The sequence below is a fragment of the Amycolatopsis sp. NPDC049868 genome (assembly GCF_044461365.1).
In the GTDB taxonomy this organism is placed as follows: Bacteria; Actinomycetota; Actinomycetes; order Mycobacteriales; family Pseudonocardiaceae; genus Amycolatopsis.
This window is the reverse complement of record NZ_JBITKV010000007.1, coordinates 112,029-340,810: the sequence shown is the minus strand read 5'-3', so window position 1 is coordinate 340,810 and position 228,782 is coordinate 112,029. Positions and strand designations below refer to the sequence as shown.

Sequence of the window (228,782 nt, the reverse complement as noted above, 5' to 3'; positions counted from 1 at the left end):
TGATGTCACGATACGGCCTGCACAACCGTACGCACGCCGTCGCCTTCGCGCTGCGCACCGGCTCGATCTGAAGAACCGTCCAGAGTGGACGAAGAGACGACCATTTCCCCCGCCCCCTTCAACTTATAGCGGACATGGGGGCTTGCGGCAAGGCCCCGGTCATCCCCCAGAATTGCCCGCCTGAAGCCGGAAGCTGTGGAAACGGGGAGTCGCGAAGTGCGTGTTTTGCTGACGTCGTGGGGGTCACGCGGGGATGTCGAACCCTTGGTGGGGCTCGCGGTCGAATTGCGGGAGCTCGGTGCGGAGGCGCTGGTGTGCGCGCCGCCGGACGAGGAATTCGTGAAATTGCTGGCGCAGGCCGGTGTGCCGTCGGCGCCGCTCGGCCCGACCGTGCACTCGGTGGTCGCCGGACCGAAACCGCCGACGGGGGAAGACGCGCTGAAACTCGCCCCGGCGCTGGTGGCCGCCCGGTTCGAAACGCTTTCCGCCGCGGCGGAAGAGGGGTGCGACGCGATCCTCGCGACCGGCCTGCTGCCCGCCGGCGCGCGGGACGTCGCCGAGAAACTCGGGGTCCCTTACGTGTACGCGTGTTTCCACACCTTCGGGCTGCCGTCGCGGCATTTCGCCCCGGGAGTGCGGCCGGGCACGCCGTCGCCGGAGGGCGAGACCGACAACCGGGTGCTGCGGCGGCAGGACGCCGAACGCGTCAACGCCCTGTACGGCGGGGCGCTCGACAGTCACCGGGCGGCGATCGGGCTGCCGCCGGTGGACAACGTCCGCGATCACGTCTTCACCGGCTCGCCGTGGCTGGCGGCGGACCCGGTTCTGTGCCCGTCGGAGGGGATGACGGATCTCGACCTCGTCCCGACGGGAGCGTGGATCCGGCCCGACGATCGCCCGCTCCCGGCCGAACTGGAGAAGTTCCTCGATTCCGGTGAGCCGCCGGTGTACGTGGGCTTCGGCAGCATGGCCGCGTACGCGCCGAAGGACGTCGCGCGGGTGGCCATCGAGTCCGCCCGCGCGCTGGGACGGCGGATCCTGCTCGCCCGCGGCTGGGCGGGCTTGGCGTCGATCGACGACGCCGACGACTGTTTCGTCGTCGGCGAAGTCAATCAGCAAGCGCTCTTCCGCCGGGTGGCCGTCGTCGTGCACCACGGTGGCGCGGGCACCACGACGACAGCCTCCCGGGCGGGCGCGCCCCAGGTGGTCGTCCCCCGGATCGCGGATCAGCCGTTCTGGGCCGGGCGGGTGGCGGAGCTGGGAATCGGCGTGGCACACCAGGATCCGCTGCCGACCGTCGAATCCCTGACCGCCGCGCTCACGGCGGCCCTCTCCCCCGGAACCGGCGCACGGGCGAAGGCCGTGGCCGGCACGATCCGGACCGACGGAGCGACGGTGGCCGCGAAACTGCTCTTGGACACCGTCAGCGCGCCGAACAGGCCGGCTTGAGCACCTCCTCGCACCACTGACGGAAGCTGGTCGGCGTGGTGGCCTCCGAGGTCCGCGGTTCGGCGTTGTCGATACCCGCCTCCTTCGCGGCCATCATGTCGACCATGCCCTGGGCCATCGCCGCGGACCAGCCGTGTTCGAGCTGCGTGGCGCGGAAGGCGTCCATGGACACCCGCTGATAGCGGACAGGCCACCCGAGGACGTCGGACATGATCTCCGCGAGATCGTTCTGGGACAGGTCTTCCGGGCCCAGCACCGGAACGTCGGCGACCCCGTGCCACGACCGGTCTGCCAGCACCCTCGCCGCGACCGCGGCGATGTCGCGGGTGGCGCAGGTCGGCGCCTTGAGATCGCCTGAAAGCGGGCCGAAGAAGACACCGTCTCCGCCGATCGATCCGGCCTGCCACAGGAGGTTGTCCATGAACGTGGGCATCGTCAGCGCGCGGTAGGCCACGCCCGTGCCCGCGATCAGGTCGTCCATGGCGTGCGAGGCCGACAGGTATCCGGTGTTCTCCGCGACGCCGCGGCCGAGCGCCGAGATGCCGACCACCCGTGACACGCCGTGCTTCTCGATGGCCTCGCAAGCCGGCCGGGTGAAGTCCAGATAGGCGGCTTCGAGGCTTTCGGCGCGGCGATCCGCGGCGACCAGCCAGAAAACGGTGTCGGCGCCGGCGAAGGCTTCGTCGACGACGGCGGCGTCGCTGTGCGAGCCCTTGACGACCTCGACTCGCTCACGGACGTGGTCGGGCAGACGGGCGGGATCGCGGGCGATCACGCGGATCGGTTCGCCACTTTCGAGAAGGGTGGCGAGCACCCGGCTGCCGATCTGTCCGGTCGGCGCGGTGACGACGATCATGAAGACTCCGAGGTGATAGGGGATTTCTACGTCATCCAGTCAAGCCACGGCAGCCCTCGATCTGAAGGACCGGCTCGGTCGCCATTGATACCCTGGGGATATGAGTGACCTGGAGACACGGCAGCTCAAGTACTTCGTCGCGGTCGCGGAGGAGCTGCATTTCGGCCGGGCGGCCGAGCGGCTTTCGATGGCGCAGCCGCCGCTGTCCAGGGCGATCCGGGACCTCGAACGACGGCTGGACGTCCAGCTGCTCGAACGCACCACCCGCCAGGTCACGCTGACGAATGCGGGCGAGATCTTCCTGCGGGACGCGAGGACCGCGCTCGAAGCGGTCACCGCGGCGGAACGGCGGGCACGGCAGGCGGGCCGCCCCGACCCCCGGCTGCGCCTGGCGTTGAAGGCCGATCACGACGCCGGATTGCTGCCGAAGATCATCGAGTCCTACGAGGCCGAAGAAGGCGCCCTGCCGATCGAGTTGGTCCTCGGCGGCCGGGGCGAACAACCGTCGCAACTGCGCGACGGGCGGGCGGATGTGGCGCTCGTGCCGTCCCCTTTCGACGCGCGCCGCCTGGACTTCGAACCGCTGCTGACCGAACCCCGGCTGGTGGCGCTCGCCGCGAACGATCCGCTGGCGGCCAGGTCGCGGCTGACCCTGGCGGATCTCGAAGGCCGCCTCCTCCCCGACGGCGCACCCGCCGGGCAGGGTCCTTCGGCCGGGCCGCCCGCCACCGCGGCACCCCACGGCCCCGTCTCGGACCTGACACAGATCTTCAAACTGGTCGAACTCGGCGCCATCGTCTGCTTTCTGCCGGTCTCGGTGGCGGATCGCTACCGCCGGGCCGGCATCACGTACCTGCCCGTCGACGATCTGGAGCCCACGACCCTCGCCGTGATGTGGCCGCAGGACTCCCGTTCACCGGCCGTCGCCGCCTTCGTCCGCGCGGCCACCACGGTGGTGACGACCGCGTACGCCCTCGGTCACCGCAGCTGAACGCGGCCCAGCAACCGGTCGACGACCTCGGGGAGCGGCTGCTCCTCGGGACCTTCCAGCCACAGCACGTTTCCCGTCCGCAGCGTGGCGAGGAAGGTCGCCGCGGTGAGCCTGGCCAATTCCTGGTCGAGGCCGTGTCCCCTGGCGAGCAGCACCGCGATCAGGTCGCGTTCGAGGGCGAACTGATCGCCCGCCTGCCGCGCGAGCAGCGACGGATGCCGTCGCAGCAGCCGTAGCTGCGCCACCCACTCACGATCGGGGACGGGATGCGCCCGGTACAGCTCCCGGGAGGCCGCGCGCAGCGCCTGCCAGGGCTTCTCACCCGGCGGCCTGCCTTCGACCAGTGACACCAGCAGCCCGGTGCGCTCGCGGTCGGCGTGCAGGATCGCGTCCTCTTTGTTCGCGAAGTAGTTCGAAAACGTCCGCCGGGACACGCCCACCGCGTCGGCGATGTCCTCGACGGTCACGCCGTCGAGACCGTGCTCCATCGCCAGCCGGAGCGCGGCCTCGTGCAGTGATTGCCGCGTCGCCGCTTTCTTGCGGGTGCGGAGCGTGTCGAGGGTGTCCACCAGGACAGCGTAGCGACGGGAATAAAGTTCTCACTGTGCAAGTTTGCACAGTGAGAAAGATCGCCGCTCGAAAGGACGCCATGAAGACCGAGGGAACGACGGCCGGGGCACCGTCAGGGGCGATGGGGCATCGCCAGGTGCTCGAATCGCTGTCCGGTCTGCTGCTCGCGCTGCTCGTGGCGATGATCAGCTCGACGGTCGTGTCGACCGCCCTGCCCTTGATCATCGGCTCGCTGAACGGCACGCAGACGCAGTACACGTGGGTGGTCACCGCCACCCTGCTGGCGGCGACGGCCACCACGCCGATCTGGGGCAAACTCGCCGACCTGTTCAACAAGAAGACGCTGGTGCAGATCGCGATCGTGATCTTCGTGATCGGCTCGACGATCAGCGGGTTCAGCCAGAACACCGGGCAGCTGATCGCCGCCCGCGCGTTCCAGGGCATCGGCGTCGGCGGCCTCCAGGCACTCGTTCAGGTCGTGATCGCGGCGATCATCCCGCCGCGTGAACGCGGCCGCTACAACGGTTACCTCGGCGCGGTCATGGCGGTCGCCACGGTCGGCGGGCCGCTGCTCGGCGGCCTGATCGTGGACGTGCCGTGGCTCGGCTGGCGCTGGTGCTTCTTCGTCGGCGTGCCGATCGCGGTGGCGGCGTTCATCGTGCTGCAGCGGACCCTGAAACTGGAGACCGTGCGGCGGGAGAACGTCCAGGTCGACTACCTCGGCGCCGGGCTCATCGCCGCGGGCGTGAGTGTCCTGCTGATCTGGGTCTCGTTCGTGGGCAACGGCTTCGACTGGCTGTCCTGGCAGACGGCCGTCATGGTGGCGGGCGGTGTCGTGCTCCTCGTCTTCGCCGTGCTGGTGGAACGGAAGGTCCGCGAACCCGTCGTCCCGTTGCACATCATCACCCAGCGCACCCCGGCGCTGGCGATCGTCGCGAGCCTCGCGGTCGGGATGGCGATGTTCGGCGGCGCGGTGTTCCTCGGCCAGTACTTCCAGGTCGGCCGCGGCTACTCCCCCACCGAAGCCGGTCTGCTGACCATTCCGCTGATGGGTGGCGTGCTCGTCTCCTCGACCGTGTCCGGACGCCTGATCAGCCGCACCGGTCGGATGAAGCCGTACATCGTGGCGGGCACGATCACCCTGGTGATCGGCTTCCTCGGGCTGGGCACCGTCGACCACGCCTCACCGCTGTGGCTGGTGGGAATCGCGATGGCGGTCGTCGGCGTGGGTGTCGGCATGACGATGCAGAACCTCGTGCTCGCCGTGCAGAACACCGTGCCGCTGCGGGATCTGGGCGCGGCCAGCGCCTCGGTCACGTTCTTCCGGTCGCTCGGCGGCACCATCGGCGTCTCGGTGCTGGGCGCGGTGCTCGCGAACCGGGTCACCGCCGACCTGTCCACCGCGTTGCACGTACCGGCGGGCCAGGCGTCGACGGGCAGCGTCAGCGCGCTGAACCTCAAGGCACTGCCGCCGGAGGTCCAGACGATCGTGCACACCGTGTACGGCGACGCGACCGCGCATATCTTCCTGATCTCCGCGGCGGTGGGCGTCGTGGGCGTGATCGCGGCACTGCTGCTCAAGCCGCTCACCCTGCGCACCACGCTCGACGTGGAGACGGAGTCGGAAGTCCCGGTCGCGCGATGAACGGGGCCTTCGAGTCCACTGTGGAGCGTTTCGGCCCGCCCCGGCACCACACGGGGCGGGCCATCCTGGCCGGCGTCGACGGCTCCGACACGGCGATGCGGGCGGCCGCCTTCGCCTTCGGCATGGCCCGGCGCGAGGGCGGCAGGCTGATCGTCGCCTTCGTCTGCCGTCCGGCGCTCGGCCCCGCGGTCGCGGCGACGGTGGAACTCGACACGGCGGTGCGGCTCTACGAAGAGATCCGCGAGCAGATCCGCGCGGCGGCCGAAGAGCTGGAAGTGCCAGTCAGTTTCCTGAGGACCTTCGGCGATCCGTACACCGCGCTGCGCGACACCGCTGACCGCTGTCTGGTCGACACCGTCGTGGTCGGCGCCTCACAGCAGGCCGGTCACCGGTTCGCGGGGTCGGTCGCGACCAAGCTCATCAGGACCGGGCACTGGCCGGTGCTGGTCGTCCCCTGACGACCGGCCGCCGAGGAACGACACGGCCCCCACCGCGGCGACGACGAGCGCACAACCCGCCAGCTGCAGCGGTGTCGGCCACTGGCCGAGCAGCGCGGCCCCGAACAGGATCGCGGCGGCGGGTTGCAGCATCAGCACGGCGGACCCGCCGCTCGCGGGCAGGGCGGACAGCGCGCGCCCGATCAGGAGCCAGCCGAGCACCTGCCCGGTCACGGCCAGCGCGACCAGCCACAGCAACGCCGAAACGGGCGGCGTGACGTCGAGGTTCCCGGCGAACAGGCCCGAAAGGCCACCCACACTCGCCGAGGCCGCGGTCGCGGTGGCGAGCATCGTCGTGCGGCCGCCGCCGTCGGTTCCGGAGCGGCGCAACAGGATCAGGTACCCGGCGTAGGCGACACCCGCCAGCACCGCCATGACGGTGCCGTACCAGGGATCGCTGCCCGCGGCACCGCCGTCCGCCAGTCCCCCGGCCAGCGCCGTTCCCGCCAGCATCACCGGGATGGACAGCCAGAACGCCCGTGGCGGCCGTTCGCCGAACCACAGCAGTCCGGCCAGCGGGACGAGGACCACCTGGACGTTCACCAACGCCGTGGCGACCCCCGCGCCGACGGAGAGGATGGCCTCGCTCCAAAGCACCATGTCGATCCCGAGCAGGACACCGGCCAGCACGTGCCGCCGTCGCGCGGCCGGGGCCGAACGCCGTCCTCGTTCACGCGAACGTGCCAGGATCACCAGGATCGGCAACGCGAACAGACAGCGGAAGAACGTCGCCGTCGTCGAGCTGACACCGGACAGCGCGACGAGCGGGGCGGACAGGGCGATCGCGAGGGCTCCGAGCACTCCTTGTGCCCGCGGATCGGTGAGAATTCGGTTGTGCCGCATGCCTTCGATTCGATCGCACGGCGACCGTGAGGACCAGCGAGATCCTCTTACCCCGAGGGTTAAGCTCGGCTAATGAGTGGCGATCTGTCCAATGTGGAACGGCTACGGATGCTGCACGCGGTGTGGCGGCGGGGATCGCTCGCCGCGGCGGCCGAACTGCTGCACGTGACGCCGTCGGCGATCTCCCAGCAGCTGACCAAACTGGAGCGCGAGGCGGGCACCGGGCTCCTCGTCCGGCACGGACGCGGCGTGCGGCTCACCCCGGCGGGACTGCTGCTGGCGCAACGCTCGGACCGGGTGCTCGCCGAACTTCGCGCCGCCCGCGCCGATCTGGACTCCCTGACCGGCGAGACGACCGGGGTCGTCGAGATCGGCGCCATTCCCTCGGGAGTGCACACGTTCATCACGCCCGCCCTCACCGGCCTCGCCGTCCACCACCCCGGTATCGAGGCGCGGCTGCACGAGGTCGAACCCGAAGTGGCCCTTCCCGCGCTGGCCGACGGTGTCTTCGACGTCGTGGTCGTCGAAAGCTGGGAGAACCTGCCGCTCACCCGGCCGCCCGCCACCCGCTGGACCGAACTGCGCGACGACTCGGCGATGATCGTGCTCCCGGCCGGACATCCGCTGGCCGGGGCGGATTCGGTGCGCGCCGAAGATCTCGCGGAGGAGATCTGGGTCGCCTGGGCGCGCCCCACCCTGGCGAACGCCTGGATCCGCCAGACCCTGCGCGAACGCGGGATCGAACCGATCGTGCGGCATACGGTCAGCGGATTCGGCACGCAGTTCGCCGTCGTCGCCGGGCTGGGCGCGGTCACGCTGGTGCCGAGTATGGCCACCACGATCGCGCCGCCGACCGTCGTGTGCGCCCCGCTCGAACCTGCCCTGCACCGGCAGCTCTACGCCGTGCAGCCGCAAGGGGAAACGCGGCCGGCCGTCGCCGAATGCGTCACGGCTCTTGTCGAAGCCGCGAGATCTTGGGGCTCGTGAGTGGATTTCCGGCTGCGGCCTGATCCCGGGCCAGGCCCCAAGTACATGAAGGCCCCCTTGCTTGCGCTAGACGCAAGCAAGGGGGCCTTCATGTACCTCAGCCGCCCAACCCGCCTCGTGAGTGGCGGATCAGCCGCGGCCGCAGAGCGCGTGGTCGATCACCGGCTCGATCGGATGCACCTCCGGCAGCGGGGCACCGGGGTTGTACGGCGTGAGGGTGTTCAGCGAGACCATCACGCTGCGCTTGCCGTCCTCGGTCACTCCGTTGCCCGTCAGGTACCCGGGCAGCGCGCCGCCGTGGCCCCAGTAGTCGCCGCAAGAGCTCGTCGCCTTCCGGAGGCCGAGCCCGTACTCGCCGAGCCCCTCCGCGGGGACGGTCTTCTTCATTTCGGCCAGCTGCGCGGGTGCGAGCACCTTGCCGCCCAGCAGCGCCCGCAGGAACTTGTTGCCGTCCTCGGTGGTGCTGTTGATCGAGCCGTCCGCTCCCCCGCCCATCGACGGATTCATCAGCGTCACGTCCACCCGACGTCCGAGCAGCGGCGGATTCGACCCCTCGACGACGAACCGGTCGTAACCCCGCGCGTGCGGGGCCGGGATGAACGGCGACGTGTGGGGCAGGGTGGTCTCGCGCAGGTCCAGCGGGCGGACGATGCGGTCGATGATCTCCTGCCGCCAGTCCCGGCCGGTCACCTTCTCGGTCACCAGCCCGGCGAGCACGTAGTTGGTGTTGGAGTAACCCCAGCTCGTCCCCGGCGCGAACTCCGGCGGCTTGCCGACCGCCAGTTTCACCGCCTCGGACGCGCTGAGCTCGTCGAACCGGTGACGCAGAAAGCCTTTCTCGGTGAAGAGATCGAGTTCCGCCATGTAGTCGTGCAGACCGCTGGTGTGCTGCAGCAACTGCCGGATGGTGATGGCCTTGCCGTCGTTGCCGTTGCCGCTCACCACCCCGGGCAGCCACCGGTCCACCTTGTCCTCCAAGGAAAGCCGCCCCTCACCGACGAGCTGGAGCATCGTCGCGGACAGGAACGTCTTGCTGAAACTGGCGATCCGGAAGTGGCCGTTCCACGGCATCGGGGTCCTGGTCCGCAGATCGCCGTGGCCGCTGCGCACCTTGAGGCTTCCCTTGTCCGTGCTCACCTCCATGAGCACACCGGGTGAACCGTTCGCCACGAGCGTGTCTGCGTCGCGTTGCAGTGTCCGCTGCAGCGGTGGCGCCGCGGACGCGACGGCCGGGGAAACGAGCGTTGCCGCGCAAAGTACGGCGATGACCACTGAAGTTCGTTTCATACCGGCAAAACTACGAAGCCGCGGCGCACCGGGCATCGGCTTGGAGGACGATGTCGCCTCCCTCCCCGGTACTAACCGGCCACAGGGTCACCTCAGGGTTTCAGGTCCATCCGGAGGAATACGGTGACGCGGAGGAGTTTCGGCGGACGGGTCGCGCCGTCGGGGAATTCGTCCGCCCCGACGAGCCGTGGACCGGTGAGGTCCACTTCCCGCCCGTCGATCCGAAGCCGCGCTTCCCCCGCGGCCATGATGTTGCGCACCCAGTCCGCGTCCGGGCCGTACACCGGGACGAAGAGGTAGCCGCCGTCCACGGGATGCGCGTCGAGCGGCGTGTGGTGGGTCTTTCCCGAGGTGCGGCCGACGTGGATCAGCACCGGGTACTTCCCGCCGGCGATCGCGCGGGGGTTGAAGACCCGCTTGTTGACGTGGCCCCACCATCTCGGCATCGGCATCGCGCGCTCCTTTCGATAGCCTTACGCTCGTAAGGCTGACTTACGCCTGTAAGGTTGTCAACGTGCCGCCTCGCCGATCGCTCACCAGGGAACGAGTATTGAAAGCCGCGATCGAAGTCGCCGATCGCGGCGGCGTGGAGGCGATGACGATGCGCCGCGTCGCGCAGCACCTCGGCGTGGAGGCGATGTCGCTGTACCACCACGTGCCGAACAAGGACGCGATCCTCGACGGCGTGGTCGACACGGTGTTCGCGGCGATCGAGCTGCCCGGCGCCGAAACCGGCGACTGGCGTGAGGCCATCCGTGTACGCGCTTCGTCCGCACGCGCGGTGCTGTCGCGGCACAGCTGGGCACTCGGCCTGATGGACTCCCGCCGGAATCCAGGGCCGGCGACACTGCGCCACCACGACGCCGTCTTGGGTGTGCTCCGGCGGGCGGGATTCACCCTCCCGATGGCAGTGCACGCGATCTCGCTCATTGACAGCTACATCGGCGGCTTCGTACTACAGGAGGCGAATCTCCCGGCGAGCGAAGAAGTCGCGGAGGTGGCCGACGACATCCTGGAGCAGCTGCCGCCGGGCGAATTCCCTTATCTGGCCGAGGTGATCACCGGCCACGCCCGGCAGCCGGGCTACGACCACACGAGCGAATTCGGCTACGGCCTAGACCTCATCCTGGAAGGCCTCGAAGCCCGCCGGAAATGACTCAGCGGGTCATCCCCGGAATCACGAGAGCGAGCCGTGCCACCGGCGGCAGCGGCGACGGCTCCGGGATGGCCCGGAAGGCCTGGATCACGAGCGCGGCGAACCGCCGGGACGCCGCGACCTGCGCGGCCGCCGAAGCGGCCTGGATCCCGTTGTTGGCCATCAGCATGAGGATCAGGTCGTCGAGGACGAAGTCGGAGCGCAGCTTCCCGGCGTCCTTGGCCCGGACGGCCAGCTCGGCGATCGCCTTGAGCGCGTAGTCGCGGTCCGCGGTGAAGTCCACCGCCTTGGGAAAGGCCGAGACGAAGGCGGCCGTGAAACCCCGGTCGCGCGAGTGCAGCTCGCAGATCTTCTCGATCACGGAACAGAAGCCGCGCCACGGATCGGGATCGGCGAGCCCATCGTCGACGACGACGTGGCAGGTGCGCATCTGCTCGGCGAAGGCCTCCGTCGCCAGGATCTCCTTGGTCGGGAAGTGGCGGTACAGCGTGGCCGGACCCACTTCGGCGCGGCGCGCGACTTCCCGCAGAGGCACGTTCAGGCCTTCGGTGGCGAACAGCGCGCGAGCCGCTTCGAGGATGCGTTCACGGTTGTCCAGGGTGTCGGAGCGCGGGATCCGAGGCAAACGATCGGTCACCACTCTCACTTTAGCCAAAACGGACGGGGGCGTCCGTTAACGTCGGAAAATCAGTGATCGACGACCAGGAGACGAAGAAATGCGAGCAGTCGAGATCCGGACGTTCGGCGCCCCTGAGGGCCTTGCCGTGATCGACGTCCCCGTTCCCGTTCCCGCCGAGGGAGAAGTGCTGATCGGCGTGGAAGCGATCGGCGTCGGCGGCGTCGACACCGTGATCCGGAGCGGCGCCCTGGCCGGTTTCGGTTTCGAGGAAGGGCACATCCCCGGCAACGAGGTGGCGGGCACCGTCGCCGCGGTCGGCGGTGGTGTCGATCCGGCCTGGATCGGGCGGCGCGTCTGGGCGTTCACCGGTGAGGGCGGCGGCTACGTCGAACAGGTCGCCATCCCGGCCGAAAAGGTCGTGCCCCTCCCCGAAAACCTGCCCGCCGCCGACGCGGTGGCGCTCGGAACCTCCGGCATGGTGGCCCGGTTCGCGCTCGCCCACGCCCATTTCGCGGCGGGTGAATCGGTGCTGGTGCGCGGGGCGGCGGGCAGCATCGGGATCATGGCCGTACAGCTCGCGGCGAGCGGCGGCGCGAGCGCCGTGGCGGTGACGACGTCCTCGGCCGAACGCGGCGACCGCCTGCGCGAGCTGGGCGCGACCCACGTCCTCGACCGCTCCGGCACGGGGGACGGCCCAGCGGGTTACGACGTCGTCATCGACATCGTGTCCGGTGTGGACATGCCGTCCTTCTTCGAAAGGCTGAACCCGAACGGCCGCATGGTCGTCGTCGGTGTGGTCGCGGGAATGCCGCCGGCGGACTTCGGCGCGAAGCTGATGGCGACGTTCCGGAAGTCCCTGTCGTTCGCCGTCTTCAGCGCGGACTCGATCCCCGAGCCGGATCGGCGGGCGGCGAGTGCGGACCAGTTCGCCGCGGCGGCGCGCGGTGAACTGCGGTCCGTGGTGCACGAGCTGCTGCCCCTGGAGAAAGCCGTTCTGGCGCACCGGAAGATGGACGACGGCGAGGTCTTCGGCAGGATCGTGCTGACCCCGTAGACAGCTCCATTGTGGAGCGCGCCCTGTCACCCGGTCAGTGCAAGTTTCCCCATCGCGTGCGCTCTCGCACTAGGCTGCCCACTCGTGCCCGATCCGATACCCGAGGGACCCGGCTTCACGGCGGTCGACCTACGACCGCTCACCGAGGGCGAGGGCACCGGCGCGTACTGCGTGAACGACGCGGGGACGATCGTGGGCGAGTCGGGTTCGCGGCCGGTTCGGTGGGATGGCGACGGTGCTCCCACGCCTCTGCCGGTCCTCGACGGCTGTTCCGGCGGGCGCGCGGTCAGCGTCAACGCCGCGGGACTCGTCGCGGGCTCGCTCTACGTCGGCGAGCATCTCCGGCCGGTGTGCTGGCGCCCCGACGGCCGGGTGCGTGCGCTCGAACTCCCCGACGGCGTGCTCTCCGGCACCGTCTGCCGGGTGAACGAACGCGGATCGGTGCTGGGCAACGTGATGTGGCCGGGCTACCGCTGGCGGGCGCTGCGCTGGGGACCCGGCGGCGAGGCCGTCGAACTCGACACCCTTTCCGGCGGTGGCGAGACGCAAGGGCATGACCTGAACGGTCTGGACGAGGTCGTCGGATCGGCCAAGAACGGCACGGGCACCCTGACCGCGGTGCGCTGGACGTCCACCGGGAAGATCAGCAAACTGCCTCCGCCCCGCCGAGCGACGGCCTGCGGGATCACCGACTCCGGTGCCATCCTCGGCGACGGGGTGGTGTGGAACCGTGACGGGGGCACGATCCTGCTGACCGGCGAGCCGGAGTTCTCCGCGGGACAGGTCGTCCGGATCACCGCGCGCGGTGTCGCGATCGGCTGGGGTGTGACCGCGGACCGGCGCGGCACCTGCGCGCGCTGGGCTCCCGACGGACGCCCCACCATGCTCCGGCCCTTGCCTTCGCACGACGCCAGCACGTGTTTCGACATCGACGACGCAGGGACGGTCGTCGGCGAATCCGCCGGCCAGGGCACGGTGCGGCCGGTCCGCTGGGACGCGGACGCGACGCCGCTCCCGCTTCCGTCGCCTCGCGGGCTCACGGCGATCGTGGCCCAGCACATCAACGCGAACGGCACCGTCATCATCGGCTACGGCTTCGCCGCGGACAACTCCACTTATCGCGGGATCGCCTGGCACCGCTCGTGAACGCGACGGCTCGTCACGCTGTCGCGAGGTCGATCGCGCGCCGCATGGCCTCATCGAGCGGGGTCCCGAGCCGGAGGGCGGTCAACCCGGCGGCGAAGATCGCGCCGGTGACGGCGCCGACCATCGCCGCGGCGTCGAGCTCGTCGAGCTCGCCCTCGCAGGCTCGGCACAGGGCGGCCGATAGCCGCTGCTGAGCGTCGAACGCCCGCTGCAGCATCGTCGCGCGCAACGACGGCACCGACGTGATCAGCTCCAGGCGGATCCGCTCCGGCTCGCCGGCCGGGTCACGGAGCCCGGCCCCCGCCTCGGCCAGCATCCGGAGCATCGCCCGCCGCAGAAGCCCGGCCGGCGTCTCGTCCGCCTCACGCGCCATGAACACGTCCAGCCCCGCGTCCAGGATGTGCGAGCCGTCTTCGGTGAGGAGCAGGTCCTCCTTTGTGGCGAAATGATTGAAGAACGTCGCGGTGGACACCTCGGCGGCCGCGGCGATCTCGGCCGTGGTCGTCCGGTCGTAGCCCTGCCGTGCGAAGAGCCGGTACGCGGTTTCGATCAACGCCTTCCGAGTGCGTTGTTTCTTCCGCTCGCGCAAGCCCGCCGGTTCGGTCATGAACCCAGCATACTAGATGGGCTCTAAAATTAGAGTTACTCTAGTTTTAGCGTCCACTGGGAGGAGAGGCACATGACCATCGACGCGTTCCTCGACCGGCTGGAGTACCGCGAGCCCGTCCGGCCCGATCTGGCCACCCTGCGGAACCTGCACCGCGCGTGGCGGCTGCGAGTGCCCTACGAAAACCTCGACGTCCAGCTCGGGAGGCCGATCCTGCTCACCCCGGACGCGTTGATCGACAAGTTCGCGCGCCGCGGCCGTGGCGGTCTCTGCTACGAAATGAACGGAGCGCTCGGGCTCTTGCTGAAGGCCGCCGGATTCGCGGTGACGATCGTGGAGGGCGCCATCCTGCGCTCGACCCGCGGCGAAGGCCAATGGGGCAACCACATCGCCCTGCTGGTCGACGTCGACGGCGAATCCTGGCTCGCCGACACCGGCATCGGGGACGCGTTCCTCGAGCCGCTCCCCTTGCGGGAAGGCACGCACCAGCAAGGAGAACTGCCGTTCCGGATGGAACGTCTCGGCAGCGCGACCTGGCGGATGCACCACCATCCCGGCGGCACGATCGACTCCTGCGACTTCCGCACCGCGCCCCGCGAGCTCGCCGAGTTCGCCGAACGGGCCGGGACCAGGTCGCCGGACTCCGTGTTCGCCAAGGTGCTCGTGGCGCAACATCATCGCGACGGCCACGAGCTCGCTCTTCGCGCGCGCACGGTCAGACGCGGCGACGGAGACCGCCGCACCCTGTCCTCCCTGGACGAATTCGCCGCGACACTGCGGGAATTCCGGGTCCCGTTGGAGGACATCGGCGCCGGCGAACTGGCCGCCCTGTGGACCAGGACCGAGGAACAGCACGAGACCTGGCTGGCCTTTCAGGGATTGAACCAGCGCGTCCGGGGTATGCCCTGATCATGGAAGTCGACGCCGTCGTGATCGGGTCGGGGCCGAACGGCCTGGTCGCGGCCAACCTGCTGGCCGACGCGGGCTGGGAGACGCTGGTCATCGAGGCGACGCCGAAGCCCGGCGGTGCGGTCCGGACCGAAGAACTCACCGCGCCGGGTTTCCGGAACGACGTCTACAGTGCCTTCTACCCGCTCGGAGCGGCCTCACCGGTGCTCGCCGGTCTGGGCCTCGAGGAGCACGGCCTGCGGTGGCGGCACGCCCCGGCGGTGCTGGCGCATGTGCTGCCCGACGACCGGTATGTCCTGCAGTCCCGCGACCTCGAACGCACCGCGCGCTCCGTCGCGGAGTTCGACGAACGGGACGCGGACAACCTGCGGGCCGAACACGCGAGCTGGCGGCGTCTGCGCGAGCCACTGCTGGACGCGATCGTGCGTCCCTTTCCGCCGGTTCGGCCGGGAGCGCGGCTGCTCAAGACGCTCGGCACCGCGGAATCGTTCCGGCTGGCGAGGATGCTGACGCTGACCGCTCGCGGCCTCGGCAAGGAGAAATTCGACGGTGCGGGCGCCCGGCTGCTGCTCGCGGGCAACGCGATGCACACCGATCTCGGCCCGGACCAGGCCGGAAGCGGTGTGTTCGGCTGGCTGCTGACCATGCTCGGCCAGGACGTCGGGTTCCCGGTCCCGGAGGGCGGGGCGGGCCGGTTGACCGACGCGCTGGTGAACCGCCTGACCGCCAAGGGAGGCCAGATCGTCTGCGATACACCGGTCACCGAGGTGACGCTCTCGGGCGGCCGGGCGGTGGGTGTCCGTGACGCGGGCGGACGGCCGGTCCGTGCCCGCCGGGCCGTGCTCGCCGACGTCCCCGCTCCGGTGCTGTACCGGGATCTCGTCGGTGCCGAGCATCTGCCCGCGCGGCTGGTTTCCGATCTGGACCGGTTCGTCTGGGACGACGCCACGATCAAGGTGGACTGGGCGTTGTCCTCACCCATCCCTTGGAGCGCCGCCGAAATCGGACAGGCGGGGACCCTCCACATCGGAGCGGATCTCGACGGGCTCGCCGGGATCGCCAACGATCTCGCCTGCGGGCGGGTGCCCCGCGACCCCTTCCTGTTGCTCGGGCAGATGACCACCGCCGACCCGGCCCGCTCCCCCGCCGGAACCGAATCGGCGTGGGCCTACACCCATGTGCCGAGGGGCGAATCCTGGCCGGATTCCCGGTTGCGGCGCCACGCCGACCGGATGGAAGAGGTCGTCGAGAGGCACGCGCCCGGCTTCCGGGACCTGATCGCCGGCCGCGCGATCGCCGGGCCCGCCCAGCTGCGGAAAGGAAACCACAGCCTGGTGGAAGGCTCGATCAACGCCGGGACCGCGGCGATCCAGCAACAGCTCTTCTTCCGGCCCGTCCCCGGTCTCGGCCGGGCCGACACTCCGATCGACCGGCTCTTCCTGGCGTCCGCCTCGGCGCATCCCGGCGGGGCGGTGCACGGCGCGCCCGGGTCGAATGCCGCCAGGGCCGCCCTCGCCAGGGACGGCTGGGCCGGTTCCGTCTACCGGGCGACGGTGCGTGCCGCGCACCGCGCCGTCTACCGATGAGGACGCCGCGGATGAAGATCGTCGTCACCGGCGCGAGCGGGAACGTCGGGACCGCCTTGCTCCGGGCTCTGCGCGGAGAGGGCCACGAGGTGGTCGGGGTGGCACGCCACCGGCCCGATACGAGCGCCGCGCCCTATTCGTCGGCCCGCTGGGTCCAGCAGGACGTCGGCGCGAACGACGCGTGGGAGGCACTGACCGAGGTCTTCGACGGTGCGGAAGCGGTCGTGCATCTCGCCTGGGCGATCCACCCGCGCGCGGACGATCCGGCGATGCGCCGCACCAACGTCGCGGGTAGCGCGAACGTCCTGCGCGCGGCCGCCGACGCCGGCGTGGAGCACATCGTGTGCGCGTCCTCGGTCGCCGCCTACACCCCGGCCGCCCGCCGGCGCGAGGTCGACGAGGACTGGCCCTGCGGCGGGCTCACCGGAAGCGCCTATAGCGAGGGAAAAGCGGCTTTCGAGACACAGCTGGACGAGTTCTGCCGTCATTACCCGGACATCGGCGTGGCACGGATCCGCCCGTGCGGTGTCGTGCAGCCGGACGCGGCGGCCGAGTTCTCCCGATGGCTGCTCAGCCCGCTGGCGCCGCCGTTGCCGCTCGGCTGCGACTGGCTCCCGGTGCCCTTGTGGCCGGGACTGCGGATGCAGATCGTGCACTCCGACGATGTGGCGCAAGCGATCCTGGCGATCCTCGACCGGCGCGCGACCGGGGCGTTCAATCTCGCCGGTGAGCCGGTGCTGAAAAGCCGCGACCTGGCCGGGCTGGCAGGCGGGATCAGGATTCCGGTACCGCTGAAGCTCCTGACCGCGCTGGCCTGGCCGAGCTGGCGGCTGGGTCTGCAACCCCTGCACCCGTCCTGGTTGCACCTGGCCGACAGAGCGTCCCTTGTGGACACTCGACGCGCCCGGGAGGAACTCGGCTGGCGGCCGCGGCACGACTCGGCGGCCACGATCACCGAACTCCTCGCCGCCATCCGTACCGGGCGCCGCGGCGGGAGCCGCCCCCTCGACCCGCCGCGGGACCGGATCCGGTTCGGCAGGCCGAGCCATCAAGACCAGTCCGCCGGCTAAGCCGCCGCGCGCCCCTTTGCGAGGTCCGCGAGACGTCGTAAGGATTCCCGGTTCCGCGGCACCAGGAAGAGCGCCTGCGCCGCCTCCGGCAACACCCGGCCCGGCCCGCGGGTCGCCTGCTCGGACATCAGGATCTCCGTGGTCCCCGGCTCGGTTTCCCGCAGTTCCAACCGGATCCGGGCGGTGCCGAACGGCCAGGCCCGCGCCTCGAGTTCGAGCAGCCGCGGCGGGTCGGCGACGTGCACCTTGGTGACGTCGTCGAGCAGGACGGGCCAGGACCCGACACAGTGCTGGATGCGCGTTCCCCGCGCAGGCCAGCCCTTGTCCACGTCACGGATATGGGAGGCGCCCACCACCCAGGCCGCGTAGGTCCACCCGTCGGCGAGCACCTCGAACACGCGCTCGGGAGAAGTGTCTACCGTCATCTTCACGTCGACCATGAACCATCCCGCCCCGATACCGGTCAGCCCTGCCTCACCCGGAGTGAATACCCTGCGGCGGCAAGGGCAAACCCGTACGCGCTCAGCCCACCCGGTCCAGCACCGCCCGCGTGTACGCGTCGGTGCCGGCCGTACCGCCGAGATCGACGGTGCTGACGCCGTCTGCCAGCGCGCCGAACGCGGCGGCCAACAGTTCCTCACCCGCTTCGGGGTGTCCCAAGTGGTCGAGCATCATGGCCGCGGACCACAAGGCGCCCAACGGATTCGCCTTGCCCTGTCCGGCGATGTCGGGAGCGGAGCCGTGCACCGGCTCGAACATCGACGGGAATTCCCGCTCCGGGTTGAGGTTCGCCGCCGGGGCGACCCCGATACTCCCGGCCACCGCGGCCGCCAGATCGCTCAGGATGTCACCGAAGAGGTTGGAACCGACGATCACGTCGAACCGTTCCGGTGCCAGGACGAGCTTCGCGGCGAGCGCGTCGATGTGCTCCTTTCCGGTGCGCACGTCCGGATGCCGCTCCGCCACCTCCTCCACCAATTCGTCCCAGAACGGCATCGTGTGGACGATCCCGTTGCTCTTCGTCGCCGAAGTCACGTGGTTCCGGCGGGTCTTGGCCAGTTCGTAGGCGTACTCGACGACGCGCGTGACCCCCTTGCGGGTGAACACCGCCTCCTGCACGGCCAGTTCGTCTTCGGTGCCCCGGCCGAGCCGCCCGCCGATCTCGGAGTACTCGCCCTCGACGTTCTCGCGGACCACGACGAGATCGACGTCTCCGGCGCCGCGCAACGGGCTCGGCACCCCGTCGAGCACCTTGACCGGCCGCAGGTTGACGTACTGCCGGAAGCCGCGCCGGATGGGGATCAGCAACCCCCACAACGACACGTGGTCCGGCACCCCCGGCCAGCCGACCGCGCCCAGCAGCACGGCGTCGTGCCGCCGGATCCGGTCGAGCCCGTCGGACGGCATCATCGCGCCCTCGGCGAGGTAGCGCTCGCAGGACCAATCGAAGGAGTCGTAACGGAATTCGATCCCGTGCCGCTTGCCGACGGCGGCGAGCACCGCCTGTGCGGGCGGCAGCACCTCGGCGCCGATGCCGTCGCCGGGGATGAGCGCGATGCGGTAACTGGTCATGGGTCCAGTTGACGTCGGAGCGGGCCCGTGCGTCCAAGACCCAGTTGCTGCCGCGTTGAGAGGCTGCGCCTATCTGCCGGCCACCGCCAGGCCGTGGAAGGCCGCCGCGGCCGGGCTCAGCCGCCCCGGCCTGTGCACCAGCGACACCGCCAGCGAATCGGGGCAGTCGAGTGCCCGCACGGCCGCCCCCGCCGCTTTCGCCAGCGCGCGCCAGGAATCGGTGACCACCGCGATGCCGACTCCGGCGAGGACGAGCGGCAGAACGGTTTCCCGGTGTTCCACTTCGACGGCGAACCGGCTGCCGGGAGCTTCACGAAGCACGGCGTCCGCCACGCGGCGCATCCCCGTGCCCTGCTGGCCGACGATGAGCGCGGCCCCGGCGAGTTCGGCGGGGCGGACCGGGTCCGCGGCGGGCAGTGCCGCCTCGTCGCGGGCCAGCAAGGCGAAGCGCTGGGTCTCCAGGTGCGACGCCTCGAGGCCGGGCAGCGCCGCGGCCGTCGGCGAGGCCGCGATCAGGCCGAGTTCGGCGTCGCCGGTGGTAGCATCTTCCCGACGTCGGCGGGTGTGCTCGCCGCGCGGACGGAGATCCGCACCAGCGGGTTGGCGGCGGCGAAGGCGGCGATCAGGTCGGTGAGCGGGCTGATCGACTGCGACGGCATCGAGGCGATGACCAGCTCCCCGCCGAGGAGACCGTCGACTGCCTCGACCGTCGCCCTGGCGAGCTCCAGCCCGCGCATGACCTCCCGCGCGGGCGCCACGAGCGCGTGCCCTGCCGCCGTCAGCACCAGGCGGCGGCCGGTCCGGTGGAACAGGAGGCTCCCGAGGTCCCGTTCGAGCGTGCGCAAGGCCTGGGAGACCGACGGCTGGGCGACGAAGAGCAGCTCAGCCGCCCGGTGGACGCTTCCGGCGTCGACGACGGCCAGGAAGTACTTCAGCTGACGGGCATCCACTCCGGCCTCCTCGCGGTCGATAGTCGAGGCCTATCAGCTTGCCAGCTACCCGGTCTTGGACCGGCGAGCCACCCGAAGGGCTTACTGGGTCGCTACGAGGGTCGGCACCGGCGCCGTCCCGTCGCGAGTTCCGAGGAGGGCACCGTGTCCGATGCCTGGCTCCTTGCCCACACCGGTATCGCCATCGTGGGCATCGTCGTGATGATCACCTGGCTCAAGACGCCCCCGATCTTCGGCCTGCTGATCGGCGCCACCTATCTGGGGCTCGCCACGGGGCTCGGGGTCCACGGCACGACCGAAGCGCTCGCCGCCGGATTCGGTGACGTGATGGCCGAGATCGGCATGCTCATCACCTTCGGGGTCGTCATCGGTTCGCTGCTCACGGCCACGAACACCCTGCATCGCGTCCTCGAACGGCTCTTGGGCGTCTTCGGGGAGAAGCGGGTGCCGATGGTGTTCGCGGTCTCCCTGTCGACCGTGTTCACGTCGATCTACTCCGACGTGGTCCTGGTGCTCACCGCGCCGCTGGCCCGGCGCCTCGGCGGCAGGCTGGGGCCGAGGGGTGTCGCGCTCATGGGTGGCGCGCTGACCGCGGGGATCGAGGTCGGGCTCGTGTTCGTCGTCCCCGGGGTGGCCGCGCTCGCCGTCGCGGGACTTCTCCGGGTGCCGCTCGGCGAGATGTTCCTGTTCGGGCTGGCCGTCGGTCTCCCGACCGCGGTGCTCACGACGCTCGTCTTCAGCGTGCTGCTACGCCGGGGGCTCCGGTGGAATCCGGCCGTCGACGAGCTCAAGACCGATATCGGCGGAGAAACGGCGGTCACCACCGCCTCCGCCCGGCAGCTGCCGTTGTCGCTGTCCGTCTCCCCGGTGCTGCTGACCCTGTCGTTGATCGCCCTCGGCGCGCTCGCGGACGCCTTCCGCTTCCCGTTGGGACCGGTCTCGCTGCTGAGCGAGCCGGTGATCGCGATGGCGATCGGCGCCGGCCTCGCGCATCTGCTCGCCCGGCGCGTCCTTCCCTCGCACGAAGTCAACGCGGCCGTCGGCAAGGCGCTGGCGATGGCCGGCCCCATTCTCGTGCTGTCCGGGCTCTCCGGATCGGTGGCCGAGGTGATCGGCAAATCGGGGCTGCGCGACGTGCTGGCGAGTTCGTTCGGCACCGGTTTCCTGCCGCCCTTGGTACTCGTCTGGCTGATCGCCGCCGTCCTGCACATCGCGATGGGGTCCATCTCGATCTCCGCGATCACCGCGGCGGGCATCCTCGCGCCGATCGCGGGCTCACTCGGCGTCCCGGTGGTGCTGGTGGCCCTCGCCGCCTGCTCCGGCGCGCTGTTCCTCCCTCACGTGAGCAGCAACTTCTTCTGGATGTTCCAATCCTTGCTCGGGCTGAGCACCCGGGGCACGTTCAAGACCCACACTGTCGCCATGTCACTGGCGTCGGTGATCTCACTCCCGATCGTGCTGGTGCTCGGCCTCGTCGTCTGACGTCGCGAAGTCAGTCGCGCCAACGGTTGTTGAGGAAGGCGTCGTCCTCGTCGTCAGCAGGGGCCGGGCGGGCACGAGGAGCGCGCCGAGGCGTGTCCCGCGCCGGGCGGGCGGCGGGCGGCGGCTCCGAGGTGAACGGAGCCGCCATGTCCACGGGGTCGTCTTCGAACGCCGACGCGTTCCCCGGCTGCGCGTGCGACCGGTCGGTGCTCCAACCGGACTTCGTCTTGCGCTGCCCCAGTTCCCGCCGGTGCTCGACGTACCGCTGGGCGGTCTGGACCTGTTTGGTCATGAACTCCTGCGAGCTGGCCTTGATCTCGTCGGCACGCTGATCCCGCAGTGCCCGGCGCTCCGACTGCTCGCGGACGAGACCGTCCAGAGTCGCCCTCATGGCGGCGGTGTCATCGGCGCTCATCTGTTCTCCCCTGCCCCGGCTCACCGCTTGCGGGTGACCGACTGATCCTCATCGTCCAGCAACGACCCGGTGATCCGGCCGGTGGGTTCGTTGATCTGGTCGAACACCTCGCCCTCGATCCGGTACGCGCGGTTGGTCCGTTCCTGGTCTCCGCCGCCCTGGCCACCCGCTCCGCCGGCACCCATGCCACCCATCGGAGGCATCGCGCCGCCACCGAACGACTGGCTTGCCGTGCCGCTCATCGGAGCGGACGGGGCACCCGCGGCCACATGCTGCGGCTGCTGTGTCCCGCCTCCGGTGTGCACGCCCTCGGTCAGCGGCTGACCGGCCGCGGGACTCGCGGATTCGAAGGGCATCGACGGTGCCGAAGCACCACCGCCACCGAAGCCACCACCGCCACCGCCACCGATGTCACCGCCCCGGATCCCGTCGGGGACGGTCCCGCCGCCGCCTTGATGCGGGGTGAACGCCGGCTTGGAGTCGGGCTGCACCGTCCCGGTGACGGGAGTCGCCGGATGCGATGCCTTGTCCGTGGCGGGTTTGTCCTCGCCGAGGGTGTACGTGGTCGGCTTGCCGGTGCCGTCGTCGACGGTGACGACCGTCGGCCCGGACGGGCCGTCTGGACGTTCGGCGGTGATCTTCACATCGCCGTCCTGGATGTGGATCTTGCCGTCCGGCCCCGGACGGTGGACGCCGTCCTTGTCCGGCTTCCCGTCGTCCGAGCCGGGAGTGGAGCCCAGCTTGGACTCGTCGCCGTCGCCGGTCCAGTCGAGCTTGAAGTCCTTGGCGGGCCCGGAACCGTCCCCGACCTTGATCTCCATCTCGCCGTCTTTGTCCGGCTCGGTCATCTCGAAGGTCTTGTCGCCCTGCTTGACCTTGAGGGTCTCGCGTTCGCCGTCCTCGGCCTTGTCGCCGTCCTCACCGGGTTTGTCACCGGCCAGCTTGTCGCCGCCTTCACCGGGCAACTCGTCGCCGAGCTTGTCCAAGGCTTCCGAAGCCTTCTTCTTCGCCTCGTCCGCGGACTTCTCGGCATCCTTCGAGTCGCCGTCCTTGGAATCGCCGTCGCCCATGCCGCCAGGGGCGTCACCCAGCTTGTTCAGCGCGTCGGAAGCCTGCTTCTTCGCCTCTTCAGTGGCCTTCTCCGCCGCCGCCTTGGCGTCGGCCGCGGCGTCCGTGTTGCCACCGCCACCGGGACCACCGCCGGTGCCTCCGCCGCCCGGACCGGAACCGCCGGAACCCCCGAGGTCGCCACCGGCCGGACCGTCGCCCAGTTTGCCCAGCGCCTCGGAAGCCTGCTTCTTGGCGTTTTCGGCGGCCGCCGCTGCCTGCTTCTTCGCCTCTTCGGCGGCGGCCTTCTGCTCGTCGCCGTTCGACGGCGGCGGGACCGAGCCCGAAGGTGACGTCTGGTCCTTGCTCGGGTCCGGACCGCCGCCGGGGCCACCGCCGGAACCGCCTTCGGGGATGTTCACGTCCGGGACCGGCGGGGGCTTGACCTGCCCTGCCGGACCGGTGCCACCACCCGGACCGGAACCACCCGATCCGGGACCACCACCGGTGCCGCCCTCGGGGCCGCCGCCCGGTCCACCGCCGGTGCCGCCGGTGAAGTCCGGCCCCTTGCCCGAACCACCGGGGCCACCGCCAGGGCCACCACCCGGCCCACCGGTTCCCGAACCGCCGTTGTCACCACCGGAACCACCCTGACCACCGGTGAAGTCCGGGCCCTGGCCACCGGGTCCGCCGCCCGTGCCACCGGGGCCGCCCGCGCCGCCGGCGCCGCCCTTGTCACCCGCGCCTTCGAACTCGTTCTTGACCTTGCCCATCACCTTGTCGAGTTCGTCGTAGGCCTGGTCGACGAATTCCTTGGTGTCCTTGCAGGACTTGGCGAAGCCCTCGTAGATGACGGTCCACATCTCGGGGATGAACTGCCGCTGGATCCACTGCTTGGCGAGGTTCTGGCCAGCCTTCTTGAACTCGTCGTCGTCGCAGCAGCCGTCGTTGTTCAGCTGCTGGACCAGGTTGGAGCCGAAGTTGACGTCCATCCAGCCCGCGATCGCGCCGAGGTCTTCCTTGCCGCTCTTCTCACCGGCGGCGATGGCGATGACCTTCTGCGCCATCGGGAAGTCCGCTTTGCCGACGATCTCCTTGTAGAGATCGATGACCGTGTCGGCCTTGCCCTTGCACAGCTTGAACACCGTCGCGCTGGTGTGCAGCGTCGCTTCGCTCGCGTTGTTCAGGGTCTCGGAGAGTTTCTTGGCCTTAGGGAGGATCTTCTCGTTGTAGTTGTCCGAGGAGGCGTCCGCGGCATCGCCGGTCCACGTCCCGTAGAGGGTGTTCAGCTGGGAACCGGTGTCGTCGATGGTCTTCTGAACGGTCTTCGAACCGGTCTTGAAATGGGCGGCGTCGTCGACGAAGTTCTGGAAGCTGATGCCGCGCTGCTCGTCGAACGGCTTCCTGATGTCCTTTTCGATGTCAAGCGCGCGGGTGGTGCCCCGGCAGTCTTCCGGGAGCTTCGCCAGCAGCGAGCCGAAGGTTTCGAAGACCTTGAGAGCGGGCGCGGCGGCGTCGAAGATCTCGTCCGAAGTCTTGGTCCCGGCGCCGTCGGCGGTGGGTTCCTTGGTGTCGTCGAGCTTCTTGTTCCCTTCGTCGACGGCCTTCTTCTCCTCCTTCCGGTTGAAGCTGGCCTGATCGCCCGCGCCCTTCGCGCTGTCGTAGACCTTGTCGAGGTCGTCGTCGTAGGGCAGGAACGGAAGGGCGTTGTAGGACGCCGCGTACTTCTCGGCTTCCTTGCGCTTCTCCTTGATCTCCTCCGGCTCCTGGTCCGCCGTCCACGGCGGGGGCGCCGGATGCGTCCGCATCCACGAGCCGATGAGCTTGGTCTTCTGCTCGGTGGGAACGGCCGGGTCGTCGAGGACGGCCTTGACGTCGGTCCAGGTGGTTTTGGTGGCCACTAGCGCATCCCCGTCTTGGTGATCTTGTTCTTCTGCTCGTCCTCGTTGGTGCCGTACGCGGTGCCCGCGGTGCCGAGGTTCGTGCCGAACGAGCCGAGCGTGGTGCTGTACCCCTGGACCGACGCCCACAACGCCGCCACGCCGTCGGTGTACTTCTTCGCGTGGTCGCCGTGCGCCTGGCCGAAACCGGCCGCGTTCACCGGAGTGCTCGACAGATCCGGGTTGTCTTCGAGCAACTGCTCTGTCAGCTTTCCGATGTTCTTCGACGCCGATGAAAGCGCATCGGTCGCCGCGGTGAAGCCCCCGCTCATTCTTTTCAGCGCCTTTCGTCGGATGCGTCGGCTTTACCGCCGAGTGCCTCTTCGAGCACTTCGGCCACCGACCCGATGTCGGTGAACCGGTCCAGCTGGTCCAGGTCAATCCTCACGTCGTGGTAGATCTCCAGCGCCGACAGGAGTTTTATCCGTCCCTTGGAGTCGATACCCAGCTCTTCGAGCGGCGCGTCGGACTCGATTTCGGCGGGATCAAGCCGAAAAGTCTCACTGACGACCTTCACGACCTCCGCGCGGTGATCACCCACGGGGCCGACTATAACGCGCCTTCGCCGCGGCCCGCGCGACCTTGCCACTGGAAGTGCGCGGAAGGTCACCGGAGGGAACCAGACGGACAGATCGCAGCGTCAGATCATGTTCCCGTGAAACGGCGCGCAATACCACTCTCGTCACTTCTTTGACATCCGCTTCGGCGTTCTTTGCCCATTCGGCTACCAACATCGCCCCTTCGCCCCTTTCGTCCGAGACACCGAATGCGGCGACGCGGTCGCGGCGGATCGCCGGATGCGCCTCCCCCGCCACCGCTTCGATGTCCTGCGGATGGAAATTACGGCCGTCGATGACGATGAGATCCTTGAGCCTGCCGGTGATGTAGAGGTCGCCGCGGTGGAACACGCCGAGGTCACCGGTGCGCAGCCAACCACCGACGCCGTCGAGTTCGCCCCCGAACGCGGCGGCGTCACCGCGGCCCCAGTACCCCGACGCGACGTTCGGCCCGTGGATCCAGATCTCCCCGACGAGGCCGTCGGGCCGCGCCACGCCGTCGCCGACGATCCGGACCCGCTGGCCGAGCGGGCGCCCGACCGAGACGAGTTCCTGGCCCTCCGCCACCTCGATCGCTTGGCCCTGCGCCAAGGTTTCTCTGTCGAAGACCGCGCTCCGCGGTCCCTCGACGCCCGCGCTCGCGACGTACACAGTGGCCTCGGCCAGTCCATAGGAGGGACGGTGCGCTTCGGCGCGGAACCCCCGCGGGCCGAAGGCCTCTAGGAAACGCGCGACCGTCCGCGGCTGGACCGGCTCGGCGCCGTTGAGCGCGACCCGGACGTCGGAGAGATCGAGGTCGTCCCCAGCTTCTTCGGCGGCTTCGACGGCAAGGTCGAACGCGAAGTTCGGCGCGGCGGTGAACACGGCCGGGTGATCGGCGAGCTGACGCAGCCAGCGCACGGGGCGATGCACGAATTCGGCGGGCGACATGAACACCGATCGCGCTCCCGCGTGGACCGGCAGGCACAACAGCTGGATCAGGCCCATGTCATGGAAGAACGGGATCCATCCGGCACAGGTCGTGCGCTCGTCGACGGCGTAGGCCCGGCTCGCCTGCCAGCAGGCCGCGGCCACCGCCCGGTGCGGGATCACGGCACCGGCGGGCTCCCGGGTCGACCCGGACGTGTACTGCAGATACGCGGGGCTTTCCGGCGCGACGGGAAGCGGATCGATCCCCGGCCCGGAGAGTTCGTCGACCACGATCAGGTGGTCCGGCTCGCCGGCTTCGCGCACCTTCGAGGCGGCGGCCGAAGAGGTCAGCCAAACCCTTGCGCCGCAGTCCGCCAGCACACCGGCGAGCCTGCCGCGCTGGGAAGGGCTGCCCGGCGCCATCAACGGCACGGCCACCAGGCCGGCGGCGAGTGCGCCGAAGAAGGCCAAGGGATAGTTCAGGTCCTGGCCGGTGAGCACGGCGACACGATCACCCGGCCGAGTGACCAGGCGCAGTGCGCCCACGACCACTCGCACCCGGGCGACGAACTCCGTCCAGGTGACCGTGCTGTCCACACCGGCACCGTGGTCCTGGTGCGTGAACAACGGCCGATGGTCGGCCTCACGAGCGAACAGCCGCTCGACGATCGAGGTGCGCAGCACCTGCTCCGGCACATCCTCCGGCGACGCGGTCATGTTCCGCAACGTACTGGAACCGTGGCGGGAGCGCGCGGAGGGCCCATTGGCCGACTGTCCTAAGTAGACAAAAATCGGCGTTCGCTCTTGTGAATTACGGACAGAAGACCGGACATTCCTCGCCCTTTCCCCGGTCACGGCCCCACACTCGGCGGGCAGTGTGTTTCTTTCCCCCGGCCTTGGAGGAGTAACCATGCGTCGAAGAATCGCCCTGGCACTCGGCGGCGCCGCCGTCCTGACCGCGAGTCTCACTTCAGCCGCCCTCGCCCCGGTCGCACAGGCATCCCCCGGATTGCTCGCCGCGATGCAGCGGGACCTGGGGCTCACCGCCGCGCAGGCCTCGACCCGGCTCACCCAGGAAATGACCGCCTCGCGGGTGCTGCCCGCCGCGCAGCGGGCCGCCGGCGCGGCGTTCGGCGGCGCCTGGTTCGATCCGGCGCGCGGTGAACTCGTCGTCGGGGTGACCGACCCCGCGGCGGCGTCCGCCGTCCGGGAGGCCGGTGCCGAACCCACCGCGGTCGCGATCAGCGCGGCCCAGCTCGACGCGGCGAAGGCCGAAATCGACTTGTCGGCCAAGACCCGGCCCGCCCCCGCCGCCGTCAGCGGCTGGCGCGCCGATCCGCGCAGCGGCAGCGTCGTGGTCGCGCTGCGGCCGGGCGCGCATGGTTCCGACGTCGACGACTTCCTGGCCAGGGCAAGGAAATCCGGTCCGGTCACGGTGGTCACCGCGCCCAAGGCCGAACCGTTCGCGGCCGGTACCGTCGGCGGCGACCCGTATTACATCAACGGGAACACCCGCTGCTCGATCGGCTTCAGCGTCCACGGTGGATTCGTCAGCGCCGGCCACTGCGGCGGCATCGGCAGCTCGGTCGTCGGCTGGGACGGCTCGGCGATGGGCAGCTTCGCCGGTTCTTCCTTCCCCGGCAACGATTACGCGTTCATCCGGATCGGCAACGGCTGGTGGACCGCGCCGGTCGTCCTCGGCTGGGGCACCGTGAGCGACGCGCTCGTCCGTGGCTCGTGGGTCGCACCGGTCGGCACCTCTGTGTGCCGATCCGGTTCGACGACGCACTGGCACTGCGGCACCGTGCTGGGGCACAACGAGACGGTCAACTACTCGCAGGGCGCCGTCCACCAGATGACCCGCACCAACGTCTGCGCCGAACCCGGCGACTCCGGCGGCTCCTTCATCACCGGTGACCAGGCGCAAGGCGTCACCTCCGGCGGCTGGGGCAACTGCGGTTCCGGCGGTGAGACCTGGTTCCAGCCGGTGAACGAGATCCTGCAGAACTACGGCCTGTCCCTCGTCACCGCCTGACGAATAGAGATCACGCAGTCCGTGAAGGCCTCCTTCACTACCTTCAGGGTGGCAAGGAGGCCTTCACGGACACGCGATCGAATAGGCGCGGTACGCGCATCGCCTACTGCCGTGGCAGGGCGAACAACCGGTCCAGCGCCAGGCGGCTTTCTTCGGTCATGGCGCGGTAGATCACGAGACGCTGGCCCTGATCCTCAAGAGGGATGAGCACCTCGTAATCCAGTTCGACCACACCGGCCTCGGGATGACGCATCACCTTGCGCCCGCGGCCGTTGACCTTGACGTCGCGTTCTGCCCACAGCCGCGCGAATTCCTCGTCGGCGGTGAATTCGGCGATCAGCTCGGTCAAGCCCTGATCGTCCGGATGCGCGGCCCAAGCGGCGCGCAGATGGGCGATCCCCTCCCGCACGACACGTTCACGATCCGCGTAGAACTCGTGGATCTTGGGATGTTTGAGGCACAACCACATCGAATTCCGCTGTGACGGCGGCAGAGTGCCGAAATCCACCAGCAGTCTCGCCATTTCGTCGTTCCACGCCAGGATGTCGTAGCGGTGGTTCATCAGCATGGCGGGTAGCGGCGACAGATCCGCGACCAGCCGGGCCAGCGCCGGTGCCGCGGTGGTGGCGAGCTTGCCGTCGTCGCGGGGACGCTGCCTGGCCAGATCGAAGAGGTAGGCGCGTTCGTCGGGAGCCAAGCGCAGCGCCCTGGCGAGCGCCTCCACGACGTCCGCCGAGGGCCGCAGCCCACGGGCCTGTTCCAGCCGCACGATGTAGTCGACGCTGACCGCCGCCAGTTCGGCGACCTCTTCGCGGCGCAGTCCCGGGGTCCGCCGGGACCGACGGCGCGACGGCAGGCCGAATTCGTCCGGGTCCAGGCGTTCACGCCGGGTCCGCAGGAACGCGGCCAGCTCCTGTGCCGTGTCCACGGCGGAAGTCGTCATACCGGCTCCAACAGCCAGGGTGGGACCCGTGTTCCCAGGAAGCGCTCTCCCTTATCCCTCGTTCGCGGCGGTCGCAGACTCGGCTTCGACAACGGAACACGAGCACAGGAGGACCCGATGTCGCTCCCCCTCGACACCTACCGGCTGCTGGGCCGGTCCGGGCTGCGGGTTTCCCCGCTGGCCCTGGGCGCGGCGACCTTCGGCACGGACTGGGGCTGGGGCGCCGAGCAGGATGAGGCACGCAAGCTGTTCGACCGCTACGTCGAACGCGGCGGCAACTTCATCGACACCGCCAACACCTACACGAACGGCAGCTCCGAGCGGCTGCTGGGCGAATTCGCCCGCGACCGCCGCGAAAGCCTCGTGCTGGCGACGAAGTACACGGTCTTGCGCCGCCCTGGCGACCCGAATTCCGGGGGCGGCCAGCGCAAGAGCCTGTTCGCGTCGGTGGAAGCCAGCCTGCGGCAACTGGACACGGACTACATCGATCTGCTTTACCTGCACCTGTGGGATTTCACGACCCCGGTCGAGGAGATCCTGCGCGGGATGGACGATCTGGTCCGGCAGGGCAAAGTCCTGTACGTGGGGATCTCCAACACCCCGGCTTGGGAGGTGTCGCGTATGCAGGCGATCGCCGACCTGCGCGGCTGGTCGCCACTGATCGCGCTGCAGATCGAGTACAACCTGATCGAGCGCACCGGGGAACGTGACCTGATCCCCATGGCCCGCGAGATGGGACTGGGCGTGGTCCCCTGGTCGCCGCTGGCCGGCGGGGTGCTCACCGGGAAGTACAGCCGAGGCGACATGTCCGCGACGCCGTCCGAAGACGGCACCCGCAAGAACTTCAACCTCGCCTTGGGCACACTCACCGAGCGCAACCTCGCCATCGTGGACGTCGTGAAGGAGGTCGCCGCGGACCTCGGCCGCACCCCCGCCCAGATCGGGCTGGCCTGGACCTTGCGGAACCCGGGCGTGACGGCACCGATCATCGGCGCCCGCACCACCGAGCAGCTGGAGGACAACCTCGGCGCGCTGGAAGTCGAGCTCACCGCCTCGCAGCTGGCCCGCCTCGACGAGGCCTCCGCGATCGAACTCGGTTTCCCGCACGAGTTACTCGCCAGGGACTCGACTCTCGCGCTGACCCGCGGCGACATGACGATCGAACCACGCCGCTGACCCACCTCCAGGTCGGGCAACGCCTTCAGTTGCGGATGATCCTCCGTTCCGTGGCGACGGCCACCGCACCGGCACGGCTGTCGACGCCGAGTTTGTCGTAGATGTGGACGAGGTGTGTTTTCACCGTGGCTTCGGAGATGAACAGGCGCGCCGCGATCTGCCGGTTGATCAATCCTTCCGCCACCAACTGCACGATCTCGGTCTCACGAGGACTCAACGCGGGTGCCGGTGCCCGCATATGCCCGAAAAGCCGGGCCGCGACCTGCGGCGCCAACGCGGTCTCTCCACGCGCGGCCGCGTGAATGCCCTTGAAGAGATCCTCGGGCGGCCCCGCCTTGAGCAGGTAGCCGGTGGCGCCGGCGGCCACCGCCCTGGTGATGTCCAGCTCGGCGTCGTAGGTGGTGAGCACCAGTACCTTCGGCGGATCCGGCAAGGCGGTCAGGCGTTCGGTGGCGCTCACACCGTCCGGGCCGTCGCCGAGCTGCAGGTCCATCAGCACGACGTCCGGCTTCCGGGCGGTCGCGAACCGCACGGCCTCGTCGGCGCTCGCGCACTCGCCGATCACCTCGAAGCCGGGCTCGCCGGCCAGCAGCGCGGCGATACCCGCCCGCACCACCGGATGGTCGTCGACGATCAGCACCTGGACGGTCATCGAACCTCCCTGGTGGGCACGGCGAAGGCGAGCGCGGTGCCCTCTCCCGGCGCGCTCTCGACGACCATCTCACCACCGAGTTCGGCGACCCGCTCACCGATCATCCGCAACCCGTTCCCCCGCAAGCCGCTCGCGCGGGTCGATTCCGGGGCGAAACCGACGCCGTCGTCTCGAATGTCGAGGACGACCTTGTCGGCCAGATAAGTCAGCGTGACGGCGGCCTTCGTCGCCCTGGCGTGCTCGCTGACGTTCGCCAGCGCACTCTGCGCGACCCGGAGCAGACATGCCTCCACTTCGGGTTCCAGGGGATACGGATCCCCGCTGGTCTCGAAGCGCACCGGATGCGCGGCGGCGAACGTGACCTGCTCGGCGAGCGCGCTCAGGGTCTCGCCGAGGTCGGTGCTCTCCAGCCGCGGCGACCCGAGGCCTTTGACGAACCGGCGCGCTTCGTCGAGGTTGTCCCCCGCCGCGTCGACGGCGCGGGACACGTGGGCTTTGGCCAGTTCCGGATCCGTGTCCCACGACCGCTGCGCCGCCTGCAGCAGCATCCGCAGACTCGAAAGCCCCTGCGCGAGGACGTCATGGATCTCTCGCGCCAGCCGCTCCCGTTCCTCCACCATCCCGGCCACCCGCTGGCTCTGTGCGAGGTCGATCCTGGTGCGCAGGAGCTCCCCTACGGTCTGACCCAGTTCGAGCCGGTCCCGGTCGAGTTGCAGGAACGTCATCGTGGCCATCAGCGCGACCGCGATGGGCGCGAGCACGATGCTCGGATCGAACCCGTCCGCGATCCTCAGCTGGGCGAGGATGGTCGCGACGGTCAGGAGCACGACCACCGCGATCATCATCCGCGGGCGCAGCATCTGCAGGCAGACGAAGAACAACGGCACGGCGCACCAGGCGAAACTCGGCGCGGCCACCACCAGCGCCAGCCAGACCGCGATCACCACCGTCAGCCACGCCGGACGCCACCGGTCGAGCGCCTCCCAGCTCAGCACGCCCGCCACGTAGACCAGCGCGAGCGCGCCGGTGAGCACGAGGATCAGCGGCGTGGCACCGCTCAATCCGTGCCCCGCGACGAACCGGGCCACGGACGCGGCGAGCAGCAGGAAGAACCCTGCGTGCATCGCGGCGTTCAGCCCGGTGGTCTCGCCCAGATGCGGCTTCATTCCGGCCCTCCCTTCCTCGCCGATGATCGTATGTGGGGAGGCGGGGTGCTCCGCATCAATCGTTCGGTTGATGCCCGCACCGACCGCTCGGCGTCCGATCGATGTCCACTCTCCCGATTCGCCACAGCGCGCCGGGCGGGAAAGTCGAGGGAGAACGAAACACCCCTCACCGCAAAGGAAATCCGATGAACGCCAAGCTCCCCCGCACTCGTCTCGTCCTGGGTATGACGGCCGGCCTCGCGACCGTCGCGCTGGCCACCGGCGTGGGCGCGGCGCAGGCACAACAGGACCGCAAGCCGCAGCCGCCCGCCGCCGCGCAGGCCGTGGTGCAGACCAGCGTGCTCGGTGTCGACGCCGCCACCCGGGCCGCGCAGGCAGCGCTGGACGCCGCCGAGAAGGAGGGCCAGCGGGTCACTGTGGCCGTGATCGACCGGTCGGGCGACGTCCGCGTCCTGCTCAAGGGCGATGGCGCCGGGCCGCAGACGGAGGAGTCCGCCAAGCGGAAGGCCTTCACCGCGGTCTCCTTCGGACAGCCGACGTCCGCGCTGGCCAAGAACGCCCAGGGAGACGGCCCGACCATCCGCGACATCCCCGGCACGCTCTTCCTCGGCGGCGGCGTGCCGGTCGCCGCGAACGGCGGCCCGATCGCCGGGATCGGCGTCGGCGGCGCGCCCAGCGGCGACCTCGACGAGAAGTTCGCCGCGGCCGGCCTGCGCGCCATCGGGGAACTTCGCTGATGATCGGTGAGCGGGCGATCGCGGCTCTGCTCGCCGCCCTCGTGCTCGGTGCCTGCTCCCCGCAGGCACCGGGCGCACCACCCGCGACGGCGCCGAGCACCGCCCCGCCACCCACGTCGTCCCAGCCGCCCCGCCAAGGAGTCCCCGTGAACCAACTCTTCGAAGCCGACGCCAACCGAGTCCGGCAGGCCGTCGACGCCGGCGCCGACCTGGAGACCCGTGACGATCGCGGCCGGACCCCGTTGCTCGTCGCCGTCACCGAGGACCGGCTAGAGGTCGCCGAAATCCTCGTCAAGGCGGGCGCCGACCCGAACGCGCTCGACGGGCGGCACGACACACCATGGCTGGTCACCGGGGTCACCGGGAGCGTCCCGATGGCGAAGCTGCTACTCGAAGCCAAGCCGGATCTGACCATCACCAACCGGTACGGCGGCGTCTCGCTGATCCCCGCCTCCGAACGCGGGCACGCCGAGTACGTGCGGCTGGTGGCCGGCAGCGGGATCAACGTCGACCACGTGAACGACCTCGGCTGGACCGCGCTGCTGGAAGCGGTCATCCTCGGCGACGGCGGGCCGCGCCATCAGGAAGTGGTCCGAGCGCTCGTCGCCGCGGGCGCCGATGTGAACCTCGCCGACAAGCAGGGTGTCACTCCCCTCGCCCACGCCAGGACCAAGGGTCAGACAGCCGTCGCCCGGATCCTCGGAGAAGCCGGGGCGCGCTGACCTCCTCAGATGTGAGCGACTACCTCGCGACTATTTTCTGTTATGCCAATTGACACAAGTATTTTGGGCTGGCTACGGTTCAGCCGTGGAGCAGGCACGAGGACGGGGCAGGCCGCGCAAAGACCCTGCGACGCCGGCCCGATGGACGCCTCCCGATGGATGGTCACGGCTGGTCGCCTGGATCTCCCCCGAGGAGAAGAAGGCGCTGAAGCATGTGGCCGTCGAAGCCGACGTTTCCGTGGCGGAGCTGATACGGGCGCTCGCCGGCGGGCTGGCCGTCGGCGCCATCACTCCTGAGGAACTCATCGGGCACGTCGTGAAAGGGAAGACCGTCATGGAGAAGATCCCCACGCTTTTCGAGCGCGACGAGCGTTTTCACGTCGTCGACAGGCCTCGCGCCGAGTGCGCATGGGTGTTCGACGGCGCCGGGGTGGGCACGGAGAAGCTCGACGGCACCAACGTCCGGCTCACCGTGCGCGCGGGGCAGCTGGTCCGGGTCGAGAAGCGCCGCAACCCGAGCAAGGCGCAGAAGCAGCAGGGCATCGTCGACGGCTGGTACGTCGACACCGACGGCGGAACCGCCGACGACAAGTGGATCCTCGCGGCGGCCGGGAACACCGACGTGTCCGGGTGGCCGGACGGGGAGCATCCGAGCGAGGCGCTCGGCCCGCGCATCCAGGGCAATCCCCTCGGGCTGGAAGATCACCGATGCGTCCCGTTCGATCTCCAGGCGCCGACCTTGCCCGAAGTACCGCGCAGCTACCACGAACTCCGGGATTTCCTCGACACGTTGGACAGCCGGTTCTCGCCAGGGCACGTGGCCGAGGGCGTGGTCTTCCACCATCCGGACGGCCGCCGGGCCAAGATCAAGCGCAAGGACTTCCCCCGCGCGGTGACGGCATAGCCCGCCGGCGCCGGAGGTGACCTCACATCCGGCGCCGGTGTCTCGTCGTACCCGGGACACCACACGCGACCAGGGGGGCGAAACCCATGAACGAACCGACGCTCGACCCGGGACTCAAGGCGATCGTGAGCGAGCGGCGCCAGCTGATCGGGCTCGCGTATCGCCTGATCGGTTCCCTTTCCGAGGCCGAGGACGTGGTGCAGGAGACCTACACCCGTTGGTACGCCTTGTCCTCCGCGCAGCGGGAAGCGATCGAGTCTCCCGGAGCCTGGCTGACGACGGTCGCGAGCCGAATCTGCCTGGACCTCCTCGGGTCGGCACGCGCACGACGGGAACGTTACGTCGGCGAGTGGCTTCCCGAACCGCTGCCGGGACACGTCGAACGGACGACCGGGCGGCCGCCCGCCGTCGACCCGGCCGACCGGATCACCCTCGACGAGTCGATCAACATGGCGTTTCTCGTCGTGCTCGAATCACTGACGCCGGCCGAGCGGGTCGCGTTCGTCCTGCACGACGTGTTCCGTTACGCCTTCGCCGAGGTCGCGGAGATCGTCGGCCGCACTCCGGCCGCCTGCCGCCAGCTGGCGTCATCCGCGCGCCGCCGTATCCGCGCGACGCGCGTTTCGCCCGCCCCGATCGCCACGCAGGCCGAGCTCGTCAAAGAGTTCAAGAAGGCCTGGGAAGCCAAAGACATCAACGCGCTCATCGGCATCCTCGATCCGGACGTCAAGGCGGCCAGCGACGGCGGAGGAGTCGTCACGGCCGCGCTGCATCCATTCGAAGGGAGCGAGGAGGTCGCCTCCTATCTCATCACGTTGGCGCGTTTGACGTCCGGTCTCGAACTGGTGGAGCGGGACGTCAACGGCCGGCCCGGCCTCGTACTCCGGCAGGCCGAGCTGACCGTCGCCGTCTTCGCGTTCCACGTCGCCGGAGACCGCATCCAGCACATCTGGGGGATGCGGAATCCGGAGAAGCTCCGTCCCTGGGCCGGAGCCTGACCGCTACGCCGCGAGGGCGCCGAGTTGCCGTAGCTGGGTGAGGACGTCCACGACACCCCAGATCTCGGCGACCCGCCCCCCGGCGAAGCGGAGGATGAAGATCTCGCTGTAGGAAACGGTCTTCCCCGTGGCGGGCAGTCCTCGATACTCGCCCTGGTGGGTGCCGGTGACGGTGTTCCGGCAGACGATCCTGTCCCCGTCGGCGAGCACGTCCTCGGCCGTGACCCGCAGGTCGGGGAACGCACGCAGCAGCACCGTCCACACTTGTTTCAGTGCCTGCGCCCCTGTCGTCTCCATCGGCACCGGCGCGTGGAACACCACGTCCGGCGCGACGACCTCGTCGATCGTCTTCTCGATGACGCCGAAGTCGCCGGTGTTGGTCGCGTCGTGGAAGCGGCTGAACACCGCCCGATTGCGTGCTGTCTCGGTGGTGGTCATGCGAACTGCCCCACCCGGTAGTCGCCGCCGGGGTTCTGGACGATGGCGTTCACCCGGTTGAAGGCGTTGATCAACGAGATCACCGCCACCAGCGCGGCGAGCTGGTCCTCGTCGAAATGCTTGGCGGCGTTCGCCCAAGCCTCATCGGTGACTCCGCCGCCGTCGGCCATCCGGCAGGCCTGCTCGGTCACTTCCAGCGCGGCGCGCTCGGCCTCGGTGAAGACCGTCGCCTCCCGCCATACGGCGACCAGGTTGATCCGCACGTCCGTTTCGCCCGCGGCGGCGGCTTCCTTGGTGTGGATGTCCAGGCAGACCGCGCAGCCGTTGATCTGGCTCGCGCGCATCCGGACCAGTTCCTGGATCGTGAGCGACAGCGGCGAGTCGGCCAGCCCCCTTCCTGCCGAGATGATGGTCCTCATGAACTTTCCGCCGACCGGGTTGCCGAAGTAGTCGAGCCGGGCATTCATCGCGTTCTCCTTGCGGTAGTGGATGCTTCTGCCCTACCGACGACGCGGCCGCGCGAAATGTGAGGCCGGGTCACACCCGCGCGGATCCCGCCGGGGTTCGCTCGGCCACGCGCTCGACCTTGCCGACCAGGAAGACATAGGACAGGATCCCGGCGACCGTGATCACGGTCATATACGCGAAGCCGGGCGCGAAACTGTCGTCGGTGACGATCAGGCCGATGACGATCGGCGTGGCGATCGACGACAGGTTCCCGATGAAGTTGAACATCCCGCCGGTCAGCCCGAGCAGCCGCCGCGGAGCCAGCGCGGAGACCAGCGACCAGGTGATCGACGCGAGCCCGTTGCCGAAGAAGGCGACGGACAGGATCACGATGACCATCGTGGTCGAGTCGGTGAACCCGGCCGTGACCATCACGGTGCTCAGCAGCAGCCCGGCGATGATCGGGCCTTTCCGCGCCACCCCGAGCGAGGCGCCGCGCCGCACCAGGAAGTCCGACAGGACACCGGAGACCAGCACGCCGACCAGTGCCGCGATGAACGGCAGCGAAGCCAGGAAGCCGGACTTGATGTAGTCCATATCCCGGTACTCGACGAGATACGTCGGGAACCAGGTGAGGAAGAACCAGAGCGTCGAGGTCAGGCAGAACTGTCCGAAGTAGATTCCCCACAACTTCCGGCTGCCCAGCACGGTCGCCAGATCCGCACGCGTGATGCGCGCCCGCTCCGGCCGCTCGCGCGGCAGATCCACCAGGCCACCGCCGGAACGGATCAGCTCCACCTCCGCCTCGTTGGCCCGCGAGTCGCGCGGCTCCCGGTACTTCGCGTACCAGAGCACGGCCCAGAGGATGCCGACCAGACCGGTGGCGATGAACACCCAGTGCCACGAAAGCACGGTCTGCAACCAGGACAGCACGGGTGTCAGCAAGGCGAGGCCGATGAACTGGCCCGAGGTGTAGAAGCCGATCGCCGTGGCGCGTTCGCGTTCCGGGAACCAGACGGTCGCGATCTTGCTGTTGATCGGATAGGCGGGAGCCTCGAAGACGCCGACCATCAGCCGCAACGCGATCAGCGCCACGAACCCGCCGATGATCCCCATGAAGAACGTCGCGAGAGACCACAGGATCAGACAGGCCGGATAGAGCAGCCGAGGCGGGATCTTGTCGACGAGCCAGCCGCCGGGCAGTTGCAACGCGGCGTAGGTCCAGCCGAAGGCCGACAGGAGCAGACCTTGTTCCGCTTTGGACAGGTCGAGTTCGCCGGCGATCGCGGGCATCGCGATCGACAGGTTCGAACGGTCGAGATAGTTGATGACGACGGTGATGAACAGCATCACCGCGATGAGCACCCGGAACCGGGTCGGGCGCACGGCACCTTGGACGGCAGTGGTCATCGCGCTCACCATTCCGCGAACGAGCCGTCGGCGTGCCGCCACACCGGATTCCGCCAGCGATGGCCTTCGGCCGCCCGTTCGGCGACGTACTCCTCGTTGATCTCGATACCCAGCCCCGGCCCGCGGGGGATGACGACCTGTCCGTCGTCGTAGGCGAACACCGACGGATCCGCCAGGTAGTCGAGGAGGTCGTTGCTCGTGTTGTAGTGGATGCCGAGGCTCTGTTCCTGGATCGTCGCGTTGTAGCAACCCGCGTCGATCTGCAGGCAGGCCGCCAGCGCGATCGGGCCGAGCGGGCAGTGCAGCGCCAGGCCGACGTCGTAGGCCTCGGCCATGTGCGCGATCTTGCGCGCTTCAGTGATGCCGCCGCAGTGTGACGGGTCCGGTTGAATGATGTCGACGGCGCCCGAGGCCAGCACCGTCTTGAAATCCCACCTGGAGAACAGCCGCTCGCCGAGCGCGATCGGGATCGGCGAGTTACGGAGGACGTCGGCGAATCCGTCGACGTGCTCGGACAACACCGGCTCCTCGACGAACATCAGCCGATACGGCTCCAGTTCGCGTAGCAGCACCTTGGCCATCGGCTTGTGCACGCGGCCGTGGAAGTCCACCCCGATGCCGATATTCGGGCCCACCGCCTGCCGCACCGCGTCCACATTGGCCACACAGCGGTCGACCTTATCCCAGGTGTCCAGATAGGACAGTTCCTCGGTGCCGTTCATCTTCACCGCGCTGAATCCGCGGTCCACCACCTCGCGGGCCGCGCGGGCGGTCTCGGCCGGGCGGTCGCCGCCGATCCACGAGTACACCTTGATCCGGTCGCGTACGCGGCCGCCGAGCAGTTCGTGCACCGGGACTCCGAGCGCCTTTCCCTTGATGTCCCACAGGGCCTGGTCGATCCCGGCCAGCGCGCTCATGTGGAGGCCACCGCCCCGGTAGAACCCGCCGCGATACAGGACGGTCCACAGATCCTCGATCTGCGAGGGGTCTTTGCCGATCAGGTAGTCGGAAAGCTCCTCGACGGTCGCGGCCACCGAAGCGGCCCGGCCCTCCAGGACCGGTTCGCCCCAGCCGGTGACGCCCTCGTCCGTTTCGATCTTCAGGAACGACCAGCGCGGCGGCACCTGATATGTCGTCATTGACACGATCTTCATGGTTCTTTTCCTATTCCTGGTGCCAGATCTCGGAAAGTGCGCGGGCACGGACGCCGACCGCGCCGGCGGTGTCACCCGGCCGGTAGAGGCAGGAACCGAGCCCCGCCCCGGCCGCCCCGGCGGCGGCCCAGGCCGCCAGGTTCGTTTCGTCGACTCCGCCGACCGGCAGCAGTCCGACCTCGCGCGGCAGCACGGCGCGCCACGCCTTCATGCCCCCGATCCCGACCGCGTCGGCGGGGAACAGCTTGAGATACCGGGCGCCCGCGGCCAGTGCGGCGAAGGCCTCGGTGGGCGTGGCGACGCCGGGATACGGCGTCATCCCCTCGGCGACGGCCGCGGAGATCACCGCGGGATCGGTGTTGGGCGCCACGATCAGGCGTGCTCCCGCCTCCCGCGCCCGGCTTACGTCCGCGGTGGTGAGCACGGTGCCCGCGCCGATCTCGCACCGCTCCCCGAACGCGTCGGCGAGCAAACGCACGCTCTCGAACGGTTCCGGCGAGTTCAGCGGCACCTCGATGGCGGGGAATCCCGCGTCGACGAGCGCCCGGCCGACGCCGACGACCTCGGCCGGGGTCACCCCTCGCAGGATCGCGATCAAACCGGTCACGGTTTCAGTGTCCTTTCGAGACGGTCTTCGAGCAGTCCGGCGGCCGTCGCGATACGCCACAGCCCTCGGGCGGTGACCTCTTCGGACAGCACGATGGCCTCCACTCCCCTGTCGGCGAGGGCGGTGGCGTAACGACGGCAGAGTTCACCCGCACCGCACAGCACCACGCGGGTGTCGGCGTCACGCAGCAGATGTGAGACCTCGTCGGCGATCAGGACTCCGGACAGATAGTCGGGCAGCGACTCCGGTTCCAGTACGCCGTCGAGGACGAGCGGGCGGGCGCCGAACGCCTCGGTGGCGATCCCTCGCGAACGCCTTCCCGCGGCGAGACCCCGCGAGAAGGCCACGTCGTCGGCGGCCGGCTCGGCGGCCGTGCGGGCGAGGATGCCGTGCGCGATCAGGATTCCGTACAGTTCGCCGGTCATCGCGGTGGTGAAGCCGGTGACGAGCCCGTCCTCGACGCGGACCCATTTGCTGTGCGTACCGGGTAGCACCACGGTGAGCGGTCCGCCGGGGCCGCCGAGCGCTTCGAGCACACCGACCAGTTGCGTTTCCTCGCCGCGGATCACGTCGCCGGGGTGCTCACCGGACGGGATCCGCAGTCCCGGTACGAGATGGAGCACGCCGTCGCGATGGGACACGGGGACGAGCGAGGGGAAGTCGAGCCCCGCCGGGACGGTGCGGTAGCCGGAATCGGCCCAGCCCTGCGCACTGCCCACCATCCCGGCGGCGAGGGCGGGAAGCCCGGGGAACGCCGTGAGCCAGTCGCCGCAGATCTTCCGGAAGGCGGACTCGTAGGCGGCCGCCCTGGCTCGCGGGTCCCGGAGGTCCACGTCCTCGGTCGTGGTCAGCAGTCCGCGCCCGGCGTTGCGGGCGGCCAGGATTTCGCCGTCCCCGCCGAGCAGCCAGGCACGCTGACCGGAGGTTCCCCAGTCGAGCGCGATCAAGGCGGGTTCGGTGTCGGTCACGAGCGACATCGTGCGGGCGCGTTCCCGATAATGCGATCGCCGTCCCTATATGTAGGATTCCGGCATGTCCGACACGGCACCGCCCGGCACCCAGACCCTCGCCCGCGGCCTCGCGCTGATCCGCGCGGTCGCGAGTGGCGCGACCGACCTCCGCGGCCTGGTCGAGGACACCGGGCTTGGCCGCAGTACCGCGCATCGGCTGGTCCAGCTGCTGGTCAGCGAGGGTTACCTGCGCAGCGGACGGGACGGCTACGCGCTCGGGCCCACCTTGATCGAGCTGGGTTTCCAGGCCCTGCACGGCAGTCCGCTGCCGGTGGTCGCCCGGCCGGTGCTGGAGGAGCTGGCGGAGCAGTTGCGCGACACGGTGCATCTGGCCGTCCGCGACGGGGATTCGGTGCTGTACCTGGACAAGCTGCCGGGCTCACGGGGCGCGGAGATGCGTTCCCGGATCGGGCACCGGATGCCGTTGACCCGCACCGGTGTCGGCATGGCGCTTCTGCTGGACTCCGCGCCGGAATGGCGGGAGCTGTACCTGGCCGAGACGCCGGCGGAACCCGGCAGGGTGCGCCCGGAGGACCTCGACGCGTTCCTGGCGCGCATGCGCGAGTACGCGGAGTCCGGGGTGGCGATGGACCTGGAGGACAACGAACCGGGGATCCGCTGTGTCGCGGCGCCGATCCGGGACGCCACCGGCGCGATCGCCGGGGCCATCAGCGTTTCGGCGACCCGGCCGTACATGCCCGCCGCCCGGATGCGCGGCCTGAACCGCGTCGTCGGCCGCGCTGCCCGGCAGGTCTCCGCCGGCCTCGGCCACCGCGAGGCCTGACGTCAGTCCCGAAGTTCCAGCAAGGGCACGAGGAACCGCCTCGCGACGGTGGCGAGCTGTTCGTCGTCGTCGACGTCGACGACCTGGCTGGGGATCACCAGGAACGAGGTCGAGACCCGCACCATCAGTTCGGCCGCGAGATCGACGTCCAGTTTCCGGGAGACGTTGCCCGCCGCCTGTTCCTGCTTCAGCTGGCCCGCGACGAAGGCGCGGACGGTGGCGAGGGTGCGGCCGCCGTCACCGATCATGGACGCCATGAGGAGGTCCGGCTCGACGTCGAGCAACCCGCCGATCAGCGGATTGCCGCGGATCGCCCGCAGCGAGCTCACGAAGCCCAGCACCACGCGTTCGGCGACGGTGCCCGCCTGCTCGATGTCGGCGAGGAACCGGTCGAAGTACCGCCGGAACTCCCGCCGCACCACCTGCTCGACCAGGACGTCCTTACCGGGGAACCGCCGGTAGACGGTGATCCGGGAAACCCCCGCGCGCCGGGCGACATCCTCCATTGTGGACCGTTGGATACCCGTCTTGGAGAACTGGGTGTACGCCGCGTCGAGGATCCGCGTCCGCGTCTCGTCCGTCTCGTCGACCCGCTCGACGGCGTCCGAGTACGCCAGCTCCAGCAAGGACTCCAACGCCGGTTCCATGGCCACCTCCCGCACCCGATTGTGCCTTGTGCGGTCCCGGTCGTCGTGTTCTCATGGTGATACGCAGGTTCGCAACGTGTTTCATCGTATCAGAGCTCGGCCGACTCGACGCGGAGGAACGGCGACATGGACGAACACGGCAGGCGTGGCGTTTTGAAGGCCGGAGGAGCACTCGGCGTGCTCGGCGCGTTGGGCCTCGCGGCTCCCGCACAGGCGGTGCCATGGACGTGGTCCGCCAGGGGTTCGGTGGCGGGCACCGGAACAGGAGCCGATCCGCGCTGGGTATGGGATCCGGAGGCCGACACGCTGGTCGCCTCGTTGATCGTCCGGGGCGACGTGCCGCGGGTGAACACGCTTTTGCGTACCTGGAAGAAGAACGGCCAGCCGCTCCCGGACGGACTGCCGGCGGAGCTGCGTGACTTCATGGAACGGGCGCGGCGGCTGCCACCCTGGGCCGATCAGCGCAAACTGGCCACCGCGTACGAGTTCAACGAGAAGCGCGGCCTGTATCTCGGCGTTCTCTACGGTTTCGCCAGCGGCATGATGAGCACGGTCATTCCCAAGGAGGCGCGCGCGGTCTATTACTCGAAGGGCGGCGCGGACATGAAGGATCGCATCTCCAAGACCGCCAAACTCGGCTACGACATCGGCACCCGCAACGCCTACGCCCCCGACGGCGAAATGATCGTGACCTGCGTGAAGACCCGGTTGGTGCACGCGGCCGTACGCCATCTCCTGCCCCAGTCGCCACAGTGGGACACCGTCGCCGACGAACAGATCCCGATCAGCCAGGCCGACATGATGGTGACCTGGCACAGTCTTCCGACGACCGTGATGCGGAAACTCACCGCCTGGAAGGTCCCGATCCCGGCGCACGAGTCGGAGGCTTTCCTGCATTCCTGGCAACTCGGCGGGCATATGCTCGGCATCGCGGATGAATACCTTCCTGCGTCGTGGGCCGAGGCGGACGCACAGGCCGCTCAGGTGCTGACCCCGATCCTGGCGGCCACACCGGAAGGCATCGAACTGGCTGACATCCTTCTCGGCCTGGGTTCGGCCGTCGACGCCGGCGTCCTCAGCAAACCCGTCCTCGGCGCGTTCACCCGGTTCCTGCTCGGCGACCGGATCGCGAACTGGCTGAAGATCCCGCGCGAACCGATCTGGGACCCGCTCCTCCGCACGGGGTGGGGACCTTTCGTCGCCGTCCGGGAAGGACTGCTGCCCTTCCCGGCGGCACCGCAGGTCTATTGGCTGTTCGACGAGTTCCTTCGCAAGGCCGCTTTGCTGTACCTGTCCGAACTACGGCCCATCAGCATCGAGATCCCGGACGCCAACCGCCCGTCCTGACCGGACGGCGTTCAGAGGCCGTAGGTCTTGCCGATGATGTCGCGCTGGATCTCGCTGGTTCCACCGTACACAGTGGACACCAGCGTGCTGCGCACGTGCCGCTGCATGTCGAATTCCATCGCGTGGCCGTAGCCGCCCATCATCTGCATACCTTCCAGCGCGACCTTTTTCGCCGTCTCGGTCACCTTGAGCTTCGCCATCGACGCTTCCCTGGGCAGCAGCCGTTCGGGGTCTTCGTCGACGAGCTCCGCGACCCGGTACACCAGCAGGCGGCAGCACTCGATCTCCGTCGCCAGGTCGGCGAGCCGGTGCCGGATGGCCTGGAAGGTCCCGATCGGCTTGCCGAACTGGCGGCGCTCGCGGACGTAGGCGAGCGTGTCGTCGAAGGCGCGTTGCGCGGTTCCCAGCATTCCGGCGGCGAGGATCAGCCGCTCCAGGTTCAGCCCCGCCATCAGCTGCCGCCAGCCCTCCCCCACCTTGCCCACCACGGCGTCCGCGGGCAGCACGCAGTCGGTGAAGTACAGGTCGTTGACGTCGCTCCCGCCCAAGGTCTCGATGCCCTTGATGGTGAGCCCGGCGCTGTCGGCGGGGACGTGGAACATCGTGAGGCCGTCGTGTTTGCCGCCGTCGGCCGACGTCCTGGCCACGAGCAGGATCGTGTTCGCGATATGCGCGTTGGAACACCAGGTCTTCTGACCGTTGATCACCCAGCCGCCGTCACGGCGTTCGGCCCGGCAGGTCAGCGCGCCGACGTCCGATCCCGCTTCGGGTTCGGACATCGCGATCGCCGCGACCTCGCCTTCCGCGATACCACCGATGACGAGCTTCTTCTGCGCCGGCGAGCCGAACCTGCGGTACGCCTCGGCGACGATGATCGACGTGGTGAAACCGCCGATCGGCGCCATCCCGCGCGCGGTCTGTTCCAGGAAGACACAGATGTCGACCATGCCACCGTCGGCCCCGCCGAACTCGGCGGGCAGCCCGGCACCGATCCAGCCCAGCCGGGCCATCTTGCGGTAGAGCACGTCGTCGTGGGCTTCCCGGGCACCACCTTCGCGGCGGCACAGCTCCGCCACGGACGCGGCGAATTCGTTCTGCTCGGAGGTGAGTCGCATTTCTTCTCCCGTCGAACCGCCCTGGATGATACGCGGAATCAAATCGCGTATCACCGTATCAACGGCGTCAAACCCCCAAGGCGCCGACGAGCAAGGCACTGACGGCGTCGCGGTTGGCGGGGACGTCCTCCCAGCGCAACCTCCGTCCCGCTTCGACCACCACCCCGAAACCGGCGTGCACGAGCACCCTCGCCTGACGCTGGTCGAGCTCGGGCCGCGCCGACCGCAAATGCCGTTCCCATACGGCGATGTGTTCGCGCTGCGCGCTGACCAAAGGGCGTTGCAGTGCCGCGGGCAGCCCCGCCAGTTCGGCGTTGGCGACACTGGTGAGCGCGGTGTGCTCGAAGCTGTAGGCCACATAGGTCCGCGCCAGCGCGAGCAGCGCGTCGCCCGGGGCTTCGACGCCGCGAAGGCTCCGCTCCACCGCCTCGGCCAGGATCCCCGCGGCCTGCAGGCAGGCGGCGGCGAGAATGTCGGCCTTGCCGGGGAAATACCGATAGAGCGCGGAAGGCACCAGCCCGACGGCTTCGGCGATCCGGCCGTTCGTGACGTTGGCGAACCCGTCCCGTTCGAACAGCGGGATGGCCGCCGCGATGATCTCCGAGCGCCGGGTGCGCGGCTCCGGACTGGGCGGCAACTCGACGGCGTGCGCGCCCGCGACGCCCGCCGTCGGATCGGTCGCGACCACTCGCAAGGCGGACTCGACCAGTACCTCTTCCACCCGGCGCTGGGCGATCGAGGTGCGGTGCATCGTGATCGACCCGATCACGCCGAGGGCGGCCACGGCCCGCAAACCCTCGTCGGGGAGCGGATACTCCCGCCGCACCGCCTCGGCCACCCGGTCCACGACCTGCCCGAACTTCAGCGCGAGCGAGTGCCGGTCTTCGCGTTCGAGGTACCGGGATTCCCAGCGGTACAGGCCACTCGACGCGCGATGGACGACCGTGCCCTGTGTGACGGCGGCGAGCACGTCCGCCAGCGGCGCGCCGGGCTCCACCTCGTCGAGCGTGGCGACGAGCCGATCGGCCATGACGTTCGCGCACGCGGCGAACAACGCGTACTTGTTCGGGAAGTGCCGGTACAGGGCGGCCGCGGTGATACCCACGTCGGCGGCGATCTCCTCCATCGACGCCGCGTGGTAGCCGTGTTCGCTGAAGATCCGCCCGGCAGCGTCGACGATCTGCTGCTTGCGGTTGCGGGGCCGGGCGGCCGCGCGCGGGAACAGGACCATGCGGGGAAGTCAACCACGAACCGGATCACCGCCAGGGGGAACTGGCGGGCAGGTCGGCGCCGCGATGTGATTTTCGATTAACTTATCGCTTCTCAACCGGCCACTTGGCAGGCATACTGGCGTCGCGACCAGTCCCGTTCCGACACCTGAGGATGGCCATGTCGACCGCTTCGGCTCCCGCCTCGTCCTTCCGGCACCACTGGATGTCGCACGCGGCCACGCACGCGATGATGCGACCGGACAAGCCCGCCCTGCGGTACCTCGGCGAGACGACCACCTGGGCGGAGCTCTCGCGGCGGTCCTTGCGCTTGGCCGCCGGACTCGCCGCGCGAGGTGTCACCGAAGGCGACCGCGTGGCCACGCTGACCCTGAACCACCCGTGGTTCGTGGAGACCGTGTTCGCGGCGAACAGCCTGGGCGCCATGGCCGTTCCGCTCAGTTTCCGGCTCGCGCCGGCGGAACTCGACTACATCCTGGCCGACTGCACACCGGCCGCCGTCGTCGTGGACGCGCGGTTGCTCCCGCTGCTCGAAGCCGCGCCGAACGCCTCGTCGATTCCGGCGGTGATCGTCATCGGCGAGCCGGGCGGCGATGGCCGCGCGGGATACGAGGAATTCCTGACCGCGCACGAGCCGATGGAATTGCCCGACGTCAGCGAGGAATCGACGGCGCTGATCATGTACACCTCCGGCACCACCGGCAGACCGAAAGGGGTGATGCTGTCCCATCGCAACCTGCAGATGCAGGCGATCACCTGTATCCAGGCGATGAAGATCTTCGACGACACCGACGTCGCCTTCCTGACCGCGCCCTTCTTCCATATCGCGGGCCTGGGTTCGATCGTGGCGAACTTCCTGGTCGGCGGGGTGGTCGTGATCCACCCGCTGGGTGCCTTCGATCCGCGCGCGGTGCTCGACGCCTACGAACGCGAGGGCGCCACCGTCGTGTTCAACGTTCCTCAGCAATGGGACCTGATCTGCGCTCAACCGGATATCGCCGAGCGGGATCTGAAGCTGCGGATCATCAGCTGGGGCGCGGCTCCCGCGACGAGGGCGACGCTGCTCGCCATGGCCGAGAAGTTCCCCGGCGCCCTCAACGTGGCCGTGTTCGGCCAGACCGAGACCTCACCGATCACCTGCGTGCTCAGCGGCGAGGACTCGACGCGCAAACTCGGCTCCGTCGGCAAGCCGATCCCGACCCTCCAGTACCGCGTCGTGGACGACGACATGAACGACGTCGCACCGGGCGAAGTGGGTGAGATCGTCTACCGCGGGCCCACGGTGACCAAGGGCTACTGGCGGAAACCACAGGAGACCGCGGAAGCCTTTTCCGGCGGCTGGTTCCATTCCGGCGATCTGGTCTCGCAGGACGAGGACGGTTTCATCTGGGTGGTCGACCGCAAGAAGGACATGATCATCAGCGGCGGCGAGAACATCTACTGCGCCGAACTGGAAAACGCGATCTCCGGGCATCCGTCGGTTCGGGAGGTCGCCGTGATCGGCCGGGCCGACGAGCGCTGGGGCCAGGTGCCGGTCGCGTTCGTCACCGCGGCGCCGGAGGCCGCACCGTCCTTGGCCGAACTGGCCGAATTCCTCGACGGCAGGCTCGCGTCGTTCAAGCTGCCCAAGGATCTCGTCGTGGTCCCCGAACTCCCGCGCAACGCGGGCGGGAAAGTCGTCAAGGGTTCGCTTCGCGACCTGGACGAGAAACGATTCTCTCACGAACCTACCAAGGAAGTTAGGTAAGTAATGAGCGATCTCAGCAGGAGGAATGTTCTGTCCCTCGGCGTCGCGCTGGGCCTGGTCGGCGCGGCGAGCGTCGCCCCCGCCTGGGGCGCGACGCCGGCCGAAGCGGCGGCCGACCCGTGGTGGGTCTGGGACGACGAAATCGACCGCATCATGGCGGGGGTTCTCGAAGCGGGCCAGGTGCCGGCGGTCAACACGGCGATGCGGTCCTGGGTGGACAACAACGACCCGCTCCCCGGCGGACTGCCCGCCGAGCTGGCGGGCTACCTCCAGCGCGTCAACCGGTTGCCGTCCTGGGCCGATCCCGAGAAGCTACGCCGCGCGGCCGATTTCAACCGGCGCAAGGACACCTATCTGTTCATGCTGTACGGGCTCGGCAGCGGCATCATGAGCACGGTCATCCCGCGTGAGGCCAAATCGGTCTACTGGTCCGCGGGCGGGGCCGACATGCAGGACCGCGCGGCCAAGACGTTCACCTTCGGCTACGACCTGAGCGACCTGAACGCCTTCGAGCCCGACGGTCAGTTCGTGGTCACCGCCAACAAGACGCGGCTGGTGCACGCCGCGGTACGGCATCTGCTGCCGCAGTCGGCGTACTGGAAGGCCGTCGCGGACGAGCGGATCCCGATCAGCAACGGCGACATCCTGGTCACCTTCCACAGTCTCGGCACCTACGTGCACCGGAAGCTGCGCGAATGGAAGGTCCCGATGTCGGCCGCCGACGAGGACGCCTTCCTCCACATGTGGCAGGTCGCCATCCACCTGCTCGGCGTGCGGGAGGAGTTCATCCCGAAGACGTGGGCCGCCGCCTACGCGCAGTCGGCGCAGGTGCTCACCCCGATCCTTTCCCCGTCGCACGAAGGGAAAGAGCTCGCGGAAGACCTGCTCGGGCTGACCGCGCAGGTCGATCTGGGCGTCACCCGGGGATTCCTGAACGAATTCGTGCGCTATGTGCTGAGCGACGCGATCGGCGACTGGCTCGGGCTGCGCCGCGATTACGCGTCCGCGGCCCTCATCCGAACCGCGTGGCCCGCCTACATCGCGTTCCGTGAGGGGCTGATCCCCATCATGCCCGCCGGGTTCTACATGTTCGACCAGATGGTGCGCGCGCTGGCGATGCTGTTCCTCAACAAGGGAACTTCACCGACGGCGACCCTCATCACCATCCCCACCGGGAACCGGGCCGGTACCTGACCGCTGTGGCTCATCGTGAGCGGCAAAGTACATGAAGGCCCCCTTCCTGTACCTAGGCGCAAGGAAGGGGGCCTTCATGTACTCGGAAAGATGTGAAGGTCTCAGCCGGTTCTAACCGTCCTCACGTGACAGTTTTTCGTTTCTCAGTAGTTTCCACGACGCGCGCCCGGCAGGGTCCCGGCTATATCTGGGAAACCGTTCCGGCCTCGGAGCGGTTCTTCCGAGAGGACAAGCGCGATGAAGCGTGGATCACGATGGGGCGCCGCGGTTCTCAGTGCGGTGACCGCACTGCTCGTGGCGGCGGTACCGGCGGCCGCCGAGGAGAATCCTTATGCCCGCGGCCCGGCTCCGACGAACGCCGGCATCGAGGCGGAACGGGGAACGTTCCAGATCGCGACTGAGAAAGTGCCCGCCGGACAGGGTTTCGGCGGCGGGACGATCCACTATCCGACCGAGACCGGCCAGGGCACCTTCGGCGCGATCGCGATCGCGCCCGGCTTCTTCGAAACGGAGAGCGCGATCGCCTGGTACGGCCCCCGGCTGGCCTCACAGGGATTCGTGGTCATCACGTTCTCGACCAAGAGTACCTGGGACACCCCGGACCTCCGGTCCGATCAGCTGCTCGCGGCACTGCGTTACGTGACGGACAAGAGCCAGGCCAAGAACCGCGTCGACCCGGGCAGGCTCGCCGTCATGGGGCATTCGATGGGTGGCGGCGGATCCTTGATCGCCGCACAGAAAGCACCGACGCTGAAGGCCGCCATCCCGCTGACGGGCTGGAATCCGAACACGACGTTCTCCGACCTGAAGGTCCCCACGTTCGTCGTCAGTGCCCAGAACGACTTCATCGCCCCGGACGGCTCGCATTCCCTGCCGTTCTACCAAAGCCTTCCCGAGTCGTTGGACAAGGCGTACCTGCTGCTGGCCGGCGCCGGGCACATGGCGCCGACGAAGCCGAACGTGACCATCGCGAAGTACAGCATTTCGTGGCTGAAACGCTTCGTCGACGAAGACACCAGGTACGACCAGTTCCTGTGCCCGCTTCCGGCGAACGATCCGAAGATCGCCGTGTACCGGGGAACCTGCCCGCTCGGCTGACACCGGCGGCACGCGAGCCGCTGTGACCTCCGGGGTCAGAGCGGCTCGCGGCCGGCGTCCCGCTGCCCGACCCAGACGGCCAGCTGGGTCCGGTTGACGAAGTCGAGCTTGTGCGAGATGTGCTGCAGATGCGTCTCCACCGTGCGCCGGGCGATGACCAGTCTCGCCGCGATGTCGCGATTGCTCAGCCCGGCCGCGACGAGCCGCGCGATCTCCGACTCGCGCGGGGTCAGCGGCGGGAGGTCGGCCGGTTCGCCGGCGGAAAGGGCTTCGGGACCGGCCAGGGCGTCATGCGGATTCCGCCGCCGCCCCTCGGCGAAAGCCAGATCGAACCTCTTGTCCCCCAAGGCATTCCGGGTGGCGTCGTGGAACGTCCGGTGGGTGGCGGTGACCGCCACGTCGGGCTCGGCGTTGCAGCGGTCCCAGAGCGTGGCGGCGGTCCCGAACAGTTCCGCCGCCCGGACCCACTCCTCGCGCCGTGCCGCCACCCAGGCGAGACCGTCCAGCCGGTAGGCCGCGGACATCATGTCCGACGTACGGAGGTCGATCTCCAGGGCGGAGCGGACGAACCGCTCACCGTCGTCGAGATCGCCGCCGAAGCAGACCTCGACGACTCCCAGCCCGTACAGCGCCATGGAGCGATACCGGTACTCCCCCGCCTCCTCGCATAGGCGGCGCATCGAGCCCAGCAGCTCCCGCGCGCCCGGCAGATCCCCTCGATAGGCCAGTGCGACCCCCTGGATGAACATCGGATGCATCTGGCGTCGTACGTCGCCTCGCTCACCGAAGAGCCGCACGGCCTCCGCCGCGCGGACCATGGTGTGCGGTTCCGCGGACAGCATCTTCACGAAAGCACGCCCATGAGCGATGTAGGGAGCGGCTTCGTCGTCCTCGATCGCCTCGGCGGCGGCCAACCGCTGCCGCGCGCCCGGCAGATCCGCGTGCAGCGCGGCACAAAGGGCCGCGACCGCCAGGCCACGGGCCCGCCCCCGGCTCTCCGGTGACATCGCTTCGAGCGCGCGATCGATCCAGTCGCGCAGTTCCCAGGCCGCGCCACGGGCGACCCAGTACTCGATCACGCCGATGGCCATCCCCAGCGCCACCGCGCCTTCACCGGGGGTGCGGAGCGACCACGACAGCGCCTCGCGGATGTCGGCGTGCGCCGCCGTCAGGCGCTCGTAAGCCTCGTCCTGCCCCGGCCCGAACCACGTGGCGGCGGCCTGGTCGATCAGCCGGGCGTAGTGGTCACGATGCTTCCTCGCCACGGCGGGCTCGTCACCGGAATCGGCGAGCCGTCGCCCGCCGTATTCGCGGAGCAGCCGGAGCATCCGGTAGTGGACCCTGTCCGTGCCGTCGACGCGGGCCAGCACCGATTTGTCGACCAAACCGTCCACCGCGTCGAGCACGGCCAGGGAATCCGGCCCGCCGTCTCCGGCGCAGACGTCCTCGACGGCGGACAGGTCGAACTGCCCGGCGAACACCGAACAGCGTGCCCAGACGATCTGCTCGGTCTCGGTGCACAGGGAGTGGCTCCACTCGATGGTGGCGCGCAGCGTCCGATGCCGCTCGACCGGTATCCGGAGGCCGGAGGCCAGCACCCCGGAGTTGCTCTCGACCCGGTCCACGATCTGCGACGGCGACAGGGCCCGGATCCTGGCCGCGGCGAGTTCGATCGCCAGCGGCAAGCCGTCGAGCCGTCGGCAGAGGCGGACGACGTCCGCGACGTTGCTCTCGGTGACCTCGAACGCGGGCAGCACATTGGCGGCACGCTCCGCGAACAGCCGCACCGCGCCGAACGTGAGCGCCTCTCGCGGTGTCTCGACCTCTTCGTCGGGCACGGCCAGGGGCGGGATCGCCAGCACGTGCTCACCGGCCAGCCCCAGCGAGCAGCGGCTGGTGGCCAAGACGACGAGGTCCTGGCAGTCACGCAGCAACGCCGTCACCAGGTCCGCGCTGCCGTCGAGGAGATGTTCGCAGTTGTCCAGCAGCAGCAACGACCGCCGCGGCCGCAGATACGCAACGACGGCCTCCAGGTCGGTGCGTCCCGCCGTGTCGTGCAGGCCCAGGCCGTCGGCGACCGTGCGCGCGACGAGACGCTCGTCCCGCAGCTCACCCAGTCCGGCGACCGCCACGCCGCCGGGGAAGGCCCGGGTGAGCGAACTGGCCACCTGGGCGGCCAGCCGTGTCTTGCCCACGCCACCCGCGCCGGTCAAGGTGACCAGACGGCCCACGCCGAGCAGCCGCCGCACCTCGTCCTCGTCGTCCGTACGGCTGACGTAGCTCGTCAGGGGCCGTGACCGGACCTCGCTGTCGTTCGTCATGATTCCCCATCGAAACATGGTCGCCGGACGGAGTGGGCTGTTCACACCACAGCCTTGGCTTCCCCGCATAATGCCCGAATGAGACGACGTGCGCGGGCTGTGGCGGTCACCGTGGTCATGGCGCTGGCCCTGCCCGTCTCGGCGTGCGCGTCCAGCGCGGAGAAATGCGAGGAGGCCTTCGCCGCGGCGGCGACGGCGGTCCCCGGCGTGATCTCGGCGACCTGGGACTGCGACAACGGCTTCGGCGGCGGATGGCAGCGGGGCGACGTGCGGATCGCGGCGGGCAACAAGGGCAAAGCGATCGCGGTGATGACAGCGGTCCTGCGCGCCTTCGCCGCTTCTCCCGATCTCGAAGACGGTTGGTCGACCCCGCAGCAGTACACGAACAACGACGGGACGATCGTCGTCGGGGCGAACGACCTCGGGTTCAACGGCGTGCCGAACGTCGGCGAAGTGCGCGAGCGCTACGGCGTCGGCTGAGCCGCGTCCCATTCGGGCGCGTCGACGAAGTGCACGTCATACCGTTCGTGCAGGCGCGCGACCTCTTCCGGTGCGACGTTTCCGCGCAGGATCTCGGGCAGGACCCGGAAATAGCCGAATCGGTCGACGCCGGGCGCCAGCGTGATGAGGACGTCCGCGGCGACCTCCGGCGGCGCGGCGAACGCGTGCCGGACACCCGGCGGGATCACCACGTAACCACCGCGCTCGACCGTGACCGTTTCGGCGCCCACCAGCATCCGCAGGGCCCCGTCGAGTACGTAGAACGCTTCCGCGGATTTCCGGTGATAGTGCGGTTTCGTGCCGGGTTCCCCTGGCCGTAGCGACAACCGGTTCGCGCCGAGCAGCCCACCCGTGTGCTCGCCGTCGGCCAGCAGCACCAACGCGGGCCGCTCGATGACCTCCGCGTCCTTCTCCTGCAACACCCAAGCTTCGTTCGCCATCGCGTTCCCCCCCATCTAGTTGAAGGCTTCAACCAAAGCTAGCCCGAAGTGGTTGAAGGCGTCAACTGTTACTGTGTGCGCCGTGACCGACTGGCTCGACCCGGAACAGCAGCGCGACTGGCGGGCGTTCATCGAAGGATCCGTGCGTTTCGTGGATCTGCTCGACCGGCGGTTACGCGAGGAGCACGGGCTTTCCCTGGCGGAGTTCGAACTCCTGGTGCGGCTGTCCGAAGCGACCTGCCGGTCGATGCGCATGGCGGACCTCGCGAAATCCGCGTACTACTCGCGCAGCCGCCTTTCGCACCGCATCAACGGGCTGGAGACGCGTGGCCTGGTCCAGCGGGAGTCGACCGCCGACGACGGCCGCGGTGTGCGGGCCCGGCTCACCGATCAGGGGTACGAGACCTTGCGCCGCGCGGCGCCGGACAATCTCCGCACCGTCCGCGATCACTTCGTGGACGTGATCGCGCCGGAAGACCTCCGGGCCGTCGGCCGCGCGATGCGTGCCGTCGCCGGACGACTCGATCAGTGACGCGGCCCACCTGCCCGAACCCCCGGCACCCGGTAATGTCCGGCCCATGAGCGACGCGCCGACCCCTTCCGAGGCCTTCGACCTTCTGCTCGCCGGCAACCGGCGTTTCGTGGCCGGTACCCCGGAACACCCGAACCAGGACGCCGTCCGCCGCACCGAAACCGCCCCCGAACAGAACCCCTTCGCGGTCCTCTTCGGCTGTTCCGACTCGCGGCTGGCCGCCGAGATCATCTTCGACCGCGGGCTCGGCGACCTGTTCGTCGTCCGCACCGCGGGCCATGTCGCCGGTTCGGAAGTGCTGGGCAGTATCGAGTACGCCGTCAGCATTCTCGACTGCCCCTTGGTCGTCGTCCTCGGCCACGACTCCTGCGGCGCCGTCGCCGCGACCCGCGAGGCGCTGACCGACGGGCTCGGCACAAACGGCTTCGTCCGCGACGTCATCGAGCGCGTCACCCCGAGCGTCCTCGCGGCCCGCGCCGCCGGGCTCACCAGCAACGACGACATCATCGACGAGCACATCCGCCACACCGTCGACCTCCTGGTCGACCGCTCCCGGCTGCTCTCCGAGAAGATCGACGCCGGGAAGACCGCCGTGGTCGGGCTGTCCTACCACCTGGCCGACGGCGTCGCGCGGGTCGTCACCACCCGCGGTGTGGAAGTGCGACAGGCCTGAAGCTCAGCTCGGCAGGAACGCTCCGGCGAGCGCGAGCACGGTTCCGGCACCGGCCGCGGCGAGGATCGTGGTCACCACTCCGCGCCGCAGCACGAACAGCAGGACCCCGGCACCGGCGAGCACGGCGTACTGCCAGCCCTGGGTCAGGCTGAGCGCGAGCGGGATCGCCGAGCCGAGGATGGCGCCGACCGCGGCCGGACCGGCGCCGTCGAGGAACGCCCGCACGTTCGGGTTGCCACGCAGCCGGTCGAAATGCTTGGCACCGAACAGGATGAACAGGAACGACGGGGTGAAGGCGACCAGGGAGGCCAGGATTCCGCCGGTGAGCCCGGCCGCGGCGTAGCCGACGACCGCGACGGTCTGCACCACCGGCCCAGGGGTGACCTGGCCGAGCGCGACCGCGTTGAGGAACTCCCCCGCGCTCATCCAGTGGTAGGTGTTCACCGCGTCGTCCTGCATGAGCGGGATGATCACGAAACCGCCACCGTAGGACAGCATCCCGACCTTGAGCGCCACCCACGCGACCGACGCGAACACGCCGGCGCCCGCGGCCGCGGCGGCCCAGGATTGAACGGGAACGGCGAACAACGCGGAACTGGACTCACCGCGGCGCGCGCGGTTGACGGCCAGTTCGACCACGCCGCAGCCCAGCAGGACGAGCACCAGCCACGGACCGAGCACGGCGGCCGACACGACACCCGCCAGCACGTACAGGGCCCAGCGCACGCGGCCCGTGGTGGCCGCGCGCCGCCAGCCCGCCGGGATCAGGCCGACCCCCGCGTGCACCGCGACGGCGGCGACCGCCGCACCCGCGCCCGCACCGGCTCCACGGACCCAGGCAGGCGGGGAACCCGTGAGGAACAGCGCGGCCAGCGCCAGGATCACGATGAGGCCGGGCACGATGAACGCCGCGCCCCCGATCAGCGCCCCCGCGCGGCCGCGTACCCGCCACGCGGTGAAGATCGCGAGCTGCGTCGACGCCGGGCCGGGCAGCAGGTTGCAGGCGGCGATCGCGTCCTCGAACTCCTGATCCGACAGCCACTTCCGGCGCTGCACGCACAACTTGCGGAACAGGGCGATATGGGTGGGCGGCCCGCCGAACCCGATGCAGCCGATCCGGCCCCATTCCCGCAGGACGGTCGCCAGGCTCGGCGCGGCGACAGCGTCCTCTGTGGACTTTCCCGGCATCGAGGGCTCCGGCTCGTGGTGCGGCGTCAACGGACCGCGGGCTGGAACAGTTCGACCGGGTTGCCCGCGGGGTCGTCGAACACGATCTGGCGGCCACCCGGCCCGGTCACGACGTCACTGCGGAACGGGACACCGTCCGCGCGCAGCCTGGCGACTTCGGCGTCGATGTCGTCGACGACGAGATGGATGCGGTTCCAGCCACCGGGTGCCGGTTTCGTGCCGTCCGGCATCGGACGGCCCGCCGAACTCGCCGGCCCGCTGAGAAGCAGCCGGAGATTCCCGCGCACCACGTCGGCGAACGCGGGCAACACGCTCGATCGCACGGCGAAACCCAGGTGCCCGGTATAGAACTCGACGGCGGCCGCGACGTCGTCGACCAGGTAACGCACACTCACCAAGTCCGAAGTCATGTCCTGTTTCACCTCATCGTTGCGGTACTTCACGGTGCGGGCACCCCGAACCGGGCGATCAGGAACCCGATCCGGCGGTCCAGCTCGGCGGCGAGACGACGGAACGCCGGATAGGTCTCGCCCGCCTCGTCGGTTTCCTTGGCCGGGTCCGGCAGGCTCCAATGGACGACGCGCGGATGGCCGGGGAACTCCGGGCAGACCTCGCGGACCCGGTCACAAAGGCTGATCACCCAATGGAATCGCCTGCGCCGGTGATCGTCCACATGGGAGGGTTCGTGGCTCAGGGCGATGCCGCGCTCGGCGAGAACGCGCACGGCATCGGGATGCAACGGTTTCGGATGGCTGCCCGCGCTGGACACCTCGATCCTCGAACCGGCCCGGTGCCGCAGCAGCGCCTCGGCCATCGGCGATCGCCCGCTGTTCCCGGTGCACACGAACAGCACCTTGAGCCGGGGCTCGGCCCGCTTCACGTCCACCCCGATCGGCGCCAAGGCGGGATGCAGCGAACTTCCCGCCTCGGCGAGCGCGTCCGCGCACTGTCCCAGATCGAGGTGATAGTAGGTGTCACGACCGTCGAAACTGCTCCTCCGCGCCGTGACCAGCTCCGCGGCCCGCAGCTTGCGCAGGTGATAGGACACCAGGTTCTGCGGCTGGCCGACCAGGTCGACCAGCTCCCGCACCCGGCGGTCGCCATGCGACAACTCGCGCAGCAATCGCCAGCGCAGCGGATCGCTCGCCAGCCGCACGAACGGCGGCGGATCGGCCGTCTCGAAGGTCGCCACGGCCCGAAGATACATCAATACAGGTTGATATATCTAGACCTCGGTGCCCGGAGACCGTTATCGTCGCGGGGTGCCGTCTCCCGAGAACGTGGAGTTGTCATGACCGCAGACCCGCCGCACCTGCCGCCCAGCGACGAAAACCTCGAGAAACTGGTCGATACGCTGACCGAGCGCTTCCCCGCCGGCCGCGAGGAGGTCGGAGCGATCGTCCACCGGAACTTCACCGAACTCAGCTCCCACGCCCCGGTGGACGCCTACCTGCTCCAACTGACCGAAGGAAAGGCCGCGGACGAACTTCGGCATCGCTACCCGGCGCGATAGGAAGCGCGGCGGGAACGCGAAAGAGCCAGCCCGCCCAGCGCCGCGGCGATCAGCCCGACCACCAAGGCGACGAAGCCACCGACGATTCCGTAGCCCGTGCCGGGACCGCCCTTGGCCGCGGCCACCACGAAAACGCCGCCCGCCATGCCGAGCAGCCCCGCCGTCAGTGCCACGACGGCTCCTCGCCGGGTGTCGCCGGAACGGCTCCGAGCGACGGCCAGTCCTCCGACGACCACCCCGATCACCCCCACCAGCGCGGCGATCAGGGACCAAAGGCGCCCGGGAGTCAGGTAGGCGGCGGCCATCGGCTCAGCCAGCAAGTGGACGGTCATGGGGTGCTCCTTCTCTCGACGACTGATGTCCGCCGATGGTGTCCGTCCGGCCCACCCCACGTCGTCCGGTGAACGCAGGCATTCCGGACTGCCGCGGAGGTCGTGGAAACCCCGGGACTACCGCGTACGTGGTAGTCGACGGATCGTCCGTGCGGAGGAGTCGCACGAGTGGACGGCTGGTTAGGGTGCTCGCATGAACAGGGTCTGGGACTGGGCGATCGCCGTCGGGGTGACGGTGGTCCTCCTGGTCACGGCACTGTCCGATGAGGACACCACGACGAGCCCGTCGGGCTACGTGGCGCTGGTCGCCGGTGGCCTGGCGCTCGTCGCGCACCGCCGGGCGCCTCTCACGGTCCTGGCCGTGACCGCGGTATGCGCGCTGGGCTACCAGGCCGTGGGTTTCACCGTGCCTGCCGTCGCCTATCTGGTCGCGGTGTACGCCGCGGTCCGCGCCGGACACCGGATCGGCGCGGTCGCGGGATCGGTGCTCATGATCGTCGCGCTCCCGCTCGTGCTCCTCGCCTCCGCCAACGCCTCGTCCGTCAGCGAGGTTCTCGCACAGAGCCGCGACGCTCTCCAGCTGGCCTGGCTGATCGCCGCCGGCGCGGCGGGCGAAGCGCTGCGGCAGGCCGAACGGCGGGCCGACGAGGCCGAGCGCACCCGCGAGGAGACCGCGCGGCGCCGGGCCGACGAGGAGCGGCTGCATATCGCGCGGGAACTGCACGATTCGCTCACCCACCAGATCTCCGTCATCAAGGTGCAGGCCGAGGTCGCCGTCCACCTGGCCACCAAACGGGGCGAGGCGGTACCGGAATCGTTGCTGGCGATCCGCGAGGCCGGTCGTGAGGCGACCAGGGAGCTGCGAGCGACCCTGGAAGCCCTGCGCGACGACGAAACGAATCCGCCGCACGGACTCGACCGGATCCCCGACCTGGTGGAACGGGCACAGGCGGCCGGGCTGGACGCGACGCTCACCATCGACGGGCGACGGCACGACCTGCCCGTGGCAGTGGACCGCACCGCGTACCGGATCGTGCAGGAATCCCTGACCAACATCGCCCGGCACGCCGCGGCCACGACCGCGTCGGTGCGGATCGACCACCGTCCCGGTGCCCTGGCGATCCAGGTCGACGACGACGGCAAGGCCACCCCGGGCACCGCCCCGATCCCCGGTGTCGGGCTGCTGGGGATGCGCGAACGGGTCACCGCGCTCGGCGGCCGTCTCGACGCCGGGCCACGCGACGCGGGCGGCTTCTCCGTCCGGGCCGAACTTCCCGTGGAGCGACCATGATTCGCGTCCTGCTGGTCGACGACCAGCCCCTCCTCCGCAGCGGATTCCGCGCGCTGCTCGATGTCGAGGACGACATCGAGGTCGTGGCCGAAGCCGCCGACGGGGGCGAAGGCGTTGCGCTCGCCAGAAAACACCTGCCGGATATCGCGCTCATCGACATCCAGATGCCCGGGGTCGACGGAATCGAGGCGACCCGGCGCATCGCCGCCGACCCGGCGCTGTCCGGCGTGCACGTCGTCATCCTGACCAACTACGGCTTGGACGAGTACGTCTTCAACGCGCTGCGCGCGGGCGCGGCGGGATTCCTGGTCAAGGACATCGAACCCGAGGACTTCCTGCACGCCGTACGCGTCGCCGCGCGCGGCGACGCCCTGCTCGCGCCTTCGATCACCCGCAAGCTGATCGACCGGTACGTCACCGTCCCGCTCGGCGGCGGCAGCGGTACCGGGCTGAAGGAACTGACTAACCGCGAACGCGAAGCCGTGGCCCTGGTCGCGCGGGGCCTGTCCAACGACGAGATCGCCGACCACATGGTGATCAGCCCGCTGACCGCGAAGACCCACATCAACCGCGCCATGACCAAACTCCACGCCCGCGACCGCGCGCAACTCGTCGTACTCGCCTACGAATCCGGTCTGGTCACACCGGGGCACGGGCCGTCAGGGCCAGCGGCCTGAGCCTCCCCGGGCGGCCCTGACCGCTTTTCCGGTGCCACGCGGGAAGCCGTGTTTGCCGAGCCGGACCTCGGCCAGCTCGTCCGCGCTGGTCATCGTGAAGAACAACCCCAGGAACAGGCTCAGCATCAACGCGCCCAGCACCGCCGGCACGGGCAACGGGGTGAGCGTCACCAGGAGCACGAACGCGATCGCGAGCCACGGCAACGCCTCGAAACAGATCCGGCAGGCGAACCGCAGCAGCCACGTGCGCGAAGTCGCGTCGTGCAGAACCCATTCCCGGTATCGCTCCGGCAGCCTGCGTCCGTAGACGTACTGCACCCACCGGATCGGCCCCGGCCTGTCCATGGCGCATCACCTCCCGGGCCGCCACGAAGGCGAAAGGTGCGGTCAGATCGCGAAGCGAAGGACCGCGCCGACGCCCTCTGTCAGCCCCTCACCGCTGACGGGGACGATGTCCGCGCCTTCGGCCAGCACGGCCACCGGAAGCGCCTCGTCCGCGCGACATTCGGTCAGTGTCTCCGCCCCGGAGAGTTCGAGATCCTCCTTCGCGGCCGCGACCTGGGTCGGTTCGCCGGAGACCCAGACCAGGCGATCGGCCAAGGACTCGGCATCGATCAGCAACGTCTCGACAGCACCCGAACGCAGGGCCGCCGTCGTCCGCGCGAGCCCGTCCGCCGCCAGGCCGCCCTCGCGACCCTGTTCGGCGCGGAAGCGGTCGATCACGTCCTGGCGACCGCGTTCGGCGTGCCCGGCCAGCACCCGGCGCACCTCGGCTTCGAGCGCCTGCGGGCCGCTCCCGTCCGCCCGGCCGCCTTCCTCCAGCTCGACGACCTTCTCCTTACCGCGCGGGGCGAGCTCGTCACGCACCTGCGCTCGTGCCTGTACCTCCCCCGCGAGCACCAGTACTTCGGCGCCGACCAGGTCGGCGAGCCTCACCGTCTCCTGCGCGACCTCCGCGGCGTTGCGTTCGGCCACGGCCTCCACCCGATGCTGGATGTTCCAGTAGGCCGAGCCACCGCCGCGCACCTTGTGCACCGGATGGTCCTCGCCATGGACGGTCCGCCGTTCGGCGCCGTCCTGGCCCGCCGCGAACAGATCGGCCCCCGTCCGGTCCGCGACCACGACCACGTGCGGCACAACGGCCGGAGTGAGCCGCAGGAGCGGGAGCAGGTACGGCTGCGGCGCGACGCGGGCGATCTCACGGAGCGGCGGCTCCACGAGTTCTTCGTCGAGTACGACCTCGTTCCCCTCCGCGACCAGGGCTCGGCCCGCCTTGCCCTCCGAAGGCGGGGCGGCGGCCACCGCCGCGTCGAGAGCGGTGAGCGTCCGCTCCTCCGCGCCCTCGTCGGCCAAGCGTTTGCGGAGCGACCGCCAGCGCAGATCCAGCACCGCGGCGGCGTCCTCGGTGTCGTGCGAGTTGTCGAAGTAGACCGACGCGAACGGTCCTTCACGGACGGTGACGTCCCGGAGCGTTGAGCTTTGCACGATGTCTCCTGCCTCGTCGGTTCCGCGTTCGATCTTCGGGTACCCGGGAGAAGGCAGGTGAATCACGCTTTGCCCAGGAAGGCGGCGGCGACTCCACCCGGACGGCCGACGTGCCCGTCAGGAGACCGGTCTGTCCGCCAGCTGTTCGAGCCGGGCCATCTCCACGTCGAGGGCGGTCTGGGCCCGGCCCAGCGCCTCCGAGCTGTACTCGCCGCTCGACCGGGCGTGCTGGAGGCGTTCGGACTGTTCGGTCAGGACCCGCAGGCGCAGCCGCAGATACTGCTCGATCTGTTCCGGAGCCGGGCGGTCGCCCGGCTCTTCGGGCGGGACGCGCACGTCCGAGCGCACCCGGTCCACGACCCGGGCGCCGAAGGGTCCGTTGCCCGGATCCTCCAGGGCGGGATCGTCCAGAAGGGACTTCGCCGCGTCGGCCAGCTCGGTCGCGAGCCGGACGTACTCGCGCCGCGACCGGCCCGGGTCCTCCGACGGCACACGCGCCGCGCGGATGACCGCCGGCAGCGTCATTCCCTGGACCAGCAGCGTCGTGGTCGCCACCACGTAGGCGATCAGGACCAGCAGCCCTCGGTCCGGTGTGTCCTGTGGAAGGGTCTGCGCCGCCGCGAGGGTGATCGCGCCGCGCATCCCCGCCCAGCCGAGCACCACACCACCGCGCCAGCCCAATGTCTCGGTGAGCCGGAACTCGACGTCGGCGGCGGCACGATCGAGCCGTTTCCGGAAATGCGCCACCCGCCTCGGTGACGCTTTGCCCAGCCGTTCGGTGACGACGGGATTCGACTCGTCGCCCCGCAGCACCGCCTGTGTCGTTTCCAACCGGGGTTTGAACCGCGCGGCCTTACGCTGCTCGCGGTACAGGCCGCCGACCAAGGGCCCGACGAAGACGATGCGCGCGACGATGACGAGCGCCGACGCGGCCAGGCCGATGACGAGCGCGCGCCACACACTCGAACCGTCCTTGTGCACCTCGTCGATCAGGGTCTTGACGCTCAGTCCCATGAGCAGGAACATCGCGCTCTCCAGCAGGAAAGCCGCGGTGCGCCAGTTGACCGTCTCGGCGAGACGGTCCGTCGCGCGCAGGTGCCGCGGGGCGAGGTGGCCGGTCACCAGACCGGCGACGACGACCGCGAGCACGCCCGAGGCTCCGGCCTCTTCGGCGGGCAGGAAGGCGATGAACGGGACCACGAAGGAGATCGCGGTGTTGAGCACGGCGTTGCCCAGCAGCGCACGCACCCGGACGTTGACGATCCCGACGAGGAGTCCGATCCCGACCGCCACGACGACCGCGTAGACGAACTCCCCCACGATGCCCCAGACGCTCACCGACCCCGCGACCGCGGCGACGGCCGACCGCAGCAGCACGAGCGCGGAGGCGTCGTTGACGAGCCCTTCGCCTTCGAGCACGGTCAGCAGCCGGGGCGGCAGGCCGAGCCGCCGTCCGACGGACGTCGCGGCGACGGCGTCGGTGGGGCTGATGACCGCGCCGAGCGCGAACGCGGCGGGCCAGCCGATATCCGGCACCAGCCAATGGAACAGCCAGCCCGCGCCCAGGGTCGTCCCCACCACGAGCAGGACCGCGAGACCGGTGATCGGCCGGATGTTCCGCCGGAAGTCGACCACCGGCATGTTCACCGCCGCCGAGTACAGCAGCGGCGGGAGCACCCCGGCGAGGATCAGCTCGGGTTCGATCTCCGGATGCGGGACGCCCGGCAGGAAACTCAGGCCGATACCGGCCAGCACGAGGCTCAGCGGAGCGGCCACGTTGAGCCGCTCGGAGAACGCGGCCACCACGACGATGCTGACGACACCGAGTACGACGACGAGAGTCAGGTTCACTGGATTTCGTGTCCTCTCGCCGGTCAGGTGGCCTGCCGTGTCCATTGGTGACACGACGGCACCGGACCCGCAAGTCGGAGCCGGTCGGCGCAGCTCCGCCAGGACGCGGTCCAGGGTCCGTGAAGGCCTCCTTGACGGACTCTGGGTCCCTCAAGGAGGCCTTCACACCTTCCCCAGTACATGAAGGCCCCCATCCTTGCGCCTAAGTACAGGAAGGGGGCCTTCATGTACCTCAGCGACGAGGAACGAGCCTTCGATCACGGACGGGCGGGAAGGATGTGGCGTCCTTCGCGGTCCGTGCTCAGGCACAACGAGCAGATCGTCCCGCCGGTCGCGGACGCGGCCACGTCGGGGCGCTCGTAGGCCTCTCCGCAGACCTCGCAGTCGTAGTGCGTGCCGCTCGGATTGCCGTCTTCGTCCAGTATCGGCTCGGCGAGGCCGTCATCGGTGCGGCGCAGGTAGAAGCGCCCCCGGGTGAGCACCGCCATCAGCGGGGTCAGCACGACCGCGACCACCACCGCGACCAGCGGGGAATACGGCCGGGGGCCGGCCCCGAAGAGTCCGAAGTAGACGGAGATGGAGAGGAGCGAGGAACCCAGGAACGCGACGACACCGACCGGGTTGACCGCGAACAGCATGCCGCGCCGGAACTCCGGCTGTTTCGGCGAGAGTCCGAGCACGAACTTGTTGATCGCGATGTCGGTGGCGACGGTGACCACCCACGCCATCGCGCAGTTCGAGTAGAAGCTCAAGATGCCGTTGAGGAAGCTGAACATGTCCGCTTCCATCAGGATCAGCGCGATGGCCAGGTTCACCAGCACGAACACGAGCCTGCCCGGATAGCGTTTCGTGATCCGGGTGAAGGAGTTCGTCCACGCCAGCGACCCGGAATAGGCGTTGGTGACGTTGATCTTGACCTGGCTGAGCACCACCAGGACCAGCGCCAGCGGTACCACCAGCCACGGCGGCATGACTTCGGTGAACACCCCGGTGAACTGCTCGATCGGCTCGACGGCCGCCGCTTTGCCCACCGCGTCGAGGATGTAGACCGCTATGAACACGCCGAGCGCCTGCTTGATCGCGCCGAAGAACACCCATCCCGGCCCGGCCAGCACCATCGAGGTCCACCAGGCGCGCCGGTTCTCCGCCGTGCGCGGCGGCATGAAACGCAGGTAGTCGACCTGCTCACCGATCTGCCCCATGAGCGAAAGACACACTCCGGCACCGAGCATGATCGCGGCCGTGCTCAGCCCGGTACCGCCCTCGCCTTCGTAGGACAGCCACCGCTGGACCGAACCGGGATCCTTCACGACGAGGAACACCAGCGGGGCCACCATCAGCAGCAGCCACAGCGGATTGGTCCAGCTCTGCAGTTTCGCCAGTACCTTCATGCCGTAGACGACCAGCGGGATGATGACCAAGGTGGACACCAGATAGCCGAGCCACAACGGCAGCGATATCGCGTACTTCAGGCCCTGCGCCATGATCGAGCCTTCGAGCGCGAAGAAGATGAAGGTGAAACTGGCGAAGATGACGCTGGTGAGCACCGAACCGTAGTAGCCGAAACCGGAACCGCGGGTGATCAGGTCGAGGTCGATGTTGTACCGGGCGGCGTAGTAGGCCAGCGGGAACCCGGTCACGAAGATGATCACCGCCGCCAGTGCGATCGCCAGCAGCGCGTTGCCCGTGCCGTGGGTCAGGCCGATACCGGCGCCGATCGAGAAGTCCGCCATGTAGGCGATCCCGCCCAACGCGGAAGCGCCGACCACCGCCGGTGTCCAGCGACGGTAGGTCCTCGGCGCGAATCGGAGGGTGTAGTCCTCGAGTGTTTCCTTCGTCGCGCCGAGGCCGGCGGGCGCGGCACGGGTCTCCGATTCTTCGATGGTCATGACCGAGGTCTCCTCCAGAGCGCCGGGGACGGAAGCCAGAAGCTACGAACGCCTCGTTTCCGCCCGCCCGCCCGGTCGTGACGGCCGGGTTTCCGTGTGTTGCCGAATTTCGGCGCGGCCGTTAACAGAGCCCGGCTTCGGTGGGCCAGAATCGACGGCGTGCAGTTCGCCATCCTCGGGCCGGTCGAGGCCAGCCGTCCCGACGGGACACCCGTCGCGCTCGGCGGGCCGCAGCTGAGGGGCCTGCTCGCGCTCCTCGCGCTCGACGCCGGGCGGATCGTCAGCGCCGACCGGCTGATCGACGGCCTGCACGGCGACCACCCGCCCGAGGGCGCCGCCGAAGCCCTGCAGTCCCAGGTCTCCCGGCTCCGGCGGCGGTTGAAGGACGGCGGCGCGCCCGACGGGCTCGTCGAATTCACCCCCGCCGGATACCGGCTGGCCGTCGACCCGCAGGACGTCGACCTCCACCGTTTCGAACGTCTCACCGCCCAGGCACGGGAGACCGCCGAACCGGGCACGAAACTCGCGCTCTTCACCGAAGCGCTGGCGCTGTGGCGGGGGCCCGCCCTCGACGGGCTCGCCGACCCGCCGCGCGCGGCCCGGCTCGCCGAACTGCGGCTGGCCGCGATCGAGGACCGCGTCGAGGCCGGGCTCGCCTTGGCACATCACGAAAAGCTCGTCGCCGAACTCCGTGAGCTCGCACGGGAACACCCGCTGCGGGAACGGCTCACCGCCCAGCTCGTACGCGCCCTGCACGGCAGCGGCCGGTCCGCCGAGGCGCTCGCCGTGTTCGCCGAGGCCCGCGACCGCCTCGCCGACGAACTGGGCGCCGACCCGTCGGCGGAACTCTCCGACGCGCACACCGCCGTCTTGCGAGGGTCGCCTGCCCGCCGGGTTCCCGTACCGCTCACGGGTTTCGTCGGCCGCGACGAACTCGACCGGCTCGTCGCCGCGCTCGGGAAGACGCGGCTCGTCACGCTCACGGGGCCAGGCGGAGCGGGCAAGACGCGGCTCGCCGTCGAAGTGACGGCCCGAGAGAGCAGCGAAGTCTGCTTCGTCGAACTCGCCACGGTGACCGAGGTCGCGCCCACCGTCCTCGCCGCGCTGGGCCTGCGCGAACAAGGTGTCCTGACGCCGGGAGCGGTTTCGGATCCCGCCGACCGCCTGGTCGCCGGGCTCGCCGACCGGTCGCCCCTGCTCGTCCTCGACAACTGTGAACACGTCGTCGCCGAAGCCGCGCGACTGGTGCGGCGGCTGCTGTCGGAGTGCCCGGGTCTGCGGATGCTCGTCACCAGCCGCGAAGCGCTGGGCCTGACCGGTGAAACGTTGGTGCCGGTCGGTCCCCTGCCCGCGGACGCCGCCGCCCGGTTGTTCACCGAACGGGCAGCGGCGGTCGCTCCCGATCAAGCGCCGGACCCGGCCGCCGTGGCCCGTATCTGCGCCGGGCTCGACGGTCTGCCGTTGGCGATCGAGCTCGCCGCGGCGCGGTTGCGGACCTTGTCCGCCGCCGATGTGGCCGCCCGGCTCGGCGACCGGTTCGGGCTGCTGTCCCGCGGCGAACGGACCGCCGAACCGCGGCACCGGACCCTGCGCGGCGTCGTCGAGTGGAGCTGGGCTCTCCTCGACCCGCGAGAACAGCGGCTGGCCGGCCGGTTCGCGGTGTTCGCCGGTGGCGCGAGGCTCGGCGCCGTCGAACGCGTCTGCGCCGTGCCCGACGCGGAAGGCGTGCTGGCCGGGCTGGTCGAGAAGTCCTTCGTCGAGTTCGACGGCGGCCGGTACCGGATGCTGGAGACCATTCGCGCGTTCTGCGCCGAGCATGGCGAAGACCGGCGCGCCGAGCACGCCGAGTACTTCCTCAGTCTCGCACTCGCGTCCGAACCGAAGCTGCGCGGCGCGGACCAGCTCGTGGCGCTGGAAGAACTGAGTGCCGAGCACGCCGAGCTGCACGCCGCCCTGCGCTGGAGCGTGACCGCCGCCCCTGACCTCGCCCTGCGGCTCATCGCGGCCCTGACCTGGTACTGGTGGCTGCGTGGCCTGCGCGGTGAGGCGACGCCGTTCGCGGACGCCGCGCTCGCCGCCATCGGCCCCGAACCGCCGCCGGGGCTGGCCGAGGAATACGCCCTCGGTCTCGTCCACGCGTCGGCCACCGACGTCGGGATCGAACCGATCCTGCGACGGCTCGACGGTCCGCTGCGGTACCCGTACCTGTTCCTGCTGTGGGCGTTTTCCCCGCACCCCAAGGTGAAGGAGGGTGAACGGCTCGCCGCGCTCATCGGCGGGGACCGCTGGTCGCGGGCGTTCGCGCGGACCAGTGACGGCCTCGGCGCGCAGTACGACGGCCGGATCGCCGAGGCCGAGACGCACTTCGCCGCGGCACTGGCCGGGTTCCGCGAACTGGGTGACCGCTGGGGCACGGCGAGCACGCTGGAAAAGCTCGCCGAGTTCGCGGACTGGCGCGGCGACCACCTCCGGTTCCGCGAGCTGATGGACGAATCCGTGCGGCTGGCCGCGGAACTCGGTTCCTTCGAAGACGCCGCCGATCTGCTCTGCCGCCGCGCGGACGGCGTCCTGCGCGCGGGTGACACCGAGGCCGCGAAAGCCGACTACGAAGCCGCCGCCGACCAGGCGCGTGGCAACCCGCTGACGCTCGCCCGGGCCAGGGGCGGCCTGGGCGAGATCGCGCGCCGCGAGGGCGACCTGGCCACGGCCCGGCACTGGTACTCCGCCGCGATCGGCCTGGCCACCGGCCCGGTGACCGGCGGCGAGACACGGATCCGGCTGCACACCGGCTTCGGCTGGACGATGGCCGCCGTCGGCGACCTCGACGCGGCGACCGAGCTGCACCAGGAGGCGCTCGCCACCGCGCTGGAATACGCGAACCTGCCCGGCGCGGCACACGCGATCGAGGGGCTGGCCGGGATTCTCGCCGCACGTGACGAAGACGAGCGGGCGGCGTTCCTGCTCGGCGTGGCGGTCGGGCTGCGCGGCGCACCCGTCGCCGGGGACGCCGATGTCGACGGAGTGGTGGACCGCGTCCGGGCCCGCATCGGCGCGGATGCCTACTCCGGCGCCTTCGCCCGCGGCCGGGAAATGCCTCCTGACCAGGCGATCCACGAACTCGGTCAGCGGCGGTTCGCGCTCGGTTCGTGACCGGTCAGCGGGCACGCCCACGCTGCCGGACATGACGAAGAACATCCTGATCTCCGGCGCCGGCGTCGCCGGGCCCGCCCTCGCCTGGTGGCTGCACCGCCACGGCTTCAGCGCCACCGTCGTCGAACGGGCCCCGAGCCCGCGCGAAGGCGGCTACAAGGTCGACATCCGTGGCGTCGCCGTCGACGTCGTCCGCCGGATGGGCCTGCTCGACCAGGTGCACGCGACGAGCACCGACATGCAAGGCGCCGCCTTCGTGAACAAACGAGGCAAGCGGCTCGCCACGCTCGACGCCGACACTTTCGGCTTCCGCCACGGCGACGACACCGAAATCCTCCGCGGCGACCTGGCGAAGATCCTGTACGAGGCCACCCGGGAGAGCACCGAGTACGTCTTCGGCGACTGGATCACCGGGCTGGCACAGCGTTCCGACGGCGTCGACGTGACGTTCGCCCACGGCGCCCCGCGCCGGTTCGACCTCGTCGTCGGCGCCGACGGGCTGCACTCCGGCGTCCGCGCGCTCGCCTTCGGGCCGGAGGAGGACTTCCTGCACCGGTTCGACGCCTACGTCTCGATCTCCACCGTTCCCAACACCTTCGAGCTCGACCGCTGGGAACTGCTGCATTCGGCGGCGCCCGGCAAGATGGTCAACGTCTACAGCACCGCGCGCGCCGACGACGCCAAGGCCGCGTTCTGGTTCAGCGCCCCGCCGCTGCCTTACGACCGGCGGGACGTCGAAGGCCAGAAGAACCTCGTCGCCCGCCAGTTCGCCGAGCTGGGCTGGGAGATCCCGGCGTTGCTCGATGCCATGCGCGAGGCGGGCGACTTCTACTTCGACCCGGTGTGCCAGATCCGCATGGACCGCTTTTCGGCCGGACGCGTCACCCTCCTCGGTGACGCGGGTTATTGCCCGTCGCCCGCCTCGGGACAGGGCACGAGTCTGGCCCTTGTCGGCGCGTATGTCCTGGCGGGCGAGCTGGCGGCGTCGGGCGACTTCACGATGGCGTTGTCCCGCTACGAAGCGGAAATGCGCCCGTACGTCGAGAAGAACCAGGCTCTGGCGAAGACCGCGCTACGCGGGATCCTCCCGCGGTCGCGGGCGTTCGCGTGGTTCAACACCCGGATGATCAAACTGATGCCCTACCTCCCCGGCCGCAACCGCGTCCTGGAGCAGATGGCCCGCCCGATCCGGGAAGCGGCGAACGCCTTGGTGCTGAAGGATTACGCCGAGTGTCGCGATCTCCGGCACACCGCTTCCCCGCTTACCTCGGAGGTAATCGACAGCGGTCCCCCGTCTCGATGATCCTTCGGCCATGAAGGTTTCACGGCTCTTGCCCGCCCTCGCGGCGGCCGTTCTGTCCTGCGTCGTTCTCGCGACTCCTGCGAACGCCGAATCCCTTGACAGGCCCGCGAACGTGGAGCGGTTCATGGAGGCCTACCGCGCCTGGGGAAGAAACGCCCAGGATGTCGACGCGTACCTGAACCTGTTCGTCCAAGACGGGACGGCGCGCTTGTGGGACAGCGGGTTCGAAACGCCGCGGGACTGGGCGGGCATCAGGAGCCAGATCGAGGGCGTGCTGAGGTTGGTCCCGGACTATGTCTTCGTCCCGGAGACCGTCACCTCCGGCCCCGACGGCAGGGTCGTCTTCGTCGAGGCGCTCAACACCGGCACTGTCAAGGGGAAACCGGTCTCCTTCAAGACAATGCACCGGCTCGTCCTCGGCGATCCCGCCGCGGGCAAGGATCCTGCCCGGGTACAGGACGGCAGGCGGTTCTGGGATCAGGTCGACATATTCCGCCCGGTGGAAGATCCGGCGAACCCGCTGCGGAACCTCTTCGAGGGGATCACCGCGTCGGCGACCGATCCGGCCCCGGCGATCCCCTTGCCACCGCGGGTCCGGCAACTGGCGTGGAACCGGGAAACAGCGGGGATCCTGGTCGCCGGGGTGGACGGTACGGCGACCCTGCGGGGTCCCGGCCTGGCCGAGCCGATCTTCGGCCGCCGGGCCATGACCGAATACCTGGACCGGTTGTTCGGCGCGGTCCGTGACGTCGCGCTGGAGCCGCGGGCCACCGTTTCCGCGGACGGCACCGAGTACCGGGAGTGGGTCGGCACCGCCGTGGCGCTGGGCGGCGCCGACCCACGCACGATCTCCTTCAGCCTGGTCGAGCGGACGGTGAAGACCGCGACCGGCACGGCCTGGTCGCTGCATTTCGACACCTTGGACCTGATCGCTTCGGCCCAGACGGTGAAGGAACTGCGCGCCCGGATCTTCGGCTAGCTGTCAGAGGTGGTCGACGTACCAGGCGGTGCAGCCCCGGTATCCCCCTGGCGTTTCGACACAGCTGCGCACCGCGTAGCTGTAGATCGTTTCCCAGATCTGCAGTGCCACGGCGGGCGATTTGATCCAGTCCCGCACGTTGGCGTCGTACCAGGTCGCCTTCGGACTGCGGCAGGATCCGTAGTTGTCGCCGATCAGGCTGTCGTCCGGGTACCAGGGCTTGTCGCGCATCTCGAACTTCTGGTGGCTGCGCTGGACGACGACCCGGTCGCCCGTCGAGATGTCCTCGGCGTAGCCGGCGGCCTGCACGTCCGCGATGCTCTCGGTTTGGACGATGGTGTAGCGCCCCTTGACGGTCTTGCCCTTGCCGCTGTCCCGGAAGTACCCGGCGCGGTCCATGCAGAAGGACTTCTCCGCGTCGGCTCGGCCGGCCGGTTGTTCCGCTGCCTGGGCCGAGCCGCCGAGGACGGTGGTGATGGCGACGGCGGCGCAGGTGGCACCGATGAAGCGAATGGCTCGCATGCGATTTCCTTTCGAAGTGGTGACAATTCGGCAGGGACTCCGCGGCGAGAGCGAAAAGTGAGATTTCCGGAATTCGTTCGGACTTTCCCGTGCCCCCGATCTGCCACGGGATCCCCCCTCGTAGCCGTACAAGTCCAAAGTCTTGCCGGACCGTTCGGCCGTGCACAAGGGGGCCCGTCGACGTGAGACACAAAAGAGGGCGCGAGCAGCAGTTTCTCGTCGTCCCTGGGACGGCGAACGCGCGCTGATGGCGTCCTGGTCGGACAGCACCCGACCGTAACTGCTTACAGCGGCTCGGCCAGCAACACGACTCGGTCGTGTGCCGGATCGAACCCGAGGACCGGATGGTCCTGGCTTCCGCCCTCCGGCGTCATGAGAACCGGCTTTCCCAGCTCCCGCCCGATGTCGGTGAGGAACCCGCACAAGATGTCGACTCCGGTCTGCCCCGGTAGCTCCCGCAAGTCGATGTCGAAGTCGATCTCCTCGGCCACCCTGATACGGAAGATCGCGAGCACCCCTGGAACCGGCCAGATCTTCAGCTCCACCAGTTCGGCATCGGACGGGCGAGCAAGCACCTCGGCCGCTGAAGGCAAGGGCAGCGTCATGTCGCCCTGCCGGAATTCCCGCTGCCAACCGCGCGCCTGGGCCAGGTCGAACACCCTCTGCCAGTCCTCCGCGGAGGTACCCGGGACGAACACGTCGGGAAGCGCACCCATCAGATCAGGGTCGAAGAAGTTCTTGACCTCGTCCCACTGAAGATCCGCCATGCGGCCATTGTGCCCGAGTCGCGGACTCGGCCCATGTTGTCCCGGCCGGATATTCCGGTGCACCGCCTGGAAGCCGACCGTAGGATTCGCGTGGTGACGGAACTACCGCACGAGATCGTCCAGCATTACCGATCGACCGATGAGGGAGCACGACTCACCGAGGCGTCCGGCCGTCTCGAGTTCGTACGGACCCAGGAGATCGTACGACGGCATCTGCCGGCCAGCGCCCTGCGCGTACTAGATATCGGCGGAGCCACCGGAACACACGCCGCCTGGCTCACCGCGGACGGCCATCAGGTGACGTTGTTCGACATCGTCCCGGAGCATGTCGCCGCTGCTCGGCAACTTGCCGCCAAGACACCTGGGATGACAGCGGCTTTGGCTGACGCCCGGAGGTTGCCGGTGCCGGACGGAAGCTTCGACGCCGCGCTCCTGCTCGGCCCCCTCTACCACCTCACCGACCGCGATGACCGTCTTGCGGCCTTGCGTGAGGCCGGTCGCGCGGTCCGCCCAGGCGGATGGGTATTCGTCGCGGCGATCTCACGCTTCGCATCGCTATTCGACGGCCTGGCGCGCGGCTTCCTCTTCGACCCGGAATTCCAGCGGATAGTGAGCACCGACTTGGCATCCGGTCAGCACCGCAACGACGGCGGCCATCCCCATTGGTTCACCACCGGCTACTTCCACCACCCCGATGAATTGCGTCAAGAATGCCTCGATACAGGACTCAACTTGCTTGACGTGGTGGGTGTCGAAGGACTCGCGGGCTGGCTGCCACAGCTCGCCGACCGGTGGGACCGCCCGGCGAACCGCGACGTTGTCCTCCACTTCACCAGAGCCGTCGAAAGCGAACCCGCACTGCTCGGGCTTAGCAGCCATTTGATCGCGATCAACCGAACGCCGATCTGAGGGGACATCGTGGACCGGTGAGTTGCTTCGAAGCCAGCACACGAGTCGTCGACTACGCTGCGACGGCTCGCCCGCGACACAGAGACGTGGAGGACGAGCGTCAGCTCAAGACCTGGCGCGATCGGTCTTGCCGGAATTCGACGACGTCCTCAAAGCTGTCGGCCCGGTGACCCGCCGCTGGTCAGTTCGGCGAGCTCGGCCATCTCCCTCGGCGGGTCGACCACCGGCTGGACGACGATCTCGTCGATACCGGCTTCGGCCAGTGCGGCGATGCGTGAGCGAAGATCGTCCGGGGTACCGACCAGGGTCAAGGCGTCCATCAGCGACGGTGTGATCAGGTCCCGGTCCGTCGTCGCGATGCGTTCCAGGTAGCCCTGATAGAGCTTGGTGTACCGGTCCGGCGCGGTGGCCGTGGTGCCACGCCGGTCGAGCAGGCGGCGCACGGCGTCGCGTTCCTCCGCACCGAGGCCACTGGCGGCCGACGGGGTATCGGCGGCGAAGGCCAGCAACGACAACACGACGTGACCCACCGCGTCCCGGGCCGGGTCACCGTAGGGGTCGGCGCCGTCGTCGAGGATGTGCAGCGCGGTCATCAGGTACGAATCGCGGGCGTGGGGCGTGTCTCCGCGAGCCGCGTGCAACGCCTGCCAGGCCGCGGGATCGAGAAGACCGAATGAGACGAGACCGGCATCGCGCCGGCCGGCGACCGCGGCGGCTTTCGGTCCCAGCGCGGCCACCACGAACTCGATCGGGTCGGCGGTGTTCACCGCCTGCCCGGCATGCAGGAACCGGACGTCGCGCACCCTGTCACCTTCGCGGTACTCGACCGGATACCCGGCGCACAGCCCTTGGAGTGCGACGGTGAACGCCTCCAGTTCGGCCGTCGTGGCCGGCGGCATGCCCAGGGTGCGCCGGGCGGTGTTCCCCGTGCCGACACCGCAGACGATCCGGCCCGGTGCCAGCGCGTTGAGGCTGGCGAACCCGCTCGCGGCGGCCGGAGCCGACCGCAACGCCGGTGACGTCACCCCGATCCCGAGTTTGATGCGGCTGGTCACCCGCGCACACGAACTCAGCGCCACGAACGGATCACCGTGGACCATCGGCGTGTCGTACACCCAGAAGCTGCTGAACCCGAGTTCTTCGGCCCGCACGGCCAGCTCCGCCACCTCACGATCGGCCGCGACCACGATCCCGATACGCACAGGACTTCCCCTTCCCCTTGCGCCAGTGGGTCCGAGCTTGCCAGAGATCGCCACCGAATCGGCTACCGTGGCCCCATGCCATCGCCTGATCGTCTGGCCGCATTCGCGCTCGCGTCGTTCGTCCTGATCCTCATCCCGGGCCCCGCCGTGCTGTTCGCGATCAGCCGCGCCCTGGCCTACGGCAGGCGGACCGCGCTGATGACCGTGATCGGCGGGGCGATCGGCAGCTTCGTCGCCGCGACGGCCGTCGCCATCGGGGTAGGCGTCATCATCCAGACCTCCGCCGTGATCTACACCGTGATCAAGTTCGCCGGCGCCGCGTACCTGATCTACCTCGGTATCCAGGCGATCCGGCACCGCCGGGCACTGCGGGAGGCCTTCGAGGCGCAGGCGGCGCCGATCAGCGGCGGGCGCACACTGCTGCAGGGGTTCATCGTCGGCGTCACCAACCCCAAGAGCGTGGTGTTCTTCGCGGCGATCCTGCCCCAGTTCGTCGACCCCTCCGCCGGGCGGGCCGGCCTCCAGATGGTGATCCTCGGTGCGGTGTTCTCCGTGATCGCCCTGGCGATGGATTCCGTCTGGGGTGTGGCGGCGGGAGCCGTCCGGTCCTGGTTCGCCCGCTCGGCGCGGCGCTTGGACCTGGTCGGCGGAGCGGCCGGGCTCACGATGGTCGGGCTCGGTGTCGGCCTGGCGGTCAGCGGCCGCAAGGAGTAGACCGAAGGCCTTGACCTCCAGCGAACTGGAGATTCCATCCTGGCCGCATGACGATCTGGATCTGTGGGACCTGCGGCGTCGAGCACCCCGACACCCGCACACCTCCGGCCGGGATCTGCCGGATCTGCGCGGACGAACGCCAATACGTCCGCGCGTCCGGCCAGTCCTGGACCACCGCGGAAGAGCTCGCCGCGGATCCGCACAAACTGGTCCACGAGCAGCCGGAGCCGGGTATTCACCGCCTGCACCGCGAGCCGGAGTTCGCGATCGGCCAATGGACCTATCTCGTCCGGACCGGCCAGGGCAACCTGCTGTGGGACCCGCCGAACGCACTCGATGAGCCCCTGCTCGACAAGATCGCCGAACTCGGCGGGGCGGCCGCGATCGTGGCGAGCCACCCGCATATGTACGGCTCGCAGGTGAGCCTGAGCCACCACCTCGGGAACGTCCCGGTCCTCGTGCATTCCGCCGACCGGCGATGGGTGCGGCGGGAAGATCCGGTGATCCGCGAATGGCGCGGCTCCGAAGAGATCCTGCCCGGCGTCACACTCGTCGAAGCGGGCGGTCATTTCCCCGGTGCCGCGGTCGCCCATGTCGCCGCGAACGGCGGCTCGCTGCTGGTGGGCGACACCATCGTCCCGGTGGCCGCGGCGGGCTGGGTGACCTTCATGCGCAGCTATCCCAACCAGATCCCGCTCTCGGCCGGCCTGGTCGAGCGGCTCCTGAACCGGCTGGAGCCCTACGAGTTCGACCGGCTCTACGCTCTGACAGGCGCCACTCTGCAGGCTGACGCGAAGGCCGCTGTGCGGCGCTCGGCCGAGCGCTACGTCGAGTGGGTCAGCGGAGCGAACGACCACCTCGGCTGAACCGATTCGAACCGGTCACCTGTTCGGTCGCGAGAAATCCAGTTCATAGCTGGTCGCGCGGCCGCTTCCGGAGGCGATGAGGAGTTCGTAGCGCCGGTCGGGTTCCGACAGCCGCCGAACCGTGACGGTCACCCCTTCGGCCCGGATCACGGCCTTGTCCTGATGCGCTCGCACATGAGTCGCTCCGGAAGACACCGGAACCGGTCCGTTCACCGCGTCGAAGCCCACCTCGTACGCGGTGGTCACGCCGTCTCCGACCGAGATCGTCAGGCCCACGCGGCCGCGATGGTCCGGCCGTTGCATGCTGAGGTGGACGGCGCCGTCCTCGATACTGACCTTGTCCGCCTCGGCGGCTTCGGCGGCCGCCCTCTCCAGCGCGCCCAGCACTTCGCGTGGCGTGCTCAGGAGGCCGGAATTCCGTTCCAGGAAAGCCATTTCGCGCTGTGAAACGGTACGGGAGACGATGGTCCCGTCGACTTTGAGCAGGAACACCGAGCCGATCTGAACGCAGGCGTTCTGCTCCTTGCCGAGAGCGGTGACGAGTTTCGCCACGCCGTCCAGCTCCGCGGCGTTGATCTCGGCCTGCGGCTTGTGCAGCACCTGCAGTTCGATCGCCCGTTCCACCCTGGCCATGAGGTCCGCCATCTGCTCGGACGTCAAGGTCTTCTTGGTGCGTCCCAGCATCAACCGAAACCAGGACCCGATGATCGGTTCTCCGGGTTCGACGACGTCGATCCCATGGGTGTTCAGGATGGCCCGTACCGCTGCTTGGACCTCGACCGCATTCGCGCCTGATTCCAGGTAGATGGACACGGGAACCGGCTGGGCGACTCGCGGGTCCGCTGCCGGTACCCGCTGGACCAGGTGGCGACGTCCGGCCCTCGCGTTCGCTTCCCCGTCGTCCAGTTCCGCGAGCGCGCCGTCGTCCAGGTCTCCCAGCATCCTGCGAACGCAACTCCAGATGATGTCGGTCAGTATCCTTTCGGCGGACGAACGCTGGACGTTCAGATGATTTTCCGACCAAAGTCGCACTGTCTCCTTGAGCGCACCGACAAGCACCGCATTGAGGACGTCGACCTCCTCACGTTCGATCACAGCGCCCCGGATCGCCACTTCCAGAATGGTCCCCGCGATCGACCTCCATATCCCGTCGAGCCTCGCCTGAGTCTCAGGGTCGCGGTCTGCGCTGGACATCACCAGCAGCGAGGCAGGACCACCTTCGCTGAAGCCTTCGAAGCCGGCATGCACCGCCGCGGCGATCTTCGATTCGCGTCCGCCGCCGACGGTGATCGCGTTCGCGATACTACTGAGCAATTCGTCGCCGGCGATACCGAGGACTTCTCGATGGACTTCCGGCTTTCCAGGGAAAAACCGATACACGGTGCCCAAGCTGACGTCCGCGGCTTGGGCTATACCCCGCATCGACGTCTCAGGATAGCCGATCTCGGTGAACGCTTGCCGCGCCGCGGCGAGTATCCGTTGTCGTTGGCCGATCTGCCGAATCCGCGCTTCCCCGGTCCGGTTTTCCGTGTCGGCCTGGTCGCGTGATGTCATACCGTAAGTCTGCCGCAAGATCCGATTCAGGCGAACACGGTGACGAGGACCGGTTCCGGTCCGGTTCGCGCGCCGCCTCCCGCGGTGGCGTGGCTCTGGGTCGTCGTGCGTGTTCCCGGCGCGTCTCCGCCCAGATGGAAATCCATCGTCGCGTACAACGTATAGGCCAGTCCCAGCGGGTTTCGCCTGCGCAACAGGTCGCGTCTGATCAGTTGCAGGGACTGGCCGGCGCTTTTGCCGTCGAGGAAGTCGCGGACGAACCGGGTGCCGATCTCGGATGCCAGTTCCTCGAAGACCGCGATCTCGGTGGCGAGGATACCGCCCGCTCCCCTGGCGTAGACGAATTCGGCGATGAACTTCGACAACGCGTTGGGCCGGAACGCGGCCGTGCGGCAACCGTTCAGCACGATCAGCGGGTTGTGCGGCCACAAGTCGCCCGCGACGTGTTCCACCCAGATCGGGTCCTCCTCCGGCGGGTCCCCCAAATCCCCGGGTGTCGTCTTCCGCCGCACGCGGAACGCGGGTTCATCGATATTCGTGCCGTATCCGCCCTCGGCGTGACAATAGAGGTAGATGACGTCCTGATCCGTGCGCTTGAGGTCGTGGATCACCTGGTTGCGGCGGAAGCGCGGTTCCTCCATTTTCGCCGGCCTGCTGGATTCGCCGACGGCGTACTCGAGTTCGGCGAAATGCCGGTCGACGAATCTCAGCCCGCCGTGCATACCGATCGTCATCAAGGGCAACTGCCCCGCCCGCACCTGCGCGGGCGCGCTCGCGGGCGCCGCGCCGTCGTTCGACTGTTGCGCGGGCAGTTCGATCTGATGGCGGAATCCCCAGAAATGACGCGGGCACGCGACAGTGTGCTCGGCGTAGGCCCGATCGTGCAGCAGGCACGACGGGTGCACGCCGCATCCTTGGGCGGGAAAGGTTCCGTCAGCCTGAGGCATACCCGCCAGGCACGTCCCGACTTCGAGTTTGTCGCCTGACGCGTCTTCATCGAGTTCCGGCGTGAACTCGCGGTCGTAGGCCACTGCCCACGGGATCACGTGATCGAGGAGCACGTGCGCCACGCTGATCCGTCCGTCGTTGTCCTTCAACAGGTTCCGCAGTTTCGCGCGGTCCCGCTTGAACACTTCGACGTAGAGTTTCCAGCCGATCTTCGCGAGGTCCTGAGTGCTCTTGGCGAACCATTGATGGCTGCCGGCATTGGCGTCGGTCCCGTCCCCGAACGCGTACAGCGGCTGCTCGCCGTCGGCGTCGCGTGGTCCGGAAATGTCTTCGAGCACCACGCGTACCTTTTCGACGACATCTTCCAGCCCCTCGGCCAGGTAAACGCCGAAGACATCCTCGCCCTTCACCGTCGTGACCGCGACACCCCGGTTGTCGTTCACCACGAGACTCAGCGTGCGTGACGGTGTTCCGGTCTCCAACGCATGCAGGACGTACTCGACATGGGCCGCCACCACGACGTCCCCGATCGCGTCATCGGGCAGGCCGAGCGACCGCGCCAGTTCCGTGACCGGCGGCGGTGCCTCGCCGGTCGCCCGCACACACCGGGCGGCGATCTTCACGGACTGCACGACATTCTGGTTGACGTAGAGACACAACCTCGCCGCACAGACCCCGGCGACCGTGGGGGTGACGGTGAAGAGCACCCGCTGACTCGGCCCGGCCCGCGGAATCCACACCTGCTGTACCGGATCGCCGATCACCTCCAGCCCCAGCGAGGTCAAGGCGGCCTCCGCCCAGGCCCCGCTGGCGCCCGGTTCCCAGGCGAAAACCTCCTCCAGCAAGGCCAATGCCCCGATCGGCGTGGAAAGCGGGTCCTTCGGGCCGATGTCCACCGACAACAGGTACTCGCGCCCGACGAGCAACGGCTCCCCGTCGTCGTTCAGCGCGACATTGAGGTAGCGCCGGCCGGGCGCCGACTCCGGCGTCCGCCACAATCTGAGCTCGGCGGGGGCGCCGAGGTCGCCGAGCCCGGTGAGCCTGCGGAAATCGTCGAGCTTGCGCGCCATCGGGACCAGGCCACCGGCCTCGTGGTCGAACCGGAGATCGTTCTCCGCGAACCAGCCGATGCCATGCTCGGTGTCGAGCACCGCATCGACCGGTGGGGCGATCGGCTCGTCCTCGAGGAAATCGACGATCTCCCGCCGTCCGCCGCGTAACTCGGTCACCAAGTTCCGCAAGCCCGTCTCGATGGACGAGGGACGCAACAGGTCCGACGCGCCTCGCCCGAGGGTGAGCGAGATCCCGGCGTCGGGCGGTGCCGACCCGAGTGCCAGTTCGAGCGGCATGTCGCGCAGCATCCTGATGTAGAAACCCCGGATCCCGGTTCTGTCACCGCCGGCCCCCACGGTGCCGTCGATCAGCGTGGCGGGCCCGCCTCGGTCGACGAGTGCCCCGCTGAGCCTGCGCAACCACGGCAGCTGCTTCTCGCCGTATCCCTCCAAGGTGAGCAGCCGAACCCGTGCCTCGGCACACAACCGTTCGAGCCAGCCGAGAGAGCCCGCGGGCGCGGAGAGCCGGGTGGACAGTGGGTCCCCGCCGTTCTCCGCGATCGCGATCATCGCGTCACCCGCACCCGTCACGTGCAGCACGTCGACCCCCGGCCAGCCGCTGACCATGCGAAACCGCTCCAGCCCGGACGTCGACGCCCGCTCGAACCGCACCGCTTCACCGAAGTTACGGAGGCCGAAGACACCGTCCGTCTCCGTACGCCGGGTCATGTCCAGCTGAAGCATCCGGATCGGCAAGGTGAGCGGCTGGCCCAGCACTCGCGGCTGGACGGCACTGGCACGCACGACGAAGTGACCCGGAAGTGCCGCCTCCCAAGGCAACCCGCGCAGGCCGTCGTCGCTCGTGATCAGCTCGACCACTGGCAAAGCGCCGGACCCCAGGGACAGGTTCAGCTCTCGGAAGGCTTCCGGAACGCCACCAGCGGTCATTCCCGACAGCTGCGCATCGGTGATGAACCACTGAAGGTCCCCGAAAAGCACCTGGGCCCCACCGCCGACGTGGTCGATCCGCACCTGGCGCCTGCTGATCAGATAGTCGATCCCGGGCATGTCTCACTCCTTCGCCGAGCCACCACTGATGCGGGCGCCCAGCGATTCGATGCCGCCGAACACCGTCCCGCCCACCGGATGCAGACCGAGTCCCCACAGGAACGCGGCGATCTTGTCGAGCGACGATCCCCAGGCGAGCTGGTTCTCGTACAGAAGCTGCTGGCCGAGAAGCACCGCGACGAGGGCCACCGCGATCGTGACGACCAGCTCCGCGCGGCGCGACTTCTTTCCTATGTCCCGCAGTGGGTTGGAGGCGTCCGCGGTCACCGGCTCGCGTACGGTCGCGTCCTCAACCGTCCGCGCCGACCCCATCTTCACGCCATAGGTGCCTCGGACGGCGCTTGCCTGGTCGTACAGCCGCTTCGCCTCGGCGAGGTTCGCGGCCAGGGCCGCTCGCGCGTCCAGCAGGTTCCGTTTCGCGGGCTCGAGCGCGTCGATGGCGTCGGACCGATCGGCCTTCCGGGCCGCGGCGAGGGCTTGGTCGATATCCGTCTGCAGCGCGGCGATCTGCCTGCCCAACGGGCTCGCCGCGGCGTTGATCGCCTGGCTCAGGTCGGTCAGCGCCTTCTCCGCCGCCTCTCGACGGGGCACGATGGTGTCGGCATCGACCGGTGTTTCGAGCCACAGTTTGACAACGTCGAGCAGATTCCGCGCGCTCTGATCGTCCACATCGGACATACGGCGGGCACAGGCCACAAAGGACCGCACGCCGGGTACTTTGCGTGCGCACTCGTCGAACTGAGCGGGTGCCGGACGATCCTGCGCCTCCAGCCGGACCGCGAGTTCATCGATCTGGTCCGCGACGGACCGCAGCACACGCCTTTCGTCCTCGTCGAGCTCGCCGAGCGTGTCACGGGTCTGCCGCAGCCGGAGGTTCAGCAGGCCGATCCTCGCGCGTGCCCGCAGCCCGTCCTGATAGGTCACGATCAGATAGCGCAGCAGAGCGGACAACGCGACGCCCGCCAGGATCAGGAGCCACGCGACGGCCACCTTGCTCCGCACTTTGACGGTCACCGGTGTCGTCACCTCGCCCCCCGTGGCGGCGGCACCGACGGCGATCTGCGCGGTGTACGTGCCCGCTTCGGCGAGTCCGCGGACCCGGACGACCAGGTCGTCACGCGCCCACGCGGCCAGCGGGATACCCGCCACCGGTTTCCCGTCGTGGAGCACCTCGACCGACGACGGGGTGACGGTGATCTGCCCGGCTCCCGAATCCCGTTTCAACGACACGAGCTTCGGCGCCACCATGTCGACGGCCTTTTCCGACGTTTCGCGGATCTTCACCGGCAGATCGACCTCAGCCGGCCCGAACAACGGCAGGCTCACGGCGACCGTGCCGGCCTCTTCGACACCGAACGTCGGATCCACCCGCGTGAACGCGGTCCCGCACAGGATCGCGAGTACCACGACCACGTAGATCGACGATGACCTCATACCGTCTGAGTCGCCGCGGGCAGCCGAAGTGAAACAAGAGACCGGAAGAATCGCGAGCGTTGTAACGGCGATGGCCGCTCTGGCGACCAGAGGACACCATAGAGATTCCACGGTCGATGATCTTTTCGGAGAACAGCTTGACGAACAGGTCGAACGCCCCGAACGGCAAGGCGCGATGGCATTCGAAGTCATGGTGGACGGCCGCCGGCGTGATCATCGCGCTCTTGGGTCTCACCATCGCGTACGCCGCGTGGCAGTATCCGAACGCTCCCGAGGAAACGAAAGGCGGTGCGACTTCCTCGGCACCGCGGGCCGCCTCGGCCACTCCGAACGAGCCGGCGCCGGACACATCGGCGACCGGCACGATTCCTCCCGCTGATCAGACCGGAGTTCGAGGAGCGGGCAACTCGGGCCAGGTCTTTCTCAGCGACCTCCCCGAGAGCAGCTTCATCCGCCAGCCCGCCTCGCCGAAGCGAGGGCCTGCGAAGATCGACAATCACGAGTACCCATCGAGCTACTCGTATCGCTTCACGAATTGCGGCAATTGCACCTATAACGTCGAGCTGAACCTTCCAGGTGCATACAAGCGACTCACCGGTGTCTTCGGACTGACGGACGAGACCCGGCACGACAACGTGATCGACGGAATCACCTACTTCTCCATATATTCCTCCACCGGAGATCCGCTCCTCCCGCCACGGAAGGTCGAATACCCGGCGCGAGTTCCCTTTGACGTCGACGTGACGGGGGTCAGCCGCGTTCGGCTCACCGTGAGCGGCGGGACCAACGCCGAATACCCGTGTTGGTGCGACGCGAGACTCACCAGGTGAACGGCCGGGCTCGCGATGCCGTCGCGCGTCGGCGATGCTGTAGGCGTGGAGTACGTGTCCAGAGTGCCGCGGCCGCCGCTGGACGGGCTGATCGACGACCTCTACCACCTGGAGGGGGCGCCGCCGTATGCCCGGCTGACCCTGCCGCCGTCGCCGTCGGCGTTGCTCATCGTCAACCTCGGGGCGCCGTTCCGCATCCGCGCCGGCACCGAGATCGAGACGGCCGAGTACGCCGACGGCTGCGTGGTCACCATGCCCACCCGCGCGTTCGAGTTCGGCTACCCGCTCCCGACCCGGTCCGTCGGCGTGCACTTCAAGCCGTGGGGGCCGGCGTCGTTCCTGCCGATGCCCGCAGCCGAGCTGTGTGACCGGCCGGTGACGCTGGAGCAGGTTTGGGGACGGCCCGCAGTCGCCGAGCTGCGAGACCGGCTGGCCACGGCGCCCGGACCGCACGAGATGCTGACGCTCCTCGAGGACGAGCTGATGCGACGGCTGTGCGAGACCTCCGGCCTGGGGCTGGTCCGCCATACGAGCGGCGTCATCGCGGCGACCGGCGGGGCGGTGCCGATCGGCGACCTGAGTGCGGCGGCCGGTGTCAGCAGCACCCATCTGGCACAGCGGTTCAAGGAACTCGTCGGCGTCACGCCGAAGCGGCTGGCCCGCACCTACCGTTTCACCGCCACCGTGTTCGGGATCGACCCCGCCGAACCGATCGACTGGGGTGAACTCGCCAGTGACGCCGGCTATTTCGACCAGGCCCACTTCGGCCACGAGTTCCGGGCGTTCACCGGGCTCACCCCGACGCGGTACCTCGAAGTCCGGCGGCGGTTCCTGCGTGAACATCCCGGCCACGTGCTGGACAGCTGGCCACTGCCCGCCGATTGATTTCTTACAAGCGCGACAGCTCACGGCACGCTAATTTCGGGAGCCCCGAAGCAGAGGAGAGCCCGTGGGCAAGGTGGTCATGTACGGCTCGGTGTCGGTGGACGGTTTCGTCGCGGACGAGAACGACCAGCCCGGGCCGCTGTTCGACTGGTTGACCGGTGGTGACGTCCCGTTGGACGAGAGCGGCGCGCTCAAGGTGTCGCGGACGTCCTACGACTACACCCGGCCGTACTGGGACCGGGTCGGGGTGACGATCGCCGGCCGCCGCGTCTTCGACCTGACGGACGGCTGGGACGGGAAGCCTCCGGGCGGGATCGACCACGTGGTCGTCGTGACGCACCGGCCGGCGCCCGAGGGCTGGGATCCCGGCGCGCCGTTCCACTTCGTCGACGGCGTCGAGGCAGCCGTCGCCAAGGCGCGTGAGCTCGCGGGTGACCGCATCGTGGAGGTCGCGGCCGGCGATGTCGGCGGCCAGGCGCTCGCCGCGGGCCTGGTCGACGAGGTACGGATGGACGTCGTACCCGTCGTGTTCGGGTCCGGCAGGCGCTTCTTCGGGTCCGTCCACGCGCAGCACCTGCTGGAGGATCCTGACGTGGTGATTCAGGGCGACCGGGTGCTGCACCTGCGCTATCGGGTGCGCCGCCGCCAGGAGGCGCGATAGGCCGGGAATTCCACCCGGACGTCAACCCGTGGTTGGTCGCCGCGGCGGGTACCGGCTCCTACCCTCGTGATCGATACCGAAACAGGTCGACCACAGCCGAGGAGAGTCCGCAGTGGACACCAGCACGCTGATCAACATCGCGGTCGCCGCCGCGGTCGTCGTCTACGTGATCCATCAGCGTATGAGCTGGAAGCCGCTGGAGAACGTGGAAATCTGGGGCGGGCCGCTCACCCTGGTCGCCATCGGGGTCATCCAGATGCGGCACCTGGACGCCACCATCAGCGTGACCGACATCGTCTTCCTCGGCGTAGGCCTGCTGGTCTCGCTCCTTGGCGGCGCCGCGATGGGCGCGATGACGCAGTTGCAGCGGCGCGGCGACAAGGTCTACCAGCGGATCGGCGCGCTCGGGCTCGCCGTCTGGGTGGGCCTGCTGCTCGTCCGCGGCGTGCTCGGGGTGATCGGGCATTTCGCCGGCGCGACGCTGACCTCCGGCGGCGGCACCATCCTGCTCTCGCTGGGCGCGAACCTGATGGCGATGACGCTCGTACTGTCCGCCCGCCTCGGCGGCGCCAAGGCGCTTTCGGGCGGTCATCGCGGAATTCCTCCATCTTCGGAATGATCACCCGCGAGCCGAAAATGGTCGTGGCCCTACGATCGTCAGATGACCGGCGCAGTGTCCGACGAAGAACGTCGCTGGCGATGGGCCGCGCCCGCCGCCGGAACTGCGCTGCTGGCCGTCGCGCAAATGACCGCGACCGTCCCGGCCGGCGCCGCCTGGCTGTGGGTGCTCTACGCGGTGTCGTCGGCGAGCTGGCTGCTGTGGATCGGGATCAGCGAGCGCTTCCCCCGCGCGGCCCTGCTCCCCCTCGCCGTGGCGAGCGCGGTCCCCGCCTTCGGCACCGGCGCCGCCACCGACGGCACCGCCGTGATCATGACCTGTATCACCCTCGCCGCGTTCGCTTCACGGCTGGAACCGGGCACCGTGGCGATCATCGCGCTGATGGTCTTCGACGCCGTCGTCATCGTGGCCTCCAGCCTGCTCGGCCACCGCTCTTCGGAGGCTTGGCTGGGCGCGCTCGGCGCGGTCGCCATCGTGGTCCTCGTCGGGTTCACCCGCCGCGGTCATCTGACCAGGGTCGCGCAGGCGGAACGGTTGCTGTACCAGGAACGGCTGGCGCACACCCGGGGCGTGCGCGCGGCCACGCTCGACGAGCGCACGCGCATCGCCCGCGAAATCCACGACGTCGTCGCCCATTCCCTCGGCGCGCTGCGGGTCCAGCTCGAGGTGATGCACACCCTGCTGGTGGAGGAGAACGACACCGAAGGCGCGCTGCGTTCGCTCGCGCTGTCGCGAAGTCTCGCCGACCAAGGGCTCAGCGACGTCCGGGACGCCGTGGCGGCACTGCGCGAGGACGTCCGCGCCCTGCCGGACGCGCTGAACGAACTGGCGCGGACCTTCGGCCGGGAACACGACACCCCGGCGGATTTCACCATGCTGGGCGAGCACCGCGATCTCCCGTCGGCACAGACGATCGCACTGCTGCGGATCTGCCGGGAAGCGCTGACGAACGCGGCCAAGCACGCCGCGGGCGAGGCGGTGAGCGTCGAACTGGAGTACTCGCCGGACGAGGTCCGGCTGCACGTCCGCAATCCCCTCGCCGTCGCACCGGACCCCGCTCACTCGCCGGGCTACGGCCTGACCGGGATGCGTGAACGGATCGAACTCGTCGACGGCACCCTGGTCACCGGCCCGGACGGCCTGTTCTGGGACGTCACCGCGCGCGTCCCTGGCTGAGGCGAATGTGCCGCCAGGCGGATCTCGCGTGCTTGAAGGCGTAACTCGCGTGATCAGACACGGAACTCGCGTGCTTGGACGGCGAAACCCGAGTTCCGCTTTCAATCACGTGAGTTCCGCCTTCAATCACGTGAGTTACGTGCGTCAGTCCCGCACGTAACCCGTTTGGTAGGCATAGCGGACGGCCTGCGCGCGATCCCGGCTCCCCGTCTTGGCGAAGATCCGGTTGATATGACTCTTGACCGTCGTCTCGCTGACGAACAGTTCCGCGGCGATCTCCTTGTTGCTGCGCCCCGTCGCGATCAGCGTCAGCACATGGGCTTCCCGCTTGGTGAGCTTTGCGTCGTCGTCCGGCGGCGGCGCCGGAGCGGGTGCCAAGGCGGCGCCGAGCACCCGCCGCTGCACCCGCGGGTCGAGCAGGGCCTGTCCCGCCGCGGCCGCGTGCACCGCGCGCCCGATTTCGTGCTTGTTCGCCGATTTCGTCAGATATCCCAGCGCTCCGGCCGCCAAGGCACGCAGCACCCAGTCGTCGTCGGCGTAGGTGGTGAGCACGACGACCTCGATCTCCGGATGCCGTTCCTTGATCCGCCTGGTCGCCTCGACGCCGTCGCACCGCGGCATGGAGAGGTCCATCAGGACGACGTCCGGGCGCAGTTCCCCGGCCAGCCGCACGGCGACCTCGCCGTCGGGCGCCTGGCCGACCACGGTGATCCCCGCGACCGTCCCCACCAGCAGGGCCAGCCCTTCGCGCACCGCCGCCTGGTCTTCGGCGATCACGATCCGTACCGGGGGCACTTCTTCGACCATGCCTGCATCATGGCCTGCCCTCACTTGTCCGCGCCACACGGCACTCCACCTCGAGGTGGACGCCGATCTCCAACCGGATCCCCACCCGCGCGCCGATGATCGGCCGGGCCGTTCGCCCTAGCTTTCGGGACAACCGGCAGCGAACTGCCGGATGGGGAGTCTTTCGAAGGAGTTCGATGAGTGAGGCCATGCGAAACGCGCTTATCCTGAGCGGCGTACTGCTGGCACTGGTGCTGTTCACGCACATCGGTCGCCACAAGGCCCACCTGGTCATCCTGATCCTGCCTTTCTTCACATGCGCGCTGGTGGGCTGGGCGGTCCTCTACGACCTCAAGCCGACCACGCCGAACTCACTGGCCGGACTGGTCGGCATCGCGGCGGGAGCCCTGATCGGATGGGGATTGTTGAAGGGTACGAAGGTCGAGTGGGATCAGGAGAAGTCCGCCGTCTACACCAGGGCGGGCCGGGTCTACTTGGGACTGTGGTTGTTCGTCCTCGTAGGACGGCTCGTCTTCGTCTACACGCTGGAGCACAGCCACTCGTTCGCGGCGGACTTCGGCAAGTTCCTGATGGACACCGGGATCGACGCCGGCGGAGTCTCCGCCTTCTTCGTCACCATGGCGCTGACGATGGTCGTCTTCCGCACCGCCGGAGTCTGGGTGTACCGGGCCAAGGTACTCAGGCAGGCTCAGTGAACCCCCGGTTACGCGAGCTGTCGACTTCGCATTCCATATGATCGGGACACGGCTCACTGTGGAACCCCGGACAAGGAAAGCGGGCGCGATGAAGGAACCGTTGTACCGTCGCGTGAACACCCGGGCCAGGCTCGTCCACCACGACCACGGCGGGGACTACCGGCATCAGCGCAACACGAAAAGAGAGCTCGCCTCCGATCTGACCCGCGGGTCGATGGGACGGCGGGCACGCCGAGGCCTGGACTACACGCCGTTGTTCCGGTTCCTGCTCGGCAAGATCGGCGAGGACTGGGACGGGGTGCGCGACGAAGCCGCCGCCCGGCTCGATTCCACCGACCCGATCTACTGGCTGGTCGCACGGCAGCCGCACGAACGACGCGACTACGTGCGGCTCGGCGAGGCCAGTTACTACAGCGGCCTCTACGTGGACGACGAAAACCGGTTGCAGCTCGTCGACCCCGAACTGGGTTCCGACGATCTGGAGCCGGCGTGCCCGTGCTGCACACACACCTTCAACGGCGTCCGGTTCACCTGACACGCCCGGCTCGTTCCGACCGGCGGACGAGCGGCAGTTTTCCCGTTACGACTTCCCCTGGCGTCCATCCCGTCCGTACCGTCGCGCACTGGCTGATTCGCCGCATTCAAGGAGAAAGGGAACGTCGTTGAGAAGAGTGATGGTCGCACTGTTCGGCGTGGCACTGGCATTGAGCGGCACTCTACTGGTCACCCCGTCCGCGCAAGCCGCGACGGCACGGAACGGCGTCTGCGAAGACGGTGAGTTCTGCTTGTACTACAACAGTAATCAGCAGGGATCGGTCAGCGATTTCGACGGATCGGTCGGCAACTACGGCGACGGCGCCGACTGCTATCACTTCCTCGGTACGGGTGCGGGGAAGGGCCTGTGCGTGAACAACCGCGCGGCCTCGGTGTGGAACCGGCGGGACGCGGTGGTCACCGTGTTCTCCAAGGGCGGCTGGACGGGCCAGATCGATTCGTTCACACACGGCGTCAAAGGCAATTTGAGCTCGGCGTACAACAACAACGTCGGGCACCTGCTCGGGCTGGTGGGAAACGAGTGGCTGGAAACCGGGCTTTACCACAGTGATTCCGGCCGCATCAGCTCCTATTTCGACGGTTACGTGAATACGTCGGGCAGGCACGAGGGGATCGACTTCGCCCGCGGCTTCGGCTCTTCCGTGTACTCGATGACCCAGGGCTATGTCATCAGGAAGACCGAAGGCAGCAACGGCAGCGTCGGCCTGTCCACGTTGGCGATCTACAACCGGGATCAGGACTTCACGATCATCTACCTGCACCTCAACCCGTCGAACGGGCTCGCGGTCGGTGATTTCGTCAGCCGTGGCCGGCAGATCGGCACCGAGGAGTATCGCGGCGCCACCGCCGCGCACACGCATGTCGAGTACCGGCCGGGCAGGCACGAGAGCGCGTCGGACAGCACCGGCGATCCGGTTCTCGACAACCCGAGCCCGTCGATGTTCTGGCGGAACCACGGCTACAACATCTGCTGCGGATAACGCCGTCAGGCCCGCTCTGCTCCCCTGGGCCGAGCGGGCTTCCCGGGCCGCACGATGAACCGGCACTTCTTCGGTGAAGTTTCCGGTTGCCCCTCCTCCGCCGCCTGCCGACCATGATGCGGCATCGGTGACGTGAGTCGCTGAGCGAAGCGGAGGACGCCAGTGACTCAAGGTGTTCACACGGGACCGATCCTGCCTGGCAGACAGGCGATCGTGCTGTACGTGTTGCTGCGTAACGCGAACCGGGTGGTCGGCATCGACCGGTTGATCGACGCCGTCTGGGACACCGAGCCGCCCGCCACCGCGCACACCCAGGTTCGGATCTGTGTATCCGCCCTGCGGGCGAATCTCGGCAGGATCGGGCTGCCGTCGTCCATCGTCACCGAGCCGCCCGGATACCTCATGCGGGTGACCGAGGCCGCCCCCACGCTGGAGGCGATGATCCCGGCGGGCGAGAGCCCGGCCCACTTCGGCAGGTTGCTGCGCAGCCACCGGCAGAGCCTCGGCACGACCCAGCGGCTTCTCGCCGCGCGCTCCACCGTCAGCATCCGAGCGATCAGGGACCTCGAGCACGGCCGGGTCGGCAAGCCCCGCCGTGACACGGTCCGGCTCATCGCGGCCGGGCTCGGCCTGTCCGGCCAGGCTCTCGCCGACTTCGAACGAGCAGCGGCAGGCGAGCCCTCCGCCACGGCCTCGTATCGACCGACCACCGGCACGTCAGCGCCGGGAACACACCGCAAGAGGAGACCCGTATGAAGCATCCGTTGAGAGCGGCGCTGGCCGCCACACTCGCCGCTCTCGCCGCCTTCGCCATCGGCGGCGCGCCCGCCGGTGCCGACGCGACCCCGCAGGCCGCCGATCTGCCACCGCTCGCGATCGAGGACTTCAACTACCCGCAGGCCGCGCAAATCCAGGCGGAGCGCGGATTTCTGCTCAAACGCGGCGACGGCCACATCGTGCTGCTCGCCACCTGCCCGACCGGCACGGATCCGGACCTGCTGCGGATCGCCGAACGAGGCCAGCCCGGCTCCGGCTACGTGTGCTTCCGCGTCTACGGGAAGACCGGCCACCTGACCGTCGAGATGCCGTCCGTTTACGGCGTGAACACCGGGAACTTCACCACCGACGTCGTGCTGACCCCCGACGACGGGACGACGACGAAGACGTACAAGGTGCCGCCGAACAGCTTCGCCGGCGTCGGTGAGAGCGACCCCACCGGCACCGGCGGCGAGTACACGCTGCTGGAAATCAAGGTTTCCCGTTGACCGGCCACCCCTTCCCGCACCGTGTGAGGAACTCAGTCATGACAAGACCCACCCGGACTCGCTCGACCAGACTGGCCTTGGTGTCCGGCCTGGTCCTGGCCGCCGCCGCGGTGACGACCGCACCCGCGGCGGCCGTCGTCGGAGGCGACTCCGAGCACGCCTTCGTCGTTCGGCTGGACATCGGCGGCGGTGCCCGCGCCTGCACGGGCGCGCTGGTCGCGCCTGGCTGGGTGCTCACCGCCGCGAGCTGCTTCGCGGCCACCCCCGGCACCGGCCTCCCGCCGTCGGGCACCCCTCCTCAGCCTGTCACCGCGACGATCGGCCGCCCCGATCTCACGACCACCGCCGGTGTGGTGCGGACCGTGCTCCGGCTCGTACCGCACGAGTCGCGGGACCTGATGATGGCCCAGCTCAACCTGTCCGTCCCGGGTGTCACCCCGGTCGCGGTCAGCTCGACCGCGCCGTCGGCGGGCGAGCAACTTCAACTCCCCGCCTACGGCCGCACCACCACCGAATGGGCGCCGCTGCACCAGCACGCGGGCACCTTCACGGTCGACGCGGTCACCGGCGGAGACGTCGCGCTCACCGGGCAGAACGGCGCCGCCGTCTGCGCCGGTGACACCGGCGGTCCCGCGCTCCGCACCACCGCCTCCGGCGTCGAGGTGGCCGCGGTGAACAGCCGCTCCTGGCAAGGCGGCTGCTTCGGCACGCCGCCGACCGAGACCCGGACCGGCGCGGTCGACACCCGCGTCGACGACGTGCGGCCGTGGATCGCGGGCGTCGCGCAGAGCGTCCACTGGACCGACGCGACCGCGGTCGCCGGCGACAACCAGACCGACTCGGCGATCGCGACCTCGCCCAACGGCGCGCTGACCGCGGTGGTGTGGGAGGACGACCGGCTGGGCACCAATCCCGCCGACACCGTCGGCACCAACGTCTACCTGCGGCTCTACCAGAACGGGCAGCCCAAGTTCACCCGCGCGGTCACCGGGACCGGAACGGCGAACTGGAAACACATCCAGCCGGACGTCGCGGTCCGCGACGACGGCACGACCATCGTCACCTACGCCGACGACCATGACGGCAACGGGTATTACGACGTCAGGGTGAAGACGTTCAACTCCGCCGCGACCGAGACCGGCTCGACCGTGGTCAACGCGAACGCGGCCGGACAGCAGCAGAATCCGCGGATCGCCGCGGACCCGGACGGCACGGGCTTCGCCATCGCCTTCGAAACCTGGGACGGCGCCCCGAAACAGGTGAACCTGGCGTTCTATTCCGCCATCACCCTGAAGAAGTGGGAAAAGATCATCAGCCCCGGCGCCGGTCCCAGCCAGAACCCCGACGTGGCGATGGGTTCGAACGGAAACGCGGTCGTGGTCTGGGAAATGGACACCGGCAGCGGTTCGTTCGCCATCCGTATCCGCGGGTTCGCCCCGGACGGCACGGAGTCGCTCGGCTACCGCGCCCCCGGCGGCACCGGGGATCAGCGGGAGGCGAGCATCGCCGCCGATTTCGCGGGCAACTTCGTCGTCGGCTGGCAAAACGACAACGCGGGCACCAGGCAGGTCGCGGTCCGGTCGTACACCGCGGCGGGTACCGGGGGCGCCATCAACTACGGCCCGAACGGGGCGGAACCGAGGGTCGGCATCGACGGTCAGCGACGCGCCGTCGTCGCCTGGCGGTACGGCGGTGACGTGTACGTGCGAGGCGTCAACGCGGACGGCACCACCACCGGCAGGCTGCCTGCGCTGCGGACCACCCCCGTGGCCAACTCCAGCGCCGACGTCGAGCCCGCGGTGGCCGTCGATCCGGTCGGCGCGATCACGCTGACCCACACCAAGACGGTCAACACGGCCGGGTTCAACCAGATCCAGTACGGCACCGGCCTGAGCAATTTCGGCTGGTAAGGACCGCCTTCACCCTGAAGCAAGCTCAGTTCTGGAAAGGAATCCGTGATGTCCTCGAACGAATGGTCCAGACGCCAAGCGCTCCGCGTGTTCGGCGGCGCCGCCGCGCTGACCGCACTGCCCGCCGGGTTCGTACTCGCCGGCGCCGGCCCGGCACTCGCCGAAACCGACCCCGCCGGGACCGGACTGCCGGACACCGCCAGGGGGCGGGCGCTGTGGCAGTACAAGATCGGCGGCAAGGCGGTCCGCCGTGAGGGCAAGACCGCGCTGCTCGGTTCGGACGCGGACATCACGGATTTCCTGAACAACCGGCTCCAGCCCGCCATCGACGAGGACAACCGGTTCGCCCTCTTCGCCGCGCTTCCCTTCGCGGGCCGCGCGGCCACCTCCGGGATCGGCACCGCCCTGTCCGGCGGCGGCGCCGCGATGTCGACCTTCCTGCGGGACGGCTACACCGCCGCGGTCACCGAGGACAAACGGGTCGAGGTGCTGACCATCAAGAGCACGGGTGGGACCGCGGTGCAGCGGGCGGCGACCAACGCCCTGAACACCAACACCTTGGACGCGTTCACCACGTTCATCGAGGCCGGCCAGTTCCCGGCCCACGACGAGGACGCCAGGCTCCTCGTCTTCACCATGCTCAACACCGGGTCACCGCAGGTGAAGCTCTACGCCCAGCGGGCGCTCGACTCCGGTACCCCCGAAGCGATCGACTGGTTCCTGCGCACCGGCCAGTACATCGCCCGCGCCCGCGACGAAGAGTCCGCCACCATCCAGCAGCTGGTCGGGATCGTCGAACGGGAAGGCCGTATCGCGCAGCGGTGCACCGATCAGGCCGTTGCCCTGTCCAACGCCGCGAAGGAGGCCGCGGCCAAGGCGAAACAAGCCGCGCTCGCCGCACTGGAAGAGGCCCGCGCCGCGCAGAACGACGTACGCCGCTCGGCCAAGGCGGCCAACGCGGCCGCCCGCGCGGCCAAGAACGCGGCTTCCTGCGCGGCCACCGCGATCAGCGCCTCCCGTGCCGCCCAGCAAGCCGCGCGCCGCGCGGCGTACGCCTCCCAGGCCGCCGCGCACGCCACCGCCGCGGCGGGCCAGGCGGCCGCTCGCGCCTACAACGCCGCCATTTCCGCGTCCAACAACGCGAGCGCGGCGGCCGCGGCCCGGCAGGCCGCCGCCACCGCCCGCAACGCGGCCGGGCAGGCACGGAATGCCGCGGCGGCCGCCGAGCAGGCACGGATAGCCAGCTGGAGCGCGGTCTCGGCGGGGACCTCGGCCGCGGCCGCCGCGACTGACGCGGCAGCGGCCGCGAAGGCGTCGTCCGACGCCGCGTCGGCCGCCGGGGTGGCGCAGGCCGAGGCCCAGGAAGCCCGTCAGGCCGCGGCCGAGGCCACGGCCGCGGCGGAGCGCGCCAGACGTGCGTCGGAGGCCGCGCGAGGGTTCGCCAACCAGGCCTCCGTGGCGGCCGCCGCCGCACGCGATGCCGCGAACAGCGCGGCCGCCCACGCGGACGCCGCGGCGGCCGCCGCGGAGGAGGCGGCCGACCACGCCGGTCAGGCGATCGACTACGCCAACCGGTCCACGGCGGCCGCCGCGCGCGCCGTCGACGCGGCCGAGCTGGCCATGAACACCGTCAACCAAGCACGGGCCGTCGAGCAGGCGGCCAGGGACGCGGAGACCGCCTCGCTGGCCGAGGAGACCGAACTCGGCGTCGAACTCGCCCAGCGGGAGGCGCGGGAGGAGGCGGAGGAACGGGCCAGGATCGCCCGGCAGCAAACGCAGAACGCCTTGACCGACGAGGCGACCCGCACCTTGATCGCCGACGCCGAAACCGCGATGCGCGCCGGCGACACCGGCCGCGCGGCCGCGCTGGGACGGCAAGCCGCGCTCCAGCTGATCACGAACGGGCTCACCAGAAGCTGGACCAAGTCGGCGGCGGAGTTCGCCGTCGCGGGCGGTGACGAGGACGTACTGGCCTGGCTGGGCACCGACCGGCTGCTGTCACAGCGACAGGACGACGCCGAAACCGTCGCCGCCGTGGCCGGTGTGTCGACGATGACGGTGGCCACCGCCGCCGCCCAGGCGCTGGAGACCGGCAATCCCGCGTCGGTCACCGAATTCCTCACGACCGGCGCGATCAACGCCGCGGCGGAGGACAACAGGCGGACGATCTACGCCATTCTCGCCGACAATCCCGGGGCCGCGGTGCGTACCGCCGCGGAAGCGGCGCTGAACGACGGATCGGCCGCCGCGTTGCACCGGTTCCTCAAGGTGTCCATCGTCGACGCGGCCGCCGAGGACGACCAGGTCGAGGCGTACCGGCTGCTCAACGAGGGCGGCCCGTACACGAAGGCGGCGGCGAAGATCGCCCTCGCGGGCACCACGAACATGCGCCGCGGTTTCGTCGCCGGTACCCAGTTCGACACCACTCAACTCGACCACGACTGGGCCACGCACGTCGCCGCGATCCGGGCGGCCATCGCCCACGCGGCCAGGATCGCGTCGGACGCGCTGGCGAACGCGGCCCTTGCGTCCAAAGCCGCCGCGGAGGCCAGGAAAGCCGCCGCCGAAGCGGTCACCTGGGCCAACCGGGCGGCCGGGTACGCGGCGGACGCCCAGCGCTCCGCCACCGAAGCCGCGAACAACGCCGCCGAAGCCGAGCAGTCCGCCGTGGACGCCCGGCGCTCCGCCGACCAGGCGGCGGCCGCGGCCGCCGTCGCGAACAAGGCACGGCGCTCGGCGAACTCCTCGATGCTGCGCGCGTTCGACTGTGCCGGCCGGGCGGTCAGCTTCGCTTACAAGGCCCAGGCCTCCGCGAACAGCGCCCGCGCGTCCGCCATCCAGGCCGGCCGAGACGCTGCTGCGGCGGCGGAGGAGGCGAGCCACGCTCGGCTCATCGTCGTCCAGGCCGCGGAAGCCGAGGCCGCGCTGGCGGCGCAGAGAGCGGCGAGGGACGACAGCCTCGATCCCAACGCGCAGGGCGACTCGTCGATCATCGGTATGTGGCAGAACAACCCCGATCGGCTCCTCGAGGAATCGGCGAAGTTCTTCGACCGCCTCGCGGACTGGGCGGGCCTGCTCGACGGCGTCTGCGGTGTCGGCGCGTTGCTCCTCGCGGGAGCGCCGCCGGTCGCCGCCGTGCTCGCCGCCGTCGGCACCGCCGCCAAGATCGTGTCCATCGCCTCCGGATTCCTCGCGGCAGGGGCGTCCGGCATGCGTTATGGCTGGGAAAGCAGCGAGTTCCACACAGCCCTCGGGAAGGCGATGGTGAACACGTTCATCACCGGAGTCGGAGCGATCAAGATCGCCGAAAGGGCCCTGCCGTCGGGTTGGTCGGCTGTCCCGCAGATAACGCTCGAGCGCCATTACGAGTTCATCGGTTCGAAGACGTGGGACGCGTTCGAAGGCACCTTCGGCTGGCTGCACCGTCTCTTCAACCCCTGATCTCCGGTGACCGAACGGGCCGGGTCCCTCGCTCGCCGAGGACCCGGCCCGCCCAGCGTTTTCGACCAATTTCGATCAAACTCTTGGACGAAACACCGTTTTCCGGCGTCGCACCCGCTCTAACATCCGCGAAATGGACCGTGGGCCGAGTTCGCTACTGGGTGAGGCACGGCGGGAAGCCGGGCTCACCCAGGAAGAGTTGGCAGAACGCACCGGGCTGACGGTGCGGAGCATCAGCAACATCGAGCGTGGCCGGGTCGCCCGGCCACGGCGCCATTCGGTGGAGGCGCTGGCGCTGGGGCTGGGTCTCCAGGGCGAGCAGGCGAACCGGTTCCTGCGGCACTACTGCCCGGACGCGGTGACGCCGACGAGAACGCCGGTCGTTTCGGTGCCCGCGCAACTGCCTTCGGGCATCACTTCGTTCGTCGGGCGGCAGCGGGAGATCGACGCGCTCGACGCGCTCCGCGGCGAGGCGGCCGGCGGGGGTGTCGTCTTGGCCGTGCTGGAGGGTATGGCCGGGGTCGGCAAGACCTCGTTGGCCGTGCAGTGGGCGCAGCGGGTCAAACAGGACTTCCCCGACGGGCAGTTGTTCGCGAACCTGCGCGGGTACGGGCCGGGGGCGCCCGCCGACCCGGGCGAGGTGCTGCGGTCGTTCCTGCGGGCGCTCGGCGTGCCCGTGGCCGACGTGCCCGCCGACCTCGACGACCGGGCCGCGTCGCTGCGCAGTGTGCTGGCCGGCCGTTCGGTGCTCATCGTGCTGGACAACGCCCGCTCGGCGGACCAGGTCCGGCCGCTGCTGCCCGGCCACGCGGGCTGCGCGGTGGTGGTGACGAGCCGCGTGGCACTGCACGGGCTGACGATCAGCGCCGACGCGCACCGGGTGCCGGTGCCGCTGCTGACCGAGCGGGAGTCGTTCTCCTTGCTCGACCGGTTGGCGGGCAACGGACGAAGATTCGCCGACCGCACCGCGCTCGCCGACATGGTGTCGGGATGCGGCGGTCTGCCACTCGCCCTGCGCATCGTCGGTGAACGGCTCGCGCACAACCGGAACCTGGCGAACGTGGCGTCCACGATGCGTTCGGCCGGGGGCCGGCTCACCGCACTGACCACCGAAGAAAAGGCCACCTCCCTGCCCTCCGTGCTGTCCTGGTCCTACGACGCGTTGCCCGGCGACGTGGCCTCGGGCCTGCGGCTGCTCGGGCTCCATCCCGGCCCGCACTGGGACAGCACGGCCGCGGCGGCGCTGCTGGGCACGGATCCGGCCGAGACCCACCGGCTCCTCGACGCCCTCGCCGACAGCCACTTGCTGCTCGCGCACCGTGCGGACGGCCGCTTCGAATTCCACGACCTCGTCCGCGAATACGCGCGCGGCCGCGCCGACGAGGAACCGGCGCAGCGGCGATCGGCGGCCCTGCGCCGCCTCGCCGAGCACTGTGTGGCCGGGGCGGCCGACGCGGCCGGGTCGATGGGGGCGGGCGACCCCAACCGAAGACCCCTGCTCACCCCGGTCGCCGAGCACGTCAGGTTCACCGGCGCCGAAGACGCGGCGACCTGGCTGGCGGCGGAGATGCCCACCTTGATCGCCATCGCGGAACAGTCGTCGGCCGACGGCGGCACCTACGCCCGCGACCTCTCGACCGTGCTGTGGCAGGTGTTGCGGGTGCACGGTCACTACGACGCGCTGCGCACACTGCACCGTCTCGCGCTCACCGAGGCGCAGCGGGCGGGCGACGCCATCGGCATTCAGCAGGCGCTCGTCGACCTGGCCGCGATCTGCGCCAGGCTCGGCCATTTCGACGAGGCGGTGACACATCTGACCCGCTGCCTCGACGTCGACGGGAGCCCGGTCGTCACCGGCCGCGCGCTGAACATCCTCGGCACCGTGTACGGGCAACTGGGCCGCTACGCCAACGCGGCGGACCACTTGAGCAGGGCGGTCACGGTTTCCCGGGAGACCGGCGACCGCCTCAACGAGGGGCGCGCGCTGTCCAACCTCGGCTTCGTCCACGAACGCCGCGGTGACCTCGACGCCGCTCTCGACTGCTACCGGCAGTGCCTGACCAACGCCCAACGCATCGGTGACCGGCTGAGCGAGGCGATCTCGCTGCACAACCTCGGGGACGTGTACCGCGCGCTGGGCCGGTGGCCGGAAGCCCACGACCACCTCGACCGGTCTCTGAGGGTCAGCAGGGCCGAGGGCCACCGGGAGGCCGAAGGGTACGCACTGGCCTACCTCGGACTCGTGCACCTCCGGCAGGGCGACGCGGCGGCGGCCCGCCCGTATCAGGAGGCGGCGCTCGAAATCGCGGTGGCGACCGGTATCCGTCCGCTGGAGACCCTCGTGCACAACGGGCTCGCGGACAGCGCGCTGGCATGCGGTGACCGGACGGCCGCGATGGCGCACTACACGCGGGCCGCCGAACTCGCGCGGCTCACCCGTGAACCGCACGAGGAGGCCCGCGCGCTGACCGGTATCGCCGCGACCCACGACGACGTCGGTGCTCCGGACAAGGCCAGGCCGTACCGCGAACGCGCGCAGTCGCTGTACCACGCGATGGGCATCGCGATGGTGCCTTCCTGACCGGAACTTGCCGTCGGCGCAGTTTCCGGTCGGGTTTCCTGGACCGCGCGCCGTCCCGGAAGTTCAATCTGCCGAGGTCGGCGAACCCCGGCCGGGCATGAGGGGATTCAGCGGTTGCGGGTAGATCTGGGCGTGTTCGACCGGGTACACGAGGCGTTCGAGGAGCAGGCGAGAAGGACACCTCATCGCTGTGCCCTCGTCGCGGGCGACGAGCGGCTGAGCTACGCCCGGCTGGACGAGGTCGCGAACACGGTCGCGCACACGCTGCTCCGTCGCGGGGTGGCACCCGGTGACCTCGTCGGCGTTTGCCTGCGCCGCGGCCGGTGGCTGGTACCCACGTTGCTGGGGGTGCTGAAGGCTGGGTGCGCGTACGTCCCGCTGGACCCGTCCGCTCCCCCGGCGCACGGCGCGTCGGTCGTCGCGGACTCCGGGCTGTCGCTGGTGGTGGCGGACGAACCGGATCCGGCCGCGCTCGCGGGCACCGGCGTGCCGGTGCTGGCCGTCGGGGACGTCGCCTCCGCGCCCACGACCGCCCCCGGTGTCCCGGGTTCCGGCACGGACCTCGCGTACGTGATCTACACGTCCGGCTCCACCGGACGGCCGAAAGGTGTCCAGGTCGAGCATCGCAACGTGCTCGCGTTGCTGGCGTGGGCGGCCGCGACCTACGGCGACGACGAACTGCGTGGCGTGCTCGGCGCCGCGTCGGTCTGCTTCGACGCGTCCGTCGCCGAAGTCTTCCCTCCCCTGGTGACCGGCGGGAGCCTGGTGCTCGCGGAGAATCTCCTCGCGCTGCCCGGGCTGGCCGCGCGGGACGAGGTGACGTTCGTGCAGGGCGTGCCGTCCGTACTGGCGGTGCTGGCGCGTACCCCGCTGCCGCGTTCGGTGCGGACCGTCGCGATCGCGGGCGAGGCTCTGCACCGGTCGCTCGTCGACCGCCTCTACGCCAACGAGGGCGTGCGCCGGATCGTGAACTGCTACGGCCCGACCGAGGCGACGGTGAACTGCTCGTGCCACGAGGTCGGCCGGGACGGACTGGACGACCCGCCGATCGGCACACCGCTGCCCGGCGCCGCGTTCTCCGTGCGAGACACCGACGGTCGCGTGCTCGGCGACGACGAGGTCGGTGAGCTGTGGGTCAGCGGGGCGCTCGTGACCCGCGGGTACCTGGGGCAGCCGGAGCTGACCGCCGAGAAGTTCGTGGTCGACTCCCGCGGCGTCCGGCACTATCGCACCGGTGACCTGGTCCGGTGCCGCGACGGCGTGCACCACTTCGTCGGCCGAGCCGACGACCAGGTGAAGGTGCGGGGCTTCCGGATCGAACCGGGACAGGTCCAGGCGGCGCTCCTCACCCACCCGGCCGTCGGCAACGCGGTGGTGCTCGCGCCCGTCGACGAGCACGGCGAGCGCAGGCTCGTCGGGTTCGCCGAACCGGCCGGTGACGGCGTGTCCGAGCCGGAACTGCTGCGGTGGCTGCGATCGCGGCTGCCCGCGCACCTGGTGCCGTCACGGATCGCCGTACTCGACGCGATCCCGCTCGGCACGACCGGGAAGGCGGACCGGACCGCGCTGGCGGCGTGGGTGTTCGATCGTGAGGACACCGAGTACGTCGCCCCGCGTACCGAGGCCGAGCGGCTGGTCGCCGAGGCGGTCGCGGCCGCGTTCGGGCTGCCGGGGATCGGGGTGCACGACCGCTTCTCCGAGTCGGGCGGGCATTCCCTGGCCGCGGCGCGTGCGGTCGCGCGACTGCGGGAGGGCTCCGGCCGCGTGGTGACGCTGGCGGAGTTCCTCTCCGACGGCACGGTGGCGGCGGTCGCGCGGCGGCTCGCGGACGCCCCGGCCGCCGCGCCTTCCTTGGTACTGGAGGAAAACCCGGGGACCTTTCCCTTGACCGGCACGCAGCGGGATCTGTGGACGCTCGCCCAGCTCGGTTCGACCGGCACCGCGACGACCGTCGCCTGGCGGCTGCGGCTGCGCGGCCGGGTGTCGGTGCCCGAGCTGCGGGCCGCCGCGGACGGGATCGTGGCCCGGCACGAGGTGCTGCGCGGCACGATCGACGACCACGGGGGCGAACCGGTCATGACGGTGGGTCCGCCGGTGCGGGTGCCGGTGGACGTGCACGACCTGCGCGGGCTCGCGGACGCGTACCACCGGGCCGGAGAACTCGCCGGGGCCGCCGCGCGGCACGCGTTCGACCTCACCGCGGACACGCCACTCCTGCGCATCACGTTGCTCCGCCTCGCCGACGAGGTGGCCGACCTGATCGTCGTGTCCGACCACATCGCCACCGACGGCGCGTCCATCGGCGTGCTCATGGCAGAGCTCGCGGGCGCACCCGCGGCTTCCTTCGCGCAGGTGGGTGCGGTGGCGTCGCGGGAACGCGCGCTCGCGGAGGTGCCCGGTGCACGAGACCGGCCGGCGGCGTACTGGTCGGAAGAGCTGGCGGGAGCGACCCCGCCGGACGCCCTGTTCGACCGCGCCACGCACGGTCGGCGGCGCTTCGGAGGAGAACGGATCAGCACGCCGTTACCGGAGTCGCTGGGGTCGGCGGTCCGCGCGCTGGCCGAATCGACCGGGGTGACGCCGTTCGCGGTGTACCTCTCGGCGTTGGGGCTGCTGGTCGGCGAACTGGTGCGGAGCCAGGACGTGTTGCTGGGAATGGCGGCCGCGCACCGGGACCGGCCCGAGCTCGAACACACCGTCGGGCCGCTGGTCGACGTCCTGCCGGTCCGGTTGCGGCTCGACGCGGACACGTCGTTCCGCGATCTGCTGCGCGCGGCCATGACCAAGGCGGCGCACGCCATCGACCATCGGGGCCTGCCCAGCGGTGAACTCGCCGGGCTGTGGGGCGGCGAACGGCCGGCCGGCGTACCGCTCACACCCGTGTCGATCGCGGTGCAGCCCGATGGTCTCCCGCTGACGGCGTATGGGCCGGACACGCGGCTGGACCTGCTCGGCGAACTGCCGACCGGCGGCAGCCACAACCCGCTGACGGTGTTCGTGAACACCCACGTCGGCGGCGCCGAGCTGATCGTCGAGCACGACCCGTCCTGGCTCGCTCCCGCCCGCGCCCGCTGGTTCGCCCGTTCCCTGCTGCACCTCCTGCGCACCGCTGTGTCCACACCGGACACACCGCTGTCCACACTGGATCTGACGGCGGATGGGGAAGTCGCCGAGCTGACGAGGTGGGGCACCGGCCCCGCGCTGCCCGCCGACGACGCGGCCGGCGTGCCGGACGCGGTATGGCGCACCGCGTCGCGGACACCGGACGCGGTCGCGGTGTCGTCGGAGGGCGGGCGGCTGACGTACGCGGAACTGGTGGGCCACGCCGACCGGATCGCGCGCGTGCTCGCCGCGTCCGGGGTGGCGGCCGGGGACACGGTCGGGGTGTGCCTGCCGCGCGACGAGTTCCTGCCCGCCGCGCTGCTCGCCGTGTGGCGGGCGGGCGCGGGGTATCTGCCGCTCGACACCGGGCAACCCGTCGCCAGACTGGCCCAGCTCGCGGACGAGGCGGGCCTGCGGTTCGTGCTCACGCGTGGCGGTGCCCGGCCGGTGACGTCGGAGATCGCCGACGCCGTACCGGGTTTGCGCGTGGTCAGCGCCGACGGGACCGGCGAGGTGCCCTTCGAGCCGATGTTGCCGGACGGCGACGCCCTCGCGTACGTGCTGTACACATCGGGGTCGACCGGGCGGCCCAAGGGTGTCGAGATCAGCCACGCGAACCTGCACGCGTTCGTCCGTTCCCGGGGGCTCAGCCCCGGTATGATGCGGGACGACGCGATGCTCGCGGTCGCGCCGCTCGCCTTCGACGTGTCCGCCGAGGAACTGTGGTGGCCGCTCGCCACCGGCGCGCGCTGCGTCGTCGCCGACCGCGACACCGCCGTCGACGGCCACGAACTCGCGCGGAAGATCACCGAGAGCGGTGTCACGGTCGTCGACCTGACCCCCACGAGCCTGCGGATGCTGCTCGCCGCGGGCTGGGCGGGCGACCCCGCGCTGCGGCTGCTGCTCGGCGGCGAGGTACTCGACCCGGACCTCGCCGAGCGAGCCAGGCCGCTGGTCGGCGGGCTGTGGAACGGCTACGGCCCGACGGAGACCACGGTCGCGGCGACCGCGCACCGGGTCACCGATCAGGATCGGGACCGGGTCCCGATCGGTTCGCCGACACCGGGCGCCCGGCTGTACGTGATGGACGAGGCGGGCAGGCTCGCACCGCCCGGCGCGATCGGTGAGCTGTGGATCGGTGGCACCGGTGTGGCGACCGGCTACCGGGCGCGGCCCGAGCTGACCGGGTCCGCGTTCGTCGCCGATCCGGTGCGGCCGGGCGAGCGCTGCTACCGCACCGGCGACCTGGTCCGGTGGCGTCCCGACGCGGCACTGGAATTCCTCGGCCGCGCCGACGACCAGGTGAAGGTGCGCGGCAACCGGTTCGAGCCGGGCGAGATCGAGTCCGTCCTGCGTGGACTGTCCGATGTGGACGACGCGGCGGTGGCGGTGGCCGCGGACGGCGTGGACGCGCACGTGATCGGCTACCTCACCCCCGCGAGCGTCGACGCGGCGGCCGTCGAGCGACGGCTTCGGCGGCTGTTGCCCGCCTACATGGTGCCGAGTTCGTGGTGCACCTTGGACGCACTCCCCTTGCTGCCCAACGGAAAGCTCGACCGGCGCGCGCTCCCGCCGTCGCCCGTCGCCCGTCCGGCCGCGGCCGCGCCACTGTCGGAGGCCGAGGCGGTGGTCGCGCGGGCGTGGCGGGAATGCCTCGAACTCGACGTGGAAATCGGCCCGGACAGCGATTTCTTCGCGCTCGGCGGCCGGTCGCTGGCGGCGACCCGCGTGGTCGGCCTCCTGCACGCCCGGCTGAGACGCCGGATCACCGTCCGCACACTGTTCGACCACCCGGTGCTCGCCGACTTCACAGCTCGGATAAATGGCGAGACCGAATGTGCCGACCGCCCACTCGTCGCCCGCGCGGACCCGGCCGCGCCCGCGCCGCTATCACCGGCGCAGCGCATGCTGTGGTTCGCGGCTAAGCTCGACCCGGGCAGCGCCGCCTACAACTCCCCCACCGTGCTGCGGATCCTGGGCACACTGGACGAGCCGCGGCTGTACCGCGCGGTCCGCGCGCTCACGGCGCGCCACCACGTGCTGCGCAGCCGGTTCACCGAGATCGACGGGGAGCCGGTCGCGCTCCTCGGGCCGGTCGACGCCGTTCCGATGTCCACAGTGGACGTCCGCGAACCCGACCTGGCCGCGGCGGTGGCGGCGGAGATCCGGCGGCCGTTCGCACTGGACGCCACGCCACCTCTGCGCATGGTCCTGTTCCGGCTCGCACCGGACCACCACGTGCTGACCCTCACCTGTCACCACATCGCCACCGACGCGACGTCCCAACGGCTCCTGCTGTCCGAAATAGACACCTGGTACCGCACGGATCCCGGCGACCTGCCGCCGCCACCGCCGGTCCAGTACGCCGACCACGCCGCACGGGAAGGCGAACAGGACCACGCCGCGGGGCTCGACTGGTGGGAAGCGCGGCTCGCGGACCTGCCCGCGTTGCGGTTGCCCGCCGACCGGCCCCGCCCCGCCATCGCGGACTGGACGGCGGACGAGGTCCCGCTCCGGCTGCCCTCGGCCGTCGCCGGCCGGGTCCGGACACTGGCGAGCACGGCCGGGACCACCCCGTTCACTGTCCTGCTCGCGGCCTGGCAACTGTTGCTCGCCCGGCTGGCCGGGGTACGGGACCTCGCAGTCGCCGTGCCGCACAGTGGCCGCCGCACCGCCGAACTGGCCGAAATGGTCGGATTCTTCGTCGGCACCGTGGCCGTCCGCGCCGACCTGGGGCCCGGCGTCCGGTCGGGCCGCGACCTCGTAACCAGGACACGCGACGCGGTGCTCGACGCGTTCGCACACGGCGACGTGCCGTTCGACGAGGTCGTGCGGCGGCTCGCGCCGGAGCGGGACCCGGCGAGCACCCCGGTGTGCCAGGTGATGATGAACGTCCTCGACGAGCAGGCGACCGCGACGCTCGGCGACCTGGCCGTGACGATGCCGCCGCAACCGGTCGCCACCGCGCTGTACGACCTGAACCTGGACCTCGCCGAAACCGGTGACGGCTACACGGGCAGGCTCGTGTTCCGCGCCGACCTGTTCGACCGCGCCACGATCGAACGGTGGGCCCGCTGGTACGGCACCCTCCTGGACCGGCTCACCGCCGACCCGGATGCCGAACTGTCCACACTGGACATACTGGACGGCGCGGAACATGCCGCGCTGCTTTCCTGGGGCGCCGGAAAACCTTTGCCTGCCACCCGAACCGTGGTCTCCGGCGTGCTCGCGCGACAGTCCGGCGCGGTGGCGACGTCCTCGCCCGACGGCCGGCTGTCCTATGCGGATCTCGCCACCTGGTCGGCACAGGGCGCCCGCGGGCTGCTCGCCGCGGGTGTCGCCACCGGTGACGTGGTCGGCGTATGTCTGCCCCGCGACGAATACCTGCCCGCCGGGCTGCTCTCGGTGTGGCGGGCGGGTGGCGCGTACCTGCCGCTGGACCCCGCCCATCCCGCGGACCGGATCGCGGCGCTCGCCGCCGACGCCGGCATCCGGGTCGTCGCCGCCCGCGGCCACGCGCTGGACGTGGCCCGCGCCGCGCTGCCGCGGCTGACCGTCGTGGACCTCGACGCCCCCGTCACGGACACCACCCGCGCGCTGCGGGAGCCGGACCAGGACGACCTCGCCTACGTCCTCTACACCTCCGGTTCGACCGGCAGTCCGAAGGGCGTCGCGGTCACACACCGGAACCTCGCCGCGCTGGTCCACGCCTTCCGCGAAGTCACCGGCATCCGGCCGTCCGACACCTGGCTCGCGATCGCACCGCTCGTGTTCGACACGGCCACCGGCGAGATCTGGACGACGCTGACCGCGGGCGCGCACTGCGCGATCGCCGACCGGGACTGTGCCGTCGACGGGCACGCGCTGGTCCAGCGGCTCGTCTCGACCGGCGCGACCCGGTTCAACCCGACACCGACCACCTTGCGGATGCTCGTCGCCGCCGGACTTCCCGATCTGCCGGGGCTGCACGTGTTCTCCGGCGGCGAGGCCCTCGACGTCGCGCTGGCGCGGCAGGTCACCGCCCGGGTCGAGAGCCTGCGCAACTGCTACGGACCCACGGAGACCACCATCACCGCGACCACACACCTGGTGACCACCACCGACCTGGCGGCCGACCGGCCGGTACCGATCGGCGGACCGCTCGGCGGCACCCTGCTCACGGTGGTCGACCCGTTCGGCCAGGCCGCGCTTCCCGGCGCGGTCGGCGAGTTGTCCATCGGCGGCGCGGGCGTGACACCGGGCTACCGGGACCGCCCGGACCTGACCGCGGCCGCGTTCGCCACCGACCCGTTGTACGGGGGACGTTCCTACCGCACCGGCGATCTGGTCCGCTGGCGCGCCGACGGCGTGCTGGAGTTCCACGGCCGCACCGACCACCAGGTGAAGATCCGCGGCAACCGGGTGGAACTCGGCGAGGTGGAGCACGTGCTGCGCACGGTCGCCGGAGTGACCGACGCGGTGGTCGTGGTGCGCGGAGGGGACGGCGAACCGCATCTCGTCGGCTACCTCACCCCGTCCACTGTGGACACCGATGCGGTGGCAGCCGTACTGCGCGGCCGGTTACCCGACTACGCGGTGCCTCACCGCTGGGTACTGCTCGACGCGTTCCCCGCCACCGCGACCGGCAAGGTGGACCGCGCCGCGCTGCCCGCCCCCTCGGCAGCGGCGCGGCCGGACAGCCCGCCGGCATCGGCGCTCGAAGAATTCGTAGCGGTGACCTGGGCCGAGGCGCTCGGTCGCGAACGGGTCGGCGCGCTGGACGACTTCTTCGGCCTCGGCGGACATTCGCTCGCCGCGACCAAGGTCGTCGGCCGCCTCGGCGAGGCGCTCGGTTTCCCCGTCCCGGTGCGGTGCCTGTTCGACCGGCCGGTACTGCGGGAGTTCGCGACGGAACTGGAACGGATCGCGATGACCGCGCTGGCGGACGACGACACCATCGGTGTCCCGGCGGGGAGCACCGCATGACCGACTCGCTCATCACCCCGGCACAGCGACGGATGCGCGAGCTGCTCGCCGGTCGCGCATCCGCCGCCCTGCGTGGCGACGGCCCCGTCGCGAGGGAGCCCGCCATCCCCCGGCTCCCTCGCGACGGGTCGCCGGTGCCGCTGTCGTCCGCGCAGGCCAGGCTGTGGTTCCTGGCCCGCTTCGAACCCGGCGGCCACGCCTACAATCTGCCGCTCGTGCTCGAACTGACCGGACCGGCCGACGAGACCGCGCTCCTCGCCGCGGTCCGTGACGTCGCCGACCGCCACGACGTGCTCCGCGGCGTGTACCGGGAGGTCGGAGGGGAGCCGATGCGGTGCGCGGGACCCGGCGTCCCGGTGTCCACTGTGGACGTGACGGCGGAGGAGCTGGACGCCGCCGTGGCAGCCGAGGCCATCCGTCCGTTCGCGCTCGGTGACCTGCCGCCGATGCGGGCGGTGCTGTTCCGGGTCGCCGCCGACCGGCGTGTGCTGGCGTTGACGTTCCATCACATCGCGATGGACGCCCCGTCGGCCGCGGTCGTGCTCGATGACCTCGCCGCCTGCTACGCGGCCCGCCTCGGCGTCCGCGACGTACCGCCGCCACCGGCGCTCCAGTACGCGGATCTGGTGGCGTGGAACGGTTCCCGACCGGACACCGCCGAGGCCGACCTGGACTGGTGGCACGAGCGGCTCGCCGGGCTACCCCCGGTGCTGGAACTGCCGACCGACCGGCCCCGGCCGGCCGTGGCCGGGGACGAAGGCGCCGAGGTCGGCGTCGAGGTGCCCGCCGCGCTGACCGCGCGGCTGCGGGAGATCGGCCGCACCACCAGCGCCACCCCGTTCATGGTGTTCCTGGCGTGCTGGCAGACCCTGCTCGCCAGGCTGGCCGGGACGACCGACGTGCCGGTGGGGGTACCCGAGTCCGGACGGCGCCACCCGGACGCCGAACGGGTCGTCGGTTGCTTCGTCGACACGCTGGTACTGCGTACCGACCTGGCCGGGGCGATCACCGGCCGCGACCTCCTTACCGCCGCCCGGGACACCGTGCTCGACGCGTTCGCGCACACGGGCGTGGCGTTCGAGCGGATCGTGGAGCGGGTCGCGCCACGACGAGGGCTCGACGCGTCGCCGGTCTTCCAGGTGATGCTCAACGTGCTCGACGAACCGTCGCGGGCACCCGAGCTGCCCGGCCTGACCACCCGGGTCACCGAACCGCCGGTGCGCAGCGTCAAATTCGACCTGAACCTCGCGCTGTCCCGGTCCGGCGACGGCTATTCGGGCGGGCTGTCGTACCGCACCGACCTGTTCGACCGGGGCACCGCGGAACGGATCGCCCGCTGGTTCGTCACGCTCGTCGACGGGATCACCGCGGACCTCGACCGGCCGGTGGCCGAGGTACCCGTCGAGGTCGTCACCTCCCCGGCACTGGCGGGGCCCGCCCCGGAGCGGACCGGACTCCGCCCGGTGCACACCCTGATCGAGGACACCGCCGACCACTACCCGGACCGGGTGGCCGTGGTCGGCGCGACCGGCGCGCTCACCTACCGGCAGCTCGACGAACGTGCCAACCGGATCGCGCACCGGCTGCGCGCGCTCGGCGTGCGCGCCGACGAGCCGGTCGGGCTGCTGCTCGAACAGGGCACCGACGTGGCGTGCGCGGTGCTGGGCATCATGAAGTCCGGCGGCGCGTACCTGCCGATGGACACCACCTATCCGCACGCGCGGGTGGCCACCATCCTCGCCACCGCGGGCGCGCGGATCCTGCTCGCCGAACCCGGCCTCGACGTCACCGTTCCCGGAATCACCGTCATGACCGTCGACGACGCGGTCGCGGGCCGGCCCGGCACCCGGCCGGACGTCCCGGTCGCGGGGCACGACCTGATCCACGTGATCTTCACGTCCGGTTCTACCGGTGCACCGAAGGGGGTCGCGGTCGAGCACCGCAACGTCGCGCACTATCTGTCGGGCATGCTGCCCCGGCTCGGCGAGGTGGCGGGCGCGTCGTTCGCGGTGGTCTCCACCCCGGCGGCCGACTTCGGCCTCACCTGTGTGTACGGCGCGCTGACCACCGGCGGCACCGTCCATCTGGTCGAGCGGGACACCGCGATGGATCCGGAGTCCTTCGCCGGATACCTGGCCGAGCATCCGGTCGACGTACTCAAGTGCGTGCCCAGCCACCTGGAACTCCTTGCCCGCCACGGGGATCTCGCCGCCGTGCTGCCGAGCCGGCTGCTGATCCTCGCCGGTGAGGCGTGCCCGTGGTCGCTCGTCGAACGCGTCGAGACGGCCCGTCCCGGGCTGCGGGTGCAGAGCCACTACGGGCACACCGAGAGCACGATGATCTCGATGACCTGCGACGTGACGACCGTCCCGCCGCACGAGCGCACCGGATACGTGCCGCTCGGCACGCCGCTGCCCGGGGTCGTCGGCCATCTCGTCGACGCCCGCGGCGCGGTCGTACCCGACGGCATGACCGGCGAACTGGTGATCGGCGGACCGCAGATCACCCGTGGCTATCTGGGCGACGACACGCAGACCGCGGCCCGGTTCGGGCCCGACCCGCTGGGCGCCGGCGTGCGGTGCTTCCGCAGTGGCGACCTGCTGCGGGTGCGGGCCGACGGCACCGTGCAGTTCCTCGGCCGCGCCGACGACCAGGTGAAGGTGCGCGGCCATCGGGTGGAACTGGGCGAGGTCACCGCCGCTCTCCGCGACGTCGACGGGGTGGCCGAGGCCGTGGTGCTGCCGGTCGGCACCGGCTTGGACCGGCGCCTGGCCGCTTGGCTGGTCGGACCGGGGCTCGATGTCGCGGCAGTGCGCCGGACGCTGCGGGAGCGTCTGCCGGACTATCTGGTGCCCGCTTCGCTGACCGTGCTGGATCGCTTGCCGCTCAACGCGAACGGCAAGATCGACCGGGCGGCGCTGCCCGACGCGGCCGAGCGGGGGCCCGCCGCGCGGCGGCCGGTGGCGACCCCGGCCGAACGGCTCGTGGCGCGGGTCTGGGGCGACGTGCTCGGGATCGCCGGCCTCTCCGCCGACGACGACTTCTTCGCCGCGGGCGGGCATTCCTTCGCCGCGGTGCGCGTGGCGGGGCGGCTGGGTGAGGCGCTGCGCCGCGACGTCGCCGTGCGCACGGTGTTCGAGTACCCGGTGCTGGCCGACCTCGCCGCCGCGCTGGCCGCCGACCCGGGCGGCGTGTTCGGTGGCGCGCCCATCCCCGTGCGGCCGGACCCCGAAGCGCCCGCACCGCTGTCGTCCGCGCAGGCGCGGCTGTGGTTTCTGGAACTACTCGGCCCGGGCTCGGCCTATCACGCCGATCTGGTGCTGCGGCTGCGTGGACCGCTGGACGCGGCGGCGATGGCGCTCGCGGTGCGGGACGTCGCCGCACGGCACACCGTCCTGCGCACCGTCATCGAGGAGCGGGACGGCATCCCGGTGGCCGTGCCGGTGCCCGCCGACCGCGTTCCGGTGTCCATTGTGGACATCGCGGCCGACCGGGTGGACGCGGCGTGCCGGGCGGAACTGGCCCGGCCGTTCGCGCTCGACCGGGAGCCGCCGCTGCGGGCCTCGCTGTTCCGGATCGCCGCCGGTGAGCACGTCCTCGCGCTCACCGTGCACCACATCGCGACCGACAACTGGTCGCGCGGCGTCATCGGGACGGACCTCGCCGACGCGTACGCCGCCCGGCTCGCGGGATCGGCACCGGACGCGGCCCTGCCCGTCCAGTACGCGGACTACGCCGCCTGGCTGGCCGCCCGCGCACGCGACGAAGACCTTGACTGGTGGTGCGACCGCCTGTCCGGGCTGCCGCCGCTGCTCACGCTGCCGACCGACCGACCCCGCCCGGCGGTGGCCGGATGGTCCGGCGGGCATGTCCGGTTCGCCCTCCCCGCCGAGCTCACCGCACGCGTGCGGCAGGTCGCGACCGAGACGGGCGTGACGCCGTTCATGGTGCTGCTGGCCTGCTGGCAGGAACTGCTCGGCCGCCGCGCCGGGACCGGCGACGTCGCGGTCGGCGTACCGGAGTCCGGACGGCATCACCCCGACGTCGAGTCGACGGTGGGCTGTTTCGTGAACACGCTCGTGTTGCGCACGGACCTCGGCGGCGACCCGACCGTGCGGGAATTGCTCGGCCGGTCCCGCGAGACCGTGCTCGGCGCGTTCGCGCACGCCGAGACGCCGCTCGAACGGATCATCGAGCGGCTGCGGCCGGAACGATCCGTGGCCGCGACGCCGATCTTCCAGGTATTGCTGAACGTGCTCGACCAGCCGGCGACACCGCCCGCCATTCCCGGTGTCGAGGTGACGGCCGTCCGCGACGCGGGCGAGCAGGTGAAGTTCGACCTCAGCATGGTGCTGGTCAACGACGGCGACACCTATCTCGGCGGCCTCGCCTACCGCGCCGACCTGTTCGACGCCGGTACCGCCGAAGAGATCGTCGCCGACTTCCAGGCACTCCTGACCGGATTACTGTCCAATGTGGACCAGCCGGTCGCCGCGGTCGGTCCGGCCCGCGCCGGGTCTCGCCCGGTCACCGCGCCCACTCCCGTGCCCGTGACGGGTTCGCGTGCGCCGGAAACGCCGGCAGAGCAACGCGTCGCACAGGTATGGGCCCAGGTGCTCGACGTGCCCGAAGTCCGCGCCGACGACGACTTCTTCGCCCTCGGCGGCCATTCGTTCACCGCGGTCCGCGCGGTCCGGCTGATCGACGAACGGCTTCGGGTCATCGACCTGTTCCTGCACCCGACCGTCCGCGAACTGGCCGCCCATCTCGACGCCGGGCGGGAGAGCGACGACGGGCGCCTGCTGCACCGCCTCTCCCCCGCCCGCACGGGCATACCGGACGTGACGCTCGTCTGCGTGCCCTACGGCGGGGGCTCGGCCGCGGTGTTCCAGCCACTGGCCACCGAACTCGCCGCCGCCGCACCGGATATCGACCTGCTCGCCGTCGAGCTGCCCGGCCACGACGTGGCGCGGCCCGACGAGGCGTTCCGCACCGTCGACGAGGTCGTGGACCTGCTGGCCGAGGAGATCGGCCGCACCGTCACCGGTCCGGTCGCGGTGTACGGGCATTGTGTCGGCTCCGCGGTGGCCACCGCGCTCGCCGCCAGGCTGGAGGCCGACGGCCGCTCCGTCGCCGGAGTGGTCGTGGCGGGCAGCTTCCCCGCCGCGCGCCTGCCGGGGAAGCTGTCGGCCTGGCTGCAACGCAGGTTCCCTCGCGAACGCTGGGTGGCGGACCGGCTCTACCGGGACACCCTGCGGGCCACCGGCGGGCTGCTGGACGACATGGACGAAGCCGCGAGCGCGGCGATGCTGCACGCGCTGCGGCACGACGCCGGGCAGGCGCAGGCATGGTTCGGCCGCGCGCTCGACCCGGACGCCGGGCAAGCACCCCGGCTCGCGGCGCCGATCCTGTGCGTGGCCGGGTCGAGCGACCCGGCGACCGAGCTGTACCAGGAGCGGTACCGGGAGTGGGGCGTGTTCGCCGATCGCGTCGAACTGGCCGTGCTGCCCAAGGCCGGGCACTACTTCCTGCGCCACCAGGCCGCCGAGGTCGCCGCGCTGCTACGGGACCGGCTGTCCCGCTGGGCCGCCGGTGACCTGCCGCCGGAAATCGACGACGTCCCCGTCACTACCCGGCGAGGGCTACGCGCGTTCTACACCGTGGCGGGTGGCCAAGCCGTGTCGATGATCGGCAACGAACTGAGCGCGTTCGCGCTCGGCGTGTGGGCGTACCAGCTCAGCGGGCGCGTCATCGACCTCGCGCTGGTCGTATTGCTCGCCCGCGTGCCGAGCATGCTGCTGACACCGGTCGGCGGCGCGCTCGCCGACCGGGTGGACCGCAGGCGGATCATGCTGTGCTGCGACCTGACGAGCGGCGCGGCGATGGCCGTGCTCGCCGTGCTGGCCGCCTTGGGACGGCTCGATCTCCCGGCGGTGTGCGCGATCGTCGGGGTCATGTCGGTGGCGTCGGCGTTCCACCGGCCCGCCTACCTGGCGGCGATCGCCCAGCTGGTGCCGAAGCCGTACCTGCCGCAGGCCAACGCGCTCGCCGACATGGGCGCCGGGCTCGGCACCGTACTCGGGCCCGTCCTCGGCGGTGTCCTCATGGGACTGTCCGGGCTGACCGGGGTCGTCGTGGCCGACGTCGCCACGTTCGCGATCGGGGTGACCACCCTGGTACTGGTGCGGTTCCCGGACCGGATGTTCTTCACCAGGGCCGAGCCGTTCACGCGGGCGGTCACCGGCGGGTGGAAGTTCGTGCTGCGCCGCCGACCGCTGCTGGTGATGATCGGCTACTTCGCGGTGGTCAACTACTTCACCGCCGTGATGTGGGTGGGGCTCACCCCGCTGGTCCTGTCGATCGGCTCGACCGCCGAACTGGGTGTGGTCAGTGCCGTCGGCGGGATCGGCGCGGCGGTCGGCGCGCTCGTCGTGATCACCTGGGGCGGTACCGAACGCCGCGCCACCGGCATGATCGCGTTCGTCGTCGGCTCCGGGCTCGGGGTGGCTCTGATGGGGGCGTGGCCTTCGGTGCTCGTGGTCGCGATCGGCCTGTTCGTGCGGCTGGCGTGCATGAGCATCGGCAACGCGCATTGGCTGTCGATCATCCAGACGAAGGTCGGCCAGCATCTGCAGGGCCGGGTGCTCGCGATCAACGTCATGCTGGCGACCGCCATGCAACCGCTCGGATTCCTGACCGCGGGGCCGCTCGCCGACCTGCTCGGTGGTTTCGCCGCGCTGATGGTGGTCTCCGGTGCCGTACTGGTGGTGTGGGGTGTGCTCGGCCTGCGGTACCGGCCACTGCACGACATCGAGGAACTGCTGCCGGATGCGGCGCCACCGGCAGAGATCGACGCCGACCTCGACCGCGTGCAGGCGCTCGCCGACCGGGACCTGGTGCGGTGACCCGGTTTTCGAACAACCTCGATCAAAGTCGTCGCACAAGATCATTGTCCGGTTCCCGCACCGCCGTTAACGTCTGACGTAGCCGAATCACCGGCTGATGGAAAATATCCGATCGCGCGCGAAATCGAGAAAGAGACGCATTTTGAAGAAATGGACGACACGGGTCACGACCGGCCTCGTGGTCGCGGGAATGGCGCTCGCCATGCAGAGCGCGCCGGCCATGGCCGAGGAGGCCGATGACAGTGGGGTCGGGGTCGAGGTCGAACTGACCGAAGAGGTCCCGGCGGGCGACGTCACCGCCGCCTGCGGCGGGTGGCGTGGCGATTTCGCCGGCTACGGCAAGTGGCGCGTGTCCAAATCGGACTGTGCTTGGATCTCCTTGGATTCGAAGAAGAATCCGCAGCACCGCCGCTACAAGTGGCAGATCCCGCCGGGCAGCAACACCCGGGTCTGTGTCCACGCGCAGGGCCACTACTACAGCACTTCCAAGAAGAAGATGGTCACGAAGTGGACCACGGCGGGATGCGGCACGAGCGGCACCGTTGTCGTGCGCTGGTCGGGTATCCCGAAGAAGAGTGGTGGCTACTACGGCCACGCCGGCTACCCCAAGGTGCGGGCGAAGGTCCAGCCGGGCTTCGGCGGCGCCGCGTACAGCTGGAAGTAAATCAGCTCGCGCCGGTCTGACCGGCGACGACCGCGGATCCGGCAAAGCGGCGCCCACTGACGTCGCGAAAGCCACTTTCGCGACATCTGATGTCGCGAAAGTGGCTTTCGCGACCCGCCACCTTACCCGTGTGGCCGCACCTGCTCAGTGTCCCTTGTGGACGGACATCAGCGCAGGCCGATCTCGGTGAGCAAGGCCTGCGCCTTCCGCCCGTGATCATCCGCCGTTCCGGTGTCGCCGGTGACGGCCGCGCCGCGTTCGATCCCCTTGTGCGCCTGTGCTTGTTCATAGCGATCGCCCAGTTTCTCGGCGACCGCGAGCGCTTCGCGGTGCTTGGCGATCGAGCCCGAGGCATCACCCAGGCCGTCGAGTGCGATACCCATACCGTTGAGCGCCTTGACTTCGAACTCGCCCAAGCTGTTCCGGCGCGCGAGGTCCAGTGCCTCGCTCAGGTGTGCCAGGGCGTCGTCGTGCTCGCCCAGCCGCGCGAGCAGGGTGCCGATGTGGAGCAACGCCTCGGTCTCCGGGAACCGGTAGCCGAACCCACGTGCGGTGACGAGCGCCCGCCGGTAGTGGTCGAGCGCCTCGGCGGAGTGACCCTGCTGCTCGCGCACCGTACCGAGGTTGCCGTAGGTCAGGCATTCCCCGATCCGGTCCCCGACCTCCAGCATGATCGCCAGTGCCTCGTCCAGGTACGTCGCGGCCTTGTCCCAGTCACCGACGCGCATCGCGCTGTTCCCGAGGTTGCCCAGCGCGCGGCTCTCGCTGGTGCGGTTGCCGGTCTCCCGGTGCACGAGCAACGCCTGCCGGTAGCAGTCCTCGGCCGCCGCGAAGTCACTGAGCCGGTCGAACGCGTTGCCGAGATTGTTCAGCGCCCGCGCCCAGCTGGCCCGGTCACCACCCGCGTCGTACCGCGTGAGCGCCTGCTTGAGCTGGTCGATGCTCTCCTGGTAGCGATTGGAACGCAGGTAGACCGCACCGAGGCTCATATGCGCGCTCGCCTGGACCAGCGGGTCGGCGGCGCGGACCGCGATGCCGTGCACGATCTCCGCGTCGGCGAAGTGCAGCGCGTTGTACAGGTACCGGTTCAGGATCGGCGACATCGTGGCCGCGTCCTCGCGCCTGCCCTGTTCCTCGGCCAGCACGGTGATGCCCACCAGGTTGTGCCGCTCGGCGTCCAGCCACGCCGTCGCCGCCGCGAGATCGGCGATGTCCGGCGCCGGGACGTCCGAAGTGGACACCGCGGGCCTGCGGTCGCGTTCGTGCGGGGCGTAGTGATCCATGGCTTGGCAGGCGGTGTGCCGGTAATAGTCGAACAACCGGCCGAGCGCGGCCCTGCGTGCGGAAGCGGCGTCCACGTCCCGCGCCAGCCCCGCCGCGTAGAGGCGGACCACGTCGTGCAGGCCGAACCGATCCTGGTCGCGCCGCTGCACCAGGCTGCTGGCGACCAGTTCACCCAGAAGTACCTCCGCCTTGCGCGGATCCACCCCGGCGAGCGCGGCGGCCGCGCGCGTGTCGACGTCACGGCCGGGATGGATCGCGAGAAGTCGCAGCAGCAGCGCGGCCTCTGCGGGCAGATCGGCATAGGACAGGCCGATGGCGTTTTCCAGCTCGTCCTCGATCCGCAGGCTGTCCCGGCGTTCCGCGAGCCGGGCGGCGTGGTCGCGCAACGTCCAATCGCGCCGGTTCCGGATCCGGCCCGCCACCACCGTCAGCGCCAGCGGCAGATGTCCGACCAGCTCGGCGATCCACGCGGCGGCCTCGGTGTCCTCGGCGATCTCGGCGGCGCCGACCAGCCTGCGCAACATGTCGAGCGACTCGGCCCCCGGAAACGCCTCCAAGTGCACGCGCCGCGCACCGGCCAAGCCGGTCAGGCGCCGTCTGCTGGTGATCAGCACGATGCCACCCGGCCGGTCCGGCAGCAGCGGACGCACTTGGTCGGCGTCCGCCGCGTTGTCCAGCACCACGACCGGGTGCCGGTCCGCGAGCAGCCGCCGGTAGGTCTCCCGCCTACCCGCGGGGCCGAGGCTGTGGACCTCCTTGCCCGGTACCCCGAGCCGGCGGAGGAATTCGTCCAGCACCGCGAGCGGGTCGGCAGGCGCCCGGTCCGCGTCGTAGCCACGCAGGTCCGCCCACAACCGGACCGCGACGCCGTCCCGGTGCGCCAGCCGGTGCGCGGCACGGACGGCGAGACTGGTCTTGCCGACACCGGCCATGCCGTCGATCACCACCACCGGTGACCGCCGTTCGTCGCCCCCGGGACCGGTGATCGCGGCCAGTTCGGTGTGCCTGCCGACGAATTCCGTGTTGTCGCCGGGCAGTTCCCCCGCCACGGTCACCCACGACGAGTCGGCGGTGAGCCCCGCGATCACCTGACACACCTGTCGCCACCGGGACACCACCGCCTCGTCCGCGGTGAGCGCACGCACGATGTCCGCGACGAGGTCCGCGTCGACCCGGCGCCTCCCCGGCCGCAGGCAGCGGTAGACCGTGTTGAACACCGGCAGCTCCGGGTTCCCCGCCGCCCGCCGCCCCCGCACGACCCGCCGGTGCAGCTCCCGGTAGGACACGCCGTGCCGGCCGCGCAGGGCGTTCAGCCGGGCCGCCAGCTCGTCGAACGAACCGGCGCCCGACGGCTCCGGCGGCACTCCGCCCTCGTCCGGCGTTCGATCGGGATTCACGATCGGAAAGGGTAGTCCGTGTGCCTGATCGGCACTGTCCAAATAGGAGAAGTCGCCGGTCACCGAGACGACGGCGGCCGGCCCGGGGGCGCCGGGAACCGACCGAGTATTCCGATCAACTTCGATCAACACCGCCGATAAGACAACTATGCGGTGCCATGGTTTGCGAATACTCTCGGCCGTGGCCGCGAAATTGTTCGACGGCAAATCAACAGCACATGGAGGTTTCCAGTGCGCATTTCTCCACCAAAGCGGGCAATAACGTCCGCCATTCTCGTTTTGGGCGCCACACTGTCGATCACGGCTTCGGCAGGCGTCGCGAATGCGAGCGTTACCGCGTTTCCATCGGGGTGCACTTACAAACAATGGGCCAACCAGGCCGAGGCATACTGCTCGAAGGCGAACGGGGGGTCCTGGCGCGCCGTCGCGGTGTGCCGTGATGACGAACTCAACCGCACGGTCTACCAGTACGGCCCGTGGCGCTACTACTCAGGACAACGGTCGACCGCGTATTGCCAAGGCGCGGAACGCATTCTCTACCCGGGGATCACCACCCGGGCCTGACAGCATCCGACTCGTGAGACTGAGCCAAGGAGCCATTTCACCATGAGAAAACTCTTCACCATGGTCGCCGGAACGCTGGCGGCCAGTGCCATGACCCTCGTGGCCCTGCCGGGCACCGCGAGCGCCGCGAGCTGGCCATCCGGCTGCCGCTACAACGTCGAGTACGGAATGGCCCACGCCTACTGCAGCGGCGGTGGCGGGTACTACCGCGCCGTCGCGGCCTGCTACAACCCCGGCCAGGGAACGTGGGTCTTCGTCGAGCCCACGACGTGGGTCAGGCCCGGACATCACTCCTACAAGGCTTGCGCCGCTGCTGGGGAGCTTCGCTACGCGGGAATCAACCAGAAGGCCGGCTGACCCACCCTGAGCGAAAAGAGTCCCGGCGGAGTGGTGAATTCGCCACTCCGCCGGGCAAGGAGCCGAGGCCCGGCCGGTCAGCCCCTGAATACGCTCATACGGCCCCGCTCCTCGTGGATCTCGACTAGACTCGATCGGCATCTGGTCAGCGAGTCACCAGATGGACAGGATCCGGTCCTGGTGAGTTCGCGTGTCCAGGGGGTTCCCGTGACGGAGGAACAGCCGCCGAGTCCGGTCGGAGCCCGGTCGTACGACGAGCTCTCGCAGCGGCTGAGGCAGGCGTTGGCGTGGGCGGGGTTGTCCCACCGGGAACTGCACCGGCGGGTGCGGCGCTTGCGTACCGCCAGGGGGACGGCCGACCTGCCCGTCTACAACACCGTGTACCGGTGCCTGCTGCCAGGGCGAAAGCGGCTGGACGTCGAACTGGTCGTCGACATCGCGGCCGTGCTGCTCGGTATGGACGTCGCGGCGGAATGGCGGCAGGCGCACCGCGTGATCACCGGAGACGCCACCGAGGCGGCCGTGATCAGCGTGGCCGATCACCTGCCCTCCGGGGTCGGCAGGTTCGTCGGCAGGCAGACGCAACTGCGCCGCGTGCTGCAAGCCGAGCCGGACGACGCCGGTGTGTGGGCGATCTCCGGTATGGCCGGGATCGGCAAGACCCGGTTCGCCAGCGAGGTCGCGCGGCTGCTGGCCGAGCGGGACCGGTTCGCCGACGTGCGGCTGGTGGTGAATCTGCGCGGTTTCGACGCGGATCTCCCCGCCGCCGACCCGGCCGCGGTGCTCGAAGGCTTTCTGCGCCGGCTCGGGGCGTCCGGTAGCGAGATCGGCTGCCTCACCCTCGCCGACCGCAGCGCGCTGTTCCGGCGGCTGCTGGACGGACGGCGCGCGCTGATCCTGCTGGACAACGCGGCGTCGGTCGACCAGGTGCTGCCGTTGCTGCCCGCCCTTCCGACCTGCCTGGTGCTGGTCACCAGCAGGCGCCGCCTTGTCGAGTTGACCGATGCCCGGCACGTGGCGCTCGACGTGTTCACGCCGGAAGAGTCGGTCGAGCTGCTCCGCGACGGGATCGGCGATGAACGCGTCGACGCCGAGCGGGGCGAAGCGGCCGACATCATCGAACTGGTCGGCCGGTTGCCGCTGGCCCTCGCACTGGTGACCCGGAGGCTGGCCGCCTCGGACGAGTGGACGATGGCCGACCACCGGGACCGCCTCGCCGACCTGCGGACCATGCTGCGGCTGGACGACGGGGTCGAAGTCGCGTTGCGCACGTCGTACGACGAGCTGGCCGAACCGGACCGGGTCCTGCTCGGCTTGCTCGCCATGTATCCAGGACGCGATTTCGACGACCACGCGGCGGCGGCGCTGGCCGGCGTCGAGGTCGGCGTCGTCCGCCGTCAACTCGGCGACCTGGTGGCGGCCAACATGGTCACCGCGCGCGCGTCCCGGTTCGAACTGCACGACCTGGTCCGGGTATTCGCCGAGAAACGCGTCCGGGAGAGCGTCCAAGCCAGGGTGCGCCGGGCCGCGGTGGGCAGGCTGCTCGACTTCCAGCTGGCCACCACCCGCACCGCGCTCGTCACCTGTTATCCGCATGAGGCGGAGCGGTGGGAGGACCTGCCCACACCCGCCGCGCGGGCTCTCGTGTTCGACGGGGCGGACGAGGCGATGGCGTGGCTGGACGCCGAGCGGGTCAACCTCGTCGTCGCGTCCGGCTGGGCGCTGGGCGAGGGGCGCAACGAGCACGTGACGCGGCTCGCGTGCGTGATGACGAGCTATTTCGAGGCCCGCGTGCACGTGAGTGACGCACTCGCCCTGTTCGGCAACGCCGTCCGGGTCGCGTCCGGTGTCACCCGAGGGCACGTGCTGAACGGGCTGGCCATGACCCATTGGCAACGGGGGAACGCGGCCGACTCACTCGCCGTCCTGCAGGACGCGATCAAGGAGTTCGACGCCGCCGGTGAATCCGATTATGTCCTCAACCTGTCGGGGAACGTAGGCCTGTTGCTGGCCGGTCTCGGTGATTATCGCGCCGCGTTGCCCTGTTTCCGGCGGGCTCTGGAATTCGCCGTCGCGAGGAACAACGAGTCGTTCCGGGCACGGCAGTTGTGCAATATCGGCGTCGCCGAGATGCGACTGGGAAATCATTCCGCCGCGGTCGATCATCTGTCCCAGGCCCTTGACGCGACCAGGGCGAGCGGTGATCACCTCTGTGAATGCCGGACGCTCGACGGTCTCGGCACCACGTTCTGGCGAATGGGAAACGACACCGACGCCTGGGCCTGCTACGAACAGGCGCTCGACGTGGCGAGGCAGACGCACAACCGCGCCGACGAGGGCAAGGTGCTCAACCATCTCGGTGTCCTGCTCGTCGCCGCGGGGCGGCTCGACGAGGCGTTGGCGCATCACCGGCAGGCCATCGATCTGGCCAAAGAGATCGGCAGCCGGGAAGGAGCGCTGGCCGCGAGCAGCGACCTGGCGGCCACCCTGCTCGCCGCCGGACGGGCGGCCGAAGCCGTGCGCTGCCTGCGGCAGGCGATCGACTCGGCGAACGCGGCGGACAGCCGCTACGAACTGGCCAGAGCCCAAAGCGGACTCGCCGACGCACTGTTCGCCGCCGGTGATCCGGTCGCCGCGCGGAAACACTGGCAGACCGCGTACGCCGCGTACACCGAGATGGGAGTGCCGGAGGCCGACGAGGTCCGTGAGCGGGTCGCGAGCCCGGCCGTCCTTTAACGGCAGGCCAAGTACATGAAGGCCCCCATCCTTGCGCCTATGTACAGGAAGGGGGCCTTCATGTACCTCAGCGCGACCGGACCGATCAGTTTTCCGCGCCGCACCCGTCTGTATGGGTGAGATCGACTCACCGGAGGCTGACGTGCGGAAACTGACCTTTGCCATGAACGTGACCCTGGACGGCTACATCGCCGCGCCCGGCGACGACCTCGGCTGGAGTGCGGGTGACGGACCGGACTCGTCACCGGGCGACGAGCTGTTCCAGTGGTGGTCGGACCGGGTGGCCGCGACGGGCCTGGCGCTGTACGGGCGCAAGCTGTGGGAGACGATGAGTTCCCACTGGCCGACCGCCGACCGGCAGCCCGGCGCCACCCCGGCGGCGATCGAGTACGCCCGCCGCTGGCGGGACATGCCGAAGGTGGTGTTCTCCTCGGCGACCGGCACGGTCGACTGGAACACCCGCCTGGTCACCGGCGACGCGGTCACCGAGATCACCCGGCTCAAGGCCGGGGACACCGGCCCGATGGACATCGGCGGCGCGACACTCGCCGGGGCGGCCATGCGGGCCGGGCTGATCGACGAGTACGTGCTGGTCACCATGCCGGTCTTGGTGGGCGGCGGCACGCCGTTCTTCACCACGCTGGGCAACTGGGTGAACCTGACCCTGGCGGAGACCCGGACGTTTCCCGGCGGCGTGGTGCTGACCCGGTACGAGACGAGGCGGTGAGGGAACCTTCCCCCGGTGCTCAAAGTGCCGGGGGAAGATCCAGCCATGGCTTGCCGGTGGCGTCGAATCCGGTGAGTTCGGCGATCTTCCCGTCGACGACGTGCAGGACCGCGATGGCGAACAGCCGGTACTCCGGGTCTTCGGGAGTGCGCAGGTACAGCACGGCGGCGGGCATGCGGTTGACCGTCGTGGCGATACCGCGCCAGTCGTCGTGGCCTCGCTGGAAGAGCCCACCGGAGACCCAGCCGTCCACCGCGTCCTTGGCCGTCGTGGTCATGGTGCCCGCCTCGGGCAGCATCACGAAGCGCAGATCGTCGCGCAGCAGGGACGTCAGCCCGTCGAGGTCGTTGCGCTCATGGGCCTCGATATACGACTTCACCACGCCGCGCTCGTCCTTCGACAGCTCCGCGCTCCGCCAGTCGAGACGGCGGCCGGGCAGCCGTCCGCGCATCGTCACCCGCGCCCGCTGCAGCGCGCTCGTCACCGACGCGACGGTCAGCTCAAGGGCGTCGGCCGCCTTCGACGCCGGCCAGCCGAGGACGTCGCGCAGGATGAACACCGCCCGCTGCCGGGGCGGCAGGTGCTGGACCGCGACGATGAACGCCAGCTCGATCGTCTCCCGCGCCACCACCGATTCCTGCGGGTCCTCGGGGAGCATCCGGTCGGGGTACGGCTGCAGGTACAGCACCTCGGAGCCGTCGTCCGGCAGCCCGGACGGTACGGGAGTGCGGTCCTTGCGTTTCTCCAGGAAGTCGAGGCAGGCGTTCGTCGCGATCCGGTACAGCCAGGTCCGCAGCGCGGCGTGGCCCTTGAACGACTCCCGCTTGTGCCACGCCCGCAGGAACGTCTCCTGCGTCATGTCCTGGGCGTCCTCGTAGTTCGCGAGCATCCGGTAGCAGTGCACCTGCAGCTCACGCCGGTGGCGCTCCGTGATGAGCGCGAACCGCGCCGGATCGCCTGAACGAACCACCGCGATGAACGCCGCCTCGTCCGCGCCCTGCGGTCCAGCTTCGGTCATGGTCGTCAATCCTTCCACCGGTGCGAGTGAGCCACCGGAATCGACGACGTGGCGGAGGATTTCTGATCGGTGAAGCTCCGAGGTCACTCCTGGCCGTCGCCCATGGCGGCCGGGTCGTAGGCCAGCAGCTCCCAGCTGTGGCCGTCCGGGTCGTCGATGGCCCGGTTGTACAGCCAGCCCATGTCCTGGGCCGCGCGTGGCTCGGTGGCACCCGCGGCCAGCGCCGCGTCGACCAGCCGGTCCACCTCTTCACGCGACCCGGCGGCCAGCGCGTTGATCACCTCGATCGGACCGTCCGTCATGGACCGCTTGGTGAACGACGCGAACGTTTCGCGCGTCATCAGCTGCACCAGGATCGTGTCGGCGAGCACCACCTGGACGGAGGTGTCACCGCTGAAATCCGGATTCACCGTTCCGCCCATCGCCGTGTACATCTTCGTGCTCGCCTCCAGGTCGGTGACCGGCAGGTTGACGTAGATCTGTGCGATTGCCATGACAGGTCCTCCAGTGTTCGGTGTGCCGGGTGTTCCCGGCGTCACCATGAACCTAGGGGCGCACCGCGACCTCGGTCTTGTACAGAAGCGACAACACCTCGTCGTCGCCGGTCCGCCTGAGCTGGGTGGCCGTGCGTCCGGTGAACCGCGTCAGCGAGCGGGCCAGATGCGGCTGGTCGTGATACCCGGCCCGCTGCGCGACCTCGATCGCCGCCATCCCCTGCCCCAGCAGCATCACGGCCTGCCTGGCCCGCTCGATCTGCCGGATCGCGCCCTGGGTCAGCCCGGTCGCCGCGGCCACCCGCCGCTGCACCGACCGCGGTGTGACCAAAGTGGGCACTTCGCCGCGGAGCACATCGGTGACCAGCGGATCGCGGATCAGCAATCCGGCGCGAACCAGGCGGTCCACGAAGACGTCGGCGTTGTCGTAGGCCGGTGTTTCCCACTCCTCACCCTGCAGGACGAACGAACGAGCCGTGGTGTGCGGGCTCGACACCGCGGTGTCGACCAGTTCCGGCACCGGCATCGGCGCCAGGAACGCACCGTGCCGGAAGATGATCCCGATCGTTTCGCCCTCACCCGGGCCCAGGTCCAGCACCGTGGGACCCGTTTCAGGGCCGCGCACCGCCACCTGCGTCTCGCCCCGGTCGCGCCACACCACGAGCTCCCAGTTGGAGTTCGCGATGGACCGCATCCGCGCCGGCCCCACGGCAGTCGGACCGGCACGGTAAATCCGCTCCACGTACGGAGAATCGGACGGACGCTGCTCGACGCCATCAAGGCTCACAGCCAAGAAGCTAGCACCGGCTCCGGTCCGCAGGTGGTGCGAGCGCCACCGCGGTTCGGGGGGCTTACCCGATGGTCATGGGCACGGTGGACGACAAGGCTGGACTTGATCGATCCGAAGTCCTCGAACAAAGGAAAAGCATGTCGAAGGTGGCGACCCTACGCCGCAACCTGGTCCGTGCCGCCGCGGTCACGCTGGCGGGAGTGTGCTGCGCGATCGCGGTGCCCGGCAGTGCCGGCGCCGTGGTGAACGGCAAGAACTCCACCGAGCGCTACGAATTCATGGCCTCGATCCCGGAGGTCGTGCCCGAGCTGAACAACGCCAAGGGCGTCTGCGGGGCCGTGCTGGTGCATCCACAGTGGGTGGTGACCGCGGCACACTGCGTCGACCCGGAAAACAACCCGGCCAGGCCGGAGGGAACCGTGCGCGTCGGCAGCGAACGGCGGACGTCCGGCGGCACCGTCCGCACGATCGACCGCTGGGTCCGCCACCCGGGTTACCAGCCGGGCGCGCCGAACAAGAACGACATCGCGCTGGTACGCCTGAACCGCCCGGTCAACGAAGAGCCGATCCGGATCGCCGACCGTCCCGGCCGCCCCGGCACGCCGACCCGCTTGCTGGGCTTCGGGACCACTGTCGACACCGCCGACATCGCCAAAGCGGTGTTCCCCGAACGGCTCCAGCAACTCGACACCCGTCTCGGTGCCGAGTCCGAATGCTCGCCTGGTTACGCGGATTCGACCCGGCTGTGCACGGTGAGCCGCAAGCGCGGCGCGATGGCGTGCATGGGCGACTCCGGTGGACCGCAGGTCAAGCGCGGTTGGGGCGGCCGATGGGAACTGATCGGCGTCACCTCCGGCCCCGGCGACGACGACGTGCCCTGCGCCAACGGCCCCGGTCTCTACACCAGCGTGCCCGCCTACGCCGACTGGATCCACCGCACCATTGTTTCGGTGCCGGTGGCGGGCTGAAGGGCGCGCACCTGCACGGTCGAGTGGGGAGGATTGGGGACGTTCAACGTCCCGAATCCTCCCCACTCACCGATACCGGCTCCGCCGATCGCCTCGCCGCGATCTCGGTCAGCGTGCGATGGCAGACCTTCCCGGTACGCCCCAGCGGAAGTTCGGGAAGCGCGATCAGGAATTCCGGCATCTTGGCGACGGCGAGGCCCTTCGCGGCAAGGAACGCCTTGAGCTCGGGCAAACTCACTGAGTGTCCATTCCGGACGGACACGCAGGCGCAGAGCCGTTCGCCCAGAACGATGTCCGGTACCGGGACGCAGGCGACCTCGCTGATCGCGGGATGGTCAGCCAGCGCGAGCTCCACCTCGGCCGGGCTGATGGTGTACCCGCCGCGGATCACGACCCGTTTACGCCTGCCGGTGACGTGGAGCCTGCCCTGGTCGTCGAACCGGCCGTCGTCCCCCGTCCGCACCCAGCCCCCGTCGAGCCGATACGCCGCGTCCAGCTCGGGCGCGCCCACGTAGCACAACGGTGTCATGGGGCCTCGCGCGCAGATCTCGCCGTCGACGATACGTACTTCGCAGACCGCGGGATCCGGGACGCCGACACCGTTTTCCGGCATCGTCGTATGGCAGTTGACCCCGTCCGAGGAGCCGTAGATGTCGATCATCTCCACGCCGAACCGCCGTCGGCAGGCGGCACGCGTCGAAGGGGGCAAAGTGTCGCCGCTCGACACGATGGCCACGAGCCCGGCGGTGTCCGCGGCCGCGGGGTGCTCGACCATGCGCCGCCACATCGCGGGCACACCGAACACGTGGGTCGGGCGGTGCTCGGCGATCAGCCGGAGGGCCGCGCCCGCGTCGAACCGGCGGGTCAAGACCAGCGTGCCGCCGAGACGGCAGAGTGTCACCGCGACACCGAACGAGCCGAACCCCGAGTTCAGTGAGACGAGGACCAGGTCCCGCGGTACCGCGGTCCCGCCGTGGACGGCACGGAGGTAGTTGGCCCGGCCACCGGCGAAGGCGTTGTGCGAGTAGGCGACCATTTTCGGTTCCGATTCCGAACCGGACGACACCAGGATCCGGGCCGGAGCGTCCGGGTGGGGACGGACGTGAGCGACGCGTCCCTGCTTCGACGAACCCGACACTGTTCCGTTCTCGATGACGAACCGGACGCCGGCGCGTTCGACGAGGCCGTCCGCCCCGCGTGGCAGGGGCAAGACCACGGCACCGAGCGCGAGGATCGCCAGTTCGGCGACCACCGCGTCCCGCCCGTCGGGTTCCCGCACTCCGACGATATCCGCCGAACCGCATCCGGCCGCCGCCAGCCGGACGGCCATCCCCCGCACCGCGACGTCCAGCATCGTGTAGTCGAGCGCGCCCTCTTCGTCGATCACGGCCGCGCGAAGCGGATGCCCGCGCACCCGGTCACGGAACAGCGAATACAGATCGCGGTCCGGGCAGTGTCCACGCCGGACCCATTCGCGGCGTACCCCGGCCGGCACGAGGTCGCGCAGGACCACCCCGGTCTCCGACACCCAGATCATGACGTGAATTCCCACGGCGACGCGACAAGCGCGCAGTCGGCCCGGACGAGTGCGCGGGAAAACCGCGGATCCGCGGCGAGTGCCGCGAGGTCGTCGCACACCGGTACCGACAAGGGGCGGTCGCATCGGTGGCGGGCACCCGCGTTGAGCTGGTACGCGGCGGACAGGAGTGACGAGGCGGCCCGCGTGGCGCCCTGCGCCAGGCCCGTCACGATCCCGTGCGCGCAGACGACTCCGCCGAACACGTCGACGATCGTCATCAGCGACGGCGGGACCCCCGCGTAGGCCTGTACGACGAAATCCGTGCCCACCGGTGGTTCCGGCCCCAGTTCCGTGCCCCACCCCGACGCGTGCGCGTACAGGATCCCCGGCCGGGCGCGCGCGAGATCGAGTGCGCTCAACGACCACTGCTCGGCCTTTCCCGGCGCCCAGTTGTGCAGGAACACGTCGGCCCCGGCGGCGAGTTCGAGCAGATGCCGTCTGCCGTCCGGTGTGCCCAGGTCGATTTCGACGACCTCCTTGCCGTCATTGAGCGCGCGGAACCTGGCCGAGGTGTGGCCGGCGATCGGCGGAACCCACCGCAGCGGATCACCGCCCGGCGGCTCGATCCTCAGCACCGTGGCGCCGAGAAGGCGTAACAGGTGACCCGCGAGCGGGCCCTGGACCCGGCGGCAGGATTCGAGTACGACCAAGCCGGACAACGGAAGCGGCTCCACCGCCCGGACCGGACGGTACCCGCGGCCCTCCCCGCTCACGACGAACGCGGGAGCCCGGTCGCCGGGCCGCCCGGCCGTCCGCACCAGCGTCATGCCCGTCAGGAGGGCGACCTGCTCCAGCTCTCCGATCGGTCGCGCGGCCAGAGCCGCCGTCAGCTGCGGCGGCAGTGGGCAGGTCGCGGTCGCGAACCGGTGCATGAACGGATGCCAGCCACTCGAAATCACTCGCGGACCGACTCCGAGCGTCGTCCAGAACCGTTGCCAGACCGCCGGTTCGAGTGTCTCGATCTCGAACGGGACACCGTCGGCCGCGCGGAAGGGCGGCCCGCCGGGGACGAACGGCTCCTGATGCTCGTCTTCGGTCGTCGCCGCCGCGAGATACTGGGAGATCGCCAGCAATGCCGCCTGCGCCATCGAAGTGGACACACCGCGCAGCGGGATGCCCCGGCCACGCGCGAGCTTCAGCGAGACGGCGCCCAGCGCGGAGAGCTCGGCCGCGAGGATGGACGCGTAGTCGAGACCGAGCCGGGTCGGCTCGCCGAAGCGCCGGCCGTGTACATGCATGATCCCGCAGGCGGCCTGGACGTCGAGCTCGCCGCCCAGCGGCAGGTCGACCGGCCCGGCCACCGTCACGGTGTCCAGCGCGGTGATCATCCGGGACGCCTGCCCCGCACGGAGTACACGACACACGACGACGCCCGGAACCCCGGATCCCTCATGACCGTACGTACTTCGGCGAGTTCGCCGTCGGTCATCCCCGCGGCGATCAACCGGTCCCGCAGGTGATACGTGTGGTGGATCAGCAACTCCAGACCGGGCGAACCGGCCCGCCACGGGAAGACCGCAGGCACCGGATCGACGTCGACCAGACCCGCGGCGACCATGGACGCGGCGGCGCGGCGGCCCCATGTGCCGTCCCCGCCCACCATGGAGAACGCCTTTTCCTTGGCCGCAAGGAAAGCCTCGTAAAGACTCGCGGCCCTCACGTCGGGTGCGAGTAGGACCGGGCCGTAGGAGATGTCGAACTCGTCGATCTGCATCCACCCGCCTGGCTTCAGCGCGCGAACCAGCTTACGGAGTACGGCCTCCCGCTCCGGCAGATGCTGCAACACCAACCGGGTGTGGACGAGGTCGAACCCGGCCTGAGGCAAGGGATCGTGGACGACGTCGTGCCGAAGGACGGTCAACCCGGGGGCGGGTGCGATATGGCCGGGTTTGATGTCGGTCGCCAGCACCGTGCCGGTCGGCGCCACCCTGGCGGCGAGCCACTGTGCCACACCGCTGCCACCCGCACCGACCTCCAGACAGGACCAGCCCGCCCCGACGCCGGTCCCCGCCAGCCGCGCGAAGGTGACCGGGTCGTACGCCGCGGAGAGGCAACGATGCTGCTCGACGGCGTGCCCGCTGTCGTTGTCGAACGCGTAGGCCGTGCTCACGTCCACCTTCCCGAACCGTTCGTTTCGGCCGTGCCGGTCAGCCGCGCCAGCAGTTCCATCCGCCGCACCTTCCCCGTCCCGGTTCTCGGGACTTCGTCCCACGAGAGCACCACGGGCTCCCCGAGCGGTGGCAGATCGAGCACCGCCTTCCGCCACTTCGCCGCGTCCAGCCCGGTATCGGTCACGACGACCGGGATCGGCGCGCGCCCGGCCGCGGACAGCACCACGCATTCGGCGATGGACGGGAGGCGGTCTTCGATCGCGTCCTCCACCGCGAGGCAGCTCATCCCGGGCACGGTGTCGACCTCACGATCGAGCAGCGTCACCGCGCCACCGCGATCCACCACGCCGAGATCACCGGTGTTCCACCACCGCCCGTACACCTTGGCCTCCCATCGGTCCTGTTCACCCACGTACGCCACGCATCGCGCGCGCGTGCGGGCCAGCAACAATCCGGCGGTGCCGCGCGGCACCGGTTCCGCCGTCTCCGGGTCGACGGCTCGCAGCCGGGCGAGCCCCGGCAACGGCCTGCCGAGATCGCGGGTGGTGTGCGCGGTCCGTCTCGTGAAGAACCGGAACGAGAGCGGCCCCGTCTCCGATTGGCCCCAGCCCTGCATCCACAGTGGACACTTCCGGCCGCTGGCGTGGAGCATCGTCCTGATCACCGGTGGGTGCACGGCGTCGTAGGTGCTGACGAACCTCCGTACCCGGAGGAACGGGTTCTCCGGCGAGTTCGCGAGTGGCCGCCAGCGCACGAACGCCGAAGGGAGGGCTTCGATGACGGTCGGCCGGTGACGCCCGAACATCGACGGGGCCGAGGAGGAATCGCTCAGTATCACGATCTCCCGCGGCGCGAGGCACAACGCCGACGCCGTCCAGCAGAAGGTCCGGCCGTGCGCGTACGCGCTGGCGTTGGCCAGCACGTCGTCGCGCCGGATACCGAGGACGGGCCAGCGGACCGCTTCCGGGCGCGCCAGCCGGTCGATGATCGTCCGTGTCGTGTGGACGACCAGCTTCGGTGTCCCGGTCGTCCCCGAGGTGTGGCAGATGACCAGCGGTTCGTCGGCGTGCCTCCGGTGCACCGCGGGCGGCGGCGCGGCGGCGAAGTCCTCGACGCGCAGGATCCGCTCCGCTCGCAGGGAAGGCCGGTCGGTGACCAGTACCGCCGGGCCGAGCCGGTCGAGCAGGAGATTCACGGTGTCGTCCGGCAGCAGACCGGACAGCTTCGCCGGAACGGCCCCGATCCGTACCGCGGCGCAGGCGAGCAGGTCGTAGTCCCAGTGACCGCGTTTGACGATGGCCACCCGGTCCCCCGGCCCCACCCCGGATTCGGACAACCACCCCGCGGCGTCCCGCACCAGCCTGGCGAGCTCGGCGACCGGGTAAGCCGTCCCGCGCTCCGGAGCGATGTCGAACGGCCGGTCGAGGTACACCCACGTCCGGGCGCCCGCGCACTCGTCGAACAACGTGCCCATGTCGTGCGGCCTCATCGAGCACCGCCCTCGCCCACCGGCTGCACGGCGCGGCCGGCCAGCCGTCGCGCCGCCCGCAGACCGGAGCGGACGGCCGCCTCGCTGCACGGGCTCAGGAACACCCAATCACCCGCGTAGTCGACGACGCCACGACCGAGGCCCGCCTCGAACCCGGCGCGCAAGGCCAGGGCCCGAGGTGTCGCCTCGGGCGACGCGTGGCGTACCCGCCGGACGATCGCACGGCGGGTCGCCGACCGCAGGCCGGGAACGAGCGGTTCGGCGGCGCCGGTCAACCGGCTCGCCACGTCCTCGTCGGCGGCGTCCAGCAGCTCCGGCACCACGTCCGGATGGGCCATGAGCGTCACCAGGCCGCGGCCCTCCGGCGCGCGGCCGGGATGTTTCAAATGGTCGAAGATGACCGTGGACACCGTGCCGTTCTCGGCGGTCGGCACCACCAGGGCGTAGTCGGGTCCACCGAGCGGGCGATCGAGAAGCAGATGCGCCTTGACCACCGGCGTGAACGAACACTCGCGGAGAAAGGCCGAACCGTGCCGAGGGTGGAGCCGGGCCGCCATCGGAGCGGGGACGGCCAGCACGACCGCTCGGGCGCTGATCTCCCGCGTGCCCCCGAGAACGCGCGCCGAGGAACCGTCGTCGACGACCTGATCGACGGAGAACCCCGTGCTGACCTCCGTTTTCGCGGCGAGGGCGCGGGCGAAGGTGTCCATCCCGTCGCGATACGCCCGCCACGTCGGCGGTGGACCCACCGCCGTGAGCAGCGCCAGCAGGGGCGCCGCGGCGGAACGAGCCGGATCCCAGCCGAAGAAGCCGGAGACGACCGGCTGCAACAGATAGTCCATCAGATCCGGGTGATGCGGTGCGGCGAACTCCGCGACGGTGGCCCCGCCCAGCCTCGAATCCTCCGGTCGTTCGGTGTCGAACGTGCCCCTGATCAGCCGTGCCGCGTCCAGCCGCGCCCGGAGGGACAATCCGGCTCCGGTGACCAACCCGCGCGTCTGCGCGACACCTGGCCTGGCCCTGCCGCGCCACATCGCGATGCCACGTCCGATCGGGGGCGCCGCGGCGGGACCGACGCCCAGTTCCGCCAGCAGCCGCCAGGTCTCCTCGTAGCCCCGCCCGGCCATCTGCTCGGCGCAGGTGTCGATCAGGTAGCCGTCCTCGCGCAGGGTCGTCATCCGGCCGCCGACCACGTCGGCCGCTTCGAAAACCCGCGCTTCACGCCCCGCCTTGCCCAGCTCGTACGCCGTGGTGAGCCCGGCGACGCCCGCGCCCACCACCGCCACGTCGACATCGGTCACGTGATCACCACCAGGTTCACCAGGACGAGCGTCAGCACGGTGAGCCGGTGGATCCTGATGCCGAGCATTCGCGCCCGCAGGATGTCCCCCACCGCGAAACCGAGCCACACCTGCCATCCGCGCGACACGATCGTGGGTGACAGCGCGAGGGGGAACCACCACGGGCCACCGAGTGCGGGTACGGCGAGGATCAGCGCGAGTTCGGCCGCCGACACGCCGATCACGAAGAACATGTTGCCCCGCGGCGAAGTCAAGGCGGCCACCGTCGGCCTGCCGACCCGGCGATCACCGTCGACGTCGTTGGTGTTGGAGTAGACGCCGAACAGCAGCGGCCCCAGGCCGAAGAGCAGTGCCTGTGCGAGCGCGAACCCGGTGAACTCGCCGGTCGCGAGGCCGTACGGCGCGAGGACCAGCGCCCAGCCGAGCGCCGCGATGAAGAACTCCTGGAAACCATGATAGCTGAGCTTCACTCCCCAGGAGTACTGCAACGAGAAGAAATACGTGACGACGATCAGCACGACAGTCCATAAAGGACTGTGCGGCGCGATCGCGATGGCCGTGAGCCACAGTGCCGCACCGACGACACCGGTCACCCAGGCGAACCGCAGCACCTGGTCCTCGTTCAGCGTTCCCGCCACCAGCGGCTTCCGGTATCGCTTGCGCCGCGCGTCGTCCGGCGAGTAGTTCGTGATGTCACTGCCGTCCCGGTAACCCGTGAGATCGTCCAGCGCGACCATCGCCGCGATCACGAACACCTCGCCGAGCAGGAAGACCCCGACGGTCGCCAAGACCCCCGGATCGAACCTCGACACCGGCGCCAGCAACGTCCACACCACGACCACGCCGAGGTAGTAGTCGACGATGTCGAGCTTCGCGAGCCTGAAGTACGCCTTGCCACGAGTGACGGCGAGGGTGGTCATCGCAGATCGTCCAAGGCGATCAACGCGGCGAACGACCGGTCGCCGCCATAATCCAGCTCACGTCGTTCGAGCAGTCGAGCGCCGGGCAGCAGGGCCAGGTACTCCTCCACGGTCCGCAATCTCGAGAACCGGCCGACCGGGATTTCCGCTTCCTCGTACTCGACCAGGACGAGATGCCGTGCCGCCGCGGCGATCGCCCCGCACGCGTCGGCGATCTCGTCGTCGTCCAGGACGTGCATCAGCACCCACACGCAGACGGCGACGTCGAATCGCTTGTCCTTCCAGGGAAGCCGTTGGACGGTCGTGCGCACGAAGTCCACTGTGGACAGATGCGCGCAGTTCTCCCTGGCCAGCGCGAGCATCCGCGGGGTCATGTCGATCGCCGTCAGCGCACGTGCGTGCGCCGCGATCGACGGAGTGAGCCTGCCCATCCCGCACCCGATCTCCAGCGCGGATCCCACCTCGCCGAGCGATTCCAGGTATGTCGTGACGAGCCGGATCGTGCGGGCGGTCGTCGCGGCCGCGAGTTCGGCGGGCTGGGAGGCGCGCATGACCCGGGTCAGCCCGGCCCGCTCCGCGCGTTTGCGCCACTCGTCGGCGACCTCGCTCGGCGCGGGGGTGTGGGTAACCTGCTGCATCACGGCTCCTTCGCGAATCGGCACACCGCGTCCGCGATGCGTTCCACCTGCCCGTCGGTCAACTGCGGGTAGATCGGGATGGCCAGCGTCCGCCGCGCGGCCAGCTCCGCCGCGGGCCACGTATCGTCCGGCCGGGTGTAAGGAGCGAACGCGGGTTGCCTCGGCAACGGCGCCGGGTAGTAGACGTGCGAGCCGATACCTCGCGCCGCGAGATGATCACGGAGTTCGTCCCTGCGCTCGCAGAGGAGTGAATAGACGTAGTAGCACCGCCCATCACCTGCCGGAGGCGGCGCGAGCACACCGCAGCCCGCCAGTTCGGCGAACCGTCCGGTGTAGTACTCGCCGATCCGTGCCCGGCGTTCGAGCCGTCGAGGCAACGTCGGGAGCCGGTACAGCTGGAACTCCGCCATGATCTCGTCGAACCGGCTGTTGTAACCGATGCGGTGATAGACGAACCTGGACTTGCCGTCCTGGCCGTGGTTGCGCAGCATCCGCACCGCCGAGCCGAGTCCGGCGTCACGGGTGACGACCATTCCTCCCTCACCCGGCATCCCGAACGTCTTGACCTGCACGAACGAGTAGACACCGGCGTCGCCCCACATCCCGGCGGGCGTGCCCGCGAGCATCCCGCCCTGGGCGACCGCGGAATCCTCCAGCAACCGCACACCCGCACCGGTGGCGATCCGGCGCAACTCCGGCATGTCCGCCATGACCGAGAACATGTGCGCCGGCATGATCACCTTGGTGCGCGGGGTGACCAGCCGGGCGACCGCGGCGGGATCGGCGACCATGGTCCACGGGTCGATGTCGGCGAACACCGGCGTCGCGCCGAGCAGGGCGGGCGCGGCCGCGAGCGGAGCGCATCCGAAGGCGGGCACGATCACCTCGTCCCCGGCACCGACGTCCATCGCGCGCAGTACCAGCGTCAGTGCCGAGGTTCCGCTGCCGCAAGCGACCGCGTCCGCGGCGCCGACCGAGTCACGGATGGCCGTTTCGAAGCGGGCCGTGCGCTCGCCGAGGATGAATTTCTGTTCCGGCGCGAGGCCGACCCGCTCGACGATGTCCAGCAGTTCGGCACGGTCGTCGTCGAAGAGATCCGTCGGGAAGAACGGCAGGGTCATCCTCGCCGCCCGTGGTAGAACGCGCGGATCGCGTCGCAGACCCGGTCGCAGTCCCCGGCGGGCATGTCCGGATACAGCGGCAGCGCGAGAGTGTGACGGCAGGCGCTCTCGGCGTTCGGGAAATCACCCTTCCGATAGCCGAGGCCGTCGAAGCAGGGCTGCAGGTGAAGCGGTGCCGGATAGTAGATCTCGGTCTCCACACCCATCGCCGACAGATGGGCCGCCAGGTCGTCCCTCGCGTCGACCTCGACCACGTAGACGTAGAACACGCTGTCCGGCCTGATCACCGGCAGTTCGCGCACGCCGTCCACTCCCGCGAGCCCTTCGCCGTACCGGGACGCCAGTTCCGCGCGCCGGGCGATGTCGCTGTCGAGCCTGGTGAGCTTCGAGAGGAGGACGGCGGCCTGGATGTCGTCCATCTTGCTGTTCACGCCGGGCAGGCCGGTCGCCGTCGAGATCGCGGGGAAGTTCGCGATCGTGGCGCCGAAGCGGCCGTGGTGACGGAGCGCGTCGGCGGTCGCGGCGATCCGGGCGTCGTCGGTGAGCACGGCGCCGGCGTCACCGAGCGCGCCCAGTGTCTTCGTCGGGAAGAACGACAGCACACCGCCCGCGCCGAACAGGCCGGCGTGCGTGCCGCGGTGACGCATGCCGATGGCCTCCGCGCTGTCCTCGACCACCGTGAGGCCGAGGCGCCGCGCGACGCGGAGAACACCGTCGATGTCCGCGAGCCGGGAGAACAGATGCGTCGGCATGACGAACCGGGTGCGCTCCCCGGCGGCGTCCGCCACCGCGGCGGGGTCGATGCCGTACCCGTCCGGCTCGATGTCGGCGAAGACCGGCGTGCCGCCCGCGAGCACGACCGAGGTCGCCGTCGCCCCGAACGAGAAGGCGGGGACGATCACCTCCCCGCCGGATTCCAGCCCCGCCGCCCTCAGCAGCAGGACGAGCGCGTCCGTTCCGCTGTTCACCCCGACGACGAATCTCGCGCCGGTGTACGAGGCCAGCTCGGACTCGAGTTCGGCCACCTTGGCACCATGCGAATACTTGCCATTTTCGATCACGTCGAGAATATGTCGCCTGGTGCCGGTCCACGTTCGCTCGAATGTGGCCGTTTGATTGAAGAAAGACACCGACAGTGTACCCACCTCCGGTGGTGTAGGAAGCATTTCCGAGCGTAGGACAGGCAATCCGCTCGCCCGGCAGGTTCGCACTTCCTGGTCAACCCGGGGCCGAACTGTTGACAGTCGATCTTGGCGATGTCAGTTTCGAATTGGATTTCTTCATTGCGAAACTCGAGGAGCGGGCTCACCAGTGCGTTCATTCGTCGTGGGACTCGGCCGGGCCGGCGCGGGTCTGCATCTCCCCGTCTTGGCCAAACTCCGTGAACGGAACCCGCGGCTCTTCGACGACCATCCCGTGGTGGCTTGCGAACCGAGGGAGACCGTCACGTCCCGGCCAGGTCTCGTGGTCGAGCCGACCCTCCACGCCGCGGCCGACGGTCTCCGTCCCGCCGACACGATCGTGCACGTCTGCACGCCACCAACCCAGCGTCTGGCGGTGCTCTCCGATCTCGCCGCCCTCGGCTTCCGCAAAATGATCGTGGAGAAGCCCCTCACGACCGACATCGACGACCTCGCCCGGATCGTCCGCCTGCGCCGCAAGCACAAACTGCATATCGAGGTCGTCGAACCCTGGCTCGCCAGCAGCCTCACGGCGCGGCTGGTCGAACTCATCCGCGGTGGCCGGTTCGGCGCCGCCAAGTCGATCGACATCGTGCAGAACAAGCCGAGATTCCGCCGGTCGCTCGTCCGGCCCGGCCACCCGACCGCCTTCGACGTCGAACTGCCGCACGGGGTCGCGCTCGCGCTGCGGCTCGCGGGCGCCGCACGGGTCACCCACGCGTCCGGAACCGATCTCGAGGTCGAGGGCAACATCGGCCCGCGGATGGGCGGGGCCGTCGTCGGCCTCCGGCACAACTCGGGTGTCCACACGGAGATCCGCTCGGACCTCACCTCCCCGGTACGCGAGCGGCGGGTCACCGTCGAGTTCGAGCAGGGCAGCGCGGTCGGGCACTTCGCGGTGAGCGGCGACGACCATCACTCGCAGTTGACGCTGCGTTCGAACGGCCGGTCCGAGCATGTCGTGCTGCGGGACGACGCCATGACGGAATGGATGTTCGAGGCCTACCGGAAGCTCCAGCTGGACGGGGAACAGACCCAGGGGTTCACCTTCGCCACCGAGGTGGTGCGGCTGCTGTCGGTGGCCAAGAACATCTGCGCGGAACCGGTCACCAGCCCGGAGCCGGACGCGGTGGCGACCCATGCCGGATGACCCGGTGCTCGCCGGCATCACGGACGAGGCGGCGTACGACATCGGTGGCCAGCTCTCGGTGCTCGACGCACTGGGCTGGAAGGCGATCGAACTGCGCACGGTCGACAGGGAAGCCGTCGCCGACCTCACCGACGAACGGTTCGACGCCGTCGCGACCGCCTTGGCGGACAGCGGTGTGCGCGTGGTCTGCCTGGCGTCCCGGATCGGCAGCTGGGCTCGCCCGGCAGGCACCGATTTCCGGCTCGATCTCAGCGAGCTCGACGTGCTCGCCCGACGGGCTCGGGCGATCGGCACCGGCTACCTGAGAATCATGTCCTATCCCCATGACGGGCTGAGTGATCCCTCCTGGCGCGCGCTGGCCATCGAGAGGATCACCGTTCTCGCCGAACGGGCCGCGCGCCAGGGGGTGACGCTGCTTCACGAGAACTGCTCGGGCTGGGCGGGCACGAAGGCCGAGCGCATGCTCGACCTGCTGGACGAGGTCGCGAGCCCGGCGCTGAAGCTGTTGTTCGACACCGGCAACGGGGTCGCCCACGGCTACGACGGGTTCGATCTGCTCGCCGACATCGTCGGCCACGTCGAACACGTACACGTCAAGGACGCCGACGAACGTGGATTCACGCTTCCCGGCCAAGGCGCCGCGCGGGTCGCCGACTGCGTGAAACTCTTGCGAGCCAACGGATACCAGGGAGCCTGGTCGCTGGAACCGCATCTCGCGATCGCACCGCACGAACAAGGGGTACTGGCGGACGGCGCGGCGGCCGCGTTCGTCGCCGCGGGCAGGGCGATGGCCGGACTGCTCCGGTGATCCCCGGGGATCGGAGCCTGCTGATGAAGCTGCTCGACCTCCCGACGGCCGGGCCGCTCGAGACGGCGGGCGAAGTCCGCCTGTGGGACGCGATGCGCACCTACGCCGACGCCGCCACCGACATCGGTTTCGACGTCCTGCGGTTCGCCGCCCCGGACCCGTCGGTGCTGGACCGTCCGGGTGTTCCCCACCTGCTCCGCGAGGCCGGGCCCGGATTCCTCACCTGCCAGCCGAGCCTCGTGCTGCGGATCGGCCCCGCCGCTCCCGCCGTCATGTTCAACGTGCACCTCGACACGGTCGCCCCGTTCGAACCGGCCGGTTTCGACGGGACCAGGTTCGTCGGCCGCGGCGCGATCGACGCCAAGGGGCCCGCCGTGGCCCTGCTGGCCGGTGTCCGGGCCGCACTGGCGGCGGAGCCGTCGGTCGGCCGGAACGTCGGTGTCCTCATCCAGGCAGTCTCCGGCGAAGAGGGCGGGGCGATGGGCACCTTCGGGACACGGCCGCTCGTCGAAGCGGGATTCCACGGCGAGCTCAACATCTTCTGTGAGCCGACCGGACTGCGGTACCTCCCCCGGTGCTCGGCGTCGATGACCGCGTGCGTGCGAGTGGACGGCGACGACGCCATCGACGACGAACCGCACCGTGGGCACAACGCGACGGTCCTGCTCGGTTTCCTCGCCCAGCACCTGGCGGACGACCTGCCGGAGCACGGTCGGGTCTGCGTGGCGGGCCTGTACACGGGGCGAATGCACAACAGGGTCTACGGCCGCGGCGAACTTCTGCTCAACATTTCCTACGACTCGCCGGAAGCGGCGGCGAAGATGGCCTCGGCACTGGAGGACGGACTGAGGACCGGCATCACCGCGTTCGAGGCCCGGTTCCGGCGGTCCCCGGCTTTCGCCCGCACCGCGACGGACGCGGCGAGGATCACCGGCCTGCGCTGGCTGAAACGCGACCTGCCGGCGCTACCGGCGCAGGACATCCCGCTGCTGGACGCGGTCGTTCCCCGCTGGCCGGACGACGAGCCGGGGTTCACGTGCGACGCCCTGTGGCTCGCCGGCGTTCCCGGCACCAAGACGGCCGTTCTCGGACCCGGTTCGCTGGGAGCGAACAACGCGCACTCGCGCGGGGAATACGCCGATGTCGAAGAACTCGACCGGTTCAGCGATCTCGTCCGCGAGATCGTCGTGCGATTCGGCCGCGACGGAGGAGCATGACCGTGCTGGTGCCCTATCCCGTTCTTCTTTCCCTGGTCGTCGGGATCTTCGTGGACCGAGGGGTTCCCGAAGACCGGGCGGCGATCGCCGCGACCGCGTTGTGCCACGGTGACCTGACCGGGGTGACCTCGCACGGCCTCGTGAACCTGACCAGGCTGTACCTGCCTCTGCTCGATCAAGGACGCGCCGAGCCGAAGGCGGACATGGCCGTCGAGACCGACCTCGGCGCGTGCGTCCTCGCCGACGCCCGTCGCACACTCGGGTTGTGGTCGGCGTCGCAGGCGATGGAACTGGCGTGTGCCAGGGCTTCACGACACGGCATCGGCATGGTCTCGCTGCGCGGGGCGACCCATATCGGCTGCGCCGGCCACCACGCCGCGCGTGCCGTCACGCACGGCATGATCGGCCTCGTCGCTTCGAACTGCGGCGGACAGCGCATCGCCCCGCCGCCCGGCGGCACGGCCGCGATGCTCGGCACGAACCCGCTCGCGCTGGCCTGCCCCGCCGGCGGCGCGCATCCGTTCGTCCTCGACATGAGCACCACCGTCGTGCCGACCGGCCGGATCCGTGCCGCGGCACGGGAAGGCAGGGAGATCCCGCCGGGCTGGCTCGCCGCCGACGACGGTTCACCGGTGACCGATCCCGCCGCGTTCGACCGGGGCGAAGCGCATCTGCAATGGCTGGGTGGCGGTCCCGAAACCGGCGCCTACAAGGGATTCGGGCTCGGCCTGCTCGTCGAGGTACTCGGTGCCCTGGTGCCCGGCGCCATGCTCGGCGCGACCTCCGCCGACGGGAACCGCGACGACGACATCGGGGTGCTGGCGCTCGCGATCGCTCCGGACGTCCTGCGCAGCGGATTCGCTGTCGACGCGTCCGCGCTCTTCACCGCGGTGCGGGGCTGGCCCGCCCGCGATCCCGCGGTCCCGGTCGTCTATCCCGGCTGGTACGAGGGTGAGCGCGCGACCCACCGCCGCGCGCACGGCGTGCCCGTGGCCGACGCGGTCTACCGGGAACTCCGCACCGCGGCGGAGAGGACGGCGAGGTGATCCGGGTCGGTGTCGTGGGGCTCGGCGTCATCTCGCGGTTCTACCTCTCCGCGGTCGACCGGTCGCCGGCCTTCGACCTCGCGGCGGTCTGCGATCTCGATCCGGCGGAGCTTGCGAAAAGCACTGTGCCCGGCTACCGCGACCATCGGGAGATGCTCGCCGCCGGAGGGCTCGACGCGGTGATCGTCACGGCACCGAACGACGTGCACGCCCCCGTGTGCCGGGACGTGCTGGACGCGGGCCTGCCCGTGTGCGTGGAGAAGCCGATCGCCACGAGCCTCCTCGACGGCGAAGACCTCGTGGAGCGGGCGGAGCGCCGGGACGTCGCTCTGTTCACGGCTTTCCACCGGAGGTACAACAGCAATGTGCGCGCGTTGCGCGAGCGGATCGCGGGCGGGCCACCGATCGATTCCCTGACGGTGCGCTACCTGGAGCGGATCGAAGAGCACGTCGGCGGTGATCGCTGGTACCTCGACGCGGCCCGATGCGGCGGCGGGTGCGTGGCGGACAACGGACCGAACGCCCTCGACCTCGTCCAGTTGTTCCTCGGCACGCTGACCCTGCGGGACGCCCGGATCAGCCGTGACGCGGACGGCATCGACCAGCAGGCGACGCTGGTGCTCGAAGGCGCGGTCGTCGAACTCGACTGGTCGTTTCCCGGGGAGGTCAAGGACGTCGAGGTCCGGCTGGCGGACGGCACGATCCTGTACGCCGACCTGCTCGGCGGCTACCCGGGGTTCAAGGAATCGCTGTGGCACGAGTACGACGGGTTGCTGCACGAGTTCGAGGACGCCGTGCGCAAGGGCGGGGCCTGGCATGACAACGGCCTGACCGCGCTGTCCATAGTGGACGATTGTTACCGGAGGGAGAACGATGCGGGAAGACGGGCCGAAGCGGGAGATCATCGGCACGGTGGTGAAGGTGCTGGTACATGAGCGTGACGACCGGGGCATGAGTCTCGAACCGTTCGCCAGCCGGTGCGTTCGCGCCGGCGAGGTACACGAACTCGTGACGACCAGCCACGACGACACGGAGCCGGGCGCACGCATCGACCACGTCGGCTTCCTCGGATTCGCCGAGATCGCCCGGGCCGGCGTGATCGACAGAGGCGACGAAGTGTGGATCGGCGGCGAACTCGTCGGCACCGTCCTCGGCTTCGACGGCTGCCATTTCCCCAACCACTACAACATTCTCATCCACACCGCGCTGCCGGTCACCGGTGAAGGGATCGGCTTGAAGCCGGAGCGGGAGGTCTGCTTCCGGGGCCGGTGGTGAGTGGCTCCCCGGCGCGGGCGAGCCACTCACCACCGCGCGGTCACTTACCCAGCAGTGGCACGTCGCTCTTGCCGAGGTGGTAATCGCGCACCGCGTGCACGAGTTCGTCGACGGTCAGCTTTCCGTTGCCGTTCACATCGATGGCCCGGAACGCCGGGGCCACGGCCGAGGCTTCGACCCCGATGGCTTGCAGCCACTTGGCGAACTCCGACTGGTCGACCTCGCCATCGCCGTCGGTGTCGCACAGGCCGACGATCGCCGAAATGGTCGGGCGGACCACCCGGGAGAATCCCGCGTCGCCTTCCTGGAAGATCTGCGCTTCGATCACCTCGGTGAACTGCCGCTCGTTCAACGAGCCGTTCGGGCCGACGCCCGCCTGGTCGGCCAGAAACTCGAACATCGTCACGAACGAGTCCTTCACCGCTCGCGCCTGTGGTGACGTCGGAGTCTCGCCGAACGCAGCGATGATCCTCGTGGCCTCGGCCTCGAAGTCGGACTTCTCGATCCTGCCGTTGCCGTTGACGTCCCACTTCTCGAAACGCTTCTTGAGCCTGTCGTTCTTGATCGCCGTGGTCATTCGTGCACTCTCCTTTTCGCGGAAGCTCGGAAGAATTGCGGTACGCGCCTGCCCTGCTCTCGACCAGGCAGAACGTTCAGAGCCGGACGACCTCCTTTCCGGGAACCTGTCCCGTCACGTCGAACAGCAACCTGGCCGTCGAGGCCAGGAGTCCGTGGTCGTAGGCGCGATGCGCCACCAGCAGTACGGCGACATCCGCGGTGCGGAGCGTCGCGCCGAGATCGGCCACCGGCGGCCCCAGTTCGGGCACGGCCTCCGCCACCGGATCGTGGTAGGACAGGTCCGCTCCGAGCGCTCGCAGCCGAAGGGCGATCCGGATGGCGGCGGACTCGCGGGTGTCCGGCACGTCCGCCTTGTACGAGACACCGAGCAGCAGCACTTTCGCGCCTCGCAACGGCTTTCCGTGTTCGGCGAGCAGCCGGGTCACGCGTTCGACCACGTGCTCCGGCATCCGGTCGTCCACGAGCCGGGCGGCGTGCACCACGCCGAGCAGGGCTCCTTCCCGCTCGGCCTTGTCCAGCAGGTATTTGGGATCGACCGGGATGCAATGCCCGCCGACTCCCGGCCCCGGCACGAACGGCGTGAAGCCGAACGGTTTGGTCGCCGCGCAGTGCATCACGTCCCACACGTCGACGCCGATCCGGTCGCAGAAGATCGCGATCTCGTTGACCAGCGCGATGTTCACGTAGCGGTAGGTGTTCTCCAGCAGCTTGGCCATCTCCGCTTCCCTGGTGCCACGCGCGATCACCACGGTGTCGACGAAGCGCTCGTAGAACTCCGCACAACGTTTCGCGCAGGACGGGGTGTGCCCGCTGATCACCTTCGGCGTGTTCCTGATGCCGAACCGTCTGTTCCCGGGGTCGACCCGCTCAGGCGAATAAGCGAGCGAGAAGTCGGTTCCCGCTGTCAGACCACGCTTTTCGAGGATCGGCCGGACGATCTCATCGGTGGTGCCCGGAAAACTCGTCGACTCGATGATCACCATCATGCCCGGCGACAAACGCTCGGCGACCGTCTCCACCGCGCGGCGCACGGCGGTCAGATCCGGCCCGCCCGCCGTGGTCAGCCCGGTCGGCACGCACAGCACGATCGTCTCCGCGCCACCGAGGACATCGGGGTCGGTCGTCACCGTGAAACCGTTCTCCCGCATGGCCCGTAACCGGCTCGCGGACACGTCGGGCACATGTGGCCTGCCCGCGGCGACCTCGGCCGCCACCCGGGGCGAAGTGTCGTATCCGATCACCGACAACCCCGCCCCGCCAACGGCTTCCGCCAACGGCAGCCCGACGTAGCCGACTCCCACTACGACAACGTCGATAGACACGTGAGCCTTCTCAGTCTCTTCGCCGCACGAAACGGTCAACGGGTGACCGAGAAGGAGCCGCTGCCCGCTGCGACATGGGAGCCGAACCCTTGCCCGACCACAAGGCCCGGTGTCACGCAGAACGGATCCGCGTGAACGACCACTTCCGAAGAGCTCTGGTTGACCAGAACGTGTGCGGCGATGGGAAGTTTGTTACAGCCTTCGGGGTTTCTGTAGGTGTCCACGCGCTGGAATTCGGTCGAGAAGACGACCACATTGCCCGCTGCCGCCAGTGCGGGCGGACTCGGCACGATCAGTAGTGCTCCCACGGATGCCGCGCTCAACACCGCGGCGACAAGTCGATTCATCGTATGCCTCCACATCCAAGATCACGACTTCTCTCCGCACGCTAACAGTCACTCCGTGTCAAACTTTCCCAGCGGCGGATCTTCACGCGCGCAGGTTGCGGCCGCCCGGACGGGGTCATCCGGATGGCGGCGTCAAGCGCTCCCTGTGTGACGGTGGAGAACAGGCCGTTCACATGAAGGAGTGGCGTGTGTGGTCGTCCGGACGAACCGGAACTACTCCGCCTCGCGATCCACCGGGCGGCGCCACGGGGCACGGGAAAAGTTGGTCAACACCAACACGGTTATGCGTCGGCCACCTCGGCCGAGGTCGGCAGGGAGGGATGCGCTCCGTGCCGTGTCACGACGACGGCGGCCACTTTCGCTGCGAAACCGCAGGCAGCCACTACAGCCGCGGTCGTCGGCTCACCGGGGATTTCCGCGAGCCGGACGGCAAGCGCTCCGACGAACGAATCCCCCGCGGCGGTGGTGTCCACCGCCCGTACCGCGACGGCCGGGACGTGCGCGGACGACGACGGGTCGAGAACGGCACATCCCGCGGCCCCCAGGGTCACGATCACCCACCGGCATCCCGTGGCGAACAGTTCGGCACCGCCGCGCCGCAAACCGTTGCCGTCGAACGGATCCTGACCGGTGAGTTGCCGGAATTCGATTTCGTTCGACACGACCACATCGCTGAACGGCAGCAGCTTCCTTGCCACGTCACCGGCGGGCGCGGTGTTGAGCACGGTCAGCACGCCACGCAAGCGAGCAGCCGCGAAAGCGCGTTCCGTCGCTTCGGCCGCCGCCTCCAACTGGCCCGCGACGACCCGGAGCCCCGGCAGTTCGCTGATCGCCGCTTCGGCCGCCGCCGCCGGGATGTCGGCGTTCGCCCCGGACACGACGACGATCGAGTTGACGCCCTCGGCGTCGACGGTGATCGCCGCCCGGCCGGTGGGCAGCGCGGACCTGCGCACGTGGGTGACGTCGGCGCCCTCGGCGAGCAGGGCTTCCAGGTACTCGTCGCCGTCCTCGTCCTCGCCGACGCAGCCGATCACGGCCACTTCCGCGCCGAGCCGGGCGGCGGCGACCGCTTGGTTGCCGCCTTTCCCGCCCAGCTCCCGGCTCGCCGAAAACCCCATCAGGGTCTCGCCCGGCTCCGGAATGCGCGGCGCCTGGACGATGTGATCGACGTTGAGCGACGCGACCACCGCTATCGCGCGGCTCATGCGGTCAGCCACCGGGCCGGGACGTCTCGCATCAGCCGGGCCACGGCTTCGGCCGCGACGCCTTCGGCTTCGAGCAGATCAGCGAAGATCGTCGGCACGAAGACGAGCCCGTTCCCGCCGTTGTGCGTCCACATCTGCTTCAGGAACAGGTCGTGCGACAACATGATCTGGTCGCCGAAGCCCTCGTGCACCCACCTCGCCACGGCGCGAGCGGTCCGGGAAACCGTCGGGGCGACGCCTTCGCCGGGGAACGAGATGTCGAGGCCGATCATGTCGAACTCCAGCAGCACGCCGCGGTCGAGAAGCTCGCGTTGATATCCCGGGTCGTCACCGGAGGGATCGCTGTGCGCCAGCGCCACTTTGGCCGGAAGCGCACCGCATTCCTCCAGCACGAGGTCGAGCACTTCGTGCCCGCGGCGCTGCCAGCCCGGCATGTGGATGTTCAGCCCCACGGACGGCCGCTCCGCCTGCGCGAGCGCCGCGGCCCGCAAAGAGGCCCGCTCCCCGGCGGTGAAGAGCGGCGAAACACCGACCTCGCCGATGACACCGGCCCGGATCCCCGTCTCGCCGACGCCCTCGTCCAGTTCGGCGAGGATGCGCTCGGTCTGCGCATCGACGGTGACCGCGGTGATGCGCTCCCCCTCGAACTTCTCCAGATACGCACCGGTGCCCATGACGATGGTGACCCCGGTGGCCGCTGCGACCGCCGCCAAGGCGAGCGGATCCCGGCCGATCGCCGCGCTGCCGGTCGCGTCGACCACCGTGCCGCCGCCCGCCGCGGCGAACGCGGTCACCTCGCGCACGACGCTCGCCCGGTCCTTGGCCGCCACGTTGTCGGCGCAGCAGTACGGATCCTGACGAAGCAGGAACTGCAGGCCCGGCCCCACTTCCGCCCCGGCGAGCCGCCGCGTGGAGGCATAGGAGGGTTCGGCGACCGCGGACGACAGATCGTTGAAGAGGTGCTCGTGCGGCAGGACCAACCCGAGATCCGCCGCGTCGACCGCACCGAGAACGCCGCGCACCTCAGCCACGACGCACCTCGGCCGGCTGGGCGAGGACCGCCGGTTCGGCCGTGTGCCGCGACGGGATCATCGCGATCGCCGCGGCCGCCAGTGCCACGACCGCGCCGATGACGGTGACCAGGTGCAGGCTGGAACCCGCCGCGGGAGCGACGACTTCGAGCAGCAGCGACCCGATGAGCTGTCCGGCCGTGGAGGCCAGCCCCAGCAGCAGGAGCCCCAGACCACGCACCAGCAAGGCCATCAACGCGATCGACAGGAGGCCGAGCGGCCCGCCGAAGTACATCCACCAGGTGCCCGGCAACGCGAAGTGGGCGCCCGAGACCGCCATCCGCACCACGTACACGAGGCCGAGCGCCACGAAGCCGATGAGGAAGTTCCAGGTGATGGATACGAACATCGAGCCGGACAGCAGGCCTACCTCGGAATTGCCGGCGGGCTGCCAGCCGGCGAGCAGGCCACCGACGAACGGCATGATCGCCAGCGCGATCATGTGCGGGGCCGACCAGTTCGGGGACACCACCAGCACCGTGGCGCAGATGGCGAGGATCGCCCCGGCCACGCGCGGCGCGCTCATCGCCTGCTTGAACGGGACGCCGATGCCGAGGCGGTCGCACACCACACCGGAGATGACCATGCCGGAGATCAGCGAGGTCTGGAAGATCGCCACCCCGAGGAAACCCACCGTGACACCTTCGGAGAGCACGATCACCGCACCGCACAGACCGGCGAAGAAGTTCCACCGCGGGATCTCGCCGCGCACCAGCTGACCGGGCAGCCGGAAGAACGCGTCGCGCGTCCGGGTCCGGGCCAGCACGATGATCAGCATCAGCACCAGGCCGGTGCCGAAGGACACCAGCGCGGCGGCGTGCCCGTCGGCGAGCGCGGTACCGAGATGTCCGTTGACGAGTGACTGCAACGGGCCGAGCATTCCGGCGAAGACGGTCGCGATCGTCAGGACGACGACCGAGGCGGCGCGGCCGGTGGATGACGTACTCATCGAATCCTCCTTGATCCAGAGTGCGCGCGGCTCAGATTTCGCGGCCGGCGAGCCACGTCATCGCCTGTGCGAAGAGCTTGCGGTAGCCGTCCCAGTCCATGAACTCCTCCGGAGCCCAGTGCGGGGAGATGTCCGACGTGAACGCGAGAGTGCGGCCGCGGCCGACCTGGCGCGCGGCCAGCATGACGTCGCCCTCGACGGTGGCGAGCAGCTCCGCGTCCGGTTTCAGCGTGGTGTGCTGGTAACCCAGCAGGATCGGCCACTCCTGGTCGAGGCCGGCGACCACCGGGTGGCCGGATCGCACGACGTGGGCACGGACGCCCTCCGGCGTCTCGACGCGGTCGTCGTACGGGTCGATGTCGACCGGGAGGATCTCCTCGATCGGCGTCCGGTGGTAGTTGGCCTTGCCCTCGAAGCCCTGGAAGCTCAGATAGCCGCCGGCCATCATCAGACCGCCGCCGTTCGTGACCCACTCGCGCAGCAGCTTGAGCCGGTTGGGCGTCGGACGGCCGCGAGTGAAGGTGTCCGGGTGCAGCAGCAGGGTGTTGGAGCCGATGTCGGAGAGCAGGACGACGTCGTAGGCGCCGAGTTCCTCCAGCGTCTGCGGGAACTTCTCGGCCACGTCGTGCGAACGCAGGTGAGTCACCTCGACCCCTTCCGCGGCCAGCGCCGCCAGCAGGCGCTCGCACCCGATCTCCACCTGCGTATGCGCGAACGGGTCGTATCCCTTGTGGTCGATCGTCGCACTGACCCACGACTCCCCGGCTAGCAGGACCTTGACCATCGACGACTCCTTCGAGCGAAAAGCGCTTAGCGTTTGTTGCGCAACGTAGCGCAACGTCGTCAATATAAGATGCTGTCGCAGTCGCCGTCAACGCTCAACGGGGAGGAGCCGGATGTCGCTGGCGAAGGTGGCCCGAGAGGCCGGAGTGGCCGTGTCGACGGTGTCGAGGTACGTCAAGGGGGAGCTCAACGTCGCCTCCGAGACGGCCCGGCGCATCGACGCCGCGCTGTCGGCCGAAGGGCATCCGCCCGTGCGGAAACAGGTGACCGGCCTCAGCCTCGGCCTGGTGGTCCCGTCGCTGGACAACCCGTACTTCTCCACGCTGGCGGACGCGGTGGTCGACGCCGCCGCGACGGACGGCGTCGACGTGCTCACCACGCTCACCGGGTCGTCGCCGTCACGGGAACGCGCCGCCGTCGAGCGCCTGAGGCGGGTGCCGGATGTGGGCGGGCTGATCTACCTGGGGATGAACACCACCAACGAAGCCTTCACGGGCCGCCTGGCAGGCGATTTCCCGGTGGTCTTCCTCGACGAGTACGTCGAAGCCGCCGGACCGCGGATCGCGCATGTCACCGCGAACGGTTTCGGCGGCGCCTACCAGGCGACCACCCATCTGATCTCCCAGGGCCACCGGCGGATCGCCCATGTCGGTGGACCGGCCGGGCTGCGAACGGCCGACCAGCGCGAGGCCGGCTACCGGGCCGCCCTGAAGTCGCACGAGGTCGAGGTGGACGAATCGATGATCGTGCGCGGCGCCTTCAGCTCGGAGTTCGGCATGAACTTCTTCGCGCATATGGCGCGGACCGGCGCGGCGCCGACGGCCGTGTTCACCGCCAGCGACATCGCGGCGGTCGGCCTGCTCGAAGCGGCCCGCCGCGCCGGGGTCTCGGTGCCGGGAGACCTTTCGGTGATCGGCTGCGACGGAATCACCCTCGGCGAATGGACGTCGCCGCGGCTGACCACCGTCGCGCAGCCGACGGAACAGATGGCCCGCAAGGCGGTCGACGAGATCACCCGTCTCGCGGCCGGCCGCGACCCCTCCGACCACGTGCTCTCCATGCGGCTCGTCGTCCGCGAATCGACCCAGGAGTACCCCGCATGACTGACGAAGCCCTCGCGTTGCTCCGCGATCTGGTGCGCCACGACACCACTTCCGGCGACAGCGCCGCGCAGTCCGCCGCGCAGGAGCTGGCCGTCTCCTACGCCACCGCGACTCCGGGCGTACGCGTGCTGCGACGTTCCACCGCCGGGCGACCGTGGGTGCTGCTCGGCACCGATTCCGGCGACGGGGCGCTGTTCGTGTGTCATATCGACACCGTCCCCGTCGGCTCCGCCGCGCTGTGGGAACGCGCCCCGTTCTCCGCGGACATCGACGAAGAGTTCCTGCACGGCCGCGGCAGCGTCGACATGAAGGGCGGGCTGGTCGCCGCGCTGGCGGCGTTGCGCAACGCCGCGGAAACCGGTGCCTGCGCGCGGATCCTCATCACCAGCGACGAAGAGATCGGCTGCCGGGGCGCGGCCGAGGCCTCGGCCGCGCTGGATTTGACGCCGCGGATCGTCGTGGTGCCGGAGGCGACCCGGAACCGCGTCTCACTCGGACACCGCGGAGCCACCTGGCTGCGGCTCACCGCGGCGGGGAAGGCGGCCCACGGCTCCACACCCCGGCTCGGCCGCAACGCGATCCGGTTACTCGCCGACCGGGTCCTCGGCGCACTCGATTCCCTCCCCTTGGCCGCCGACGACTATCTGGGCAAGGAGACCGTCAACGTCGGCACCTTCGAGGGCGGGACCGCGACGAACATCGTGCCCGCGTCGGCTGTTCTGACGCTGGATGTGCGCACTGTGGACGGTGGAGCGCCGGCGATCGCCTGGGCTTCCTCGCTCGATCCGGCCATCAGCGCGGAGGTGGATCTCGATCTGCCCGCCGTCCGGACCGCGCGCCTGCCCGCGCTGCTCTCCGGCCAGGCGACCGCACCCGCCGCCACCTATTTCACCGACGCCTCGGCTTTGGCCGGGTCGGTGGCCGGAGCGCCGATCGTGATCTGGGGCCCGGGAGATCCCCGGGAGATGCACGCGGCGAACGAAAAGCTGGAACTGGAATCCTGGCGGCAGGCTTCGCGCGACTACCTTGAGCTGATCTTGTCCGCCGCGCGCTGAGCGGTTCCGCATCCGCGGATCTTCGCCGTCAACCCAGCTTGAGCCACCCCAGCGCCAGCGCGACGACGAACCCGCTCGCCAAGACGACGAGAACGCCGATGAGGACCAGCCAGGCGACGGGCATCGCCTTGGAGGGCATCGGTTGCCGGTGCGAGAGCCCGGACGTCTGAGCCGAGTCGGGCGGCGTGTCGCCCGGCTGGACACCACCTCCTGGCTCGCGGCGGGTTTTCTCGGGTTCCGGGTCGGGCGGCTGGGCTGTCATCGCCGGTACTCCTTCGGTCGGTCTCCCCGGTCGGATACCCGAACGACGGGGACGAAACCCTGCGGCCGGGCCGGGAAAACCTGTTTGTCCCCGGCCTCGACGGGTACGCGCGGGTATAAGACGACGAAGGAGGCATCGTGCGACGCCGAGACCGCCGCATCCTGCGGAAGATCGACGAAGAACTGACCACGAACGATCCCGATCTCGCGGCGGCCTTCGGCCGGGTGAAGCTTTCCGCGAACGTCCAGGCCTGGTGGGCCGTGCTCGTCGTCGCCGAGATCACCGCGATCCTCATGATCACGGTGGGACTCTTCAGCAACAGGGGCCTCGTGTTCCTGGCCGGAGTCGCCGCCGCGAGCGCGCTCGTATGGACGCACAACACCTACCGGACGAAGCCGGCCGGGCTCCTCGAACCGAAGCGGTTCCGAGCTCTGACAACGGTCTCAGCGGCTATGGCGCTCCTTGTGGTGACGGACCACGGCGACCGGGCAGGGCGCGTGGTGGACCATGGCGCGGCTGACCGAGCCCAGAAGAGCACGGCGCAGCGGCCCGCGTCCGTGACTGCCGACGACGAGCAGCGCGGCCCCTTCGGCTTGCTCCGCCAGCGCGTGAGCGGGCCGGTCGACCGCGATCACGCGGTGGACGGGGACGTCCGGATACCGTTCCCGATATCCGGCCAGTGATTCGTCGAGCAGGGGCTTTCCCCGTTCCTCGATGATCTCCCGGTCGCGCTCGGTGGGAGTCACCGCCATCGCTTCGAGCGGAAGATCGGACCAGACGTGCAAGGCCACCAGCGCGCAATCGTGCCGGTCGGCGAAGTCGTAGGCGAATCCGATGGCTTCCTTGCTGGTCTCGGATCCGTCGACGCCGACCACGACCTTTCGGTCGCCGTCCGCCGGCGGTTCATCGCCTGCGCGCACGACCACCATGGGCCGGTGGTAGTCGTGCAGGAGTTCGTTGGCCGTCGAGCCGACCAGGAGCCTGGGCAGCGCGGTGAGCCCCGACGACCCGATCACCAGCAGATCCGCGTTCTCCGCGGCGTCGGCCAGTGCCTCGGGTGCGCGGCCGGACAACAGCCTCGTCGACACGGCCAGCTCCGGCCATGCCCGACGGCATTCCTGCGCGATGTCGCCGAGCATGGCCTCGGCGTGCCGCTGCGCTGTTTCCTGACCTGCTTCGAGGAACCCCGGACGCGGCCAAGCCCCGCCGCCTGGGAGGGCTTCGGGTACGGGCGGGAACCCGACGACATGGGCGACGACCAATCCGCGGCCGCGGGCGGCGGCTTCGCCCGCAGCCCAGCGCACGGCCTTCCCCGCTTCTTCGGAGCCGTCATAGCCTGCGACGACGGCGCCTTTGTCCATTGTGGATTCCGTTGACGACATCACGCTCACGTCACTCCCAAACTACGGGGCCCTGACAACGCCAGGACTACCACGTCCGGCGGTCGTCGAAACCTCGAACCGCCGCGTCGAGCAGCGAGACGACTTCCTCGTCGCTGGTCTGTGAGAAGTCCTCATACCAGTGGCCGACAGCTCTGAACTGCTCCGGTTCGATCAGACAGCGGACGTCGTCCGCTTCGTCGCGCAGCAGCTCGGGTGCCCGCACGGCGCACACCGGAGTGGCGAACATCAACCGGCGCGGCTCCGTCCGGCGCAGGGCCCGCAGCGCGGCTGTCGCCGTGACACCGGTGGCCAGTCCGTCGTCCACCAGCAGTACGTCCCGGCCGCGCGTCGCGACCGGCGCGCGATCGCCGTGATAGCGACGGAGCCGGCGGCGCGCCTCCGCTCGCTCGGCTTCGCACGTTCGCGCCAGGTCGGCCGGGCTCAGCCCGAGCTTGCGCATCGTGTACGTGTCGTAATAGGGCGGCCCGTCCGCCGTCACCGCGCCCACCCCGAACTCCGGGTGCCAGGGCGCGCCGATCTTGCGGGACACGGCGACATCCAGCGGCGCACCGAATTCACAGGCGACTTCCGCGGCGACCGGCACACCGCCCCTGGCCAGACCGAGCACCACCGGATCGGGCCAGTCCGGCCGCCCGATCCGGTGGGCCAACCGCCGTCCGGCCATCCGCCGGTCGGCGAACGCGCGATACGTAGCCGGCATGACTTCGACCTCCTCCACCAAGGCGTACCCACGAGCGGAACGGGCAAACCCGGGGCTCCGGCCGTCAGGCGAGTGCCGCGATCAGCCCGATCGCCAGCGCCGTCCGTTCCGGGATGTGCTTCACGAGGATGTGTTCGTCGCGTGCGTGGGCACCACCTCCGACGGCACCGAGGCCGTCGAGCACCGGGCGGCCCAGCGCGGACACGAAGTTGCCGTCGCTCGCCCCGCCCACCGCGGTCTCCTCCAGCTCCCAGCCCGCTTCGGCGGCCACCTTCCGCGCGGTCGCGAACAGTGCCCGCGACGGCTCGTTCGGGGTCATCGGCGGTCGATTCCACTCCCCCTCGACCGAAACGGTCACGCGGGGATCGGCGGCTTCCAGACCGGCGAACACCTTGTCGATCCGGTCCATTTCGGACGGTTCGGCGACACGGACGTCGACACCGCAGCCGGCGCCGCCCGCGGTGACGTTACGACCGGTACCGCCGGAAATGGTGCCGACGTTGACCGTGGTCCCGAGCTCGCGCGAGCCCGCGGACGCCAGCTGTCCGACGATCTCGGCGAGGGCATGGATCGCGCTCGCTCCCGCGTACGGGTCCAGGCCCGCGTGCGCCTCGACACCGATGGCGGTCACGTCGAACAGGCCGACCCCCTTGCGCGCGGTCTTCAGCTTGCCGTCCAGCGATGCCTCGAAGACGAGGGTAGCCAGCGCGCCTTCGCTGGCCGCTTCGATGTGCGGCCGTGAGTGGGGGCTGCCGATCTCCTCGTCGCCGTTGAAGAGGAACTTGACCGACGGATGCGGAAGGCCGAGTTCGCGGAGGCCTCGCAGGGCCCAGACCGATTGCACCAGGCCGAGTTTCATGTCGAACGCGCCCGGACCGGTGACACGGCCGTCCTCGTCGGTGTACGGCCATCCGGCAAGCGTGCCCGTCGGCCAGACGGTGTCGTAGTGACTCAGCAGCAGAACCGTTCCCGGCGCCGTCCCCGCGTAGCCCAGTTCGAGTACGTCGCCTCGGACGGTGTCGGTGTGGCGGGTCTCGGCATCGGGCGCGCCGAGACGGTCGAAGACCCAGGCCCGGATGGTGTCGAGGCCTTTGTCCAGCATCGGCTTGTCGTAGCTGTGCGTCTCCAGCGCGACGATGCTCCGGAGATCGTCGAGCATGGCGGGCAGTGCCTGCCGGGACCAATCCGTGTGTGACAAGAGAATCCCTTCCTAGCGAACGGGGGCACCGGGGCCGAGCGGGATGCCGAACACCCAGAACACGAAGAACAGCAACGTCCACACCACCAGCAGGGCGAACGAGAGCGGGACCGTCATCGAGAACAGCGTGCCGATCCCCGCGGAACGCCGGTAACGCTGCAGGAAACCCAGTGCCATCACGAAATACGGGCTCATCGGGGTGATCGCGTTCGTGCACGAGTCCGCGATGCGGTACAGCGCCTGCGTGGTCTCCGGCGGGATGTCCAGCAACATCAGCATCGGCACGAACACCGGGCCGATCAGCGCCCATTGGGCGGAGCCGCTGGTGACGATCAGGTTCACCAGGGTCACCACCACGAGGATGCCCAGCATGACGACCGGCCCGGAGACGCCGGCGGATTTGAGCAGCCCGGCGCCGTTGATCGCGGTGATCTCACCGATTCCGGTCCATTTGAAGTAGCCCAGGAACTGGGAGATGGCGAAGAACAGCACCAGGATCGGCGCCATCTCGCGGAAGCCGTGGGCCATGAACCCCGGGATGTCACGGCTGCTGGTGACCGTCCCGGCGACCTTGCCGTAGGCCCAGCCCGCGGCCAGGAAGCCGAGCGCGAGGAAGATCGAGATGGAGGTCAGCAACGGTGACTCGATGATGCTTCCGCCCTTGCCGCGTAAGGGCGACGACGCGGGCAGCACCGCCAGCACCAGTGCGACCACGAAGACGGCCAGCGCGATGAGCGCGGCCAGCAGGCCCCGTCGTTCCTGGCGGCTGAGCTGGAGCGAGCCGAGATCGTCCTCCTCCGCGTCGTCGTCGACAGGCATCGCCTCGGCGCGCCGCGCGAGGACCTTCTCGGTCACGAGCGTGATCACGGCGGCCAGCACGACCGACGACGCGAGCGAGAAGAAGTAATTGGCCAGTGGGGTGACCGAATAGGCCGGATCGATCGTTTGCGCCGCCGCCGTGGTCAGCCCGGACAGGATGGCGTCGGTCGGCGTGATCAGCGGGCTCGCGTCGTATCCGGCGGAGATGGACACGAACGCGACCACGATGCCCAGGATCGGGCTCCGCCCCACCGCACGGAAAGCCAAGGCCCCCAACGGGATCAGCACCACGTAGGCCGCGTCGGACGCGACGTGGGACACCATTCCGGTGAACGCCAGCGCGAAGGTCACCCACCGCGGCGAAACCTTCGAAACACCGGACCGGAGCACGGCCGCGAGCAGACCGGACCGCTCGGCGACCGCCACGCCGAGCATCACCACGAGGATCGTGCCCAGCGGCGGGAACGACGTGTAGCTCTTGACCGCGTCGGTCACCATCATCCGCACGCCGTCGGCGGACAACAGGTTCTTCGCCTCGACCGTCTTGCCCGTGGCCGGGTTCACCGCCGACACCCCGGCCGCGCTGAGCCCCCAGCTGGCCAGTGCCAGCACTCCGCTCAGGAGGACGAACAGCCAGAACGGATGAGGCAGCTTGTTGCCGAGCCGCTCGACGCCGTCGAGCGCGCGCAGCAGGAGGTTCATCGGACGTGAGGCCGTTCTGGCCTGGCTGGAACTCACCGGCGCGGCTCCTTCCTGATCGGAGGCCCATTACAAACTCAAGCGACCGAATAGTGCAACCTTGAAATGAATCCTGCACGAATCAGTCAGGTAGTATCCTCTGATGACTGATACATTCACTCGATGCTGACCGAACCCGACCTCGACCTGATCGCGGCGCTCCAGATCGCCCCGCGCGCCTCGGTCGCCACGCTCGCCGAGGCGCTCGACGTTTCCGCCAGCACGGTGGGACGGCGGCTGGTCCGGCTCGAGGAACAGCGGATCCTCCGGGTGATCGGCCAGGTCGAGTGGACGGCGAGGGCTCGCGGGAACCCGCGGCACGTCTGGGTCACGACCGAACCGGGCGCGTCCGGTTCGGCGGCGAAGGCGCTCGCACGGTTTCCCGAGGTCCAGCTCGCGGCGGAGACGGCGGGCCGGTCGGACGTCTACCTGGCCGTGCACGTGCCGGACCGAGCCGGGGCGCGCGACCTGCTCGCCGAGCGCATCCCCGGCGTGCCGGGGGTGGCGGGAACCCATTCGGAGCTGGTGCTGCGGGCACTGACCAGAGCCGACTCCTGGCGTCTACACCGGCTGAGCGAAGACCAGCAGAAGATCCTGTCCCGCGAACAGGTGGTCCCGACCGCGCCTGACGGATTCACCGCCGACGAGGTCGGCCCGGACGAGCGGCGGCTCATCCGGCTCCTGTCCGGGAACGGGCGGATCACCGCGGCCGAAGCGGGCCGGAGCCTCGACCTCAGCCAGTCCACCGCCTACCGGCTGATCCAGTCGACGTTGCGGCGCGGCATCGTCCGGCCGCGCGTCGAGGTGGAACCCGCGCAGCTCGGCTACGAACTGGAGGCGGTCATCGCGCTGACCATCACCCCGGGCGCCATCCAGGCCGTGGCCGAAGAACTGGCGCGGCATCCGTCGGCGCGGTACGTGTCGATCGTCGCCGGCACCGCTTCGGTCATCCACCAGGGCGTGTTCCGGAACGAGGACGAGATGGCCGACTTCCTCACCAGGGACCTCGCCCCCTTACCCGGGATCACCGCATCGCAGGTCTCCGTGGTGCTGCGCATGCTGCGCCGATACTGGCTGTACCGGGAGGACGGCAGATTCGCCCCGGACCACACCTGAGGCCGGTGCTGTCCCGGGCGAAGATCGTGCGGGCGATCACTGGCAGAGCGCTTCAACCGACCGCCAAGTGAAGACGAAGGCATCCGCACTGACAGTCCTGTTTGGACAAAGGCGGCGTTCTCGGCTACGGACCGTACGCACGAAGGTGTCGACGGCCGACTCGGCTATACCGTCGAGTTCGTCCTTCGGGAGGGCGCGAGCGGGATTCCAGCGCGCCGATGCCGAACCGGCCGACAGCCAGCAGAGCGTGAGTACCGGAACGCGCGGCCGAGGCCAGGACCAGCGGGTCGTCTGCCTCGTCGGCCGCCTGCATGGCGCGCTCTGCCGCGATCCACGCGAGGTCGGCTTCACCGATCTTGCTCAGCGTCGTCGCGGCCAGATGGTGAACGCGGGCCGACACCGCAGCGCAGGCCCGCCGGTAGGCGGCATCATCGGCCGAAGCGGACTCCCATGCCCTGGCTGGTCTCGATCAGGCCCGACAGCGCGGCGACGACACGGCCGAGGTCGCCCTTCTGGTAGCTGGACCAGGCACCTTCGACCAGCTGAGCGGACCGGGGCCGGGTCGATGTACTCAGGCGACATGGCGGACGAGAACAGGGTGCGTGAGAGGCGTCGCGGGGCCATGAGCGCGTCTCGGATGGCCGGGACGTCGTCGTTCTTGTCCTCGTCCTCCGTGAGCACGGGGTCGCCGAGGAGGTCTCCCAGCGTCACCCGCAGGCCCCGCGCGACGCCTGCCAGCACATCCAGACGGCGGATCTCGCGTTCACCGCGCTCGATCTTGCTCAACCAGTCCTCAGTACGGCCCACCAAGTCCGCGAGAACCGCCTGCGACAGACCACGCCGCCGCCGGTAGAAGGCAATACGCTCCCCGATGCTGAGCTGATCACCCGCACCACGCATACCTTCAGGCTAACAGCTGGCGGACACGTAAGTGATCATCCACATCCGGCGACCATCCTGTTGGCACACCTCGACGCAGCAGCTCATTTACGATATAGAACGCACAGTATCGTCGTACTTACTCTGAAGATGATCGTCTTTTACCTTGCCATTCATTGACTGACGAATAAACACGCCCAGGTCTTTGTCGTTCAAAAGCATTACTAGGCCAGATTTTTCGCCATGGATGCGCTTGACGTGAGAGAGGTAATGGTTCTTAACCTCGCCGCGGAATATTATAAACACAAGCCTCCCCGACGCGCCGCTCATATAGTAGTAAGCCTGATGAAAGTCCGACGCGCCCAGATCCTCGTAATTCTTGCACTCAAATATTACTTGAGTTGCATCATAGCGCTGTCGCATAATCGACCAGAATCCCGAATGTGCCCGATTTGACGCGATCCAGTCGCGCCGCATTGTGCCATCGACATCGCGAACTTGATCTTGAACATTATGTAATGGGCGGTGCAGGCATAGGCGAATAATGTTGCCAACCAAGTTCTCGAACCCGCTAGCCGACTCTCGTCCAGTTGGCAATGTCTTTAAGTCGTCTTGCAGTTCCGCAAGACGTTCCCTGTACGCATCCAGGGTAAGGGCGTCTGGGAGATCTAGGATCAACCCTTGTCGTCTATTTAGGTCCACCAATGACGAAACAAGAGCGTCCTGCATGTCCAGTGCCTCACGATAAGTCGGATGCACAAGAATATCAGTCTTGTCGGAGACGGGAGGAGGAGTCGTATCCTTTGGTCCTGCGGAGCGATAGATCACACCGCGACTTCCGCTGCCGCGTCGATCGTGAAGTCCGACAAATCCAATGTCGTAGAGGAGTCTGACAAGTAGCTCTGGCGAGTTATAGTTAAAGAACCAACTCTTGCAATTCGAGGTTATCTCGGAGTCTTCTGATAGCTTGTGTAGGAAGTCCTCAAAGCCGCCAAGGCTAAACTTGAAACCTAGCCCATAGAAGCTGCTCAGCACGAGACCTATCTGCGTGTAGTTTTCCTGGTACTCGTCCGAGAGATCCTTTAGTCGACTGTCGGAGAAGCGCCTGCGAGCACTTTCAAGGTCCTCCAGCATTACTCTGCTGTGCCCATTTGCCTGTGCTGTATCCAATGCTAGAGTGCAGTAGGTAAGCACATCTCGCGGCTTGCCTTGGCAAAATCCAAATACTATCTCGTGTGCCTTCTCGCCATCTTCAAAGAAGGCATTCCAGGTCTTGCCGCCCAGTTCAAGTTTGGTTGTCAGTGGCGCATTAACCCGACGTTCGACCATCTCGCGAAGCTGTCGTTCGGTCCAATCCAGGCCCACGACGCCCGTTTCAAGGCGCGAGAACTCGCTGTCAACTATTCGAACGCGCTCAAACATGTTCTCGCGCAGGAACATGAGCACCCGCACGCCAGGGACCTGGCTGTTAATTTCCAGGGCGGCATGCATCATTGCCGTCAGGTAGTGAACCGCTTGCTGTGATCCGTCCCAGTAGTCATCGATGGCATCAATAAGTATTGTCCAGGGCTGCTGTTCATTCAGTACGCCAGTAAGTTCGCGTGCGATATTCTTTGCAACCTTGACCTCGGTGAGCCAAGTGGCGTCGTCCTGAACCCTGAGTGGGCGAGTTAAGTTGGCGATGAATTTTACAGTGCGAACATCGAAATCGTCATCGGAATAGTCGTTATTCTCACGTGCGAGAACTGGAGAAACGCCGTTTAGGTCACAGGAGCTGGAGCGCATCCAGGCAAAGAGTGCTTCGTCTTGGAGGCTACGCCTAAAAGCTGCTAGCAGGCTTCTGAACGGCTTTTGGTTCATGTCTGAGAACAGGTCGACCTCTAGGGTTGAACTGCTTGGCGAGAACAGTTCGGGGCGAATCGATATTACTTGCGTTTGGGCCTCCTCTAGATATCGAACGATAGTAGTTTTTCCGGTGCCGCGTCGGCCCACGAAGAAGCAGTGTGGGTTCTCGACATCGAGAGCGGCATTCAACGCTGGAGTTCTCACGAAGACGTCGCGCTTTCGCAGTGTCTTGTCATACTCCGCAAAAGCTTGGCCTAGGTGAATCTTTTCCAGTGCGCGTCGCGGCAAGGACTCAGGAGAAGTAGGGCCGTTTTCAGGGAGGCCTTGCACTTTACGGCTTGAGCGTTTCGCCACTTTCGAACCCACCGACTTTCTGACTGGCTGAATGCTGCCGAACTTGGCTCTATGGGATCAAGGGCGCGCCGCCGCCGGGCGGCGCGCAGGGCGCGTTGGTAGCTCCTCGCCTGGGCGTCCGTGCCGGTTCCCGACACGGCGGGCTGCCGCTCCGCTCCGCCCACCGGCCGGGCGACGCGGCCGCCAGCAAGTCACCTTGCGCAGCGCCACCCAACGGCAGCGCACATCTCCCCATGGCCAACGTCGGCCCTCCTCAACGAGCGTCGTGACATACCGGTCGTCGATGTATCGCCACCTGTTACGCCCAGTCGTCGATCCCCTCCATCCCGACGCCTGATCGTGACAACGGCCGGTGGCATCGGGTCAAGGCTGGAAAGCGTGCCTTGACCCGATGCCACCGGCCGCGTGCTGGCTTCGTATCGGAATGGGGGGGGGGAGGCGTGGGACAGGATTTCGCCAGGCCGTCTACAAGCCGTCAGACGTCGAGTAGGACCAAGATCCACCGAGAACTGTCGAGAGACGTTTAAGCAGCTCAGAGGCCGTTTCAAGCATTGTCGCCAGGACGGCCGAAATCAGCCGAGAGATCACCGCCGCCTACGAAGGCAGGCTCGCCAGGTATCCCGAGTGGGACCGGCTGATGGCGGCGATCCCCGAAGTCCGGTTCGGCTGAGTTCCAGTACTCCCCCTTGCCGAGGACCGCACGGAAGCGACTCCCCCGGTCAAGAGGGAGCAAACGCGTGACACCACGATGAAACCGCGGTGAAACCGGCTGCTCGCACTCTCCTCTCATCCGTGGCCGCCAGCGCCACGAAGAAGCGAGGAGGGACATGACCAGCACACGAGCACGATCGGCGATCACGGTGGCCGGGTTGCGCAAGTCGTTCGGCGGCAACGTGGTGCTCGACGGCATCGACCTGGAGGTCGCCGAAGGCACGACGTTCTCGCTGCTCGGCCCCAACGGGGCTGGCAAGACCACCGCGGTACAGATCCTGTCCACCCTGATCGGCCCGGACGGCGGTCAAGCGTGGATCGCCGGGCACGACCTCGCGAAGGAACCGGAGGCGGTCCGCCGCGCGATCGGGGTCACCGGCCAGTTCTCCGCCGTGGACGACCTGCTCACCGGCGAGGAGAACCTCGTCCTCATGGCCGACCTGAACCACCTCGGCCGCGCCGAGGGCCGACGGCGAGTCGCCGAGTTGCTCGACCGGTTCGAGCTCACGGAGGCCGCCGGGAAGCCGGCCTCGACCTACTCCGGTGGCATGCGGCGCCGCCTGGACCTGGCGATGACGCTGGTCGGCGGCCCGCGGATCATCTTCCTCGACGAGCCGACCACCGGTCTGGACCCGCGAAGCCGCCACACGATGTGGCAGATCGTCCGCGAACTGGTGGCCGAGGGCGTCACGATCTTCCTGACCACGCAGTACCTGGAAGAGGCCGACGAACTGGCGGACCGGATCGCCGTCCTCGACCACGGCAAGCTCGTCGCGTCCGGCACCCCGGAAGAGCTCAAGCGCGGTATCCCCGGCGGCCACGTGCGGCTTCGCTTCAGCGACGCGGCCCGTCTCGACGCGGCGTCCCGCGCTCTCGGTGGGGCGACCCGTGACGACGACGCGCTCACCCTGCAGGTTCCCGGCGACGGCGGCGTCCCGGCCTTGCGGGCACTCCTGGACCGGCTGGAGCACGCCTCGATCGAAGTCGACGAATTGTCCGTGCACACCCCGGACCTCGACGACGTGTTCTTCGCTCTCACCGGGCACCCGACCACCACGATGGAGAAGACCCGATGAACGACGCGGTGACCATGGTGCGGCGCAACACCAAGCACACCTTGCGCAATCCCAGCACGATGATCATGACGATCGCGCTTCCGGTGATCCTGCTGCTGTTGTTCGTCGGCGTGTTCGGCGGCGCGCTGAGCGCCGGCCTCGGCCCGGCCGGGCAGAGCGGCGACTACATCGACTACTTGGTGGCCGGGATCCTCCTGATGACCGTGGGCTACGGCTCCACCACCACGGCCATGGCCGTCAACCGGGACATGACCGCGGGCATCATCAACCGCTTCCGCACGATGGGGATTTCCCGTACGGCGGTGCTGACCGGTCACGTCGTCGGCTCGTCCGTGCGCACGCTGATCAGCGCGGCTCTGGTCGTCGGTGTCGCCCTGTTGCTCGGCTTCCGGCCCACCGGTGATCCCGTCCGCTGGCTGGCCGTCCTCGGACTGCTCACGCTGCTCGTGCTCGCGCTCACCTGGCTGGCGGTCGCGGTCGGCCTGCTCGCCAAGACCGCGGAAGGCACCGGCCCCTTCGTATTCATCGTCCAATTGCTGCCGTTCCTCAGCAGCGCGTTCGTCTCACCGGAGACGATGTCCGCGCCGGTGCGCTGGTTCGCGACACACGAGCCGTTCACACCGATCATCGACGCGTTGCGCGGATTGCTGCTGGACACGCCGATCAAGGACGGCGGCCTGCTCGCGGTCGCCTGGTGTGCCGGCCTCGGGCTGGCGGGCTACCTGTGGTCCCGGATGTTGTTCAAACGGGATCCGAGCCGGTGAGCTGACTCCTCATCCGGAGTGCCGCCAAGGCCGCGGACCTCAGCCCCTGGGAGTCGAGGCCGGCGTACAACGACACCGCGTCGTCGTACGCCGGCCGATCGGCCCGCACGGCGATGTCCCGGATCCGCTCCGAAGACATCGCCGGCTGAAACGCACGCAGCAACCCGAAACGCTCGACGAGAGCGATCAGCCGGACACCACGGACCGTGGCACCGCGGTCGAGGTCCGCCACGGCCAGTGCCAGCAGGAGCGAACCACAGATCGGGAATTCCGGCACCGGCGCCGAAGTGACCATTGTGGACAGCATGCCCGGCACCGCGTCGACGATGTCCCCCACCGAATCGAGACACCCGTGGCGGGCATGGGTCACCACGGCGACCGCTTCGACTTCGAAAGGCCAGAGCCCGGACAGATCCCCTCCCCCGCTCATCGTGTGATCGGCTGCTTGCCGCCACAGACGCAGTCCTGCCTCGACATCCCCACGGCCGAGGAGGATCTCGGCACGCGCACAGATCTCGAATATCACCGGAACGCTCTCGTTTCCGTCGCTCCGCACCGCGTCCAGCCCGCGCTCGGCCTCGTCGAAGGCACCGCGCTGCAGATTCGCCAGTACCAGCGCCCACCGCCCTCGCGAGGCGGTCGACCACCCGAGCTGCTCCGTGATCGACAGCGCGGCTTCCAGGTGCCAGAACGCCGCGTCACCGGGATCCACCTGCAGGCACAGCTCGCCGACGCGGCCATGAGCCACCGCCGTGAGCAAGGGCGTTCGACCGCCTTCGGCGGCTTCGAGCATCCGCCTCGCCGAGCGCAATGCGCCCTCCAGGTCGTTCGTGCTCTCGGACAGATAGCTGAGCACGTAGCAGGCGACGGCGGCGGACAGCGGCTCCTCGCTGGAGGACATCGCGTTCAGCGTGGGGAGATCAGGTGCGATCAGCGCGAGGTGAGCGGCCCGGATCAAGGTGTCCGGCGGGCCGGACGGCAGTCGGCGCAGGACGACGAGCGCGCGAATCGGGCTGACCTCCGGCATGACGAACCCGACCATCGCGCCCAGCACGGCGACCGTCCTGACGGTTTCGAGGAGATCGACCGGCGGCCGGGTATGCGACAACACCCAGGCGATGTCCTTCGCCAGCATGGCCAAGCGGCTGAAGTTCGACTCGGTGACCCACAAACTTCCCAGTAGCGCGGCGATCACCGCGACGGACGCGCCGTCCTCCCGGTCGAGCCCGTACCGGAGCGCCTGGAGGAGGTTGTCCTGCTCCGTCCGGATCTCCTCCACGGCCGCGAAATCCGAGACGAGATCGTCTTGAAGCCATCGCGCTCCGAAAGCGGCGGCCCAGCCGAGGAAACGGTCGACGACCTCTTCGGTCTCGCCGGTCTCTTCCCGCCGCGTGGAGCAGTACTCGCGCACGGTCTCCAGCATCACGAAACGCGCGACCGGCCCGCTTTCGACCACTTTCAGCAGCGACTGATCGACCAGCCGCTCCAAGACACCGTCGTCACCGAGCAGCTGACGAGCCGCGTCCGAGGTGAATCCTCCGGGGAAGATCGAGAGTGCGCGCAGCGCCGCCTGCCCCTCATGTTCGAGAAGATGCCAACTCCACTCGATGACGGCGTGGAGTGTGCGGTGCCGCCGCGGCGCGTCCCGCGCGCCACCCCGCAGCAAGGTGAACCGGTCGTCCAGCCGCGCGGCGATCTCGGCGACCGACATCACCCGTACGCGGGCCGCCGCCAGCTCCGCCGCCAGTGGCAGCCCGTCCAGGCGCCTGCAAAGGTCCCGTACCACCGTCGGAGGCAGATCGACGGCGAGACGAGCCGCTCGTGCCCGGCGGCCGAAGAGCTCGACCATCGTCGGGAGATCGAGCTCGGGCAGCGGGTACACCGCTTCCGACGAGAGGCCGAGCGGAGCGCGGCTGGTGGTGAGCACCCGCAGGTCCTTGCTCAAGGCCACCAGGGCCCGGACCAGTTCGGCGACTCCACTCACCACGTGTTCGCAGTTGTCCAGCACCAGCAGGACGGAGGCCGGACCGAGAGCTTCGACGATCCCGGCGACGCCGCCGTTTCGTCCGGCGGCCCGCCCGGACGGACCGAACCCCCCTTCTCGCATACCGAGGGCGGACGCGACCTCGCCGACCACGTCGTCGGCCCCGGTGACGCCGGCAAGCCCGACGAAATGCACCACGCGCTGCTCCGCCTCGCGAGCGACCGCGTGCGCGAGCCTCGTTTTGCCCAAGCCCCCGGCGCCGACGATCGACGTCACCCGTGACGAGCGCACCAGATCCGCCACCGCGGTGATGTCCTTGTCGCGACCGAGCAAGGGGTTGGGCTCCTGCCGTACTCCCTGCCGGATCACCGGGGCCTCGCTCAGCAACAGTTCGCGATGCACGTCCTGCACCGCGACGCCAGGGTCGCTTCCCAGCTCCTCACGTAGTTCACGCCGATAGGTGTCGTACCTGCTCAACGCCGTCGCCGGCCCCACCGTGACCGCCTCGCAGCGGAGCAATTCAGCCAGGACCTCCTCGTCCCGGGGGCGCTCCGACATCAACCGGCGAAGCGGCTCGACCGCTTCCGAGCGCCGCCCCAACCGGGACAGCGTCAGTGCGCGCGTGCGCTTCAGCGACCGATACGCGGGCACTCGTTCCGCGCGCAACGTGGCAAGCGGGTCACCGGGCGCCTCACACCAGCTTTCGGCACCCTCGCACAACGCGAGTCCCGCCTCCGAGTGCCGAAGCGCCGCAGCGTGATCACCGGCGCGAGCGCATCGTTCGCCGGCCGACGCGTTGAGCAGCACGGCGGACGCATCGACCTGATCCTCGTTCAGCGAGAGCCGATACCCGGCGGGCGTGCTGAGAATGACGTCGGCGCCGAGCCTGGCGCGGGTACGGGACACCAGGACCTGCAGTGCTTTGGCTGGATGCTCGGGACGTTCCTCCGGCCAGAGCCCGTCCACCAGCCGAGCCGCGCTACAGCCCACGTGCGGATCCGCCGCGAGGAGCGCGACGAGACCGCGCATCCCGGAGCCGGTGATCTCCAGGCCCCGGTAGGAAACCCGCGACAGCAGCGACAGCTCGATGGTCACTTTGGTCAGAGTAGCCCCGGTATGTCCCTGGCACCCGGCGTTCAGGCCGTGTCAGGGCGGTGTCAGCACCGTGTCAGCACGCTCGGCGATCGTGATCCCCGCAAGTCTTCATCAGGAGGGGGCACGACATGGTGGACGGAACATCCGAGCAGGGCAACGCGGCCGAAGAAGGCCATGACGGCAGGGGCGTCGAACACGGCTGGGGCAAGGTCGCCGACGTCTTCCGCAAGAACTTCAAGGAAAACCCCGGCGAAGTCGGCGCGGCGTGCAGCGTCTACATCGGCGGCCGCCAGGTCGTCAATCTGTGGGACGGTCTCGCCGATCGCGAAGCGAACCGGCCGTGGCACAAGAACACCATCGTCCAGGTCGCGTCCACCACGAAGGGCGCCACCGCGATCTGCGCCCACCTGCTGGCGCAACGTGGTGAACTGGACCTGGACGCACCGGTCGCCCGATACTGGCCGGAATTCGGCAACGCGGGCAAGGAAGACATCACGGTGCGCTGGCTGCTGTCACACCAGGCGGGCCTCCCGATCGTCGACGGACCGCTGACCTTCGAGCAGGCATGTTCCTGGCACCCGGTCATCCGCGCCCTCGAGGCACAGCGACCGCTGTGGAAACCGGGAACCGAGCACGTCTACCACAGCGTCACCTATGGCTTCCTGGTCGGGGAAGTCGTTCGCCGGATCACCGGCAAATCACTCGGGACCTTCTTCGCCGACGAGGTCGCCCGGCCGCTCGGACTCAGCGCCTGGATCGGACTACCCGAGAAACACGAGAGCCGGGTGAGCAAACTCCACTACGCCGCCCCGTTCACCTTGGAAGAACTGATCGACGGCATGATCAAGCTGACCGGGCTGGACGCGGACACCGTCACCAGATGGGTCAAAGCCCTCTGGGAGCCCGGTTCCGTGCAAGCCCGCGCGGGCGAACTGGGCGGCGCCCTCGACCCCACGACCGACTACTTCACCTCCCGCGCCTGGCGCGCCGCGGAGTTCCCGGCCGCGAACATGCTCGCCGACGCGCGCTCCATCGCCCGGATGTACGCCGCCACGGTGAGCACCGTCGACGGAGTCCGCCTGCTGAACCGGGCGACGGTCGAGAAGATGACCGCCGTCCAGACCGACCGGACACCGATGCACGGACTGCCCCCGGGACTGAACATCCCGGCCGACCGCTCCTTCTACATGTCCCTCGGATTCCACCGCGCCTGCGCGCCGATGCCGATGACCGGACCGGGCTCGTTCGGCCACCCGGGCTCCGGCGGATCGATCGGCTTCGCGGACCCGGACGCCGAAGTCGGCTTCGGCTACGTCACCAATCTCTGGAACTTCCGGCCCGACGACCCCAGGGCGGCGAACCTGACCAAAGCCGTCCGCGCCTGCCTCGGCTGACGAACGTGTCGCTCATGCCTTCGTGGTGAGACCGGTCGCGACGAGATCGATGAGCAGATCGAGGATCTTGGGATGGCCGGCGGGGTCGCCGAGGCGGTCGGCGAACATCGGTACCAGCAGCACAACTTGCAGGACACCGACGATGACCCCGGGGTCGACGTCGAGAAGGTCGCCTTCTCGCTGTTTCTCGGCGACGAATTCAGCGAGTGCGGTGGCCGGGTCGTCGTCGACGCCGGCCACCCGCTCTTGGTCGGCTTTGCGCGCGACCATGCGCATCTCGTCGGGGGCGCCGTCGTCGCGGTCGCCGTGTTCGCGGTGGCCTATCTGTTCATCGCCACCGAGAAGGTCCCCAAGATGGCCGTCGCCCTCGCCGGCGCGGGCATCGTGCTCGCCACCGGCGTCGTCGGCTCCGAAGACGCGTTCTACTCCCACGACACCGGCGTGGACTGGGACGTCGTCTTCCTACTCCTCGGCATGATGATCATCGTCGGAGTCCTGCGGAAGACCGGCGTCTTCGAATTCACCGCGATCTGGGCCACCAAACGCGCCAAGGGCTCACCGCTGCGGATCATGATCCTGCTGGTCCTCATCACCGCGGTCGCGTCGGCGTTCCTGGACAACGTCACCACGGTACTGCTCATGGCACCGGTGACCCTGCTGGTCTGCGACCGCCTCGACATCAACCCCGTGCCCTTTCTCATCGCCGAGGTCATGGCCTCGAACATCGGCGGCGCCGCCACCCTGATCGGCGACCCGCCCAACATCATCATCGGCAGCCGCGCCGGCCTGACGTTCAACGACTTCCTCGTCAACATGGCCCCGATCGTGGCGATCGAAATCGCCGTCTTCTGCCTTGTCCTGCCTAGGCTGTTCCGCGGTTCCTTCACCGTCGACCCGGACCGCGTCGCCGACGTGATGGCCCTCAACGAGCGCGAAGCCATCCACGACAAACGGCTTCTCATCAAATGCGGCGTCGTGCTCCTAGGCGTTTTCGCCGCCTTCATCGGACACTCGTTCCTCCACATCGAACCCTCCGTCGTCGCCCTGCTCGGCGCCGGAGCACTCGTGCTGCTGTCCCAAGCCAAACCGAAGGACTACCTCGCCAGCGTCGAATGGGAGACGCTGCTGTTCTTCGCCGGCCTGTTCATCATGATCGGCGCCCTGGTCAAAACCGGCGTCATCGGCGACCTCGCGAAACTCGCCGCCGACGCCACCGGAGGCAACGCCCTCCTCGCCGTCATGCTCATCCTCGGCGTGTCAGCACTCCTGTCCGGCGTCGTCGACAACATCCCTTACGTAGCCACCATGAGCCCGCTCGTCCTCGGCCTCACCAACGACATCGCCGACCCCACCCACTCCGAAGCCCTCTGGTGGTCCCTCGCCCTCGGAGCCGACTTCGGCGGCAACGCCACCGCCATCGGCGCCAGCGCCAACGTCGTCGTCCTCGGCATCGCCGCACGCGCCGGAAGCCCCATCTCCTTCTGGGAATTCACCAAGAAGGGCGTCCTCGTCACCCTGATCACCGTCCTCGTCGCCGCGCCCTACCTCTGGCTCCGCTACTTCGTCTTCGCATAGGGCCGGTCCGAAACCGAAGAGGTCGGCGAACACGCGTTCAAATCCACTGTCAGATAAGCGAGATCCTGTTCGACGTGGTCGACGTGTGCACCGGCGCGGCGCATACAGCGGCCGCTCTTCCGTGACGTCGCCACCGCGACCACCTCACCCGCCTGGGATTCGGCGAGGAACGTTCGAGTCGCTTTGTGTCCGAGCAAGCGCGCGACGGCCGGTGGCGGGGCGGATCTCCACACCGGGACCATCCTCCGGCACTTCCGGGCCGGACGTCTCGGCCACCCCGTCGACGAGGCGGCGTTGGAGGTCGAGAACGGCTTTGGCCCTCGCGAACTCCACCGGCGTGAACGGCAACAGGGGACGCGTGATCACCACTTGCCCACCTTCAGGAGCGACCAGGCGCATCGGCCGCCCGTCACCGGCTTTCGACTCTCGAGGCCTTTTGGCCGGCTGCCAGGAGATGTCGCAATCCCCCAGCACGGCCCGGAGCAGCTTCGCCGAGTCGGCCCGCGGAGAGGCCGACTGGGCCGCGATCGTCAGTACTCGCGTGGGCAAGTCGACGAACTCGTGCACGTCCGCCGGTACGACCCGCACGTCCCGGCCGCCGCCCAGCTCGGTCACCGCCGCGATGTCCGCCGCGGTCACCCCTTCCGGAGCGCGCAGGAGGAACTCGTCGACCACGCCCTCCGGCACGGCCAGCACCTGCATGGACACGATGTCGTACCGGTGCGCCGCCAACGCCGCGGTCACCCCCGCCAAACTCCCGGGCACGTCACGTACGGTGGCGCGGATCCGCCACGCCAGACCCGGTCGCGGGGCGTGCTCGCCCCCAGCGTCCCGGGCCGATTCCCGTCGCGGGCGGTGCAACCACCATCGCCGCCCGGCGGCGGTCGCGATCAGAAGCAGGCCCAGCCCGAACAGCACGGCAGGCCCGACGCGGTTGAGCGACATCGTGCTGACGAACAGATGGGCGACACCTGCGGCGATGAACAAGGCCGCGAGCTCCATCAGCTCCCGGCCCATCGAAGTCTTCGATCCCGTGGCGGTCTCCGACCGCACCTTCGATCTGCTCATACCGACAAGCTTCCGCTGTCTCCTTTACCGTTGACTTCTTCCACTGTCACGATTCAGTTAACGCGCAGACCGGTCGACGACCGCCTTTGCTCCGGAGAGCACGCCGAGAGCGCTACTCTTCCGGATCCACGCCGACGGCGAGTTTGAGGATTCTTTCGCGTTCGACGTAGTAGTCGTCGGCGCTCAAAGTGCCCGAAGCCAACGCTGTGTCCAGCCTCCCCAGCTGCACCTGCCAGCTTTCTCCTTCTGGCTGCCGGACGTGAGCGACGGAATCCGGCTGCTTGGTCGCGGGCTTGTCGATGAACGGCAGCGGCCGTACCGACCTCACCCAGCCCGGGTTCGCCGCGACGACGTCGGTCGCCGGGCTGCGCAGGAGGAAATGCTCGGTGAACCCGGGCCGGTCGAGCAGATTCCGCACCCGGGTGCGGAGGTCCGGCCTGGAGGAGCAGACGGCCGAGACGTCTATCAGATCGACCAGGGCCTCGAAATCAGGAAGCGGGGAGATCTGCGCGAAGTCGAAACCTCGCTCCGCGAGCCGAAGCCAGGCTTCGATAAGAGCTATCGGAGCGACCAGCATGTCTTCGTGCTCGTGCCAGATTCTCCCGACGATCGACAGGTACTCCCGGTCGTAGTCGCCGCCTCTGGCAATGCGGTCGTAGACGATCGTGCGGAACTCCGGCTCGGCACTCACCCTGGTGCCGAGCAAGGCCGCGAAGGTGTCCGGTCCGGCTGTTCGATCGAGCACGAGCCGTTCGATGACCAGGGAAGGTGAGAAGTCCGCCCAGGCGACGTAGGTGCGGTCGAGGACCGCCCGGTTGGGGTGCGCCGCCGCCAAGGCGGCCAGTCCGCGGATTCGGTCCACCTGCCAGTTCTGGTGGATGAAAGGTTCCAAGGCGTACCGGTACGGCCAAAGTTCCGGGTCTCCGGTGAAGTGCGCACTCAGTTCCGGTACCTGAAGCGAAAGTGCCTCGGGCGTGGCGGGAGGCGCGACCGGGCTGATCGATGGCGCCCTCCCCACGGTGATGGCGGCCTTGCCGTCAGGGCCGGGCAAAAGATGGAACAGAGTGACCAGATCCCGCCATTCGCCGGCGGAGAACTGCGACTTCCAGAAACCGGCGAATTTGTGCCAGGGGTGCGCACCGACCGAGCCCGTGTCCAGCGGACCCGGGCTCACCAGGACCGCGGCGAGGATGATCAGGTTCACGTTGTACGCGGCGTAGCGCCGGGGCGTGGGGTGACGCACCGGCTCGTATCCGGAGTATTTCTGCTGCTGGGGCTCGAAGGAGTGGGCGATGAGCTCCTTGAGCATCGCGAACAGCGGGCCGTTGTCGGCCGCTGATCCGGTCAGCTCGACCAGGAAGTTCACCACTGCCCACCGGGACGACAACGGGGCGAACGAGAGAATGGTGTACAACTCGCTGTCGTCGGTCAGCGAGGTGGTCAATCTGGATCTGCGCTGCTGGGAGACCTGGAACAGCTCGTCGAGGGTGTGCCAGACGAACCGGGCGACCAGGAATTCGCCGAAGGTGGCATGCAGGAATTCGTAGGTTCGCAGGGTTTCCGAGTCCCTGTTCGCTTCGGCGCGTTGCATGAAGAAAAAGCGGCCGAGGGCCGAATGGCCGGCACTCAGAGGTGTCTGGGTACCGTGGCGGCGGTTGCGCTCGTCCACCTTGAGCAGACCGGCGAAGTCCTCGTTGAGGTCTGGCTCCGCGATCCATTGCGCGCCCCGGTTGAACATGCCGAGCGCTACGACGGCAAGTCTTTCCAATTCCAGGTCCACCTCACGTTCGAGGTGTTCCGGGCTGCGATCGATGTTGTCCTTGGCCAGCTCACGCCTGCAGAAGCGCCGGAGAAGGCGCTCGTACAACTGGGATGTGTTGAGCGTGCCGCTCTCCTGCTGAAGTGCGTTCCCGATGGCGTCGTAGAGCGCCAGCATCAGCAAGAGCAGCGGTTGCTCGGCTATTTCCTGGAAGGCGAGGACCACCGGAGGGAGAAGTGGCCGAAGGCGCGCCTTCTTGAAATAGGGTGCGTTGATCTCGTTCCAGGTCTGGAGCCACTGTCCGACCTGGTCGGGGGTGAATGGGGTCAGCCTCAGGATATCGGTGCCGACCGGAATCTGAACGCCGCTGCACACGCTGATACGACTCGTCACGACGACGGCCACCGGCGCGCCGAGATCGAGTCGTTCACGTTGGAAGCGCGCGACCTTGTCGAGATACCGGCTCTGCGAGACCCCGGTGGCCTGCAACAGTTCGTCGAATCCGTCGAGCAGGACGATCGGCAGGCTGGTCCCGGCGGTTCGCGAGAACTCCGCCCAGGACACCTTCTCGTGCAGTGCCTCACGCAGGCCGAATTCGATTTGGTCGAGCAAATCGCCCTCGGTCGGAGCGTTCCTCAGTTCGACTCGCAGCGTCAAGAAGTCCGATGGCGACAACCTGGCCGCGAGAATACTGGTGAGCATGGATTTGCCCGAACCCGGATCACCGAGGACGAGCAAAGGCAGGCTGACCGCCTTCGGTGAGGTGAAGTAGCCGACGAGGTAGCGGTAGAGGTCGTTCCGCACCGGCAGGGAGTTCCACCAGGCCAGTTCGGCGGGACGGTTGTCCTTCCGCATCGAGGTGACTTGGAATTGCGGATCCACGTAGGCGTCACGGATCAGCGGGATGCGGAGGTCGCCGAAGTCGTCGTCCCCTTCGATGATCGGCCGGTCCAGCGCGGCCCGATAGCCCTTGGCCAGTTCCGCCCGTCGCTGATCCGGGGTACCCCCGACGAGGAGTTGCCGCATCGCGTCCTCGACCCGGTCCAGCGCTCGCCCCGCGCTTCGCGCCTCGGCGAACTGGATCCAGAATCCGATCTCCGGGTAGTCGGACACGACCCGGCCGACGAGCCCGTGGTAACGACGAATCGCCTCGGTGGCGATCTCCCGGACCATCAACTCCATGCGTGTTTGCCGGGTTTCGTTCAGCTCATCCCATATCGCGTGGGCGCGCACGAGTTCCAGCAGAGCCGCGGCCGAGTCGACGTACTGCCGGAACAGAGCTTCGCGGGTGGCCTCATAAGGACGGTCGGGGGTGGGCATCGGCCAGACCCCGTCGAACAGGTGTGACAGCCCGACCAGTTGAAGTTGTTCCTTTTTGGTCACGCCCAGCTGTTTGGTGGAAACCGGCAGACCGAGTTCGTCGACGGCTTCGAAGAAAGCCAGGACCACGATTACGGAGTGAGCCGCGCTCACCCTTTCAGTGCGGGCGTACCGGCTCAGGCCACGTTGTTTCTCGGCGAGTTTGCCCAGCACTTCATGACTGATCTTGATGAAGTCGACCTTGGCGTCGAACCAGCTGAGCAGTTCCGTCGCGCCGAACGCGACACTGCCGAGGAGAGCGCCGCCGACCAGTCGATCCAACGCCGCCACCGCGGCGTTTTCCTTGGGGCCGAGCAGTTTGACCGCATCGGCGTAGCTGTAGCGCCTGCTCACCGCCTGCCTCGCTCCGGTGCCGATTCTCCCCATTCAGGGTCCCCGCAAGCGCCTTTCATCCGGTGAAGGATAACACTGCGCACTTCGAGCACCTTTCGCTTGTGCGCGCAGGGCTGTTCATCAGGATCGAGGCAGTTCAGCGGCCCTTCGGTTACCACTGGTTCCAGTGCAGGACCTGGTCGCGACCGATGCGTTTGGCGGGACGGAAGTCGGTGCCGATGGTGAAGGCGAGCGGGATGAGTGCGGCGAGCATGATCTCGTCGCGGGGGACGCCGAGCACCGCGGCCAGCTCGTGTTCCAGCGGGGCTTGTGCGGTGGTCCAAACGGTGCCGAGGCCGCGCTCGCGGGCGGCGAGCATGAAGCTCCACACCGCGGGCAGGATGGAGCCCCAGGTCCCGGCCTGCTCGGTCACGGTCGCGCGATCGGTGCGGCCCTCGACGGCGGGGATGACGATGGCGGGCACCTGGTGGATGTGGTCGTGGAGGTACTGGAATCCGTCGGCGATCCGCGGCCAGGAACCGTGAGCGTTCATACGCCGCAGGTCGCGTGCGGTCAGCGGCGTGCCCTGGGCGACGTGGACGGCTCTGCGGTAGACGTCGGCCACGGCCGCGCGCTGGGTCATGTCGGTGACGACGAGGAAGTGCCAGCGTTGGCGGTTGCGGCCGGTGGGCGCTTGGGTGGCGATGTCGACGCATTCCTCGATGAGGCGGCGTGGCACGGGCCTGGTCAGGTCGAGCCGTTTGCGCACCGCGCGAGTCGTGGACAGGACTTCGTCGGCGGACAGGTTCAGCGACATCGGAGGTTTCCTTTTCGGGTCAGGGACCGGGTGACGGCGGACGGCCGGGTCGATCTCCGCCACCGGCTCACTCCATCTGCTCACAAATCATCTTCGGCAAGATGGTTTGCGACCATACGGTCGAGATTGATCTGTTGTCAAACGATCAGCGCGCAGACGATAGTGATAACCTGCGGGTATGCCGACCAGAACAGGTGCACGCACGCGGACGACGTACTTCCCGCGGCTAGCGGCGGAGCGCCCGGACATCGCTCTGTGCCGCGCTTCGACGGCGGTCGCCCGTGCCGCGGAGGCAGCGGCCGAGCAGCAAGGTCTCGGCGTGGGACATCACCTGGTCCTGAAGATGCTCGCGGCCGTCGGCCCGCGATCACAGCAGGTGCTCAGCGAGGAGCTGCGGATCGACCGCAGCGTCATGGTCGGTATCGCCGACGAACTGGAGAAAGCAGGCCACGTCCGCCGCGAACGCGACCCCGAGGACCGGCGTGCCTACGCGGTCACCATCACCGCGGCAGGTCGGCGAGCGCTCGCCAAGGCGGAGAAGACGATCCCCGAGTTCCTCGACCGCACCTTCGCCGCGCTCACCCCCGCCGAACGTGATCAGCTCACCGCGCTGCTGGGCAAGCTCCTGTCCGCCAACTGAACCACCCCAGCGGCCCAGCTCAATCGTCAAGCCGGCGGAGCAGGCCGGCGCGGTGGGCGACGGCGGCGGCTTCCGTGCGGCGGCCGGCACCGAGTTTGGCCAGGATCCGGGAGACGTGTACGCCCGCTGTGCTGGCGGAGATGAACAGTGACGCGGCGATCTGGCTGTTGGTCAGCCCATCGGCCAGCAGACGCAGCACGTCCAGTTCCCGGGCGGTCAGGCCGAACGGATCCGCCGGCGGTGGTGTGGGCGGGGGTTCGGGCGAGGCGAGATCGACGCGGCCTCGGGCCGCGAGCAGGTCGATCTCGCGACGGAGATGCCCGGCGCCGAGGTCGTCGGCGAGGGACGCGGCTTCCCGCAGCGGGTCCTGCGCGGCGGCGCGGTCGCCCGCCGACAGCGCCGACTCGGCCAAGCCGAACAGCGCCTGGGCGAGTTCGTAGGGCTGGGACCGGCCACGCCAAGCCGCCACCGCCTCGGCCCACAACCGCGAATCGTTCTGCGCGATCTCGGCGTGGAACGCGGCCAGGTGCGCCGACGGCACCGGGCGGTCGGCGGTCACCCGCATCGCCAAGTCCCGGAGCTGTTCGGTGCGCCGCTCGACCGGTTCGCGCCGCCGCTGGTCGCGGCCTGCCGCGTCGAGCAGAGCCCGCCGTACCCGGGTGCCCGCGCGCAGGAGCGTCCACGGGTCGCCGAGAGGGCCGAGCAGACCCGGGTCGTCCAGGGCGTCGGCCAGGAGCCGGTCAGCCGCTTCGAGGTCACGCCGGGCGACCGCGAGCCGGCACCGGAACGCGGCGGCGAACACCGGTGTCCCCCGCCCGGCCGGATCGGCGGGCGAACCGGCCGCGACCTCCGCCGCGTCCGGGTCGCCCTGGGCCAACAGCACCTCGCCCAACAGGGTGGTCAGCACCGCGGTCGTCATGGCAGGCGGTTCGTCGGCCAACGCGTCTTCGACGACCTCTCGTGCCTGCGCCCACCGGCCGAGCAGCCAGAGCGCCTGGGCCAGGACGCCCGAGAGGTCGGCGCCTCGCGACCGGGCCTGTCCCACCCGATGGGCCGTCGCCCGGCCCTTCGCCGCGACGACGGCTGCTGAGCCGTAGTCGCCGGCGCCCATGAGCAGGTACGCCTGGCCGAGCAGGGCGGTGAGCGCGTTGTAATGGTCGGAGGTGACCTCCGCGATCGTGGCGGCTTCCCGGAACAGCGCGAGCGCTCGATCCTCGTCACCCGTCACCGCCGCGACCCTGGCGGACGCGATCAGCGCGGTGGCCTGGACGACGGGCAGCCCGTGAGCGCGGCCGATGTCCAGTGCCTCCCCCGCGTAACGCCCGCCCTGGCCGGGGTCACGCAGTCCCACGGTGACCGCGAGCATGGCCAGCGTCTGGCCGCGCAGCTCGGGCGGCGCGTCGGCGGGCATGGCGGCCAGGGCGGCGCGGAGGTCGGCGTCACCGTCGCGGCCGGCGCGGCGGTTGAGCAGACCGCGGGTGGCCAGTACGCGGGCGGTCTGCTGCGGGTCGGGCGCGGGGTCGGCTTCGTCCAACGCCCGGCTCGCCAGCGTGAGGCCCCGCTCGAAGTCCCCGGTGTTGAACGCACGCCCTCGCGGCGTGGTCCAGCACGACGGCCAGGGGCACACCCAGACGGGCGGCGGGCTCGGGAACCGTGTCCCAGCGGTCGAGAACCCGGTCGAGCAGCCGGAGCTGCTGTTCGTAGGCGTAGGCGCGGCCCGCGTCGGCCGCCGCCCGCCAGGACGCTTCCAGGGTCCGCGCGTGGTCGCCCGCGGCGTTCCAGTGCGCGGCCAGCTCGACGGCGCCCCGCCCCTCGGGTACCAGCGCCGGATTGTCGTGGATCGCTTGGGCGCAGCGGACGTGCAGCCTGCGCCGCTCGCCGGGCAGCAGGTCGTCGTACACGACGTCACGGAGCAACGCGTGGTGGAAAGCGTACCCGTCCTCGCGCACGACCAGCAGCCGCTGGTCGACGAGCGCGCGCAGCGCCGGTTCCAGCTCCTCGTCCGGCAGCTGGCAGGCCAGCGCGAGCAGTTCGTGCCCGACCTCGTGACCCACGACCGCCGCCGCGCGCAGCACCGACCGCCCGGTCTCGGGCAGCCGCGCGGTCGCCGCGGCGAGCAGGTCCCGCAGCGAGGACGGGGTGACGTTCGCCGGTTCGGCGGCCAGCGCCTCCACGAACAGCGGGTTGCCGTCGCTGCGTTCGTGTACGCGTGCCACCAGCGCGCGGTCAGGCTCGTGACCGAGCAGTCCGGCCAACTGCGTGCCGACCTGTGCCCGGTCCAGCGGGCCCAGCTCGAACTGCAGGCCCCGGGGCCTGCGGGCGATGTCGAGCACCAGCGGACGCAGGGGGTGCGCTCCGCCGACCTCGCCCGACCGGTAGGTGCCCACCAGCAGCAGTCCCGGCTGTTCGAGGTTGCGCACCAGGTAGGCGAGCAGGTCTCGGCTGCCGGAATCGGCCCAGTGCAGGTCTTCGAGCACGACCACCAGCGCGTGCCGTGCCGCGGCGCCTTCCAGCAGCGTCAGCACCTCGTCGAACAGCCTCGACCGGCCCTGCGCCGGGTCCTGGTCGGCCGGAGGCTCGCCCAGTTCGGGCAACCAGCGCGCCAGGCTCAGCCCGCCGGCGGGCAGCAGGTCCCGGATCGAGTCGCCGCCGAGTTCGCGGCGCAGCCGTCGCACCACCGCCGTGAACGGCGCGAACGGGAGGCTGTCCGCACCGAGTTCGAGGCACTCGCCGCGCACCGTCCGGGCGACGGTACCGAGCCGGTCGGTGAACTCGGCGACCAGCCGGGACTTCCCGATGCCCGCCTCACCCGCCACGATCGCGACGGCCGCCCCCTCCGCGACGGCAACCTCGTAGACCTCGCCCAACGCGGCCAGTTCGGCGTCGCGTCCGACGAGGACCGGCCCGCCCCCATGCACGTTCACCGGCGCCATGATGCCACCACCCGCGGTGGCCTAAAGAGGTGGCGGCGGGCGCGTAAAGAGTCCGGCCGGCCGATGAGGACAGTTCTCCTGATGTGGCCGAGGGGGTGCTTGAACGAGATTTGTCGGCATGGGAACCAAGGGATTGAGCCTCGTCCTCGCAGCCGCCGGCGTCGCCGGGGCCCTCATCGCACCATCCGCCGCCGCGGCCCCCGCCGACCGGTGGACCGGCACCTGGACCACCTCGATGCAGCGCCCCATGGGCGCGACCTGGCAGGGCGCGAACTGGTCGCTCGACGGGTTCGCCGGCGAGTCGGTCCGCCAGGTCGTACGGATCAGCCGGGGTGGCACGCAGCTGCGCATCCGGTTGTCCAACCGCTACGGAACGTCGCCGCTGCGCCTGGCGGGCGCCACCGTCGCCAGGGCGGGCGACGGCGCGTCGATCCAGCCGAGCACAGTCCGTCCGCTGCGGTTCGACCGCTCGCAGTCCACAGTGGTCCCGGTCGGCTCGGAGGCGGTCAGCGACGCGACGCTGCTGCCCACGTCCGCGCTGGACCGGTTGACGGTCACGCTGTACTTCGCCGCGCCCACCGGACCGGCGACCTTCCACGAGGCGGCGACCGCGACGACGTACCGCACGAAGGGCGACCACCGGTTCGACGCCACCGGAAGGGCGTACACCGCCGAGAGCCACTCCTGGTACTACCTGTCCGGTGTGGACATCGCAGGCGGCCCGGCCCGGTCCGCGGTCGTCACGTTCGGCGACTCGATCACCGACGGCGTCAGCGCCACCAAGAACGCCGACAACCGCTATCCCGACCAGTTGGCCGAACGGCTGGTCGCGTCCCGTGCGCCGCTGGCGGTGCTCAACGCGGGCATCGCGGGCAACCGGGTGCTCGATGATTCCGACTGCTGCGGTGACAGCGCGCTGTCGCGGTTCCGCCGCGACGTCCTCGACCAGCCGGGCGTGCGCAGCGTCGTCGTCACCCAGGCGCTCAACGACATCGGCTTCGACCCGGAGGTCACCAGCGCCGAGCTGATCCAGGCGCACCGGAAGCTGATCCGGGCCGCCCGCGACCGCGGCGTCAGGATCATCGGCGGCACCGTCACCCCGATGAAGGGCTCGATGCTGGACAGCCCGCGCGGCGAACAGATCCGCGGCGAGGTCAACCACTGGATCCGCACGGGCGGCGAGTACGACGCGGTGGTGGACTTCGCCGCCGTCCTGGCCGACCCCGCCGACCCGGCCGCGCTGCGCGCCGAGTTCGACGCCGGCGACCGGCTGCACCCCAACGACGCCGGCTTGCAGGCGATGGCCGACGCCATCGACCTCTCCAACCTCTGACCCGAATTCCGCCGGGGACGCGACCCGCCCACGGGTCGCGTCCCCGCCCCCCCCACCGATCCCGTTCACTCATAAGGAGAACCCTCATGATCCTCGTCACCGCAGCCACCGCCCCCGTCGGCCGTGAGATCGTCGGCCAGCTCACCGCCGCCGGCCACCCGGTACGCGCACTGACCCGCGACCCGGAGAACACCGGCCTCCCGGCCACCACCGACGTCGTCGCCGGCGACCTGGCCGATCCCGAGTCCCTGGCGATCGCGATGCGCGGCGTGTCAACGGTGTTCCTGCTGGCCGTCGTACCCGGTTTCGCACCGGCGTTCCTGGCCGCCGCGAAGGAAGCAGGCGTGCGGCGCGTCGTCTTCCAGTCCTCGGGCTCGGTGGACGACACCGCGGCCGAGCAGCCCCACCCCGTCGCCGCCTTCCATCACGACATCGAGCAGCAGCTCCGCGACTCCGGTCTGGAGTGGACGATGCTGCGCCTGGAACTGTCCGCCGCCAACCCCATCCAGTGGGCGTTCGACGTGCCGGGGCAGGTACGGGCGGGCGACGTCGTCCGAGGCCCGTACGCCCAGGCCGCCGGCGCACCGATCCACCCCGCCGACTTCGCGGCCATCGCCGTAGCGGCCCTCACCGACAACGCCCACGCCGGCCGGACCTACCCGGTCACCGGCCCGCAATCCCTGACCCACGCGGAGCAGATCGCGCTCCTGGCCGAAGCGCTCGACCGGCCGCTCCGGTACGAGGAACTGACCGTGGAGCAAGCCCGAACGGCCATGGGCCCGCACGCGCCCGCCGACGTCCTGCTCGACGACTGGGCCCGTCACCTCGACCGCCCGGCGCCGATCACCGACACCATCGAAAGGATCACCGGACGGCCGGGCCGCACCTATGCCCAGTGGGCCACGGACTACCGCGGCGACTTCCTCGGACCAGTGTCCTGAGTCGTCAGTTCGTGTCTTGTCGTGGTCGCCCGTGTCGCGAAAGCCACTTTCGCGACGCCTGATGTCCCGAAAGTGGCTTTCGCGACACGCTCGACAGGCGGGAAGCCCGCGAACCCGCCCCCAGGGCGTGTCCTCGGGATCCGCGGGAACTCGGCTGAGCCGTGCAGCGGGTGACGGTGCCGCCCGCTGCACGGCACCGCCACCCATGTCCCCGCGTCCTCAGACGGCCGACGGGATGTTCTTTCCCCCCTTCCCGGTCGGCTTCTTCGGAGCGGGTGTCTTGTTGACGCCGCGCTGGACGTCGGCGCGGTCGATCTGTTCCTGTTTGCGGACAGCCTGTTCGCGCGAGGTGGGCACGCGGGTCTTCTTGGTCTTCTTGGTTTCCGGGACTTTGTTCACCCCGCGCTGGATATCGGCGCGATCGATCTGCTCCTGCTTGCGGATGGCGTCCTTGCGCGAGTAGACCGGCTTCCTGATCGGGCCGCCGCGCGCGTTGTCCGCGCGATCGATCTGCTCTTGTTTGCGGATCGCCGATTCCCTCGGGGTGAGCGGTTTCTTGACAGGGCCGCCACGCGCCGTGTCCTCACGGTCGATCCGTTCCTGCTTGGCGATGGCACGTTCACGAGGAGTCGGCACCTTCACCGGGAACGCCCTGCCGATATGCTCCTCCCACTCGGTCCGGATCGGGTTGACCGCCTTGACGTAGTTGCCTTTGCCGTCCGGCACGATCTGCGGCCGGTAGGTGTTGCGCAAGGCCTCAAGGAACGTCTTGCGCTTGTGCGGATCGGGCAGGACATGCCGCAGGATCGAGTCCTTGATCCACTGCCGGTCCTTCTCCGTCGGCGCGTCCTGCAGGGCCTGGGCGAACCCGTAAGCCGTCGGCAGGTAGGGATTGTCGTGGACCTCCTTGTAGGAGTACGGCGGCGCGACTCCCTGGAGCGGCCCCAGTCCCGCCCTCAGCTGACCCGCTCCCCGGAACGCCTTCTCCAGGGCGTGGTTCGTCGGCGGCACGCGAACCGTGGTCGGCTGCTTGGCCACGGTCTTCGGAGTGACCGGAGTCCGGGTCGTCTTCTTGGCCTCTGTCGTCGACGGGTTCTTCGGCGGCTGCTTGGGATCCTTCCGTTTGGCCGGGGTACCGCCCTCGTCTCCGGTGTCGCCCTTGCCGTCGCGGTCCTCGATCGCCGTCTTGAGGTCCTTGCGGGCCTGTTCGAGGCGAGTCTTGATCTTCTCCTTCGTCTCCTTGCTCGCTTTACCGTTGACGTGCTGCTGGAGTCCCCAGATCGCCCGCTCGAGGTTCCTGATGTAGGCGTCTCGGTTGAACGGCTTGGCGTGGTGCTCGGCGCTCTTCAGGAGCTTGTTCAGGTCCTTGCGGCTCTTCGTCGCCTTCTCCAGCTTCGCGCTGGCCTTGTCCCGGTCCTCCTTGGTCTTCGCGTCGCGCGCCTGCTGCCTCAGTCCCGCGATCTGATCGTCCACTTTGGACATCCGGTCCTGCAGGCCCTTGACCGTCTGCTTGGACCGGCGGTGGATCTCGAAGGCATCGGAAATCAAGCCCTGGACGTCGCTCCAGGAGATGCTCACGCTGCCGCCGCCGACCTTGGTGATGACCCGGTTGGCCAGCACCTGCTGGTACAGCTTCTGCTTGTACTTCGGGTCCGCCGGGTCCAGCGGAGCGCCGAGGTCGAGCATCTTGGCCAGGATCTTGGCCTTCAGCTTCTCCTTGGCACTCTTGGGACGGTCCTCGCCGTCGTCACCGGAGTCGGCGGTTCCCGTGGGCGGGGTGAAGGCGGCCTGCTGCACACCCGGCTGTGCCACGGAGTCGATGGTGTTCGACAGCCCGGACGCCAGCACGGCGGCGGTCAGCAAACCCGTGACGGCGAGCGTGCCCGTTCCGATGACTCGTTGGGGTTTGATCAGCGGGTTCATCGGGCCACGCTCTCCGCCTCGACGAGGGTGGCGACCTCTCGTGGCTCCTTATCGGTATGCGCTTCGGCGGTGACGGTGTCCTCCACGAGGCGTCCCTTCTTCAGTTCGGCGCTGTCGGAAACGCTCGCCTCGATGAGCCGCTTCCGGGGCTTCTCCGCCTTCGCCTCGGCGGTGACGGTGTCCTCGACAAGACGGCCCTTCTTCTCTTCCGCATGGGCGGAAACGGAACCCTTGACCGGTTTCTTCTCCTTCTTCGGCTTGGCCGGCTCCGGTTCCGTCTCCACGACGATGGCGTCGCCCGCGCTCACTTCGGTGACCGAAGGACCGGCGATCTCGGGCTCAGTGGCACGGGCTCCCGCGGCGGTCTCGATCCGTGAGGCGACGGGCGCGGCGTCCACGAGTGACGTCCCCGGAGTCGGCTCCTGGTCCATCCGCAGCGCGGCCGGAGCCGGGTCGCTGTCCGCGTCCACGGCGTCCGGGACCGTGTCGACGGCGGCCCGTAACGCGACTGGCGCGGCGTTCGCGACGGCGCCGAGGTCGAGCGGTTCCGCCGAAACCGCCACCGGCAAAGGCGGAACCGGCAGGGCAAGAGGCTCCGGGATGAACTCGATCGGCCAGGGGCTCGACCCGCCGCGGGTCGAGACAGGCGCGACCGGCACCGGCGTGACACGTGCCGGAGCGGGAGCCGGAACGGGGACGTCGGCCGGAGCCGGTTGCGGCGAGCCGGGCGGCGGGACCGGTTCGACACCCGCGTCTTCGGCGGGTCGGTAGCCCTCTTCGGCGAGGTACTCGGCGACGAGGTTCTTGAGCGCTTCGGGAAGTTCGCCGGAGGCGAGCTGGGTCGTCGGCGGTGGCGGCTGCTCGTCGCCGCCGGTGATCAGGGCTGCGGCGATCGCGCCCATGGTGACCCCGCCGGCGAACCCCGCCCAGGCCAGCGGTCCCGGGTTGCGCCGGCGTCGGCGCACGGGGCGGAATTGTCGTCGTGGCATCGGCATCGTCCTTCCTCGTGATTGTGCGGACGCTGCCGAATGAAGCCGTCTGTCCCCAGCTCGGACAAGGTTTCCGGACGCTTCCGGACGGTCCCGGACACCCCTAGAATCGGCGGCCTGCTCACTGGGGAGGTGCCGTACATGGCCGAAGACTGGCCGGACCCGCGCGAAGCCGTCGATGCCGCGCAGTTCGTCGCGGCGATGCGCACTCTGCGTGCTCGTACCGATTCGAGCTACCGGGTGATCGAACGCCGCGCCGCGAAGGCGGGCACGTCACTGCCGAGTTCGACGATCAGCGGGGCGCTGGCACGGGACACCCTGCCGAGGGCCGATCTGCTGGCGGCGTTCGTCCGGGCCTGCGGCGGTGACGACGCCACGGTCGAACGCTGGCTGGCCGCACGTGCCGACTTGGCTGCGACGGAGCAGACACCGATCACCGACGAGACGCCGACGCCCGTCGAAGACACGCCGGCGCAAGCCCGCCGCAGGGGCCGGTTGCTGTGGCCCGCGATCGCCGTGGCCGCCGTCGTGGTGTTGATCGCGGGCGGGTTGATCATGTTCAACCCGTTCTCGGAGGATCGGGCGGCGCCGAACCCGCCGTCGTCAGCGTCTTCGCCTTCGGCTGTGGCGCCCACTGTTCCCGGCGCCGCGAACGCGAGTGCCGCCGGGCCGCCGACGGGACGGGCGCGGGTGCGGGTCGCGCACACCGGGCTTTGTGTCGGTGAGGGGCCGGAGAAGTTCGTGCAGGAGGAGCGGATCGTGCTCGGCCAGCAGGACTGCGCGAAGGCGTCGCCGCCGATCACGGTCGAAGCGGTCGATGGCGGCTACCGCCTTCTGTTGCACCACCCCGAACACGGCGAGGGTTGCGTGACCGTCGACTACGGCGGCACGACCACCGGGGTTCTGCTGGCCGGCGACAACTGCGAGCCGGGACGTCCCGATCAGCGGTTCGTCTTCGAGCCGGTGACCGCGCCCGCGAAGGGCTATCTGCTGAAGTCCGCCGGCGGCACGAAATGGTGCGTCGGTGTCTACAAGGCGAGCACCGAGGTCGGGGTCCAGCTCATCCAGGACCCGTGTGACGGCGGATCGAACCAGGTGTTCATGGTCGATTCACTGGTCTAGCGCAGTAGCCGGCGCCGGCTTCGCCCACGACGCCAACAGGGCCAGACCGTCCGCGGTCGCCGTGCCGGCGGGCGCGGTGTAGACGGTGAGGAGCAGGCCGGGTTCGGCAGGCAGCTCCATCGACTCGACGTCCAGGTCGAGCCGGCCCACTACCGGATGGTGAAAACGCTTGCGTCCGGACCGGTGCAGCCGAACGTCCTGAGATGCCCACCGCTGCCGGAACAGTTCACTGTTCGTCGCCAACTCACCGACCAAGGCGATCAGCTCGTCGTCGTGCGGATCGCGGCCGGCTTCCATGCGTAGCTTCGCGGCCACGTCACGGGCGATTCGGTCATAGTCGGCAAAGAAAGTTCTTGCCGCTTCGGGAAACAGATACACGAAGCGCGCGGTGTTCGCCGGCCGTCGCGTGTCGGCCAGCACCGGTGAATACAGCGCGCGGGCAAGGTGATTCACGGCCAGGACGTCATAACGACCGTTGCAAATCCACGCCGGCGCGTCGGTGATGGCGTCGAGCACCTGCTGAAGCGCGGGACGCACCGTCACGGCGGGTCGACGGCGACGTCGGCCACTGGGCGCCCTGGACTGCCGCGCGAGGTGGAATAGGTGCTCACGCTCGGCCTCGTCGAGCTGCAAGGCGGCGACCAACGCGTCGAGTACCCCGTCGGAGGCGCCGGCGAGGCTGCCGCGCTCCATACGCACGTAGTAATCGACCGATACCCCTGCCAGCAGAGCCACCTCTTCGCGACGCAGACCTTTGACCCGGCGGTTGCCGCCATAGGCGGACAGCCCGGCCCGCTCGGGCGTGATCCGCGCACGACGCGAGCTCAGGAATTCCTTGATTTCAGTGCGCAGATCGATCATGGCCACCCCTTCACCGTAGGCCCTGTCCGCAGGCGAAGGGAGGTTCTGCCAGTACCCCGAAGCCTAGGTACCTGATGCGGTCGTGGCGATGCCGCCGTCGACCGGGATGATGGTGCCCGTGAGGTAAGAGCCGGCCCGGCCGGCGAGGAACACCGCGATACCCGCCATGTCATCGTCGCGGCCGAGCCGGCGCAGTGGGGCCTTCGCCGCGATCTTGTCACCGACGGCCTCGAGAGTGGACGCCATCATCCGCGACGGGAACGGTCCTGGGGCTACCGCGTTCACCGTGACGTGCTGTCCGCCCAGTTCCCTGGCCAGCACCCTGGTCAGTTGATGGAGTGCCGCCTTGCTGCCGGCGTAGGAGTAGTTGGGCGACTCGGCGACGTGGATGGCCGCGATACTGCCGATGTTGATGATCCGCGCGGGATCATCGGCGGCGCCCGCCTTGCGAAGTGCGGGGAGCAGTGCCTGCACCAGCCAGAACGGCGACTTGAGGTTGAGGTCGAGCACTTCGTCCCATGCCTCGTCCGGGAACGTCTCCAGCGGTTCGCGCCACATCGCTCCCGCGTTGTTGACGAGGATGTCCAGCCGTCCCGAGTCGGCCGTGACAAGATCAGCGAGGCGCTGACATTCGTCGTGCCTGGACAGGTCGGCGGGGAACGCTTGAACGTCGCCGAATTCGGACAGCAGATGCTGTGCCTCCGCGCACGTATCCGCCTTGCGTGAGCTGACAACGACGCGAGCGCCCGCCTGCAGAAGGCCACGCGCGATCATCATCCCGATTCCACTGGTACCGCCGGTGACCAGGGCGTACTTCCCACTCAGATCGAAGAGTTCCGCATGAGTGGTGAATCGGTTGTCCGTCATGGATCTCCGTACTTTCTGTCGTGGAAGAACGCGCCGCTGAATCAGGTTGGCAAGCGTCCGGAAGATCTGGGAGACCCTGGTGATACAGGTACTGCGAGGGCCACCGTCCCGCGCTGCAGGGGAACATTTGTCCAAGACCGAAGGTCGGCGGCCCAGGCATCGTCCCGGGTATGAGTGAGTACGACGTCAAGCAGTCGCATGGGATGTACGTGGTCCATGAGGGCCCGCGGCAGGCGCCACCGCTGTTGCTCGTCCACGGCTCGGGAGCTTCGGGCGCCTGCTGGGGCCCGATGATCCCGACGCTCGCCGCGCACCATCACGTCATTCGGGTCGACCTTCCGGGCTGCGGCCAGTCTCCGCCCGCGGCGTCGTACGACGTGCCCGCGCAGGCGGATCGCTTGGCGGCGGTACTCGATGACCTCGGCCTCGGGCAGGTCGCCGCGGCCGGGCATTCCAGTGGCGGCTACGTCGTCACGGCGCTTGCCGAACAGCGCCCCGACCTGGTGGGTTCGCTCGCGCTGATCAGCACCGGCCCGAGTCCCGGTGCGCTGCTTCGGCAGCCGGTCATCCTTCGGGTCCTGCTGGCCCCGCCGCTCGGCCCGCTGCTCTGGGCAAGGCGTTCGAACACGATGATCCGCGGCGGGATCAGGGCGACAGCCGCTCGCCCGGTGGACATTCCGGACGACTTGATCGCCGACCTACGGGGCATCACATACCGCACGATGAGAGCAGTGCTGAGCCGAAACACCGCGTACCTCGCCGAACGAAGCATGCCCGAGCGTCTCACCGCCCTCGACACCCCGACGCTGGTGATCTTCGGCGCCGCCGACCCCCGCTGGGATCCGGCGTCGGCGCACCAGTACGACGCGGTGCCGACCGCGCGGGTCGAGCTGCTGCCCGGCGTCGGGCACCTACCCGTACTCGAAGCACCGGAGGAGACCAGCAAGCTGCTGCTGGACTTCGCGGCCAAGGTCCGCCTTCACGACATCTCGTGATCTCAGAAGCCTAATCTGGTCGCATGCCGTCAACCGGGGTACCACTCGACTGGGCGGGGGTGGACATCGCCGTTCCGCACCGGTCGGCTCGGCTGCCGGGGATCAGCATGGCCGGGTTCCGGCAACGCATCCCCGGTGCCGCCGACATCGCCATGGTCGCGCACCCAGCCGTCAGCCTGCTCGTCGACCTGTCCGAGGGAACAGGCCTCGTCTACGACACCCATGGCCGGCGCGAGCGCGGCACTGTCGTGATCGGGCTCTTCCCCGGCGAGCTTCGGGCCGGTGGCGCGGGCCCGGCGATCGAGTGTCTCCAGATCCGGCTGTCGCCGCCGGTGGCGGCCAAGGTGCTCGGCGCGTCGACCGAGTTCAGCGGGACGGTGGTATCGCTGGAGGATGTCTGGGGCCGCGACGCCGGGCGCGTCGAGGACAGGTTGCGCGCCGCCGCGACGTGGGACGAGCGGTTCACGATCGCGATGAAAATCCTCAGCCGACGGCTGGACTCCCACCGACCGGTCGATCCGGAGGTCGCCCACATCTGGCGGCGGATGCGCGCCAGCCGAGGGCGGATACGGGTCGAGGGCCTGGCCGACGAGGTCGGCTGGAGCCGCAAGCGCCTCTGGTCCCGCTTCGGGTCCCAGCTCGGCACCACACCCAAACGCGCCGCCCGGCTGGTGCGCTTCGACCACGCCGCCCACCTGCTCGCGGCCGGGCACGCCCCCGCCGGCGTTGCCGCCGACAGCGGCTACGTCGACCAGTCCCACCTCCACCGCGAGGTCAAGGCGATCACCGGAGCCCCGCCCGCCGCCGTGGCCGCCGCACCGTGGCTCGCGATCGACGACATCGCGTGGCCGGCTCCGCGAGCATAGGGAAGACCTGCGCCTCGACGGCGCTTTTGCCGGCGGCCCCTCAAACTCAGTTGCCGCAGTCGACTGCGACGAAAGCCCCGGCCTCGTCCGGACCTTCGTTGGCATAGACCACGCGCCAGCCTTCGCCTTCGGGATAGCTGTCGGTAATCCGCATCAGACTCGAGCCGGTTACCTGGTTCGCTCCGCCGCTGACCACCCAAGTGCCGGTGGGACAGTATGCGGCCCCCGAGGCGATCTGGCCGGGAGCGACCGAGACGCGGCCGCTCGACGCGCGTGCCTGGTTGCGCATCCCTGTGCCGCAGACGGCCTGCCCGTTCACAGTTCGCGCGATACCGTCCAGATTGGCCACTCCGAACCACCACCGGATGTCGCCGACGAAGCCGAGCGATTGGCTGGTGAAGACCTTTGCACGTTCGATGTCCGATGATCCGCCACCGCCGTAGAGGCCCAGCCCCGGCGGGCACTTCGGCTGAGGGAGCACGTCGCGGCCGGGGTCGACACCCCGCTTGTCGGTGATGTGGAGATAGTTGCCCAAGTCGCTGTAGCAGACCGTCCACACCTTGAAAGTGCTGGTCGTGCCGGTGAGGTTGGCGACGTTGACCTTCCAGCCGGCGCCGCCATCGAGCGCGAAGGTGCCGCGCAGAGTGACGACGTTGGCGGAGGTGTTCGACTCACCGCCGCCGGTGGCTCGCATGCCCGCGGGGCAGAATACCCACGTCTCATGCCAGGTGTTGGGCTCGATGGTGATCGGCCCGTAGTAGTAGGTGCCCTTGCGGAATTGTGCCTGAACCGCCGACCTCGGCGCGATTTCCTTGGTACTGAAGGTTTCTTGACCAGGCCGCAGCTGCCGGGTGCCACCTTCACCTGCGACGGGAGCCGACGACGGCTGTGGCGCGGCGTCGGCCGTTGCGGCGAGCGGCACACAGAACGCGGCCGCCAGCGCCAGTGGGACGAGCAGACGAGTGATCATCACCCAAGCGTCGGTGTTCCTCCTGCGAAAGCCGAGGCCCTTCCGAGCGCGCCAAGAGGCAGACATCCCGTCCTGGCCGGGCGCCCGATCCGTCGAAGCCGTCGGCGAATTCCCCTACGGCCACCACCACGGAGCGGACGCACTCGGCGATCAGAACATCGTCTCCCCCGACATGACTGCCCTGAGTTCTTCGGACCTGTTGTCGAATCCGGCGCCGCGCGATCGACGTACGGGTGAGAGCGGCGGACAGTCGACGGACCGAACGTGTCCGGTGGCCCGCACGCCACACCGACTGGCCAGAGGAAGGGTATTCAGGATGCGTAGGACACCACTGCGGCTGTACATGTCCATGTCGGTCGACGGGTACATCACCGGACCGGACGACCGGCCGGGTCAGGAACTCGGCCGCGGCGGAGGGCGGCTGTTCAATTGGCTCGACGACCGGATGTCCGAGGGAGTCAACGGGCAGGTGTACGCCGAGGCCGGTTCGACCGGCGCCGTGATATCCGGACGCCGCACGTTCGAGCTGGCCGGCCGTTGGAACGGCGACCACCACGACGGCGTGCCGATCCACGTGCTCACCCACACCATCGACCCGGCCGACGAGCCACCGGGCAGCGCGAAGTTCTACACCGACGTCAACGCGTGTGCCGACGAGGCCCGGGAAGCGGCGGGAGATCGAGCCGTGCTGGTCCACGGTGCGGGTGCGGCACGGGCTCTGCTGGCAGCAGGCCAGCTCGACGAACTCGAACTGCACCTCGTCCCCGTGCTGCTCGGCGACGGACGGCGGTTGTTCGAGCCGACCGGACTCGGCCACATCGAACTGGAGCCCGTCCGGCGGCTCGAAGGCCGCGACGTCACACACCTGCGATACCGCATAGTCCACCCATAAGCGGCCCCCACGGAATCAAATGCGGCGGACGGCACGGGGACGTGCCGTCCGCCTTCTTCGCGCGTGCATCTTGCCCGGGCGCTCGGGGGCATACCACCGAATGGCCCGCAAGACTCGGACCTAAGCCCCATGGCACCGCCGTATCGAACGTAGATCCTTCATCTGGGACTACGAACGAAAGATCGGAAAGACCGATGGCACAACAGGAACAACCGGGAGAGCCCGACCGAGCCGCGCTCCCGGCGAGCGGCAAGGAGTTCTCGAACCGGTTCGGCTTGCCGACCGCGACGGCGTTGGTGGTCGGTTCGATCATCGGAACGGGCGTGTTCGCCCTGCCGTCGTCTCTGGCACCATACGGCCTGTCGAGTCTCCTGGCCTTCGCCTTGGTCACGATCGGCGCCTTGGCTCTGGGGCTGGTGTTCGGTTGGCTCAACAAACGTGTGCCGGGCTCGGGCGGGCCGTATTTGTACGCACGGGACGCCTTCGGCGATTTCGGCGGGTTCGTCACCGCCTGGGCCTATTGGCTGACTGCCTGGGTGGGCAACGCCGGCATCGTGGTCGCCTGGGTCGGCTACGTGGAAGTGTTCGTCAACACCGAGCACAACCCGTGGTGGTCGATCGCCATAGCGTTGGTCGGCCTGTGGCTGCCCGCCGCCATCAACATCTCCGGAGTCCGGAACCTCGCGTGGTTCCAGATCGTCACCACGATCCTCAAATTCGTGCCACTGGTGTTCATGGCGACCATCGGGCTGTTCTTCATCAAGGCCGACAACCTCGGTTCGTTCAATCCCAGCGGACTGTCGTGGGTGGGCGCCGTCTCCGCGGCGGCCGCGATCGCCCTGTTCAGCTACCTCGGGCTGGAGACCGCCTCCGTGGCCGCCGGACGCGTCCGCGACCCGCGGCGCAACGTGTCCCGGGCGACCGTACTCGGCACCCTCGTCTGCGCCGTCGTCTACGTCCTGGGGACCGTCACGGTTCTCGGCACGGTCGGACAGCAGGCGCTGATCGACTCCACCTCACCGTTCTCCGATTCGGCCACCGCCATCTTCGGGGCGAGCTGGGCCGGGCAGGCCATGGCCGTGGTGGCGATCGTCTCCGGGCTCGGCTGCCTGAACGGCTGGACGTTGGTCTGCGCCGAAATGCCGATGGCCGCCGCCCGTGACCGGCTGTTCCCGACGCAGTTCGCCAAGCTGAGCAAGAAGGAGATCCCCGTCTTCGGCATCGTGGCCGCCACCGTACTGGCGTCGGTGCTCACCGCGATCGGCTACTGGAACTTCCAGTCCGTGTTCACCAATGTGGTACTGCTGGCCGTCTTCACCGCGGTGATCCCTTACCTGCACTCCGCCGCCGCACATCTCTACTGGCTCATCGTCCGGGGCCGCGCGCTGAACTTGCCGCATCTGATCCGCGATCTGGTCGTGACCGCCTTCGCACTGCTCTTCAGCTTCTGGGCACTGGCAGGCAGCGGTTACCAGGCGGTGTACTACGGCGTGTTCGCCTTCTTCCTCGGCATTCCCGTCTACGTCTGGATGAAATCCCAGCGCAAGGAGTACGGCACGAGCGCCGAGCCGTCGTCCGGAACACAGGAGCAGTCATGACGTTCGCCGTTCATTCGGAGGTCGGCCAGTTGCGGCAGGCCATCGTGCACCGTCCCGGCCTTGAGCTCACCCGGCTGACCCCACGCAACATCGGCGAGCTGCTGTTCGACGACATCCTCTGGGCAAAGCAGGCGAAACAGGAACACGACGCGTTCGCCGAAGCCCTGCGGGACAAAGGCGTCCGCGTGCACTACTACGGTCAGCTGCTGGCGGAAACGCTCGCGCTGCCCGAGGGCCGGGCCTTCGTGCTGGATCGGGTGTGCACGCCCGAAATCCTCGGCCCTGCGCTGGCCACGCCGCTGCGCTCCCTGTTCGACGACCTGGACGGGGAAAACCTGGCCGAGTACCTGGTGGGCGGAGTCCTCAAAGCCGACCTACGGCCGCTGCGAGCGCAGAGTCTCCGATGGGACACCCTCGCCGCCGACGACTTCGTCCTCCCGCCATTGCCCAATCATCTGTTCCAGCGTGACGATTCCTGCTGGGTGTACGGCGGTGTCTCGATCAACCCGATGGCGAAACCCGCCCGGCAACGCGAATCCCTGCACACCCGGGCCATCTACCGGTACCACCCGATGTTCGCCGGGGCCGGTTTCCACACCTACTACGGTGACGACGACGTCAGTCACCAGCCCGCCACGATCGAAGGCGGCGACGTGCACGTCCTCGGCGGGGGCGCCGTCCTCATCGGAATGGGCGAGCGCACCCCCCCCATGGCCGTGGAAATCCTTGCCAAGGCGTTGTTCTCGACCGGACAGGCACACACCGTCGTCGCCGTGGATCTCCCGCACTCGCACGCCACGATGCATCTGGACACGGTGATGAGCATGGTCGACCGTGCCACCTTCGTGGTCTACCCCTACTTCGACCGCGGCGCCCGCAGCTGGACCATCACCGCGGGCGAAGCGCCCTCCGCTTTGAGCGTGAACGCCAACGACGACCTCTGGCGCACCCTCGCCGAAGTCCTGAAAGTCCCCGAAGTCACCCTGCTCAGCACCGACGAGGACATCCGGGCCGCCGAACGGGAGCAATGGGACGACGGTACGAACTACCTCGCCGTCGCACCGGGGGTCGTCCTCGGCTACGAACGCAACGTCGCCACCAACACCATGCTGCGCAAGCACGGCATCGAAGTCGTCACCATCGCCGGAAGCGAACTGGGACGGGGCCGTGGCGGCCCGCGCTGCATGACCTGCCCGATCGACCGCGACCCGAGCTGAACGGATCCCCGATGGCCTTCAACCTGCGCAACCGCAGCTACCTCACCGAACTCGACTTCACCAGGGAAGAACTCGTCTTCCTGCTCGACCTCGCCGCCCAGCTCAAGTCCGCGGCCTACGCGGGAATCGCGCAGAACCGGCTGGTGGGCAAGCATTTGGCGCTCATCTTCGAGAAGGCCTCCACCCGGACCCGATGCGCGTTCGAGGTCGCCGCCGCCGAGGAAGGAGCGACCACGACCTACCTCGGCCCCCAGGACGCCCACTTGGGACACAAGGAATCCGCCCGCGACACCGCTCGCGTACTCGGCCGCATGTACGACGGGATCGAATACCGCGGCCACGATCAGGCCACCGTCGAAGAACTGGCCCGGCACTCCGGCGTGCCTGTCTACAATGGACTCACCGCGGCGAGTCATCCGACGCAGTCACTGTGCGACGTGTTCACCATGCGCGAGCACAGCACGAAACCATTGTCTGAGATCGCTTTCTGCTACCTCGGCGACACTCGCAACAACGTCGCCCGATCCCTGCTCGCGATGGGCGCCAAACTCGGCATGGACGTCCGGCTGGCCGGACCGCACGCGCTCTGGCCCGATGAGGAGCACCAGGCGGCCTGCTGCCGGGAAGGTGCGATCAGTGGCGCCAGGATCACCGTCACCGACGACGTCGACGAGGCCGTGGCGGGCGCGGACTTCGTCTACACCGATGTCTGGGTGTCCATGGGCGAACCCGCCGGCACCTGGCACGAGCGGGTCGAGCTGCTGGCGCCGTATCAGGTCACGGCGAAGACGCTCAGCGCCACCGGCAACCCCGGCGTCCGGTTCCTGCACTGCCTGCCCGCGCTGCACGACCGCGAGACCGAGGTCGGGGCCGAAGCGTTCAAGGAGTTCGGATTGGACGGTGTCGAGGTCACCGACGAAGTCTTCGAATCCCCGGCATCGCTGGTGTTCGAACAGGCGGAGAACCGGATGCACACCATCAAGGCGATCCTGGTCGCCACACTGGGGAGCTGATCATGCGGATTCTTGTGGCACTGGGCGGCAATGCCCTGCTGCGCCGCGGTGAACGGCCGGACGCCGACCTCCAGCAGGTCAACGTGCTCGCCGCCGCCGAAGCCCTCGCGGAGCTCGCCACCGAGCACGAAGTCGTGCTCACCCACGGCAACGGCCCCCAGGTCGGCATGCTGGCCCTGGAAAGCGCGGCGGACCCCGTCCTGACGCGGCCGTACCCACTCGACGTCCTCGGCGCGCAGACCCAGGGCATGATCGGCTACCTGCTCGGCCAGGCGCTGCGGAACGTCGTACCCGGTAAGCAGGTCGCCACGCTGATGACGCAGACACTCGTCTCCGTCGCCGATCCCGCGTTCGGCGATCCCACCAAGTTCGTCGGCCCGGTCTACACCGAGGAGCAATCCGCCACGCTGGCCGCCGAACGTGCCTGGACCGTCCGCCGGGACGGCTCGTCCTGGCGCCGGGTCGTCCCTTCGCCAAGACCGGAGCGCGTGGTGGAGACCCCGGTGATCCGCGCGCTCGTCGAGGCCGGGACGATCGTGGTCTGTGCCGGAGGGGGCGGTGTTCCCGTGGTACGGGACGAACACACGGGGCGGTTGCGGGGTGTCGAAGCCGTCGTCGACAAGGACCAGACCGCCGCCCTGCTCGCCGAAGCCCTGGACGCCGACGCGCTGCTGCTGCTCACCGACGTGCCCGCGGTCATCGACGGCTACGGCACCCCGCACGCCACTCCGATCCACCACACCACACCGGCCCGGCTGCGGTCCCGCGATTTCCCGGCCGGTTCGATGGGCCCGAAGGTCGACGCCGCCTGCCGCTTCGTCGAACTCACCGGCAACACCGCCGCCATCGGCGCCCTCGACTCACCCGTCGCGATGCTGCGAGGCACCGAAGGTACCGTCATCACACCCGGTGGCAAGGTGTGAACGGTGGGCGGTGGTGGTCACCGGCGTACGCAGACGTCGACCGGTCACCTTCTCCGCCTGGATCCGGATGAAATGCTCGCGGCGGCCGTCGACCCAAGGCTCCAGCCATGTTCCGGACACGTCCACGAGTTCGGTGACGTCCGTGATCAGGTTCGCGTGGCCGACGACGGTCACACTCCATCCGGTCCGCAGATCGGGCTCGAGTTCGTCGGCTTGGAAGGCCACCACGGTGTTGCCGGTCGCGGCGGCCAGTTTCGCCCCGCCGGCGACCCGAATCACGACGTGGTCCCCCTTCAAGCGGAAGTTGACCGGCTGCACCGCCGGCAAGCAGTCTTCGACGAAGACCAGCCGCCCCACCCGCACTGTCCGCAGGAGGCCAAGGCACTGCTCGCGGTCCAAGACCTCCGGCTGTTGTCGATCCGCCACGATGACTCCCTGAAGACGATGACGAACAAGCACTTTCGAGCATGACCGCCGGTTCGCGCCGCCGGTCAGGGCCGGAGGTCCCGGTCAACGAGGCCCATCGGCGCGTGGCGGGAAAGGGCCGTGCTGGTAGTCGCAGCTTCCAGGCCAACGGATACCGGGCGTCGACGGGTTGAACCGAGACCGTACCGGGTACCTCACGATCATGTGGATGGCACTGCTGACCCCGCTGCTGGTCATGGCGTTCGTCTTGACCATGGAGCGCGTCGAAGCGACCGTCCCGAACCAGGCCGCGTGCCCGAGGGACCAGCCCGGCAGCCCCGGTCACCTCGCTACAACGCAACACCCCGGAACCCGGTGCCGAGCAGTTCGTCGATCGAGCGCCGCGGGGAATGCGGCACGTCGCCGGAGGGAAAGCCGAATCGCATGAGTGCCTGGAGGAAACCGGAAAGCTCCAAGTCATCGGACAGGCCGGCACGCACCTCCGGCAGATGCAGTGGCTGTGTCAGGACCGACCCGACGAGTCCCTGATGGACCGCGTCGAGCCAGGTCAGCTGCAACGCCCGCCCGGCCCGGAGATGATCGTGCCGGGTATCTCCGTCGGTGACGAACGCCAGCAATGTCTCCTCGGCCAGCCTGCGCTTGAGAACCTCACGATCGGGCAGAGCCGTCGACTCGCGCACCAGCCCCGCCCACGGCAGCGAGCCTGCCGAACGCACGCTCGCGGCCAGGCCGACGCCGTTGCGCTGGCCCTCGTCCCGGGCCGTCCACAAGGCCAGCTCCCGCTGATAACCCTGGTCATGCTGATGGGCCTCGGCGGCGAACTCGAGCAGATCGGCCACCCTGGTGAGCTCGATCTCGTCGAGGACCGGCCTGGCCTGGACACTTTCGACCGCCGCACTGTCCCGGAGGTCCACGATCTGATGCCTGCTCAGCGAGCGTCCCGAAAAACGACGGCGATGGCTGTGCCGCCGCTTGATCGCGGAGTAGCGGTTCACCTCCGCGACCGAGGGGTGCAGCGGCCCGTCCGGTTCGACGGCGGCCACCACTTCGGGCCGGTCCGGATCGGGGAACTCCGCGGTGTACGTCCGGTGGCCGAGCACCCGGATGGCGAGTTCCAGATTGGCCAGTGCGGCACCACACGACATGAGGCGATCGCGGCCGTGCGGGTCGTGCTCGGGAAGCTCCAGCTCCCGGCGCTCGACGAGGACGAGCAGGCCTTCCTCGAAGTTCAGCCGCCACGGCTGGATGTTGTGCACCGACGGCGCGCGCAGCACCGCCCCCGCCAGCACCTCGAGTTCCGCGGGCGACCAGCGCTCCGTCGGCCTTCGTCCGGCCATTTCAGTCCTCTCATACCCCTTCACGTACCTCCACGATGTGCCGCCGCGGCGGACCGGCAGCAGATTCGGAGGACTCGGATCACCAGGACCAAGTACCCGCGACGGTGTGACGGCCGCGCCGGGCGGGTTATCACGCAGCGAGAGGAAACAGCATGACGACCAAGGTGTTTCCGGTCGATGACCACGAGATCGTCCGTCGAGGACTCGCCGACCTCCTCGGCAACGAACCGGACATCACGGTGGCCGGTGAAGCGGCCTCGGTTTCCGAAGCCCTCGCTCGAATTCCGAAGAGCGACGCGAACATCGCGGTGCTGGACGTCCGGCTCCCCGACGGCAACGGCATCGAACTGTGCCGGGAGCTACTGTCCACCCAGCAGAATCTGCGCTGCCTGATGCTCACGTCCTACGCCGACGACGAAGCGCTGTTCACCGCGATCATGGCCGGAGCATCCGGCTTCGTCCTCACACAGGCATCCGCCGCGAACGCGACCGCGCCGACCCCACCACCGACCTCTCCGACCAGGAACGCACGGTCTTCGAACTGATCGGCGAAGGCCTGACCAACCGCGAGATCGGCAAACGCATGTTCCTCGCCGAAAAAACCGTGAAGAACCACGTCTCCCGCATCCTCGCCAAACTCGGCCTCCACGCTGACCTTGATCCGGTCGGGCGCCGGAATGCCGGACCGCGTTGCTCAGCGATTCCCGTAACTCCGGCCCGACCAGCGTGTCGACCGCTCCGGTGATCCGCATAGCCGGATTCCGCCGGACCTTCCCAGGTCCCCGCGCTCGGTCTCAATCGGTGCTTCCCTTGGCTCCACGTCCGGAGGCGAGCACGAACGTCACGGCCACCGCGAGGCCCGCTGTCGGGGCCAACGCGAGGCTCGCTGCCAGCCGGGTCGCCAAGTCGCCGGGGGCCATACTCAGCAGTGCCGGGCCGGCGAGGGCGACCACGGCCCACGCGACGAGGACCTGTCCCGTCTTCCCGCTCGCGACCAGGATGGCAGCGACCAGCATCGTCGCCCCGAGCAGGACACCCGACCACCCGAGGCTGGCCATCATCCAGCCGGTCACCTGGTATTTGTCCTGGTACAGCAGGTGAAACAGCCAGGGGCCGAGAAAGAACGCGCCGATGCCCGCCAGTACCGCGACCAGTGTCGTGACGAGGCAGCCGAGGACCAGGAGCCGCCGGATCCTCCGGGTACCGGCATCGCCGGCCAGCACGCGCACGAAACCGGGGACGGCCAGGCTCTGCACGGGGGCGAGTAAGAGCAACAGTGGTGACCTCACGAGTGTGACGGCGAGGAACACTCCGGCGAGAGCGGTGCTGTCTTCTGCCGAAACCACCCACTTCACGACCGCCGGGAACCCCGTGATGACGCTGGCGGTCAGGGCGGCGGCGACCATCAGCGCGGACATCCGCCGTACCACGGGTCCCCATGGCTCCGCTGTCACTCGGGTGTCGACCAGCCTCGGGACCCGGCGGCCGAACGGAACCCATGCCAGAAAGCCCGCAGTCACCGCCACCGCGAGCGGGACGAGCCTGGCCGCCCCCAGCCAGGCGAAGCCCAAGAACAAGGCGAGCCTGATCGCGGACTCCGACAGAACCAGGCAAGAGTAGGGGCGAAACTCGTTCCTGCCCGCGAAGATCCCTCTTGCCGCGTACAAGGCCGGCAACGTGACGATACCGGCGGCCGCCAGCACGCCCAGGCCGTAGTGGTCGCCGAACAGCCGGTGGTTCACAGCAGGGACCAGCAGGGAGATGCCGACCAGGAGCGCGGTCGACGCCACCACGGCGAACACGCGGACCGCGGCTCCGCCGAGCGGGGTACCTGACGTCGAGGCGAGCGCGGCCTGCCGGGACAGCTCCTGCTCGATCGGGGAAAGAGCGCTGGCAACCCCCATCAGCACACCCCAGAATCCCAGGAAGGTCACACTTTCGGCAGGTGTCAGGACCTTCCCGCTGAGGGTGATCAACGCATAACCGATCCCCGCGGACACGAACACCGAACTTCCCACGGTGCCCAAGGTTCCGGCAAGCCTGGTGAACGTCGAACTCGACCGCAATTCCCGCTCCTTCTACCTGAATTCAATTTCAGCGTCACCGACGTAACAACACTGCCGCCTCGGTCCACTCACAAGATACCGCAAGCGTTGGACGACAAAGAAATCCCGGATAAATACGTTTCTCCTCAGGACAAAGCAACAAAACCTGTAACGATTCGAGGGGGCCTGTATTCATGAAGTCCAAATTCGCACTCGCGACGCTGACCGCGGGAATCGCGGCGACCGGCGCTCTGCTGGCGCAACCCGCCGAAGCGGCACCAATGGCCGCGCAGCAGTGCGGCCTTTACACCAACTGGGCCGGCGGGTACTACTACCATAACTGCGGCGGCACCGGACTGATCCGAGTCGACCACCAGCCCTACGGCAGTCAGGCGTTCTCCGAGACCCAGTGCCTGCGCCCGGGCCAGGAGATCTACCTCGGCTGGGCCGGGGCGCAGAAAGTCACCGTCACACAGCTTCAGGGCCCATGTCGTCCGTGACCTGAAACGCGAGAATCGGCGACGGACTTTTCGAAGTCCTCTCCGAGGAGGCAGTTCACCGGTAGGCCTCGGCAGACACGCACGGTCCGGGTGGGATCAAGCTCCGCATATCCATCCCACCCGGACCGCCTGGGGCCACGAGGCCGCTCTCATAGGCCAGGGTGACAACACCGGCGCGGCTGGAGATTCCCAATTTCGCCATCGCGCGGTTCAGATGGGTCTTCACCGTGGACTCACCAATGAACAGTCTACTCGCGATTCGGGCGTTACTCATGCCTGTGGCGACCGCCCGCAGTACCTCGGTTTCCCGAGAGGTCAGCACCGCGAGGAAGCGGGGAAGCTGCTCACGATACGGGGGAATGCCCGCGTAGGCTTCGATCAGCCTCCGCAGGACAGGCAGGGTGACAACGGGCTCACGATTCGCCACCGAACGAACCGCCGCGGCGATTTCGTCGGCAGCGGCGTGTTTGTCCAATGCTCCCCGCGCTCCAGCTCTCAGACCGATCAAGGTGACTTCCAAGTCGCCGGATTCGGTCAGCAACAGCACCTCCGGAGCCTCGTCGCCGTGTCCATCCACCAGCCTCTCGACGATCTCACCGTCACCCACCATGCTGCCGTCCAACAACACGACGCGGGGAGCGAGGTCGCGAATCCCCGAGGGCGACCCCGTACGCGAAACCGGGGCTGTCACCGCGGTCAGTTCGGAACGCTCTTCGATGACCACCTTGAGCCCGGCGCTGAATACCTCGTCACATCCGATCACCACCACACCGCCACCCATCTCATCGGTACCGGCCATCGGCACGGGCGCCGTCACGCTCGCGGACATGGAAACCTCTTTCACGCAAGACCTCGTTGAATCTGCTTTCCATAAAGCTCGATTCATGAATCACCAAAGAATGGAACGATGCTTCCTCACGCGGGAGTCACGCGGGCCCGCAAGCGGCAGGCATGGACACTGCTGACGATCAAAGCGCCGAGGAACCTCTCCACAGACGTCCTCCCTTCTGCGTGACCAGGCGCCGGCCTGGCGTGCTCTCAACGATTCCGGGCGATCAGCCCGCACAAGCCGGAGAACCGACTCACGGTCGATGCAATCGGTGATGGTGGTCCTGCGAGTGCGGGGTGCCACCCCGAGAATCGGCACCCCGCACCCGCGTCCTCGCTACGCGATCCGTCCCCCTCGAGCGGGTCGTGCAGCGAGGACAGGCCACCGGAATCCCGGAGCCGATAGCGAGTATCGGCTCCGTTTCCCCGGTGCCGCCAGTGAGTTAGCTCCTCGGGCCGGGTGAAAAAGTCACGGGTGCCGTGCCGCGGACAGCAAACGACCGACTGGTCGCGCCGTTGGCTTTCGCCGGTGGCCGTGTCGCAGGTCTCCACACGGAAGCCTTCCTCATGATCAACCCAACACGCCACTCAAACCTCCCGTCCGATCGGTCGTACTCTTGGGTAGGATGGGCGTATGCAAACGACTGAAGGTCGGGTCGATCAGCGCCGTGCACGTGGTGCGCGGACTCGCGCGACCGTGCTCGACACCGCCGTCCAGCTCACTTCCGTCGAGGGTTTGAATGGACTGTCGCTCGGCAGGCTGGCCAACGAGCTAGGGGTCAGCAAATCGGGACTGTTCACGCACTGGCCGTCGAAAGAACATCTACAGCTGGCCGTCGTGGACCGGGCCAAGGACATCTGGCTCGACCGCGTGGTGCGGCCGGCGCTACGCGCCCCACGTGGTACGCGCCGACTGTGGGCGCTACACGAGGCACGGCTCGCCTATCTGACCGAAGAGGTCGATTCCGGGGGCTGTTTTTTCGCCGCCATCCAGCAAGAGTTCGGCGCACAGCCAGGAGCGGTGCGCGACCGCCTGATCGAGCTTGCCACCGCATGGGGACGCTTCCTGTACACATTGACGACGGACGCGGTTACACGCGGCGAGCTGCGCAGGGACACCGACCCCGAGCTGCTCGCCTACGAGATCGAGGCGCTCGGCGCCGCCTCCGCAGCCCAGTCCCGACTGCTCGAGCCGGACGCCACCTTCGCCCGCGCCCGGATGGCGGTGCTCCGACGACTACGCGAGCTCAGTGTCGACCCCGCGCTCCTTCCACTCCGCTGACCGGAGCTGTCCCGTGAAACAGATCACGAATTAAGTCCGACCGTTCGGTCGGACTGTTAAGGTTGGCCGCACTACCTGCCAAGTCGAGGAGCCAGTGATGCCTATCGTCGATCCAGGCCACGAGGCCGACAGCAGCACTGGCCGATGATCGACCGGAAGCTGCTCGAGCGGCCGACCTTGCTCGTCGCCGCTGTCGCGGCAGGGGTGCCCCTGAGCCTGCTGGCGCTGCGTTCCGGGGTCCTGGCAGCCTTTCCCGAGCTCAACGGCAAGCTGGCAGCGGCTCCGGGCATCCTGCCACTACTGGTCCTCCCGGTGGCATTACAGATCTGGGCGGCGGTAAGACGCCTCCACCAAGGCATGCCGCACTGGCGGTGGACTGTTCCCGTCCTGACACTGCAATTTCTGCTGACCGTGCCGATGACGATCATCATCGGCCGCGACGGCACCTTGACGTTGATCTTCGCGTGCACGGTTCTGGTGACGCTGCCCAGGCCGTGGTCATTCCTGGGCTTCGGCTCCATCGTGACAATCGATCTGATCTCCCAGTGGGCCGGAGTCGTACCCGCGCCGGCGATCGGCGCGTTGGTGCTGCACAAGGCTCTCGCCGGACTACTGGGATACACCGTTTTGCGTATGGCCGAGACGACGACCGAGCTGCGGCGGACACAGGCTCAGCTCGCCGCCCTGGCGGTGGCCCAGGAACGTTCGCGGGTTTCGCGCGACCTGCACGACACCCTCGGCCAAGAACTCACCGCGATCGGGTTACGCGTGGAACTCGCCGCCCGCGTCGCCGGCTCTGACCAAGCCCGCGCGCTCGGCGAACTTCGTGGAGTACAGCAGCTGACCGAGCGCGCGGCTCGCAACGTCCGCAAGGTCGCCAGGGGCGAACTGCGACCGGTCTTCGCCGATGAACTCGCGACCGGGACCGCGCTGCTGGAAGCAGGGGGCGTCGCGTGCCGCGTCGCCATCGACGCCGAGCCGGACAACCGCATCGGCCAGGTCGTAGGCTGGGCGCTTCGCGAGGGCGTCACCAATGTGCTCAACCACAGCGCCGCGCGACAATGCTGGCTCAGCACGGAAATACACGACGACCGGTTCCGGCTGACCGTGGAGAACAACGGCGCCTGCGAACGACCGGGGCCCGCCGGGACCGGCCTGGCCGGCATCACCCAGCGAGTCGCCGACCTCGGCGGGCGAGTGAACTTTGGACACGACGCGGCGAAAAACTTCCGTCTCGTCGTCGAGATACCGATCGAGGACGATGATGATCAGGCTTGTGGTGGTCGAGGACATGCAGGTACTACGCGAAGCACTCGTCGGCCTGCTGTCACTTGAAGACGATCTTGACGTCGTCGGCGAAACCGATCGCGGCGATCATGCGCTCGACCTGATCACCGCGGTGACGCCCGATCTCGTGATACTTGACCTGGACCTGCCGGGCATCGACGGCCTTTCCGTCGCACGCGCCATCAAGGACGGCGGACTGACCTGCAAAGTGCTGATACTCAGCGCACACGATCAACCGGGCGCCGTACGCGAGGCACTGGATATGGGCGTGCTCGGCTTCCTGCCGAAGGGAGTCTCCGTCGACACCTTGATCGACGCCATTCACCACGTTCACAACGGCACACTCGCGATCTCACCCGAGCTGCTCCGGTCCGCGATCCATGGCATCTCGAACCCACTGACCCAACGCGAACGAACCCTGCTGCGCATCATGGCCACCGGAGACACGGCAAAAGACGCCGCCCGACGCCTCCACCTGGCGGAAGGCACTGTCCGCAATCACGTCACCCGGATACTCCAAAAGCTCAATGCCCGCAACAAACTCGAAGCCGTTCGTATAGCGAACGACTCCGGCTGGCTATTGGAGCCATTCCCGGCCGCTCGGTAATAGTCACTCACCCGGAGATCGGCCATACCGTCTTCGCTGCCGACCGATGTTTCGTCAACACCGGGCCCTTCGAAGTCAATTGGTGTGTGTAGCAATATTCGACTTGCGGACGGGCTTCCTCGCGGTGACCAGTCGCGTGGTGACCCACGGGCCGCTCCACCAGCCTCGCCGGCCCTGCCTGCGCAAGGAAACGTCCTGCATGGACAGGTCCGACAACGTTTTCGCGTATTCACGAGCGACCCGCAGATCCGCGAACGCGAGCCTGCCGCCGGGTTTGAGGACTCGAACCGCTTCCCGCACAGCCGCTTCCCTGCCCCCGGGGTCCTTGATGTTGTGAATGGCGAGACTGCTGACGACCACATCGAAGGATTCGTCAGCGAAGGGTAATTCCGTCATGTCACCGGTGCGGAGTTCGACCCGATCCGCGACACCTTCGGCTTCCGCGTTCTTCAGGGTGACCTCGGTGCTGTTGCCGGATTGGTCCACGCTTCGCCACAGGTCGATGCCCACGGCGCGACCGTGCTCGCCGAGCCGCTCGGCCGCCATCAACAGGACCGCGCCCCGGCCGCAGCCGAGGTCGAGAACCCGCGAGTCCGCGGCGAGGTCGAGCCGATCGATCACGTCGGCCCAGATCCGGAACTTGCCGCGGAAGGTGGTGTGGAGATAGATACCCGCGCACAGCAACATCAGGACGCCGACAGTCAAGGGCGCGATCGAGGTGACGAACCCGTCCGTGAGTGCGTTCGCGATACCGAGACCGCAGGCCAGCGACCCGCCCAGCACGTATCCGATCGGCACATAAGGCGCATCGATTCCATATTTCCCGTTACGCATGGGATTCCCTGGTGGACACCGCATCACTCCTGTTTCCGGTCTAATCCGTCCGAATTTCCGGGCAAGTGCCCAGCATAAACTCCCCGACCGGTATTTCGTCGGGGAAACTCAAGGACAACGCTCGCCGGACCAGCGCGTTGTCGCCGAAACCGAGCGCGCACGCGGCCAACCCCGTCGCGGCCGCCAAGAGATACAGGTTCTGGTAGACGACTCCGGCGTTACGCGGCGTCAGCGAATAGCCGAGCCCTTGATATTTTCCCGCCGGCTCGTTCGTTTTCGACGTCAGCACGACGAGGACGTCCGGGCGATGTGGTGTTCCCGCCACGCCTTTCGCGGCCGCGAGCAACACCGCTGGATCGAATCGATCCTCTTTCGGTGCGAGAGGGTGCTCTGCCCGGAGGTGGCGGTACACCCCGGGCGGCGTTGCTCGATCGCTTCGGTCAAGGTCGCGTCGGCGGACCGGTGACGAAGAGCAGAACCAACCCCGAACGAACGTTCTTCACTCGCCCGCCCACCACCCTTTCGCCCGATCTAAAATCAGGAGGCCTCAGTCCGCTCGTTGCTATTCAGTGCCACTTATGCTCAGCTCGCAGCCGATTCGGCGCCAGTACAGGACCTCACCACTTCGAATGTGACTTTTTCACTGCCGAACACAGGACTCCCCCGAAAAGCTCGCCCTGGCAACCGACCCCACCAAGCCCGTCGGCGTGCGGTGGCCACCTCTGATACCGTGATCGGCGTTTCGGCGCTATTGATCAATAGATCCGGTTCTCGGCCAGCGCGCCTTTGCGGTCCCGCTCGACTGTCCGCAGAACGCCGAAAGTCCCGAGAACAACGACTCCCTGGTGCAGAACTACTGCTCAGCATTTCTTGCGAGCCCATGCGAGTGAATCAATCAGCCAGTCAGACCTGACGCAGTGGAGTCGTGCGCTCTGCCGACGACCAAGAAGTCGGTTAGTTCAATCCCATGGCGTGCCGCAAGCAGGAAGGTTCCACCGCGCGCGTCCGGTTCCCAACCGAGAGCCAGCGCGTGTTCGATGAGTCGTCGAATGTCGACCACGCTCGGGTACGATCCATCCGCATCGGCAGGCTCCCATCCCACGCCTGCGCTTTGGGAAATCAGGTCTGTCTCCAGCGCTCGGCTGTTCTTACCGGCACCCCATACCCGTACATTGATACATCGATGGCGAACTCCCTCGTCGTCTGAGATCGCGCCGATCCGCGCACGCCAGGTGAAGGCCCGTCCCCCGACGTGAAGTTTCCGTAGCCTATTTCTCATTCTCTCGAACCTACGGGAGCGCGCACGATCGCGCTCCTTCTTTTTCGCAGGTCACGCTGACACGACCCTATATTGGCACTGCCGATTACCGCGAAAGAACACGAGACAGAGAACACAACGCCATCCGCACGACCAGTTCGGCATCATTGCATCTTCGATGCGAACAACAACAACAACCCCGGCTCGATATAGCCGTACGCCGGCCGGGTCGCCTTCCTCGGCCGACCGCCACCACCAGCACCTTGGCCTGGTCTCACTCGTTCCACGTCCGGATCTCGGCTTCGCGTGCAGGAGACAGACCAGGCGTCCGCCCGATGGCACGTCGGTGGTGTTCGCCCTGAGTGAGCGTGTACGGACCGACTGCCCGATCGACCCGTTCAACTCAACGGTTTCCGCATGGCGAGAACGGGCGGGCAAGCGACCGGGGCCGGCAGCGATGCTGCGGCATGGCCCTGACGGCCACCGACGTGACGCCCTCCCACGAACTCCAGCGCGAAGCCGCGCCTGAGCTTGTGGGGATGTTGTCTGTGCCCCCGGACAGGCTCCTCCGGGATGCACATCGATCGCCCGGAAGCCACTGGTCGTGCTGCTGTGCCGACACGATCGCCTCCACCTTCTGGACGGGACCTCGTCACGGTCGTCGGCGTCGCTGTGGACAAACTGATCCGGACCCAGTCGGCGTGCTCCGACACTAGGTCGACGTCGTGGTTCTGCCGCAGGCAGGTACCCGTCGGTGGTGCGCCGGCGCAGGGCTGTGCCACCCTCGGAGTGGGAGCCGATCATGCCTAAGGGCAGGGTGGCGTGTACTCGACTATCGGGACGTATGTGCTCCAGTTCTGACTGTTCAAGGCGCCGGCGCTGTTCGCGCAGATGGTCCGGATCGCGGCCTCGACCTTCAGGTTCCAGACAGTGGCGACCCCGTTGTCGGTGGTGGCGGCCAGGGTGTGACCGTCCGGGCTGAACGCCAACACAGAGACGGGTCCGGTGGCGACGGTCAGCGGTTCACCGATCTCGGTCGGGTGGTCGGGGTCGACGACGTTCCACAACGCGATGGTGCCCACGCTCGTGTGGCCTGCGGCGGCCAGGGTTTTGCCGTCAGGGCTGAACGCGATCGACCAGAGGCTGCTGCCGGGCATCACCAGGGGCCGGCCTCTCGGGGTGAGGTGATTGAGGTCGGTGCTGTCCCAGAGGGTGATGGTGCCATTGCTGTTCCCGGTGGCCAGGGTGTGTCCGTCCGGGCTGAAGGCCACCCAGGTATGGGTTCCGGCTGGTTGAGGTAGCGGTTGACCGATGCGAACCGACGGTGCGAAAGCCGTCGTGCTCCACAGACCGACCTCGTGGGTGCTGCTGTCGCCGCCGGTGGCCAGCGTGCGACCATCAGGGCTGAACGCGATCGACACGATGGATCTCGTGTGATCCGTACGGATCTCGCCTTTGGTGGTGGGGTGCGCGGGGTCGCCGACGTCCCAGAGGGCGATACCGGAGGACTTCTCGTAGTCGTCTCCGGCCGCGGCCAGGGTATGGCCGTCGGGGCTGAACGCGAGGGAGAAGATCAGCCCGCCGGCTCCGGTGAGTGGCTCTCCGAGGCGAACGGGATGGTCAGGGTCGGCCACGTTCCACAAAGTCACCGTGCCGACGCTGTCACCGGCGGCCAAGGTACGACCGTCAGGACTGAACGCCACTGCATTGACCGCCTGGGAACTCACAGCCAGGGGCGCACCTCTGGGGGCCGGATGGCTGGGATCGGTCGTATTCCACAAACTGACGGTGCCGTTCTGGTTCCCGGCGGCCAGGGTGCGGCCATCCGGGCGGAACGCGACCGAAGCGAGGTTGCCACCCCCGCCGATCAGCTGCGTCGGCGGCAGGTTCCACAGATCCACGTTGCCGTCGGCATTCCCCGCCGCGAGAGTGCGGCTGTCAGGGCTGAACGCGACCGCCATGACCGGTAGAGCAGGACCCGCCAGCGGTTTGCCCAACGGTGCCACACGCTCCGGAGCGGTGACATTCCACAAGTGGACGGTGTGATCGGCGCTGCCCGCGGCCAGCATGTGACCGTCGGGACTGAACGCGACCGACATCACCGCTTGGGCGGGCCCGGTCAGCGGCTTGCCCAACGGGACTGGATGTTCCAGGTCAGTGAGGCTCCACAGGCGCACGGTGTTGTCTGCAACCCCGGCCGCGAGTGTGCGACCGTCGGGACTGAACGCGACCGAATTGACTCCGCTACCGACGTTCAGCAGCTCGCCTCGGGGCTTCGGGTGACTCGGGTCGATGGTGTTCCACAGCCCGATGGTGTCGGTGCCGGTGCCCGCCGTGGCACCACACGCGGCCGCGAGTGTGCGACCGTCCGGGCTGAACGCCAAGGAACGGAGATACATACAGGTCGTGAACACCTCTCCTTCCGAGGTGACGTCACTCGGGCGGGCGACATTCCACAGGCTCACGATTCCAGCGGCCCGTCCGGCGGCCAGAGTGCGGCCGTCCGGGCTGAATGCCAGCGAATTGAAGGAGCTCATGAAGTCGAAGGGACTCACGCCAACGCTCGCCGGCCGGCCCAGCAGGACCGGATGGCTGGGGCTGGTCAGGTTCCACAAATCGACGAAGCCGCCGGAGCCGGAGTTACCGACGTGGTTGGAATGGCCACCGACAGCCAGGGTACGGCCGTCCGGGCTGAACTTGACCGCCAGGACGGAGTCGACGGAAGCGTCTTCGGGAAGGGGCCCGCCCAATGTGACCGGGTGGCTGGGGTCAGAGACGTCCCAGAGCTGGACGATGTTTTTGTTGACGTAGCCGACGGCCAGCGTGTGCCCGTCCGGGCTGTAGGCCACGGTGTAGGCGGAGCCCTCGGAACCAGGCAACCGGATACCCATCGGCGTGTTCTCAGCGGTGATCAACCGGGATGTCGCCTGCGGGGTCGGGTTCATGCGGTAGGCGACCAGGGCGAGTTGCGCGGACAGCGCGGACTCGGTGGGCGCCAGCTGCAAAGACTTCGAGGTGACGGCGGCATTGACAGCTTCGTCGCGAGCCTGGATCGCGTTGGCGTTCTGCACGAACGCGACCACGGCGGCGACAGAGGCGACCACAGCGAGCACGCTGATCGCCGCGACGGCTGACCTCCGGAGCCGCTGCCCGCGACGCTGATGGCGCTGGGCGGTGGCCAGAAACTCGCGGGCCTCGGCGCTGAGGTCCTGCGTGTGCTTTTCGGCCCAGGTCTGAGCGAGCTCCAGGCGGTTGCCGCGATACAACGCGCCTGGCTCCCGCCCGGCGTCATCCCAGGCAGCGGCGGCCTCTTCGAGGTCCTGCCGGACCAGGTTGCCGTCCCGGTCCCGCTCGATCCACTCCCGCAGGCGCGGCCAGGCTTGGATCAACACCTCATGCGTGATCGCCACAGCGTCCTGATCGCGAGTCAGGAGCCTGCCGCGGGTGAAGTTGTCCAGGACGGCCTCGGTCGCCTCCGGATCCGGTGCGTGCCTGAGCAGATCGTCGTATCTGGCCCGACGACGGGTGTCGTCCGCGTCGCGTCCCACGGTGACCAGTCGCAGGAACACCCACCGTGCGATGTCGCGACTCGTCGGCGGAAGCGCGTCGAACAGCCGGTCCGCCGTATTGGCGAGAGCACGCTGGATCCCGCCGGTGACCCGATATCCGTCCACGGTCAGCCGGTGGCCGCTGCGTTGCTGCCAGGTTGCCCGTAGCGCGTGTGCCAGCAGTGGCAACCGACCGGCGGCGCCCGCGCCTGCCAGGCCTCCGACCGCTCCGAGGTCGGTCAGCAACACTTCGACCAAGCCGTCTTCGACCTCGAGCTTCACGTCCGCGGCGGGAAGGCGGATCGCCTCCTTGAGTTCGCTCTCGGTCATCGGGCCCAGCACCACCGGTCCGGCCTGCAGCGCCGCCCGAAGCTGTGGATAAGGCGTGCAGGCGGCGTAGAAGTCCGCACGCACGCTCAGCACCACCGCGGTATCGCCCGCGGGCTTGGCCAGGTGGTCCAATACCTCGACGAACCACTCGCGCTCGGCCTCATCGGCGCACGCCGTGAAGACCTCCTCGAACTGGTCCACCACCACGATCAGACCAGTCTCGGGACGCTCCCCGGCCTTCGACGCGGCGTCGGAACCGGTCATCCTGCGCAAATCCAGCGAACACCGCGCTGGATCGGACCGCCAGGTCTCGGCCTGGCGGCGGGCATCGTCGGCATCAGCTCCGGCGGCGACGGCCAGCGCCAGGGCGGGGGACGCCGTCGGGGTGAGCAGCAACCGTGGCCACTCGCTCGATCCCTTCACCGGCAACCGGCCTCCACGCAGCGCCGGGAGCACGCCGGCCGCGAGGAGCGAGGATTTCCCCGCCCCGGACGGACCGATCAGCATCAGCGGACCGCCCTCGTGTATCCGGGCGTCCATCCGCTCCAAGACGGTGTGGATCATCTGGTCCCGGCCGTAGAACCAGTCCTGTTGTTCCTCGCCGAACGACATCAACCCTGGATACGGACACAGCATCGCGCGAGCTTCCGGACCAGGCCAGGTGCGGCGCGGCCCGTCGGGCTTGTTGATGATGGTCAAATCCCGGCCCGCCAGGTTGGCGTCTCCCCCGCCCGTGACGGACGCCTCCAGCTTGATCGACTGCCGGAACGGGTGTCCGCTGGATCGAGTGCGGTCGTCCGGCTCGGTCACTCGGCCCCGCCCTTGGCGATCGTCATGTCCCTGCCCGCCATATAGGCGTCGCCGCCGCCGGAGACTCTCGCCTTCAGCGTCACCGAGGCTGCGGTCTGCTGCCCCGCTGATCCCGCATCACGTGACCTCTCGAACAACAGCGTACGAATCTCGTCGGCAGCCTCCGGTCGCTCCGCGATCAGCCTGGCGAGACGTGCCCGCCACTCGGCGACCAGCAGGCCCTGGAGTTCCATGCTGTCACCGGCCTTTGTGGCCCGCACCAGATCGGCGCGAGCCTCGGTCAGTTCGGCTTCGACGGGCTCACGATGCGAATGCCGCCACAAGGACAGGACCGAGGCCTTGATCGCGGCCCAGCCGTCCGTGGCCAACAGATCGATCAAATGCTCGGCGGCGGCCGATGCCAGTTCCCCAGCCATATCCGAAATATCCACACTTTCCTCCCCGTCGCCGTCCTATTTTCCGTGGGCGGAGATCGCGGTCAAGGTCAGATTCGAGGCGATGAACACGTGGTCACCACCCACGGTCCACTTGAACCCGAGATCGGGCTGCCCTGGGTCGTTGTACTTCCACCGGGCCTTGCCTGTGGCCGCGTCGATGGCCCAAAGGGTCTTGGCCGTGTCGGTGACGAACACGGTGTCGGCCGAGCACTGCGCGCTCTTGCCGGTGGTTCTGAGTGAGGCGTTGAACATGTTGGACCCGCCGATGCGGCTGGCTCCGGTGAGCTTCGCTACCCACTTGAGAGCCCCGTCGGCGGAACCGAGGGCAACGAGGTCGCTGCCCACCGGCACGTAGATCGTCGTGCCGTCCAAGCTCGCGGTCAGGCTGCCGATCCGGACCTGGTCACCGCTATTCGCCTCGAACGGCTGATGCCACTTCTCCACACCGGTCGCCGCGTCGACGGCGAAGAGTGTGTCGCCGGAATTACCGGCGAAAAAGAAGAGCCCAGCGGCGTAGCACGTCAACGGCCAGCCGGTACTGAAGTAATACGCGGCTTTCGGAATGGCTGTCTTCCAGCCACGGGCCCCCTGCTTGCCGGCGTCGATCATCTGGACCTGGCCCGCCTGGCCTCTCGGGACGCTCGACGCCGCGAGCAGGTGCGAGCCCGAGGGCGGCACCAGCACATTGTTGATATCCGTACCTTCGACCCGCCACAGTCCCTTGCCGGTCGCGCCGTCGAACGCCCGGATGTAACCGGTCGTCTCTTCCGAGGTCGAGGACGCCCGGGATTGCACCTGCCCACACACGTACACGGTGTTGCCATTGGCCGCGACATATCTCGCGCGGTAGGTCGAGGCACTGCCGGCATCGGCCATGGCCATCGACGTCGCCCACTTCGCGTCCCCAGTGGTCCCGTCGACCGCGGCCACCGTGTGGCGCCCACCCGGCAGGTCGCAGAGATAGTAGAAGACCCCACCCGCGTACGTTGTCGGGGACCAATCGTTCGACCCGTACATGCTGGTGGAGTTCAGCGCGCGCAGCGCGGGCTTCCCCGTCGAGGCGTCCACGAAGGCCGTGGTCTTGTCCGTGACGATCATGACCACCTTGTCGGAGGCCTCAAGATACCTCGGGGCGCTGCCCCCGGCGGTCGTCCATGCCTTGGTCGCATCCGGTGCGTCCAGGATGATCGGAATCGGTTCGCCTGTCGACGACGTCGCCGGTGAAGGCGTCCGCGCCGAGGGGCCGGCGGGCGTCGGTGACCGGTCCTCGGAGGAGAACGCCACGGTTGCGGCGGCCGCGCCACCGATCAGGAGCGCGCCTCCAGTCAGACCAAGGATCATATGTCGACGGCTGATCTTGCCGCCGACCGTTCTCGACTGCGTTGCCGCGGCGAGTGCCTCGATGTCGGCAGCCAGCTCCGCCGGCAGCCAGTTTCCTGAAGGGAGCGGCAGATCCTGGCGGTCGAGATAGTCAACGACCTGCTCGGCGGTGGGCCGTCTCGAGGGATCCGGGTCCATACAGCCGCCGATCACCTCGCGCAGCGACGTCGGCAGCGCGCTGGTGACCGTGTCCAGCTCGGCGACCCGGACACGCTCAAGCTCACTTCCCGAGGCCGCGAACAGCACCGTTGCGCCCAGATCGAACATGTCGTCCATCGGTGACCCGGCGTCGACAGTGCCGAATGCGGAAATACAAGGTCCGTTTACCGTCAGCAGCACCGAGTCCGGCCCTACATCGGAGTGGATCAATCCATCCGCATGAATTCGGATCATCGCCTGGGCGAGCCCTGCGACGACCTTCCGCAGGGCCGGTTCCGCCAGCCGGCCGTATCGGTTCACCGCCCGCCGAAGCGGCAATCCCCGGACGAACGCGGTCGCCGACCAAGGGGGCTGCGCGTCCGGGTCAGCATCCACCATCGGCACGATGAAGTCCCCGGATACCGCCCGGGCCGCCTCGACACCGGCCCGGAACCGCTCCCGGAACTCCGGAGCCTCGGCCACTTCAGGCTTGACCACGGTGACCAGTACGACACGCCCGCCAACCGAGCGCCCCACGAAGATCTCTCCCGCACCGGCCGTGCCCCATTTTCCGATCAGTGAATACGGCCCAGCCTGCTGAAGATCGCCCGCTTTGAGATCGTCCACCGTCCCCACCCCTAAGCCAGCCTGATCGTCTGATCGCGCGCCGCCTGGTACGCACTGCCACCACCGGACACATGCGCTGTCATGGTCACCGCCGATTCGGCGGCGGCTGCCGTGCCGACTGCCGACCCACACCCGATATCAGGCAGCAGAGTCCCGACGGCAGTACACAGTCGGTCAAGCTCCTCCGCGAGGTGAGTCTCCGGAACACGGAGAAACTGCAGCCGCCCGAGCTCTGCGATCTCAAGTGGCAACGCCGATGCCTCGGGCAGCATCGTCCCGTCACCCAGGAGGACAGGGACGACGCGGTTTCCCGCCTTGAGAGCAGTCGCGATCTCCACGCGGACCCAATCATGGGTCCGGTCGAGGAGCCGCGCGCCGTCGTCGCCACAGGCGTCGAGCCATGACGTGCCGATGAGCACGAGCATCAGCTCGCACTCGGCGGCCTGGCGCCGCAGGATCTCGGCGAAATCGGCACCCGCCGGGATCGACTCGCCCGACTTGAAGAACTCGCCCTCCCCGAACCTGTCGGCCAAGGCTTGATAGACGCGGTCTCTCATCCAGCGCGAGTCCGCTTTGCGGAAGTTGAGGAACACACGGGGCATAATCGCCCCACCCCCTTTAGGCCACCCACCCTGACAAAGGTTTTCGGAGATACCGTATCGGCCGAACGCAGGGTTGGACCTCTATCCGGCTATTCAACCTGATCCGAATAGCGATCGGGCGTCCTTCAGCGTTTTGTTTCCACCCGCGCCACCGCCTACCCTGGCTGGCATGGGCGACTTCGGCGTCGAGCTGGCAAGGCTTCGAGCACGGCGGGGGTGGACCGTACGTGAGCTCGCTCGGCGCGCGAATGTTTCCGAGGGTCAGATCTGTAATCTGGAGAGCGGGCGCCGTAACCCGACGTCCGCAGCAGCCGCGGCATGCGACGCGGCGCTCGGCGCCGCTGGCACACTGATCGGACTCGTCGAAACCGCTCGTCGCAGCGCACCGTCCGACAGCCCCGTCGAGCTCGACCCGCTCATCGCCGGATACCAGCGGATCCTGGAGGAGCTGAAGGACATCGGCAGGTCCGCCGGTCCTCGATTCGTGGACACCTCGCTGCGGTCCATCGCGCGAATCCTGACCGAGACCACCGCTCGGGCCGATGCTGACGGGCGCGATGAAATCTGGCTGCTGGCATCGAGATTCGCCGAATACACGGGGTGGATGAAGCAGGAGGCAGGGGACTCCGCCGGGGCGTTGCACTGGACCGAACTCGCGGTTCGCTGGGGCGCGAATGGCGGAGACGAGACGATGGCCGCTTACGCTCTCGTCCGCAAAGCGTTCATTGCCGAGCACCGCGGCGATGCTGCCACCGCGATCAGGCTGGCCTGCCAGGCATCAGGCCATCACGCCTCCACGCCACTGATACGCGCCCACGCAGCGCGGCGCGAAGCCCAGTACCACGCGTTCATCGGCGACTACGGGGCCTGTCAAGAAGCCTTGGAGCGCTCGCGAGACCACGCCCAGCAGGACAACAAGCACGAGGCCCGCTGGGGCCCACGCATCGAGAACGGAAACCCACGCCTCATCGAAGCGTCATGCATGATCAGCCTCCGGCGTTTCGAACACGCCGCCGACCTCTTCGCCATCGAACTCGAGCGCCACCCCACGTACCCACACAACAGCAACTCCCGCACCCGCTTCACGGTCCGGCAGGCCACTGCCATGGCCGGCATCAATCACCTCGATCAGGCGTGCCATGTCATCGAGGAACTCCTGCCCACGATCCGAAGACTGGACTCCGCCACCATCCGGGCAGACCTGGGCCGCTTCGTGGGCCAGGCGCGGACTAAAAAGATCACACCTGGCCAGCAGAACCTCGTCGAAACCGCGGCAGCCGTCGTGCACGAACAGCGTCCGGCTCGGACGTCAGTATGAGCACCTGCCCGACTCGATCCACGTCCATCGGCGATACCGCTTCTCAGCAAAGCTGCGCAGGTGGGAACGAACGTGCATCCGAGACGGGGTGACACTTTCAGGATGCACATCGATCGATAATTCGTAACGATCTCGATTCCCCGAAAGGCCGCACATCACCCACGGACCCACCTCAACAGCGACCACCGAGGTGGGCCGTGGGGGTCCGGTAGGTCTCGGGTCCGGCTACCGCGGCGATCGACGCCAGGACAGCGATTCCGACGCAAATCCAGACCGAAGGGAGCCAGGTGCTCGCTCCCGTGCTGATCGCTTGCGCGAGGGCCGGGGCGAAGCCGGACGCCAGCAGTCCGAGCATCAGCCCCACCGCCATTCCGGTGTAGCGGACCTGGGCCGGGAACTGTTCCGGATAGTAGGCGGCGCCCACACCGACCGGCATGATGTAGAAGACGCTGATCCCGACGACTCCGGCGACGAACACGAGCGTGATGTTCCCGGCGTCGATCGCGCTGAACAACACGAACAAGGACACGCTGGAACCAAGCGCGCCGAGCACGAACACCGGCTTCCGCCCGATCCGGTCCGACAGCCACCCCGCCAGCGGGGCCACCACCACCGCACCGAGGTTTCCCAGCGACACCACGGCCAGCATCACCGGCTTGGGCACGTCCGCCGCGCCAGTCGCGTAGGTCAGCGCGAAGACGTTGAAGATCGTTCCGACGACGTTGATCCCGCTGCACACCGCCACCCGCAGGGTAGTCACCCAGTGCTCGCGCAGGAGGGTCATGATGGGCAAGGGGGCGCGCTCGTCACGCTGCCGCATCCCGGTGAACACCTCCGGTTCCTCGAGCTTGCGCCGGAGCAGATACGCGATGAGCGTCAACGGCCCGCTGAGCAGGAACGGCAGCCTCCAGCCCCAAGACAGCAACTGTTCCTGGGGTAAGGCCGCGACCGGCACGAACACGAGGCTGCCCAGCGCCATCCCCAGTTGCATCCCGCTCATGGAGAAACCGGCGTAGAACGCGCGCTTGCCGTCCGGCGCGTGTTCCACGGTCAGTGAACTCGATCCCGGTGACTCCCCGCCCGCCGACAACCCCTGCACCAGCCGGAGCACGACCAGCAGGATCGGCGCCGCGACACCGATCGTCGCGTACGACGGCAGCAATCCGATCGCGAAGGTGGCGACGCCCATCAACCCGATCGTGAGGACCAGCGCCGTCCGTCGCCCCAGCTTGTCGCCGACGTGTCCCCACAGCACGGCGCCGAAGGGCCGCGCGATGTAGGCGACGCCGAACGTGCCGATCGACAGCAGCGTGCCCGCTCCGCCACTGGCCGGGAAGAAGACCTTGGTGAAGACCAGCGCGGCGGCCGAGCCGTAGATCAGGAAGTCGTAGTACTCCAACGCGCTGCCGAAGAACCCGGAAACCGCGGCGCGGCGCGCGTTCCTGGCTCTCTCCACCGCGGTCGTGCCGGAAACGATCGTGGACATTCGTGGCTCCTACGGGGATCAGAGGGTGATGGGATCGAGGCGGATGGTGCGGGGACCATCCGTCGAGTCGAAGGTGACCGCGTACAACCCGTCCGGGCCACCGTTGTAGGTGATCTCGACGCCCAGGTCCGCCGGCTCGGCGACCTCGCCGAGCCAGGACCGGAGGTCCGCCTCGGTACCTCCGATCTCGATCGAGACGACGCCGGTGCCCCGCACGTCGCCGGTGCCGGGCTGGCACGGGAGCAGGCTGGAGTGCTCCGTCAGGTCCGGGACGTAGTAGATGTTGGGTTTGCCGAGCCGCCACGAGTTCCGGAAGTCCGGTGCGTGCACCGACGGTGCGGTGCCCTGCGCCGCGACCATCCGGACCTTGCCGCCGTCGATGTCCTCCGTCGGCGCGATCCCGTGGTGCCGGGCGAAGGCGGCGATCTCGTCGAGGTCGTCGCTGCGCAGGCATAGCCCGGCGAAGCAGTCCCCGTTCGCGGTCTGGCGTTCCAGCTCCAGCGCCATCGGGGAACGCCTGGTGATCATCCGGTGTTCGACGATGCTCTCGACCTCGATGTAGACGTAACCGCCGAGGGAAAGCACCTTTTGGCCGAGTCCCAGTCCGGGAAAGTAGCCGCCGTCGGCGCTACCGAGTCCGGTGGCCCGGCTGAGGTCGGCGGTCGTCCGGTAGAGGTTGTCCGACCAGACGGCGATGTGATCCAGGCTGATCACGGCGTGCTCCTGTCATTTCGTCAAGTCCACTGTGGATGGTGCGGGCACGGCCCGGCTGTACTGCCAGGGATAGCTCTCCGTCAGCCGCCGCGGCGCCAGCCGCGCCATCGCCCGCAACGGCCACGACGGGTCGCGCAGCGCTTCGCGGGCGAGCAGCACGACGTCGGCGTCACCATCGCCGACGATCGCTTCGGCCTGTTCCGGATCGGTGATCAGCCCGACCGCGGACACCGCTACGCCGGGTACGGCGGCGCGGACGCGGCGCGCGAACGGCACCTGGTAGCCGGGACCCACCGGGATCCGCTGATCGGGATCGAGGCCGCCGGTGGTGACGTCGAGCAGGTCCGCTCCGCGTCCGGCCAGCCGTACCGCGAGCTCGATCGATTCCTCCGGGGTCCAGCCGCCGTCCACCCAGTCGGTGCCCGGGATCCGCACCAGCAGCGGCCGGTCGTCCGGCCAGGCCGCACGGACGGCGTCGACCACCCGCACCAGCAGGCGGATCCGGTTCTCGAACGGGCCGCCGTAGGTGTCGGTGCGGTGGTTGGCCCGCGGGGAAAGGAATTGGTGCAGGAGGTAGCCGTGTCCGGCGTGGATCTCGACGACGTCGAATCCGGCCTCCACCGCGCGTTCGGTAGCACTGGCGAAGTCGGCGACTATCCGGTCCAGCTCGGTGGTTGACGCCGCGACCGGTGTGGCGAACCCGCGGTACGCCGTGGCGGATGGGGCGAGCGCGGGCCAGCCGCCCTGCTCGGGCGGCAGCGATCCTCGTCCGTGGCCGGGCACCATGGTCGAGGCCTTGCGCCCGGCGTGCCCGAGCTGGACTCCGATCGCGGTGCCGTGGGCGTGTGCGAAATCGGTGATCCGTCGCCAGCCGTCGACCTGCTCCGCCGACCACAGTCCGACGTCCGCCGCGCTGATCCGTCCCTGCGGGGACACCGCTGTCGATTCGGTCAGCACCAGTCCGAACCCGCCGGTGATCCGGGCGCCGAGGTGTACCAGGTGCCAGTCGGTGGGGACGCCGTCGGCACCGGCACTGTACTGGCACATCGGCGACAACCAGGCGCGGTTCGGCAGCTCGAGCCCGCGCAGCCGCAGCGGTTCGAACAGCGCGCTCACGACTGCGATCCGAGGAAGGCGCGGGCGTTCGCGCCCAAGGTCGCGGTGTCCAAGCCGCCGCTGGTGGCGAAGCCGACCGGGTCACGCTGGGCCATGTCGAACGGATAGTCGCTGCCGCAGACGATCGCGTCCTTCCCGGCGTGCTCGGTGAGCAGCCCGAGCAGCCCCGGATCGTGTGTGACGGTGTCGAACCACAGGTCGCGTACCGCCTCGCCGGGTGGCCTGGCGGAGTCGCGGCGGACGTCTGGCCGGGTGCGCCAGCCGTGGTCCCAGCGACCGATCAGTCCCGGTGTGCAGCCGCCGCCATGGACGAAGCAGATCCTCAGTCCCGGCAAGGCGTCGAGTACCCCACCGAGGAGCAGCGAAGCCACCGCGGTCGCCGTTTCCACCGGGTTTCCGATCAGGTTGGCCAGGTAGTGGCCGCTCCACTCGGGCCGTGGCAACTGCATCGGGTGCACCAGCACGGAAAGCCCGAGCCGGGCGCACTCGCCGAGCACGTGCCGCAGAACCCCGCCGTCCAGTGACTCACCGCCGAGCAGCGGCGGGATCGCGACTCCGGCGATCCCGGGGATCGACACCAGTCGCTCCAGCCTCGTGGTGGCCGACGCGGCATCGTCCAAGGGAACCAGCCCTAGCCCGAGCAACGCGCCGGCGGAGTCGGCGACGACCGCCCCGAGTGCGTCGTTGAAAGCATCGACGTACTCCGGGGCGGGACCCGCCACCGGAAAGGCGAATGGTGGCGCGGAAAGCACTCGGACCGCGATCCCGGCTTCGGCCATGTCGGCCCGGATCGCCGGGACGTCGCTCATCGCCCGGGTGGCGATCGACAGGGGCACCTCACCCAGATGCAGCTGCCCGTCACGGTCTCGCAGCGGCCCGTACGGCGCGCCCGGCGGCAGCCCGAAAAGCTCCTCGGGCAGCCAGTGGGCGTGCACGTCGACCGGTCCCGCGGCGTTCATCGCCGGTCCAGCGGGAGCGGCGTGTTGGCGCTGTCGAGGTGCTCGACGGTGGTGAAGACCAGCTCTGTGTCGCCGATGTTCTCGATGTCGTGCAACAGATACTGCCCTTTCGTGAAGGTGAAGTGCCGGGTCTCGCCTGCTTCGTAGGAGACTTCGCGGGTGGTGCCGTCGCTGGTGTGCTGGCGGCTGCGCCCGGCGTTGACGGCGGTCCAGAAGTAGTCCAGGACGTGCCGGTGGGCGTGCCATCGTTCGCCCGGTGAGAGCCGGATCTCCCAGACCCGGACGCGGTCGTTCGCGCTGAGCAGCCGCGAACCGACCTCTCCGTCGTGTGCGTGGGCTTCGAATTCGGCGCGCAACCCGGGGCTCCAGCCCTCGAAGTCGGTGCCGACCAGATCGCCGGCCAGCGGCAGGTCGGACAGGAATCCGGTGTCGGTCATCTCAGGGTTTCCCTTCGGGTCGGTGTGCTCAGCGGACGGGGCCGTAAAGCCCGAAGCGCAGCTCCGGGTCGCCGGGCGTCCAGGTGTTGTGGAACTGCGAGCGCTCCCCCATTTCCTTCACCCGCGCCAAGAGACGGGCGCCGAGTTCGAGTTGCCCGGGCTCCCATTTCCGCAGCGCGGCGGGAATGTCGCCGTCGGCCGCGGTCAGCGCGTCCGCCAGTGCCCAGGCGTCGGCGGCGGCTTTGGCGGTGCCGGCGGCGGCATGGGGGCGGGCGGCGGAGGCGGCGTCGCCGAGCAGGGCGATCCGGCCGTCGGCCATTTTCGCCGACCGGACGTCGGAGACCACCTGGACGTAGGGCTGCTCGGTGGCGGTGACGACCTCGGCCGCCGCCGGGGCGAGCAGTTCCGCGGCGGTCGCGCGCATCTCGTCGACGTACCGGTCCTGGACCTGGCCCGGATGCAGCGAAACGGCGCCGGTGAAGCCGCGTTTGTCGATCAGCATCTCGGCCAGCTCGGCGCCGGCGGGAACGTTGCGGTACCAGACGTAGTTCACCAGCCGGTCCTTCGGGCCGGTGCCGGTCTCACCGGGGATCGGGTACAGCGTGATGTGCGAATGCGGGACGACGCTGTAGGAGATCGCGTTCCCCAGCACTGCCCTGGTCCCGCCGGGCAGCAGGTGCTCGGGCACAGTGCCGCGCCAGCCGACGTAGCCGGAGTACTCCAGCTCGGCGTCCTGGTCGAGCGCCCGCCTGCCGATCGAAGTGATCCCGTCGGCGAACACCACCAGTTCGGCCTGCGCCTGTTTGCCGCTGACGAAGCGGACGGTCGCGTGGTCGGCTTCCTGGGAAACACCGCAGGCGAACTCGCCGAGGTGGTAGTGCTCGGTGCCGAAGTCGGCGAGCAGCGCGCGGTAGAAGGTGCCCCAGGAGGTATAGGTCCATCGGCGCCGTTCGCGGTGCAGGATCTCGTTGTCCGGCCCCAGATACTGGACGTATTCGGTGGCGGTGGACAACGCCTCGGGGTGTTGCTCGCTGCGCTCGGCGAACCAGCGGACGGTGTCGGGCTGCAGGACGATGCCGCCGCCGCGGCCGTCGAGCGGGGTCGGGGTGCGCTCGTAGACGTCGACCGCGAAACCGAGGTCTCGCAACAACAACGCGGTGGTGAGCCCGCCGATCGAGCCACCGATCACGGCGGCGCGGGCGTGGGTGTACTGGGGCATCAGAGATTCTCCTCGGAACGGGCCGCGGTCCCCGGGGCGGGAACCGGGACGGGGTCCGGATCGGACGGAAGGGGCAGGCCGCGCGTCTCGGGTGCGAAGAGCAGGCCGATGGCGCCGAGCAGGCCGATCGCGACGACGCAGCTGGTCGCCAGGCCGAGATCGCCGCCGAACCACGAAACGGCGATCACTCCGGCGACCAGCGGGCCTGCCGCGGTGAGATAGCGGCCGATTCCGTTGTACAGCGCCATTCCGGTGGCCCGGACCGACGGGGGGAACAGCTCCGGCCCGTAGACCAGGATCCCGGAAAGCGCGCCGTAGAGGCCGAATCCGGCGATCGGGATGATCACCAGGAAGGCTCCCCAGCCGGGCCGGAACGGGAAGAGGAACGCCACGCTCACCGCGGAGATCGCGAAACTGGTGAGGAACGCTCGGCGACGGCCGATCGCGTCGGCGAGGAAGCCCCAGGTGGCGTAACCTGCGACACCTCCGGCGTTGAACAGCATGGAGGCGAGCGCGACACGGGAGTTCGCCACGTCCGGGCCCAGCTGCGCGGCCGCGGTGGCCTGCCGGATCACTTGCGGATACCAGGACGAGACACTCCAGAACGAGACCAGTGAGCCGGTTGCCAAAGCGGTGCCGATCAGCGTGGGCCGCAGCAACGGCGGGGTGAGCAACCTGGCCAGTACGAATCGATCCTGTTCGGTGCGACGGCCACTGACCCGGCGGGCGCGGCGGGCGGCGATCGTGCCGCGGATCTCGGGCGGCTCCGGTACGTGCCGCCGGAGGAAGTACACGAGCAGCGCCGGGAGGACGGCGATGCCCATCATCAGCCGCCAGCCGTAGGCGCCGAGAATGGCATAGGACAGTGCGGCGAGGAAGAACCCGAGTGCGTAGCCGGACATCATCACGCCGCAGGCGCGAGCCCGGTAGCGGTTACGCCACACCTCGGCGACGAGGGCGGCGCCGACCGGCGCCTCGACTCCGGAACCCAGACCGGCGATGAAACGCAGCACACCCAGCTGCCACCAGGTGTCCGCGAACGCCGCCAACGCGGTGAACACCGCGTAGGTCACGATGCCCGCGGACAACACCCGGACGCGGCCGAAGTAGTCGGCCAGGATTCCGAACAGGATTCCGCCGGTGCCCCAGCCGAACAGGAAGAGCGCGACGGTCAGGCCGCCGTAGAGGCCGATGGAGCCGGAATCCGGCAGGATTCCGCTGTGCGGCAGCAATTCGGTCATCGCCGGGCCGAGGATCAGCGCGTACAGGCTGCCCGCGAACCCGTCCAGCGCCCAGCCCAGCGTGGTGCCTGCCAGGACGAGCCATTGAGTGCGGGTGATCTCGGTACGCCAGTTCCCCGGCGCGGGGGTGGGGGGATTCGACATGAACGGCTCCTTTGCCGGAGGTCGAACGTGCTCGGGAGGGTCAGTTGAGGCGGCCGGGGGTGTCGGAGCCGTACCAGTCGACGTCGTCGTCCGCTGTGCGCACGACGACGGTCTTGAGCCAGGTGAAGTCGTCGAAGGACTCGATGCCGGCGTCGCGGCCGGTCCCGGATTCCTTGATGCCGCCCCAGGGCAGCGACGGTTCGAGCCGGTGGTGGTCGTTCACCCAGACCATTCCCGCCTGGATCCGATCGGCCACGCGGTGCCCGCGGGCGAGGTCACGGGTCCAGACCCCAGCGCCGAGGCCGAACCGGTTGTCGTTGGCCTTGGCGATCGCGTCGGCTTCGTCGTCGAAAGGGACGACGACGGCGACCGGGCCGAAGATCTCTTCACGCGCCACCCGCATGTCCATCGTGGCGTCCGCGAGCACGGTGGGGCGGACGAAGAATCCGCGATCGAGCGGGGCGGGCAGCTCCGGGACGCCGCCGCCCGCCACGACCCGTACTCCTTCGGCGCGGCCTGCCTCGATCAGAGCGAGCACCTTGTCGCGTTGCGCCGCACTGACCAGCGGGCCGATCTGGGTGGCCGGATCCGACGGGTCGCCGATCCGGATCGCCTCGGCCCGGCGGCCGAGCGCGGCGACGAAACGGTCGTAGTTCGCGCGGTGCACCAGGAACCGCGACCCGGCCACACAGGACTGCCCCGCCGCGACGAACGCGGCGAACGCGGCGCCTTCGGCGGCGACGGAAGGGTCGATGTCGTCGAAGACGACGATCGGGGTCTTGCCACCCAGTTCGGCGGTCACCCGGGCGAACCGATGCGCGGTCGCGACGGCCGCCGCCCGCCCGGCCTCGGTACCGCCGGTCAACGTGATCTTGGCGATGTCCGGATGACCGGTGAGCCGCTCACCGACCTCGCGGCCACCGGTCACCACGTTCACCACACCGTCGGGGATCCCTGCCTTCGTGAGCAGTTCAGCGAAGGCCAGAGTGGACAGTGGGGTGGTCTCGGACGGCTTCACCACCACGGTGTTTCCGGTGGCCAGTGCCGCGGACAGGCTGCGGGCCAGGATGAGCAACGGGTGATTGAACGGGGTGATGATGCCGCAGACACCGAGCGGGGACCGCCGCTGGTAGGTCAGGTACGGGCCATCGGAGGGCAGCACCGCGTCCCGCTGCGCGGCGAGCAGTCCCGCGTTGTAGCGGAACCACTCCGGCACCCGGGACAGCTGGGCGCGGGTCTCGGTGACCGGACGGCCGTTGTTGCGGGTCTCGAGCCGGTAGAGGTCGTCCGCGGCCTCCTCGATGACGTCCGCTGCGCGCAGCAGCAACCTCCCCCGCGCGGTGCGGGTCAGCGCGGGCCATGCGCCGTCGAGGAACGCAGCGCGGGCCCTGGCGACGGCCGCGTCGACTTCGGCGAGCGAGCTGTCGGCGACGGCGCGGATGACGGCACCGGTGGCGGGGTCGATCACCGGGCGGCCGTCACCGGCGGCCTCGGGCGAGTGGGTAGGGGACGTGGCGGTCGTCGTCGACATTCCGGCCCTTCCTGAACTGATCCGGCGGCAGAGTGCTCCCGAGTCTGATCCACGCCGACACCCGAAACCATGTCGTGGAATACACAAATCGACAGATGATGTGTCTCGTGAAACACTCTGCGCTCGTGGACGACGAACCTGAGCTGCGCGCCTGGCTGAGCGCGATCGGCACGTTGACGTCGGCGGTGAACTCCGGCCGCGGGCTGCGCGAGGTGCTCGACCTCGTCGCGTCGACCGCCCGGGAACTACTCGGTCTGGACTTCTGCGGCGTCCTGGTACCCGACGCGGAAGAACGCAACCTCGTGATCGCCGGCTGGGACGGCCTCTCCGCCACCTACGTGGTCAGGGTGAATTCCGATCACCCAGTCCCGCTGGAAGCCGACGCGAGCAGTGGCGCGCCGTCCAGCCGCGCCTACCGTTCCGGCCGCCCGGCCGCCGTCAGCGACATCTCCCGCGAGCCCGGATTCATCTGGGGCGGCGTCGCGCACGACCAGGACTACCGGTCGATGCTGTCGGTCCCGCTCGTCACGGCGTCCGGCGTGATCGGCACCCTGAACAGCTACCGCTCGGCGGTGCACGAGTTCGACGCCGAGGAGACCGGTCGCCTGCAACTGCTCGCCGAGCACGCCGCGATCGCGATCACCTCGGCCCGGCTCGTGGCGGACCTGCGCGAGCAGCACGAGCTGGTGACGCGTTCGGAGCGGATCCACGAACGATTGCTCCGGGTGTCGGTTCGCTCCGGCGGGATGGCGGGGATCGCCGCCGCCCTGCACGACCTGCTCGACACCGCGGTGGTGCTGCAGGACGCACGGGGCGAGGTCCTCGCCTCGGCCGGACCCGCGACCGAACCGCCTGCCGGTGGCTGGCGACCAGCCGAACCACCACCGGGCACGGACCTGGTCCGAGAGGAGGACGGCCATGTCGTCGCCGACGTCGTCCTCTCCGGCGAGGTCCCCGCCCGGGTCTGGCTGCCCGGCCACGCCGGACTTCTATCCACTTTGGACAGAAGGGCGCTCGAACACGCGTCGGTGGTGCTGTCGCTGGAATTGCTGCGCCGCCGTACCGCGCTCGAGGTCGAGCAGAACCTGCGTGGCGAGTTGCTGGCCGAGTTGCTCGGCGGCGCAGATCCGCGAGCGGACGCGCTGCGGCACCGGGCCCGGTTGCTCGGCCACGACCTGGCGTGCCCGCACTACGCGCTGGTCGGCGAGATCAGCACCAGCGGTCAGAGCGCCCACGCCCGCCGACGCGCGACCGAAGAGGCGAACCGGCTCGCGTCCACCGTCAGCCCGCGGCCTCTGGTGGCACAGCACCGGGACGCCGTCGTCGCGCTCTGGCCGGTGTCGGCGACCGGATATTCCACCGGTCCGCACATCGCCGAAGCGTTGCGTAAAGCCCTGTCCGCGGCCGTCGGAGTCACCGCGGTGACGGTCGCGGTGTCCGAGCCCACCGAGCACGAGTTCGCCGAGGCATACCGGATCGCCCGAGGTGCGCTCGCCGTTGCCCGGCGGGACGAGCGCACCGACGGCATCGTCACTCTCGAGGGGCTCGGCGTCGCCGGTCTCTTGCTTCAGCTCGACGATCCGGCACCGCTGTGGGATTACACGAACCGGGTCCTCGGCCCGCTCATCCGGCACGACGAGGTCCACGGCACCGCGCTGGTGCGAACCCTCCGCACGCATGTGGCCCACCGGCTGGACCGCCAGGCCACCGCCCAGGCACTTGTGCTGCACCCCAACACGATCAGCCAGCGGCTACGCCGGATCGAGACGCTGACAGGGCTGGATCTGCGCGACCCAGCCACCGCGTTGGAAGCCCGTTCCGCCTTGACGGTGCTGGACGTCGCACACGGGTTGTCCCGAGACGACATGTCATGAAGGCTTTGCACTCGAAGCCCAAGACTGGCGAATCCTTCAGTGGCGGACACGCCCAAAAGACACACCCACACCTCACGAACCTACTGTCAGCACTCACAAACTTCACAGGAGGCGCATCTGCGACGGGCTCTACCGCGCACTCCGCGCGCACTTGCCACCTCCGCCGCGCCCGCAGCGCCGCCCGCGCCCAGAGCCAACCATGGAAAGCTTGATCCGAGCTGACGAACAGGAGACACGATGCAAGAACCGAGAAGCGCGGGCGCGATGGGTGCAGAATTCCCTTACACCCTCCAAACAATGTGCTACATCGAGGTCGCAACCGACGGCAGCGTCCGCTGGGGCACGGACACCGGTGCTTACAGCCGCGCCCTTGCCGGCGAGTCTCGTCTATTCGCCGCCTGGCCAGGCCAATGGTCAACCCACCTCTTCGCCATCGACGACCTTGATCAATACGCCCGCGCCTTCGGGATCATCCACGACGAAGCACGAACCGGCCTAGCCGACCACCAACATCAAGCCAGCTGGACCATCCACCCCACCGAAGACAAACCGAACGGCACCTACATCACCATCAACGTCCGGCTCGCCTGCGGATGCGAAATCCACGACTTGAAGACGTTCGCATCGCAGATGCGACAACAGAAAGGCTGGGACATCGCGACTACCGGAGGCTGGGGCGGAAGCAGCGGAACACACTACATGAGAGCGCGACGGAAGAGCCTCACCTAACGGCTCCCCCTTGCCGCAACTGCGAACCTCAGCGCACGAACACAGTCAACCTGGGATCAGCAAGAAGCCCTGCGCGGCAACACATCCAGCCCAGGATGAAAAAGGCTCAGTGCCGCGCGTCGGTTCGCTCCATGGGAGGTTGTGCGACGGTTGACTACCTGAGCCACACCACCAAGAGTCCGCTCACGACGAGCAGGGTCCACACGAGCACGCTCAGCGAAACCGACGGCAGTGTCCGCACCGCAGAGCGGTCGTCGGGCTCGGGCAGTAGCGGTGTGCCGAGTGGGATGTTGCGGTGCCAGAACTGGTTCAACCGCGGCCAATGTTCGTCGCCGTTCACGCCGAGGCGGGTGAGCAGTTCCTGGCGGTAGAAGTCGAACGCGACGCGCACCTGGTCGCCGTAGAGACGGGCTGGTGCCAGCGCCCCGCGGTAGGTGGCCCAGGCGAGCACTGCCGCGCTCCAGTAGCAGGTCAGGCGTGGCCAGGTCAGGACCGCGTCGGCGCCGTAGCGGTCATACGGGTGGCTCTCGGCGGAACGCAGGATATTGCCCAGCCGGGTCGGCAGAACGTCCGCCGGGTCGGCTGGATAGTCCGCCGCGGCGCGTTCGCACCCGAGCCGCCGGGCGCGCCTGCGACCGCGCCGCCCCTGAGACGATGGCGGCGATCAGCACGGCGACGACGACGGCGCCGGTGCCTGCCAACACCTTGATCGTGCCGTCGAGCGTGTTCCACGCGCGCAACGCCGTGGCCGGATCGGTGAGTGTGCTCGCGACGACCGTCCCGAGCAGGCCGAGGGTGAACAGGGTCGGTAGCAGCGCGTTGAGCAGGAAGCGCCGGTCGAGCAGACCGGTGGTCTCCCGCATGACATCGGTGAGCACGGGTCACCCGCCCAGTTCGAGGTCGTGCGGCGCGCGCTCGGGGTTGGCGCACCGCGGCGGCCTGCGCGCGTTCCAGTGCTCGAGCGTGTTGCGGTAGCCGCAGTACGCGCAAGCGACGTGGGCGGCGGCGAGCCGCACCCGGCCTGGCAGCGCTCCGTCGGACGATGCGCCGGCCGGGCCCATCTCGTCGCCAGACAAGGGATGTATGCCGGACGCGAGGTAGTCCGACAGTCGCGCCACCGGAAGCACCCCACCGGAGTGCCGCCCCGTGTCAGCACCAGAAGGGTGATTCCGAGCAGGAGCAAGGTGATCACGGAAGAGTCGGCGAGTTCCGCGAAGGTCTGGTCCGCGTGGACCTCGACCGCGGGCAGCGGGGCTGATCCGTCCTGGTGGTGCTGCGGCCATTCCTCAAATGGGTCGTCCCCGCGTAGGCGGGGCTGATCCTTCGCCGGCCTTCGCGCCGTCCACCATCGCATTGTCGTCTCCGAGCTGGCGGGGCTGACCTTCTCCGCAGCTTCGAGCAGCTACGTGGCCCTCTGCCGGGCTGGGAGATCACGGTTGCAGAGGTTATGGCCTGCGCGATTCAGCCATGTTCTCTTACGGCCATTGGAGCATGCCCTCGCCGTTGACCGTGGGGTGCTTTTCGCCGTAGGGAAGTTCGGCTTGACGGGCGCAGGCGTCCAGTCGTTCAGCGATCTCGGCGAGCATCTCGGTCACGCTTCCCCAGTGCGTCGCGCTGAAACCGTCACCAGGCGCCATCGTCATGACCATGCCGTGGTCGGTCCCGAAGCGTAGGTCCACGCACAATGAGGTGCCAGTGATATCACGGCAGATCGGCACAAGCGCGGTGCAGAACGGGCCTCCGTCATCGCCCGCGTGGTTCTGGTGTACGTGGCCTGGGCCGCAGCATGTCGGGTCTGTGGCGGTGGACTCCGACACCTGCCGGTATTCCTCGTGAACTCGTCGTACCGCGAGGGGGACGAAAGCGGGCGGCACCAAGTCCCCGGCTCGTTGGTCGTAGCGATCGACGATGCCGTCCATGAGCGTCCACCAGCCGACGAGGTCATCGGGGAGCGCGAGTCCGATGAGGCGCTGAAGCTCTCGGATATCGTCGGTGGGGCCGGGAGGCCGGATCTCGCGGGCGGTGGCCGGGGCGTGTTCCCGCAGCACGTTCATGATCTGCTGCCACAGCTGGTTCACCGGTGCGGTCACGAATACCCACCTTCTCGTCGTTACGTCCGGGGCTCGGCGCAGGTGAGGTGCGCCCGGTATGCCGGGCACACCTCACCTGGTCATGAATCCAGCGTGCCCGATTCTAGGGCGTGATCGGAACCCAGAAGCGTTCCTGGTCGTTCGGGTCCAAGACCTTGTTCCACTGCGGAATCAGGCGGTCCACGTCGAGGATCCGGTGGGTTTGGTTGAAGGAGCGCAAGCGGTTGCCGGCTTCCGCCACGACAGTCGGCCCACAACCCTGCCCACAGCACGATTTCCGACCAAAACCCAGCCACAGCAGCGATCCCGAACTCACAGAAACCATGCAATATCGAGGTCAGCGGCCCGTCCACGACCAGTGTCTGTGCACATTGGACCGCACCGGCCGTCCGCGCAGCAGCGTGGGCGATGTCAACTGCTACGCGAACCTGTCCTACAAGAACGTCCTCATCGACTGTGGCCGCGCGGGATCACGGTGTCGTCGGTTCGGGTAGCACGGCGGTCATCGCGCCGTCCACAGTGACGATCTCACCGGAAACGAACCTGGCCTGATCGCCGAGGAGAAAGGCGATCACGCTCGCGACGTCGTCCGGCCCGGCGAGCTCGCCGGTCGGCTGTAGCCCGGTCAACGCTTCGCGGGTGGCCGTGTCCTGCCAGCGATGCGCGTTACGCGGCACCATGACGAATCCCGGCCGGACGGTGTTGCACCGCAACCCACGCGGTCCGAGTTCCACGGCGGCCGCGCGGCCGAGCGCCTCCAACGCGGCCTTGGCCATCGCGTACGGGGCCTGCCCGCCCCAGGCCAGGCCCGCGTGGATCGAACTGACCAGCACAGCGGCGCACGGCCTTCCCCCGGCGCGGGCGACCAGCTGCTGCAACGGCTCCAACGCGGACACCGCGGCGATGTCCAGCACCCTGCGCAGCGCGTCCGTCGTCTGTTCGGCGAAGGGGGCGCGATGCTCACTCAGCAGGCAATGCACCAGTCCGGTCACGCCGCCGAGGGTGTCGAACGCGGCGCCGATCACGGCCGGGTCGGTCGCGTCGCCACGGATCCATGGCACGCCGGCGTGTTCCGGTGGCGGGGGCGCGATGTCCACCACCGCCACCGGTCGTCCCTCCATCCGAAGCGCGCGTACCACGGCCGAACCGATGCCGCCCGCGCCGCCGAGTACCACCACACCACTCATGACCACTCCCCACTGGTGAAGAAGGCACGCACGACGAGTCCCGCCGCCGCGACGACCAACGGATTGCCCCGTGCCAGTGGCCGGACCAGCGCCCTCGGCGGAGCCGTCTCGACTCGATCGCGCACCGCGTCGAGCCATCGTTCCGACGGCGCGCCGCTGCCGCCGAGGACGATCAGGTCCGGCCGCATCAGGTCGTACACCGTGTCGGCCACCAGAGCCACCTGGGCGCTGCGCGCCTCGAGAAGCCCGGCCGCGGCCGGATCCGTGTCGGCCAGGCGGATCAGCTCCGTCAGCGAGGTCGCCGCGACCCCGGCGGACCGGGCGGCGGCGAGCAACGCCACGTCCGTCCCGCACTCGCCGAAGCGCCGGTGACCGCCACCGGCGAGCTCGGGTACGAGGAGGCGGCCGAAGCCGCCCTGAACGATGCCGTTCGAGCACGTACCCACCGGCCGGCTGAGGAACCCCGTCTCCGTGACGTTGCCGATGAACAGGTACGACACGTCGTACCGGCCGAGCCCCGCGCCGAAGGTGAGTTCGGCACCCAGCAGGGCGGCCACGTTGCCGTCCACCACGACGTCGAGCCCGGTCCGCTCACGCAACACGCCGTCGACCCGGACGTCGGCCCAGCCCAGCACGTCGTTGCGCACGACGCGGCCGGTCGCCCGGTCCACTTCACCGCCGGCGGTGACCCCGATGCCCAGCACCGGTCCCGGCGCGGCGTCCGCCATCCCGGCCGCCAGTTCCGCGGCGTGCCGCAGGGTGGCGGCGCTGTCCGCCGGATCGCGGTTCTCGGCGTACGTCTTGATGCAGTGACCGGACAGGTCGATCAGTCCGAGCGTGGTCCTCTCGAGGCCGAGGTGCACACCGACCGCGTACCGGCTGGACGAGTCGAGTTCCACCGGCACCCGGGGCCTGCCGACCCGGGCGCCGGTGGACCGCTCGGCGAGTTCGCGGACGACACCGGCGGACAGCAAAGGCTCGACGATCCGGCTGACGCTGCCATGGTTGAGGGACAGTTCCTTCGCGATGTCGCCACGCGCCAGCGGACCGCTCCGGACGAGCAACTGGAGCACGGCGGCCGTGTTGGCCTGCCGGGCCTGACGCGGCCGGCTTCCGGTGTGACCTGGGTGGTTCCTCTTCATTCCGGCTTCCCGGACTCGACACCGTTGGTTTCCTCGAGCTCGACACCGGTGGTGGCCAGCCACGGCGACAGCAGCACGATCACCGCGCTCACCAGGAACGCGCAGGCGTACCACGCGACGACCGCGATGCCGTGCTTCTGCGCCAGCATGGGTGCCAGGAACACGTTGAGCGCGATCGCGAGCCGGGTCACGCACTGCGCGATACCGGATCCCAGGCCCCGCAACGAGGTGGGGAACGCCTCGGTGCTCCACACCCAGGACAACACGCCCGGGCCGAACCAGGTCAGCATGGCGTACAAGACCCAGAAGGCCACCAGGCCGACACCGGCGCGCTCGCCGGTGAACGCTATTCCGAGCCCTGCGGCGAACACCCCGAGGCACGTCCACACGCCCAGCCAGCGCCGGTTGACCCGGTCGATGATCGCGGCGCCTGCCACCACGGCGATCAGCCCCACGACGAAACCCAGCAGGGAAAAGTACAGGGTGTTGGAGACCCCGATGCCGGTGCTGCTGATGATCAACGGTCCGGCGACCGTCGCCACCGCGCCTCCGAAGGCCTGGATGGCGAAGAAAGCCGTGACCGTCGCCAGCCGCCGCCACGCACCACCGGACACCAGCATCCGGTAGCTCCGCTGCTCTGAGACGTCGCGCTTCGGCGGTTCCAACCCGAGCGCGTCGTAGATCCGCTGCGCCTCCTCCACCCGGCCGCGCGCGCTCAGCCAACGAGGCGACTCCGGCAGGAACTGCCTCGCCACCAGGACCGCGGCCGCGGGCAGCGCGGCCAGTCCGAACAGCCACCGCCAAGTCTCGTCGCCGAACAACGGCTGGAGGGCGAGCGCGAGCAACACCGACGTGACGGCGCCACCCAGCCACATCATGTTCGGCAAGCTGCCCGCGATCCGGCCTCGGCGGGATTTGGGCGCGATCTCGGTGAGGAAAGCGTGGGAGGTCGGGATGTCCATCCCTACCGCGACACCGAGCACGAACCTGGCCGCGACCAGTTGCCACACGTCCTGGACGAACGCCGCGGCAAGGGAGGCCACCACGAGGACCACCAGGTTGATCATGAAGATCACCCGGCGGCCGAACCGGTCGGACAGATCACCGAAGACCACCAGGCCGAGCGCCGTGCCCACGAACGCCGCCGCGGTCACGAGGCCGATCTGGGACGCGGTGAGGTGGAACGACGGCTTGAGGAACAGGACGGCGGCGCCGATGACGAGCAGGTCGTAGCCATCGATGAACTCGCCGAACGCGACAAGCCTGCCGGTCCAGTTCCGCACGAACCGCGCCCGCCTCGGCGACATCGTCGACTGGCTCGCCATTCCCGACACCATCAGGATTCCTCCCCGCCCGCTTTTTGTGCGACGAACACCAAATTAGGAGCGGGTCCGCCTCCTCTGCCCGTATCCGGCGGCTTCGGGGACGATCGGCCTGCCGAGTCAGGCCGATCGGGCAAGCGCCCTGCCGATCAGCCGTTCCCGGGTCCGCCCGGACCGGACGACCTCGGCGACGGTGAGAGCCATCACCAAACCCGCGTCGCGGACGAACCGGTCGATCGTCACTCCGGCCCGTGTTCAGCGGCGATCCTGAGGAATCTGGCGATCGACGGCGACCGGCTCCCCGAGCGCCAGAGTCCGATACGGCGTCACATCACCGACCGGCCGGTAGACGACGTCCGGGCGGACGTTCACGGCGGCCATTTATCACCAGTCGATCTCGCTGAGTAGCGGCCGTGAATTCCTCGGTCAAACTGGCAAGTCAACCGCCAGACCTATTTACCCCGTGCACGTGGTCACGAAAACCCAGCACGACGGCGACGAAGCCGATCGCCGAACCAGATTCCGCTAGCCGCCCGTCTGTCCGTTAACGGCGCCTCGTCATCTCCGTCCGAATAAGGGCGACAAGAGCGTAAGCTCCGACAGCAAGCATGATGACACCGGCTGCCCGAGTGACGATTTCGATCCAGTGATGTTGAGCGTTACCTGGAATAACAACAGTCAGGACGGCGCCCAGCGGCACGAACGTGGCCACGTTGGTAACACGCCGCTTTCGAACCGCTGCACGTCGGCCTTCTTGAGAGACGTATTCGTTCGCGTCCGGATTGTATTTTGGTTCTGTCACAACGTGATCCTCAGGATTCAGCGATCGTTGGTTCGTCGGTTTGGGCCTCAACCAGCTGACTGTACGTACCGCCAAGGGTCAGCAGCTGGGTGTGGTTGCCTCGTTCGACGATCTGGCCATCATGCATTACGACGATCTGGTCGGCGCGGCGAACAGTACTCAGGCGGTGGGCGATGACGATCCGGGTACAATCCAGCTCGGCAAGATTGCGGTGGACCTGCGCTTCGGTGTACGCGTCGAGGTGGCTGGTTGCTTCGTCGAGCAGTAGCACTTTGGGGCGCGCCAAAAGAGCCCTCGCGAGCGCGATTCGCTGCTTCTGCCCGCCGGACAATCCCAACCCACCCTCGGAAAGGCGCGTTTCATATCCCATGGG

Annotated in this window: 197 protein-coding genes and 4 pseudogenes (2 of these 201 cut by a window edge); 89 read left to right on the top strand and 112 right to left on the bottom strand. The window is 69.1% G+C overall.

Features of this window, described 5'->3' with window-relative positions; all coding sequences use genetic code 11:
- Both ACIBTM_RS28600 and ACIBTM_RS28595 read left to right on the top strand, forming a co-directional pair.
- A protein-coding gene (locus ACIBTM_RS28600) for a LuxR C-terminal-related transcriptional regulator (protein ID WP_395880238.1) crosses the window boundary here: on the top strand, positions 1 to 71 show its final stretch. It extends 595 nt beyond the left edge of the window; the window shows 71 of its 666 coding nt (coding positions 596-666); the start codon falls outside the window, past its left edge; it ends in the stop codon at positions 69 to 71.
- Between the two features lie 145 nt (positions 72 to 216).
- A complete protein-coding gene (locus ACIBTM_RS28595; RefSeq protein ID WP_395880237.1) occupies positions 217 to 1,449 on the top strand; it encodes a glycosyltransferase in 1,233 nt (410 codons plus the stop codon).
- On the opposite strand, the gene ACIBTM_RS28590 is transcribed toward ACIBTM_RS28595, so the two are convergent.
- On the bottom strand, positions 1,424 to 2,305 hold the full coding sequence (locus tag ACIBTM_RS28590; protein ID WP_395880236.1) for an NAD(P)H-binding protein: 882 nt from the start codon (positions 2,303 to 2,305) through the stop codon (positions 1,424 to 1,426). The two genes, ACIBTM_RS28595 and ACIBTM_RS28590, sit on opposite strands and share 26 nt — an antisense overlap.
- Before the next feature lie 100 nt (positions 2,306 to 2,405).
- On the opposite strand from ACIBTM_RS28590, the gene ACIBTM_RS28585 reads away from it, so the two are divergent.
- Positions 2,406 to 3,296: a LysR family transcriptional regulator gene (locus ACIBTM_RS28585; protein ID WP_395880235.1), complete on the top strand. Its 891-nt coding sequence runs from the start codon at positions 2,406 to 2,408 to the stop codon at positions 3,294 to 3,296.
- Here the strand turns inward: ACIBTM_RS28585 and ACIBTM_RS28580 are convergent.
- The gene (locus tag ACIBTM_RS28580; protein ID WP_395880234.1) at positions 3,284 to 3,865 is read right to left on the bottom strand and encodes a TetR/AcrR family transcriptional regulator; all 582 of its coding nucleotides are present in this window, start codon (positions 3,863 to 3,865) and stop codon (positions 3,284 to 3,286) included. The two genes, ACIBTM_RS28585 and ACIBTM_RS28580, sit on opposite strands and share 13 nt — an antisense overlap.
- A gap of 80 nt (positions 3,866 to 3,945) precedes the next feature.
- Here ACIBTM_RS28580 and ACIBTM_RS28575 point away from each other — a divergent pair, with 80 nt between their 5' ends.
- Both ACIBTM_RS28575 and ACIBTM_RS28570 read left to right on the top strand, forming a co-directional pair.
- Positions 3,946 to 5,511, top strand: a complete 1,566-nt coding sequence (locus ACIBTM_RS28575; RefSeq protein WP_395880233.1) for an MDR family MFS transporter — start codon at positions 3,946 to 3,948, stop codon at positions 5,509 to 5,511.
- Entirely contained in the window at positions 5,508 to 5,969 is a 462-nt protein-coding gene (locus ACIBTM_RS28570) for a universal stress protein (RefSeq protein WP_395880232.1), read from the top strand. Before ACIBTM_RS28575 ends, ACIBTM_RS28570 begins: the two co-directional genes overlap by 4 nt.
- Here ACIBTM_RS28570 and ACIBTM_RS28565 read toward each other — a convergent pair.
- Positions 5,883 to 6,851 (bottom strand): DMT family transporter, encoded by a 969-nt coding sequence (locus ACIBTM_RS28565; protein ID WP_395880231.1) that lies wholly within the window; start codon positions 6,849 to 6,851, stop codon positions 5,883 to 5,885. The genes ACIBTM_RS28570 and ACIBTM_RS28565 overlap by 87 nt on opposite strands.
- Positions 6,852 to 6,923: 72 nt before the next feature.
- Here ACIBTM_RS28565 and ACIBTM_RS28560 point away from each other — a divergent pair, with 72 nt between their 5' ends.
- Positions 6,924 to 7,838, top strand: a complete 915-nt coding sequence (locus ACIBTM_RS28560) for a LysR family transcriptional regulator (RefSeq protein WP_395880230.1) — start codon at positions 6,924 to 6,926, stop codon at positions 7,836 to 7,838.
- A gap of 129 nt (positions 7,839 to 7,967) precedes the next feature.
- Here the strand turns inward: ACIBTM_RS28560 and ACIBTM_RS28555 are convergent, their stop codons facing one another.
- Positions 7,968 to 9,125: a serine hydrolase domain-containing protein gene (locus ACIBTM_RS28555; RefSeq protein WP_395880229.1), complete on the bottom strand. Its 1,158-nt coding sequence runs from the start codon at positions 9,123 to 9,125 to the stop codon at positions 7,968 to 7,970.
- A 92-nt stretch (positions 9,126 to 9,217) separates the two neighbouring features.
- Complete coding sequence (locus ACIBTM_RS28550; protein WP_395880228.1) at positions 9,218 to 9,577, bottom strand: nitroreductase/quinone reductase family protein; 360 nt, start codon at positions 9,575 to 9,577, stop codon at positions 9,218 to 9,220.
- Positions 9,578 to 9,675: 98 nt separating this feature from the next.
- Between ACIBTM_RS28550 and ACIBTM_RS28545 the strand changes: the two genes are divergently transcribed.
- On the top strand, positions 9,676 to 10,281 hold the full coding sequence (locus ACIBTM_RS28545; RefSeq protein ID WP_395880227.1) for a TetR/AcrR family transcriptional regulator: 606 nt from the start codon (positions 9,676 to 9,678) through the stop codon (positions 10,279 to 10,281).
- A gap of 1 nt (position 10,282) precedes the next feature.
- Here the strand turns inward: ACIBTM_RS28545 and ACIBTM_RS28540 are convergent, their stop codons facing one another.
- Positions 10,283 to 10,918, bottom strand: coding sequence for a TetR/AcrR family transcriptional regulator (locus ACIBTM_RS28540; RefSeq protein ID WP_395880226.1), 636 nt, complete (start codon positions 10,916 to 10,918; stop codon positions 10,283 to 10,285).
- A 79-nt stretch (positions 10,919 to 10,997) separates the two neighbouring features.
- Here ACIBTM_RS28540 and ACIBTM_RS28535 point away from each other — a divergent pair, with 79 nt between their 5' ends.
- Positions 10,998 to 11,954, top strand: a complete 957-nt coding sequence (locus ACIBTM_RS28535) for a zinc-binding dehydrogenase (RefSeq protein ID WP_395880225.1) — start codon at positions 10,998 to 11,000, stop codon at positions 11,952 to 11,954.
- Positions 11,955 to 12,038: 84 nt separating this feature from the next.
- Positions 12,039 to 13,100 (top strand): hypothetical protein, encoded by a 1,062-nt coding sequence (locus ACIBTM_RS28530; protein WP_395880224.1) that lies wholly within the window; start codon positions 12,039 to 12,041, stop codon positions 13,098 to 13,100.
- A 13-nt stretch (positions 13,101 to 13,113) separates the two neighbouring features.
- Here the strand turns inward: ACIBTM_RS28530 and ACIBTM_RS28525 are convergent, their stop codons facing one another.
- The gene (locus ACIBTM_RS28525; RefSeq protein ID WP_395880223.1) at positions 13,114 to 13,707 is read right to left on the bottom strand and encodes a TetR/AcrR family transcriptional regulator; all 594 of its coding nucleotides are present in this window, start codon (positions 13,705 to 13,707) and stop codon (positions 13,114 to 13,116) included.
- A 72-nt stretch (positions 13,708 to 13,779) separates the two neighbouring features.
- Between ACIBTM_RS28525 and ACIBTM_RS28520 the strand changes: the two genes are divergently transcribed.
- Genes ACIBTM_RS28520 through ACIBTM_RS28510 form a run of 3 tightly spaced genes read left to right on the top strand, consistent with a single transcriptional unit; the run spans position 13,780 to position 17,272 of the window.
- On the top strand, positions 13,780 to 14,616 hold the full coding sequence (locus tag ACIBTM_RS28520; protein WP_395880222.1) for an arylamine N-acetyltransferase: 837 nt from the start codon (positions 13,780 to 13,782) through the stop codon (positions 14,614 to 14,616).
- A 2-nt stretch (positions 14,617 to 14,618) separates the two neighbouring features.
- A complete protein-coding gene (locus ACIBTM_RS28515; RefSeq protein ID WP_395880221.1) occupies positions 14,619 to 16,202 on the top strand; it encodes a phytoene desaturase family protein in 1,584 nt (527 codons plus the stop codon).
- Between the two features lie 11 nt (positions 16,203 to 16,213).
- Entirely contained in the window at positions 16,214 to 17,272 is a 1,059-nt protein-coding gene (locus ACIBTM_RS28510; protein WP_395880220.1) for an NAD-dependent epimerase/dehydratase family protein, read from the top strand.
- Here ACIBTM_RS28510 and ACIBTM_RS28505 read toward each other — a convergent pair.
- The 4 genes and pseudogenes from ACIBTM_RS28505 to ACIBTM_RS28490 all read right to left on the bottom strand — a co-directional run bounded on the left by ACIBTM_RS28505 (position 17,269) and on the right by ACIBTM_RS28490 (position 19,794).
- Complete coding sequence (locus ACIBTM_RS28505) at positions 17,269 to 17,712, bottom strand: SRPBCC family protein (protein ID WP_395880219.1); 444 nt, start codon at positions 17,710 to 17,712, stop codon at positions 17,269 to 17,271. The genes ACIBTM_RS28510 and ACIBTM_RS28505 overlap by 4 nt on opposite strands.
- 82 nt (positions 17,713 to 17,794) lie before the next feature.
- Positions 17,795 to 18,844 (bottom strand): tartrate dehydrogenase, encoded by a 1,050-nt coding sequence (locus ACIBTM_RS28500; protein WP_395880218.1) that lies wholly within the window; start codon positions 18,842 to 18,844, stop codon positions 17,795 to 17,797.
- A gap of 69 nt (positions 18,845 to 18,913) precedes the next feature.
- Positions 18,914 to 19,402, bottom strand: a pseudogene (locus ACIBTM_RS28495) (LysR substrate-binding domain-containing protein); the annotation flags it as partial.
- Positions 19,357 to 19,794 carry a LysR family transcriptional regulator gene (locus ACIBTM_RS28490; protein WP_395880217.1) on the bottom strand — a complete coding sequence of 146 codons (438 nt, stop codon included), beginning with the start codon at positions 19,792 to 19,794 and terminating at the stop codon, positions 19,357 to 19,359. The pseudogene ACIBTM_RS28495 and the gene ACIBTM_RS28490, both read right to left, overlap by 46 nt.
- A 144-nt stretch (positions 19,795 to 19,938) precedes the next feature.
- On the opposite strand from ACIBTM_RS28490, the gene ACIBTM_RS28485 reads away from it, so the two are divergent.
- Positions 19,939 to 21,276, top strand: a complete 1,338-nt coding sequence (locus tag ACIBTM_RS28485) for a GntP family permease (RefSeq protein WP_395880216.1) — start codon at positions 19,939 to 19,941, stop codon at positions 21,274 to 21,276.
- A 10-nt stretch (positions 21,277 to 21,286) separates the two neighbouring features.
- Here the strand turns inward: ACIBTM_RS28485 and ACIBTM_RS28480 are convergent, their stop codons facing one another.
- The 5 genes from ACIBTM_RS28480 to ACIBTM_RS28460 are packed head-to-tail and all read right to left on the bottom strand — an operon-like array spanning position 21,287 to position 26,861.
- Entirely contained in the window at positions 21,287 to 21,691 is a 405-nt protein-coding gene (locus ACIBTM_RS28480; protein WP_395880215.1) for a hypothetical protein, read from the bottom strand.
- A gap of 20 nt (positions 21,692 to 21,711) precedes the next feature.
- Positions 21,712 to 24,639, bottom strand: a complete 2,928-nt coding sequence (locus ACIBTM_RS28475; protein ID WP_395880214.1) for a WXG100 family type VII secretion target — start codon at positions 24,637 to 24,639, stop codon at positions 21,712 to 21,714.
- Entirely contained in the window at positions 24,639 to 24,950 is a 312-nt protein-coding gene (locus ACIBTM_RS28470; protein WP_016333370.1) for a hypothetical protein, read from the bottom strand. Before ACIBTM_RS28470 ends, ACIBTM_RS28475 begins: the two co-directional genes overlap by 1 nt.
- 5 nt (positions 24,951 to 24,955) lie before the next feature.
- On the bottom strand, positions 24,956 to 25,219 hold the full coding sequence (locus ACIBTM_RS28465) for an acyl carrier protein (protein ID WP_395880213.1): 264 nt from the start codon (positions 25,217 to 25,219) through the stop codon (positions 24,956 to 24,958).
- Positions 25,212 to 26,861, bottom strand: a complete 1,650-nt coding sequence (locus ACIBTM_RS28460) for a fatty acyl-AMP ligase (RefSeq protein ID WP_395880212.1) — start codon at positions 26,859 to 26,861, stop codon at positions 25,212 to 25,214. Before ACIBTM_RS28460 ends, ACIBTM_RS28465 begins: the two co-directional genes overlap by 8 nt.
- Before the next feature lie 193 nt (positions 26,862 to 27,054).
- Between ACIBTM_RS28460 and ACIBTM_RS28455 the strand changes: the two genes are divergently transcribed.
- Positions 27,055 to 28,179, top strand: coding sequence for a S1 family peptidase (locus ACIBTM_RS28455; RefSeq protein ID WP_395880211.1), 1,125 nt, complete (start codon positions 27,055 to 27,057; stop codon positions 28,177 to 28,179).
- Between the two features lie 103 nt (positions 28,180 to 28,282).
- Here ACIBTM_RS28455 and ACIBTM_RS28450 read toward each other — a convergent pair whose 3' ends face one another.
- Positions 28,283 to 29,122: a helix-turn-helix transcriptional regulator gene (locus tag ACIBTM_RS28450; protein WP_395880210.1), complete on the bottom strand. Its 840-nt coding sequence runs from the start codon at positions 29,120 to 29,122 to the stop codon at positions 28,283 to 28,285.
- 117 nt (positions 29,123 to 29,239) lie between these two features.
- Here ACIBTM_RS28450 and ACIBTM_RS28445 point away from each other — a divergent pair, with 117 nt between their 5' ends.
- Positions 29,240 to 30,298, top strand: coding sequence for an aldo/keto reductase (locus ACIBTM_RS28445; protein WP_395880209.1), 1,059 nt, complete (start codon positions 29,240 to 29,242; stop codon positions 30,296 to 30,298).
- A gap of 25 nt (positions 30,299 to 30,323) precedes the next feature.
- Here the strand turns inward: ACIBTM_RS28445 and ACIBTM_RS28440 are convergent, their stop codons facing one another.
- Together ACIBTM_RS28440 and ACIBTM_RS28435 are read right to left on the bottom strand one after the other, a co-directional pair.
- Complete coding sequence (locus tag ACIBTM_RS28440) at positions 30,324 to 30,950, bottom strand: response regulator (protein ID WP_395880208.1); 627 nt, start codon at positions 30,948 to 30,950, stop codon at positions 30,324 to 30,326.
- Positions 30,947 to 32,116 carry a sensor histidine kinase gene (locus tag ACIBTM_RS28435; RefSeq protein WP_395880207.1) on the bottom strand — a complete coding sequence of 390 codons (1,170 nt, stop codon included), beginning with the start codon at positions 32,114 to 32,116 and terminating at the stop codon, positions 30,947 to 30,949. Before ACIBTM_RS28435 ends, ACIBTM_RS28440 begins: the two co-directional genes overlap by 4 nt.
- Positions 32,117 to 32,301: 185 nt before the next feature.
- Here ACIBTM_RS28435 and ACIBTM_RS28430 point away from each other — a divergent pair, with 185 nt between their 5' ends.
- The 4 genes from ACIBTM_RS28430 (at position 32,302) to sigJ (ending at position 35,477) form a co-directional block, all read left to right on the top strand.
- Positions 32,302 to 32,853 (top strand): heme-binding protein, encoded by a 552-nt coding sequence (locus tag ACIBTM_RS28430; protein ID WP_037345206.1) that lies wholly within the window; start codon positions 32,302 to 32,304, stop codon positions 32,851 to 32,853.
- Positions 32,853 to 33,575, top strand: a complete 723-nt coding sequence (locus ACIBTM_RS28425) for an ankyrin repeat domain-containing protein (protein ID WP_395880206.1) — start codon at positions 32,853 to 32,855, stop codon at positions 33,573 to 33,575. Before ACIBTM_RS28430 ends, ACIBTM_RS28425 begins: the two co-directional genes overlap by 1 nt.
- 85 nt (positions 33,576 to 33,660) lie before the next feature.
- Entirely contained in the window at positions 33,661 to 34,479 is an 819-nt protein-coding gene (locus ACIBTM_RS28420; protein ID WP_395880205.1) for a hypothetical protein, read from the top strand.
- 86 nt (positions 34,480 to 34,565) lie between these two features.
- Entirely contained in the window at positions 34,566 to 35,477 is a 912-nt protein-coding gene (gene sigJ, locus ACIBTM_RS28415; protein ID WP_395880204.1) for an RNA polymerase sigma factor SigJ, read from the top strand.
- A gap of 3 nt (positions 35,478 to 35,480) precedes the next feature.
- Here the strand turns inward: sigJ and ACIBTM_RS28410 are convergent, their stop codons facing one another.
- From ACIBTM_RS28410 to ACIBTM_RS28385, 6 genes are all read right to left on the bottom strand, one after another.
- Complete coding sequence (locus ACIBTM_RS28410; protein WP_395880203.1) at positions 35,481 to 35,915, bottom strand: ester cyclase; 435 nt, start codon at positions 35,913 to 35,915, stop codon at positions 35,481 to 35,483.
- Entirely contained in the window at positions 35,912 to 36,382 is a 471-nt protein-coding gene (locus ACIBTM_RS28405) for a carboxymuconolactone decarboxylase family protein (RefSeq protein WP_395880202.1), read from the bottom strand. The genes ACIBTM_RS28410 and ACIBTM_RS28405 overlap by 4 nt, the downstream gene beginning before the upstream one ends.
- A gap of 70 nt (positions 36,383 to 36,452) precedes the next feature.
- Entirely contained in the window at positions 36,453 to 37,772 is a 1,320-nt protein-coding gene (locus ACIBTM_RS28400; protein WP_395880201.1) for an MFS transporter, read from the bottom strand.
- 5 nt (positions 37,773 to 37,777) lie between these two features.
- Positions 37,778 to 38,926 (bottom strand): galactonate dehydratase, encoded by a 1,149-nt coding sequence (gene dgoD / locus ACIBTM_RS28395; RefSeq protein WP_395880200.1) that lies wholly within the window; start codon positions 38,924 to 38,926, stop codon positions 37,778 to 37,780.
- Between the two features lie 10 nt (positions 38,927 to 38,936).
- On the bottom strand, positions 38,937 to 39,533 hold the full coding sequence (locus ACIBTM_RS28390; RefSeq protein ID WP_395880199.1) for a 2-dehydro-3-deoxy-6-phosphogalactonate aldolase: 597 nt from the start codon (positions 39,531 to 39,533) through the stop codon (positions 38,937 to 38,939).
- Positions 39,530 to 40,510, bottom strand: coding sequence for a 2-dehydro-3-deoxygalactonokinase (locus ACIBTM_RS28385; protein ID WP_395880198.1), 981 nt, complete (start codon positions 40,508 to 40,510; stop codon positions 39,530 to 39,532). Before ACIBTM_RS28385 ends, ACIBTM_RS28390 begins: the two co-directional genes overlap by 4 nt.
- Positions 40,511 to 40,565: 55 nt before the next feature.
- Here ACIBTM_RS28385 and ACIBTM_RS28380 point away from each other — a divergent pair, with 55 nt between their 5' ends.
- Complete coding sequence (locus tag ACIBTM_RS28380; protein WP_395880197.1) at positions 40,566 to 41,327, top strand: IclR family transcriptional regulator; 762 nt, start codon at positions 40,566 to 40,568, stop codon at positions 41,325 to 41,327.
- Between the two features lie 2 nt (positions 41,328 to 41,329).
- Here the strand turns inward: ACIBTM_RS28380 and ACIBTM_RS28375 are convergent, their stop codons facing one another.
- Positions 41,330 to 41,974 carry a TetR/AcrR family transcriptional regulator gene (locus ACIBTM_RS28375; protein ID WP_395880196.1) on the bottom strand — a complete coding sequence of 215 codons (645 nt, stop codon included), beginning with the start codon at positions 41,972 to 41,974 and terminating at the stop codon, positions 41,330 to 41,332.
- Positions 41,975 to 42,100: 126 nt separating this feature from the next.
- Here ACIBTM_RS28375 and ACIBTM_RS28370 point away from each other — a divergent pair, with 126 nt between their 5' ends.
- A complete protein-coding gene (locus ACIBTM_RS28370) occupies positions 42,101 to 43,321 on the top strand; it encodes an oxygenase MpaB family protein (protein ID WP_395880195.1) in 1,221 nt (406 codons plus the stop codon).
- 11 nt (positions 43,322 to 43,332) lie between these two features.
- On the opposite strand, the gene ACIBTM_RS28365 is transcribed toward ACIBTM_RS28370, so the two are convergent.
- Entirely contained in the window at positions 43,333 to 44,436 is a 1,104-nt protein-coding gene (locus tag ACIBTM_RS28365; RefSeq protein WP_395880194.1) for an acyl-CoA dehydrogenase family protein, read from the bottom strand.
- Positions 44,437 to 44,503: 67 nt separating this feature from the next.
- Positions 44,504 to 45,667 (bottom strand): TetR/AcrR family transcriptional regulator, encoded by a 1,164-nt coding sequence (locus tag ACIBTM_RS28360; protein ID WP_395880193.1) that lies wholly within the window; start codon positions 45,665 to 45,667, stop codon positions 44,504 to 44,506.
- Between the two features lie 158 nt (positions 45,668 to 45,825).
- On the opposite strand from ACIBTM_RS28360, the gene ACIBTM_RS28355 reads away from it, so the two are divergent.
- The 3 genes from ACIBTM_RS28355 (at position 45,826) to ACIBTM_RS28345 (ending at position 49,704) form a co-directional block, all read left to right on the top strand.
- On the top strand, positions 45,826 to 47,412 hold the full coding sequence (locus ACIBTM_RS28355; protein WP_395880192.1) for a long-chain-fatty-acid--CoA ligase: 1,587 nt from the start codon (positions 45,826 to 45,828) through the stop codon (positions 47,410 to 47,412).
- Positions 47,413 to 47,415: 3 nt separating this feature from the next.
- Entirely contained in the window at positions 47,416 to 48,606 is a 1,191-nt protein-coding gene (locus ACIBTM_RS28350; protein ID WP_395880191.1) for an oxygenase MpaB family protein, read from the top strand.
- A 237-nt stretch (positions 48,607 to 48,843) separates the two neighbouring features.
- Positions 48,844 to 49,704 (top strand): dienelactone hydrolase family protein, encoded by an 861-nt coding sequence (locus ACIBTM_RS28345; RefSeq protein ID WP_395880190.1) that lies wholly within the window; start codon positions 48,844 to 48,846, stop codon positions 49,702 to 49,704.
- Positions 49,705 to 49,739: 35 nt separating this feature from the next.
- On the opposite strand, the gene ACIBTM_RS28340 is transcribed toward ACIBTM_RS28345, so the two are convergent.
- On the bottom strand, positions 49,740 to 52,025 hold the full coding sequence (locus ACIBTM_RS28340) for an ATP-binding protein (protein ID WP_395880189.1): 2,286 nt from the start codon (positions 52,023 to 52,025) through the stop codon (positions 49,740 to 49,742).
- Between the two features lie 78 nt (positions 52,026 to 52,103).
- Here ACIBTM_RS28340 and ACIBTM_RS28335 point away from each other — a divergent pair, with 78 nt between their 5' ends.
- Positions 52,104 to 52,505, top strand: coding sequence for a hypothetical protein (locus tag ACIBTM_RS28335; RefSeq protein ID WP_395880188.1), 402 nt, complete (start codon positions 52,104 to 52,106; stop codon positions 52,503 to 52,505).
- Here the strand turns inward: ACIBTM_RS28335 and ACIBTM_RS28330 are convergent.
- Positions 52,490 to 52,966 (bottom strand): cupin domain-containing protein, encoded by a 477-nt coding sequence (locus tag ACIBTM_RS28330; protein ID WP_395880187.1) that lies wholly within the window; start codon positions 52,964 to 52,966, stop codon positions 52,490 to 52,492. The genes ACIBTM_RS28335 and ACIBTM_RS28330 overlap by 16 nt on opposite strands.
- Before the next feature lie 82 nt (positions 52,967 to 53,048).
- Between ACIBTM_RS28330 and ACIBTM_RS28325 the strand changes: the two genes are divergently transcribed.
- Positions 53,049 to 53,498: a MarR family winged helix-turn-helix transcriptional regulator gene (locus tag ACIBTM_RS28325; protein ID WP_395880186.1), complete on the top strand. Its 450-nt coding sequence runs from the start codon at positions 53,049 to 53,051 to the stop codon at positions 53,496 to 53,498.
- A 46-nt stretch (positions 53,499 to 53,544) separates the two neighbouring features.
- Complete coding sequence (locus tag ACIBTM_RS28320; RefSeq protein ID WP_395880185.1) at positions 53,545 to 54,171, top strand: carbonic anhydrase; 627 nt, start codon at positions 53,545 to 53,547, stop codon at positions 54,169 to 54,171.
- Between the two features lie 3 nt (positions 54,172 to 54,174).
- Here the strand turns inward: ACIBTM_RS28320 and chrA are convergent, their stop codons facing one another.
- The 3 genes from chrA to ACIBTM_RS28305 are packed head-to-tail and all read right to left on the bottom strand — an operon-like array spanning position 54,175 to position 56,551.
- Positions 54,175 to 55,359, bottom strand: a complete 1,185-nt coding sequence (gene chrA / locus ACIBTM_RS28315) for a chromate efflux transporter (protein WP_395880184.1) — start codon at positions 55,357 to 55,359, stop codon at positions 54,175 to 54,177.
- 26 nt (positions 55,360 to 55,385) lie between these two features.
- Positions 55,386 to 55,769: a VOC family protein gene (locus ACIBTM_RS28310; RefSeq protein ID WP_395880183.1), complete on the bottom strand. Its 384-nt coding sequence runs from the start codon at positions 55,767 to 55,769 to the stop codon at positions 55,386 to 55,388.
- 29 nt (positions 55,770 to 55,798) lie between these two features.
- The gene (locus tag ACIBTM_RS28305; RefSeq protein WP_395880182.1) at positions 55,799 to 56,551 is read right to left on the bottom strand and encodes an ArsR family transcriptional regulator; all 753 of its coding nucleotides are present in this window, start codon (positions 56,549 to 56,551) and stop codon (positions 55,799 to 55,801) included.
- A 99-nt stretch (positions 56,552 to 56,650) separates the two neighbouring features.
- On the opposite strand from ACIBTM_RS28305, the gene ACIBTM_RS28300 reads away from it, so the two are divergent.
- Positions 56,651 to 56,872, top strand: a complete 222-nt coding sequence (locus ACIBTM_RS28300; RefSeq protein ID WP_395880181.1) for a three-helix bundle dimerization domain-containing protein — start codon at positions 56,651 to 56,653, stop codon at positions 56,870 to 56,872.
- Here ACIBTM_RS28300 and ACIBTM_RS28295 read toward each other — a convergent pair.
- The gene (locus ACIBTM_RS28295) at positions 56,857 to 57,204 is read right to left on the bottom strand and encodes a DUF6223 family protein (protein WP_395880180.1); all 348 of its coding nucleotides are present in this window, start codon (positions 57,202 to 57,204) and stop codon (positions 56,857 to 56,859) included. The two genes, ACIBTM_RS28300 and ACIBTM_RS28295, sit on opposite strands and share 16 nt — an antisense overlap.
- A 193-nt stretch (positions 57,205 to 57,397) precedes the next feature.
- On the opposite strand from ACIBTM_RS28295, the gene ACIBTM_RS28290 reads away from it, so the two are divergent.
- Both ACIBTM_RS28290 and ACIBTM_RS28285 read left to right on the top strand, forming a co-directional pair.
- Entirely contained in the window at positions 57,398 to 58,495 is a 1,098-nt protein-coding gene (locus ACIBTM_RS28290) for a sensor histidine kinase (protein WP_395880179.1), read from the top strand.
- Positions 58,492 to 59,172 (top strand): response regulator, encoded by a 681-nt coding sequence (locus tag ACIBTM_RS28285; RefSeq protein ID WP_395880178.1) that lies wholly within the window; start codon positions 58,492 to 58,494, stop codon positions 59,170 to 59,172. The genes ACIBTM_RS28290 and ACIBTM_RS28285 overlap by 4 nt, the downstream gene beginning before the upstream one ends.
- Here the strand turns inward: ACIBTM_RS28285 and ACIBTM_RS28280 are convergent.
- The 4 genes from ACIBTM_RS28280 to ACIBTM_RS28265 all read right to left on the bottom strand — a co-directional run bounded on the left by ACIBTM_RS28280 (position 59,155) and on the right by ACIBTM_RS28265 (position 64,397).
- Positions 59,155 to 59,517 (bottom strand): DUF5313 family protein, encoded by a 363-nt coding sequence (locus tag ACIBTM_RS28280; protein WP_395880177.1) that lies wholly within the window; start codon positions 59,515 to 59,517, stop codon positions 59,155 to 59,157. The genes ACIBTM_RS28285 and ACIBTM_RS28280 overlap by 18 nt on opposite strands.
- Before the next feature lie 42 nt (positions 59,518 to 59,559).
- Entirely contained in the window at positions 59,560 to 60,657 is a 1,098-nt protein-coding gene (locus ACIBTM_RS28275) for a hypothetical protein (protein ID WP_395880176.1), read from the bottom strand.
- A gap of 117 nt (positions 60,658 to 60,774) precedes the next feature.
- A complete protein-coding gene (locus ACIBTM_RS28270) occupies positions 60,775 to 62,508 on the bottom strand; it encodes a cation:proton antiporter (protein WP_395880175.1) in 1,734 nt (577 codons plus the stop codon).
- A gap of 257 nt (positions 62,509 to 62,765) precedes the next feature.
- Positions 62,766 to 64,397 (bottom strand): purine-cytosine permease family protein, encoded by a 1,632-nt coding sequence (locus ACIBTM_RS28265; RefSeq protein WP_395880174.1) that lies wholly within the window; start codon positions 64,395 to 64,397, stop codon positions 62,766 to 62,768.
- Positions 64,398 to 64,556: 159 nt separating this feature from the next.
- Here ACIBTM_RS28265 and ACIBTM_RS28260 point away from each other — a divergent pair, with 159 nt between their 5' ends.
- Genes ACIBTM_RS28260 through ACIBTM_RS28250 form a run of 3 tightly spaced genes read left to right on the top strand, consistent with a single transcriptional unit; the run spans position 64,557 to position 69,829 of the window.
- Positions 64,557 to 67,547 carry a BTAD domain-containing putative transcriptional regulator gene (locus ACIBTM_RS28260; RefSeq protein ID WP_395880173.1) on the top strand — a complete coding sequence of 997 codons (2,991 nt, stop codon included), beginning with the start codon at positions 64,557 to 64,559 and terminating at the stop codon, positions 67,545 to 67,547.
- A 31-nt stretch (positions 67,548 to 67,578) separates the two neighbouring features.
- Entirely contained in the window at positions 67,579 to 68,850 is a 1,272-nt protein-coding gene (locus tag ACIBTM_RS28255; RefSeq protein ID WP_395880172.1) for an FAD-dependent monooxygenase, read from the top strand.
- Between the two features lie 10 nt (positions 68,851 to 68,860).
- Entirely contained in the window at positions 68,861 to 69,829 is a 969-nt protein-coding gene (locus ACIBTM_RS28250; protein ID WP_395880171.1) for a nuclear transport factor 2 family protein, read from the top strand.
- Between the two features lie 3 nt (positions 69,830 to 69,832).
- Here ACIBTM_RS28250 and ACIBTM_RS28245 read toward each other — a convergent pair whose 3' ends face one another.
- Positions 69,833 to 70,351, bottom strand: coding sequence for a hypothetical protein (locus tag ACIBTM_RS28245; protein WP_395880170.1), 519 nt, complete (start codon positions 70,349 to 70,351; stop codon positions 69,833 to 69,835).
- A gap of 284 nt (positions 70,352 to 70,635) precedes the next feature.
- Positions 70,636 to 71,118 carry a hypothetical protein gene (locus ACIBTM_RS28240; protein WP_395880169.1) on the bottom strand — a complete coding sequence of 161 codons (483 nt, stop codon included), beginning with the start codon at positions 71,116 to 71,118 and terminating at the stop codon, positions 70,636 to 70,638.
- Positions 71,119 to 71,211: 93 nt separating this feature from the next.
- Here ACIBTM_RS28240 and ACIBTM_RS28235 point away from each other — a divergent pair, with 93 nt between their 5' ends.
- Positions 71,212 to 72,027 (top strand): class I SAM-dependent methyltransferase, encoded by an 816-nt coding sequence (locus ACIBTM_RS28235; RefSeq protein ID WP_395880168.1) that lies wholly within the window; start codon positions 71,212 to 71,214, stop codon positions 72,025 to 72,027.
- Positions 72,028 to 72,176: 149 nt separating this feature from the next.
- Here the strand turns inward: ACIBTM_RS28235 and ACIBTM_RS28230 are convergent, their stop codons facing one another.
- Positions 72,177 to 73,229 (bottom strand): LLM class flavin-dependent oxidoreductase, encoded by a 1,053-nt coding sequence (locus tag ACIBTM_RS28230; protein WP_395880167.1) that lies wholly within the window; start codon positions 73,227 to 73,229, stop codon positions 72,177 to 72,179.
- A 75-nt stretch (positions 73,230 to 73,304) separates the two neighbouring features.
- On the opposite strand from ACIBTM_RS28230, the gene ACIBTM_RS28225 reads away from it, so the two are divergent.
- Positions 73,305 to 73,943, top strand: coding sequence for a LysE family translocator (locus ACIBTM_RS28225; protein ID WP_395880166.1), 639 nt, complete (start codon positions 73,305 to 73,307; stop codon positions 73,941 to 73,943).
- A 47-nt stretch (positions 73,944 to 73,990) separates the two neighbouring features.
- Complete coding sequence (locus tag ACIBTM_RS28220; RefSeq protein ID WP_395880165.1) at positions 73,991 to 74,809, top strand: hydrolase; 819 nt, start codon at positions 73,991 to 73,993, stop codon at positions 74,807 to 74,809.
- Positions 74,810 to 74,824: 15 nt separating this feature from the next.
- On the opposite strand, the gene ACIBTM_RS28215 is transcribed toward ACIBTM_RS28220, so the two are convergent.
- From ACIBTM_RS28215 to ACIBTM_RS28205, 3 genes are all read right to left on the bottom strand, one after another.
- On the bottom strand, positions 74,825 to 75,751 hold the full coding sequence (locus tag ACIBTM_RS28215) for a hypothetical protein (RefSeq protein ID WP_395880333.1): 927 nt from the start codon (positions 75,749 to 75,751) through the stop codon (positions 74,825 to 74,827).
- 638 nt (positions 75,752 to 76,389) lie between these two features.
- Entirely contained in the window at positions 76,390 to 79,431 is a 3,042-nt protein-coding gene (locus ACIBTM_RS28210; RefSeq protein WP_395880164.1) for a hypothetical protein, read from the bottom strand.
- Positions 79,432 to 79,434: 3 nt separating this feature from the next.
- The gene (locus ACIBTM_RS28205; protein WP_395880163.1) at positions 79,435 to 80,865 is read right to left on the bottom strand and encodes a hypothetical protein; all 1,431 of its coding nucleotides are present in this window, start codon (positions 80,863 to 80,865) and stop codon (positions 79,435 to 79,437) included.
- 116 nt (positions 80,866 to 80,981) lie between these two features.
- Here ACIBTM_RS28205 and ACIBTM_RS28200 point away from each other — a divergent pair, with 116 nt between their 5' ends.
- The 5 genes from ACIBTM_RS28200 (at position 80,982) to ACIBTM_RS28180 (ending at position 85,036) form a co-directional block, all read left to right on the top strand.
- The gene (locus ACIBTM_RS28200; RefSeq protein WP_395880162.1) at positions 80,982 to 81,695 is read left to right on the top strand and encodes an NPCBM/NEW2 domain-containing protein; all 714 of its coding nucleotides are present in this window, start codon (positions 80,982 to 80,984) and stop codon (positions 81,693 to 81,695) included.
- A gap of 63 nt (positions 81,696 to 81,758) precedes the next feature.
- Complete coding sequence (locus ACIBTM_RS28195; protein ID WP_395880329.1) at positions 81,759 to 82,580, top strand: AraC family transcriptional regulator; 822 nt, start codon at positions 81,759 to 81,761, stop codon at positions 82,578 to 82,580.
- Between the two features lie 64 nt (positions 82,581 to 82,644).
- Positions 82,645 to 83,241 carry a dihydrofolate reductase family protein gene (locus tag ACIBTM_RS28190; protein WP_395880161.1) on the top strand — a complete coding sequence of 199 codons (597 nt, stop codon included), beginning with the start codon at positions 82,645 to 82,647 and terminating at the stop codon, positions 83,239 to 83,241.
- 112 nt (positions 83,242 to 83,353) lie between these two features.
- Positions 83,354 to 83,860 (top strand): hypothetical protein, encoded by a 507-nt coding sequence (locus tag ACIBTM_RS28185; protein ID WP_395880160.1) that lies wholly within the window; start codon positions 83,354 to 83,356, stop codon positions 83,858 to 83,860.
- Between the two features lie 42 nt (positions 83,861 to 83,902).
- Positions 83,903 to 85,036 carry a sensor histidine kinase gene (locus ACIBTM_RS28180; RefSeq protein WP_395880159.1) on the top strand — a complete coding sequence of 378 codons (1,134 nt, stop codon included), beginning with the start codon at positions 83,903 to 83,905 and terminating at the stop codon, positions 85,034 to 85,036.
- A gap of 144 nt (positions 85,037 to 85,180) precedes the next feature.
- Here ACIBTM_RS28180 and ACIBTM_RS28175 read toward each other — a convergent pair whose 3' ends face one another.
- Positions 85,181 to 85,843: a response regulator gene (locus ACIBTM_RS28175; RefSeq protein ID WP_395880158.1), complete on the bottom strand. Its 663-nt coding sequence runs from the start codon at positions 85,841 to 85,843 to the stop codon at positions 85,181 to 85,183.
- 188 nt (positions 85,844 to 86,031) lie between these two features.
- On the opposite strand from ACIBTM_RS28175, the gene ACIBTM_RS28170 reads away from it, so the two are divergent.
- The 11 genes from ACIBTM_RS28170 to ACIBTM_RS28120 all read left to right on the top strand — a co-directional run bounded on the left by ACIBTM_RS28170 (position 86,032) and on the right by ACIBTM_RS28120 (position 112,906).
- Positions 86,032 to 86,538: a DUF1453 domain-containing protein gene (locus ACIBTM_RS28170; protein ID WP_395880157.1), complete on the top strand. Its 507-nt coding sequence runs from the start codon at positions 86,032 to 86,034 to the stop codon at positions 86,536 to 86,538.
- A gap of 88 nt (positions 86,539 to 86,626) precedes the next feature.
- Entirely contained in the window at positions 86,627 to 87,073 is a 447-nt protein-coding gene (locus ACIBTM_RS28165) for a hypothetical protein (protein WP_395880156.1), read from the top strand.
- 136 nt (positions 87,074 to 87,209) lie between these two features.
- Entirely contained in the window at positions 87,210 to 88,073 is an 864-nt protein-coding gene (locus ACIBTM_RS28160; RefSeq protein ID WP_395880328.1) for a peptidase inhibitor family I36 protein, read from the top strand.
- A gap of 162 nt (positions 88,074 to 88,235) precedes the next feature.
- Positions 88,236 to 88,829: a helix-turn-helix domain-containing protein gene (locus tag ACIBTM_RS28155; RefSeq protein WP_395880155.1), complete on the top strand. Its 594-nt coding sequence runs from the start codon at positions 88,236 to 88,238 to the stop codon at positions 88,827 to 88,829.
- Positions 88,826 to 89,338: a hypothetical protein gene (locus ACIBTM_RS28150; protein ID WP_395880154.1), complete on the top strand. Its 513-nt coding sequence runs from the start codon at positions 88,826 to 88,828 to the stop codon at positions 89,336 to 89,338. Before ACIBTM_RS28155 ends, ACIBTM_RS28150 begins: the two co-directional genes overlap by 4 nt.
- Positions 89,339 to 89,376: 38 nt before the next feature.
- A complete protein-coding gene (locus ACIBTM_RS28145; RefSeq protein WP_395880153.1) occupies positions 89,377 to 91,248 on the top strand; it encodes a trypsin-like serine protease in 1,872 nt (623 codons plus the stop codon).
- 48 nt (positions 91,249 to 91,296) lie between these two features.
- A complete protein-coding gene (locus ACIBTM_RS28140; protein ID WP_395880152.1) occupies positions 91,297 to 94,689 on the top strand; it encodes an ALF repeat-containing protein in 3,393 nt (1,130 codons plus the stop codon).
- 133 nt (positions 94,690 to 94,822) lie between these two features.
- The gene (locus ACIBTM_RS28135; RefSeq protein WP_395880151.1) at positions 94,823 to 97,270 is read left to right on the top strand and encodes an ATP-binding protein; all 2,448 of its coding nucleotides are present in this window, start codon (positions 94,823 to 94,825) and stop codon (positions 97,268 to 97,270) included.
- A gap of 114 nt (positions 97,271 to 97,384) precedes the next feature.
- Positions 97,385 to 105,337, top strand: a complete 7,953-nt coding sequence (locus ACIBTM_RS28130; protein ID WP_395880150.1) for an amino acid adenylation domain-containing protein — start codon at positions 97,385 to 97,387, stop codon at positions 105,335 to 105,337.
- Positions 105,334 to 112,242 (top strand): amino acid adenylation domain-containing protein, encoded by a 6,909-nt coding sequence (locus tag ACIBTM_RS28125; protein WP_395880149.1) that lies wholly within the window; start codon positions 105,334 to 105,336, stop codon positions 112,240 to 112,242. The genes ACIBTM_RS28130 and ACIBTM_RS28125 overlap by 4 nt, the downstream gene beginning before the upstream one ends.
- 142 nt (positions 112,243 to 112,384) lie before the next feature.
- A complete protein-coding gene (locus ACIBTM_RS28120; RefSeq protein ID WP_395880148.1) occupies positions 112,385 to 112,906 on the top strand; it encodes a hypothetical protein in 522 nt (173 codons plus the stop codon).
- 167 nt (positions 112,907 to 113,073) lie between these two features.
- On the opposite strand, the gene ACIBTM_RS28115 is transcribed toward ACIBTM_RS28120, so the two are convergent.
- Entirely contained in the window at positions 113,074 to 115,587 is a 2,514-nt protein-coding gene (locus ACIBTM_RS28115) for a tetratricopeptide repeat protein (RefSeq protein ID WP_395880147.1), read from the bottom strand.
- 606 nt (positions 115,588 to 116,193) lie between these two features.
- Between ACIBTM_RS28115 and ACIBTM_RS28110 the strand changes: the two genes are divergently transcribed.
- The 3 genes from ACIBTM_RS28110 (at position 116,194) to ACIBTM_RS28100 (ending at position 119,971) form a co-directional block, all read left to right on the top strand.
- Positions 116,194 to 116,508, top strand: coding sequence for a hypothetical protein (locus tag ACIBTM_RS28110; RefSeq protein WP_395880146.1), 315 nt, complete (start codon positions 116,194 to 116,196; stop codon positions 116,506 to 116,508).
- Positions 116,509 to 116,715: 207 nt separating this feature from the next.
- Positions 116,716 to 119,244: a tetratricopeptide repeat protein gene (locus ACIBTM_RS28105; RefSeq protein WP_395880145.1), complete on the top strand. Its 2,529-nt coding sequence runs from the start codon at positions 116,716 to 116,718 to the stop codon at positions 119,242 to 119,244.
- Positions 119,245 to 119,386: 142 nt separating this feature from the next.
- Entirely contained in the window at positions 119,387 to 119,971 is a 585-nt protein-coding gene (locus tag ACIBTM_RS28100; RefSeq protein WP_395880144.1) for a dihydrofolate reductase family protein, read from the top strand.
- Positions 119,972 to 119,990: 19 nt separating this feature from the next.
- On the opposite strand, the gene ACIBTM_RS28095 is transcribed toward ACIBTM_RS28100, so the two are convergent.
- The 3 genes from ACIBTM_RS28095 to ACIBTM_RS28085 form a co-directional block, all read right to left on the bottom strand.
- Positions 119,991 to 120,989 (bottom strand): RNA polymerase subunit sigma-70, encoded by a 999-nt coding sequence (locus ACIBTM_RS28095; RefSeq protein ID WP_395880143.1) that lies wholly within the window; start codon positions 120,987 to 120,989, stop codon positions 119,991 to 119,993.
- 83 nt (positions 120,990 to 121,072) lie between these two features.
- Positions 121,073 to 121,483, bottom strand: a complete 411-nt coding sequence (locus ACIBTM_RS28090) for a VOC family protein (RefSeq protein ID WP_395880142.1) — start codon at positions 121,481 to 121,483, stop codon at positions 121,073 to 121,075.
- Between the two features lie 52 nt (positions 121,484 to 121,535).
- Positions 121,536 to 122,177 (bottom strand): helix-turn-helix domain-containing protein, encoded by a 642-nt coding sequence (locus tag ACIBTM_RS28085; protein WP_395880141.1) that lies wholly within the window; start codon positions 122,175 to 122,177, stop codon positions 121,536 to 121,538.
- Positions 122,178 to 122,410: 233 nt separating this feature from the next.
- Here ACIBTM_RS28085 and ACIBTM_RS28080 point away from each other — a divergent pair, with 233 nt between their 5' ends.
- Entirely contained in the window at positions 122,411 to 123,241 is an 831-nt protein-coding gene (locus tag ACIBTM_RS28080) for a S1 family peptidase (RefSeq protein WP_395880140.1), read from the top strand.
- A gap of 43 nt (positions 123,242 to 123,284) precedes the next feature.
- On the opposite strand, the gene ACIBTM_RS28075 is transcribed toward ACIBTM_RS28080, so the two are convergent.
- From ACIBTM_RS28075 to ACIBTM_RS28035, 9 genes are read right to left on the bottom strand one after another with little or no spacing between them, the layout of a single operon-like run.
- Positions 123,285 to 124,778 (bottom strand): class I adenylate-forming enzyme family protein, encoded by a 1,494-nt coding sequence (locus tag ACIBTM_RS28075; protein WP_395880139.1) that lies wholly within the window; start codon positions 124,776 to 124,778, stop codon positions 123,285 to 123,287.
- The gene (locus ACIBTM_RS28070) at positions 124,775 to 126,148 is read right to left on the bottom strand and encodes a CoA transferase (RefSeq protein ID WP_395880138.1); all 1,374 of its coding nucleotides are present in this window, start codon (positions 126,146 to 126,148) and stop codon (positions 124,775 to 124,777) included. Before ACIBTM_RS28070 ends, ACIBTM_RS28075 begins: the two co-directional genes overlap by 4 nt.
- Complete coding sequence (locus ACIBTM_RS28065; RefSeq protein ID WP_395880137.1) at positions 126,145 to 126,936, bottom strand: class I SAM-dependent methyltransferase; 792 nt, start codon at positions 126,934 to 126,936, stop codon at positions 126,145 to 126,147. The genes ACIBTM_RS28070 and ACIBTM_RS28065 overlap by 4 nt, the downstream gene beginning before the upstream one ends.
- Positions 126,927 to 128,420: a class I adenylate-forming enzyme family protein gene (locus ACIBTM_RS28060; protein ID WP_395880136.1), complete on the bottom strand. Its 1,494-nt coding sequence runs from the start codon at positions 128,418 to 128,420 to the stop codon at positions 126,927 to 126,929. The genes ACIBTM_RS28065 and ACIBTM_RS28060 overlap by 10 nt, the downstream gene beginning before the upstream one ends.
- Positions 128,417 to 129,721, bottom strand: coding sequence for a protoporphyrinogen/coproporphyrinogen oxidase (locus ACIBTM_RS28055; protein ID WP_395880135.1), 1,305 nt, complete (start codon positions 129,719 to 129,721; stop codon positions 128,417 to 128,419). The genes ACIBTM_RS28060 and ACIBTM_RS28055 overlap by 4 nt, the downstream gene beginning before the upstream one ends.
- Positions 129,718 to 130,641, bottom strand: coding sequence for a UbiA family prenyltransferase (locus ACIBTM_RS28050; RefSeq protein WP_395880134.1), 924 nt, complete (start codon positions 130,639 to 130,641; stop codon positions 129,718 to 129,720). The genes ACIBTM_RS28055 and ACIBTM_RS28050 overlap by 4 nt, the downstream gene beginning before the upstream one ends.
- Entirely contained in the window at positions 130,638 to 131,279 is a 642-nt protein-coding gene (locus tag ACIBTM_RS28045; protein ID WP_395880133.1) for a class I SAM-dependent methyltransferase, read from the bottom strand. Before ACIBTM_RS28045 ends, ACIBTM_RS28050 begins: the two co-directional genes overlap by 4 nt.
- Entirely contained in the window at positions 131,279 to 132,400 is a 1,122-nt protein-coding gene (locus tag ACIBTM_RS28040) for a DegT/DnrJ/EryC1/StrS family aminotransferase (RefSeq protein WP_395880132.1), read from the bottom strand. The genes ACIBTM_RS28045 and ACIBTM_RS28040 overlap by 1 nt, the downstream gene beginning before the upstream one ends.
- Complete coding sequence (locus tag ACIBTM_RS28035) at positions 132,397 to 133,566, bottom strand: DegT/DnrJ/EryC1/StrS family aminotransferase (protein WP_395880131.1); 1,170 nt, start codon at positions 133,564 to 133,566, stop codon at positions 132,397 to 132,399. The genes ACIBTM_RS28040 and ACIBTM_RS28035 overlap by 4 nt, the downstream gene beginning before the upstream one ends.
- A 145-nt stretch (positions 133,567 to 133,711) precedes the next feature.
- Between ACIBTM_RS28035 and ACIBTM_RS28030 the strand changes: the two genes are divergently transcribed.
- From ACIBTM_RS28030 to ACIBTM_RS28005, 6 genes are read left to right on the top strand one after another with little or no spacing between them, the layout of a single operon-like run.
- Complete coding sequence (locus ACIBTM_RS28030; protein ID WP_395880130.1) at positions 133,712 to 134,731, top strand: oxidoreductase; 1,020 nt, start codon at positions 133,712 to 133,714, stop codon at positions 134,729 to 134,731.
- Entirely contained in the window at positions 134,721 to 135,539 is an 819-nt protein-coding gene (locus tag ACIBTM_RS28025; RefSeq protein ID WP_395880129.1) for a sugar phosphate isomerase/epimerase family protein, read from the top strand. Before ACIBTM_RS28030 ends, ACIBTM_RS28025 begins: the two co-directional genes overlap by 11 nt.
- A 23-nt stretch (positions 135,540 to 135,562) precedes the next feature.
- Positions 135,563 to 136,756 (top strand): M20/M25/M40 family metallo-hydrolase, encoded by a 1,194-nt coding sequence (locus ACIBTM_RS28020; RefSeq protein WP_395880128.1) that lies wholly within the window; start codon positions 135,563 to 135,565, stop codon positions 136,754 to 136,756.
- Positions 136,753 to 137,802, top strand: coding sequence for an Ldh family oxidoreductase (locus ACIBTM_RS28015; protein WP_395880127.1), 1,050 nt, complete (start codon positions 136,753 to 136,755; stop codon positions 137,800 to 137,802). Before ACIBTM_RS28020 ends, ACIBTM_RS28015 begins: the two co-directional genes overlap by 4 nt.
- Positions 137,799 to 138,737, top strand: coding sequence for a Gfo/Idh/MocA family protein (locus tag ACIBTM_RS28010; RefSeq protein WP_395880126.1), 939 nt, complete (start codon positions 137,799 to 137,801; stop codon positions 138,735 to 138,737). The genes ACIBTM_RS28015 and ACIBTM_RS28010 overlap by 4 nt, the downstream gene beginning before the upstream one ends.
- The gene (locus ACIBTM_RS28005) at positions 138,676 to 139,077 is read left to right on the top strand and encodes a DUF6917 domain-containing protein (protein WP_395880125.1); all 402 of its coding nucleotides are present in this window, start codon (positions 138,676 to 138,678) and stop codon (positions 139,075 to 139,077) included. Before ACIBTM_RS28010 ends, ACIBTM_RS28005 begins: the two co-directional genes overlap by 62 nt.
- A gap of 40 nt (positions 139,078 to 139,117) precedes the next feature.
- Here ACIBTM_RS28005 and ACIBTM_RS28000 read toward each other — a convergent pair whose 3' ends face one another.
- From ACIBTM_RS28000 to ACIBTM_RS27970, 7 genes are all read right to left on the bottom strand, one after another.
- Positions 139,118 to 139,654: an EF-hand domain-containing protein gene (locus tag ACIBTM_RS28000; RefSeq protein WP_395880124.1), complete on the bottom strand. Its 537-nt coding sequence runs from the start codon at positions 139,652 to 139,654 to the stop codon at positions 139,118 to 139,120.
- Positions 139,655 to 139,730: 76 nt separating this feature from the next.
- Positions 139,731 to 140,978, bottom strand: coding sequence for a nucleotide sugar dehydrogenase (locus ACIBTM_RS27995; RefSeq protein ID WP_395880123.1), 1,248 nt, complete (start codon positions 140,976 to 140,978; stop codon positions 139,731 to 139,733).
- Between the two features lie 35 nt (positions 140,979 to 141,013).
- Positions 141,014 to 141,325 (bottom strand): hypothetical protein, encoded by a 312-nt coding sequence (locus ACIBTM_RS27990; RefSeq protein WP_395880122.1) that lies wholly within the window; start codon positions 141,323 to 141,325, stop codon positions 141,014 to 141,016.
- Positions 141,326 to 141,606: 281 nt separating this feature from the next.
- Positions 141,607 to 142,530, bottom strand: a complete 924-nt coding sequence (locus ACIBTM_RS27985) for a ribokinase (RefSeq protein WP_395880121.1) — start codon at positions 142,528 to 142,530, stop codon at positions 141,607 to 141,609.
- Entirely contained in the window at positions 142,527 to 143,561 is a 1,035-nt protein-coding gene (locus tag ACIBTM_RS27980) for a phosphotriesterase (protein WP_395880120.1), read from the bottom strand. Before ACIBTM_RS27980 ends, ACIBTM_RS27985 begins: the two co-directional genes overlap by 4 nt.
- On the bottom strand, positions 143,554 to 144,549 hold the full coding sequence (locus ACIBTM_RS27975; RefSeq protein WP_395880119.1) for a DMT family transporter: 996 nt from the start codon (positions 144,547 to 144,549) through the stop codon (positions 143,554 to 143,556). The genes ACIBTM_RS27980 and ACIBTM_RS27975 overlap by 8 nt, the downstream gene beginning before the upstream one ends.
- A 31-nt stretch (positions 144,550 to 144,580) precedes the next feature.
- Positions 144,581 to 145,333 carry a glutamine amidotransferase gene (locus ACIBTM_RS27970; protein WP_395880118.1) on the bottom strand — a complete coding sequence of 251 codons (753 nt, stop codon included), beginning with the start codon at positions 145,331 to 145,333 and terminating at the stop codon, positions 144,581 to 144,583.
- Positions 145,334 to 145,445: 112 nt separating this feature from the next.
- On the opposite strand from ACIBTM_RS27970, the gene ACIBTM_RS27965 reads away from it, so the two are divergent.
- Together ACIBTM_RS27965 and ACIBTM_RS27960 are read left to right on the top strand one after the other, a co-directional pair.
- Positions 145,446 to 146,435 (top strand): LacI family DNA-binding transcriptional regulator, encoded by a 990-nt coding sequence (locus tag ACIBTM_RS27965; protein WP_395880117.1) that lies wholly within the window; start codon positions 145,446 to 145,448, stop codon positions 146,433 to 146,435.
- Positions 146,432 to 147,490, top strand: coding sequence for a M20 family metallopeptidase (locus ACIBTM_RS27960; RefSeq protein ID WP_395880116.1), 1,059 nt, complete (start codon positions 146,432 to 146,434; stop codon positions 147,488 to 147,490). The genes ACIBTM_RS27965 and ACIBTM_RS27960 overlap by 4 nt, the downstream gene beginning before the upstream one ends.
- 28 nt (positions 147,491 to 147,518) lie before the next feature.
- Here the strand turns inward: ACIBTM_RS27960 and ACIBTM_RS27955 are convergent, their stop codons facing one another.
- Complete coding sequence (locus ACIBTM_RS27955) at positions 147,519 to 147,752, bottom strand: DUF6480 family protein (protein WP_395880115.1); 234 nt, start codon at positions 147,750 to 147,752, stop codon at positions 147,519 to 147,521.
- A gap of 137 nt (positions 147,753 to 147,889) precedes the next feature.
- Between ACIBTM_RS27955 and ACIBTM_RS27950 the strand changes: the two are divergent.
- A pseudogene (locus tag ACIBTM_RS27950) lies at positions 147,890 to 148,063 on the top strand (DUF3040 domain-containing protein); the annotation flags it as partial.
- 132 nt (positions 148,064 to 148,195) lie between these two features.
- Here ACIBTM_RS27950 and ACIBTM_RS27945 read toward each other — a convergent pair.
- The 4 genes from ACIBTM_RS27945 to ACIBTM_RS27930 all read right to left on the bottom strand — a co-directional run bounded on the left by ACIBTM_RS27945 (position 148,196) and on the right by ACIBTM_RS27930 (position 152,574).
- The gene (locus ACIBTM_RS27945) at positions 148,196 to 149,134 is read right to left on the bottom strand and encodes a universal stress protein (protein ID WP_395880114.1); all 939 of its coding nucleotides are present in this window, start codon (positions 149,132 to 149,134) and stop codon (positions 148,196 to 148,198) included.
- 46 nt (positions 149,135 to 149,180) lie between these two features.
- Positions 149,181 to 149,855: a phosphoribosyltransferase gene (locus tag ACIBTM_RS27940; protein ID WP_395880113.1), complete on the bottom strand. Its 675-nt coding sequence runs from the start codon at positions 149,853 to 149,855 to the stop codon at positions 149,181 to 149,183.
- A gap of 64 nt (positions 149,856 to 149,919) precedes the next feature.
- Positions 149,920 to 151,014: a M20 family metallopeptidase gene (locus ACIBTM_RS27935; RefSeq protein ID WP_395880327.1), complete on the bottom strand. Its 1,095-nt coding sequence runs from the start codon at positions 151,012 to 151,014 to the stop codon at positions 149,920 to 149,922.
- A 51-nt stretch (positions 151,015 to 151,065) separates the two neighbouring features.
- Complete coding sequence (locus ACIBTM_RS27930; RefSeq protein ID WP_395880326.1) at positions 151,066 to 152,574, bottom strand: AbgT family transporter; 1,509 nt, start codon at positions 152,572 to 152,574, stop codon at positions 151,066 to 151,068.
- 159 nt (positions 152,575 to 152,733) lie between these two features.
- On the opposite strand from ACIBTM_RS27930, the gene ACIBTM_RS27925 reads away from it, so the two are divergent.
- Positions 152,734 to 153,726, top strand: coding sequence for an Lrp/AsnC family transcriptional regulator (locus ACIBTM_RS27925; protein ID WP_395880112.1), 993 nt, complete (start codon positions 152,734 to 152,736; stop codon positions 153,724 to 153,726).
- A gap of 223 nt (positions 153,727 to 153,949) precedes the next feature.
- Here the strand turns inward: ACIBTM_RS27925 and ACIBTM_RS27920 are convergent.
- Together ACIBTM_RS27920 and ACIBTM_RS27915 are read right to left on the bottom strand one after the other, a co-directional pair.
- Positions 153,950 to 154,626, bottom strand: a pseudogene (locus ACIBTM_RS27920) (helix-turn-helix domain-containing protein); the annotation flags it as partial.
- A gap of 87 nt (positions 154,627 to 154,713) precedes the next feature.
- Positions 154,714 to 156,816 carry a P-loop ATPase, Sll1717 family gene (locus ACIBTM_RS27915; protein ID WP_395880111.1) on the bottom strand — a complete coding sequence of 701 codons (2,103 nt, stop codon included), beginning with the start codon at positions 156,814 to 156,816 and terminating at the stop codon, positions 154,714 to 154,716.
- 815 nt (positions 156,817 to 157,631) lie between these two features.
- Here ACIBTM_RS27915 and ACIBTM_RS27910 point away from each other — a divergent pair.
- Complete coding sequence (locus ACIBTM_RS27910) at positions 157,632 to 158,591, top strand: ATP-binding cassette domain-containing protein (RefSeq protein WP_395880110.1); 960 nt, start codon at positions 157,632 to 157,634, stop codon at positions 158,589 to 158,591.
- Entirely contained in the window at positions 158,588 to 159,355 is a 768-nt protein-coding gene (locus ACIBTM_RS27905) for an ABC transporter permease (RefSeq protein WP_395880109.1), read from the top strand. Before ACIBTM_RS27910 ends, ACIBTM_RS27905 begins: the two co-directional genes overlap by 4 nt.
- Here the strand turns inward: ACIBTM_RS27905 and ACIBTM_RS27900 are convergent.
- Positions 159,333 to 162,434 (bottom strand): ATP-binding protein, encoded by a 3,102-nt coding sequence (locus ACIBTM_RS27900; protein WP_395880108.1) that lies wholly within the window; start codon positions 162,432 to 162,434, stop codon positions 159,333 to 159,335. The genes ACIBTM_RS27905 and ACIBTM_RS27900 overlap by 23 nt on opposite strands.
- Positions 162,435 to 162,562: 128 nt before the next feature.
- Between ACIBTM_RS27900 and ACIBTM_RS27895 the strand changes: the two genes are divergently transcribed.
- Positions 162,563 to 163,828, top strand: coding sequence for a serine hydrolase domain-containing protein (locus tag ACIBTM_RS27895; RefSeq protein WP_395880107.1), 1,266 nt, complete (start codon positions 162,563 to 162,565; stop codon positions 163,826 to 163,828).
- 246 nt (positions 163,829 to 164,074) lie between these two features.
- Positions 164,075 to 165,403 carry an SLC13 family permease gene (locus ACIBTM_RS27890; protein WP_395880325.1) on the top strand — a complete coding sequence of 443 codons (1,329 nt, stop codon included), beginning with the start codon at positions 164,075 to 164,077 and terminating at the stop codon, positions 165,401 to 165,403.
- A gap of 144 nt (positions 165,404 to 165,547) precedes the next feature.
- Here the strand turns inward: ACIBTM_RS27890 and ACIBTM_RS27885 are convergent, their stop codons facing one another.
- The 3 genes from ACIBTM_RS27885 to ACIBTM_RS27875 form a co-directional block, all read right to left on the bottom strand.
- Positions 165,548 to 166,471 carry a hypothetical protein gene (locus ACIBTM_RS27885; protein ID WP_395880106.1) on the bottom strand — a complete coding sequence of 308 codons (924 nt, stop codon included), beginning with the start codon at positions 166,469 to 166,471 and terminating at the stop codon, positions 165,548 to 165,550.
- Positions 166,472 to 166,583: 112 nt separating this feature from the next.
- Positions 166,584 to 169,976 carry an NACHT domain-containing protein gene (locus ACIBTM_RS27880; RefSeq protein WP_395880105.1) on the bottom strand — a complete coding sequence of 1,131 codons (3,393 nt, stop codon included), beginning with the start codon at positions 169,974 to 169,976 and terminating at the stop codon, positions 166,584 to 166,586.
- A gap of 118 nt (positions 169,977 to 170,094) precedes the next feature.
- Entirely contained in the window at positions 170,095 to 170,739 is a 645-nt protein-coding gene (locus ACIBTM_RS27875) for a nitroreductase family protein (protein ID WP_395880104.1), read from the bottom strand.
- Positions 170,740 to 170,917: 178 nt separating this feature from the next.
- Here ACIBTM_RS27875 and ACIBTM_RS27870 point away from each other — a divergent pair, with 178 nt between their 5' ends.
- The gene (locus ACIBTM_RS27870; RefSeq protein WP_395880103.1) at positions 170,918 to 171,379 is read left to right on the top strand and encodes a MarR family winged helix-turn-helix transcriptional regulator; all 462 of its coding nucleotides are present in this window, start codon (positions 170,918 to 170,920) and stop codon (positions 171,377 to 171,379) included.
- A gap of 19 nt (positions 171,380 to 171,398) precedes the next feature.
- On the opposite strand, the gene ACIBTM_RS27865 is transcribed toward ACIBTM_RS27870, so the two are convergent.
- Positions 171,399 to 172,913: a LuxR C-terminal-related transcriptional regulator gene (locus ACIBTM_RS27865; RefSeq protein ID WP_395880102.1), complete on the bottom strand. Its 1,515-nt coding sequence runs from the start codon at positions 172,911 to 172,913 to the stop codon at positions 171,399 to 171,401.
- The gene (locus ACIBTM_RS27860) at positions 172,819 to 174,303 is read right to left on the bottom strand and encodes an ATP-binding protein (RefSeq protein ID WP_395880101.1); all 1,485 of its coding nucleotides are present in this window, start codon (positions 174,301 to 174,303) and stop codon (positions 172,819 to 172,821) included. Before ACIBTM_RS27860 ends, ACIBTM_RS27865 begins: the two co-directional genes overlap by 95 nt.
- 127 nt (positions 174,304 to 174,430) lie before the next feature.
- Between ACIBTM_RS27860 and ACIBTM_RS27855 the strand changes: the two genes are divergently transcribed.
- Both ACIBTM_RS27855 and ACIBTM_RS27850 read left to right on the top strand, forming a co-directional pair.
- The gene (locus tag ACIBTM_RS27855) at positions 174,431 to 175,645 is read left to right on the top strand and encodes an SGNH/GDSL hydrolase family protein (RefSeq protein ID WP_395880100.1); all 1,215 of its coding nucleotides are present in this window, start codon (positions 174,431 to 174,433) and stop codon (positions 175,643 to 175,645) included.
- Between the two features lie 86 nt (positions 175,646 to 175,731).
- The gene (locus ACIBTM_RS27850) at positions 175,732 to 176,586 is read left to right on the top strand and encodes an NAD(P)H-binding protein (protein WP_395880098.1); all 855 of its coding nucleotides are present in this window, start codon (positions 175,732 to 175,734) and stop codon (positions 176,584 to 176,586) included.
- A gap of 219 nt (positions 176,587 to 176,805) precedes the next feature.
- On the opposite strand, the gene ACIBTM_RS27845 is transcribed toward ACIBTM_RS27850, so the two are convergent.
- Positions 176,806 to 178,509 carry a hypothetical protein gene (locus ACIBTM_RS27845; protein ID WP_395880097.1) on the bottom strand — a complete coding sequence of 568 codons (1,704 nt, stop codon included), beginning with the start codon at positions 178,507 to 178,509 and terminating at the stop codon, positions 176,806 to 176,808.
- Entirely contained in the window at positions 178,506 to 179,498 is a 993-nt protein-coding gene (locus tag ACIBTM_RS27840; RefSeq protein WP_395880096.1) for a hypothetical protein, read from the bottom strand. Before ACIBTM_RS27840 ends, ACIBTM_RS27845 begins: the two co-directional genes overlap by 4 nt.
- 141 nt (positions 179,499 to 179,639) lie before the next feature.
- On the opposite strand from ACIBTM_RS27840, the gene ACIBTM_RS27835 reads away from it, so the two are divergent.
- A complete protein-coding gene (locus tag ACIBTM_RS27835) occupies positions 179,640 to 180,620 on the top strand; it encodes an RICIN domain-containing protein (protein ID WP_395880095.1) in 981 nt (326 codons plus the stop codon).
- On the opposite strand, the gene ACIBTM_RS27830 is transcribed toward ACIBTM_RS27835, so the two are convergent.
- A complete protein-coding gene (locus ACIBTM_RS27830; RefSeq protein WP_395880094.1) occupies positions 180,609 to 181,487 on the bottom strand; it encodes a helix-turn-helix transcriptional regulator in 879 nt (292 codons plus the stop codon). The two genes, ACIBTM_RS27835 and ACIBTM_RS27830, sit on opposite strands and share 12 nt — an antisense overlap.
- 57 nt (positions 181,488 to 181,544) lie before the next feature.
- Positions 181,545 to 182,348: an SDR family oxidoreductase gene (locus ACIBTM_RS27825; RefSeq protein WP_395880092.1), complete on the bottom strand. Its 804-nt coding sequence runs from the start codon at positions 182,346 to 182,348 to the stop codon at positions 181,545 to 181,547.
- A gap of 170 nt (positions 182,349 to 182,518) precedes the next feature.
- Here ACIBTM_RS27825 and ACIBTM_RS27820 point away from each other — a divergent pair, with 170 nt between their 5' ends.
- Positions 182,519 to 183,343 (top strand): alpha/beta fold hydrolase, encoded by an 825-nt coding sequence (locus ACIBTM_RS27820; protein ID WP_395880091.1) that lies wholly within the window; start codon positions 182,519 to 182,521, stop codon positions 183,341 to 183,343.
- Positions 183,344 to 183,366: 23 nt separating this feature from the next.
- Positions 183,367 to 184,209, top strand: coding sequence for a helix-turn-helix domain-containing protein (locus ACIBTM_RS27815; RefSeq protein ID WP_395880090.1), 843 nt, complete (start codon positions 183,367 to 183,369; stop codon positions 184,207 to 184,209).
- 46 nt (positions 184,210 to 184,255) lie between these two features.
- On the opposite strand, the gene ACIBTM_RS27810 is transcribed toward ACIBTM_RS27815, so the two are convergent.
- A complete protein-coding gene (locus ACIBTM_RS27810; protein ID WP_395880089.1) occupies positions 184,256 to 185,179 on the bottom strand; it encodes a hypothetical protein in 924 nt (307 codons plus the stop codon).
- 316 nt (positions 185,180 to 185,495) lie between these two features.
- Between ACIBTM_RS27810 and ACIBTM_RS27805 the strand changes: the two genes are divergently transcribed.
- From ACIBTM_RS27805 to ACIBTM_RS27785, 5 genes are all read left to right on the top strand, one after another.
- Positions 185,496 to 186,071: a dihydrofolate reductase family protein gene (locus tag ACIBTM_RS27805; protein WP_395880088.1), complete on the top strand. Its 576-nt coding sequence runs from the start codon at positions 185,496 to 185,498 to the stop codon at positions 186,069 to 186,071.
- Positions 186,072 to 186,265: 194 nt separating this feature from the next.
- Positions 186,266 to 187,669 (top strand): APC family permease, encoded by a 1,404-nt coding sequence (locus ACIBTM_RS27800; protein WP_395880087.1) that lies wholly within the window; start codon positions 186,266 to 186,268, stop codon positions 187,667 to 187,669.
- The gene (locus ACIBTM_RS27795; RefSeq protein ID WP_395880086.1) at positions 187,666 to 188,886 is read left to right on the top strand and encodes an arginine deiminase; all 1,221 of its coding nucleotides are present in this window, start codon (positions 187,666 to 187,668) and stop codon (positions 188,884 to 188,886) included. Before ACIBTM_RS27800 ends, ACIBTM_RS27795 begins: the two co-directional genes overlap by 4 nt.
- An 11-nt stretch (positions 188,887 to 188,897) precedes the next feature.
- Positions 188,898 to 189,899 (top strand): ornithine carbamoyltransferase, encoded by a 1,002-nt coding sequence (gene argF, locus ACIBTM_RS27790; RefSeq protein ID WP_395880085.1) that lies wholly within the window; start codon positions 188,898 to 188,900, stop codon positions 189,897 to 189,899.
- 2 nt (positions 189,900 to 189,901) lie between these two features.
- Positions 189,902 to 190,822, top strand: a complete 921-nt coding sequence (locus tag ACIBTM_RS27785; protein ID WP_395880084.1) for a carbamate kinase — start codon at positions 189,902 to 189,904, stop codon at positions 190,820 to 190,822.
- Here the strand turns inward: ACIBTM_RS27785 and ACIBTM_RS27780 are convergent.
- Positions 190,760 to 191,248: a pyridoxamine 5'-phosphate oxidase family protein gene (locus ACIBTM_RS27780; RefSeq protein ID WP_395880083.1), complete on the bottom strand. Its 489-nt coding sequence runs from the start codon at positions 191,246 to 191,248 to the stop codon at positions 190,760 to 190,762. The two genes, ACIBTM_RS27785 and ACIBTM_RS27780, sit on opposite strands and share 63 nt — an antisense overlap.
- A 329-nt stretch (positions 191,249 to 191,577) precedes the next feature.
- Positions 191,578 to 192,585, bottom strand: a complete 1,008-nt coding sequence (locus tag ACIBTM_RS27775) for an Acg family FMN-binding oxidoreductase (protein ID WP_395880082.1) — start codon at positions 192,583 to 192,585, stop codon at positions 191,578 to 191,580.
- Between the two features lie 152 nt (positions 192,586 to 192,737).
- Here ACIBTM_RS27775 and ACIBTM_RS27770 point away from each other — a divergent pair.
- Positions 192,738 to 193,330, top strand: a pseudogene (locus ACIBTM_RS27770) (response regulator).
- A gap of 49 nt (positions 193,331 to 193,379) precedes the next feature.
- Here ACIBTM_RS27770 and ACIBTM_RS27765 read toward each other — a convergent pair.
- Entirely contained in the window at positions 193,380 to 194,651 is a 1,272-nt protein-coding gene (locus ACIBTM_RS27765; RefSeq protein WP_395880081.1) for a lipopolysaccharide biosynthesis protein, read from the bottom strand.
- A gap of 173 nt (positions 194,652 to 194,824) precedes the next feature.
- On the opposite strand from ACIBTM_RS27765, the gene ACIBTM_RS27760 reads away from it, so the two are divergent.
- Positions 194,825 to 195,130, top strand: coding sequence for a hypothetical protein (locus tag ACIBTM_RS27760; RefSeq protein WP_395880080.1), 306 nt, complete (start codon positions 194,825 to 194,827; stop codon positions 195,128 to 195,130).
- Positions 195,131 to 195,185: 55 nt separating this feature from the next.
- On the opposite strand, the gene ACIBTM_RS27755 is transcribed toward ACIBTM_RS27760, so the two are convergent.
- Positions 195,186 to 195,959: a DNA-binding response regulator gene (locus ACIBTM_RS27755; RefSeq protein WP_395880079.1), complete on the bottom strand. Its 774-nt coding sequence runs from the start codon at positions 195,957 to 195,959 to the stop codon at positions 195,186 to 195,188.
- Positions 195,960 to 196,655: 696 nt separating this feature from the next.
- Here ACIBTM_RS27755 and ACIBTM_RS27750 point away from each other — a divergent pair.
- The 3 genes from ACIBTM_RS27750 to ACIBTM_RS27740 all read left to right on the top strand — a co-directional run bounded on the left by ACIBTM_RS27750 (position 196,656) and on the right by ACIBTM_RS27740 (position 199,134).
- Positions 196,656 to 197,240 (top strand): TetR/AcrR family transcriptional regulator, encoded by a 585-nt coding sequence (locus ACIBTM_RS27750; protein WP_395880078.1) that lies wholly within the window; start codon positions 196,656 to 196,658, stop codon positions 197,238 to 197,240.
- A 144-nt stretch (positions 197,241 to 197,384) separates the two neighbouring features.
- Positions 197,385 to 198,575 carry a sensor histidine kinase gene (locus ACIBTM_RS27745; protein WP_395880077.1) on the top strand — a complete coding sequence of 397 codons (1,191 nt, stop codon included), beginning with the start codon at positions 197,385 to 197,387 and terminating at the stop codon, positions 198,573 to 198,575.
- Positions 198,517 to 199,134, top strand: a complete 618-nt coding sequence (locus tag ACIBTM_RS27740) for a response regulator (protein ID WP_395880076.1) — start codon at positions 198,517 to 198,519, stop codon at positions 199,132 to 199,134. Before ACIBTM_RS27745 ends, ACIBTM_RS27740 begins: the two co-directional genes overlap by 59 nt.
- 75 nt (positions 199,135 to 199,209) lie before the next feature.
- On the opposite strand, the gene ACIBTM_RS27735 is transcribed toward ACIBTM_RS27740, so the two are convergent.
- The 6 genes from ACIBTM_RS27735 to ACIBTM_RS27710 all read right to left on the bottom strand — a co-directional run bounded on the left by ACIBTM_RS27735 (position 199,210) and on the right by ACIBTM_RS27710 (position 209,089).
- The gene (locus tag ACIBTM_RS27735) at positions 199,210 to 199,968 is read right to left on the bottom strand and encodes a class I SAM-dependent methyltransferase (RefSeq protein WP_395880075.1); all 759 of its coding nucleotides are present in this window, start codon (positions 199,966 to 199,968) and stop codon (positions 199,210 to 199,212) included.
- Between the two features lie 40 nt (positions 199,969 to 200,008).
- On the bottom strand, positions 200,009 to 200,317 hold the full coding sequence (locus ACIBTM_RS27730; protein WP_395880073.1) for a nitroreductase family protein: 309 nt from the start codon (positions 200,315 to 200,317) through the stop codon (positions 200,009 to 200,011).
- A 1,715-nt stretch (positions 200,318 to 202,032) separates the two neighbouring features.
- A complete protein-coding gene (locus ACIBTM_RS27725) occupies positions 202,033 to 205,914 on the bottom strand; it encodes an AAA family ATPase (RefSeq protein ID WP_395880072.1) in 3,882 nt (1,293 codons plus the stop codon).
- Positions 205,911 to 206,330 carry a hypothetical protein gene (locus ACIBTM_RS27720; protein WP_395880071.1) on the bottom strand — a complete coding sequence of 140 codons (420 nt, stop codon included), beginning with the start codon at positions 206,328 to 206,330 and terminating at the stop codon, positions 205,911 to 205,913. Before ACIBTM_RS27720 ends, ACIBTM_RS27725 begins: the two co-directional genes overlap by 4 nt.
- Positions 206,331 to 206,366: 36 nt before the next feature.
- On the bottom strand, positions 206,367 to 208,496 hold the full coding sequence (locus ACIBTM_RS27715; protein WP_395880070.1) for a PQQ-binding-like beta-propeller repeat protein: 2,130 nt from the start codon (positions 208,494 to 208,496) through the stop codon (positions 206,367 to 206,369).
- Between the two features lie 11 nt (positions 208,497 to 208,507).
- Positions 208,508 to 209,089 (bottom strand): TIR domain-containing protein, encoded by a 582-nt coding sequence (locus ACIBTM_RS27710; RefSeq protein WP_395880069.1) that lies wholly within the window; start codon positions 209,087 to 209,089, stop codon positions 208,508 to 208,510.
- A gap of 178 nt (positions 209,090 to 209,267) precedes the next feature.
- Between ACIBTM_RS27710 and ACIBTM_RS27705 the strand changes: the two genes are divergently transcribed.
- Positions 209,268 to 210,416 (top strand): helix-turn-helix domain-containing protein, encoded by a 1,149-nt coding sequence (locus ACIBTM_RS27705; protein WP_395880068.1) that lies wholly within the window; start codon positions 209,268 to 209,270, stop codon positions 210,414 to 210,416.
- Positions 210,417 to 210,588: 172 nt separating this feature from the next.
- Here ACIBTM_RS27705 and ACIBTM_RS27700 read toward each other — a convergent pair whose 3' ends face one another.
- From ACIBTM_RS27700 to ACIBTM_RS27665, 8 genes are read right to left on the bottom strand one after another with little or no spacing between them, the layout of a single operon-like run.
- Complete coding sequence (locus tag ACIBTM_RS27700) at positions 210,589 to 211,902, bottom strand: MFS transporter (protein WP_395880067.1); 1,314 nt, start codon at positions 211,900 to 211,902, stop codon at positions 210,589 to 210,591.
- An 18-nt stretch (positions 211,903 to 211,920) separates the two neighbouring features.
- On the bottom strand, positions 211,921 to 212,616 hold the full coding sequence (locus tag ACIBTM_RS27695) for a VOC family protein (RefSeq protein WP_395880066.1): 696 nt from the start codon (positions 212,614 to 212,616) through the stop codon (positions 211,921 to 211,923).
- Between the two features lie 12 nt (positions 212,617 to 212,628).
- Positions 212,629 to 213,732: an NADH:flavin oxidoreductase/NADH oxidase gene (locus tag ACIBTM_RS27690; RefSeq protein ID WP_395880065.1), complete on the bottom strand. Its 1,104-nt coding sequence runs from the start codon at positions 213,730 to 213,732 to the stop codon at positions 212,629 to 212,631.
- Positions 213,729 to 214,691 (bottom strand): amidohydrolase family protein, encoded by a 963-nt coding sequence (locus ACIBTM_RS27685; protein WP_395880064.1) that lies wholly within the window; start codon positions 214,689 to 214,691, stop codon positions 213,729 to 213,731. The genes ACIBTM_RS27690 and ACIBTM_RS27685 overlap by 4 nt, the downstream gene beginning before the upstream one ends.
- Complete coding sequence (locus ACIBTM_RS27680; protein ID WP_395880063.1) at positions 214,688 to 215,128, bottom strand: hypothetical protein; 441 nt, start codon at positions 215,126 to 215,128, stop codon at positions 214,688 to 214,690. Before ACIBTM_RS27680 ends, ACIBTM_RS27685 begins: the two co-directional genes overlap by 4 nt.
- 28 nt (positions 215,129 to 215,156) lie before the next feature.
- On the bottom strand, positions 215,157 to 216,347 hold the full coding sequence (locus ACIBTM_RS27675; protein WP_395880062.1) for an FAD-dependent monooxygenase: 1,191 nt from the start codon (positions 216,345 to 216,347) through the stop codon (positions 215,157 to 215,159).
- Positions 216,347 to 217,732 (bottom strand): MFS transporter, encoded by a 1,386-nt coding sequence (locus ACIBTM_RS27670; protein WP_395880061.1) that lies wholly within the window; start codon positions 217,730 to 217,732, stop codon positions 216,347 to 216,349. The genes ACIBTM_RS27675 and ACIBTM_RS27670 overlap by 1 nt, the downstream gene beginning before the upstream one ends.
- 40 nt (positions 217,733 to 217,772) lie before the next feature.
- Positions 217,773 to 219,263: an aldehyde dehydrogenase family protein gene (locus tag ACIBTM_RS27665; protein ID WP_395880060.1), complete on the bottom strand. Its 1,491-nt coding sequence runs from the start codon at positions 219,261 to 219,263 to the stop codon at positions 217,773 to 217,775.
- A 125-nt stretch (positions 219,264 to 219,388) separates the two neighbouring features.
- Between ACIBTM_RS27665 and ACIBTM_RS27660 the strand changes: the two genes are divergently transcribed.
- Both ACIBTM_RS27660 and ACIBTM_RS27655 read left to right on the top strand, forming a co-directional pair.
- Positions 219,389 to 221,137 (top strand): helix-turn-helix domain-containing protein, encoded by a 1,749-nt coding sequence (locus tag ACIBTM_RS27660; protein WP_395880059.1) that lies wholly within the window; start codon positions 219,389 to 219,391, stop codon positions 221,135 to 221,137.
- A 237-nt stretch (positions 221,138 to 221,374) separates the two neighbouring features.
- Positions 221,375 to 221,866, top strand: coding sequence for a hypothetical protein (locus tag ACIBTM_RS27655; protein ID WP_395880058.1), 492 nt, complete (start codon positions 221,375 to 221,377; stop codon positions 221,864 to 221,866).
- A 154-nt stretch (positions 221,867 to 222,020) separates the two neighbouring features.
- On the opposite strand, the gene ACIBTM_RS27650 is transcribed toward ACIBTM_RS27655, so the two are convergent.
- The 11 genes from ACIBTM_RS27650 to ACIBTM_RS27600 form a co-directional block, all read right to left on the bottom strand.
- Entirely contained in the window at positions 222,021 to 222,317 is a 297-nt protein-coding gene (locus tag ACIBTM_RS27650; RefSeq protein ID WP_395880057.1) for a hypothetical protein, read from the bottom strand.
- Between the two features lie 61 nt (positions 222,318 to 222,378).
- Positions 222,379 to 222,744 (bottom strand): hypothetical protein, encoded by a 366-nt coding sequence (locus ACIBTM_RS27645; RefSeq protein WP_395880056.1) that lies wholly within the window; start codon positions 222,742 to 222,744, stop codon positions 222,379 to 222,381.
- 3 nt (positions 222,745 to 222,747) lie between these two features.
- Positions 222,748 to 222,984, bottom strand: a complete 237-nt coding sequence (locus tag ACIBTM_RS27640) for a hypothetical protein (RefSeq protein ID WP_395880055.1) — start codon at positions 222,982 to 222,984, stop codon at positions 222,748 to 222,750.
- A 357-nt stretch (positions 222,985 to 223,341) separates the two neighbouring features.
- A complete protein-coding gene (locus tag ACIBTM_RS27635; RefSeq protein ID WP_395880054.1) occupies positions 223,342 to 223,956 on the bottom strand; it encodes an SMI1/KNR4 family protein in 615 nt (204 codons plus the stop codon).
- A gap of 103 nt (positions 223,957 to 224,059) precedes the next feature.
- Positions 224,060 to 224,197, bottom strand: a complete 138-nt coding sequence (locus tag ACIBTM_RS27630; protein WP_395880053.1) for a hypothetical protein — start codon at positions 224,195 to 224,197, stop codon at positions 224,060 to 224,062.
- A gap of 229 nt (positions 224,198 to 224,426) precedes the next feature.
- Positions 224,427 to 225,143 carry an SDR family NAD(P)-dependent oxidoreductase gene (locus ACIBTM_RS27625; protein WP_395880052.1) on the bottom strand — a complete coding sequence of 239 codons (717 nt, stop codon included), beginning with the start codon at positions 225,141 to 225,143 and terminating at the stop codon, positions 224,427 to 224,429.
- Positions 225,140 to 226,285, bottom strand: a complete 1,146-nt coding sequence (locus ACIBTM_RS27620; protein ID WP_395880051.1) for an ROK family protein — start codon at positions 226,283 to 226,285, stop codon at positions 225,140 to 225,142. Before ACIBTM_RS27620 ends, ACIBTM_RS27625 begins: the two co-directional genes overlap by 4 nt.
- A complete protein-coding gene (locus ACIBTM_RS27615; protein ID WP_395880050.1) occupies positions 226,282 to 227,622 on the bottom strand; it encodes an MFS transporter in 1,341 nt (446 codons plus the stop codon). The genes ACIBTM_RS27620 and ACIBTM_RS27615 overlap by 4 nt, the downstream gene beginning before the upstream one ends.
- A gap of 105 nt (positions 227,623 to 227,727) precedes the next feature.
- Positions 227,728 to 227,850, bottom strand: coding sequence for a hypothetical protein (locus ACIBTM_RS27610; protein ID WP_395880048.1), 123 nt, complete (start codon positions 227,848 to 227,850; stop codon positions 227,728 to 227,730).
- A gap of 12 nt (positions 227,851 to 227,862) precedes the next feature.
- Positions 227,863 to 227,988 carry a hypothetical protein gene (locus ACIBTM_RS27605; protein ID WP_395880047.1) on the bottom strand — a complete coding sequence of 42 codons (126 nt, stop codon included), beginning with the start codon at positions 227,986 to 227,988 and terminating at the stop codon, positions 227,863 to 227,865.
- A gap of 431 nt (positions 227,989 to 228,419) precedes the next feature.
- Positions 228,420 to 228,782: the 3' end of a peptidase domain-containing ABC transporter gene (locus tag ACIBTM_RS27600; protein ID WP_395880046.1), read on the bottom strand. The gene runs 1,833 nt beyond the window's last position; only the last 363 of its 2,196 coding nucleotides appear in the window; its start codon lies off the right edge, out of view; the stop codon is at positions 228,420 to 228,422.

Excerpts from the sequence above, each read along its gene's own strand:
- ACIBTM_RS28590 (WP_395880236.1), bottom strand. The coding sequence starts at position 2,305 with ATGATCGTCGTCACCGCGCCGACCGGACAGATCGGCAGCCGGGTGCTC.
- ACIBTM_RS28585 (WP_395880235.1), top strand. The coding sequence starts at position 2,406 with ATGAGTGACCTGGAGACACGGCAGCTCAAGTACTTCGTCGCGGTCGCG.
- ACIBTM_RS28575 (WP_395880233.1), top strand. The coding sequence starts at position 3,946 with ATGAAGACCGAGGGAACGACGGCCGGGGCACCGTCAGGGGCGATGGGG.
- ACIBTM_RS28570 (WP_395880232.1), top strand. The coding sequence starts at position 5,508 with ATGAACGGGGCCTTCGAGTCCACTGTGGAGCGTTTCGGCCCGCCCCGG.
- ACIBTM_RS28565 (WP_395880231.1), bottom strand. The coding sequence starts at position 6,851 with ATGCGGCACAACCGAATTCTCACCGATCCGCGGGCACAAGGAGTGCTC.
- ACIBTM_RS28560 (WP_395880230.1), top strand. The coding sequence starts at position 6,924 with ATGAGTGGCGATCTGTCCAATGTGGAACGGCTACGGATGCTGCACGCG.
- ACIBTM_RS28555 (WP_395880229.1), bottom strand. The coding sequence starts at position 9,125 with ATGAAACGAACTTCAGTGGTCATCGCCGTACTTTGCGCGGCAACGCTC.
- ACIBTM_RS28550 (WP_395880228.1), bottom strand. The coding sequence starts at position 9,577 with ATGCCGATGCCGAGATGGTGGGGCCACGTCAACAAGCGGGTCTTCAAC.
- ACIBTM_RS28535 (WP_395880225.1), top strand. The coding sequence starts at position 10,998 with ATGCGAGCAGTCGAGATCCGGACGTTCGGCGCCCCTGAGGGCCTTGCC.
- ACIBTM_RS28525 (WP_395880223.1), bottom strand. The coding sequence starts at position 13,707 with ATGACCGAACCGGCGGGCTTGCGCGAGCGGAAGAAACAACGCACTCGG.
- ACIBTM_RS28520 (WP_395880222.1), top strand. The coding sequence starts at position 13,780 with ATGACCATCGACGCGTTCCTCGACCGGCTGGAGTACCGCGAGCCCGTC.
- ACIBTM_RS28515 (WP_395880221.1), top strand. The coding sequence starts at position 14,619 with ATGGAAGTCGACGCCGTCGTGATCGGGTCGGGGCCGAACGGCCTGGTC.
- ACIBTM_RS28510 (WP_395880220.1), top strand. The coding sequence starts at position 16,214 with ATGAAGATCGTCGTCACCGGCGCGAGCGGGAACGTCGGGACCGCCTTG.
- ACIBTM_RS28505 (WP_395880219.1), bottom strand. The coding sequence starts at position 17,712 with ATGGTCGACGTGAAGATGACGGTAGACACTTCTCCCGAGCGCGTGTTC.
- ACIBTM_RS28500 (WP_395880218.1), bottom strand. The coding sequence starts at position 18,844 with ATGACCAGTTACCGCATCGCGCTCATCCCCGGCGACGGCATCGGCGCC.
- ACIBTM_RS28480 (WP_395880215.1), bottom strand. The coding sequence starts at position 21,691 with ATGAGCGCCGATGACACCGCCGCCATGAGGGCGACTCTGGACGGTCTC.
- ACIBTM_RS28470 (WP_016333370.1), bottom strand. The coding sequence starts at position 24,950 with ATGAGCGGGGGCTTCACCGCGGCGACCGATGCGCTTTCATCGGCGTCG.
- ACIBTM_RS28460 (WP_395880212.1), bottom strand. The coding sequence starts at position 26,861 with ATGACCGCGTCGCCGGAGGATGTGCCGGAGCAGGTGCTGCGCACCTCG.
- ACIBTM_RS28455 (WP_395880211.1), top strand. The coding sequence starts at position 27,055 with ATGCGTCGAAGAATCGCCCTGGCACTCGGCGGCGCCGCCGTCCTGACC.
- ACIBTM_RS28450 (WP_395880210.1), bottom strand. The coding sequence starts at position 29,122 with ATGACGACTTCCGCCGTGGACACGGCACAGGAGCTGGCCGCGTTCCTG.
- ACIBTM_RS28445 (WP_395880209.1), top strand. The coding sequence starts at position 29,240 with ATGTCGCTCCCCCTCGACACCTACCGGCTGCTGGGCCGGTCCGGGCTG.
- ACIBTM_RS28440 (WP_395880208.1), bottom strand. The coding sequence starts at position 30,950 with ATGACCGTCCAGGTGCTGATCGTCGACGACCATCCGGTGGTGCGGGCG.
- ACIBTM_RS28435 (WP_395880207.1), bottom strand. The coding sequence starts at position 32,116 with ATGAAGCCGCATCTGGGCGAGACCACCGGGCTGAACGCCGCGATGCAC.
- ACIBTM_RS28430 (WP_037345206.1), top strand. The coding sequence starts at position 32,302 with ATGAACGCCAAGCTCCCCCGCACTCGTCTCGTCCTGGGTATGACGGCC.
- ACIBTM_RS28425 (WP_395880206.1), top strand. The coding sequence starts at position 32,853 with ATGATCGGTGAGCGGGCGATCGCGGCTCTGCTCGCCGCCCTCGTGCTC.
- sigJ (WP_395880204.1), top strand. The coding sequence starts at position 34,566 with ATGAACGAACCGACGCTCGACCCGGGACTCAAGGCGATCGTGAGCGAG.
- ACIBTM_RS28410 (WP_395880203.1), bottom strand. The coding sequence starts at position 35,915 with ATGACCACCACCGAGACAGCACGCAATCGGGCGGTGTTCAGCCGCTTC.
- ACIBTM_RS28405 (WP_395880202.1), bottom strand. The coding sequence starts at position 36,382 with ATGAATGCCCGGCTCGACTACTTCGGCAACCCGGTCGGCGGAAAGTTC.
- ACIBTM_RS28400 (WP_395880201.1), bottom strand. The coding sequence starts at position 37,772 with ATGACCACTGCCGTCCAAGGTGCCGTGCGCCCGACCCGGTTCCGGGTG.
- dgoD (WP_395880200.1), bottom strand. The coding sequence starts at position 38,926 with ATGAAGATCGTGTCAATGACGACATATCAGGTGCCGCCGCGCTGGTCG.
- ACIBTM_RS28385 (WP_395880198.1), bottom strand. The coding sequence starts at position 40,510 with ATGTCGCTCGTGACCGACACCGAACCCGCCTTGATCGCGCTCGACTGG.
- ACIBTM_RS28380 (WP_395880197.1), top strand. The coding sequence starts at position 40,566 with ATGTCCGACACGGCACCGCCCGGCACCCAGACCCTCGCCCGCGGCCTC.
- ACIBTM_RS28375 (WP_395880196.1), bottom strand. The coding sequence starts at position 41,974 with ATGGAACCGGCGTTGGAGTCCTTGCTGGAGCTGGCGTACTCGGACGCC.
- ACIBTM_RS28370 (WP_395880195.1), top strand. The coding sequence starts at position 42,101 with ATGGACGAACACGGCAGGCGTGGCGTTTTGAAGGCCGGAGGAGCACTC.
- ACIBTM_RS28365 (WP_395880194.1), bottom strand. The coding sequence starts at position 44,436 with ATGCGACTCACCTCCGAGCAGAACGAATTCGCCGCGTCCGTGGCGGAG.
- ACIBTM_RS28360 (WP_395880193.1), bottom strand. The coding sequence starts at position 45,667 with ATGGTCCTGTTCCCGCGCGCGGCCGCCCGGCCCCGCAACCGCAAGCAG.
- ACIBTM_RS28355 (WP_395880192.1), top strand. The coding sequence starts at position 45,826 with ATGTCGACCGCTTCGGCTCCCGCCTCGTCCTTCCGGCACCACTGGATG.
- ACIBTM_RS28350 (WP_395880191.1), top strand. The coding sequence starts at position 47,416 with ATGAGCGATCTCAGCAGGAGGAATGTTCTGTCCCTCGGCGTCGCGCTG.
- ACIBTM_RS28345 (WP_395880190.1), top strand. The coding sequence starts at position 48,844 with ATGAAGCGTGGATCACGATGGGGCGCCGCGGTTCTCAGTGCGGTGACC.
- ACIBTM_RS28340 (WP_395880189.1), bottom strand. The coding sequence starts at position 52,025 with ATGACGAACGACAGCGAGGTCCGGTCACGGCCCCTGACGAGCTACGTC.
- ACIBTM_RS28335 (WP_395880188.1), top strand. The coding sequence starts at position 52,104 with ATGAGACGACGTGCGCGGGCTGTGGCGGTCACCGTGGTCATGGCGCTG.
- ACIBTM_RS28330 (WP_395880187.1), bottom strand. The coding sequence starts at position 52,966 with ATGGCGAACGAAGCTTGGGTGTTGCAGGAGAAGGACGCGGAGGTCATC.
- ACIBTM_RS28320 (WP_395880185.1), top strand. The coding sequence starts at position 53,545 with ATGAGCGACGCGCCGACCCCTTCCGAGGCCTTCGACCTTCTGCTCGCC.
- chrA (WP_395880184.1), bottom strand. The coding sequence starts at position 55,359 with ATGCCGGGAAAGTCCACAGAGGACGCTGTCGCCGCGCCGAGCCTGGCG.
- ACIBTM_RS28310 (WP_395880183.1), bottom strand. The coding sequence starts at position 55,769 with ATGACTTCGGACTTGGTGAGTGTGCGTTACCTGGTCGACGACGTCGCG.
- ACIBTM_RS28300 (WP_395880181.1), top strand. The coding sequence starts at position 56,651 with ATGACCGCAGACCCGCCGCACCTGCCGCCCAGCGACGAAAACCTCGAG.
- ACIBTM_RS28295 (WP_395880180.1), bottom strand. The coding sequence starts at position 57,204 with ATGACCGTCCACTTGCTGGCTGAGCCGATGGCCGCCGCCTACCTGACT.
- ACIBTM_RS28290 (WP_395880179.1), top strand. The coding sequence starts at position 57,398 with ATGAACAGGGTCTGGGACTGGGCGATCGCCGTCGGGGTGACGGTGGTC.
- ACIBTM_RS28285 (WP_395880178.1), top strand. The coding sequence starts at position 58,492 with ATGATTCGCGTCCTGCTGGTCGACGACCAGCCCCTCCTCCGCAGCGGA.
- ACIBTM_RS28280 (WP_395880177.1), bottom strand. The coding sequence starts at position 59,517 with ATGGACAGGCCGGGGCCGATCCGGTGGGTGCAGTACGTCTACGGACGC.
- ACIBTM_RS28265 (WP_395880174.1), bottom strand. The coding sequence starts at position 64,397 with ATGACCATCGAAGAATCGGAGACCCGTGCCGCGCCCGCCGGCCTCGGC.
- ACIBTM_RS28255 (WP_395880172.1), top strand. The coding sequence starts at position 67,579 with ATGACGAAGAACATCCTGATCTCCGGCGCCGGCGTCGCCGGGCCCGCC.
- ACIBTM_RS28250 (WP_395880171.1), top strand. The coding sequence starts at position 68,861 with ATGAAGGTTTCACGGCTCTTGCCCGCCCTCGCGGCGGCCGTTCTGTCC.
- ACIBTM_RS28245 (WP_395880170.1), bottom strand. The coding sequence starts at position 70,351 with ATGCGAGCCATTCGCTTCATCGGTGCCACCTGCGCCGCCGTCGCCATC.
- ACIBTM_RS28240 (WP_395880169.1), bottom strand. The coding sequence starts at position 71,118 with ATGGCGGATCTTCAGTGGGACGAGGTCAAGAACTTCTTCGACCCTGAT.
- ACIBTM_RS28225 (WP_395880166.1), top strand. The coding sequence starts at position 73,305 with ATGCCATCGCCTGATCGTCTGGCCGCATTCGCGCTCGCGTCGTTCGTC.
- ACIBTM_RS28220 (WP_395880165.1), top strand. The coding sequence starts at position 73,991 with ATGACGATCTGGATCTGTGGGACCTGCGGCGTCGAGCACCCCGACACC.
- ACIBTM_RS28215 (WP_395880333.1), bottom strand. The coding sequence starts at position 75,751 with ATGCTGGGAGACCTGGACGACGGCGCGCTCGCGGAACTGGACGACGGG.
- ACIBTM_RS28210 (WP_395880164.1), bottom strand. The coding sequence starts at position 79,431 with ATGCCCGGGATCGACTATCTGATCAGCAGGCGCCAGGTGCGGATCGAC.
- ACIBTM_RS28205 (WP_395880163.1), bottom strand. The coding sequence starts at position 80,865 with ATGAGGTCATCGTCGATCTACGTGGTCGTGGTACTCGCGATCCTGTGC.
- ACIBTM_RS28200 (WP_395880162.1), top strand. The coding sequence starts at position 80,982 with ATGATCTTTTCGGAGAACAGCTTGACGAACAGGTCGAACGCCCCGAAC.
- ACIBTM_RS28180 (WP_395880159.1), top strand. The coding sequence starts at position 83,903 with ATGACCGGCGCAGTGTCCGACGAAGAACGTCGCTGGCGATGGGCCGCG.
- ACIBTM_RS28175 (WP_395880158.1), bottom strand. The coding sequence starts at position 85,843 with ATGGTCGAAGAAGTGCCCCCGGTACGGATCGTGATCGCCGAAGACCAG.
- ACIBTM_RS28170 (WP_395880157.1), top strand. The coding sequence starts at position 86,032 with ATGCGAAACGCGCTTATCCTGAGCGGCGTACTGCTGGCACTGGTGCTG.
- ACIBTM_RS28165 (WP_395880156.1), top strand. The coding sequence starts at position 86,627 with ATGAAGGAACCGTTGTACCGTCGCGTGAACACCCGGGCCAGGCTCGTC.
- ACIBTM_RS28150 (WP_395880154.1), top strand. The coding sequence starts at position 88,826 with ATGAAGCATCCGTTGAGAGCGGCGCTGGCCGCCACACTCGCCGCTCTC.
- ACIBTM_RS28145 (WP_395880153.1), top strand. The coding sequence starts at position 89,377 with ATGACAAGACCCACCCGGACTCGCTCGACCAGACTGGCCTTGGTGTCC.
- ACIBTM_RS28140 (WP_395880152.1), top strand. The coding sequence starts at position 91,297 with ATGTCCTCGAACGAATGGTCCAGACGCCAAGCGCTCCGCGTGTTCGGC.
- ACIBTM_RS28135 (WP_395880151.1), top strand. The coding sequence starts at position 94,823 with ATGGACCGTGGGCCGAGTTCGCTACTGGGTGAGGCACGGCGGGAAGCC.
- ACIBTM_RS28125 (WP_395880149.1), top strand. The coding sequence starts at position 105,334 with ATGACCGACTCGCTCATCACCCCGGCACAGCGACGGATGCGCGAGCTG.
- ACIBTM_RS28110 (WP_395880146.1), top strand. The coding sequence starts at position 116,194 with ATGAGAAAACTCTTCACCATGGTCGCCGGAACGCTGGCGGCCAGTGCC.
- ACIBTM_RS28095 (WP_395880143.1), bottom strand. The coding sequence starts at position 120,989 with ATGACCGAAGCTGGACCGCAGGGCGCGGACGAGGCGGCGTTCATCGCG.
- ACIBTM_RS28090 (WP_395880142.1), bottom strand. The coding sequence starts at position 121,483 with ATGGCAATCGCACAGATCTACGTCAACCTGCCGGTCACCGACCTGGAG.
- ACIBTM_RS28085 (WP_395880141.1), bottom strand. The coding sequence starts at position 122,177 with ATGCGGTCCATCGCGAACTCCAACTGGGAGCTCGTGGTGTGGCGCGAC.
- ACIBTM_RS28080 (WP_395880140.1), top strand. The coding sequence starts at position 122,411 with ATGTCGAAGGTGGCGACCCTACGCCGCAACCTGGTCCGTGCCGCCGCG.
- ACIBTM_RS28075 (WP_395880139.1), bottom strand. The coding sequence starts at position 124,778 with ATGATCTGGGTGTCGGAGACCGGGGTGGTCCTGCGCGACCTCGTGCCG.
- ACIBTM_RS28070 (WP_395880138.1), bottom strand. The coding sequence starts at position 126,148 with ATGATCACCGCGCTGGACACCGTGACGGTGGCCGGGCCGGTCGACCTG.
- ACIBTM_RS28060 (WP_395880136.1), bottom strand. The coding sequence starts at position 128,420 with ATGAGGCCGCACGACATGGGCACGTTGTTCGACGAGTGCGCGGGCGCC.
- ACIBTM_RS28050 (WP_395880134.1), bottom strand. The coding sequence starts at position 130,641 with ATGACCACCCTCGCCGTCACTCGTGGCAAGGCGTACTTCAGGCTCGCG.
- ACIBTM_RS28045 (WP_395880133.1), bottom strand. The coding sequence starts at position 131,279 with ATGCAGCAGGTTACCCACACCCCCGCGCCGAGCGAGGTCGCCGACGAG.
- ACIBTM_RS28040 (WP_395880132.1), bottom strand. The coding sequence starts at position 132,400 with ATGACCCTGCCGTTCTTCCCGACGGATCTCTTCGACGACGACCGTGCC.
- ACIBTM_RS28035 (WP_395880131.1), bottom strand. The coding sequence starts at position 133,566 with ATGCTTCCTACACCACCGGAGGTGGGTACACTGTCGGTGTCTTTCTTC.
- ACIBTM_RS28025 (WP_395880129.1), top strand. The coding sequence starts at position 134,721 with ATGCCGGATGACCCGGTGCTCGCCGGCATCACGGACGAGGCGGCGTAC.
- ACIBTM_RS28020 (WP_395880128.1), top strand. The coding sequence starts at position 135,563 with ATGAAGCTGCTCGACCTCCCGACGGCCGGGCCGCTCGAGACGGCGGGC.
- ACIBTM_RS28015 (WP_395880127.1), top strand. The coding sequence starts at position 136,753 with ATGACCGTGCTGGTGCCCTATCCCGTTCTTCTTTCCCTGGTCGTCGGG.
- ACIBTM_RS28005 (WP_395880125.1), top strand. The coding sequence starts at position 138,676 with ATGCGGGAAGACGGGCCGAAGCGGGAGATCATCGGCACGGTGGTGAAG.
- ACIBTM_RS28000 (WP_395880124.1), bottom strand. The coding sequence starts at position 139,654 with ATGACCACGGCGATCAAGAACGACAGGCTCAAGAAGCGTTTCGAGAAG.
- ACIBTM_RS27990 (WP_395880122.1), bottom strand. The coding sequence starts at position 141,325 with ATGAATCGACTTGTCGCCGCGGTGTTGAGCGCGGCATCCGTGGGAGCA.
- ACIBTM_RS27985 (WP_395880121.1), bottom strand. The coding sequence starts at position 142,530 with ATGAGCCGCGCGATAGCGGTGGTCGCGTCGCTCAACGTCGATCACATC.
- ACIBTM_RS27975 (WP_395880119.1), bottom strand. The coding sequence starts at position 144,549 with ATGAGTACGTCATCCACCGGCCGCGCCGCCTCGGTCGTCGTCCTGACG.
- ACIBTM_RS27970 (WP_395880118.1), bottom strand. The coding sequence starts at position 145,333 with ATGGTCAAGGTCCTGCTAGCCGGGGAGTCGTGGGTCAGTGCGACGATC.
- ACIBTM_RS27965 (WP_395880117.1), top strand. The coding sequence starts at position 145,446 with ATGTCGCTGGCGAAGGTGGCCCGAGAGGCCGGAGTGGCCGTGTCGACG.
- ACIBTM_RS27960 (WP_395880116.1), top strand. The coding sequence starts at position 146,432 with ATGACTGACGAAGCCCTCGCGTTGCTCCGCGATCTGGTGCGCCACGAC.
- ACIBTM_RS27955 (WP_395880115.1), bottom strand. The coding sequence starts at position 147,752 with ATGACAGCCCAGCCGCCCGACCCGGAACCCGAGAAAACCCGCCGCGAG.
- ACIBTM_RS27945 (WP_395880114.1), bottom strand. The coding sequence starts at position 149,134 with ATGTCGTCAACGGAATCCACAATGGACAAAGGCGCCGTCGTCGCAGGC.
- ACIBTM_RS27940 (WP_395880113.1), bottom strand. The coding sequence starts at position 149,855 with ATGCCGGCTACGTATCGCGCGTTCGCCGACCGGCGGATGGCCGGACGG.
- ACIBTM_RS27935 (WP_395880327.1), bottom strand. The coding sequence starts at position 151,014 with ATGCTCGACGATCTCCGGAGCATCGTCGCGCTGGAGACGCACAGCTAC.
- ACIBTM_RS27930 (WP_395880326.1), bottom strand. The coding sequence starts at position 152,574 with ATGAACCTCCTGCTGCGCGCGCTCGACGGCGTCGAGCGGCTCGGCAAC.
- ACIBTM_RS27925 (WP_395880112.1), top strand. The coding sequence starts at position 152,734 with ATGCTGACCGAACCCGACCTCGACCTGATCGCGGCGCTCCAGATCGCC.
- ACIBTM_RS27910 (WP_395880110.1), top strand. The coding sequence starts at position 157,632 with ATGACCAGCACACGAGCACGATCGGCGATCACGGTGGCCGGGTTGCGC.
- ACIBTM_RS27905 (WP_395880109.1), top strand. The coding sequence starts at position 158,588 with ATGAACGACGCGGTGACCATGGTGCGGCGCAACACCAAGCACACCTTG.
- ACIBTM_RS27895 (WP_395880107.1), top strand. The coding sequence starts at position 162,563 with ATGGTGGACGGAACATCCGAGCAGGGCAACGCGGCCGAAGAAGGCCAT.
- ACIBTM_RS27885 (WP_395880106.1), bottom strand. The coding sequence starts at position 166,471 with ATGAGCAGATCGAAGGTGCGGTCGGAGACCGCCACGGGATCGAAGACT.
- ACIBTM_RS27880 (WP_395880105.1), bottom strand. The coding sequence starts at position 169,976 with ATGGGGAGAATCGGCACCGGAGCGAGGCAGGCGGTGAGCAGGCGCTAC.
- ACIBTM_RS27875 (WP_395880104.1), bottom strand. The coding sequence starts at position 170,739 with ATGTCGCTGAACCTGTCCGCCGACGAAGTCCTGTCCACGACTCGCGCG.
- ACIBTM_RS27870 (WP_395880103.1), top strand. The coding sequence starts at position 170,918 with ATGCCGACCAGAACAGGTGCACGCACGCGGACGACGTACTTCCCGCGG.
- ACIBTM_RS27855 (WP_395880100.1), top strand. The coding sequence starts at position 174,431 with ATGGGAACCAAGGGATTGAGCCTCGTCCTCGCAGCCGCCGGCGTCGCC.
- ACIBTM_RS27850 (WP_395880098.1), top strand. The coding sequence starts at position 175,732 with ATGATCCTCGTCACCGCAGCCACCGCCCCCGTCGGCCGTGAGATCGTC.
- ACIBTM_RS27845 (WP_395880097.1), bottom strand. The coding sequence starts at position 178,509 with ATGAACCCGCTGATCAAACCCCAACGAGTCATCGGAACGGGCACGCTC.
- ACIBTM_RS27840 (WP_395880096.1), bottom strand. The coding sequence starts at position 179,498 with ATGCCACGACGACAATTCCGCCCCGTGCGCCGACGCCGGCGCAACCCG.
- ACIBTM_RS27835 (WP_395880095.1), top strand. The coding sequence starts at position 179,640 with ATGGCCGAAGACTGGCCGGACCCGCGCGAAGCCGTCGATGCCGCGCAG.
- ACIBTM_RS27825 (WP_395880092.1), bottom strand. The coding sequence starts at position 182,348 with ATGACGGACAACCGATTCACCACTCATGCGGAACTCTTCGATCTGAGT.
- ACIBTM_RS27820 (WP_395880091.1), top strand. The coding sequence starts at position 182,519 with ATGAGTGAGTACGACGTCAAGCAGTCGCATGGGATGTACGTGGTCCAT.
- ACIBTM_RS27815 (WP_395880090.1), top strand. The coding sequence starts at position 183,367 with ATGCCGTCAACCGGGGTACCACTCGACTGGGCGGGGGTGGACATCGCC.
- ACIBTM_RS27810 (WP_395880089.1), bottom strand. The coding sequence starts at position 185,179 with ATGATCACTCGTCTGCTCGTCCCACTGGCGCTGGCGGCCGCGTTCTGT.
- ACIBTM_RS27805 (WP_395880088.1), top strand. The coding sequence starts at position 185,496 with ATGCGTAGGACACCACTGCGGCTGTACATGTCCATGTCGGTCGACGGG.
- ACIBTM_RS27800 (WP_395880087.1), top strand. The coding sequence starts at position 186,266 with ATGGCACAACAGGAACAACCGGGAGAGCCCGACCGAGCCGCGCTCCCG.
- ACIBTM_RS27795 (WP_395880086.1), top strand. The coding sequence starts at position 187,666 with ATGACGTTCGCCGTTCATTCGGAGGTCGGCCAGTTGCGGCAGGCCATC.
- argF (WP_395880085.1), top strand. The coding sequence starts at position 188,898 with ATGGCCTTCAACCTGCGCAACCGCAGCTACCTCACCGAACTCGACTTC.
- ACIBTM_RS27785 (WP_395880084.1), top strand. The coding sequence starts at position 189,902 with ATGCGGATTCTTGTGGCACTGGGCGGCAATGCCCTGCTGCGCCGCGGT.
- ACIBTM_RS27775 (WP_395880082.1), bottom strand. The coding sequence starts at position 192,585 with ATGGCCGGACGAAGGCCGACGGAGCGCTGGTCGCCCGCGGAACTCGAG.
- ACIBTM_RS27760 (WP_395880080.1), top strand. The coding sequence starts at position 194,825 with ATGAAGTCCAAATTCGCACTCGCGACGCTGACCGCGGGAATCGCGGCG.
- ACIBTM_RS27755 (WP_395880079.1), bottom strand. The coding sequence starts at position 195,959 with ATGTCCGCGAGCGTGACGGCGCCCGTGCCGATGGCCGGTACCGATGAG.
- ACIBTM_RS27745 (WP_395880077.1), top strand. The coding sequence starts at position 197,385 with ATGATCGACCGGAAGCTGCTCGAGCGGCCGACCTTGCTCGTCGCCGCT.
- ACIBTM_RS27735 (WP_395880075.1), bottom strand. The coding sequence starts at position 199,968 with ATGCGTAACGGGAAATATGGAATCGATGCGCCTTATGTGCCGATCGGA.
- ACIBTM_RS27720 (WP_395880071.1), bottom strand. The coding sequence starts at position 206,330 with ATGGCTGGGGAACTGGCATCGGCCGCCGCCGAGCATTTGATCGATCTG.
- ACIBTM_RS27705 (WP_395880068.1), top strand. The coding sequence starts at position 209,268 with ATGGGCGACTTCGGCGTCGAGCTGGCAAGGCTTCGAGCACGGCGGGGG.
- ACIBTM_RS27700 (WP_395880067.1), bottom strand. The coding sequence starts at position 211,902 with ATGTCCACGATCGTTTCCGGCACGACCGCGGTGGAGAGAGCCAGGAAC.
- ACIBTM_RS27685 (WP_395880064.1), bottom strand. The coding sequence starts at position 214,691 with ATGAACGCCGCGGGACCGGTCGACGTGCACGCCCACTGGCTGCCCGAG.
- ACIBTM_RS27680 (WP_395880063.1), bottom strand. The coding sequence starts at position 215,128 with ATGACCGACACCGGATTCCTGTCCGACCTGCCGCTGGCCGGCGATCTG.
- ACIBTM_RS27675 (WP_395880062.1), bottom strand. The coding sequence starts at position 216,347 with ATGCCCCAGTACACCCACGCCCGCGCCGCCGTGATCGGTGGCTCGATC.
- ACIBTM_RS27670 (WP_395880061.1), bottom strand. The coding sequence starts at position 217,732 with ATGTCGAATCCCCCCACCCCCGCGCCGGGGAACTGGCGTACCGAGATC.
- ACIBTM_RS27665 (WP_395880060.1), bottom strand. The coding sequence starts at position 219,263 with ATGTCGACGACGACCGCCACGTCCCCTACCCACTCGCCCGAGGCCGCC.
- ACIBTM_RS27655 (WP_395880058.1), top strand. The coding sequence starts at position 221,375 with ATGCAAGAACCGAGAAGCGCGGGCGCGATGGGTGCAGAATTCCCTTAC.
- ACIBTM_RS27625 (WP_395880052.1), bottom strand. The coding sequence starts at position 225,143 with ATGAGTGGTGTGGTGGTACTCGGCGGCGCGGGCGGCATCGGTTCGGCC.
- ACIBTM_RS27620 (WP_395880051.1), bottom strand. The coding sequence starts at position 226,285 with ATGAAGAGGAACCACCCAGGTCACACCGGAAGCCGGCCGCGTCAGGCC.
- ACIBTM_RS27615 (WP_395880050.1), bottom strand. The coding sequence starts at position 227,622 with ATGGTGTCGGGAATGGCGAGCCAGTCGACGATGTCGCCGAGGCGGGCG.
- ACIBTM_RS27605 (WP_395880047.1), bottom strand. The coding sequence starts at position 227,988 with ATGGCCGCCGTGAACGTCCGCCCGGACGTCGTCTACCGGCCGGTCGGT.